The 225,880-nt window shown below is 65.9% G+C and carries 200 protein-coding genes, 7 pseudogenes and 1 riboswitch (2 of these 208 cut by a window edge); of the genes and pseudogenes, 90 read left to right on the plus strand and 117 right to left on the minus strand.

Annotated elements, in window-relative coordinates; translation table 11 throughout:
- On the plus strand, positions 1-79 hold the final stretch of the coding sequence (locus tag ACNQFN_RS09110; protein WP_418648608.1) for a T6SS effector amidase Tae4 family protein. Its footprint begins 407 nt before the window's first position; only the last 79 of its 486 coding nucleotides appear in the window; its start codon lies off the left edge, out of view; the stop codon is at positions 77-79.
- Between the two features lie 279 nt (positions 80-358).
- Here the strand turns inward: ACNQFN_RS09110 and ACNQFN_RS09115 are convergent, their stop codons facing one another.
- The 7 genes from ACNQFN_RS09115 to ACNQFN_RS09145 all read right to left on the minus strand — a co-directional run bounded on the left by ACNQFN_RS09115 (position 359) and on the right by ACNQFN_RS09145 (position 9,532).
- On the minus strand, positions 359-1,291 hold the full coding sequence (locus tag ACNQFN_RS09115; protein ID WP_418648609.1) for an electron transfer flavoprotein subunit alpha/FixB family protein: 933 nt from the start codon (positions 1,289-1,291) through the stop codon (positions 359-361).
- 1 nt (position 1,292) lies between these two features.
- Complete coding sequence (locus ACNQFN_RS09120) at positions 1,293-2,042, minus strand: electron transfer flavoprotein subunit beta/FixA family protein (protein WP_418648610.1); 750 nt, start codon at positions 2,040-2,042, stop codon at positions 1,293-1,295.
- A 138-nt stretch (positions 2,043-2,180) separates the two neighbouring features.
- The gene (locus ACNQFN_RS09125; protein ID WP_418648611.1) at positions 2,181-3,851 is read right to left on the minus strand and encodes a cation acetate symporter; all 1,671 of its coding nucleotides are present in this window, start codon (positions 3,849-3,851) and stop codon (positions 2,181-2,183) included.
- Positions 3,848-4,159, minus strand: coding sequence for a DUF485 domain-containing protein (locus ACNQFN_RS09130; protein WP_418648612.1), 312 nt, complete (start codon positions 4,157-4,159; stop codon positions 3,848-3,850). The genes ACNQFN_RS09125 and ACNQFN_RS09130 overlap by 4 nt, the downstream gene beginning before the upstream one ends.
- Before the next feature lie 82 nt (positions 4,160-4,241).
- Positions 4,242-5,873 (minus strand): electron transfer flavoprotein-ubiquinone oxidoreductase, encoded by a 1,632-nt coding sequence (locus tag ACNQFN_RS09135; protein WP_418648613.1) that lies wholly within the window; start codon positions 5,871-5,873, stop codon positions 4,242-4,244.
- 142 nt (positions 5,874-6,015) lie between these two features.
- Complete coding sequence (locus ACNQFN_RS09140; protein ID WP_418648614.1) at positions 6,016-7,803, minus strand: acyl-CoA dehydrogenase; 1,788 nt, start codon at positions 7,801-7,803, stop codon at positions 6,016-6,018.
- Between the two features lie 88 nt (positions 7,804-7,891).
- Positions 7,892-9,532 (minus strand): acyl-CoA synthetase, encoded by a 1,641-nt coding sequence (locus tag ACNQFN_RS09145; RefSeq protein ID WP_418648615.1) that lies wholly within the window; start codon positions 9,530-9,532, stop codon positions 7,892-7,894.
- 246 nt (positions 9,533-9,778) lie between these two features.
- Here ACNQFN_RS09145 and ACNQFN_RS09150 point away from each other — a divergent pair, with 246 nt between their 5' ends.
- The 4 genes and pseudogenes from ACNQFN_RS09150 to ACNQFN_RS09165 all read left to right on the plus strand — a co-directional run.
- The gene (locus ACNQFN_RS09150) at positions 9,779-11,851 is read left to right on the plus strand and encodes a PAS-domain containing protein (RefSeq protein ID WP_418648616.1); all 2,073 of its coding nucleotides are present in this window, start codon (positions 9,779-9,781) and stop codon (positions 11,849-11,851) included.
- Positions 11,851-12,567 (plus strand): response regulator transcription factor, encoded by a 717-nt coding sequence (locus ACNQFN_RS09155; RefSeq protein WP_418648617.1) that lies wholly within the window; start codon positions 11,851-11,853, stop codon positions 12,565-12,567. The genes ACNQFN_RS09150 and ACNQFN_RS09155 overlap by 1 nt, the downstream gene beginning before the upstream one ends.
- A 153-nt stretch (positions 12,568-12,720) precedes the next feature.
- Positions 12,721-12,864, plus strand: coding sequence for an ABC transporter substrate binding protein (locus ACNQFN_RS09160; RefSeq protein ID WP_418648908.1), 144 nt, complete (start codon positions 12,721-12,723; stop codon positions 12,862-12,864).
- A gap of 20 nt (positions 12,865-12,884) precedes the next feature.
- Positions 12,885-13,172: pseudogene (locus tag ACNQFN_RS09165) on the plus strand (ABC transporter ATP-binding protein); the annotation flags it as partial.
- 222 nt (positions 13,173-13,394) lie between these two features.
- Here the strand turns inward: ACNQFN_RS09165 and ACNQFN_RS09170 are convergent.
- From ACNQFN_RS09170 to ACNQFN_RS09180, 3 genes are all read right to left on the minus strand, one after another.
- A complete protein-coding gene (locus ACNQFN_RS09170; protein ID WP_418648618.1) occupies positions 13,395-15,485 on the minus strand; it encodes a TonB-dependent receptor in 2,091 nt (696 codons plus the stop codon).
- Positions 15,486-15,589: 104 nt separating this feature from the next.
- Positions 15,590-16,837 carry an MFS transporter gene (locus tag ACNQFN_RS09175; protein ID WP_418648619.1) on the minus strand — a complete coding sequence of 416 codons (1,248 nt, stop codon included), beginning with the start codon at positions 16,835-16,837 and terminating at the stop codon, positions 15,590-15,592.
- Complete coding sequence (locus tag ACNQFN_RS09180) at positions 16,834-17,913, minus strand: class I SAM-dependent methyltransferase (RefSeq protein ID WP_418648620.1); 1,080 nt, start codon at positions 17,911-17,913, stop codon at positions 16,834-16,836. Before ACNQFN_RS09180 ends, ACNQFN_RS09175 begins: the two co-directional genes overlap by 4 nt.
- 134 nt (positions 17,914-18,047) lie before the next feature.
- Between ACNQFN_RS09180 and ACNQFN_RS09185 the strand changes: the two genes are divergently transcribed.
- Positions 18,048-19,019, plus strand: coding sequence for a helix-turn-helix domain-containing protein (locus ACNQFN_RS09185; protein ID WP_418648621.1), 972 nt, complete (start codon positions 18,048-18,050; stop codon positions 19,017-19,019).
- Positions 19,020-19,155: 136 nt separating this feature from the next.
- Here ACNQFN_RS09185 and ACNQFN_RS09190 read toward each other — a convergent pair whose 3' ends face one another.
- From ACNQFN_RS09190 to moeB, 8 genes are all read right to left on the minus strand, one after another.
- Positions 19,156-20,199, minus strand: a complete 1,044-nt coding sequence (locus tag ACNQFN_RS09190) for a hypothetical protein (protein ID WP_418648622.1) — start codon at positions 20,197-20,199, stop codon at positions 19,156-19,158.
- Entirely contained in the window at positions 20,192-21,385 is a 1,194-nt protein-coding gene (locus ACNQFN_RS09195; protein ID WP_418648623.1) for a CynX/NimT family MFS transporter, read from the minus strand. The genes ACNQFN_RS09190 and ACNQFN_RS09195 overlap by 8 nt, the downstream gene beginning before the upstream one ends.
- Positions 21,382-22,605, minus strand: coding sequence for an acyl-CoA dehydrogenase family protein (locus tag ACNQFN_RS09200; RefSeq protein WP_418648624.1), 1,224 nt, complete (start codon positions 22,603-22,605; stop codon positions 21,382-21,384). Before ACNQFN_RS09200 ends, ACNQFN_RS09195 begins: the two co-directional genes overlap by 4 nt.
- Before the next feature lie 14 nt (positions 22,606-22,619).
- Complete coding sequence (locus ACNQFN_RS09205; protein WP_418648625.1) at positions 22,620-24,269, minus strand: class I adenylate-forming enzyme family protein; 1,650 nt, start codon at positions 24,267-24,269, stop codon at positions 22,620-22,622.
- A complete protein-coding gene (locus ACNQFN_RS09210) occupies positions 24,266-26,041 on the minus strand; it encodes a CoA transferase (RefSeq protein ID WP_418648626.1) in 1,776 nt (591 codons plus the stop codon). The genes ACNQFN_RS09205 and ACNQFN_RS09210 overlap by 4 nt, the downstream gene beginning before the upstream one ends.
- Positions 26,042-26,193: 152 nt before the next feature.
- Positions 26,194-26,466: a MoaD/ThiS family protein gene (locus tag ACNQFN_RS09215; protein WP_418648627.1), complete on the minus strand. Its 273-nt coding sequence runs from the start codon at positions 26,464-26,466 to the stop codon at positions 26,194-26,196.
- A gap of 54 nt (positions 26,467-26,520) precedes the next feature.
- Positions 26,521-26,931: a M67 family metallopeptidase gene (locus ACNQFN_RS09220; protein WP_418648628.1), complete on the minus strand. Its 411-nt coding sequence runs from the start codon at positions 26,929-26,931 to the stop codon at positions 26,521-26,523.
- 21 nt (positions 26,932-26,952) lie between these two features.
- Positions 26,953-28,128: a molybdopterin-synthase adenylyltransferase MoeB gene (moeB, locus tag ACNQFN_RS09225; RefSeq protein ID WP_418648629.1), complete on the minus strand. Its 1,176-nt coding sequence runs from the start codon at positions 28,126-28,128 to the stop codon at positions 26,953-26,955.
- A 575-nt stretch (positions 28,129-28,703) separates the two neighbouring features.
- Here moeB and ACNQFN_RS09230 point away from each other — a divergent pair.
- The 3 genes from ACNQFN_RS09230 to ACNQFN_RS09240 all read left to right on the plus strand — a co-directional run bounded on the left by ACNQFN_RS09230 (position 28,704) and on the right by ACNQFN_RS09240 (position 34,957).
- A complete protein-coding gene (locus ACNQFN_RS09230) occupies positions 28,704-31,112 on the plus strand; it encodes a hypothetical protein (RefSeq protein WP_418648630.1) in 2,409 nt (802 codons plus the stop codon).
- A complete protein-coding gene (locus ACNQFN_RS09235) occupies positions 31,109-33,619 on the plus strand; it encodes an aminotransferase class III-fold pyridoxal phosphate-dependent enzyme (protein WP_418648631.1) in 2,511 nt (836 codons plus the stop codon). Before ACNQFN_RS09230 ends, ACNQFN_RS09235 begins: the two co-directional genes overlap by 4 nt.
- Before the next feature lie 477 nt (positions 33,620-34,096).
- Entirely contained in the window at positions 34,097-34,957 is an 861-nt protein-coding gene (locus ACNQFN_RS09240; RefSeq protein WP_418648632.1) for a TonB-dependent receptor plug domain-containing protein, read from the plus strand.
- On the opposite strand, the gene ACNQFN_RS09245 is transcribed toward ACNQFN_RS09240, so the two are convergent.
- Positions 34,938-36,164, minus strand: coding sequence for an ISL3 family transposase (locus ACNQFN_RS09245; RefSeq protein WP_418647565.1), 1,227 nt, complete (start codon positions 36,162-36,164; stop codon positions 34,938-34,940). The genes ACNQFN_RS09240 and ACNQFN_RS09245 overlap by 20 nt on opposite strands.
- A 115-nt stretch (positions 36,165-36,279) precedes the next feature.
- Between ACNQFN_RS09245 and ACNQFN_RS09250 the strand changes: the two genes are divergently transcribed.
- The 6 genes from ACNQFN_RS09250 (at position 36,280) to gltX (ending at position 45,003) form a co-directional block, all read left to right on the plus strand.
- The gene (locus ACNQFN_RS09250; RefSeq protein ID WP_418648633.1) at positions 36,280-38,760 is read left to right on the plus strand and encodes a TonB-dependent receptor domain-containing protein; all 2,481 of its coding nucleotides are present in this window, start codon (positions 36,280-36,282) and stop codon (positions 38,758-38,760) included.
- Between the two features lie 54 nt (positions 38,761-38,814).
- Positions 38,815-39,669, plus strand: a complete 855-nt coding sequence (locus tag ACNQFN_RS09255; RefSeq protein ID WP_418648634.1) for a Slam-dependent surface lipoprotein — start codon at positions 38,815-38,817, stop codon at positions 39,667-39,669.
- 92 nt (positions 39,670-39,761) lie between these two features.
- Positions 39,762-41,261: a surface lipoprotein assembly modifier gene (locus ACNQFN_RS09260; protein WP_418648635.1), complete on the plus strand. Its 1,500-nt coding sequence runs from the start codon at positions 39,762-39,764 to the stop codon at positions 41,259-41,261.
- A gap of 30 nt (positions 41,262-41,291) precedes the next feature.
- Positions 41,292-42,209 (plus strand): hypothetical protein, encoded by a 918-nt coding sequence (locus tag ACNQFN_RS09265; protein ID WP_418648636.1) that lies wholly within the window; start codon positions 41,292-41,294, stop codon positions 42,207-42,209.
- A 36-nt stretch (positions 42,210-42,245) separates the two neighbouring features.
- Positions 42,246-43,426 (plus strand): IS3 family transposase gene (locus ACNQFN_RS09270; RefSeq protein ID WP_418648080.1). Its coding sequence is split into 2 segments (ribosomal slippage): positions 42,246-42,498 and positions 42,498-43,426, totalling 1,182 coding nucleotides; the frame shifts between segments, so codons are not numbered across the junction.
- Positions 43,427-43,590: 164 nt separating this feature from the next.
- On the plus strand, positions 43,591-45,003 hold the full coding sequence (gene gltX / locus ACNQFN_RS09275) for a glutamate--tRNA ligase (RefSeq protein ID WP_418648637.1): 1,413 nt from the start codon (positions 43,591-43,593) through the stop codon (positions 45,001-45,003).
- 87 nt (positions 45,004-45,090) lie between these two features.
- Here gltX and ACNQFN_RS09280 read toward each other — a convergent pair whose 3' ends face one another.
- From ACNQFN_RS09280 to ACNQFN_RS09350, 15 genes are all read right to left on the minus strand, one after another.
- On the minus strand, positions 45,091-45,534 hold the full coding sequence (locus tag ACNQFN_RS09280) for a phasin family protein (RefSeq protein ID WP_068638328.1): 444 nt from the start codon (positions 45,532-45,534) through the stop codon (positions 45,091-45,093).
- Positions 45,535-45,692: 158 nt separating this feature from the next.
- Complete coding sequence (locus tag ACNQFN_RS09285) at positions 45,693-46,343, minus strand: response regulator (RefSeq protein ID WP_068638326.1); 651 nt, start codon at positions 46,341-46,343, stop codon at positions 45,693-45,695.
- Positions 46,340-47,458, minus strand: a complete 1,119-nt coding sequence (locus tag ACNQFN_RS09290) for a PAS domain-containing sensor histidine kinase (protein WP_068638379.1) — start codon at positions 47,456-47,458, stop codon at positions 46,340-46,342. Before ACNQFN_RS09290 ends, ACNQFN_RS09285 begins: the two co-directional genes overlap by 4 nt.
- 146 nt (positions 47,459-47,604) lie before the next feature.
- Entirely contained in the window at positions 47,605-47,829 is a 225-nt protein-coding gene (locus ACNQFN_RS09295) for a hypothetical protein (RefSeq protein ID WP_068638324.1), read from the minus strand.
- Between the two features lie 8 nt (positions 47,830-47,837).
- Positions 47,838-49,589: a Na+/H+ antiporter gene (locus tag ACNQFN_RS09300; RefSeq protein WP_418648638.1), complete on the minus strand. Its 1,752-nt coding sequence runs from the start codon at positions 49,587-49,589 to the stop codon at positions 47,838-47,840.
- Between the two features lie 18 nt (positions 49,590-49,607).
- Entirely contained in the window at positions 49,608-51,563 is a 1,956-nt protein-coding gene (gene mnmC / locus ACNQFN_RS09305; protein WP_068638320.1) for a bifunctional tRNA (5-methylaminomethyl-2-thiouridine)(34)-methyltransferase MnmD/FAD-dependent 5-carboxymethylaminomethyl-2-thiouridine(34) oxidoreductase MnmC, read from the minus strand.
- A 6-nt stretch (positions 51,564-51,569) separates the two neighbouring features.
- Entirely contained in the window at positions 51,570-52,490 is a 921-nt protein-coding gene (locus tag ACNQFN_RS09310) for a DUF808 domain-containing protein (protein WP_068638318.1), read from the minus strand.
- A gap of 1,462 nt (positions 52,491-53,952) precedes the next feature.
- A complete protein-coding gene (locus ACNQFN_RS09315; RefSeq protein ID WP_418648639.1) occupies positions 53,953-54,141 on the minus strand; it encodes a helix-turn-helix transcriptional regulator in 189 nt (62 codons plus the stop codon).
- Positions 54,138-56,912 (minus strand): toprim domain-containing protein, encoded by a 2,775-nt coding sequence (locus ACNQFN_RS09320; protein WP_418648640.1) that lies wholly within the window; start codon positions 56,910-56,912, stop codon positions 54,138-54,140. Before ACNQFN_RS09320 ends, ACNQFN_RS09315 begins: the two co-directional genes overlap by 4 nt.
- Positions 56,912-57,337 (minus strand): hypothetical protein, encoded by a 426-nt coding sequence (locus tag ACNQFN_RS09325; RefSeq protein WP_418648641.1) that lies wholly within the window; start codon positions 57,335-57,337, stop codon positions 56,912-56,914. Before ACNQFN_RS09325 ends, ACNQFN_RS09320 begins: the two co-directional genes overlap by 1 nt.
- Before the next feature lie 14 nt (positions 57,338-57,351).
- The gene (locus tag ACNQFN_RS09330; protein ID WP_418648642.1) at positions 57,352-57,651 is read right to left on the minus strand and encodes a hypothetical protein; all 300 of its coding nucleotides are present in this window, start codon (positions 57,649-57,651) and stop codon (positions 57,352-57,354) included.
- Positions 57,648-57,995, minus strand: a complete 348-nt coding sequence (locus tag ACNQFN_RS09335; protein WP_418648643.1) for a hypothetical protein — start codon at positions 57,993-57,995, stop codon at positions 57,648-57,650. The genes ACNQFN_RS09330 and ACNQFN_RS09335 overlap by 4 nt, the downstream gene beginning before the upstream one ends.
- Positions 57,996-58,283: a hypothetical protein gene (locus ACNQFN_RS09340; protein ID WP_418648644.1), complete on the minus strand. Its 288-nt coding sequence runs from the start codon at positions 58,281-58,283 to the stop codon at positions 57,996-57,998.
- Positions 58,280-58,684: a hypothetical protein gene (locus ACNQFN_RS09345; RefSeq protein ID WP_418648645.1), complete on the minus strand. Its 405-nt coding sequence runs from the start codon at positions 58,682-58,684 to the stop codon at positions 58,280-58,282. Before ACNQFN_RS09345 ends, ACNQFN_RS09340 begins: the two co-directional genes overlap by 4 nt.
- A 94-nt stretch (positions 58,685-58,778) precedes the next feature.
- A complete protein-coding gene (locus ACNQFN_RS09350; RefSeq protein WP_418648646.1) occupies positions 58,779-59,057 on the minus strand; it encodes a hypothetical protein in 279 nt (92 codons plus the stop codon).
- Between the two features lie 288 nt (positions 59,058-59,345).
- Between ACNQFN_RS09350 and ACNQFN_RS09355 the strand changes: the two genes are divergently transcribed.
- Positions 59,346-59,660, plus strand: coding sequence for a type II toxin-antitoxin system RelE/ParE family toxin (locus ACNQFN_RS09355; protein ID WP_418648647.1), 315 nt, complete (start codon positions 59,346-59,348; stop codon positions 59,658-59,660).
- Positions 59,661-59,663: 3 nt separating this feature from the next.
- A complete protein-coding gene (locus ACNQFN_RS09360) occupies positions 59,664-59,990 on the plus strand; it encodes an addiction module antidote protein (RefSeq protein ID WP_418648648.1) in 327 nt (108 codons plus the stop codon).
- A 161-nt stretch (positions 59,991-60,151) separates the two neighbouring features.
- Here ACNQFN_RS09360 and ACNQFN_RS09365 read toward each other — a convergent pair whose 3' ends face one another.
- The 10 genes from ACNQFN_RS09365 to lysS form a co-directional block, all read right to left on the minus strand.
- Positions 60,152-60,592, minus strand: coding sequence for an ogr/Delta-like zinc finger family protein (locus ACNQFN_RS09365; RefSeq protein WP_418648649.1), 441 nt, complete (start codon positions 60,590-60,592; stop codon positions 60,152-60,154).
- A gap of 21 nt (positions 60,593-60,613) precedes the next feature.
- The gene (locus ACNQFN_RS09370) at positions 60,614-60,838 is read right to left on the minus strand and encodes a hypothetical protein (RefSeq protein WP_418648650.1); all 225 of its coding nucleotides are present in this window, start codon (positions 60,836-60,838) and stop codon (positions 60,614-60,616) included.
- On the minus strand, positions 60,835-61,548 hold the full coding sequence (locus ACNQFN_RS09375; protein WP_418648651.1) for a hypothetical protein: 714 nt from the start codon (positions 61,546-61,548) through the stop codon (positions 60,835-60,837). The genes ACNQFN_RS09370 and ACNQFN_RS09375 overlap by 4 nt, the downstream gene beginning before the upstream one ends.
- A 58-nt stretch (positions 61,549-61,606) precedes the next feature.
- Entirely contained in the window at positions 61,607-64,201 is a 2,595-nt protein-coding gene (locus ACNQFN_RS09380) for a phage tail tape measure protein (protein WP_418648652.1), read from the minus strand.
- A 54-nt stretch (positions 64,202-64,255) separates the two neighbouring features.
- Positions 64,256-64,570 carry a phage tail assembly protein gene (locus ACNQFN_RS09385; protein ID WP_418648653.1) on the minus strand — a complete coding sequence of 105 codons (315 nt, stop codon included), beginning with the start codon at positions 64,568-64,570 and terminating at the stop codon, positions 64,256-64,258.
- Positions 64,571-64,624: 54 nt separating this feature from the next.
- Positions 64,625-64,879 (minus strand): helix-turn-helix transcriptional regulator, encoded by a 255-nt coding sequence (locus ACNQFN_RS09390; RefSeq protein WP_418648654.1) that lies wholly within the window; start codon positions 64,877-64,879, stop codon positions 64,625-64,627.
- A gap of 544 nt (positions 64,880-65,423) precedes the next feature.
- Complete coding sequence (locus ACNQFN_RS09395; RefSeq protein ID WP_418648655.1) at positions 65,424-65,654, minus strand: helix-turn-helix transcriptional regulator; 231 nt, start codon at positions 65,652-65,654, stop codon at positions 65,424-65,426.
- Positions 65,655-65,813: 159 nt separating this feature from the next.
- Positions 65,814-66,170, minus strand: a complete 357-nt coding sequence (locus ACNQFN_RS09400; RefSeq protein WP_418648656.1) for a hypothetical protein — start codon at positions 66,168-66,170, stop codon at positions 65,814-65,816.
- Positions 66,160-67,443, minus strand: a complete 1,284-nt coding sequence (locus tag ACNQFN_RS09405; protein WP_418648657.1) for a tyrosine-type recombinase/integrase — start codon at positions 67,441-67,443, stop codon at positions 66,160-66,162. The genes ACNQFN_RS09400 and ACNQFN_RS09405 overlap by 11 nt, the downstream gene beginning before the upstream one ends.
- A gap of 174 nt (positions 67,444-67,617) precedes the next feature.
- Positions 67,618-69,117 (minus strand): lysine--tRNA ligase, encoded by a 1,500-nt coding sequence (gene lysS, locus ACNQFN_RS09410; RefSeq protein ID WP_068638316.1) that lies wholly within the window; start codon positions 69,115-69,117, stop codon positions 67,618-67,620.
- Positions 69,118-69,473: 356 nt separating this feature from the next.
- On the opposite strand from lysS, the gene ACNQFN_RS09415 reads away from it, so the two are divergent.
- Together ACNQFN_RS09415 and cobO are read left to right on the plus strand one after the other, a co-directional pair.
- A complete protein-coding gene (locus ACNQFN_RS09415; protein WP_068638314.1) occupies positions 69,474-71,270 on the plus strand; it encodes a methyl-accepting chemotaxis protein in 1,797 nt (598 codons plus the stop codon).
- Between the two features lie 57 nt (positions 71,271-71,327).
- A riboswitch (cobalamin riboswitch) is annotated at positions 71,328-71,551 on the plus strand.
- 154 nt (positions 71,552-71,705) lie between these two features.
- Complete coding sequence (cobO, locus tag ACNQFN_RS09420; RefSeq protein ID WP_068638377.1) at positions 71,706-72,317, plus strand: cob(I)yrinic acid a,c-diamide adenosyltransferase; 612 nt, start codon at positions 71,706-71,708, stop codon at positions 72,315-72,317.
- Positions 72,318-72,329: 12 nt separating this feature from the next.
- Here the strand turns inward: cobO and ACNQFN_RS09425 are convergent, their stop codons facing one another.
- From ACNQFN_RS09425 to ACNQFN_RS09435, 3 genes are read right to left on the minus strand one after another with little or no spacing between them, the layout of a single operon-like run.
- A complete protein-coding gene (locus tag ACNQFN_RS09425) occupies positions 72,330-74,363 on the minus strand; it encodes a chorismate-binding protein (protein WP_418648658.1) in 2,034 nt (677 codons plus the stop codon).
- Positions 74,364-74,414: 51 nt separating this feature from the next.
- On the minus strand, positions 74,415-74,822 hold the full coding sequence (locus ACNQFN_RS09430; protein ID WP_068638312.1) for a GFA family protein: 408 nt from the start codon (positions 74,820-74,822) through the stop codon (positions 74,415-74,417).
- Between the two features lie 21 nt (positions 74,823-74,843).
- Positions 74,844-75,137 carry a hypothetical protein gene (locus ACNQFN_RS09435; protein ID WP_418648659.1) on the minus strand — a complete coding sequence of 98 codons (294 nt, stop codon included), beginning with the start codon at positions 75,135-75,137 and terminating at the stop codon, positions 74,844-74,846.
- A 107-nt stretch (positions 75,138-75,244) separates the two neighbouring features.
- Between ACNQFN_RS09435 and ACNQFN_RS09440 the strand changes: the two genes are divergently transcribed.
- A protein-coding gene (locus ACNQFN_RS09440) for an IS3 family transposase (RefSeq protein ID WP_418648660.1) occupies positions 75,245-76,425 on the plus strand; the annotation gives its coding sequence in 2 pieces (ribosomal slippage) (positions 75,245-75,497 and positions 75,497-76,425; 1,182 coding nt in all).
- Here the strand turns inward: ACNQFN_RS09440 and ACNQFN_RS09445 are convergent.
- From ACNQFN_RS09445 to ACNQFN_RS09480, 8 genes are all read right to left on the minus strand, one after another.
- Positions 76,404-76,859, minus strand: a complete 456-nt coding sequence (locus tag ACNQFN_RS09445) for a hypothetical protein (protein ID WP_418648661.1) — start codon at positions 76,857-76,859, stop codon at positions 76,404-76,406. The two genes, ACNQFN_RS09440 and ACNQFN_RS09445, sit on opposite strands and share 22 nt — an antisense overlap.
- 22 nt (positions 76,860-76,881) lie before the next feature.
- Positions 76,882-77,169, minus strand: a complete 288-nt coding sequence (locus ACNQFN_RS09450) for a DUF1330 domain-containing protein (RefSeq protein ID WP_068638308.1) — start codon at positions 77,167-77,169, stop codon at positions 76,882-76,884.
- Positions 77,166-77,609, minus strand: coding sequence for a 5-carboxymethyl-2-hydroxymuconate Delta-isomerase (locus ACNQFN_RS09455; protein WP_418648662.1), 444 nt, complete (start codon positions 77,607-77,609; stop codon positions 77,166-77,168). Before ACNQFN_RS09455 ends, ACNQFN_RS09450 begins: the two co-directional genes overlap by 4 nt.
- A 123-nt stretch (positions 77,610-77,732) precedes the next feature.
- Entirely contained in the window at positions 77,733-77,912 is a 180-nt protein-coding gene (locus ACNQFN_RS09460; protein ID WP_418648663.1) for a hypothetical protein, read from the minus strand.
- Between the two features lie 10 nt (positions 77,913-77,922).
- A protein-coding gene (locus ACNQFN_RS09465) for an IS3 family transposase (protein ID WP_418648660.1) occupies positions 77,923-79,103 on the minus strand; the annotation gives its coding sequence in 2 pieces (ribosomal slippage) (positions 77,923-78,851 and positions 78,851-79,103; 1,182 coding nt in all).
- A gap of 36 nt (positions 79,104-79,139) precedes the next feature.
- The gene (locus tag ACNQFN_RS09470; RefSeq protein WP_418648909.1) at positions 79,140-79,493 is read right to left on the minus strand and encodes a GNAT family N-acetyltransferase; all 354 of its coding nucleotides are present in this window, start codon (positions 79,491-79,493) and stop codon (positions 79,140-79,142) included.
- A gap of 241 nt (positions 79,494-79,734) precedes the next feature.
- Positions 79,735-80,196 carry a hypothetical protein gene (locus ACNQFN_RS09475; protein WP_418648664.1) on the minus strand — a complete coding sequence of 154 codons (462 nt, stop codon included), beginning with the start codon at positions 80,194-80,196 and terminating at the stop codon, positions 79,735-79,737.
- 341 nt (positions 80,197-80,537) lie between these two features.
- Positions 80,538-81,158: a hypothetical protein gene (locus ACNQFN_RS09480; protein WP_083953633.1), complete on the minus strand. Its 621-nt coding sequence runs from the start codon at positions 81,156-81,158 to the stop codon at positions 80,538-80,540.
- 112 nt (positions 81,159-81,270) lie between these two features.
- Between ACNQFN_RS09480 and ACNQFN_RS09485 the strand changes: the two are divergent.
- Positions 81,271-81,429 (plus strand): annotated as a pseudogene (locus tag ACNQFN_RS09485) (IS110 family transposase); the annotation flags it as partial.
- 648 nt (positions 81,430-82,077) lie between these two features.
- Positions 82,078-82,726: pseudogene (locus ACNQFN_RS09490) on the plus strand (transposase); the annotation flags it as partial.
- A 40-nt stretch (positions 82,727-82,766) separates the two neighbouring features.
- Here the strand turns inward: ACNQFN_RS09490 and ACNQFN_RS09495 are convergent.
- From ACNQFN_RS09495 to ACNQFN_RS09520, 6 genes are all read right to left on the minus strand, one after another.
- Positions 82,767-83,168, minus strand: a complete 402-nt coding sequence (locus tag ACNQFN_RS09495) for a PIN domain nuclease (RefSeq protein ID WP_418648665.1) — start codon at positions 83,166-83,168, stop codon at positions 82,767-82,769.
- Positions 83,165-83,359 carry a type II toxin-antitoxin system VapB family antitoxin gene (locus ACNQFN_RS09500; protein WP_418648666.1) on the minus strand — a complete coding sequence of 65 codons (195 nt, stop codon included), beginning with the start codon at positions 83,357-83,359 and terminating at the stop codon, positions 83,165-83,167. Before ACNQFN_RS09500 ends, ACNQFN_RS09495 begins: the two co-directional genes overlap by 4 nt.
- 146 nt (positions 83,360-83,505) lie before the next feature.
- Positions 83,506-84,750, minus strand: coding sequence for a DUF2399 domain-containing protein (locus ACNQFN_RS09505; protein ID WP_418648667.1), 1,245 nt, complete (start codon positions 84,748-84,750; stop codon positions 83,506-83,508).
- Positions 84,751-84,755: 5 nt separating this feature from the next.
- The gene (locus ACNQFN_RS09510; RefSeq protein WP_068637572.1) at positions 84,756-85,172 is read right to left on the minus strand and encodes a putative toxin-antitoxin system toxin component, PIN family; all 417 of its coding nucleotides are present in this window, start codon (positions 85,170-85,172) and stop codon (positions 84,756-84,758) included.
- Positions 85,159-85,434, minus strand: a complete 276-nt coding sequence (locus tag ACNQFN_RS09515; protein ID WP_068637574.1) for a type II toxin-antitoxin system Phd/YefM family antitoxin — start codon at positions 85,432-85,434, stop codon at positions 85,159-85,161. Before ACNQFN_RS09515 ends, ACNQFN_RS09510 begins: the two co-directional genes overlap by 14 nt.
- A 43-nt stretch (positions 85,435-85,477) precedes the next feature.
- Entirely contained in the window at positions 85,478-88,270 is a 2,793-nt protein-coding gene (locus ACNQFN_RS09520; RefSeq protein ID WP_418648668.1) for an AAA family ATPase, read from the minus strand.
- A 219-nt stretch (positions 88,271-88,489) separates the two neighbouring features.
- On the opposite strand from ACNQFN_RS09520, the gene ACNQFN_RS09525 reads away from it, so the two are divergent.
- The 4 genes from ACNQFN_RS09525 to ACNQFN_RS09540 all read left to right on the plus strand — a co-directional run bounded on the left by ACNQFN_RS09525 (position 88,490) and on the right by ACNQFN_RS09540 (position 90,604).
- On the plus strand, positions 88,490-89,110 hold the full coding sequence (locus ACNQFN_RS09525; protein WP_068637578.1) for a hypothetical protein: 621 nt from the start codon (positions 88,490-88,492) through the stop codon (positions 89,108-89,110).
- A 20-nt stretch (positions 89,111-89,130) separates the two neighbouring features.
- Positions 89,131-89,829, plus strand: a complete 699-nt coding sequence (locus ACNQFN_RS09530) for a type 1 glutamine amidotransferase (protein WP_068637580.1) — start codon at positions 89,131-89,133, stop codon at positions 89,827-89,829.
- Positions 89,830-89,945: 116 nt separating this feature from the next.
- The gene (locus ACNQFN_RS09535; RefSeq protein ID WP_068637582.1) at positions 89,946-90,191 is read left to right on the plus strand and encodes a DUF6364 family protein; all 246 of its coding nucleotides are present in this window, start codon (positions 89,946-89,948) and stop codon (positions 90,189-90,191) included.
- Positions 90,188-90,604, plus strand: coding sequence for a PIN domain-containing protein (locus tag ACNQFN_RS09540; protein ID WP_068637583.1), 417 nt, complete (start codon positions 90,188-90,190; stop codon positions 90,602-90,604). The genes ACNQFN_RS09535 and ACNQFN_RS09540 overlap by 4 nt, the downstream gene beginning before the upstream one ends.
- A gap of 108 nt (positions 90,605-90,712) precedes the next feature.
- Here ACNQFN_RS09540 and ACNQFN_RS09545 read toward each other — a convergent pair whose 3' ends face one another.
- The 3 genes from ACNQFN_RS09545 to prfB all read right to left on the minus strand — a co-directional run bounded on the left by ACNQFN_RS09545 (position 90,713) and on the right by prfB (position 93,923).
- On the minus strand, positions 90,713-91,423 hold the full coding sequence (locus ACNQFN_RS09545; RefSeq protein WP_068637584.1) for a hypothetical protein: 711 nt from the start codon (positions 91,421-91,423) through the stop codon (positions 90,713-90,715).
- 11 nt (positions 91,424-91,434) lie between these two features.
- Positions 91,435-92,736 (minus strand): hypothetical protein, encoded by a 1,302-nt coding sequence (locus ACNQFN_RS09550; RefSeq protein ID WP_068637586.1) that lies wholly within the window; start codon positions 92,734-92,736, stop codon positions 91,435-91,437.
- A gap of 82 nt (positions 92,737-92,818) precedes the next feature.
- Positions 92,819-93,923 (minus strand): peptide chain release factor 2 gene (prfB, locus tag ACNQFN_RS09555; protein WP_157659159.1). Its coding sequence is split into 2 segments (ribosomal slippage): positions 92,819-93,841 and positions 93,843-93,923, totalling 1,104 coding nucleotides; the frame shifts between segments, so codons are not numbered across the junction.
- 332 nt (positions 93,924-94,255) lie between these two features.
- Between prfB and ACNQFN_RS09560 the strand changes: the two genes are divergently transcribed.
- The 4 genes from ACNQFN_RS09560 (at position 94,256) to ACNQFN_RS09575 (ending at position 100,878) form a co-directional block, all read left to right on the plus strand.
- Positions 94,256-96,841: an EAL domain-containing protein gene (locus tag ACNQFN_RS09560; RefSeq protein ID WP_418648669.1), complete on the plus strand. Its 2,586-nt coding sequence runs from the start codon at positions 94,256-94,258 to the stop codon at positions 96,839-96,841.
- 93 nt (positions 96,842-96,934) lie between these two features.
- Positions 96,935-98,350, plus strand: coding sequence for a PLP-dependent aminotransferase family protein (locus ACNQFN_RS09565; protein WP_418648670.1), 1,416 nt, complete (start codon positions 96,935-96,937; stop codon positions 98,348-98,350).
- A 91-nt stretch (positions 98,351-98,441) separates the two neighbouring features.
- A complete protein-coding gene (gene ccoG, locus ACNQFN_RS09570) occupies positions 98,442-99,848 on the plus strand; it encodes a cytochrome c oxidase accessory protein CcoG (protein WP_418648671.1) in 1,407 nt (468 codons plus the stop codon).
- Between the two features lie 103 nt (positions 99,849-99,951).
- Complete coding sequence (locus tag ACNQFN_RS09575; RefSeq protein WP_068637595.1) at positions 99,952-100,878, plus strand: DMT family transporter; 927 nt, start codon at positions 99,952-99,954, stop codon at positions 100,876-100,878.
- A gap of 51 nt (positions 100,879-100,929) precedes the next feature.
- Here the strand turns inward: ACNQFN_RS09575 and ACNQFN_RS09580 are convergent, their stop codons facing one another.
- From ACNQFN_RS09580 to ACNQFN_RS09590, 3 genes are all read right to left on the minus strand, one after another.
- Complete coding sequence (locus ACNQFN_RS09580) at positions 100,930-101,841, minus strand: LysR family transcriptional regulator (protein ID WP_068637661.1); 912 nt, start codon at positions 101,839-101,841, stop codon at positions 100,930-100,932.
- A gap of 55 nt (positions 101,842-101,896) precedes the next feature.
- A complete protein-coding gene (locus tag ACNQFN_RS09585; RefSeq protein ID WP_068637597.1) occupies positions 101,897-102,145 on the minus strand; it encodes a hypothetical protein in 249 nt (82 codons plus the stop codon).
- 112 nt (positions 102,146-102,257) lie between these two features.
- Positions 102,258-103,106: an SDR family oxidoreductase gene (locus ACNQFN_RS09590; RefSeq protein WP_418648672.1), complete on the minus strand. Its 849-nt coding sequence runs from the start codon at positions 103,104-103,106 to the stop codon at positions 102,258-102,260.
- A gap of 178 nt (positions 103,107-103,284) precedes the next feature.
- Between ACNQFN_RS09590 and ACNQFN_RS09595 the strand changes: the two genes are divergently transcribed.
- The 6 genes from ACNQFN_RS09595 to ACNQFN_RS09620 are packed head-to-tail and all read left to right on the plus strand — an operon-like array spanning position 103,285 to position 108,366.
- The gene (locus tag ACNQFN_RS09595) at positions 103,285-104,133 is read left to right on the plus strand and encodes a DUF3348 family protein (RefSeq protein WP_418648673.1); all 849 of its coding nucleotides are present in this window, start codon (positions 103,285-103,287) and stop codon (positions 104,131-104,133) included.
- Positions 104,130-106,376 (plus strand): DUF802 domain-containing protein, encoded by a 2,247-nt coding sequence (locus ACNQFN_RS09600; RefSeq protein ID WP_068637603.1) that lies wholly within the window; start codon positions 104,130-104,132, stop codon positions 106,374-106,376. Before ACNQFN_RS09595 ends, ACNQFN_RS09600 begins: the two co-directional genes overlap by 4 nt.
- A gap of 2 nt (positions 106,377-106,378) precedes the next feature.
- The gene (locus ACNQFN_RS09605) at positions 106,379-107,035 is read left to right on the plus strand and encodes an OmpA family protein (RefSeq protein WP_068637605.1); all 657 of its coding nucleotides are present in this window, start codon (positions 106,379-106,381) and stop codon (positions 107,033-107,035) included.
- Positions 107,028-107,816 (plus strand): DUF2894 domain-containing protein, encoded by a 789-nt coding sequence (locus ACNQFN_RS09610; protein WP_083953636.1) that lies wholly within the window; start codon positions 107,028-107,030, stop codon positions 107,814-107,816. Before ACNQFN_RS09605 ends, ACNQFN_RS09610 begins: the two co-directional genes overlap by 8 nt.
- A 13-nt stretch (positions 107,817-107,829) precedes the next feature.
- Positions 107,830-108,168 (plus strand): hypothetical protein, encoded by a 339-nt coding sequence (locus tag ACNQFN_RS09615; RefSeq protein WP_068637607.1) that lies wholly within the window; start codon positions 107,830-107,832, stop codon positions 108,166-108,168.
- A 60-nt stretch (positions 108,169-108,228) separates the two neighbouring features.
- The gene (locus tag ACNQFN_RS09620) at positions 108,229-108,366 is read left to right on the plus strand and encodes a hypothetical protein (protein WP_174524541.1); all 138 of its coding nucleotides are present in this window, start codon (positions 108,229-108,231) and stop codon (positions 108,364-108,366) included.
- A gap of 21 nt (positions 108,367-108,387) precedes the next feature.
- Here the strand turns inward: ACNQFN_RS09620 and recJ are convergent, their stop codons facing one another.
- Positions 108,388-110,088, minus strand: a complete 1,701-nt coding sequence (gene recJ / locus ACNQFN_RS09625; RefSeq protein WP_068637609.1) for a single-stranded-DNA-specific exonuclease RecJ — start codon at positions 110,086-110,088, stop codon at positions 108,388-108,390.
- Positions 110,085-111,161: a hypothetical protein gene (locus tag ACNQFN_RS09630; RefSeq protein ID WP_418648674.1), complete on the minus strand. Its 1,077-nt coding sequence runs from the start codon at positions 111,159-111,161 to the stop codon at positions 110,085-110,087. Before ACNQFN_RS09630 ends, recJ begins: the two co-directional genes overlap by 4 nt.
- A gap of 177 nt (positions 111,162-111,338) precedes the next feature.
- On the opposite strand from ACNQFN_RS09630, the gene ACNQFN_RS09635 reads away from it, so the two are divergent.
- Positions 111,339-111,821 (plus strand): antitoxin Xre/MbcA/ParS toxin-binding domain-containing protein, encoded by a 483-nt coding sequence (locus tag ACNQFN_RS09635; RefSeq protein WP_068637613.1) that lies wholly within the window; start codon positions 111,339-111,341, stop codon positions 111,819-111,821.
- Positions 111,821-112,321: an RES family NAD+ phosphorylase gene (locus ACNQFN_RS09640; protein ID WP_068637615.1), complete on the plus strand. Its 501-nt coding sequence runs from the start codon at positions 111,821-111,823 to the stop codon at positions 112,319-112,321. Before ACNQFN_RS09635 ends, ACNQFN_RS09640 begins: the two co-directional genes overlap by 1 nt.
- Before the next feature lie 32 nt (positions 112,322-112,353).
- On the opposite strand, the gene ACNQFN_RS09645 is transcribed toward ACNQFN_RS09640, so the two are convergent.
- Together ACNQFN_RS09645 and ACNQFN_RS09650 are read right to left on the minus strand one after the other, a co-directional pair.
- Positions 112,354-112,716 carry a hypothetical protein gene (locus ACNQFN_RS09645; protein ID WP_068637620.1) on the minus strand — a complete coding sequence of 121 codons (363 nt, stop codon included), beginning with the start codon at positions 112,714-112,716 and terminating at the stop codon, positions 112,354-112,356.
- Positions 112,717-112,897: 181 nt separating this feature from the next.
- Entirely contained in the window at positions 112,898-113,104 is a 207-nt protein-coding gene (locus ACNQFN_RS09650; protein ID WP_068637622.1) for a cold-shock protein, read from the minus strand.
- A gap of 448 nt (positions 113,105-113,552) precedes the next feature.
- Here ACNQFN_RS09650 and ACNQFN_RS09655 point away from each other — a divergent pair, with 448 nt between their 5' ends.
- Positions 113,553-115,673, plus strand: a complete 2,121-nt coding sequence (locus tag ACNQFN_RS09655) for a YgiQ family radical SAM protein (protein WP_068637665.1) — start codon at positions 113,553-113,555, stop codon at positions 115,671-115,673.
- A gap of 5 nt (positions 115,674-115,678) precedes the next feature.
- On the opposite strand, the gene ACNQFN_RS09660 is transcribed toward ACNQFN_RS09655, so the two are convergent.
- Positions 115,679-116,653, minus strand: a complete 975-nt coding sequence (locus tag ACNQFN_RS09660; RefSeq protein WP_088178888.1) for an SGNH/GDSL hydrolase family protein — start codon at positions 116,651-116,653, stop codon at positions 115,679-115,681.
- 264 nt (positions 116,654-116,917) lie between these two features.
- Here ACNQFN_RS09660 and ACNQFN_RS09665 point away from each other — a divergent pair, with 264 nt between their 5' ends.
- The 3 genes from ACNQFN_RS09665 to ACNQFN_RS09675 all read left to right on the plus strand — a co-directional run bounded on the left by ACNQFN_RS09665 (position 116,918) and on the right by ACNQFN_RS09675 (position 121,023).
- A complete protein-coding gene (locus ACNQFN_RS09665; protein ID WP_068637669.1) occupies positions 116,918-118,174 on the plus strand; it encodes a lipoprotein-releasing ABC transporter permease subunit in 1,257 nt (418 codons plus the stop codon).
- Positions 118,167-118,862, plus strand: coding sequence for a lipoprotein-releasing ABC transporter ATP-binding protein LolD (lolD, locus tag ACNQFN_RS09670; protein ID WP_068637624.1), 696 nt, complete (start codon positions 118,167-118,169; stop codon positions 118,860-118,862). Before ACNQFN_RS09665 ends, lolD begins: the two co-directional genes overlap by 8 nt.
- A gap of 136 nt (positions 118,863-118,998) precedes the next feature.
- On the plus strand, positions 118,999-121,023 hold the full coding sequence (locus ACNQFN_RS09675) for a methyl-accepting chemotaxis protein (protein ID WP_418648675.1): 2,025 nt from the start codon (positions 118,999-119,001) through the stop codon (positions 121,021-121,023).
- Between the two features lie 42 nt (positions 121,024-121,065).
- Here the strand turns inward: ACNQFN_RS09675 and ACNQFN_RS09680 are convergent, their stop codons facing one another.
- Complete coding sequence (locus ACNQFN_RS09680) at positions 121,066-121,611, minus strand: DUF2062 domain-containing protein (protein WP_418648676.1); 546 nt, start codon at positions 121,609-121,611, stop codon at positions 121,066-121,068.
- Between the two features lie 147 nt (positions 121,612-121,758).
- Between ACNQFN_RS09680 and ACNQFN_RS09685 the strand changes: the two genes are divergently transcribed.
- The gene (locus ACNQFN_RS09685; RefSeq protein WP_083953638.1) at positions 121,759-124,122 is read left to right on the plus strand and encodes a DNA internalization-related competence protein ComEC/Rec2; all 2,364 of its coding nucleotides are present in this window, start codon (positions 121,759-121,761) and stop codon (positions 124,120-124,122) included.
- Positions 124,123-124,175: 53 nt separating this feature from the next.
- Entirely contained in the window at positions 124,176-125,099 is a 924-nt protein-coding gene (locus ACNQFN_RS09690) for an alpha/beta fold hydrolase (RefSeq protein WP_068637628.1), read from the plus strand.
- Positions 125,100-125,141: 42 nt separating this feature from the next.
- Here the strand turns inward: ACNQFN_RS09690 and rsgA are convergent, their stop codons facing one another.
- The 3 genes from rsgA to ACNQFN_RS09705 are packed head-to-tail and all read right to left on the minus strand — an operon-like array spanning position 125,142 to position 127,738.
- Positions 125,142-126,059: a ribosome small subunit-dependent GTPase A gene (gene rsgA, locus ACNQFN_RS09695; RefSeq protein WP_068637675.1), complete on the minus strand. Its 918-nt coding sequence runs from the start codon at positions 126,057-126,059 to the stop codon at positions 125,142-125,144.
- A gap of 41 nt (positions 126,060-126,100) precedes the next feature.
- The gene (locus ACNQFN_RS09700) at positions 126,101-126,442 is read right to left on the minus strand and encodes a cytochrome c (protein ID WP_217999632.1); all 342 of its coding nucleotides are present in this window, start codon (positions 126,440-126,442) and stop codon (positions 126,101-126,103) included.
- A 27-nt stretch (positions 126,443-126,469) separates the two neighbouring features.
- On the minus strand, positions 126,470-127,738 hold the full coding sequence (locus tag ACNQFN_RS09705; protein WP_068637630.1) for a M48 family metallopeptidase: 1,269 nt from the start codon (positions 127,736-127,738) through the stop codon (positions 126,470-126,472).
- 112 nt (positions 127,739-127,850) lie between these two features.
- Between ACNQFN_RS09705 and orn the strand changes: the two genes are divergently transcribed.
- The 4 genes and pseudogenes from orn to ACNQFN_RS09725 all read left to right on the plus strand — a co-directional run.
- Positions 127,851-128,399 (plus strand): oligoribonuclease, encoded by a 549-nt coding sequence (gene orn, locus ACNQFN_RS09710; RefSeq protein ID WP_068637631.1) that lies wholly within the window; start codon positions 127,851-127,853, stop codon positions 128,397-128,399.
- Between the two features lie 10 nt (positions 128,400-128,409).
- Positions 128,410-128,571 (plus strand): hypothetical protein, encoded by a 162-nt coding sequence (locus ACNQFN_RS09715; RefSeq protein ID WP_169802976.1) that lies wholly within the window; start codon positions 128,410-128,412, stop codon positions 128,569-128,571.
- Between the two features lie 16 nt (positions 128,572-128,587).
- The gene (locus ACNQFN_RS09720; protein WP_418648677.1) at positions 128,588-128,977 is read left to right on the plus strand and encodes a hypothetical protein; all 390 of its coding nucleotides are present in this window, start codon (positions 128,588-128,590) and stop codon (positions 128,975-128,977) included.
- A 12-nt stretch (positions 128,978-128,989) separates the two neighbouring features.
- Positions 128,990-130,531 (plus strand): annotated as a pseudogene (locus ACNQFN_RS09725) (prolyl oligopeptidase family serine peptidase); the annotation flags it as partial.
- 111 nt (positions 130,532-130,642) lie between these two features.
- On the opposite strand, the pseudogene ACNQFN_RS09730 reads toward ACNQFN_RS09725, so the two are convergent.
- Positions 130,643-130,891 (minus strand): annotated as a pseudogene (locus tag ACNQFN_RS09730) (MFS transporter); the annotation flags it as partial.
- 49 nt (positions 130,892-130,940) lie between these two features.
- Here ACNQFN_RS09730 and ACNQFN_RS09735 point away from each other — a divergent pair.
- Positions 130,941-131,069, plus strand: a pseudogene (locus ACNQFN_RS09735) (transposase); the annotation flags it as partial.
- A gap of 558 nt (positions 131,070-131,627) precedes the next feature.
- On the opposite strand, the gene ACNQFN_RS09740 reads toward ACNQFN_RS09735, so the two are convergent.
- The gene (locus ACNQFN_RS09740; RefSeq protein WP_418648678.1) at positions 131,628-133,283 is read right to left on the minus strand and encodes an ArnT family glycosyltransferase; all 1,656 of its coding nucleotides are present in this window, start codon (positions 133,281-133,283) and stop codon (positions 131,628-131,630) included.
- A 174-nt stretch (positions 133,284-133,457) separates the two neighbouring features.
- Positions 133,458-133,676, minus strand: a complete 219-nt coding sequence (gene rpmE / locus ACNQFN_RS09745; protein ID WP_068637635.1) for a 50S ribosomal protein L31 — start codon at positions 133,674-133,676, stop codon at positions 133,458-133,460.
- Positions 133,677-133,832: 156 nt separating this feature from the next.
- Here rpmE and ACNQFN_RS09750 point away from each other — a divergent pair, with 156 nt between their 5' ends.
- Genes ACNQFN_RS09750 through ACNQFN_RS09765 form a run of 4 tightly spaced genes read left to right on the plus strand, consistent with a single transcriptional unit; the run spans position 133,833 to position 136,644 of the window.
- Positions 133,833-134,852, plus strand: a complete 1,020-nt coding sequence (locus ACNQFN_RS09750; RefSeq protein WP_418648679.1) for a tRNA dihydrouridine synthase — start codon at positions 133,833-133,835, stop codon at positions 134,850-134,852.
- A complete protein-coding gene (gene trmB, locus ACNQFN_RS09755) occupies positions 134,849-135,529 on the plus strand; it encodes a tRNA (guanine(46)-N(7))-methyltransferase TrmB (RefSeq protein WP_418648680.1) in 681 nt (226 codons plus the stop codon). Before ACNQFN_RS09750 ends, trmB begins: the two co-directional genes overlap by 4 nt.
- Positions 135,530-135,587: 58 nt before the next feature.
- Positions 135,588-136,319 carry a YecA family protein gene (locus ACNQFN_RS09760; protein ID WP_068637641.1) on the plus strand — a complete coding sequence of 244 codons (732 nt, stop codon included), beginning with the start codon at positions 135,588-135,590 and terminating at the stop codon, positions 136,317-136,319.
- Entirely contained in the window at positions 136,303-136,644 is a 342-nt protein-coding gene (locus ACNQFN_RS09765; RefSeq protein WP_068637643.1) for a YkgJ family cysteine cluster protein, read from the plus strand. The genes ACNQFN_RS09760 and ACNQFN_RS09765 overlap by 17 nt, the downstream gene beginning before the upstream one ends.
- 193 nt (positions 136,645-136,837) lie before the next feature.
- Here the strand turns inward: ACNQFN_RS09765 and ACNQFN_RS09770 are convergent, their stop codons facing one another.
- Genes ACNQFN_RS09770 through ACNQFN_RS09795 form a run of 6 tightly spaced genes read right to left on the minus strand, consistent with a single transcriptional unit; the run spans position 136,838 to position 143,808 of the window.
- Positions 136,838-137,602, minus strand: a complete 765-nt coding sequence (locus ACNQFN_RS09770; RefSeq protein WP_418648681.1) for a 4'-phosphopantetheinyl transferase family protein — start codon at positions 137,600-137,602, stop codon at positions 136,838-136,840.
- Positions 137,603-137,609: 7 nt separating this feature from the next.
- Entirely contained in the window at positions 137,610-139,844 is a 2,235-nt protein-coding gene (locus tag ACNQFN_RS09775; RefSeq protein WP_418648682.1) for a TonB-dependent receptor, read from the minus strand.
- A gap of 10 nt (positions 139,845-139,854) precedes the next feature.
- Complete coding sequence (locus tag ACNQFN_RS09780; protein WP_418648683.1) at positions 139,855-140,715, minus strand: ABC transporter ATP-binding protein; 861 nt, start codon at positions 140,713-140,715, stop codon at positions 139,855-139,857.
- Positions 140,712-141,791 (minus strand): FecCD family ABC transporter permease, encoded by a 1,080-nt coding sequence (locus tag ACNQFN_RS09785; RefSeq protein WP_418648684.1) that lies wholly within the window; start codon positions 141,789-141,791, stop codon positions 140,712-140,714. The genes ACNQFN_RS09780 and ACNQFN_RS09785 overlap by 4 nt, the downstream gene beginning before the upstream one ends.
- A 1-nt stretch (position 141,792) precedes the next feature.
- On the minus strand, positions 141,793-142,803 hold the full coding sequence (locus ACNQFN_RS09790; protein WP_418648685.1) for a FecCD family ABC transporter permease: 1,011 nt from the start codon (positions 142,801-142,803) through the stop codon (positions 141,793-141,795).
- Positions 142,804-142,809: 6 nt separating this feature from the next.
- On the minus strand, positions 142,810-143,808 hold the full coding sequence (locus ACNQFN_RS09795) for an ABC transporter substrate-binding protein (RefSeq protein ID WP_418648686.1): 999 nt from the start codon (positions 143,806-143,808) through the stop codon (positions 142,810-142,812).
- Positions 143,809-143,977: 169 nt separating this feature from the next.
- On the opposite strand from ACNQFN_RS09795, the gene ACNQFN_RS09800 reads away from it, so the two are divergent.
- From ACNQFN_RS09800 to ACNQFN_RS09850, 11 genes are all read left to right on the plus strand, one after another.
- The gene (locus tag ACNQFN_RS09800) at positions 143,978-145,795 is read left to right on the plus strand and encodes an ABC transporter ATP-binding protein (RefSeq protein ID WP_418648687.1); all 1,818 of its coding nucleotides are present in this window, start codon (positions 143,978-143,980) and stop codon (positions 145,793-145,795) included.
- On the plus strand, positions 145,788-147,632 hold the full coding sequence (locus ACNQFN_RS09805; RefSeq protein ID WP_418648688.1) for an ABC transporter ATP-binding protein: 1,845 nt from the start codon (positions 145,788-145,790) through the stop codon (positions 147,630-147,632). The genes ACNQFN_RS09800 and ACNQFN_RS09805 overlap by 8 nt, the downstream gene beginning before the upstream one ends.
- Before the next feature lie 281 nt (positions 147,633-147,913).
- On the plus strand, positions 147,914-151,006 hold the full coding sequence (locus ACNQFN_RS09810; protein ID WP_418648689.1) for a salicylate synthase: 3,093 nt from the start codon (positions 147,914-147,916) through the stop codon (positions 151,004-151,006).
- Complete coding sequence (locus tag ACNQFN_RS09815) at positions 150,894-154,232, plus strand: amino acid adenylation domain-containing protein (protein ID WP_418648910.1); 3,339 nt, start codon at positions 150,894-150,896, stop codon at positions 154,230-154,232. Before ACNQFN_RS09810 ends, ACNQFN_RS09815 begins: the two co-directional genes overlap by 113 nt.
- Complete coding sequence (locus ACNQFN_RS09820) at positions 154,229-158,887, plus strand: amino acid adenylation domain-containing protein (RefSeq protein WP_418648690.1); 4,659 nt, start codon at positions 154,229-154,231, stop codon at positions 158,885-158,887. The genes ACNQFN_RS09815 and ACNQFN_RS09820 overlap by 4 nt, the downstream gene beginning before the upstream one ends.
- On the plus strand, positions 158,872-159,702 hold the full coding sequence (locus ACNQFN_RS09825) for a thioesterase II family protein (RefSeq protein WP_418648691.1): 831 nt from the start codon (positions 158,872-158,874) through the stop codon (positions 159,700-159,702). Before ACNQFN_RS09820 ends, ACNQFN_RS09825 begins: the two co-directional genes overlap by 16 nt.
- Positions 159,703-159,752: 50 nt before the next feature.
- On the plus strand, positions 159,753-160,916 hold the full coding sequence (locus ACNQFN_RS09830; RefSeq protein ID WP_418648692.1) for a saccharopine dehydrogenase NADP-binding domain-containing protein: 1,164 nt from the start codon (positions 159,753-159,755) through the stop codon (positions 160,914-160,916).
- Entirely contained in the window at positions 160,913-162,787 is a 1,875-nt protein-coding gene (locus ACNQFN_RS09835) for a hypothetical protein (protein WP_418648693.1), read from the plus strand. The genes ACNQFN_RS09830 and ACNQFN_RS09835 overlap by 4 nt, the downstream gene beginning before the upstream one ends.
- Before the next feature lie 26 nt (positions 162,788-162,813).
- Positions 162,814-163,620, plus strand: a complete 807-nt coding sequence (gene cysE / locus ACNQFN_RS09840; protein WP_418648694.1) for a serine O-acetyltransferase — start codon at positions 162,814-162,816, stop codon at positions 163,618-163,620.
- 104 nt (positions 163,621-163,724) lie between these two features.
- Complete coding sequence (locus ACNQFN_RS09845) at positions 163,725-164,627, plus strand: helix-turn-helix transcriptional regulator (protein ID WP_418648695.1); 903 nt, start codon at positions 163,725-163,727, stop codon at positions 164,625-164,627.
- 258 nt (positions 164,628-164,885) lie between these two features.
- On the plus strand, positions 164,886-165,272 hold the full coding sequence (locus tag ACNQFN_RS09850) for a YkgJ family cysteine cluster protein (protein WP_418648696.1): 387 nt from the start codon (positions 164,886-164,888) through the stop codon (positions 165,270-165,272).
- Positions 165,273-165,323: 51 nt separating this feature from the next.
- Here ACNQFN_RS09850 and ACNQFN_RS09855 read toward each other — a convergent pair whose 3' ends face one another.
- From ACNQFN_RS09855 to ACNQFN_RS09865, 3 genes are all read right to left on the minus strand, one after another.
- Positions 165,324-166,973 (minus strand): PEP/pyruvate-binding domain-containing protein, encoded by a 1,650-nt coding sequence (locus tag ACNQFN_RS09855; protein ID WP_418648697.1) that lies wholly within the window; start codon positions 166,971-166,973, stop codon positions 165,324-165,326.
- Positions 166,974-166,996: 23 nt separating this feature from the next.
- Positions 166,997-168,925 carry a DUF47 family protein gene (locus ACNQFN_RS09860; protein ID WP_418648698.1) on the minus strand — a complete coding sequence of 643 codons (1,929 nt, stop codon included), beginning with the start codon at positions 168,923-168,925 and terminating at the stop codon, positions 166,997-166,999.
- A 113-nt stretch (positions 168,926-169,038) separates the two neighbouring features.
- Positions 169,039-169,947: an ATP adenylyltransferase family protein gene (locus ACNQFN_RS09865; protein WP_418648699.1), complete on the minus strand. Its 909-nt coding sequence runs from the start codon at positions 169,945-169,947 to the stop codon at positions 169,039-169,041.
- A 92-nt stretch (positions 169,948-170,039) separates the two neighbouring features.
- Between ACNQFN_RS09865 and ACNQFN_RS09870 the strand changes: the two genes are divergently transcribed.
- Entirely contained in the window at positions 170,040-170,267 is a 228-nt protein-coding gene (locus ACNQFN_RS09870) for an RNA-binding S4 domain-containing protein (RefSeq protein WP_418648700.1), read from the plus strand.
- A gap of 50 nt (positions 170,268-170,317) precedes the next feature.
- Here ACNQFN_RS09870 and ACNQFN_RS09875 read toward each other — a convergent pair whose 3' ends face one another.
- Genes ACNQFN_RS09875 through ACNQFN_RS09885 form a run of 3 tightly spaced genes read right to left on the minus strand, consistent with a single transcriptional unit; the run spans position 170,318 to position 172,866 of the window.
- Positions 170,318-172,063, minus strand: a complete 1,746-nt coding sequence (locus ACNQFN_RS09875; protein ID WP_068637651.1) for a potassium channel family protein — start codon at positions 172,061-172,063, stop codon at positions 170,318-170,320.
- A gap of 9 nt (positions 172,064-172,072) precedes the next feature.
- Positions 172,073-172,456: a DUF6394 family protein gene (locus tag ACNQFN_RS09880; RefSeq protein WP_068637653.1), complete on the minus strand. Its 384-nt coding sequence runs from the start codon at positions 172,454-172,456 to the stop codon at positions 172,073-172,075.
- The gene (locus ACNQFN_RS09885; RefSeq protein WP_068637655.1) at positions 172,453-172,866 is read right to left on the minus strand and encodes a YchJ family protein; all 414 of its coding nucleotides are present in this window, start codon (positions 172,864-172,866) and stop codon (positions 172,453-172,455) included. Before ACNQFN_RS09885 ends, ACNQFN_RS09880 begins: the two co-directional genes overlap by 4 nt.
- 209 nt (positions 172,867-173,075) lie before the next feature.
- On the opposite strand from ACNQFN_RS09885, the gene acnB reads away from it, so the two are divergent.
- Entirely contained in the window at positions 173,076-175,673 is a 2,598-nt protein-coding gene (acnB, locus tag ACNQFN_RS09890) for a bifunctional aconitate hydratase 2/2-methylisocitrate dehydratase (protein ID WP_068637657.1), read from the plus strand.
- 165 nt (positions 175,674-175,838) lie between these two features.
- On the plus strand, positions 175,839-176,870 hold the full coding sequence (locus tag ACNQFN_RS09895; protein WP_418646625.1) for an IS110 family transposase: 1,032 nt from the start codon (positions 175,839-175,841) through the stop codon (positions 176,868-176,870).
- Positions 176,871-177,296: 426 nt separating this feature from the next.
- Here ACNQFN_RS09895 and ACNQFN_RS09900 read toward each other — a convergent pair whose 3' ends face one another.
- Together ACNQFN_RS09900 and ACNQFN_RS09905 are read right to left on the minus strand one after the other, a co-directional pair.
- Entirely contained in the window at positions 177,297-178,292 is a 996-nt protein-coding gene (locus ACNQFN_RS09900; protein WP_418648701.1) for an MBL fold metallo-hydrolase, read from the minus strand.
- 64 nt (positions 178,293-178,356) lie between these two features.
- Entirely contained in the window at positions 178,357-179,364 is a 1,008-nt protein-coding gene (locus tag ACNQFN_RS09905; RefSeq protein ID WP_418648702.1) for an LLM class flavin-dependent oxidoreductase, read from the minus strand.
- Positions 179,365-179,410: 46 nt separating this feature from the next.
- On the opposite strand from ACNQFN_RS09905, the gene ACNQFN_RS09910 reads away from it, so the two are divergent.
- Positions 179,411-180,325 (plus strand): ATP-grasp domain-containing protein, encoded by a 915-nt coding sequence (locus ACNQFN_RS09910; protein WP_418648703.1) that lies wholly within the window; start codon positions 179,411-179,413, stop codon positions 180,323-180,325.
- A 106-nt stretch (positions 180,326-180,431) separates the two neighbouring features.
- Here ACNQFN_RS09910 and ACNQFN_RS09915 read toward each other — a convergent pair.
- The 3 genes and pseudogenes from ACNQFN_RS09915 to ACNQFN_RS09925 all read right to left on the minus strand — a co-directional run.
- Positions 180,432-180,653 (minus strand): annotated as a pseudogene (locus ACNQFN_RS09915) (MFS transporter); the annotation flags it as partial.
- Positions 180,654-180,742: 89 nt separating this feature from the next.
- The gene (locus ACNQFN_RS09920; RefSeq protein WP_068636602.1) at positions 180,743-181,732 is read right to left on the minus strand and encodes an HpcH/HpaI aldolase/citrate lyase family protein; all 990 of its coding nucleotides are present in this window, start codon (positions 181,730-181,732) and stop codon (positions 180,743-180,745) included.
- Between the two features lie 96 nt (positions 181,733-181,828).
- A complete protein-coding gene (locus ACNQFN_RS09925; protein WP_068636601.1) occupies positions 181,829-182,818 on the minus strand; it encodes a malate dehydrogenase in 990 nt (329 codons plus the stop codon).
- Between the two features lie 232 nt (positions 182,819-183,050).
- Here ACNQFN_RS09925 and ACNQFN_RS09930 point away from each other — a divergent pair, with 232 nt between their 5' ends.
- The 11 genes from ACNQFN_RS09930 (at position 183,051) to zapE (ending at position 195,709) form a co-directional block, all read left to right on the plus strand.
- Positions 183,051-183,779, plus strand: a complete 729-nt coding sequence (locus ACNQFN_RS09930) for a GntR family transcriptional regulator (RefSeq protein ID WP_418648704.1) — start codon at positions 183,051-183,053, stop codon at positions 183,777-183,779.
- A gap of 110 nt (positions 183,780-183,889) precedes the next feature.
- The gene (gene sdhC, locus ACNQFN_RS09935; RefSeq protein ID WP_068636599.1) at positions 183,890-184,279 is read left to right on the plus strand and encodes a succinate dehydrogenase, cytochrome b556 subunit; all 390 of its coding nucleotides are present in this window, start codon (positions 183,890-183,892) and stop codon (positions 184,277-184,279) included.
- Positions 184,273-184,620 (plus strand): succinate dehydrogenase, hydrophobic membrane anchor protein, encoded by a 348-nt coding sequence (sdhD, locus tag ACNQFN_RS09940; protein WP_418648705.1) that lies wholly within the window; start codon positions 184,273-184,275, stop codon positions 184,618-184,620. Before sdhC ends, sdhD begins: the two co-directional genes overlap by 7 nt.
- Before the next feature lie 2 nt (positions 184,621-184,622).
- Entirely contained in the window at positions 184,623-186,416 is a 1,794-nt protein-coding gene (gene sdhA / locus ACNQFN_RS09945; RefSeq protein WP_068636597.1) for a succinate dehydrogenase flavoprotein subunit, read from the plus strand.
- Positions 186,417-186,435: 19 nt separating this feature from the next.
- The gene (locus tag ACNQFN_RS09950) at positions 186,436-187,146 is read left to right on the plus strand and encodes a succinate dehydrogenase iron-sulfur subunit (RefSeq protein WP_068636596.1); all 711 of its coding nucleotides are present in this window, start codon (positions 186,436-186,438) and stop codon (positions 187,144-187,146) included.
- Positions 187,147-187,161: 15 nt separating this feature from the next.
- On the plus strand, positions 187,162-187,398 hold the full coding sequence (locus ACNQFN_RS09955; RefSeq protein WP_068636595.1) for a succinate dehydrogenase assembly factor 2: 237 nt from the start codon (positions 187,162-187,164) through the stop codon (positions 187,396-187,398).
- A gap of 60 nt (positions 187,399-187,458) precedes the next feature.
- Entirely contained in the window at positions 187,459-188,754 is a 1,296-nt protein-coding gene (gene gltA, locus ACNQFN_RS09960; protein ID WP_068636594.1) for a citrate synthase, read from the plus strand.
- Positions 188,755-188,918: 164 nt separating this feature from the next.
- Entirely contained in the window at positions 188,919-191,771 is a 2,853-nt protein-coding gene (locus tag ACNQFN_RS09965; RefSeq protein WP_068636617.1) for a 2-oxoglutarate dehydrogenase E1 component, read from the plus strand.
- Between the two features lie 38 nt (positions 191,772-191,809).
- Complete coding sequence (gene odhB, locus ACNQFN_RS09970; RefSeq protein ID WP_068636593.1) at positions 191,810-193,003, plus strand: 2-oxoglutarate dehydrogenase complex dihydrolipoyllysine-residue succinyltransferase; 1,194 nt, start codon at positions 191,810-191,812, stop codon at positions 193,001-193,003.
- Positions 193,004-193,086: 83 nt separating this feature from the next.
- Positions 193,087-194,511, plus strand: a complete 1,425-nt coding sequence (lpdA, locus tag ACNQFN_RS09975; RefSeq protein ID WP_068636592.1) for a dihydrolipoyl dehydrogenase — start codon at positions 193,087-193,089, stop codon at positions 194,509-194,511.
- An 85-nt stretch (positions 194,512-194,596) separates the two neighbouring features.
- Positions 194,597-195,709 (plus strand): cell division protein ZapE, encoded by a 1,113-nt coding sequence (gene zapE / locus ACNQFN_RS09980; protein WP_418648706.1) that lies wholly within the window; start codon positions 194,597-194,599, stop codon positions 195,707-195,709.
- A gap of 180 nt (positions 195,710-195,889) precedes the next feature.
- On the opposite strand, the gene ACNQFN_RS09985 is transcribed toward zapE, so the two are convergent.
- The 13 genes from ACNQFN_RS09985 to ACNQFN_RS10045 form a co-directional block, all read right to left on the minus strand.
- On the minus strand, positions 195,890-197,845 hold the full coding sequence (locus tag ACNQFN_RS09985) for a PhoX family protein (protein WP_068636590.1): 1,956 nt from the start codon (positions 197,843-197,845) through the stop codon (positions 195,890-195,892).
- A gap of 106 nt (positions 197,846-197,951) precedes the next feature.
- On the minus strand, positions 197,952-198,710 hold the full coding sequence (gene gspN / locus ACNQFN_RS09990) for a type II secretion system protein N (RefSeq protein WP_418648707.1): 759 nt from the start codon (positions 198,708-198,710) through the stop codon (positions 197,952-197,954).
- Complete coding sequence (gene gspM, locus ACNQFN_RS09995) at positions 198,710-199,192, minus strand: type II secretion system protein GspM (RefSeq protein ID WP_068636588.1); 483 nt, start codon at positions 199,190-199,192, stop codon at positions 198,710-198,712. The genes gspN and gspM overlap by 1 nt, the downstream gene beginning before the upstream one ends.
- A gap of 159 nt (positions 199,193-199,351) precedes the next feature.
- A complete protein-coding gene (gene gspL / locus ACNQFN_RS10000) occupies positions 199,352-200,701 on the minus strand; it encodes a type II secretion system protein GspL (protein ID WP_418648708.1) in 1,350 nt (449 codons plus the stop codon).
- A complete protein-coding gene (gene gspK, locus ACNQFN_RS10005) occupies positions 200,698-201,636 on the minus strand; it encodes a type II secretion system minor pseudopilin GspK (RefSeq protein WP_418648709.1) in 939 nt (312 codons plus the stop codon). The genes gspL and gspK overlap by 4 nt, the downstream gene beginning before the upstream one ends.
- Positions 201,623-202,186 carry a type II secretion system protein GspJ gene (locus tag ACNQFN_RS10010; protein WP_068636585.1) on the minus strand — a complete coding sequence of 188 codons (564 nt, stop codon included), beginning with the start codon at positions 202,184-202,186 and terminating at the stop codon, positions 201,623-201,625. The genes gspK and ACNQFN_RS10010 overlap by 14 nt, the downstream gene beginning before the upstream one ends.
- On the minus strand, positions 202,183-202,560 hold the full coding sequence (gspI, locus tag ACNQFN_RS10015) for a type II secretion system minor pseudopilin GspI (protein WP_418648710.1): 378 nt from the start codon (positions 202,558-202,560) through the stop codon (positions 202,183-202,185). The genes ACNQFN_RS10010 and gspI overlap by 4 nt, the downstream gene beginning before the upstream one ends.
- Positions 202,557-203,042 carry a pilus assembly FimT family protein gene (locus tag ACNQFN_RS10020; RefSeq protein ID WP_068636583.1) on the minus strand — a complete coding sequence of 162 codons (486 nt, stop codon included), beginning with the start codon at positions 203,040-203,042 and terminating at the stop codon, positions 202,557-202,559. The genes gspI and ACNQFN_RS10020 overlap by 4 nt, the downstream gene beginning before the upstream one ends.
- Positions 203,043-203,060: 18 nt before the next feature.
- Positions 203,061-203,546: a type II secretion system major pseudopilin GspG gene (gene gspG, locus ACNQFN_RS10025; RefSeq protein WP_169802964.1), complete on the minus strand. Its 486-nt coding sequence runs from the start codon at positions 203,544-203,546 to the stop codon at positions 203,061-203,063.
- Between the two features lie 2 nt (positions 203,547-203,548).
- On the minus strand, positions 203,549-204,751 hold the full coding sequence (gene gspF / locus ACNQFN_RS10030; protein WP_068636582.1) for a type II secretion system inner membrane protein GspF: 1,203 nt from the start codon (positions 204,749-204,751) through the stop codon (positions 203,549-203,551).
- Between the two features lie 13 nt (positions 204,752-204,764).
- Positions 204,765-206,228 carry a type II secretion system ATPase GspE gene (gene gspE, locus ACNQFN_RS10035; protein ID WP_068636581.1) on the minus strand — a complete coding sequence of 488 codons (1,464 nt, stop codon included), beginning with the start codon at positions 206,226-206,228 and terminating at the stop codon, positions 204,765-204,767.
- The gene (gene gspD / locus ACNQFN_RS10040) at positions 206,225-208,492 is read right to left on the minus strand and encodes a type II secretion system secretin GspD (RefSeq protein WP_418648711.1); all 2,268 of its coding nucleotides are present in this window, start codon (positions 208,490-208,492) and stop codon (positions 206,225-206,227) included. Before gspD ends, gspE begins: the two co-directional genes overlap by 4 nt.
- Positions 208,493-208,530: 38 nt before the next feature.
- Positions 208,531-209,028, minus strand: coding sequence for a type II secretion system protein N (locus tag ACNQFN_RS10045; RefSeq protein WP_418648712.1), 498 nt, complete (start codon positions 209,026-209,028; stop codon positions 208,531-208,533).
- A gap of 180 nt (positions 209,029-209,208) precedes the next feature.
- Here ACNQFN_RS10045 and ACNQFN_RS10050 point away from each other — a divergent pair, with 180 nt between their 5' ends.
- Genes ACNQFN_RS10050 through ACNQFN_RS10060 form a run of 3 tightly spaced genes read left to right on the plus strand, consistent with a single transcriptional unit; the run spans position 209,209 to position 211,843 of the window.
- Complete coding sequence (locus tag ACNQFN_RS10050; protein WP_068636579.1) at positions 209,209-209,466, plus strand: FitA-like ribbon-helix-helix domain-containing protein; 258 nt, start codon at positions 209,209-209,211, stop codon at positions 209,464-209,466.
- On the plus strand, positions 209,463-209,885 hold the full coding sequence (locus tag ACNQFN_RS10055) for a type II toxin-antitoxin system VapC family toxin (protein WP_418648713.1): 423 nt from the start codon (positions 209,463-209,465) through the stop codon (positions 209,883-209,885). The genes ACNQFN_RS10050 and ACNQFN_RS10055 overlap by 4 nt, the downstream gene beginning before the upstream one ends.
- Positions 209,882-211,843 (plus strand): ATP-dependent DNA helicase, encoded by a 1,962-nt coding sequence (locus tag ACNQFN_RS10060; RefSeq protein WP_068636577.1) that lies wholly within the window; start codon positions 209,882-209,884, stop codon positions 211,841-211,843. The genes ACNQFN_RS10055 and ACNQFN_RS10060 overlap by 4 nt, the downstream gene beginning before the upstream one ends.
- Positions 211,844-211,891: 48 nt before the next feature.
- On the opposite strand, the gene ACNQFN_RS10065 is transcribed toward ACNQFN_RS10060, so the two are convergent.
- Positions 211,892-212,239: a WD40/YVTN/BNR-like repeat-containing protein gene (locus tag ACNQFN_RS10065; protein WP_068636576.1), complete on the minus strand. Its 348-nt coding sequence runs from the start codon at positions 212,237-212,239 to the stop codon at positions 211,892-211,894.
- A gap of 153 nt (positions 212,240-212,392) precedes the next feature.
- Here ACNQFN_RS10065 and mobB point away from each other — a divergent pair, with 153 nt between their 5' ends.
- The 5 genes from mobB to ltrA all read left to right on the plus strand — a co-directional run bounded on the left by mobB (position 212,393) and on the right by ltrA (position 216,667).
- On the plus strand, positions 212,393-212,902 hold the full coding sequence (mobB, locus tag ACNQFN_RS10070) for a molybdopterin-guanine dinucleotide biosynthesis protein B (RefSeq protein ID WP_068636575.1): 510 nt from the start codon (positions 212,393-212,395) through the stop codon (positions 212,900-212,902).
- Entirely contained in the window at positions 212,899-214,104 is a 1,206-nt protein-coding gene (gene glp, locus ACNQFN_RS10075; protein ID WP_418648714.1) for a gephyrin-like molybdotransferase Glp, read from the plus strand. Before mobB ends, glp begins: the two co-directional genes overlap by 4 nt.
- 11 nt (positions 214,105-214,115) lie before the next feature.
- Complete coding sequence (gene moaD / locus ACNQFN_RS10080) at positions 214,116-214,364, plus strand: molybdopterin converting factor subunit 1 (RefSeq protein WP_068636573.1); 249 nt, start codon at positions 214,116-214,118, stop codon at positions 214,362-214,364.
- A gap of 3 nt (positions 214,365-214,367) precedes the next feature.
- Positions 214,368-214,841 (plus strand): molybdopterin synthase catalytic subunit MoaE, encoded by a 474-nt coding sequence (moaE, locus tag ACNQFN_RS10085; RefSeq protein WP_245650893.1) that lies wholly within the window; start codon positions 214,368-214,370, stop codon positions 214,839-214,841.
- Between the two features lie 455 nt (positions 214,842-215,296).
- A complete protein-coding gene (gene ltrA, locus ACNQFN_RS10090) occupies positions 215,297-216,667 on the plus strand; it encodes a group II intron reverse transcriptase/maturase (RefSeq protein ID WP_418646661.1) in 1,371 nt (456 codons plus the stop codon).
- Positions 216,668-216,783: 116 nt separating this feature from the next.
- Here the strand turns inward: ltrA and ACNQFN_RS10095 are convergent, their stop codons facing one another.
- The 4 genes from ACNQFN_RS10095 to ACNQFN_RS10110 form a co-directional block, all read right to left on the minus strand.
- Positions 216,784-217,287, minus strand: coding sequence for a phasin family protein (locus ACNQFN_RS10095; protein ID WP_068636571.1), 504 nt, complete (start codon positions 217,285-217,287; stop codon positions 216,784-216,786).
- Between the two features lie 250 nt (positions 217,288-217,537).
- A complete protein-coding gene (locus ACNQFN_RS10100) occupies positions 217,538-218,074 on the minus strand; it encodes a TPM domain-containing protein (RefSeq protein ID WP_418648715.1) in 537 nt (178 codons plus the stop codon).
- Complete coding sequence (locus tag ACNQFN_RS10105) at positions 218,075-219,004, minus strand: TPM domain-containing protein (protein ID WP_418648911.1); 930 nt, start codon at positions 219,002-219,004, stop codon at positions 218,075-218,077.
- A gap of 63 nt (positions 219,005-219,067) precedes the next feature.
- Positions 219,068-219,691, minus strand: coding sequence for a LemA family protein (locus ACNQFN_RS10110; protein ID WP_418648716.1), 624 nt, complete (start codon positions 219,689-219,691; stop codon positions 219,068-219,070).
- Between the two features lie 227 nt (positions 219,692-219,918).
- Between ACNQFN_RS10110 and ACNQFN_RS10115 the strand changes: the two genes are divergently transcribed.
- A complete protein-coding gene (locus tag ACNQFN_RS10115; protein ID WP_068636567.1) occupies positions 219,919-220,242 on the plus strand; it encodes a DUF2249 domain-containing protein in 324 nt (107 codons plus the stop codon).
- Between the two features lie 76 nt (positions 220,243-220,318).
- Here ACNQFN_RS10115 and ppk2 read toward each other — a convergent pair whose 3' ends face one another.
- The gene (gene ppk2 / locus ACNQFN_RS10120; RefSeq protein WP_369404202.1) at positions 220,319-221,551 is read right to left on the minus strand and encodes a polyphosphate kinase 2; all 1,233 of its coding nucleotides are present in this window, start codon (positions 221,549-221,551) and stop codon (positions 220,319-220,321) included.
- 155 nt (positions 221,552-221,706) lie between these two features.
- On the opposite strand from ppk2, the gene ACNQFN_RS10125 reads away from it, so the two are divergent.
- Positions 221,707-222,651 carry an alpha/beta hydrolase gene (locus tag ACNQFN_RS10125; RefSeq protein WP_418648717.1) on the plus strand — a complete coding sequence of 315 codons (945 nt, stop codon included), beginning with the start codon at positions 221,707-221,709 and terminating at the stop codon, positions 222,649-222,651.
- Positions 222,652-222,716: 65 nt separating this feature from the next.
- Here ACNQFN_RS10125 and ACNQFN_RS10130 read toward each other — a convergent pair whose 3' ends face one another.
- Positions 222,717-223,577, minus strand: a complete 861-nt coding sequence (locus ACNQFN_RS10130; RefSeq protein WP_068636566.1) for an HDOD domain-containing protein — start codon at positions 223,575-223,577, stop codon at positions 222,717-222,719.
- Positions 223,578-223,797: 220 nt separating this feature from the next.
- Between ACNQFN_RS10130 and ACNQFN_RS10135 the strand changes: the two genes are divergently transcribed.
- The gene (locus tag ACNQFN_RS10135) at positions 223,798-225,645 is read left to right on the plus strand and encodes an SLC13 family permease (protein ID WP_418648718.1); all 1,848 of its coding nucleotides are present in this window, start codon (positions 223,798-223,800) and stop codon (positions 225,643-225,645) included.
- Here ACNQFN_RS10135 and ACNQFN_RS10140 read toward each other — a convergent pair.
- A protein-coding gene (locus tag ACNQFN_RS10140) for a DODA-type extradiol aromatic ring-opening family dioxygenase (RefSeq protein ID WP_068636565.1) crosses the window boundary here: on the minus strand, positions 225,642-225,880 show its 3' end. The gene runs 565 nt beyond the window's last position; 239 of the gene's 804 nt are visible here — the last part of the coding sequence; its start codon lies beyond the right edge, outside the window; it ends in the stop codon at positions 225,642-225,644. The two genes, ACNQFN_RS10135 and ACNQFN_RS10140, sit on opposite strands and share 4 nt — an antisense overlap.

A 225,880-nucleotide genomic window follows, 5' to 3' on the forward strand; every position in this document is an offset into this window, starting at 1 on the left:
CGAACCGTCCACGACAGGCCAAGTCTGCAACTCGGGTTGTTACTTTCAAGCACAGGAAATCTGGTTCTGGCCTCTGTAGTGAGAGTTGTTTGACGAACCTTTGAAAGCTCGATCTGACGGTGCTCTGGCCGGTCTGTCGAGACGTGTTGCATGTGAGGCTTCGTCCTCCCCAGCTTGAAACCGTGTGATGCCGGTGGACCTGGGCCAGATCAGCGCTTGGACCAGGATGCGCGCCGCCGGGTGGGCATGCAGCACATCGCCGAAGGCAGGGATCGCCTGCTGTTTCTGCTGGTGCTGCTGCCCGCGCCCTTGGCCGTGGATGCAGCGCGGCTGCGCTGGGGTGTCGTGCGCCGCGGCCTCAACCGACCACTGCGGTCAGCTCCGGAACGGCTTCGAAGAGGTCCGCGACCAGTCCGTAGTCGGCCACCTGGAAAATCGGCGCTTCCGGATCCTTGTTGATCGCGACGATGATCTTGGAGTCTTTCATCCCCGCCAGATGCTGGATCGCGCCCGAAATGCCCACGGCGATATACAGTTGCGGCGCCACGATCTTGCCCGTCTGCCCCACCTGATAGTCGTTGGGCACATACCCCGCATCGACCGCTGCGCGCGAAGCGCCGAGCGCGGCGCTCAACTTGTCGGCGAGGGGCTCCAGCAGCTTGTGATAGTTTTCACCGCTGCCGAGGCCGCGGCCGCCCGAGACGATGATCCTGGCGTTGCCCAGTTCCGGCCGCTCCGACTTGGCGATCTCGCGGCCCACAACCTTCGCCAGGCCGAATCCGGGTTCCGCGGCGATGGCCTCTATCGATGCACTGCCGCCGTCACCGGCCGGCTCGAAGCCGGTGCTGCGCACGGTCACGACCTTCACCGCGTCGGCGCTCTTGACCGTCGCGAGCGCATTGCCAGCATAGATCGGGCGCACGAAGGTATCTGGCCCTTCCACCGCCACGATGTCGCTGATCTGGGCGACGTCAAGCAGAGCCGCCACGCGCGGAAGCGTGTTCTTGCCCGTGGTGGACGAACTCGCAAGGATATGGGTGTATCCGGCAGCGTTCGCCACCACCAGCGCGGCCAGGTTTTCGGCAAGCTCGTGTTCGTAATGCGGAGCGTCCGCAATCCGTACCCTGGTGACACCGGCGATCGCGGCGGCGGCCGTCGCGGCCGCGCTGCAACCGGCGCCCGCTACCAGCACATGGATTTCACCACCGATCTTCGCCGCCGCCGCAACGGTGTTGAGCGTGGCCGGCTTGATCGACTGGTTGTCGTGTTCAGCAATAACGAGAATCGCCATGTCAGATCACCTTTGCTTCGGTTTTGAGTTTTTCGACCAATTGCGCGACGTCGGCAACGCGCACGCCGGCGCTGCGCCTGGGGGGTTCGGCCACTTTCAGGGTGGCAAGGCGCGGCGCGACATCGACCCCCAGATCCTCGGGCTTGACGGTATCGAGCGGCTTCTTCTTCGCCTTCATGATGTTGGGCAGCGTGGCATAACGCGGCTCATTCAGGCGCAGGTCGGAGGTGATCAGCGCAGGCAGCGCCATCTCGATGGTCTCGAGGCCGCCATCGATCTCGCGGGTGACCATGGCCTTGCCGTCGGCCACGGTCACTTTCGACGCGAATGTCGCCTGCGGCCACCCCATCAGCGCGGCGAGCATCTGGCCGGTCTGATTGGAGTCGTCATCGATGGCCTGCTTGCCGCAGATCACGAGGTTCGACTGCTCGCGCTCGCACAGGGCCTTGAGCAGTTTCGCAACCGCAAGCGGTTGAAGCTCGACCGCCGTTTCGACCAGAATGCCGCGGTCGGCGCCGATCGCCATTGCCGCCCGCAGCGTCTCCTGGCATTGGGTGTCGCCGCAGGACACGGCAAGCACTTCGGTCGCAATGCCGGCTTCCTTGAGGCGCACGGCTTCCTCGACGGCGATTTCGTCGAAGGGGTTCATCGACATCTTTACGTTCGCGTTATCAATGCCGCTGCCGTCGCTCCTGACCCGGACCTTGACGTTGTAATCGACCACGCGCTTGACTGGCACCAGTATCTTCAAGTTCATACTCCTGATTGCTGGATTGAAGTGATTCCTGCTTATGACCGCATTGCGGAACTAGCGTAAAGCGGCTTGTATCGCGGTGACTGGAAGTCGTGCGCTCGCCATGATGTGCGGGCCCCTGGGCCCGCACTCCGCTCAGTGCGAGCTGGCCGCGGCTGCGCCGATGCCGGTCTGCGAACGGACGTACTGATCGTCGAAACCGGCCTTGTCGATCGCCGCCCGGGCGCTCTTGTCGGTGACGGAGAACAGCCAGGTGAAGAAGAACGCGAGCGGCATCGAGAACAAGGCGGGTTGCTCATACGGGAAGATCGCCTTCGGGTTGCCGAGTACGACCACCCAGACCGCGTTCGATAGCACCACGAAGGAGACTGCGGACACCAGCCCGATCAGGCCGCCGAGCAGCGCGCCGCGCGTCGTGAGGCCTTTCCAGTACATCGACAGGATCAGGACCGGGAAGTTGGTCGAAGCGGCGATGCCGAAGGTGAGGCCCACCAGGAACGCGACGTTCTGCTTCTCGAACATGATCCCGAGCAGCACCGCCACCACGCCGAGCGCAATCGTGGCGATGCGCGTGACGCGCATTTCCTCGAGGTCCGATGCGCCGCCCTTGCGAACGACTCGTGCATAGATGTCGTGTGCGATCGCCGACGCGCCCGCAAGCGCCAGGCCCGACACCACGGCGAGGATGGTCGCGAATGCCACCGCCGACATGAAGCCGAGGAACAGGTTGCCGCCCAGCGCCTTGGAAAGATGCATTACCGGCATGTTGCCGCCGCCGATCAGCTTGCCGGCAAGGTCGCCGCCCTCGTAGTACTCGGGATTGGTGCCGACGATGACGATCGCGGCCAGTCCCAGGGTGCACACCACCAGGAAGAAATAGCCGATGCAGCCGCTCGCGACGAAGACGCTCTTGCGTGCCTCCTTGGCGTTCGGCACCGTGAAGAAACGCATCATGATGTGGGGCAGCCCGGCAGTGCCGAACACCAGGCCCAGCGACAGCGACACCGCAGTAACCGGGTCGGCCAGCAACGAACCGGGGCCCATGATCGCGATACCGTCGGCGTGTGCTTCGACCGCCTTCTGCGCCATCGTTTCGAGGCTGAAGCCGAACTGGCTCATCGTCAGGATCAGCAGCACGGTGCCGCCGAAGAGCATCAGGCAGGCCTTGATGATCTGTACCCATGTCGTTGCGATCATGCCGCCGAAGGTCACGTAGATCACCATCAGCACCCCGACCAGGATCACCGCGGTCGAGTAATCGAGGCCGAACAACAGCTTGATGAGCTGGCCGGCGCCGACCATCTGGACGATCAGGTAGAAGCACACCACGGTCAGCGAGCCGAACGCGGCGAAAGTGCGGATGGTGCTCTGCTCGAGCCGGTACGAGGCGATGTCGGCGAACGTGAACTTGCCCAGGTTGCGCAGACGTTCGGCCATCAGGAACAGGATCACCGGCCAGCCGACGAAAAAGCCGATCGCGAAGATGAACCCGTCCAGGCCCTTCGCGAACGTCATCGCGGACAAGCCCAGCAGGGTCGCCGCCGACATGTAGTCACCGGCGATCGCGAGGCCGTTCTGGAAGCCGGTGATGCCGCCGCCCGCAGTATAGAAGTCGGAGGTGGACTTGGTGCGGCTCGCGGCCCAATAGGTGATGCCCATCGTGGCCACGACGAACACCAGGAACATCGCGATCGCGGTCATGTTGACCGGCTGCTTCTGCGCTACGCCGACCGCATCGGCCGCGATCACGGCACCTCCGGCCACCAGGAACAGCACGCACAGAAGCGCATGACGGAGTCTGTTCATTTTTGGGCCTCCTTGATGATCTGATTCTGGAGTTCATCGAATTCACCGTTCGAACGGCTGACGTACCAGCCGGTCAGGAGCCACGAGCCAATGATGATGAAGGCGCCGGCCGGCACGCCCACCGTCAGCACGCCGTTGCTCGAGATCGGCACGCGCAGTACGTCCGGGGCGAACGCGACGATCATCATCAACGCGTAGTAGGTCACCAGCACCATTGCGCTGAGCAGCATCGCAAAACGGCTCCGCTTGCGCTCCAGTTCGGCGAAGCGTGGATTCGCCCTGACCTTTTTGTAGATATCTGCAGACATTGTTCCAGTCCTTGAAAAGTGGTTGAAAACTGCTCGCCGTCGAGGCGTCGGATCGATCGCTGCGATCCCGGCCAGGGTGTTGCTACATGTTCGGGTAGTTCGGGCCGCCCCCTCCCTCGGGCACTGTCCAGTCGATGTTCTGGGTCGGGTCCTTGATGTCGCAGGTCTTGCAATGCAGGCAGTTCTGCGCATTGATCTGCATGCGCGGGCCGCCCGGCTCATCGACGATCTCGTAGACGCCGGCCGGGCAATAGCGGGTTTCCGGGGCGCCATAGAGCGCCAGGTTGACGCCGACCGGCACCACCGAATCCTTGAGGCGCAGATGACAGGGCTGTTCCTCGGCATGGTTGGTGGCCGAGATGAAGACCGACGACAGACGGTCGAAACTGATCTTGCCGTCCGGTTTCGGATATGCGATCGGCGCAGACTCCGAAGCCTTGCGCAACTGCACATGATCGGCATGGTGATGGAAGGTCCACGGCGCCTTGCCATGCAGCACATAGGTGTCGAGCGCGCTGTAGGCGAGCCCGCCCCACAGGCCCCACCGGAACGAGGGCCGAATGTTGCGGACCTGATGGAGTTCGCTCCAGAGCCAGCTCTGCTTGAGCCGTTCGGGGTAGTCGGCCACTTCACGGCCGGGCGCGTCGGACTGCGACAGATCGGCGAACAAGGCCTCGGCCGCGACGATGCCCGACTTCATCGCCATGTGGGTGCCCTTGATCTTGGGCACGTTCAGGAAGCCCGCGGTGTCGCCGATCAGCACGCCACCGGGAAAGCTCAGCTTCGGTACCGATTGATAGCCGCCCTCGGACAGCGCCCGCGCGCCATACGAGATCCGCCGGCCGCCCTCGAAGGTCGGCCGGATGGCCGGATGGGTCTTGAAACGCTGGAACTCCTCGTACGGCGACAAGTGCGGATTGGCGTAGTCGAGTCCGACGACGAAGCCGACCGCCACCAGATTGTCCTCGAGGTGATACAGGAAGGAACCCCCGTAGGTGTCGGACTGCAGCGGCCAGCCGATCGTGTGCAGGGTCAGGCCAGGCCGATGAGCCTCGGGGGCCACTTCCCACAACTCCTTGATGCCCAGGCCATAGGTCTGCGGATCGACCCCGGCGCGCAGATCGAAGCGCGCCATCAGCTCCTTGGTGAGGGAGCCGCGGCAGCCTTCGGAAAACACCGTCTGGCGCGCATGCAGCTCGATGCCGGGCTGGTAGTTGGGGCCATGCTCGCCATTGCGCTCCACGCCCATGTCGCCGGTGGCGATGCCGCGCACCGAGCCGTCTTCATGGTAGAGCACCTCGGAAGCGGCGAAACCCGGATAAATCTCGACCCCCAGCGCCTCGGCCTGCTCGCCCAGCCAGCGCACCACGTTGCCGAGGCTGACGATGTAGTTGCCTTCGTTATGCATCTGGGGCGGCGTCGGCAGCTTGATCGACCTGCCCGCCGTCAGATACATGAATCGGTCTTCGCGCACGGCGGTGTTGAGCGGTGCGCCGCGCTCGCGCCAGTCGGGAAAAAGCTCCTCGAGCGTGCGCGGCTCGATCACCGCGCCCGAGAGAATGTGCGCCCCGACCTCGGAGCCTTTCTCGACCACGCACACCGAAACTTCGCTACCCGCCTTTTCGGCAAGCTGCTTGAGTCTGATCGCGGCGCTGAGCCCGGAGGGGCCCGCTCCGACGATCACGACGTCATACTCCATTGCTTCACGCGTCATTCCTGTCTCCAGGCTTTTGTTCGTGCGGGCTGCCATGCCGACATCGGCCGGCGGCTGACATGCCCGGGCCGAGCGCAACACCGGGCGCCCCCGCCGCGGAGATCCGGGCGGAGACCGGCAAGCTGCTCATCCGGGTCTCTTGTCAGAACTGCGACTCGGCGAGCGCCAGCACCGCATCGGCACCGTTCATGATCGCGTCGCGATAGGCGCCGGCCTCGGGCATCGCGTGCTGCGCGAAGAAAGCCGCGGTGGCAAGCTTGGCCTTGTAGAAATCGCCGTCGCTGTCACCCGCGCGTGTCGCGGCGATGCCGGCCACGCGTGCCATCAGCCAGCCGCCGACGACCACGCCGGTGAGCTTGAGGAAGGGCACAGCTCCGGCCGCCGCGGCCTGTGGCTTGGCCTCATGGTTGTCCAGCAGCCACTGGGTGGCGTCGCCCAGCGCGGCAATGCCACGGTCGAGGCTGTCGGCCAGCGCGATGAGAGCGGGATCGCCGGTCGTGCGCAGCGTCATCGCGGTCGCGGCGATGTCCTCGCGCAGGATGCCCATGTTCTTGCCACCTTCCTTTGCGATCTTGCGTCCTATCAGGTCGTTGGCCTGGATCGCGGTGGTGCCCTCGTAGATCGTGGTGATGCGGGCGTCGCGCATGTGCTGGCAGGCACCGGTTTCCTCGATGAAACCCATGCCGCCATGCACCTGCACGCCGTTCCAGGTCACGCCCTGCGCCATCTCGGTGCACCAGCCCTTGACCACCGGGGTCAGGAGTTCGAGGCGGGCCTGGTTGGCGCCACGCACGCCGGCATCCGGGTGGCTCCTGGCCCGATCCATGCAGCCCGCCACGTAGTAGGCGAGTGCACGGCCGGCCTCGGTGCGTGACTTCATGTCCATGAGCATGCGGCGCACGTCGGGATGGTGCAGGATCGGTTTGTTCTCGCCCGATTTGTCGCCAACGATGCGGCCCTGGACGCGCTCGCGCGCATAGGCGAGTGCATGCTGATAGGCGCGCTCCGAGATCGCCACCCCTTCGAGGCCGACGTTCAGGCGCGCGTGGTTCATCATCGTGAACATGTATTCGAGCCCGCGGTTGGGTTCACCCACCAGATAGCCGATCGCGCCGTTCTTTTCGCCGAAAGCCATCACCGCGGTGGCGCTGGCATGAATGCCCATCTTGTGCTCGATCGAGGTGCACACGAGATCGTTGCGTTCGCCCAGGCTGCCGTCGGCATTGACCAGGAACTTCGGCACGATGAACAGCGAAATGCCCTTCACTCCCGGCGGGGCATCGGGCAGGCGTGCCAGCACCAGGTGGATGATGTTCTCCGCCATGTCGTGCTCGCCCCAGGTGATGAAGATCTTGGTGCCGCTGACCGCGTAGCTGCCGTCGCCGCGCGGTTCGGCCTTCGAGCGGACCGCGGCGAGGTCGGACCCCGCCTGCGGCTCGGTCAGATTCATCGTGCCGGTCCAACTGCCGGCAACCATGTTGGGCAGGTAGATCTGCTTGAGCTCGTTGCTGGCATGGTGGGCAATGGCCTCGACCGCGCCGAGCGTCAGCATCTGGCACAGGGAGAACGACATGTTGGCGGATTTCCACATTTCGAGAACCGCCGTCGAAACCGTCACCGGCAGGCCCTGGCCACCGAACTCGACCGCAGCCGGCATGCCGTTCCAGCCCGTTTCGCAAAACGATGCGTATGCCTCCTTGAAACCCCTGGCCGTGCTCACCACGCCATCGGTCCAGGTATTGCCTTCCTTGTCGCCGGACGCGTTGATCGGCGCCAGCACTTCGCTGGCGAACTTGCCGGCTTCGTCGAGAATCGTCTCGACCAGATCGGCGCTGGCCTCTTCATTGCCGGGCAGTGCCGAAATCTCGGCCAGCTCCGCCAGCTCGTTCATCGCGAACAGCATGTCCTTTACGGGCGCGACGTAGTTCATCGGTTTCCTCCTTCTCGAATGCGCATGAATCGCGACCCGGTCGGATGCCGGATCGCAGGCTGTTTTTTTAATTACGACGACGGAGATGTCACTCGGTCGCAGAGGCTGATTTCGCCATTTCGCGCAGCGCGAACTTCTGGATCTTGCCGGTGGAGGTTTTGGGCAGCACGCAGAACTCGATGTGCTTGGGCACCTTGAAGCGCGCCAGGTGTTCGCGGCAGTGGGCGACGATGTCGTCGGCAGTGACGCCGGCGCCGTCCTTGACCTCGATGTAGGCGGCGGGCACTTCACCCCACTTCTCGTCGGGCCTGGCGACCACGGCGGCGGTCAGCACCGCGGGGTGGCGGTACAGCACTTCCTCGACTTCCAGCGAGGAGATGTTCTCGCCGCCGGAAATGATCACGTCCTTCGAACGGTCCTTGATCTTCACGTAGCCGTCAGGCTGCAGCACGCCCAGGTCGCCGGTGTGGAACCAGCCGCCGGCGAAGGCTTCCTGCGTGGCTTTCTCGTTCTTCAGGTAGCCCTTCATGACGAGGTTGCCGCGGAACATCAGTTCGCCCATGGTCTCGCCGTCGGCGGGCACTTCCTGCATGGTCTGCGGGTCCATCACCGTCAGCCCTTCCTGCATGTGGTAGCGCACGCCCTGGCGGCCGTTGCGTTCGGCGCGGCGGTCGATCGGCAGCTCGTCCCATTCCGGATGCTTGGCGCACACCGAGGCGGGGCCGTAGGTTTCGGTCAGGCCATAGACGTGGGTGATGTCGAAGCCGACGCGCTCGGCGCCTTCGATGATCGCGGCCGGGGGCGCGGCACCGGCAATGAGGCCGGCGACGCTGTGCTCGATGCCGGCGCGCAGCTGTTCGGGGGCGTTGATCAGCATGCCGTAGACGATCGGCGCGCCGCATATGTGGCTGACCTTTTCACGGCGGATCAGCTCGAAGATCAGCGCCGGATCGACCTTGCGCAGGCAGACGTTGACACCGGCGTTGGCCGCCATCGTCCACGGGAAGCACCAGCCGTTGCAGTGGAACATCGGCAGCGTCCACAGATACACGGCGTGCTGCGGCATGCCCCAGCTGATGATGTTGGAGGCGGCGTTCAGGTAGGCGCCGCGGTGGTGGTAGACCACGCCCTTGGGGTTGCCGGTGGTGCCGGAAGTGTAGTTGAGCGCGATCGCATCCCATTCGTCGGCGGGCAGGCTCCACGGGTAGTCGGGGTTGCCGCCGGCGAGGAAGTCCTCGTACAACAGGGTGCCGACACGGTCGGTACCGGGGTATTCGTCGTCGAGCGCGTCGATGATCAGCGGTTTGTCGCCTTCCAGCAGATCGAGCGCGGGGCGGATGATGGCGGCGAACTCGGGGTCGGTGATCAGCACCTTGGCCTCGCCGTGCTGGAGCATGAAGGCGACAGCTTCCGGATCCAGGCGGGTGTTCAGGGTGTTGAGCACGGCGCCGGCCATCGGCACGCCGAAGTGCGCCTCGAACATCGGCGGTACGTTGGGCAGCATCAGCGCCACGGTGTCGCCGCGCTTGACGCCGTGGGCGACCAGCGCGCTGGCGAGCCGGCGGCAGCGGGCATAGGTCTCGCTCCAGGTAAACTGGCGTTGCCCGTGGATCACGCTGGTGCGCCGGGGATAGACACTGGCGGTGCGTTCGATGAAGCTGAGGGGCGAGAGTGGTACGAAGTTGGCCGCGTTTTTCCCGAGCCCTTGCTGATAGATATTGCCCGACATCCGTTCTCCTCCTTTGTGCAAGACGATTCCGGCACCGCTGGCGGCAATGCCAACGATCCGACCGGTGCGATCCGGCGGTCTGCACGGCGCAGGCTCCGCTCGCGATGTCGTCCGTATTTTTTTGCCGCAGCTTAGCGATGGAGCTTGTCGCGAGTATCGTGAAAATGTACTGAATCTTGTCGCGCCCTCCAGAGGTGCATCGCGCCTCGATAGAATCACCGGGCGTGCCCGTCCGGAAGGTGTCCCATGAGCCCTGATCCCGCGCCAATGCCAGCCCAGTCCCGGTCCAGGCCGATAAGTGACCGGCGTTACCGCGAAATGATGTCCGCCAGCCTCGATCTGCTCGATCAGGGCCTGACCGTATTCGATGAGCACTTGCGGCTCATCGCATGCAACCGCAGCTTTCTCGAGCTCCTCGATTTCCCTGCCGCGCTGAGCGAGCCTGGCACACCGTTCGAGGCCTTCATCCGCCACAACGCGCTGCGGGGCGAATATGGCGAGGGCGACCCCGAACGACAGATCGCCGAGCGCGTGAGCGCCGCGCGCATGTTCGTGACGCACGACACCCGACGCCTCAGGCCGAACGGCCGGCTGTTGTCGATACGGGGCTTTCCGCTACCGCACCGCGGCTTCATCGCGATCTACTCCGACATCACGGAAGTCGAGCAACAGCGCACCCAGATTGAACGCCACCAGTCCGAGCTCGAGTCCGCGATTATCCTGCGCACCGCCGAGCTGCACGAGACCAACCGCGAACTCACCCAGGCCATCGAGGTAAACCGCCAGATCACCGCTGCGCTGCGCCAAAGCGAAGGCCGATTGCGCAGGATCACCGACAACATTCCCGCCCACATTGCCTACGTCGACAAATCGTGGACCTACCGCTACGCCAACCGCCGCTATGCCGAGTGGTTCGGATGGACGACAGACAGCATGCCCGGTCTGGCCATTCGGCGTGCGATCGGCGACCAGGTGTTCGCGTTCGTCGAGCCCTATGTGCATCGCGCGCTCGAGGGTGAAACGGTGAGCTACGAGTACACGACCGAGCATCACGGCAACACGGTGAACGCGCTCAGCACGTTGGTGCCCGACATCGACGAGCATGGCGAGGTTCACGGCTGTTTCGTCCATTCGGTGGACACCACCGAGCAGCGCCGCACGCAGCATTTGCTCGCGCAGGCGCAAAAGATGGAGGCCATCGGGCAACTGGCCGGCGGACTCGCGCATGACTTCAACAACATGCTCACCATCGTCATGGGCAACCTCGGCGGCATTCGCGATGCAAGACCGCATGATCCGCTCAACCACGAGTTCATCGAACCGGCGCTCGAAGCGGCTAGCCGCGGCGTGGAGCTGGTGAAGCGCCTGCTCGCGTTCTCCCGCCAGCAGCCGCTCGCACCGCGCCCGGTCGAGGTCAACGGGTTGATTGCTGGCATGACACGGCTGATCCGGCGCTCATTGCCGGACAACATCACGCTGATCAACTCGTCGCGCAAAGCCGAACTGTTCGCCATGGTCGACTCGAGCCAGCTCGACAATGCGCTCCTGAACCTTGCCCTGAACGCCCGCGACGCGATGCCGAACGGCGGCGAACTGCGCATCGAGACCACGCTCGAACGCCTCGATGCCGGCAGCGCGGCCGATCTCGAACTGCCGCCGGGCGAATACGTGCAGATCGGGGTTAGCGACAACGGTACCGGTATGGACAGCGGCATCATGGCGCGCGTCTTCGAACCCTTCTTCACCACCAAGAAGTTCGGCTTGGGCAACGGCCTGGGCCTGGCGATGGTGTACGGGTTCGTCAAGCAGTCCGGCGGCGGCGTGCGCATTCGCAGCCGCCAGGCCGTCGGCACCACGATCGCACTGATCCTGCCGTGCGCGAGCGACAGCCCGGACGGAACCGGTACGGCTGCGACCGCCCCGTTGGACTTGCAGGGCCGGTTGGTGCTCCTGGTCGACGATGACGCCGAGGTGCGCAAGATCGTGCGCATGCAGTTGTCGTCGCTGGGATGCAGCGTCCTTGAGGCGGAAAGCGGTGCCGAGGCGGCCGACATGCTCGAGAACGTTCCGGCCATATCGCTGCTGCTCACCGACGTGGTCATGCCCGGCGACATGGACGGACGCGCCCTCGCGCGCTTTGCTCGGCACTTCCGGCCCGAGGTGCCGGCCATCCTGATGAGCGGTTATATCGACCGGGGCCCGGTCGAGGCACACGACCCGAGCATTCCATTGCTGGTCAAGCCTTTCGACCATGAGGCGCTGCTCGCCGCGCTCGGCCGGGCTTCGTCCGCGGCCAAGCGGACGATTGGGAGCAACTGATGCCACATCGCCCGCACACTCTGATCCATGTGGTCGAGGACGATCCCTCGATCGGGCGTCAGATCTGCGATACGCTCGAAAAATTCGCCTACCGTGCCAAGCTCTTCCGCACCGGCAGCGAGTTTCTCCAGCACCTCCGGGTCGAGGCTCCGAGCCTGTGCATTCTCGACCTCGGGCTGCCCGACCTCGATGGCATGGACGTCATGCACCGCATGCGCAAGACCCATCGCTTCGGCGTTCTGATCGTCACTGGCCGTACCGACACGTCCGACCGGGTACTGGGTCTGGAACTCGGCGCGGACGACTATGTGACCAAGCCCTTCGAAGCGCGCGAACTCATCGCCCGGGTGCGCAGCATCCTGCGCCGCTACACTCCGGAGGAATATGACCACGACCGCCCGGAGGTCCGTGTCGCGCGCTTTGCCGGCTGGCAATTCGAGGTCCGCACCTATCGCCTGATCAGCCCCGACGGCCATGAGGAAACGCTGGGGCTGGCCGAGGCGCAACTGCTCCTGACCCTGCTCCGGAGTCCCAACCAGATCCTTTCGCGCGAACACCTGCTGTCGGGCCGCAACGTGTCGGCGCTCGACCGGAGCATCGACCTGCGCGTCTCGCGCCTGCGCCGACGACTCGAAGAAAACCCCCAGCATGCCAAGCTGATCAAGACCGTGTATGGCGCCGGCTATCTTTTTTCGGCGGTGGTGAGCTGGTCGTGAGCACAGGCCCGCCGGGGGCTGGACTGACGAAGGCAGGGCAGTGGTGGTAGCGGGCGGGAGGGCGAGCAGGAGGCGGAAAGGCGCAGCAGGGCGCCGGCCGCGCGCCGCAAGGCTGGCGCAATCGCTTAGAATCCGCCCTTCGATTTTCTGCGCATCCTCAAGGGCGAGAAGCCGGGCGACATCGTTTCCGAGACGAGCAGCAAGCTGGAACTCCACGTCAACCCGGAAGCGGCGCGCAAGCAGGGCATCACGCTGTCCGACGAACTGGTGAAATCCGCCGCCAAGGTCATCCAGTAAGCCTCGCCGCGGGCAATGCCGCCGGCATGCGGCCTTCGCGCCTGCTGCTGGACGAGCACACCGCCGCCTTCGTGCTCGAACTGACGGTGCGCATCGTCGCCGAGCACAAGCTGACGACGATGATGGTGACCCACAGCATGCGCCAGGCGCTTGACGTCGGCCAACGTACCGTGATGCTGCACCAGGGGCGGGTCGTGCTCGACGTCTCGGGCAAGGAGCGCGAAGGGATGGACGTGCATCACCTGCTCGCGATGTTCGAGAAGGTGCGCGGCGAAGTGCTGGATGACGACAAGCTGCTGCTGAGCTGAGTTAGTGCCTTGATCGAGCGGCCTGTGGTACGGCGTTGCCAGCCGTATCGCGGGTCTGCCGTCAAGCTTCGATCATGGGGTGATGCTGCACACGCGAAACACCATGGATAGTGCGTTCACGCTCAGCCCGGGTGGGATCAGAAAGTCTTCACGCAGCACCGAGCCCGGCTGCACCGGGCGCATGTCGTCGATGGGTATGCTCCTGACCCCTTGATGGAAGTCCTATTGCCGCCAGATCAGGCGCACACCTGCTTCACGAGGCGGGCTATAGACGGTGACGAAGCCGTTCTGATAGCCCACCGCGTCGTAGCGCTGGTCTCCGGCATTGTGGACATAGGCCGCGATCTCCAGATTGCCGAGCTGGTATCCCGCGCTCAGATGAAGCTGGCCGTAGCCGTTGCGCTTGTATCGGTTGGCCGCATCCAGATAGACCTTGCTGCTGCCGACGACGTCGGCCTGCATGTACCAGCCCTGTGGTGCGTCGTAGCGGACGCCGACATGGCCGGTCAGGTCCGGTGCGAAGGGATTGCGCTTGCCGCGGTAGTCGGCCGCGCCATCCCGGAACCGGTCGAAGCGCATGTGGTTCCAGGCCAGGCCGCCCCTGAGTTGCCAGCCGCTATCCAGCAGATAGTCCACATCGAACTCGATGCCCTTGGAAGTGGCGGTTGCCGCGCTGGTAATGTACATCATGCCGACGGTCGGCATCTGCATGACCTGCATGTCGTCGATGTCCATCAGGTAGGCCGCCAGCGAATAGCGCATGCGCTGGCCGAGCAGCGAGCCCTTCAGGCCGGTCTCGTACGACCAGTTCTTTTCCGTATCGTAGGGCAGGTAGCCGATCGCCGGCGCAAGGATGTTGAAACCGCCGGTACGCACGCCGCGGCTGACGCTGGCGTACCACTGGTGCTGCGGCGAGAATTGATATTGCAGGGCAAGTTTGGGCGAGGCATGGGTCCAGCCCTTTTCCTGCGCTGCCGCATCCCGCGGAGTTAGCCGTACCGTGTTGCGCTCGACCCGGAGTCCGGCCGACAGCGACCAGTGCTCGGCCAGCGGCAGGTTCCAATGGGTAAACACCGCGGCTGTCCGGCTCTTCTGCTTGGCTCGCATGTCGGATAGTCCCATCATCGTCTTGCTGGTGCTGTGCAGGTCGTTGTCGCCGGCGTCGCCGTAGATGCCGAGCTGCCAGTCGGATTCGCCGAGTTTTCCTTCGAGGCGGAACTCCTGGGATACCGTGCGCAGGTGATGGTCGCGCCCGACATGGAGGACGTCCATCGGCATGAAGTCCGTATCCTGCTGGATTCGATCCTTGAAGTCGTTCCAGGCAGTGATCGAATGCAGGCGCAGGCCGGAACCGAAATCGTGCCGGGCGACCAGCGACAGCGTCTGCCCGATGGAACGGTTCCAGCTCGGCGTCCCCGAGGCGACCTTCGCGCGCGGCGCTGTCGGCGCGCCCCACAGGTTGGCGCCGTCGTCATAATCCTGGCGGGTATAGCGCAGCACGAGATCGGTCGTGCTGGCCGGCGCCCAGCGCAAGCCCAGATTCAGGTTGCGCCGCCGGCGCTCATCTTCCTTGTGGCCGGCGTGGCGGTTGTCGATGAAGCCGTCCTGCTCGGACCAGCTTCCCGACACGCTCGCATATAAGGTGTTCGGCACGATGGGGCGGCTCAAGGCAAAGCTGAGGGCACGTTTGTCCCGGCTTCCCACTTCGCCGGCGATGCGGGTGCGTGGCGTGTCGTCCATCGGCAGGCTGTGGATGGCGATGACGCCTGCTTCGGCATTGCGTCCATACAGCGTCGATTGCGGCCCCCGCATGATCTCGATGCGATCGACGTCGAGCAGGCTGCTCTCGAAACCCTGTGCGCTCAGGGTCGGGACACCATCGACCAACAGCAGCGTGGACGTGGAGAAAGTGTTGAAGTTGGCCGTCAGTCCGCGCATTACGGGTGAATTCATGCCTGCCTGCCCGAAGGGCTGGAAGGACAGGCCTGGCACGCGGCCTTCCAGTTGCTGCAGGCTGGTCGTACCGGACTGTTCGATATCCCAGCCTTTGACCACGGCCACGCTGGTGGGCACTTTCTCCAGCGCCTGCTCGGTCTTTTCGGCAGTGACCGTGATGCTCGGCAGCGTCTGCTCACTCGATTCCACACGCTGAATGGCGGCGCCCTGTGCCGATGCAGGTGGGGAAGAGGTCGCCAGCAGAGTCAGCGCGGATACCAGGGCAATGTGCAGCGGATCGACCCGGAGCATGCCGTCTCGTGCCCGGCGCTTGCGTTTCTCGGCGGAATCCAGGTCGATGATGCCTGTGTTGTTCATGGGAAACTCCAGGAGGATTTGACGAAGTAACAGGCTCTGCGGCCCGGACGTGCAGCGAAGCGGGAATCAACGGTGACGGGGCCGAGGGGAGGCCGCCACCATCTTCAATCCACCTCGCCGGCCAGCACCGCCCTTGCCGAATCCCCCACCTTGCCGCGCACCTGCCAAGCCAGGCCGAAGGCGAACAGCACGCCGAGCGTCAAACCCACCAGCATGCCGTTGTAGCCCAGGCGGTCGAGCAGCATGCCGGCGGCAATCGGGACGGCCATCCGGGCGGCGGTGAACAGCGTGGTCTGCAGGCCGTAGTCCGAGGCGTTGCGCTGGCGGCGGGTGAAGAACATCGTCAGGCCGAACATCAATGCCGATACGGCCCCCATGCTCGCGGCCACGCCGATCGCGCTGGCAATCAGCCAGCCGGGACCGAGCTTGGCCCACACCACGACGGTCAACAGCAGCAGCGAGCACAAGGCCGCCAGCAGGTACAGCACGATGGCGCGTGCCGTACCCAGCACCGGCACGAGGCGTCCGCCGATCAGGCTGAACAAGGCGCCGGTCACGCCGCCGACGATGCCGACGATGAAGGCCACCCGTTCCAGCGGCATGCCCATGTCCAGCATCAGCGGCTTGAGGTACAGCCACGCCGCGCCGATGAAGGGGAAGCTGGTCAGCAGCATCAGGCTCCATTGCCGCGCGCCCGGCTGCTTGAAGAAGCCTGCCCAGTCGGCGACCACGCCGGGCAGCGGTGCATCGCCGCCTGCTGCGGGCTCGGGCAGCGCCGCGCGCGAACGCAGCAGGACGAAGGGCAGGCAGCCGAGCAGCAGGCCGGCGCCCATGATCCAGAAAGGCATCTGCCAGCCCATGCGCGACTGCACCACGATCATGACGCCGCCGCCGATGATCGCGCCGAGGAACAGGGCGGCCGAGCGGATGCTACCCGCGCGCAGTTGCTCGCTGCGGGGCAGCCATTGCACAGCCAGTGCATTCAGCGGAATGTCCGCCCACGTCGCAGCGATGCTGATGGCAAAGGTCAGCGTGAACAACAGCACGCGGTCCTCGATCAGGTTCTGCCGCCCGATCAGCCAGTACAGCGCCAGCATCGACATGCTGAGCAGCAGCAGCCAATGCACGAAATGTCCCCGTCCCAGCCGCACGCGCTGCACCGGCACGGCAAACAGGAACTTGAAGATGGCAGGCAGCGCCGCCAACTGGAACAGCCCGATCTCGGTGCCGCTCCAGCCATGCTGGCGCATCACCAGCGGCATGCCGAACATCAGGTAGATACTGGGAATGGCCAAGACCAGGTTCATCCAGCCGAACATCAGTTGCAGGCCGAACAGGCGGGCTTTGGTCATGAAAGATCTTCTCCTTTTCGTGCAGCCAGGACGGTGACGGGCGCCACCGGGAAATCCACATCGGTGCGGGTCGTCACCTCACTGAATCCCGCTTCGTGCAGCAGCTTCGCCAGTTCGCCTTCGGCCAGGACCTGCCGGCCCTGCATCCGCATGCGCAGGTAGTACTGCAGCACGCGGCGTCCGCCGGCTTCGGCATGGGCGCACAGCAGCATGCCGCCGGGGTTCAGCGCCGCATGGAGGCGCTTCAGGATGGACATGGTGTCCGGCACGAAATGCAGCACCGAAGAGCACCAGATCAGGTCGTAGCCGTGGCCGAAATCCTCATGCGCCAGGTTGCCGCCGACGCCGCGCAAGCGTTGCTGCAGGCCGGCCGCTTCGATGTTCTGCTGCGCCACCGCGGCCACCGCGGGGTAGTCGAATACCACGCCGGACAGCGCCGGCAGGTCCTGCGCCAGCGCGATCGCCACCAGGCCGGGGCCGCCGCCCAGGTCCAGCATTGTCCGCCAGCCTTGGCGGTCGGCAAGCTGGCCCGCGATCCGGCGTGCCACCGGCACGGTCACGGCGCGCTGCTCCTGCGCGATCTGCACTTGCGCGGCCCTGGCCCAGGCTTGTTGCGCAATCTCGTCGGGCACGTCTTCCTTGTCCGGGGGCCCTTCGCGCAGCAGGGTTTCGAGCTGGTTGCGGCAGCGGCACAGCACCTTGTGGCGGAACTGCAAGGCATCGCCGAGATAGAGCGGCGAAGCCGGATGCAGGTAGGGTTGCATCTCGGGATGGGTCCGGTAGCAGTTCGACGGGAATGCCGGTGAATCCATGTGTGCAGGCCCTTGCTCCAGCATGCCCATGCTGCCCAGCATTTCCAGGAACAGACAGGTATTGGCCGGCGCCAGCCCCAGCCGCGCCGCAACTTCTTCGGGCCTGGCAAATTCATCCAGATGGGCGAATAGCTCCAGCTCCAGCGCCAGGCTCAGCACGTCGGCATCCTGACAGGCCAGTTGGGCGTCCCAACAGGACTGCATCCGCGCTGGGATCGGGGATGAGGGCAGGGCGGCAAATTGTTCGTGGCTGATGTGAGTCATGGTCGATATCCGGGTTGTGCTTCCCTGATCTTGGTCGGCTATGAGCGATGGGCTATATTAGTGGGAATGATTCCCATGCTCAGTATGCGAAGGGCACGAATATCTATGCGAAAGACGGGAGAGGCGGAACAGATATGGGTGTGCGCAACAACTGCTGCCGGCTGAGGCTGGATGAACCCCGCATCTGCAGCACCCTCGGTGGAGGCAGGACCCGGCTGCAACTGCCGGAGGAACTGGGTCACTGCCACCAGGACTTCGTCGAACTGGAACCCGGGCTCGGCCTGAGCCGGCTCAGCTACACCCCCAGCGTGCCACTGATCGAAGAGAGCAACGGGCCGCACGATGGCCGCGTGATGGTCATCACCCTGGGCATGAAAGGCCGCTCATGCTACGAGGGGCAGGACTCCACCAATCTGGAGTTCCAGCAGGGCCATACGACCATTTCGTCGTTCCGTGCCATCCCGGGCGTGCGGCGCTACGAGGCGGGAGAAACCGTGTCGCAACTGCGGGTCGTGGCGCACGAGTCGCTGATCTGCAAATACGTCGGCCAGCAGCGTGCCGCCGAAATCCTCGGCTCCAGGCAGCTCAGCCGCCTGGCCTTCCGTGCCAGCACGCCCGCTGCCATGGCACACGCCAAGGCGTTGCTTAGCCACCTGCTGCCATGCCAGAGCCAGCTATCGCGCCTGGACCTGCACATCCACACCCTCAGCCTGCTCAACGAACAGTTCAGCCTGCTGGCGCCGCAGCACAGCGGTCAGGCGTCCCCATTCTCGCCGTCCGAAATTGAACGCATCGAGCGCGCCCGGCAGACCATGAGCGAAAACATCGACAAGCCCCTGACGCTCGATTACCTCGCCACGCTCGTCGGCATCAACAAGAACAAGCTCAAGGACGGCATGCTCTACCTCTACAACGCCACGCCGGCCGAACTGCTGCTCGAACTGCGCATGGTCAAGGCCGCTGCGCTGCTGGAGTCCGGCCAGCGGGTCTCTCAGGTCGCCTGGCAAGTGGGCTACAAATACGCCAACAACTTCACCGTCGCTTTTACCCGCTACCATGGCAAATCGCCCAAGGCGATGTTCGGCAAGCGGGCGATAGAGAGCTGAAAAGCCGTCTCACCGGCGTTGCCGTATCTCACATGGCAACCGTATGCCAACAGGATGGGAGTGGTGCGCAGGCTGAACCACGTTCGGATATAGGCAGAAAGGTGCTCAAGGTTTCTCCGACTATGAAAGATCCGGGCTAAGTATTCCCGTGCATGCTGAGCAGGGCTTCCAGCAGGAAGAACGTGGCGCATGCGGATTCGACCAGTTGCTCGCCATCGGCGCCGGTGTGGTAGAGATGGCCGACGAATTGGCCGGTTTCGGCGATCTTGCTGGAGCAAAGTATCGAAGCAATCTGTGCATGCGATTGGCGGAGCAGCCAGTGCTGATCAGGTACCAGGGGGTACAGTCTGAGCATCGCGACGGCGGCAATGGCATGCGCGGACGGGTCGTTCAGTATCTTCGGTGGTGTATTTTCCGTGTCCTGATCGCGTCCCCAGCGTTGCATCCAATAGTTGCACGCCTGTAATGCTGCATTTCGGTAGGAGGGGCCATACAGGCGGACGGCTTCAGCCATACCCAGCATTCCCCAGGCCTGACCGCGCGGCCAGACTCCTGCCTCATCCCTGGAAATCGTGCCGTCTGCATTCCGAATCGCGTTGGTTCGCCAGGCGCCATGGTCCGTGGTCAAGTGACGCAGGCAGGTCTGCAGGTGTCGGTTTGCTTTCGTGGCTCCGTCGGCATCGCCATAGCCGTGCAGCAAGGCCAGTGTCGGAGCCAACGCATCGACGTTGATTCGATGGACTCCTGCGCCGCCGACTCCCATGCCTGGCCCTACGGGCCAGGCTTCCATCGACGGATCGAAATCCACTGCGATCGCTTGTGCGGCCCGGGTTGCAAGCTGCCGAATGGCGTTCCCGGTGTTGCATGCACGGTTGCTGGCAGCGCCGTACCAGAAGACGAAGCTGCGGTTTACCGATGCTTCGGACAAGGATGATTCCAGTCGCGCGGACCAGGTTCTGGCGATGTCGAGATCATTTTGCTTGCCGTAATAGGCTGCGCGAAGCCACCACAGGCCTGCCCAGAAGCCGCCGAGCCATGAGCCTCGCCTGGATAGTGTCCATTGCGTGCTTTTGTCTGCCCGGAACAAGGGAAAGCGGTCGCCGCATTGCTCAGCGATACCATCCATGCGTTTGAAAAGAGCGTGAATGGCGTCTTGATGATTGGTGTTTTTGTCATTCATGGATGTGTCCTGGAACTTCCTTGCGCAGATGCCATAACAGCAGGCACAGAAAACCTCCTGTCAGCAGAATGGCGATGAGGCCCAGCCAGGCGACGGCAAAGCCTTCGCGTGCCAGCAGCCAGCCGAATGCCGGTGGGCCGAGTGCGAAGCCGCCGAAGAAGCCTACCGACAGCATGGCGGCGGAAGCGGCGGCGGCACCGAATCGCTGATCGCGCAGCAACATGCTCATGGCGATCGCGTTGGTGGCGACCACGGTCAGCCCCATGCCGATCACGCCGACCCACACCAGCCAATGCTGTTCGGCACTGGCTTGCCGCATCGCTGCCAACGCAACACTGGCGAGAACGAACAGCGCGCCCAGCAGCGCGCTTTCGTCTCGCAGCCTGGAGCCGAGCGGTGTCAGCAAGACCCGGGACAGGATGCCCATGATGCCGAAGCACGCCACCAGTGCGCCGATGGCCCGGGCCGATATTCCCAACTGATCGGCATACACACCGAGGAAAGTCATGAATGAGGACAAGGCCAGTCCGGCGCAGAGCTGAATGGCCATCAGCGTTGCCAGCCAGCTGTTGGGCAACTGCACGGACAGGGCAGGAGGGCGATCTGCCGCTGGCGATGCCGGCACCAGGCGTGCTACCGATACGGCCATCAGCAATGCCAGGGGAACCCACACGGCCAGGGCGCCGCGCCAGCCCCAAAGCACGACCAGCGGCGGCAGTGCCACGCCGGCCAGCAGCGCTGATGCCTGCACGCCGGATTGCTTGAGGCCGACGACGCCGGCTTTCCGGGCTGCAGGCACGGTATGCGCAATGGCCTGGTTCGTGGCAGGGTTTGCCAGGGATTGGGCGACTCCGCAGAACAGCAATGCCGTGACCAGGCCGCCGAATCCGGGAAGGACGGCCATCAATGAAAACGACAGACCCACCAGCAGGAATAGCGCCGTCAATCCCGTGCGGCTACCGATCCGTTGTACCAATGCGCCGGCCCAGGGGGACAGAATCGCCGCGAGCCCGAAAGTGCTGGCGGTGAGCCAGCCCAGTTGCTCGCGCGAGATCGCAAGGTCGGCGACCAGTTCCGGTCCAAGCATGCCTATGGCGTAGAAAACCATCATCGGCATGCCCATTGCCATCACCATCAGGCTGGTGAGCCCCGCCAATGAAGATGGATGCGCGCTCGCCCCGGTCATTCGGCAGCCCTGGACAATCGCAGCGAGGGGCATGCCGGGTCGAAGCTGGCACCAGGCGCGGTGGCGTTCAGCAGTTGTCGCCCGATAGTACTGATCAACGCGTCGTCGGTACCGTCCAGGATATGGGTGGTCCGGGCATTGCGGTAGATATTCGCCAGTGGTGTCCAGTCGCTGAGTCCTTCCGCTCCCATGACCTGGATCGCGTTGTCGGCCGCTTCGCTCACGGCATCCGAGGCGGCCAGCTTTGCTAGATTGACTTCGATGCTGTTGGCGATGCCTGCATCGAACTTGCGTGCGGCGTCCAGCACCAGTGCCCTGGCGGTGGCGATGCCGCGATACACCCGATAGATTCGCGCACGCACCAATTGCTTGTCGGCCAGCCTAGCCAGATGGCCCTTGGGTGAATGTACCCGCTCGCACATCAATTCGAAGCAGCGTTGCGCCTGTCCCAGCCAGTGTGCGGACCGCAGCAGCCTGCCCAGGCCCAGGCGCTCCTGCATCAGGGCAATGCCCTGGCCGGGCTGGCCGAGAACATGGTCGTACGGCACCTGCACGTCGTTGAACGCCAGTTCGGCCTGGCCCTGGTCGCGTCCCAGCAGTGGCAAGGGACGCACCACCTCGAAGCCGGGCGAGTCGGTCGGCACCACGATCATGGACAGGGATTGTGCTACCGGGCCGTCGGTGGTGCGTGTGACGACCGTGACGAAATCTGCGACCTGGGAACGGCAGATGAACCATTTGCGGCCCGTGATGTGCCAGATGCCATCACGCAGTTCGGCCCGGCAGGTCATGGTCGCCGGAATCGAGCCGATGCTGTCGGGTTCCGACATGCCATAGCTCGAGACCGCGTACCCCTGCACGAGCGGCAGAAAGAAGCGTTCGCGAATGACGGGGCTGGCATGGCGCTTGAGCATGTAGGCATCCAGCGTTGCATCGGCGCCCAGGATGCCCGGCGCGTATTCCGAACGCCCTTCCTGCTCCGCCACTGCGATGTAGTCCGTCAGATTCGCCAGATGGTCCGAATGCTCAGGCGGATAGAAATTGCCGAATACCGATGCTTCCCTGGCCCGCCCCGACAGGCTTCCGGCCAATTTCCGGGCGCTGTCATCCTCCCCAGCGAGCAATGGCTCGCTGGGGAGGATGTGATCATCGACGAATCGCCGGACGCGTTGTGCCAACTCGTTTGCCGCGAATGCGGGATGTTGTTTTCCGATCATCATTTTCAACCGTCTGCTCAGGCCGCTGCGGCCGTATCCATGCCGAGCGCTTCGACCTCGCTGGCCAATGCCTTCTTGTCGATCTTGCCTGCAGGTGTCAGTGGCAGGCTGCGGTAGAAGCGCAGGTATTCCGGCAGCTTGTTGACCTCCAGGCCCTTGGCACGCAGGAAGTCGGTGATCTCCTTCAGCGAGAATTTCGCTGCGCCAGCACGCAGGGTGACGCACAGGCATACCCTCTGCCCCAGGTCCGCATCGGGGACAGGTACGCACGCCACGGTCACGACATCCGGGTGCGACATCACCAGTCCTTCGATCTGCACCGGGCTGATGTTGGCGCCGCCGCGGATAATGATGTCCTTCTTGCGGCCGGCCAGCACCAGACGGCCCTCGGCATCGATGAAGCCGAGGTCTCCTGTCTTGACCCAGCCTTGCGGATCGCGGTACAGGGCATCCAGTTCGGGAGCATTGACGTATTGCATCGGGCTCAGCGGCCCGCGCGCGGTGATCTCGCCGATTTCGCCCTGGGGCACTTCCTTGCCTTCATCGTCGACCAGGCGGATTTCGCACACGGAAGGGTTGGGTTTGCCGACGCTGCTCAGCACCACATCGATGGGGTCGTCCAGGGTGTTGTGGCAGTTCACTCCATCGGCGGAGCCATAGAGGCTGATGAAGCCGCAGCCGAAGGCATCGCAACATTTGCGTACGGTGGCTTCGTCGATGACCGAGCCGCCAACGACCAGACCGCGCAGGCTGGATTTGTCGATGCTCGCCAGCGCGGGGTCGGCGGCAATGCGCTGCAGCATCGTCGGTACGCCGAGAATGAAGCTGGGCCGGAATGTCTGGATCGCGTCGATGGTCTCGGCGACGTCGAACTTGGGCAGCACCACCAGTGATCCGCCCAGCCAGCACAGGACGCCGAAGGTGGCGGTCGAACCGAACGAAGAGCCCAGCGGAACGAGGTACATGCCTCGGAACTCCTCGCCAGCCGGAGCGATTCGCTGCAGGAAGCGCCCACGCCCGCCCACCAGCGCGTTGTGCGAGTAGGCCACCAGCTTGGGTTCCGATTCCGTACCGGACGAAACCAGCAGGCGCACCGGAGAGTTCGGGCACACCTCGGGCAGGATCTCGGTGTCCAGGGGTTCGACATCCATCAATGCATCCAGTGTCGACCAACCTGCGCGCGGTTTTCCCTGGACGATCAGTAGGCGCATCGACAACAGCGTGGGGCGAAGCGACTCGATGATTTCGCACAGGTCGATGCCGGCGTATTCTTCCGGCACGATAACCGCCCGCGCGTCGCAGCGACGCACCAGGGATTGAATGTCGAGCTTGCCCCGGCCAGGCGGGAAGGGAGCGACGATGGCACCGAGTGCCGCCACCGCGAGGTCGATTGCGCAGCACAGCCAGTGGTTGGTCAACTGGTAAGCCACGACGTCGCCCGCAACGATGCCGGCGTCGCGCAGGCTGCGCGCCAGCCGCAGCGAAGCGTCGAGCAACTGGCCGTAGCTCACGTTGCCCTGCGGTGACAGCACGGCTTCCTTGTCCGGGTGTTCCTTCGCCTTGGCGACGAATAGCGTGAAAACGGGCTGGTTCGGATAGGTGCCGTCTTGTGCCCAGCGTTTGCGTTCCTCGGCGGGAACCAGATCGATGATGCCAGCGTTGTTCATGGGAAGCTCCAGGGGGATTTGACGAAGGAATAAGCCCGGTGGTCCAGGCATTCGGCGAAGCGGGAATCGACAGCGACAAGGCCGAGGTCTTCGGCGACCGCGCATGCGCCGATACCGCGTGAAATCATCAGTGGCTCCCATTCGTTTGCAGGGAGCCTGCGCAAGCGTTCGGTCAGCAATGCCGGGCTGGGGCTGGAAGAGGCCGGCAGATCGAGCAGCGCGCTCAATGACTGCAATTGAGCGGGCTCCCGGCAATCGATGGCGATCAGGCCCGAGCGGGTGGGATGCACTCCGCACAGAAATTCAGCAGCTCTGTCCTCGCCGTCTCGCAGCAGCAAGTCGCCCGCGCCCAGAAGCGAGCTTTCGACCTGGACACCCGTACCTTCGACGCTGCATTTCAGCAAGGCGGCAGTCACGCCCAGGCTTGCGAGCACGCCACCCAGCACGTCCAGCACCGTGAACAGGGAGCCGCCATGCGTGCCTGAAGCGGTGGCGATGGCATCGGCCACGCCCGACCATGCCTGCACGGTGAAATCGGTGCCGGGCGCGCCGACCGGGGCATTGCCCCAGCCACCGGCGTAGGCGTACACCAGCCGTGGCTGGACACGGTGCAGATGCGCTGCGTCCAGCATCAACTCCTGTGCCTTTCCGGGCGCCCAGTTGTGCAGGAACACGTCGGATTCGCCAACCAGCTCATGAATCAGCCGCCGCCCTGCAGGAGACTTGATGTCCACTTCCTGGACATGCTTGAGATGGTTCAAGGCGTCGAAGCGGACCGAGCAGCCGTCGGCGCATGGCGGCATGGCACGCAGCGGATCGCCGCCTGGCGGTTCCAGGCGGATGACTTCGGCGCCCAGCAGTGCCAGCAGATGCCCTGCCAGCGGCCCCTGGATGCGCCGGCACGACTCGACGACCTTCACACCTGCCAGTGGCAAGCTCCCCGCTGCAGCCTTGCGCTCGCGAGCAGCCTCCTGCTGTTCGGGAGTTGCAGAAGGAAGGGAGAAATCCCATGGTGAATCCTCCATCTGCCCGTAATCCGCGTCCTGGCGGCGCTGTGCCGCCGTGCGTACCGGCACGGTGGCCACACCTGCCTGCTCGGCCAGGTGCTGAATGCGTTCGTAGGGTAGGTCTGCCAGGGCCTCGTGGCATTCGGCGGGCAGCGGCGACACCGCCCGCGCATAGCGAAGAAGAAAGGCTCGCCAGGCCACGCCGGCCAGATCCCGGCCGATGCCGATGCTTTCCCAGAAGCATCGCCACGGTCCGCTGTCCAGCGTTTCGAGTTCGAAGGAGATCCCGTCGGCAGAGCGGAAAGGCGGACGCAGACGGGCGTCAGTACCGCCCGGCAGGAGCTGCTCGCGGTCTTCGGGTGCAGTGGCGCCCGCCAGGTATTGGCCGATGCTGAGCAATCCGCAGCCCAGCGGTGATACCCGGACCTCACGGAATGTGCCGCCGCGCAATTGGCCGACGGCAGCGGCCAGCGTGGCTTGCAAGGCCATGGCACTGGTCAGTGCGGCCAGGTAATTCACCCCCAGAGGCTGTGCCTTGCCGCTGGCCCGGCCGTGCACCGACATGATGCCGCAGGTGGCCTGTACGAGCAGTTCGGAGAGGCTTGCCACCGGCAGCCAGTTGGCCGGCGAGGTGTAGCGGACCTGGATGGAGGAAAGTGCCGGGTGTGCCAGCACGAATGCAGCATCGTCGGAGTTTGTGGCTGGGCCGGCGGCAGACTGCTGGATACCCAGAGCGCGAGCCTGTCCGGCCAGGGATGTCTGCATGGCCTTCCACTTCGGCAGTGGCGACGCCAGCGCATGCGTCAGGGAGAATTGAGTCAACAGGGGCGGCATATCGGAAGCAGCAAGCAAAGCGTCGTGTGGCGCCTCTGTACGCATTGGCAAGAGGCGTTTTTTCTCGAATGGATGGAAATGGATCAGCCGCCGGCGACTGCAGGCAGCACGGTCAGGGTGTCGCCGGCCTTGACCGGTGTATCGAGACCATCGGCAAAGCGAATGTCATCTTCATTGATGTAGACATTCACGAAGCGATGCACCCGGTCGCCATGGACGAGCTTAGCCTTGATCCCGGGGAACTGGCTCTCCAGGTGATCGATGACTTCCGCCACTGAACTGCCTTGAGCGGAAACCCTCTTTTCGCCATTGGTCAGGGGGCGCAACAGAGTAGGAACAACTACCAAAATCGACATGCAGGACTCCTTCTGCCCATCACTGGGCTCGATGTTTTTGAAAAACGGGAATGGCTACTCCATCATGGAGATGCTTTCTTCAGTCACGCTTCCGTTGCACAGCCGGAAACTCCGGACGGGCACTCGGGCTGCATCCCAGGTCGAAACGATCAGGTAATGCGCTTCGGGGCTGTGGGCGTACTCGATGTCTTCGCGGCTGGGATAGGCTTCGCTGGCGGTATGCGAGTGATAGATCACCCGGCACGCCTCGTCACGCTCATCCAGCTCCCGAAACACCCGGAATTGCTCCCGGGAATCGAACAGGAAAAACGTCTCGGAAGCGGCCTGGTTGCGCATTGGCACGAGCCTGGACGCCACCGTGCTGCCTGGAACGGAAGACACGATGCCGCAGGTCTCCAGTGGATGATCTCTGCGCGCCTGGGCGAGAATCTGCTCCAGCACCTGATGCTTGATGTGCAGCGCCATGGTTCTCAGGGGCTCCGGACATCAATAGCTGGGCAGCGAAGGGTCGATATCCCTGACCCATGCCAGTACCCCTTCTTCCAGCGTACGGACATTGCGCATGCCAAGCTGCTGGAGCTCAGACACCACATCGGCAGAGCGCTTGCCGCTCTTGCAACTGATCACCAGATCGGCGTCGTGCCCGTATTCCCGCAGCAATGTTTGCGCCACGGTGGGAGACTTGGGAATCAAGGTGGCGCCCGGAATGCGGACGATGTCCCATTCGGTGGGCTCCCTGACGTCGATCAGGATCGGCATCTTCTGCTGGTCCATCAAGGTCTTCAGCTCGGCTGCCGTGATGCTCGGCAGAGAAGCATCGGCGTTGCCGGCGGGCGCCCCCAGATTGCAGAACGCCTGGTAGTCCTCGGCCAGCGCGGTGATCGGCTCCCTGCCGGGCAGGCGGCGTAACGGCAGCTCGCGATAACGCATTTCCAGTGCGTCGTAGGCCACGAGGCGCCCGAGCAAGGGTTCGCCGATCCCGGTGATGAGCTTGACGGCCTCGGTCGCCATGATGGAGCCGATGGACGCGCACAGGATGCCGAGCACGCCGCCTTCGGCGCATGACGGCGACATCTCCGGTGGCGGGGGTTCCGGGTACAGGTCGCGGTAGTTCAGTCCGCGGCCGTCGGGCGCGTTCTCCCAGAACACGGAAACCTGGCCTTCGAAGCGGAAGATCGAACCCCACACGTAGGGCTTGTCTGCCAGCACGCAGGCATCGTTGACCAGATAGCGCGTGGCGAAGTTGTCGGTGCCGTCCAGGATCAGGTCGAAGCGTGAGAACAGGTCCACCGCCATGTCCCGCTCCAGGCGGTCCGTGAAGGTCTCCACCCGTACATGGGGATTCAGCCGCGCAATGGCCTGGCTGGCGCTTTCGACCTTCAGCTTGCCGACGGTATCCACGCCGTGGATGACCTGGCGCTGGAGGTTGGAATCATCCACACGGTCGAAGTCGATGATGCCGATGGTGCCGACACCAGCTGCGGCAAGGTAGAGCAGGGTGGGGGAGCCCAATCCACCTGCGCCGATGACCAGCACTCGCGCATTCTTCAGCCGGCGCTGGCCAAGCATGCCGACATCGGGAATCAGCAGATGACGGCTGTAGCGGTTGATTTCTTCACGGCTCAGTTCCGTAGCAGGAGCCACCAGAGGGGGTAAGGGCATATCACTTTCTCCGTTACAACTGATAATGATTGTCATTAATGATAAAGTGATTGGCCGCGTCATGGATGCCTGTTTCATATGCTGTCAGCACAAAAAACTATGCGGTTGGTCGGCAGCCATCCAGTCCTTCAGTTCACCTTGCCGAGCAGCGCCTACTGCCGTCCGTGCGGGCTATGGGCAACAAGCGGGGGAAGGGCGGATGGAGGTACCTCCCGTTCTGTAGCGCCCTGCGGCGTCACCTCTCGCAGTCCGCATAGAAATCCGTGCTCATCACATAGATATATACATGAGACCAGTTCTCATTTGCGGATAGCATTCATGCCATACGGAAGTGTCGGATCGAGCCGCTGACCGGATAGAGGCCGCCACCACGAGATTGGAGTACGGATGGTGGTGACGAGTGCGCGCGGCAGGATGCGCCGCAGGACGTTGAAGGCCAGTGTGCTGTGCTGTGCGCTTTCCTGCTGGCGTGGCGGGTCCGACACAGCGTTGGTACCACCGCGGAGGCAATGCTTACAGCGGACCAATCTTCGGCACGAAACGGTGCCGACCCGGTAATGAAGGAGGTAAATCCCATGTTGGCAGTGAGGGAAGCACGAACCATTGGCGTGTGTCTTGTCAGTCAGGATGACGGGTTGGCGCAAGACCTCGGGGCCGTGCTGGACACCTTGAACAACCTGCTTCGAGGCACTGGCGCCGGCATTCTGTCGGAGGCGCCGAAGATTGACCTTAACGGCCTCTATCGGCAGGTCCTTTTTCAAGCGAGCCGTTATCTCCAATCGCAAGCGGATGGTGCAGCGCCGTTATCTCTCGAACTGCAATGCTTCTCGTCAATTCCCGCAGCCAAGCAGGCACTGGGCGTGCCTGAACGACAAGCCTGCACCGAATGCGTGCTACTGGATGCCCGCAATGACGACCCTGACGTCGCCGGCGATCCCTTCCTGCCGCTCATGACCGATTGGACCGATGCCAGGCTGTCGCCGTGCTCCGCGATGTTGTTGTGCCAGGAGGAGTGTCTAGGGAAATGGATGTGCCTGTTGGGTGGGAACCGATTGATTCGGGTACCCCATCCGCAAGAGACGCAGCGGCGCGCCGATCTGCTGCGATTACTGGTTGATCACTTGGAGCATGCCTATTTCAATCGACTCCTGGCACGCACGACCCAACAGACCGAAGAGCCGGTCGCCGTCGCGCAGGAAGTGTATCGGCTGATGCAGAATCGTTGGAAGGACCGGTGGGACTTCCACTTCTTCACCGGCTCGATGGTGGCGGGCTTCATCGACTCCATGCAAGGCTTGACTCACGGGACGCCGGTTGGTTGCTATACCGGCTGCAATGAACATTCTTTGGCTGTCAGCGCGCTGGCCGGCTGGCAGTTGTACGGTCGGGCTTACGTGATTGCAATCACGTCGGGCATGATCGACGAGGCGCGCGGCACGCTGGCAAATCTCAAGCGCGCGGGCGCGCCAGGCTTGATTGTGTGCGCCGACTCCCCAGAAACGGTGTGGTATGCCTTCCAGGGCACCATCGACGCGGACAACAATGGTCATCAGGTGATTGAGGCCCGCGGCTTGTGGCATAGCTTCATGCGCCGGCCCGAGGATATTGCAGCTTGCCTTGATGGCGCTTTTCATGCGCTGGACGAACATCCCGCTCCCACCTTTCTTTTCGCCACACAAAGCGTCCTCGAATCGAGGACACAGATCGCGACCGCTCTGCCTTCCCATCCGGTCGTGTCGGTGCCCGGTTCGTGCGCGCTATCGGATGCGCAACGGCAGCGACTGGACATCGCCGTGAACGTACTGAACAAAAGCGACGCGAGGGTGCTTTGGCAGTGTGGTCGGCTGACGCCTTCCGAGCGCGATCGCGTCACGCGGCTGGCCGGCCGAGCGGGTATCGCACTGGCGGATACCATCATCAGCCCGGGCGGTGTAGTGGCCTATCAAGACGGAAGGCCGGTGCCGAATTACCTGGGAACGCTGTCCATGTATGGCTTCACGCGTCGTATCCATGCTTTTCTGGAAGACAGAACCGCTGAGCCGGGAAACGCGGAAATTCCTTGGCTTTTTTTCCTCAAGAGCAAGGTGGACCAATCTGCAACTCCCTATTCAGAAGGTCGGCTCAAGCGCAATTTCCAAGTCGCACAGGTGAACCACAACGCCGCGCACATTGCCCCCTTTACGCGATTGCCGCTTGATGTTTCGCTCGATGTATTCCTCGACTATCTGGAGGCAAGAATCCAGGTGGAGCCCGAGGTGTTGCGTCGCCGGCAGGCCAGGCTGGAATGGTTGCGAAGCATCGAAGACATGCTGCCCAGTGATCGGATCGAAACCATGCCGATGACTCCGAACTATTTCTTCTACCGGCTCGGGCAACTTGTGAACGAGCTGATCGAGGATGGATATCGGTATACGGGCGTCTATGACGTTGGCCGTTGCGGTCTGTCCGCGGTGCGCAATGTGCCGCGCACGGACGCCGGGTTCTCTGGCTGGTATGGCCGCGCCTTGATGGGTGACGCGCTCATGTCGCTGCCCTACATCGCATTGAAGAATGAACACAATGTGCTCGCATTCGTTGGCGATGGTGCCCGCGCACTCGTACCAAACGTGGAGCAGCGGTTGGCGATGTGCGCCGCGCATGGCCTTGCCTCCCGGCAGCGAAATATTACGGTCTTCTATTTGACCAATGGCGTCCTGTCGATGATTCAGACGTACCTTGACAAGCGATATGCCCTGAATGGGGCCACGCAGGTGAACGTGCCCATGTTCGAGCACGTCGAGGCGCAGGAGACACGGTCTGGTTCCGTCCGGGTACATCGGGCTTGCATACGCCAGTTCTGCGCCGCGACCCTGCGCGAGGCCCTGACTGCGCCGGGACAGTTGAATTTCTTCGATGTCTGGTTGGGGCACAACTCGGAAGGCGATGGCCTAAGCCTGGTGTCAGAAACAAGTTGGAGCCGTGTTACGGCAGAGAGGACAGTATGAAGTTCGGTTTCATCGCACACCCCACATCGAAAGGCCTGCTGCATCAGGTCAAATTGGTGGATATTGCAGACCGAATGCGCGGGGAGCAGGCAGAGGGCTATGACCCCGGTCTGTGGAAGCGCCGTAACCTGGTTCCCTTCGCGGAATTTGGCCGGATCGTCAGCGCATGTGGAAAGCATTGCGAAGGGACGCTTCAGTTCATGCCGTTGACGGCAGAGCAGATGCTTGCGCAGCCTCGCGTCATCGCCGAACGGGTGCTCGAGGGTGTCAACGCGCTCCAAGTCCAGGGAGCGGAGTTGGTCGGCCTGGGGGGCTTTACCGCGATCGTGGGTAATCGGGGATTGCAGACACTGGGACGGGCATCAATCCCCGTGACCACAGGCAATTCCCTGACCGCCTATGCTGCCTATCGGAATCTGCTCGACAGCATGGCCGCATTGGGTGTCGCACCCGAGGATTCCGAGGTTGCCATCCTGGGATATCCAGGTTCCATTGCGCTTGCCGTCGCCAGGCTGCTAGCCACTCTGGGCTGCCGTCTGCGGCTCGTGCACAGAAACCAAACACGGCCTTCGCTGGAGGATCTGCCATCGCAGCACCATCGCCAGGTGCTGCTTCATGGGCATGTGGATGAATGCTATGGAGATGTACGGTTCTTCGTCACTGCCACGTCTAGCGGCGGGGTACTCGACCCTGCGCGCCTCATGCCCGGCACTGTCGTCATTGATACGGCGCTACCCAAGGATGTGCTGCCGGGGGCACACCTGCGCGACGATATTCTGATTGTAGATGGGGGTCTCGTGTCGGCGGTGGCTTCTGTCAGCTTCGGTGCTCTGGCGCTCGGACTGGACCCCAAACGCAACCTCAACGGATGCCTGGCAGAGACCATGATTCTGGCGTTGGAAGGTCGCGCCGAACCATTCTCGATCGGTCGCGAGCTTCCTGCCGATCGCGTGTTGGAGATCGGCCGTATCGCCGAACGTCATGGCTTTCTACCCCATCCCATCGTGTCAGGCGGAGAGGCTGTGACGGACACCCGCTTCCACGAACTGGCGCGCTTTCACCGGCCAGGTTCACCAGTGCGCAGTAGCGCCAGCGACGAGGATACGGTGGCGATGCGCGCGGAGGTGCTGCGCTGCTTTGGCACCCATATCAATCCGGTACTCCGGGAGTTTTATCAGTTCAACCATGTGGAACGGGTTTTTTGCCACGGCGAAGGCTGCTGGTTGACCGATCTGGACGGGAACCGCTACCTGGACTTCGTTGCCGGTTATGGTTGCCTGAACACTGGCCACAATCATCCCGGCATCAGCGCTGCTTTGCAGCGACACCTGCAACTGCAATACCCCGTCTTTGTGCAGTACCTGTCTGCGCCTATGCAAAGCAGCCTTCTGGCCAAACGTCTGGCAGAGCTTGCACCGGACAATCTGGAGCGCGTGTTCTTCAGCAACTCCGGCACAGAAGCCATAGAGGCAGCACTGAAGCTGGCGCTCGCCGCCAGCAGCAGACCCACGGTGCTGTACTGCGCCAATGGGTATCACGGCAAGACGCTCGGCGCCTTGTCCGTGACTGGCCGGGCAAAGCATCGCGAGCCTTTCGAACCATTGCTTCCCCGATGCGAGGAATTGCCATTCGGCGACGTGGAGGCGCTGCGCTGCCGCTTGGAGAAGGGAGACGTAGCTGCCTTCATCATGGAGCCGATTCAGGGAGAAGGAGGCGTCGTCATCCCACCCGACGGCTACCTGTCGGCTGTGCGCACGCTCTGCGACAAGCACGAATGCGTGTGGATACTCGACGAAATCCAGACCGGCCTGGGCCGGACAGGAAAGATGTTTGCGTGCGAATGGGAAAACGTCGCTCCGGACATTCTTGTGCTATCCAAGTCGCTCTCGGGCGGTGTCGTGCCCATCGGCGCGACGCTATCGAAGAAGGAGCTTTGGCAGCGCGCCTATGGAAGCATCGACACCTTCGCTTTGCATACCTCGACCTTCGGCGGAGGCAACTTCGCGGCTGCCGCAGCTTTGGCCTCGCTGGACGTCATCGAACAGGACGGCCTGGCAGACAATGCGGTCCAAGTGGGCGGATACCTCAAAGCGGGGCTGGAAGAGCTGGCCAGTCAGTATTACTTCATTCGCGCAGTGCGCGGACGCGGGCTGATGATCGCCATCGAGTTCCAGAACGACGTGACTGAAGGGCTTGATGCGCTCGTGCGCGAGATGACCAGCCGCATTCCTGCCAAGGTCGCAGCCACTTACCGCATGATGCCGGGCAAAGCCCGTTTCCACCTCGAAGCTGCCATGCGCGAACTGGAGGCGAGTCTGGAGGACATGTTCGTCCTTCGCTTCATGACCAAACTATCGAAAGAGCATGGTGTTCTGACTTTCGTGACTGCCAACAACAACCGCGTCATGCGCATCCAACCGCCGTTGGTGCTGACGATGGAGGAGGCGGACCGCTTCCTGGCCGCATTCCGCGCAGTATGTGCGGATCTGGCCACATTCGAGGCCTGACGCAGCTTGCGTTATGTATGAATAGTTTCTCTCCGCTTCGCATATGAGTACGCGGTCGGTGGGTATTGCTCAGCTCCATATGCAATATGAGAGCAAGTTTAGTTCTTATTTGATTCCTGACCTTCAGCCTGAGCGTTGATTGCTGCCGTTTTTGTATGGACGGCAAGGCGATGTCGGCGAAGGGCTGTCTCTCGTTCTGTACTGGTTTGCAGCTTCAGTTCTCGCAATCCGCATAGAAATCAGTGCGCATCGCATAGATATCTACATGAGACGCGTTCTCATTTGAGGGTAGCATTCATGCCATACGGAAGCGTCGGACCGAACCGCTGACCGGATGGAGACCGCACCGCGGGATTGCAGTAGGGATGAACGAGTCCCGCTGCGCCCAGGGAGTCGTTCCGTTTGTCCCAAATCACTGTCGACCTGTGCGCCAGCAGACGCGCAGAGCAGCCATCGCTGATAAAGGAATCACTTGTCATGCTGTCCATAACCAGAAAGTCCGCCATCTCCCCAAGACTGAGGCCATTCGTCATATGTGTGGGGCTCGCGCTGATGCAGGGGGCGCCGAGCCATGCCGATGAAGTCACCGGTGTCGTGACGACGAATGGCCATGACGAAAAAAAAGGCGGCGCACAGGAGAGGCACGAGGACGGCGAGACGGTGATGAAGAGCGTCGTCGTGACGGGGCAGCATGAGAGCCAGGATGAGAGAGGCAGAAATGAGGTGTTCGAGAAAGACGTGGTGAACGTCTATCAGGGCAAGGAAGAGATCGAGCGCTACAAGGTCAACTCGGTAGGGGATTTGCTCAATGGCCTGAATGGCGTCTATAGCGGTGACAGCCGCAATAGTGGTGCACTCGACCCGAACATTCGTGGCCTGCAGGGCGGGGGACGCATTCCGGTCACCATAGACGGAACCGAGCAAGCTACCTCGGTATGGCTGGGTCCCGCAGGCGTGGCTAACCGCAACTATCTGGACCCGAATCTGGTCGGCAGTGTCATGGCAGAAAAAGGTCCTTCGATGACGCCAGGCGTATCGAGCGGAATTGGTGGTTCGATACAGGTTCGCACCTTGGAACCTGACGACATTGTTCGGCCTGGAGAAACCTTTGGCATCGAGATCAAGGCCAGTACGGCCTCGAATTCGGTGAAGCCCAACGAGAGCAGCTTCAGCAACTTCGGCAAGGACTACAGGGATATCCCAGGGGCTTATGCAACCTATAGCGGATACCTGCTGGTCATTCCCCCTGGTCCTCACGATACGGACATTACACCGCGCAGCGGATCGAGTGGAAAGGCTCTTTTGAAAACCGAGTGGGTCAGGTTGCATGCTGATTGAGTTTTCCGAAGTCCAGCTTGCCGGCGAGCAGGAACACCATTGTGCGAATGGTAGAGAAGCTGGCGTAGCCACGCGCCTTGCGCTTGGCCGCTTGGAACAGGCCGTTGATGGCCTCAAGGAAGCCGTTGGTCTGGCGGGTGCGAGTCCAGGCGACGATGCCCTCAAGGTGTTTGCGGATCATCTTGGCCACCGCCTTCATTGGCTCGACCTTGGAGCGCATGACGTTGACAGTCCATTGCCAGAGCATGTCGCGCACGACATTGACCTGCTTGCGGTTGAGGATCTCGCGCAGTTGCTCCTTGTAGAGCCAGGCCCGCGCGGTGCGCTTGGTGGCCACTTGGGCAACCAACGCATCAAGGTCAGCTTTTGCAGCGGGCGCGAGTGCATCGCGGTCCCTCAGCAGCTTCCAGCGCAGCCCCTTGAGCGAGGGGTCGGTACGTTGCTCGATGCGGCGCATCTTGTCGACGGCGGCGCTGGCGTGGGCGATAACGTGAAACTTGTCGAAGGTGATGGTGGCGTTGGGCAGGTTGGCGGTCACGCCTTTGATGAAGGCCGGCGACATGTCGATCGAGATCGATTCGATCGCCAGCGCGTTACCGCCATGGTCCTTCAGATCCTCAGCGAACGCTGCGATCGTGGCCGCATCGCGCCCCTCGGTGACGAAGAGCACGCGTCGAGCGTCGGCATCGGCCACCAGAGTGATGTAGTCATGGCCGCGGGCGCGCGAGGTCTCATCCGCGGCCAGGCGCTTGACCTCGGAGAAGTCGGCCTGAGCCAGTGCCAGAGCCACGTAGCGCTTGCAGATCGCGGCCACGCGGTGCCAGGACAAGCCCACGACACGCGCGACCGCCGCGAAGGGCATCTCACGTGCGAGCGTCAGGATCAGCGCCTCGAACAGCAGCGTGAAGCCGGCGAGCTTGCCGGCCCAGTCGGGTTCGACCTGACGGATGCCGCCGTCTGGAAGACGCACACGCGGCACGCGTACCTCAAGATAGCACTCATGCTGGAAGAAGTTCAGGTGCCGGTAGCGCTTGGCGACCGTGTCATGCGCCGGATGCGCTCCGGCCACGCCCGACACCTCGAAGCGGCTGCCCGCAACGAAGTCCACCGAGATCGTCAGTACCTTCTTGGCGGCGTCGAAATCGACCCCGGCCACGCGCCATGGATCGGTGATGCCCAGTGCGGCCTCGAACAACTTTGCATGCATAACGTGTCAGATCTACAGAGAGTCAAAAAACCGGCGACGGTACTGCACTGCGTCCGAAGCACACCCCGCCGCACTTGTCTCCATGGCTGGATGCCCAACTGCGCTGCATCCAGCCATGGACCAGCGTACCGCCGGCCCCTTGGCGTCAAGGGTTCGCTACGCCGGGCTGCGCCCGCCCTTGACCCCAACGGCCCGGCAACCCGAATCGTGCATCACCCACTCAAAATTCAAAAGAGGCAGTGGAAAAGATCTAAATTTCAATGACAAATCCTTTCGTCTCGCGCTGGCGGCAAAGAAGGAAAATTTCGACCTGCTCGCCGCATACAGCTATCGCAGCCGCGGCAACTACTACAGTGGCAAAGGCGGTGCAAAAAAGTACGAGACAGACGCATGGTTCGCCGAACTGACGGATAGCCTGAGTAGCACGGAGGGTTCGGGTCAGATTCCGATTTCTTATGTCGCCAACTACTTTCAGGCCGGGAAAGAGGTCGCGAACACTTCCAGCGAACTCGAATCCACGCTGCTGAAAGGTGTATTGCGGCTGCCCCACGACCAGACGCTCAAATTGAACTATATGCACATGAACCATACGTTCGGTGAAAGCGTTTCCTATCTCGTCAATTACTTCGTCCGCAATGGCCGCGAAGGCCAGCAGGGGCAGTGGCCGTACAGCAATACCAAGCAGGATACGTTCAGCCTTGGATATGAGCTGAAACCCGAAGGAAACAAGTGGGTGAATCTGGATGCCAATGTATGGATGACGAAAAGCAACACTCGTCGCCATCAAAACGGCCTGGGTGTCTACGGCCTCACCGCCAACGGCGTGAACGGCAAGGTATCGGACAATGCTTGGGATGACTACGTGCGTTGCCACGTCAGGAATGCTCCACCTGAGCATTGTGTCGGGGTACCGAATCAAGTTCCCGAAAAACTTCCCAATACCGATGGTCACTACAACATCATTCCTGCCGCGCTGCAAATCAGCAAACATGATCGCTGGGGCGTCAATGTCAGCAATCGCTTCAAACTGCATCCCGCGTTCAGCTTGACTGCTGGCGGTGATTTTACCCGTGAGCGTCTGAACCAATGGGATGCCTCCGGCCAGAACCTGGTTGGCGGGCATGAATACTCCTATGGCGGCAATTATCTCGGCCCTCGCTCGGGGCGGCGGGAGCAATACAATCTGCAATTCATTTTCGATTGGGCCGCGACCAGTTGGCTGCAGATCAGCGGAGGCTACCGATACTCCGATTATTGGGCCCATGATGACCTCATATCCAGAAAGCGAGCGGCACGGGAACCCGGCTGGGAAGCGCAGCGGTCTCTAACCGCCAATGGTGTGTTTGTCGGCTATCAAGAAATTCTGTCAGATGCTGAGGCTGCGGCATTGGATCAGCGGGTCATGGCGGAATGGCATGAGATGTATGAAATGCTCCAGGATCATCCAGAGGATCTGAACGAGTTCTTGAGTTGGGCGCCTACTCCTGAAGTCTATGCCGACTATGACAAAATAAACGGTGTGCGTTATTCTCAGCCGAATGATAGGGAGTCTATAGATATCCGTTTCCCCAATGTCGGCACTCACAAGGGATTCGCCGACGCCAACCCATTCAGGAATGGAACGATCGATCCTGACGAGCAGGTCGATACCGCGCAATCCCCGACTGGCAAAGCAAATCGTTATATTAACTTGCACCCCTCTAAGTACGGCGCCCTGCCTGCCGATATGGACCCTTGGCAGCAGCCCGGGAAAATTCGAGGCCATGGCTGGGCTCCACAACTTGCTGCGTCGATTTTCTTGACTGACAGTGCACGTGTATATGCACGCTACAGCGAGTTCGTTCGTTTCCCGAATCTGCATGAAGCCACCCAGGGCGCATGGGGGTATGGCAGCCAGACCACCAGGGCTACCGGTCCTGAGCATGCCTACAATTGGGAAATCGGTTATGTGCAGAATTTACGTCCTTGGTTGCCTGAACTGGAATACGCCGACTTCCGGGTCAATTACTTCAACAACCGCATCGAGGATTACATCGATCGTGATTACTTTTTCAACATCGTCCAGTTCAAAGAGAAAAAGCTCGCGGGCATGGAGTTGCAAAGCCGCTTCGATACCGGGAAATATCACGTCAATTTCGGTGCAACCTACCGCCTGAAGCAGAAGCTTTGCGACAAGGATTACGCTTCTTTCTTGGACGCAGTCTATAACCGGGTCCCCGTTTGCGTGGATGGTGGATTCCCCCTGACTTTTGCCCGCACCGCCCTTCAACCGCAGTACTCGATCAACCTGGATGCGGGCGCACGCCTGCTCGAAAACAGGCTGCGCATCAGCGGACGCATGACCTACCACAGCGCTGCCAAGAACAAGGATGAGGAGAAGATGAACGGTGTTAGTTATCTAGCGTTTGTCCGTCCATTCTATTGGAACCCCATCTTGGTATTCGATGCCTCCGCGAGCTATGCGATCGATCGCAATCTGTCGGTGGATCTGACCGTCAACAATCTGACCAATCGCTATTACGTCGACCCCATGGCGCGCATATCCATGCCGGCACCCGGCAGAACCGTGACGCTGGGCATTACCGCTGCGTTCTAGTTTTTTGGCCGTTTTCGGGAAAAATGGCTGTTTTCAACCAACCAGGAGAATCGCATGAAATTCGCTAAACTGAGCTTGGCCGTGGCCGCTCTTGTGGTTTCGACCTCGGGGCTTGCTCAATCTGTCGCAGGAGATGCGTCTACCGCTTATGTCAAGGTTCCGACGACTGGTTCCAATGTGCCGGGTATGCCCACAGGCAAGGCCGGTGTTTCCATGCCGAGGACGGCAGCGATCGACCCCACACTTCAGTCATATGTTGTCGGCTTCGCTGCAGGTCCGATCGCGCAGACCAACGCGAAGCTAGCCGGTGGCTATGGGAACGCCTTCCTCAATTTGCCGGGAACGTCGACCTTGATTTCCGAAACATGGAGGTACGCTGGCCCCAATGGCACCGATATCTATGCCTATCGTCAGATCAGCGCACCGGCACCCAATTTTCCGTATTTTGGCGGTGAGGTGATCGCCAAAGTTTCGGGTCAGGAGGTTTACTTCGGCGAATGGGCTCCCCCCGGTGGCAATAACGGCACGACTCACGATGCCAACCTCAACATGACCGATTCGCGTCGAACCGTGTTCTATGTGGGCGAGAATCCGACGGCCAGCATGCCGACTCTGATCAATGCCAAGTATGACGTCGTGGGCATTCGCCGATACAACCCCGATACGCATACCGGCGTCCACACCGGTGTGCTGACTGCCAATTATGGCGGCGCCAGCGGCACGCTGACCGGTACCGTCTGGAGCGCGAACTTCAGCGGCACTACCATCGCGTCCAATGGTACGTTCCAGAACAGCAGCGGCACGATCAAGGGGCGCTTCTACGGCACCAACGCCAGCGCGCTGGCCGGCATCTACAATCCGTCCGGACATGCCAACGACATGGCTTTCGGCGGGGCCAAGCGTCCGTGATCAGCACTGCTGATTGAAGGCATGCGGAGGGGGAGCAATCCCCCTTCCTGCTTCATTTGCCGAATTTCAATCTTTTCTGCAAGGCAGATTTCATGTTGCATCGCGTAATCATCGCGACTTTTTCGTTGATCAGCCTGGTTGCCACCGGTGTTCATGCCGACGATGACGACACCCGCCGCCTGCTTCATCAGATCGACCGTGGTGCGATGGAGCGTGAGCGTTCCCATCTGGTCGATGAAACTCCACTGCCTGGGATGGGGCAAGGTTCGTTGATTACCATCGGCGAGACGACCTACCTTGTGCAGGACACGCTTGAAGACCTGAAGCCGGCCATCTACGTCGCAATGAACCTGCGCCAGTGGGCCAAGGTGGGTCAGTTCGTCGAGAAGTACGGTCAATTGCCCGGCCATGACGAGGGCCTGGTTCTGCTTGCGGAGGGGATGCTGGCGCGCGAGGCACGAAACTATGGCGAGGCATCCGGCAAGCTGCGTACTGCATTGGAGCGCGACCCCGACAATGTGCGTGCCAGGCTGGAACTGGCGCGCGTCTACTTCGAGGACAACCAGTCCGACGAATCCCGCATGTTGTTCGATCAGATTTCCATCAGTGGCATTCCAGACGAAGTGCGGCCGGTCATCGAAGGATTCCAGGGAGCCTTGCGCGAGCGCGACTCCTGGAACGGTTCTCTGTCGCTGGGTGTCGGATACAACAGCAACATCAACCAGGCCAATGGCATGGTCACCGTCTCGGAAGAGTGCCTGCCGCCTTTTGGCTGCTTCCCCAGCATTCGAAGAATGCCCGAGCCCATCAAGTCCTCATCGTCTGTATACGATCTGACGTTGAATCGTCGTCTGCAACTGGCTGGTCACCATAATGCTCAGTTTCGTGGCATCAGTTACGGGAAATTCTATCGCCAGCACAAGGAGGCGAGCGAGGGTAGTAGTGCGGTGCATTATGGCGAGAGTACAAGCATTGTTTATGCAGGCTACAATTATCTGAGCGCCCTCGACGACGTGCTGATTGCGCCTTTATTCGAGCATAACTACGGGAATCGCCATTCCCGATACCAGGCAGTGGGGTTGCGGGCGGAATGGAAACATAATCTGACGGCCCGCATGCAACTGGGTGCCACCGCCCAGCGCAAACATGTCAGCTTCAAGGCGCAGGAACGCCAGTATTTTGACGACTACGACGAAAACCAGCTTGGTGTTTTCGCTTCGTACGTGCTGGGCGATCGGACTGCGATCTATGGCGGCCTGAACCACACGCGCCAACAGCACCCCCAATCCACGGCGAGCAACAAGGAGTACATGGCCAACCTGGGCATTTATCACATTTTCGAAACTGGCTTCAATGTCAATGCCACGGCTCTGTATCGGCGTCTGCGCCATGACGCCGCAGATGCCTTCCTTGGCGGCCAGCGCAAGGATCACCAGCAGGTCTACATCGTCAATATCGGCATGCCGCGCTTCGCTTTCAAGGGCATCACGCCCAATCTCTACTTCAAGCGCACCGTCAACGACAGCAACATCGACTGGGCCTATGAGTACCGCCAGACCGAGGTTGCGCTGAAGTTCGAGAAGAGCTTCTGATCTACACGTTCCACACACGCACATATTGCAATGAAAACCGTCATTTCCTCTCTCGAGTCAACCGTAGAAAGCCTGTCAAAAATTGCAGGCGCTGCGTTCAAGTTCGTTGTCGCTGTAGGCGGCATCTGCGTCATCATCTACGCCATGCAGGTTGGTCATTTTCCGCAGGGGATATCTCTGGGGGATGGGCTGCTGTTTCTGTTGGCAGCAGCTTGTTTTGGCGGGGTTTACGCGCTGTTCGTCGCTTTCATATTGTCGTTGGGGATTTGCCTGTCGCCTGTTTTACGGCCTGTTCTGAAACTGATATTCAGGCTGTTCGATAAGGTCAGCGGTGCGCCGCAGAGGCCGATGTGTAAGTTGGCGGATTTTAACTGGTTTTCTGTTCCTTTTTTCTTGATTGGCCTGATTTTCATTCTGGGGCTGGGCGTGGATGATGTTTTTGTTTACGGGGTGATGCTGCTGCTGTCGATTCTGTTGTATGTCTTCTATTCCATAGCAATGGATGCCGGCGAACGATACCGCAGTAATGCGCGGCTGATGAGTGTCGCTATCGAGACCCCCGAAAAGGAAAGGCTCTTGCGCGCAGAGCAGGTGGAGAATTTCAGGAATGTTCAACTGGTTTGTATTGCCACCATAGCGATAATGCCGTTGTTCGTCAGCGGAGCATTTGGCTATATCTTGAACGACTCCATGCGCCTGGCCCAGGTACGTATCGAAAACCCGATCATCTACGCCAAGGCACCCTATAGCACGATGCTGCCGAATGAGCTGACCATCAGCGATGCGCGTTCCCCCGAAGGTTATACGGCTTACAAGGGCGTGACCGTGTTGTTCAAGGGGTTTGGCAGCACGACTGTGGTGTCATTCCCGGATAACGGCAAACCCCGACAACTCGATATCCCCAACGAACTGATTGAGCTGCCCCACGAATTTCGTCTTCCAACGTAGTCGTCGTAGGATCGACACAACGAGAGGAAGAACGACGTGAAGCGCATCCCGAAACAGGAATACACGGCTGAGTTCAAGGAGCAGGCCGTCAAGCGAGCTGACGAGGTCGGCGGCATCGGCCGTGTTGCCGAGGAACTGGGGTTGGTTGAGCAGACGCTGCGCAACTGGGTCAAGGCGGCGAAGGCGGGCAAGCTGAATCCGGCCGGCGCCAAGCAGATCACTGCCGAACAGATGGAGCTGTCCCGGTTGCGGGCTCAGGTCGCGCGGCTCGAGATGGAGCTGGAGATCACAAAAAAAGCGGCGGCATATTTCGCGAAGGATCTGCTGTGAAATATGCCTGGATCGAGACGCAGCGCAGATCCTTTCCGTTGCCTGTCCTGTGCGAGGCCTTATCGGTGAGCCAGAGCGGCTTTCGGGCTTGGCGGGGAGGCGGAACGCCGGACCGCAAGCGACTGACCGATGCGCAGGCCCTGGTGCTGATTCGTACGGTTCATCAGGAGGTCCGGCAGGCCTACGGGGCACGACGCATCCACGCCGAGTTGCGTGGGCGTGGCTACCGGCTCGGCTTGCCGCGCATCGAGCGGCTGATGCGCGAGAATGGCATCCGGGCACGGCACAGGCGGCGCTACAAGGCGACGACCGACTCCAGGCATCGCCTGCCGGTGGCCGACAATGTGCTCGAGCGCCAGTTCGCGCCTGAGGCGCCCAATCGCGTCTGGACAGGCGACATCACCTATATCGCCACCGCCGAGGGTTGGCTGTACCTGGCGGTGGTGATCGACCTGTTCAACCGCGAAGTGATCGGCTGGTCCATCAAACCACGGATGACGACCGACTTGGTGATCGATGCGTTGTCGATGGCATGGTTTCGCCGGCGGCCAGGACCGGGCGTGCTGTTCCACTCCGACCGGGGAAGTCAGTACGCCAGCCAGGCTTACCAGGCCCGCCTGGCCACGTACGCCATGCGCGGATCAATGTCGCGCAAGGGTAACTGCTGGGACAACGCACCGACTGAGAGCTTCTTCAACAGCCTCAAGAATGAGCGGGTGCATGGCGTGAGCTACGCGACCCGAAACGAGGCCATGAGCGATCTGTTCCAATACATTGCCGTGTTCTACAACCGGAGCCGCCGCCACTCCAGCTTGGGATATCTGTCGCCGACCACGTTCTTGCAGAACTGGATCGAGAGACAGGATCAGCAAGAAATGGCAGCATGAGGACGGTCAGTTGGAAGGCGGAAAACGTAGGGCACCTCAGATCATCGTGGAGCGCCAGGATGGCAGCCGGCGCAGGAGGGAGGATGTGCCTGCCGCGCCGCAAGGCTGACGCAATCGCTTAGAATCCGCGCTTCGCTTTTCTGCGCATCCAACAGCTTCCAGCCATGTCCCAGTCTTCCGCTTCCCGCCCCGCCCGCACCCGTTTCGCGCCCAGCCCCACCGGTTATCTCCACATCGGCGGCGCGCGCACGGCGCTGTTCTCGTGGGCCTTCGCCCGCCGCCATGGCGGCAAGTTCATCCTGCGTATCGAGGATACCGACGTTGCCCGTTCCACGCCCGCGGCAGTGCAGGCCATCCTGGACGGCATGCAGTGGCTGGGCCTGGAGCATGACGAGGGCCCGTTCTACCAGATGCAGCGCATGGAGCGGTACAAGGAGGTGATCCGGCAGATGCTGGCTGTCGGTACAGCCTACCATTGCTACATGTCGCCGGAAGAGCTCGACCGCATCCGGGAGGAGCAGCGCGCCCGCGGCGAGAAGCCGCGCTACGACGGCCGCTGGCGGCCGGAGGCCGGCAAGTTGTTGCCGCAGCCGCCCGAAGGCGTGCAGCCGGTGGTGCGCTTCCGCAACCCGGTGGATGGCGCCGTGGCCTGGGACGATCTGGTCAAGGGCCGCATCGAGATCGCCAACGCCGAACTGGACGACTTCATCATCGCCCGCGCCGACGGCACGCCGACCTACAACTTCTGCGTGGTGGTGGACGACTGGGACATGGGCATCACCCATGTCATCCGCGGCGACGATCATGTGAACAACACGCCGCGCCAGATCAACGTGCTGCGGGCGCTGGGTGCCGAGGTGCCGCTGTATGCCCACCTGTCGATGATCCTCGGCGACGACGGCACCAAGCTGTCAAAGCGCCACGGCGCGGTCAGCGTGATGCAGTACGACGACGACGGCTACCTGCCGGATGCGGTCATCAACTACCTGGCCCGCCTGGGCTGGAGCCACGGCGACGACGAGGTGTTCAGCCGCGCGCAGTTCGTCGAGTGGTTCGACCTCGACCACATCACGCCTTCGGCAGCGCAGTTCAACACCGAAAAGCTCAACTGGCTCAATGCCCAGTACATCAAGAAGGCGGACGACGCCTTCCTGGCCGCGCAGGTCGCCAACCGGTTGGCGCGGCGCGGCGTGAACCCCGAGACCGGCGTCTCGCTGGAAGCAGTGGTCGCACTGTACAAGGATCGCGTTTCCAACCTGAACGAGCTGGCTGATTCGGTCGAGCTGTTCGTCGCCGACGTGCATCCGGCGCCGGAAGTGATCGGCCAGCACCTGAACGATGCTGCGAAGGCCGCGTTGGCCAGCCTGCGCGGGCGTCTGGCCGGCGCGGGGTGGAACAAGGCGGCGCTGTCGCAGGCGATCAAGGACACCATGGCCGAGCACGGCCTGAAGATGCCGCAGGTGGCGATTCCGCTGCGCGTCGTCGTGCTGGGTGTGCCGCAGACGCCGTCGATCGACGCGGTGCTGGAGGTGCTGGGGCGCGAGCGGGTGCTGATGCGGCTCGACCGCTACCTCTGAGCGAAAGCCAGCCCCCCGGCGGGGGCGTAAACGGCGAAGGCCCCGAAGTTTTTTCGGGGCCTTCGCCGTTTACCGCTTCAGCTTGGGTCAGGCAGCCTTGCGGGCAGTGTTGCGTGCATTCGTCGTCGGCGTGACGAAGGTTTCCAGCGTGGCAGCCGGCGTCAGCTTGGAGACTTCGTCGAACAGCGATTGCATCGAGTTGCTGACTTCGCTGATGTGGCGGGTGCTGATTTCGGCGATTTCCGACTGCGCGCGCAGGCAGATTTCATTCACGTTGCGCAGGTATTCGGTGGCCTGCTCGAAGTGTTCGTTGTTCACATTGATGCCGTTGGCGAAACGGTTGCGAAGTTCTTCGCCATCGAGCGGCAGGGTCTGGGTCGAAGCGTAGGCGCACAGCGAGCGGGCGGCCTCGACGTTGAGCGAAAGCAGTTGTTCCGAGGCATCGAGGACGATGTCGGCCAGCGACTGGAAAGTCTGCAGGTTGGAGTTGGCAGTTGCTGCGAACTTTTGTACGGACGGGTGGGTAGTCATCTTGGCTTCCTCGCAGGTGTGGGTATTGGGTTGCTTGAAGTCCTCGATGCTAATGTCAAAGGCAGGAGGGGGATATACCCCGTTCAGGGTGTTTGGATGTACCGGTAAACAGGTAGGCCGTGTAACGTCGCGTAAATACATCCCGGACACCCCGGATATCATTCGCTCACCTGGCAGATGCCGTTGCGGATGGCATAGCGGGTGAGCTCGGCGACACTGTGCAGATCGAGCTTTCGCATGATGTTGCGCCGGTGCACTTCGATGGTCGATGGCGCAATGTGAAGCCGCTCGGCGATGCGCACCGATGTGTGGCCTTCGGCGATCAGCTGCAGCACCTGGCGCTCGCGCGCGGTCAGCTGTGGCGCGCCGGTACGCGGTTCGGTGCCGGAGCGCAGTGCGCTGGCCACCGCACCGGCCACTTCGGGGCAGAGATAGGTGCGGCCGTGCCGGACGTTGTCGATGGCGCGCAGCAGGTCGTCGCTGGCTGCGGCCTTCGTCACGTAGCCCTGGGCGCCGGCATTGAGCAGGTCGATGACGAACTGCTGGTCGGAGTAGGCCGACAGCCCGATCACCCGGATGCCGGGATACAGCGCCAGCAGGCGGCGCGTGGCCTCGATCCCGTTCATGCCCGGCATGCCGATGTCGATGCAGACGATGTCCACCGGCTGTTCCGCAAGCAGGCGGAGCAGGGCTTCGCCGTCGGCGGCTTCGCCGACCACGGCCAGGCCGGGTTCCTTTTCCAGCAGCGCACGCAGGGCATGGCGGAACATCTGGTGGTCGTCCGCGAGCACGATGTTCAGTGGTTTCATGGCCTGCCTCTCGGGAAGCGATGTGCATGGGGTGCGAGCACGACCTCGATTTCGGTGCCGGCGCCGGGTGCGGAGCGCAGCGTGAAGCGGCCGCCGGCCAGCTCGGCGCGCTCCCGCATGGTGATGAGCCCCAGGCCGGGTGTGCTACCGTGCTGGCCGAGCAGTTCCGGATCGAAGCCGCAGCCGTCGTCGGCAATGCGCAGGGTGATGTCCTTGCCGCGGCGGCGCAGCTCGATCCGGATCCGGTTTGCGGATGCGTGCTTGGCGCAGTTGGTCAGGGCTTCCTGCGCGATGCGGAACAGCATGGCCTGCAATTCGGCAGGCAGGCCGCTCATGTCCTCGTCCAGTTCGAGCAGTACTCGGATGTCGCTGTGGCGGGAGACCAGGTTGGCATACTCACGGATCGCGGCGGCAAGGCCGGCATAGTCGAGCGTGGCCGGATGCAGGGTGGCACAGGTGTCGCGGATGCCGGCATCGGTGTCGGCGAGCAGAGCGGCCGCGTCGTCGAGCAAAGGCTCCAGTTCGCTGCACATCGTGTCCGGCAACGCATTGCGGAGGTTGGTGAAGATCAGCTTCAGCGCCGCGAGGTTGGGGCTCGCCCGGTCGTGCAGGGCGGCAGCCAGCTGGCGGCGTTCGCGCTCGCCGACTTCGAGCAGGCGGCGCGACAGTTCGGCGACGCGGGCGATCTGGCGCAGGCGTTCGGCTTCCAGCGCCTTGCGCTCGGTGATGTCCTGCACCGTGCCGTAGAGCATGAACACGCGGCCGTCGCCGTCGGCGACCGGCACGATTTCGGTGACGTAGTGTGCGGTCGTGCCGGAGGGCAGTTGCGCGGTCTGCTCGAGCGTGCAGCGCTCGCCCTTGTCGATCGCGTACCAGAAGGCGGTGCGGGTGAGTTCGAGCGATTCAGGGCTGAAGTAGGCCAGGGCTTCGTTGATGTCGGGCACGCCTTGTTCGATGGGGCGCTCGAACAGGCGGAAGAGCTCCGGTGACCAGCGCATGCGTCCGGTGTCCCGTTCCAGCGTCCAGTCGCCGACGCGGGCAAGTGTCTGGGTCGCTGCCAGGCGGCGTTCGATGTCCGCCAGGGCGGAAGTGAGATGGGCGTCCTGCGCAGCCATGATCATCTCCCCGACTCGAAAGCAAGCTGCCTGCCGGCATCCGGGCCGGTAGCATGTTGCGGTTGCCGAGCCTTGCCGGGTTGCTGCATACCATTGCCTGAATCGATCCCCGGCCACGCACGTCCGGCCCACTGTGGCATGGTCGCCTATTCTTCAGTGCATCGCCCTGCGCGTGGCGGGCGCAGCAGGAAGCGTGCTGGGTCGACAGCGTCGCAGAGGTTTCGTTCTGACGGCGGTTCGCCATCGATCAGGCTGGCCAGCAGTTCGGCGGCGAGCGTGGACCATGCCAGGCCGCGTGCGCCGTAGCCGGACAGCACCCAGGCATCGACCTGGCGAGGGACGCAAGGGCTGGTCGGCAGCAGCCTGTTCAAGGGCCATGTCAATGGGGGCCAGTCTCCCGCGGCGGCATCGAGGACGCCACTGCGTTCGCCGCCACTCTGGCGGCACGACGGGCGACGTCGAGGCGCCTGCGCAGCGCGGTCTCTGTCAGATCGAGTTCGGCGACCAGGCTGCGCAGCGATTCGTCGTTGATCCGGTGGGCGTGCCGTTCGGCGTAGAGCGCGTTGCGTTCGGCGTGCAGTGCCCGCAGCCGCAGCTCCTGTTCGACGACGTAGCGCTGGCGGCGCTGGAGGATCGCGTCGGGCGCCTCGGCCTGTGCCTCGGGCGTTGCCGCTGGGGTGTCGTCGTCGAGCAGGTCGATGCGCTTGCGGTATTCCTGGGTCAGGCGGCCGGCGGATTCCTGGTATTGCGCGAGCCATTGCGGGTCGGCGGTGTCGGCCTGGGTCTTGTCCAGCACCATGCTGGCGATTGCAGCCTGGCATGCGGCCAGCCGGGCCAGGCGTTCTTCCTGCATCGATGCCGGTTCGCCGCTTGGCGGCAGGCGCCGCAATACCAGCGGCAGGCCGATGCTGCCGATCAGCAGCGTGAGCAGGATGGTGCCAGTGGCGAGAAAGACCAGTTGATTGCGGCCGGGGAAGGGGCTGCCGTCGTTCAGCAGCAGCGGTACCGACAGCGCGCCGGCCAGCGTCACCGCGCCGCGGATGCCGGCCAGCGTGGTCGCCAGGGTCAGTAGCCGCGAAGGCTTTTCGGCCAGCTTGCCTTCGGCGTGCGCGCGGTCCAGGCTGGTGTGTACGCCGGTGCTGAGCCAGAGCCAGCGCATCAGCAGCAAGGCCAGCGAGATCGCCACGACCTGTCCGACCGGCACCCACCAATGCTCGCCCGCCTGCTCCAGCGCGGTGCCGATGATGGACGGAAGCTGCAGGCCGAGCAAAAGGAAGATGGCGCCGTTGAAGGCGGATTCCACCAAGGCCCAGGTGCCTTCGGTCTGCATCCGCTCGGTGATGAATTCGCTGCGGTTTAGGTCGGCGAAATTGGTCGTGATGCCGGCGGCCACCGCGGCCAGGATGCCCGACACGCCGATGCGCTCGCCGACGATGTAGGCGGCAAAGGGCAGCAGCACGAGCAGCAGCACCATCTGGGTGGCGGCGACGTCGCCGAGCTTGCGGGTCACGGTGTCGCGTGCCACGGCGAAACCCCAGCCGATCAGCGCGCCGGCGGCGAGCCCGCCCACGGCCATCCACAGAAACTCTTTCGCCGCCTCGTTCCACGAGAACAGTCCGGTGAGCGTGGCGGCGATGGCGAACTTGAGCGCGACCAGGCCGGATGCGTCGTTCAGCAGCGATTCGCCTTCGAGCACGTGCATCGTCTTCGGCGGCATGCCCAGGTTGCGCGTGATCGCCGACACGGCTACCGCGTCGGTGGGCGACACCACGGCGGCGAGCGCAAAGGCGACGGTCAGCGGCATCTCCGGAATCAGCCAGTGGATGAGATAGCCCAGGCCGAGCACGGTGAACAACACCAGGCCGAAGGCCAGTTTCAGGATCGGCTTGTAGAGCGAGAAGAACTCACGCTTCGGAATGCGCCAGCCGTCGGCGAACAGCAGCGGCGGGATGAACAGCAGCAGGAACAGCTCGGGGTCGAAGGCGATGTGCAGGCCTTGCTGGGGCCAGGCCAGCAGCGTACCGAGGCCGATCTGGATCAGCGGCAGCGGAATGGCACTCAGATAGCGGGCGGTGATGCCGGTCAGCGCGCCAAGCATCAGCACCAACAACACGGTCTCGACGGTATGCACGGATGTCCCTCGATATATTCACGCCCGGGGCCGCAGCAGGAAGCGGGCCGGATCGATGGCGTCGCACAGATTGCGCTCGAGTGGCAGGGGGTCGCCTTCGATTTGGCTGGCCAGCAGTTCGGCGGCGAGCGCCGACCATACCAGGCCGCGCGCGCCATAGCCCGACAGCACCCAGGCGCCGGGCTGGCGGGGTATGGCCGGCAATGGCGTGCCGTGATCCACCGGGCCCGGCATCGGCAGGGCGCCGACCATCGGCAGGCGGTCGGGCGAGGCAGGGCGGAAGCCGACGCGGCCGGCCACGTCGCCGGGCGACAGGCCGGCGGCGATGCCGGGCAGCATGCCGTCGAGCTTGGCGAGGTTCTCGGCGTGGTCGTCATCGCGCAGACCGGTGTCCTCGTCGTCCACCGAGAAAGTGGCGCCGGCACAGCGCAGGCCATCGACTTCGGGGCTGACGTAGCCGCCGCGGCAGACGACCAGGTGCGGCGGGCTGTCGGCCGCGGCGGGCAGAATCGATACCTGTCCGCGCGCGCTGACCACCGGCAGCAGGCCGGGCGGCAGCAGCTCGCGCACGCCGGTGCCGGCGGCAAGCACCATCACAGGGGCTTGGGCGATCGTGCCGCCCTCGGCGTCGATGGCCTGCCAAGTTTCTCCGTCGTGCTGCAGACGGGCGACGGCATGGCCGAAGTGGCCATGGATGTGATCGGCGTGATGCGCCAGGTTGGCGGCGCACAGGCTGGGTGGCTGTACCCAGCCGCTGTCGCCGAAATGCCAGCCGCCGATCGGCAGCGGCCAGCCCGCCAGTTCCGATGCCGCGGTCGTATCGACGCAGCGCAGGTGTTCGGCAGGCAGCGCGAGCCGTTCGACGACCTTGCTCATCTTCGTCGCCTGGGCGTCGTCGCGCGCCAGATGCAGCACGCCGCAGGCCTCGGCCTTGATTGCCTGGCCGTCGCGCCGCAGCCGGGCGATGTGGCGCCAGCCGTACAGCGTGCCGGCGCGGGTCAGCCGGCTCATCGGGTTGTCGTCGAGGCTGGGCAGCGGCCGCAGCACGCCTGCCAGGTTGCCGGAAGCGCCGGTCGCGGGAGCAGCGGCGGCATCGACCAGTTCGATGGTCCAGCCGCGTGCGGCGAGCCGTTCGGCCAGCGCGCAGCCGGCCAGGCCGGCGCCGATCACCAGCGCGTGGCGTGCGGGCGGAGGGCATGCGGCCGGGGAGGGCATGCTGCTAGCCGTGCTTGCGTGCTTCTGTTCGCGCAGCCGGCCGCGCAGCATCTGCCGCTTGCCGCCGAAGCCCGGCGCCTTTTCGACGTCGAAGCCGGCGTGGCGCAGATGCTCGCGCACCGTGCCGGCGACCGACCAGGTGGCCAGCGTCGCGCCCGGCGCGGCCAGGCGGGCGAGCAGGTGGCAGATCTTCGGCGACCAGAGTTCCGGGTTCCTGGCGGGCGAAAAGCCGTCGAGATAGAAGGCGTCGGCGCGCGCGGCAATCTGCGCCAGGCCGTCGCGGGCGTCGCCGAAACAAAGCGTCAGCGCTACCCGCTCGCCGTCCAGGTGCAGCCGGTGCAGACCGGCTGCCAGCACCGGCCATTGCGACAGCAGTTCGGCGCTGAGTTCAGCGAGCGTGGGCCAATCCTCGGGCCAGCCAGTGGACTGGCCCGACTGCAATCGCGCATGCAGCGTGGCGAGATCGTCGCGGCTGAAGGGGTGCAGCTCGCAGGAAACGAAATGCAACCGTCCGCAGCGCTGCGGATCGGCCCGCCAGGCCGCCCAGGTGGCGAGGAAGTTCAGGCCTGGGCCGAAGCCGGTCTCCAGCACGACGAAGCGGTCCCGCCCCCGCCAGCGCTGCGGCAGGTCGTTGCCGGCCAGGAAGACGTGGCGGGCCTGGCCGAAGCCGCCGTCGCTGGAGTGGTAGATGTCGTCGAAGGTGTCGGAGCGGGGTGTGCCGTCGTCGGCAAAGGCGAGACGTGCCGGGATGATGGGCATCGGTGTTCAGTGTGCAGCGGATTGACCAGGCAGCATGCGTCTGGCGATGCTGACCACGACCAGGACCAGTGCGCCGACGATGATGCCGAACACGCCGTCGAGCAGGCTGGGCAGCAACGCACCGGTGATTCCGCCGATGCCGGCGGTGAGCGTTTCGATGAGGTGATGCACCGGCGGCAGGCCATGAGTGAGGATGCCGCCGCCGACCAGAAACATCGCCACCGTGCCGATCACCGACAGCGCACGCAACAGCCAGGGCGCGGCCCACAGGATGGCCTTGCCCACCGCACTCACCAGCGCATTGGCGCGCTGGCTGAGATAGAGTCCGGCGTCGTCGAGCTTGACGATGCCGGCGACCACGCCATACACGCCGATGGTCATCATGATGGCGATGCTGATCAGCACCGCGATCTGGGTGCCGAAAGGCATGCCGCCGACCACGCCGAGGGCGATGACGATGATTTCGGCCGACAGGATGAAATCGGTACGTATCGCGCCCTTGATCTTGTCCTTCTCGAAGGCGACGAGATCGACCTCCGGGTCGATCCGTGCCCTGACTGCTTCGGCGTGGCGTTCGTCTTCTTCCTTGCCATGCAGGAACTTGTGCGCCAGTTTTTCGAAGCCCTCGAAGCACAGGAAGGCGCCGCCCAGCATCAGCAGCGGCGCGATCAGCCACGGGACGAAGGCGCTGATCGCCAGCGCCGCCGGCACCAGGATGGCCTTGTTCAGTAGCGAGCCCTTGGCGACCGCCCATACCACCGGCAGTTCGCGGTCGGCGCGCACGCCGGTGACCTGCTGGGCGTTCAGCGCGAGGTCGTCGCCGAGCACGCCTGCGGTTTTCTTGGTCGCCACCTTGGTCATCGTGGCGACGTCGTCGAGCATGCTGGCGATGTCGTCCAGCAGCATGAACAGGCTGGTTCCGGCCATGGCGGTCTTGCCTCGCGGCCTTATTCCGGCCGCATCTGCGACGCCGTGATTAGGCGTGCAAGATGTTGAAAAATAACGGTATATCTCATATTCATTATAAAAAGTACCCCCATAAGTACCCCCGTGCCAGAGATTCCTGCAGCGCTCAAGTGCAGCACCGGGGCGACTTTACACAAAAACGTAAGCGCTCAGCCAGCAGAGCCTTCCCGAAGTGCTGCTTCCGCGGCCTGGGCGTGAGTGGTTCAACGCCGGTGGCCAGGTGCGCACAGCCCGTCGAAGGAGCTGCGCATGTCGCCCTGGTCGCCCGCGCGCCTCCCGAGTGAAGGCGAGAAGGGCCGTTCGGGGTGAGGACGGACGGGAGAAGAGCGCAGCCCAGGGAGCGAATACGCAAAAACGGGCCGATTTATCGGGGCTCGGGGGGCGGGGAGGTACGAAAAAACGCTCGAAACCGTGGAAAACGCAAATGACATTATGAAAGTCCAGGGTTGGCGTGGGTTGTAGCCTGATTTGTTTTCCACCCGTGGATACACGATGGATCCACGGGTTTTCGTGGGGTTTTTTAAGTTCAATTAAATCAATAGCTTAAATTTGCGCCGATCCACGGTTTCAGTTTTTTGAGGTGCTCGAAACCGTGGATACATTCAGTTACAGGAATTGTAAATCGTGGATGGCCGTGGATGGTTTTTCTATGCTTTTGTTCTCTGTATACCTCTCTATCTCTTTGTTTACAGGGAAAAGAGAGAGAGAGATAAAGAGAAAGAGCGAAAAAGGCATCCACAGCCATCCACGGAAAAAAAACGATTCCGTGGATGAAACCGTGGATGGAAAAACCGCCGTTTAGGGCCTAGGTATAGGGTTTTTGGGATGCTATTTGCGTTTTCCACGGTTTCGAGGCCTTTTTTTCTCTGTGACCCACCGGCGGAAGGGTGCTGAGCGGCGGCCGATGCTGGGGCGGCTGGCCAGCGGAGGAGGGCGCGAAGCTGCGGGCGCGGCGAAGCGGTGGTCGCCCGGTCGAACGGCTCCCCGCGCCGCCGTCGAGACGGCGTGTGGCGTAGCGCGTGCCGAAAGGCCAGGTCGCGGCGCCCACTCTTCCGCCCTGTCAGTGACGATGCGGGAGCTGTGCCAAGGCTTGGAACTTACAGCCCGGCGGAGGTCGTTTGTGATAGAATCGCGCGCGAGTTGCGCGGCAGGCGCAGGCGTGCGGCACGTCGTTGATGATCCGTGCGGCCACGATCACCGCGTGCGAAGGCGGTGCGGCTGAAGGGTGGCAGAGTTGCGCGCCGGGGGCGTTCGGCAAGCGGTACGGGCCGCGTCTGGGCGGCCTGCATCAGGGCGATGTGAGGGGCGGCGGCGCCTGGTACGGACAAGATGTCCGGACCAGCTCCTAGGGAATCAGGAATGCGCGTCGGCTATGGATCGCCGCGGCGTCGGGGAGAAGCGGGAGGTTTGGGCTGCCTGGCTGTTACGCGAGGTTGATGCCGGCCGCGCGCAGCGTACTTGCACGCCAGCCCATCGTGCGGCTGGATAGTGCCACGTCAGGCTGTGGCAGCTTGCCCGACTTGAGCCACCGCCTGATCGTTTCGGAAGACACCCCGATGGTTTCCTTCAGATCCGAGCGCCAGATGACAGGGTCGAGGGGCTGGTTTTTCATGAACGATCGAGATCCGGTGTTGCGTATAGCCCGTGCTTTTCGAGGCGTGGCAGGCTGATGGCTGTCAGGTGCGCGGTTCTGGTTCCTCTGATGGTCCGTTCGATATCGTCCCGCAGGACGACGCCACTTTCCATGAGTTGGTTTTTGAAGACGCGTCCCTTCTTCACTGGAAGGGCCTCGAACTTGCTGCGCAGGTGAAGTGCCGTCGACAGGTGGTGAATCACAAGATTCGGGCGGAGCAGCAGGGCAACATGCGGCTTTCCGTCTTCGTCATCGATGCTGTCCCAGAGGTACGGGTGTCTGAAATTCTTCGCCTCGATCTCGGCGAGAAAGATTTCCATGATCCAGACCCATGGCTGGCGGCGCCCGTCTGTTTCACGCAGGTGTGCATTCATCTCGCCCACCAGGTCGCCCACGAAGCTGCCGTGGCCGATCTTGATCCCGGCGAACTCGCAGAGCAGATCCCACGCCGTGAGGATGGCGGCGTAGTTCTCAATCGTCCGGCTGGCGGTGGGGTCCTTTGGGTCGGTCTGGCTCTGTTCCTTGCAGTCGTCGATACGCTGGGTGTGCATCTGGCGGATGCGCGCCGGCTCGATCTTCTCCAGGAACTGCAGCCACTGCCAGACGGGGAACTGCGGCAGATCGAGGGGCAGCTTCGTGCCTTGCTTCTCCACCGTCAGGGTGGTGATGCATATTTTCGACTGCAGCGAGGTGAAGTCGACTTCTTCGCCGGCCAGAAGCACAGGAGCGCACATCAGGTAGGGCGTGAGGCTGGAGCCGACACGGGTGAACTCGAAACGGTAGGTGCTCTGCAGTAGTGCGTCAGCCTCCGACAGCACGGCCTGCGGCTGTTTGCTGAGTTCGTCCCAGCCGACCGGGTGACTGGTGTAGCTCACCGAGGCCCGCCGGCGGTGATCCGTCTTCAGCATCTGGCCAGAAAGCATCTGGAAGCCGAGCGTGGTCTGCATGGCCTCCGTCAGCAGCGATTTGCCGGCGCCCTTGTTGGCCTCCATCTGGAAGTGCGGATAGAAGCCGATGACGCACTTCAGGTGCGCCCCGAGCGCCCACACCAGCGGGATCAGCGCTGCGCTCTGCTTGAAGGTCGCCTGATAGGCGTCGATCACCGCCTGCGCGTCCTGCGCCGTTCCGCGTGGGAAAACCATGTTGTGGTAGAGACACTGCTTGACCGGCTCTTGGAAGTAGCAGTCGCGCCCTTCCAGCGCGGCCAACGCGCCGCCGCGCCAGGCCAGGCCGACGAAGTTGACGGCCTCGCGGGCGCCGATGTCCGCGGTGCGCTCCAGCATGTTCAGCATGCGGTGATACTGCTGCGGCTTGTAGATGGCGCCGAACACATCGCGGTGCTCCTCCAGGCGGTATAGCGTTTTGTCGGCCAGCACGTGCCGCACGAGGGTGGGGCCGTGGCGCGGCACCTGGGCGCTGATGGCGAAGACGGTTTCCGGCTGGGTGTCGGCCGATCCGTTGATGGTGGCGATGTGCCCCTGAATCCGCAGGCGCGACAAGCTGGCCACCCGAAATGAGCAGACATCCCCGAGTGTTTCCCGGCGCTTGCCATCGTCGTCTTCCTTGAAGTCGACCACGTATTGGGTGAAGTCGTCGAGGGTGCGAAAGCGCCAGTACACCTTGAAGTCTTGCTCGGGCAGGAAAACCCGCCGCCGGCCAGCCAGCGAGCCCGGTTCGCCACCGCCGGGCATGCCGGGGATCAGCCAGTGGTCGAGCTTGCGCAGGCGGCGCCAGAGTTCTTCGGGGCCTTGTGCCTGCAGCACGTCGTTGATGTCCTCGCCCTCTTCCCAGTCCTGCATATCGACCAGCCTTGCGGCGATGTCGGCCGAGGTCAGCCGGTCGAGCAGCCGCCACGCGGCATCGAGGCCAGGGCGCCGGTTGGTACGTTCGTTCACCGGATCGGCGTGGTCGAGCGCGATGATCACCCGCTTGCCCTTGAGGAAGGCGATGTCGATCTTGTCGGCGTTGCCGGTGCCACGCAGCGCCAGCACGGCGGTGCCGGCGGGCAGAGGGCAGCACTCGATCGACAGGGCGTTGATCGGGCTCTCGACCACGTACACGGTGTGCGCCTTCGCCAGGCGCTGCAGATCGCTCGTCCAGGGATGGCCATCCTTCTGCCCTTGGCACTGCGTCTTCACGTTGCCATTGAGCGCCGGATCGGCATAGCGCATATCGACGGCCACGATGGCGCGGTCGGCCAGGGAGCGGACCACGAACACGGCGGCCGGTCCGCCGTGGCCAAATTCGCCGGGGGGTGCCTTGTCGTTGGTCCAGGTGTTCCAGCCGACGGTGCGCTGCCGGATCGCCGCGCGCACCACAGCCTCGTCAATCCTGCGGCTGGCGAGGTAGGCCACGGCCGGTTCCGGCTCGGCGAGTGCGCGATCGGCGATGAACTCCGGGATGCTGCGCTGCTGGGGCTTGGTGGCCGGTTTCTGGAGAGCTGCAATTCCGTACCACTCGGCGAGCTGCCGGGCGGCTTCTCCGGCGGGGCCCACCTCGGGCCGGACGTACATCACCAGGTCGATGCAACTGCCGGCCTCACCGGTGGAGTGGTCCTTCCAGCCCCATTGCCCATTCTTCTGAAAGATCGACAGGGAGGGGTTCTTGTCCGGATGGTGCGGGCTGCGGTAGTTGCCCTTGCCGCCCTCGCGTTCCAGTCCGAGGCGTCCGGCCAGGTCGTGCAGATCTACCGCATCCTTCACCCGCTCGAACAGGTCAGCGCTGGCGGCCTTCGGCAGTGCGGCCGTCATCACCAGTCCTCCGAGTAGGGCTCGAACCGGTAAGGCTGCTGGGCATGTTCGAGCGCGGCAGCGGCGTGGTAGCGCAAGTCGTCGAGCAGGCCCAGCCGCAGGGCCTTGGCGAACTGCTTGCCGGCCTTCGTGCCCATCAAGCGGGTCGTGTACTCGAACATGGGCAGCAGTACGTCGGCCACGCCGCGGGCGTATGACCAGCTCGGGTCCGGCCCGCGCTCCGGATTCCACGGGGCGTCATCGTTGTTCATGTCGACGACGGCTTGCAGCAGCCAGGTCGCCAGTTCGCGCCCGCCGCGGTAGGCGCTTTCGTGCCGGCCTAGTGCCGTGTCGTGGGGGAAGCGGCGAGCAGTCGCCTGCGCCAGCTTCTCCGCGGCCGACTGCGGCCGGCGGCGCTGGCGGTCGGCGGGGTGAAGTGACTTCATGGATTGGCTCCGCATTACGCCACCTCTCCAGATGTGGTTGCGCCGTCGGCATGCCGGAGGTCGGGGAGGTGCTTGCCAAGCTCGTTCCCAACCTCTTTCAGCCGCTCGATATGGGGTTCGATCAGGCATGCCACGTAGTCAGCCCGTATCTGCTGGTCTTCGAGTTCCATCAGCATCACGGACAGGGCTTCCAGGGCTGTTGTGGTCTGGACAAGGCGGCTGTGATTCTTCCGGTGCGGGTTGATGATCGAGGTGCGGTGATCGAAGTCGCGCGCGACACGGAGGCCGTTCGTTCTTGCGGTGTTCTGGCTCATTGGGCTGTCTCCGGTTCGTCATTGGTGTTGAGCGGCTGGGTCTGCAGAAAGTCAAGGAACATGCGCATGACGTTGTTTTCCGCTGCCCCGTGCTGGCTGGTGAGGGTCTGTGCGAGCAGTGAGGCAAGGGTGTTCTGAAAGTGGAACTGGTGTTCGCGCATGGCGAAGAGGGCGCTTTTGAGTTCGTCGATGCTGGCGTCCGGAACGGAGTTGGGGAACCGCTGCGCCATCTCTTTGATGAACTGCAGCAGCGCGGCCATTGTGAGCAGGTCGTGCGCGCTGCCGTGCATCGCGCACTTGAGGAACTCCACCTTGCTTTCGGGGTGCATGGCGTTGCGAGGCATTTACGTACCCTCCGGAGGGTTGGACGAGGACCAGATCGGCGTAGCGTTGAGGTGATCGATCAGCTCGGCGGTTGCCAGCGCCATGAGGGCGTATTGCTGCCGCCAGGCCACTGCGGCATCAAGCAAACGGTCGAGACTGTCTGTGCGGGCCGTGCGGCGATCGAGGAAGGCCGCGGTGCGGACGCTCTTCAGCACTGCGATCTGCTCGTCCAGGTCGACGTAAGTGTCTTCCAGTGCGGCAAGCACTACCTTCAGCAGTACGGCCGGATGGGTTTCGGTGCTCATCATTCACCCCTCGCAATGACAAGCGCTTCTTCGATCGCTTCTTCGAGCGTGGCGAAGCAGCCCCAACTGCTCGAACGGTTCCAGGCGCTGCCGTCGAGGCAGCGGACGACATAGCAGGTGCCGGAAGGCCATACGGCCATCCATTGCTTCAGGGTTTTGGCCCAGTACGCCCGGGCCGCTTCGGCGTCTTCGTCGGTGAGGCCGGCGTAGAAGGCATCGCGCTCTTGAACCGTGCAGGTGAGGACGTAGGGGCGGTGCCAGAACTTGGCATGCGAGGGCGGGCGGTCTTCGTTGGCGGTGGCGTCGAAGCCCTCGGGCAGGTGAGGGTTGATCGGCACGCCGTTGATGATCCGTTCGGCAACGATCACGCCTTGCGGCGTGGAAAGACGGGTTTCGGCGGCCATGCTCAGGCCCTCCTGCCGAAGCTCAGACGGTAGGCGAGCACCGGACGGGCAACGCGGCGCAAGGTGCGGTAGAGGATGAAGCGGATGGCGGTATTCATGCTTCACCTCTTTCGGACTCGGAATGCTCGATTACGGCGCTCAAGGAGACCAGGCCGGCAAGGTCGTCGAGGATCATGAACGCCAGGTCGGCACGGCCCCGGTACATGCCACGGCTGTAGGTGTCGCGGGCGTTGGCCGCCTTGTCGAACTCGGCTTGCGAGTCGTCGTACAGCGATTGATAGAAGGCCCCGAGGACCTTCAGACGGGATTGAATGCGGGTGAGGGTGGGCGAGAGGGGCGCGTGATCGCGCGTGCCCGATGCGGCAATGCGCATGGCTGCTACTCCTGAGTTTGCGGTATGAACCCCGCGCCCCGCTTCCAAACGGGGGGCAGGCGCGTGCGGGGTTGGAAGACCGGAACTCAGGAACCGGCGAGCCTTGCGGCTCCCCCGCACGGCCCGCCATTGATCAGGCGTAGCAATGCGTGTCGGACGAAAAAAATCCGCCAGGGCGGCGGAACGTCCGCCTGAGTTGTTCGGGCTTCCAAACCCGTTCACCTCTGTTTCGGTGACGGGTGGAGCATAGGCTGAAATGCTGCCGATTGGCAAGCGAAAATGTATTCCATGGGCTACAATGGGCGCATGGAGTATCAGATCAAACGCACGGCCCGTTACGCGGCCTGGTTCGACAAGCTCAAGGATCGTGGGGCGCGCGCTCGCATCGCCATGCGGGTCGATCGGCTGGCGCACGGCAATCCGGGGCAGCACCGCGTGCTGACGGGCGGCGTGGTCGAGCTGAAGATCGACGTGGGCCCAGGCTACCGGGTGTATTACACCCACGTCGGCAAGGTGGTGGTGCTCCTGCTGCTGGGCGGCGACAAGAGCACCCAGACCGATGACATCAAGGCGGCGCTGGAGATGGCGCAGCAACTGGAGTAAGCCATGAACAAGCAGATCAGCCCTGAAGCCCGCGATGCGCTCGGCATCGAAGCCTACGACGTGGCCGACTACCTGAAGACGCCGGAAGACTGCGCGGCCTACCTCGATGCGTGGCTGAGCGAGGCGCCCGATGACGTGGCCGGCATTGCGCGTGCCCTGGGCGACATCGCGCGCGCCAGGGGAATGAGCCAGGTGGCCCGTGACGCCGGGCTGAGCCGGGAGAGCCTTTACAAGGCGCTTTCCGGTAAAGGGAATCCGGAGTTCGGCACCGTGCTGAAGGTGGTGCGTGCGCTCGGAATGGAGTTGCACGTGGGGCCGGCGCACGTCTGATCGGTGCCGGCCGGCGCTGTTGGCAGAGGAATGACATTCCCCCGCAACTTGCCCCATGGCAGGCTGAGTTCTACGATTCGTCATGATTGGCTGGTGATGCAGCTATTCTATTTTGTCGGGCGCCTTCGGGCGCCTGTTCTTTTTCTGGGGCTGGGAGTGCGCTAGGGGGCGTCTCGGCTGTTCATGCGATACTGAATCTTTTTCACTCGTTCTTGGCGTTCCATCTCCCGTGCCTGGCGCTCCAGCCGGGCCATCCTTTCCCGTGTCTCCTGACTCGGTGGGGGCTCAGAGGCGGGTTTCCTTTCCAGAATGGCGGCTATTTCGGGAATCGGGCGCGATGATGGCGATATGGTTTGAACGGCTTCCACCATCACCTTGAATGAGTGCCCGCATACCAGGTTGTCGCACCGGTAATAGGCCTCCTTCAGCAGTGGAGAAAGCGTTTCACTGGTGCGCATGCGTGAAACGCTGCCGCAGTGCGGGCATCTGAAGATCATGCGTCCCCTATCTCCATTGGCGATGTTGTTCAAATGCCCCTGGTAATCCTCGAGAGAGAGGAACCGGGGCGCGTCCAGGTCGATGCCGTACCAGCGTTCGCACATGTTGCCCCCTATGTGATGAGATCAGCAGTCGGTCAAATACGCGTCCTGCCGACCGGCGCCGCTGGAGAAGCGCAGAAGCCCCGGCGGCAATCCGCGCGTCAGCGTGAGGACGCCGCCGAACTCGCCGCGGCAGGCGGTATTCGAGCACTTGAAGGCGGCGCTGATCGTGCCTTGGGGATCGGCATTGGTTTCCGAGAGGTGCGATGGGCTGCCACATGAGGGGCAGTGGACGGTGAGTGTGTTCATGCTTTTTCCATGGTGATGGGAGAAGAATCCAATTCGCGGATGAGCTTCATTCGTTGACCCGGTGAGAGTGGTTTGAAGCTGCCGAGGCTTGTTGCCTTCAGAACCGCGTCGAGATCGTCCGGAAGTTCAGCGGGTGGGTCGGTAAATCCGATCATGGATGAAACGGTATCGAGCAGATCGGATTTCACCATCTCTTTCTCATCACCCTGGTAAGCAAGCACACGGTGATTGAAGGGGTCGGCATTCTCAAGCTTCAGCCGGATGTCGAAAACCACCTTCAAGCGAGTAAAGATTTCTTCGATGACCTCAACAAGAAGGCATTGAGCGAACGTTTCCAAAAGGATTTTCCGGAGTTCGACCACTCTTTGTGCAGGGCCGCTCATCTGGATGAGGGTGCGTTTGATGTCAGCATCGGTCTCTGCGGCGATCAATGCATAGTCTTCGCTCAGTTCGATCGCCCCGCGTTGTTCGGCTGCCTTCTGCTGCATCTTGCGGTTGGGTTTGCCGGCCGTCTCGCGCAATAGATCCCGTAATTCGTCGCGATGCTGCCGGGCCTCTTCTTCGGCGGCAGCGGATGCGGCGCGAAGAGAGCCGCGGTTCTCTTCCAGGTTCGTCAGCAATTTGCGCTGTTGATCGAATTCGGCATATTCCGTTTGCAGTCGAGTAACGATTTCATCGATCTTGGCTTGGTGTTCTGGCGTTTTGAGCATCGGGGATTTCCAATGAACTGAATGGATGGATGGTGGGGGGGGCGAGTCGGGGCGGTTGTCAATCATCGTCCGCCAGGCGTGAGCGGGCGCGGGCCTCCAGCTCCCGTTTGTGGCGTTCGAGTTCATCGCGGAACAGCGCGCGCAGGGCTCTTTCGTCCGTTCCTGCACTTGCGTTGATGTTGATGGTGTAGTTGACGTGCATCGGCGCGGCCGTGCCGCTGGCCCTTGTGGAGACGGGTGGGCGGTTGTCGAAGCTGATGCCCATTTCTGCGGGCGAGGCGAAGGCCACGCCGGCACTGGCCAGGCCGATGGAGCCGGCCGCGGTCAGGCGGGCGGCTGTTTGCGTGATCGCGGACAGCGGACGGCCCTGCGCCTGCAGGATGCCCTGCGCGAGACCGGCCATCGTGTGAGCCCCCAGCTCGGCCCAGACGCGGCTTGGCGAGCGGATTTCCTGATCGCTGCGGAACCAGCCGGTGAGGTTGGCGCCGATGTCTTTCACGGCGGCTTGCACGGCGTTCCATTTCGACCTGATGCCCTCGGTCAGCCCGTCGATCAGCATGCCGCCAAAGCCGGTGAAGGTCGCGGGCAGCTCAGTGCCGAACCAGTTCAGCACGCCGGCGAAGGCGCGCCAGAACAGCCCGAGCGGGCTCCAGTTGATGATCAGCGCGCTGATGTCGGCGATGCCGCCGCTGAATGCCGCCTTGACGGACGCCCACTTCGAAGCGAACCATGCAGTGATCGGGGTCCAGTAGCGATAGATGAGATAGACGGCGCCGCCGATGGCGGTGACGGCGAGCCCGATGGGATTGGCGAGGAACAGCCGGCCCAGCCAGAGCAGCCCGCTTCCGATTGCCGGAAGGGCGGTTCTTGCGAGCGCCAGCAGCTTGGCGGCCAGGCCGCCGCTCATGATGTTCGCCACGGCGAAGCTGTAGCGCACCAGGGCGAAGGGGCCGGCGATTGCGGCCAGCCCGAGCAGAGCAGCACCAAGGCCGGCAGTGAGCAGGCCGATCGCACCGACCGTCTTCATGATGCCGCTGGTCAGTGCCGGGTGTTCGACGGCGAACTGTCGGGCCGCACTCGCCACGTCTCCCAGCCACGTGGTGAGCGCTTTGAGTTCGGGGGCGATGGATTCGCCGACAGCGACCATGAAATTACTGAAGGTGCCGGTTGCCGCCTCCCACAGATTTTTCAGGGTGCCGAGCTGGGCGTTGACACGGTCCTGGATGGCCGCCTGGTCGGCCATCTTCTGCAGCATTTCCTCGTAGCCGCTCTTTCCCTTCTCGATCAGCAGGGAGACGATCTGGGTCACCTCGGCGTCATCGCCGTAGATGTCCTTGATGAGCGCAAGGCGGTTTTCGGTGTTCAGGCTCTTGAGTTGTCCCAACTGCTGGAACATCTGGTCCAGCCCGCCGAATTCTCCCTTTCCGTCCGTGAAGTCGAGCTTGAGATCGATCCCCTTGGACAGTTTCAGACCGTCGGTCAGGATCTTCAGATATTCGGTGCTCATGCTGCGTTGAAGAACCTTCCGCAGCGCGTTCCCGGATGCCTCGCCCCGCATGCCGGACTGGTCGGCCATCGCGACGATCGGGGCGAGTGCCTTCGCGCCGGCAAGCCCTTTCATCCGGATGGTGTCCAGGGCCGGCGCCAGCTTGGCGAAGGCGTTGAGCATGTTGCCCTTGTCGACGCCGACGTAGAAGGATCGCTGGATGACATCCATCAGCGCCATCATGTCGCCCTCGGCCGTGCGCGTGGCGTCCTGCAACTTCGAAGCAAACTCGGCGGCCTCTTCAGAGGACATTTTGAGCTGCACGCCAAGATAGGCGGTTGCTTCGCCAAGGCCGCCAAGAATGGCCTTCGGCGCCATGCCTTGACGGATGAGCATCGTCATCATGTTCTGGAAGTCGGCCGTGGTGCCGGGCAGCTTGTCGCCCAACTGTATCGCCAGTTCATTGATGCGCATGTACTCGGCGGCGACCTGGCCACCGGTCTTCATCATCGCAACGCGCAATTGCGTCGCGGCGTCTTCGGCCTCGGAGTAGGCACGGATCGGGACCGACATCGCGCCGCCGATGGCCGCGCCGGTGGCGCCAAGGCGCAGCCCGGTGCCTGCCATCGCATCGCGGGCGGCCATGGCCTTGGCGTAGCGGCTGCTGGCGACGCCGACTGCTTCGAGGGTTTTGCGCTGCCGTTGAAGGGCATCGGTCGCGGCGGCCGTCTTGTCCTTCAGTTCGGATTCGTACGCGCCAAGCCTGGCGATGTTGACACCGGCTTCGCGCAGCTTCTGTGCATGAGGGGCGAGCGCCTTGCGCTGATCCTGCAGCCGCTGGGTCAGGTCGCGCACTGCTTCATTTGCCTTCGTGAAGTCCCGCCGGAACTTGTCGGCGTCGCCGCCTCCGGCTCGAAGCTTCGCTTTCATTTCCCGCAGGTGTTGCTGCGCGGCGTTCAGGCGTTCGGACGTGCCCTGCAAGCCGCTTTGCAGTTCTTTGAACGTCCCGATGTCGCGCTGCTGGCGCTGCAGATTCCGCAATTCATCGGAGGCGGCCTTAGCTGCCCGCGCCGCGGCGGAACTGCTGCCGACGATATTCTTCAGTGGCCCGGAGGCCCGGTCGATCGCCTTGAGGATGACTTCAAGCCGCAATTCCCTGTTGCTCACAGTGCGGATACTCCCGGTTGGCCGGCGGCGTCAGTGCGTAGCCGGCATGCGTTGTCAGGAGGTGGTTTCAGCCTGCGCGGGGGCAGGTGCGGCGGCGTCGCGAGGCTTCGGCGTAAGGAAGGCGGCTACGACCAGCCCGAGCTGCAGGAGATCGGCCGGATCCATGCGGAGCACATCGGGCCGTGTAAGCGTCGGCGTGCTGATGCGCGGGAGGAGGGTCGCTTGCGTTTCAACATCGATTTGCAGCATCGCAGCAAGTGAGATGCCGATAAGTTCGCCCGCATTGGGCTTGCGCAGGGTGATCTCGGTGAGGGTCTGATTTCCACGCTGCAGCGGGGTGTCCAGTTGGATGGTGATGTCGCGATTCATGATTGATCCTGGTGAATGTGAAATACGAGAAGGAGAAGCCGCAGGGGTTGTCGTTCAGGCCTTTCGTGCGCCGACACGCTCACACATCCAGTTCAGAACTTCAGACTCCAGCCAAGCCACCCGATTACCCCCCAGCGCCACCGGCGTGGGGAAGCGCCTCTCGGAGACGTATTTATAAATGGTGGTTTTGCCAAGCCCGATCATGGCCGACACCTCTCCGACGCGAATGAACCGCTCCCGCGGCGCCTGCTTCTGGCGGCGGGCGGTGCCGCATCCCGGAGGAATGGTTTTATCAAGGCTCTCGGGCATCGGGGGTTTCTCCTTTTCGGTTCGTACCGGCCCGCTGTATGCGAACCGGCAAGCCCATGGTAAAGAGGCGCCGAAAGGGGCGGCATTCCGGGGTGCTGTGAGGAAGCACCTCACAGCACGACGAAGACGACAGGCGAGAAAATAGGGGCCTGAAGCCATCGAGTCGTGGCGAAACGGGCCAGGTGAAGAAGGCCGCGCGCGCCTGCCTGTCGCCCCCCCGACCATCGAGCACCATCATGGTGCGCCAGCCCAGCCCCCCGTCCCGACACCCGGCGCGCGCACCCCCCGCCACGCCTGCGCGCTTTTCAAATAGCGGAAAATGACGCGCCGCAGTCCAGGATCGAGTCCATGGCCGCCAAGGGCTGAGAAAGCGGCCGTGGGCTTTGCGTGCGATGCGGAATGATTCAAGCCTCGGGGGGCTTGGCCGATCCGCTTGCTGCCTGGAAATGGTGCGGTTATGGGAGGTTTGTTGCTGTTGGGGCCGGTTCCGCGAACTGGGACGGACTACGCCGGAATGTGGATTCTTCACGATCTCCGCCCGTGCTCATGCTTGAGTGTTCAAGTCGGAGAGGTGGCGGCGGATCGCACCCACATTCCAGCGCGGAGACATCGGCCCAACCTTGACGGGAGCGATGAGGCCGCCGGCACGTACATCGCGCCAGATGGAAGAAATGGAGCGGCCGAGCAGGGTGGCCACGACCTTGACGTCGACGTGAGCGCTATCGGGAAGGGTGTCGAACTCTGCGAGAGCAGTAGGGAAGGGGTGTGATGCCATGCGGTGATCTCCGTTGATATGGAGTGCGCCGGGGTGGCGCGGCATGGCGAATCATGTTTTCCGAATAACCCGTCAGGCAAAAGGTATTGGATAACAGGTTCTTGGGGTTACCTGTCGGGCAGCGGCGCTTTACCTGATGGGAAAATATGTGCTGCTTGGTTATCTTGATCGCCTGTCTAGGCTGAAGTGCTCGGCAAGGATTGCCCCAAAGACAGAAGCTTCGCGAGCAGAGCACTCGAACTCCTGCTGAAGCCACGGACGCACATCGGCGTCGAGCTTTGGCTTACTGTTCCCGTACTTCCCCGGGAAAGCTATTAGCGCAGCCTCAAGCTTTGCGTAGGTCGGCCCGTTGAACATACGCCCTTGAGCCATAGGTGCCTGCACTAAGCGTGCGTCGCGCTCCCGCTGGATCAAATCCCGCATCTTCAGGGCGTCATTTATGATCTCCCTGGGGTCAAGCCGACCATCACGCTCTTCCTGAATGGACTGGAAAAGCTTCTCTATGTCATGCGCCATATGGGCTCCGTGAATCGTTGGTTTCCGTAATCAGTGGCAGTACGCGGGCTTCGGCTGTGAGCATGTCCAGGTAGTCTGCCCAGCACTGGAGCATCCGGCGCCGTTCTTCCAGGTAGGCGGCGCGGTTGTAGGCCGCACGCACCTGGTTGGGCTCGCGGTGCGAGAGCTGGCGCTCCACCGCATCCGGATTGAAGCCGGCCTCGTTGAGGATGGTTGAGGCCGTTGCGCGAAAGCCGTGCGTCACCACATTGCCGTGCTCGGTGTTCTTGCCGCCGTAGCCCATCCGCTCCAGCGCCTTGAGCAGCGTTGCTTCACTCATGTGCGAACGAGGTTTGTGATGGTTGGGGAAGACGTAGGAACCGGCCTGCGGGTGGGCCTGTAGCTGCAACAGGGCGTCCAGCACCTGCGCCGGCAGCGGAACGACATGAGGCGGCGTGATGTGCTTCAGGGTGGTCTTGATCTTCCGGTTCTGCGCGGGGATGGTCCAGATTCCGTTCTGCAGGTCGACGTGATCCCACTCGGCGCGAACCGTCTCGCCGATCCGTGTGAAGCAGGTGATGACAACGAGAAACAACGCTCGGGTGTGTGGTGTGAGCGAGCGGTTATCGCGGAGCGCCACCAGAAAAGCCGGTAGTTCGTCCAGGCGGAGGGCTGGGCGGGGCTTCGAGATCTTCACCTTCAGGGCGTCGGTCAACTCCGCTGCGGGGTTGTGGCGGGCCCGGCCGGTAGCGACAGCCAGCCGAAAGATTGCTTCGGCGCGTTCTCGCAGGCGCTTGGCCGTGTCGAGCTTGCCGGCACGCTCGACCTTGCGGAGCACGTCGAGCAGCGCCATCGGTTCGATCTCTGCAATCGGCCGCGTGCCGAGATCGGGGAACAGGTAGATCTCCAAGGTCCGCAGCACGCTCGCCGCATGGCGTGGCGCCCACTCGGCGGCGCGCGCCTGGTGCCATTCGAGCGCGATGGCCTTGAAGCTCGACTCGGCAGCGACACGGGCGGCCACCCGGTCTGATCGCCGCTTCTCCGAGGGGTCTATTCCTTCATCGAGCAACCGCCGGGCGGCGTCGCGCCGGGCGCGGGCGTCCTTCAGCGAGATTTCCGGGAAGACACCGAGGGCGAGCAGCTTTTCCTTGCCGGCGAAGCGGTACTTCAGCCGCCAGTACCGGGCGCCCTTGGGTGTGATCAGGAGGTAGAGCCCGCCACCGTCGGCGAGCTTGATGTTCTTGCCCTGATCGCTGGGCTTGGCTTTGGTGATGACGACGTTTGTCAGTGGCATGGGCAGTCGTGTTCCCGCGATTTATGACGCTGTAGATACCCCCAAATATACCCCCAGATTGACGCGGCCGGGGACGAACTTTGCCGAACTGTGCCGAACAACAAAAAACCCGCAAAGCCAGTGGCTGCGCGGGTTTGGTGATTTCATCCGAACCGAAGCGAACCGTCTCGAATATCACTCGGGCCGCATCTGCGGGAACAGGATGACGTCGCGGATCGACGGCGAGTCGGTCAGCAGCATCACCAGGCGGTCGATGCCGATGCCGCAGCCGCCGGTCGGCGGCAGGCCGTATTCGAGCGCGCGGATGTAGTCGGCGTCGAAGTACATGGCTTCCTCGTCGCCGGCCTCCTTGGCTTCGACCTGGGCGCGGAAGCGCGCGGCCTGGTCTTCGGGGTCGTTCAGCTCGGAGAAGCCGTTGGCGATCTCGCGGCCGACGATGAAGAGCTCGAAGCGCTCGGTGATCTCGGGGTCGCTGTCCGAGGCGCGGGCCAGCGGCGAGACTTCGACCGGGTAGTCGATGATGAAGGTCGGCTCCCACAACTGGCTTTCGGCGCAGGCTTCGAACAGCTGCAACTGCAGGCTGCCGAGGCCGCCCGGCTTGACCTTCTCGCCGAAGGCGACGATCTGCTGTCTGACCCATTCGGCGTCGGCCAACTGTGCTTCGGTGAATTCCGGGTGGTACTTGCGGATGGCCTGGACGATGGTCAGGCGGTGGAAGGGCTTGGACAGGTCCAGCTCGCGTCCCTGGTAGACGAAGCTCTCGGCGCCCAGTGCCTCGCGTGCGGCCTGGCGGATCAGGCCTTCGGTGAAGTCCATCAGCGTGCGGTAGTTCGCGTACGCCTCGTAGAACTCCATCATCGTGAATTCGGGGTTGTGGCGCGGGCTGAGGCCTTCGTTGCGGAAGTTGCGGTTGACCTCGAACACCTTCTCGAAGCCGCCCACCACCAGGCGCTTCAGGTAGAGCTCGGGCGCGATGCGCAGGAACAGTTCCATGTCGAGCGCGTTGTGGTGGGTGACGAAGGGCTTGGCCGTGGCGCCGCCGGGAATGGGGTGCATCATCGGCGTTTCGACTTCGAGGAAGCCGTGGCCGGTCATGTAGTTGCGGATCGACTGCACGATGCGGCTGCGCGCGGCGAAGGTGAAGCGCGACTGCTCGCTGACGATCAGGTCGACGTAGCGCTGGCGGTACTTCTGCTCGACGTCGGTGAGGCCGTGGAACTTGTCCGGCAGCGGGCGCAGGCTCTTGGTCAGCAGGCGGATCTCGTCGGCCTTGACCGACAGCTCGCCGGTCTTGGTCTTGAACACGGTGCCGACGCAGCCGACGATGTCGCCGATGTCCCAGGTCTTGAACTGGGCGTAGACGTCCTCGCCGACGCCGTCGCGCTGCACGTAGAGCTGGATGCGGCCCGACAGGTCCTGGATGGTGACGAAGCTCGCCTTGCCCATCACCCGCTTGAGCATGATGCGGCCGGCCACCTTGACTTCGACCGGCAGTGCTTCCAGTTCCTCGGCTTCCTTGTCGCCGTATAGCTCGGCGAGCTTGCCGGCGGTGTTCTCGCGCGAGAAGTCGTTGGGGAAGGCGCGGCCGCTGCTGCGCCAGGCGGCGAGCTTGTCGCGGCGCTCGGCGATCAGGTGGTTTTCGTCCTGCGGCGGGGTATTCGTCTGATCGGACATGTTTTCGGTTCGGGAGATGAGGATGCGTGGGCGCCGGCATGGCGCCGGCGACAAAGGCGTGATTGTCGCAGGCCGGCGCAGGCAGGGCAATTGCGAGGCTGCGGCCGGAAGGGGTGGGGAACGGCGAAAGAGCGGCCGGAATGGCGGACAGTGACGCGGCGCTCGCACGTCGTCGGCTGCTTTATTTGCCAAAAACGAGATTTATGTCCTTGTTTCGCTCCCCGATGTAGGGAATATTCCGCCAAAAACTACTGCGCTCTGCACCGAAGTCTGTTCTCAAGTGCAGGCGGCCGGAGCCGATAGAGGGGGCGGAAGCAGTTGATGAATACGGATTTCTAGCTCGGGAACCACACCAAATGAGCACGTTGAGACAGCTGTACGAGACTGTCGAGAAGACCTTCTGGAACACGCTGACCAAGAAGCTGTGCAGCTTCCTGCTGCTGTTCTTCTTCAACCTGGGCTATCTGGCCGTGCAGGCCTGGCAGACTTCGGAGATCGACCGCGCGCTGGCCGAAGGCGGCATCGCGCCGGAGTTTGCGGCGCGCATCCTGGGTGCGCTCGGCGTCGGGCAATGGGTGATGATCATCATCAGCGCCGTGTCGCTGGCCTGCATCCTCGGCCAGATCGCCTACCTGCGCCACCTGATCGTGCGCCCGATCCGCGGCATGATCGGCATCTTCGAGGAGATCGGCCGCGGCGAAGGCGACTTCTCGCGCGACCTCCCGCTCATCACCCATGACGAGTTCCGCGAGCTCGCCAGCAGCTACAACCACTTCGCCGAGAAGATGCGCCACATCATCGGCGAAGTGCGCACCACCAGCGTCGGCATCGCGCGCGAGGCGGTGCAGGTCAAGCTGCGCGTCGAGGCTGCTGCCAGGCACGCGCGGGAGCAGGGGCAGATGACCACGGCGGTGTTCGACGCCAGCAGTGCATCCACCGCCGCCATCGAGCAGGTGTCGCAGAGCGCACGGCAGATCGCCGAGTCCACCGCCGAGAATCTGCGCATCGCACGCGGTTCGCTGCACGAGATGCAGGACATCGCCGGCAAGATCAATTCCGTCAGCGACAAGGTGACCGCGTTCAACCACACCGTGGACGACCTGTCGCAGCGCTCCGAGAGCGTGAAGCAGATCGCCGTGCTGATCCGCGAGATTGCCGACCAGACCAATCTGCTGGCGCTCAATGCGGCAATCGAGGCCGCGCGGGCGGGCGAGGCCGGGCGCGGCTTCGCCGTGGTCGCCGACGAGGTGCGCAAGCTGGCCGAGCGGGTGAACAACGCGACCGCCGAGATCGTCGGCAACATCAACGGCATGCTCGAACTGGTGTCGGAGACGCGCAACGAGAACGAAGTGATCAATGCCGACGTGCTGCAGACGCGCGAAGTCGTCGACCGCTCGGCGACCCAGTTCGGTTACATGGTGGGCGAGTTCGAGACGACCGGAAGGCAGCTCGAGCAGATCGCCGCGGCGATGGGCTCGCTGGCGGACACCAACGTCAGCGTGCATGAGAAGGTCAGCGCCATCAATGCCCTGTCGCACACCGTCGCCGGGCAGATGGATGAGAGCGAGCAGGGTACGGAACAGCTTGCCAAGGCGACCGAAGGCGTGCAGGAACTGGTGTCGCGCTTCAAGACCGGGCGCGGGGCCTTCGACCGGATCGTCGAACAGACGCGCCGCTTCCGCGACGAGGTGCAGGAGCAGCTCCAGCAGATGGCCGCCAGCCGCATCGACATCTTCGACTGGCGCTACCAGCCCATCCCCGGCACCAATCCGCCCAAATTCCGTGTGGCATGGGGCGAGGAGTTCACCCGCCGCTGCCAGGCCTTGCTCGATGACAGCCTGGCCTCGACCCGGGGCGCCGTATTCGCCGTTGCGGTCAATGCAGACAGCTACCTGCCGGCGCACAACGCCAAATTCTCCCAGCCGCTGACCGGCAACTACGAGCAGGATCTGGTGGGCAACCGTACCTGCCGCAAGTTCGAAAGCCCGTCCGAACTGCGTGCCGCGCGCAATACCGAGCCCCTGCTGTTGCAGACTTACCTCCGCGATACCGGCGAGATCCTGTGCGACATCGCCATGCCGATCATGGCCGGCAGCCGCCATTGGGGGAATGTGCGCATCGGTGTCCCGGTCGAGAGCCTGCTCGGCAACTGAATCGCCGGCGCGCGCATTGCCCGCGGCACCGCTGCGGGCGTATAGTGCGGCCCGCATCGATCGGGAGCTTTCGCGGGCATTCGCGCGCGGAGCGAAACAGGAAGTCCGGTGAAGCGGGGGGGGGGGCGTGCCGCCCATTTTTCCCGCCATTCCGGCGCAGCCCCCGCTGCTGTAAGCCAGACGGCGCCGCCATTTCGACCACTGAAGCCTTGCGCTTCGGGAAGGCGGCGGCAACCGGATGAAGGCGAGCCAGAAGACCGACCCGTTCGACGAGACAGGTGAATGCCCCGGGGTGCGGGCGGACTGCCGATCGGTCGCGCGGGCCTGACAGCCCGCTTGCGCTTCGCCTACGCCGCCTTTGCGGCTTTGCCGCGCATGCACCATCGTCATTCTTCCCCATCCGGTTCCGACAGCGATGGCAAGGAGGACGGACCGATGGAAGAGGACAAGAAGCAGAGCCACAACGCGCGCATGCAGCGCAAGAAGGAAGTCGTCGATGCCGCCATCGGGCGCGCGCAGGAGGAGCGCGGCATCGTCATCCTGATCACCGGCAACGGCAAGGGCAAGACCACCTCCGCCTTCGGCACCCTGTATCGCGCGCTCGGCCACGGCCAGCGCGCCGGCGTGGTGCAGTTCATCAAGGGCACGCACGCCACCGGCGAAGTCATCTTCCTGCAGAAGCAGGGGCTGGACACTGCCGTCCAGTACCACGCCATGGCCACCGGCTTCACCTGGAACACGCAGAACTGGGACGCCGACAAGCGCGCCGCCGACGAAGCCTGGGCGCAGGCCAGCCGCATGCTGGCCGACCCGGCGCTCGACCTGGTGCTGCTCGACGAGCTGACCTACATGCTCAAGTACAACTACCTCGACACCGATCAGGTGATCGCCGCGATCCGCGCCCGCCCGCCGCGCCAGACCGTCATCGTCACCGGCCGTGCCGCCAAGCCGGAACTGGCGGAGCTGGCCGATACGGTCAGCGAGATCGCCGACCGCAAGCACGCCTTCAAGGCGGGCGTGAAGGCGCAGGCGGGCATCGACTTCTGAGCTGGCCAGCCGTCAGTTGGATGGCGCCAGCCGTGCCTCCAACCAGTCGCGCAGGCTGTTGATGAAGGCCCAGCCCTGCACGCGCGGTAGATCCTGCACGCGCACCACGGCCTCCACCACGCGGCCTTCGCGCAGGGCGACGGCGCGGCCGATGCCGGGCAGCAGGCCGCAGGCGAGGGGCGGCGTGACCCAGCGGCCATCGATCAGCATGGCGAGGTTGCCGAACGTGGATTCGGTGATTTCGCCGGCTTCGTTGTAGAGTACGGTGTCGAACACGTCCGAGCCCGTTGTGGGAGCGAAGGCTGCGTAGTGCGCGCGGCGGGTGGTCTTGTAGCGGCTGAATTCGCTGTGCGCCTGGAGAAAGGGGCGGTCGGCCAGTGCCAGCAGTACCGGCGCCGGCGTGGGAGCGAAGGCGGCTGCTTCGGCGCGGGCCAGGCCCTGCGCATTCAGCAGCAGGCGCACGCGCCAGGCGCCCTGGCCGTGCGTGCGGACGAGATCATCGAGGCAGGCCTCGATGCGTGACTCATCCCAGGGGTAGCCGAAGTGCGCAGCGGCGGCGCGCATGCGGGCGAGGTGTTCGTCGCGGTGGCGCAGCTTGCCGCCGTGCAGACCCAGGGTTTCCAGCAGGTCGAACGGTGCGCTGGCGCGCTCGACGAAGGCGCGCTTGGCGGCCCATTCGGCCCATTCGTCCTTGGCGCTTGCGCCCCAGACGATGCCGCTGCCGATGCCGCAGCGGGCATTGCTGCCTTTCAGTTCGATGCTGCGGATCGGTACGTTGAAGGTGGCGGCAATGCCGCGCTGGCCGTCGGGCGAAACGTAGGGACGAACCACGCCGACAGCGCCGCAGTAAATGCCGCGCGGCCCGCCTTCGAGGGCGCGGATCATGCGCATGGCTTCCACCTTGGGGGCGCCGGTGACCGAACCGCAGGGAAACAGCGCGGCGAACACGTCGGCGAGCCGCGTGCCGGCGCGGGTGCGCGCCACCACGTCGGAAGTCATCTGCCAGACAGTGGGCAGGGCTTCGGTGTGGAACAGCGCGGGCACGCGCACGCTGTGCGGCTCGGCGATGCGCGAGAGGTCGTTGCGCAGCAGGTCCACGATCATGACGTTCTCGGCGCGCTCCTTGGGGCTGGCGCGCAGCCGAGCGGCCAGCGCGGCATCTTCGTCGGGTGTGGTACCGCGCGGGGCCGTGCCTTTCATCGGCCGCGTCAGGATCTCGTTCCCGCGCCAGTCGAAGAACAGTTCGGGCGAGACGGACAGCACCTGTACGCGATCCTCGTTACCGTCGTTGGTGCCGCAGTCGAGATGTGTTGCATACCCGCCCGGCTGTGCCCGCTGCAACGCGGCGAACAGGCCACGGTCGTCGCCCGCCAGCCGTCCACGCAACTGTGCCGTGTGGTTGACCTGGTAGAGCACACCGTCGGCGATCGCCCGCTGGATGCGGGCATGGGCAGCATCGAAGGCGGCACGCGTGGGCAGGGTGTGCCAATCGACCACTGCTGCACCGCCCCCCGGTTCCCCGTTCCAGGGCAGCGGGGTGTCGTGGATGGCGAACCAGGCCAGCGGTCCGTCCGCTGCATGCACGGTCATCGCCGCGTCGAACGCGGGTGCGGCTTCGTAGCGCAGATAACCCAGCGCCCAGGCGCCTGCGCGGGCGGCGGCCTCGACCGCATCGAGCAGCGGACGCACCTCGTCAAGGCTGTGTGCGGCCAGCACCGTGCGAGGCTGGCCGAAGGCATGGCGCAGGCGCGGCGCGCTGCTGTCGCGGGGATCGGTGAAATCGATGAGGCTGGTCACGGCGAAGGCGCTGGGTCTCGTCAGGGAGTCAAGCCAGCATTTTGCACGCTGGGTGTGCTCCGGGTGCGCATCGCGGGCCATCTGTGCCTTGCCGCTGCCGATTCGGCGGCGATGATGCTGCTCGGCGCCTGCCTCACAGGCATCGGTGGTGCGCTGTTCTCGCCCTGCATGGAAGCGCTGGCGGCGCGCATCGATGCGCAGCCGGACGGCAACCTGCGCTATCTCGCGCGTGATGAGACGGAACGACACGGTGCATGGCCATGCGTGCCGTGCGTCGGGAAGAGCCTTGCAAAGTTTGCTTCAGCTTTCTTTGTCATCTGGCATGAACTGCTCGAATACCTGCTGGCCGGTGAGCTTGTGCGTTTCGTTGCTGAAATCGTAGAACGGTGGCTTCTCGTCGATGAAGATTTCATTGGTGAGCCGGAATTGCGCGTCCTGGAAAAGCCCAGCTGGAAGGATGTATTCGTTGCTCGGCAGCAGATGGTAGAACAAGTGCGTACCGCATGTGGGGCAAAAGCCGCGTTCGGCCCAATCGGATGAACGATAGGTGGAAGGCATGCCGCCGCTGAACTGCACCTCGGCTCCACAGTGGACGGCGAACATCGGGCCGCCCGACCAGCGCCTGCACATGGAGCAATGGCAAAGCCCGACTTCAGCATGGTCGCTCGCCGAGACTTCGATGGAGCCGCACAGGCACGAACCTTTCATGGCAATCTCCTTGACGTTCTGCTATGGGGGCGGACTTCGTTCGCCATTGTCAGCCATCTGTGTGCCGGAAAGGGCGATCACCGACACCTGGCCCAAATCATGCACGGGCGTATGCCATCGTTGGGCATCGGTGTCGAAACGCAGTTCCAGCATGCCGGGCAAGGCGGCATCGATCACGAGCAAGCGAACAGGATGGCGGAAATCCGCTTTCGCTGTACCGAGTGCCTGCAATACCTGTTCAAGGCTGCCGTCGCGCAACTCGTCGGCGATGATCAGCGTGGGCCGGCGTGGCCTGAAGTGTGCCAGCCGGGCCATTGCCGCGGGATGTTCCAGCAGATAGCCGCAGTCCCAGTGAGCTGCCCCACGAATTTCGTCTTCCAGCGTAGTCGTCGTAGGATCGACACAACGAGAGGAAGAACGACGTGAAGCGCATCCCGAAACAGGAATACACGGCTGAGTTCAAGGAGCAGGCCGTCAAGCGAACTGACGAGGTCGGCAGCATCGGCCGTGTTGCCGAGGAACTGGGGTTGGTTGAGCAGACGCTGCGCAACTGGGTCAAGGCGGCGAAGGCGGGCAAGCTGAATCCGGCCGGCGCCAAGCAGATCACTGCCGAGCAGATGGAGCTGTCGCGGTTGCGCGCTCAGGTCGCGCGGCTCGAGATGGAGCTGGAGATCACAAAAAAAGCGGCGGCATATTTCGCGAAGGATCTGCTGTGAAATATGCCTGGATCGAGACGCAGCGCAGATCCTTTCCGTTGCCTGTGCTGTGCGAGGCCTTATCGGTGAGCCAGAGCGGCTTTCGGGCTTGGCGGGGCGGCGGAACGCCGGACCGCAAGCGACTGACCGATGCGCAGGCCCTGGTGCTGATCCGCACGGTTCATCAGGAGGTCCGGCAGGCCTACGGGGCACGACGCATCCACGCCGAGTTGCGTGGGCGTGGCTACCGGATCGGCTTGCCGCGCATCGAGCGATTGATGCGCGAGAACGGCATCCGGGCACGGCACAAGCGGCGCTACAAGGCGACGACCGACTCCAGGCATCGCCTGCCGGTGGCCGACAATGTGCTCGAGCGCCAGTTCGCGCCTGAGGCGCCCAATCGCGTCTGGACAGGCGACATCACCTATATCGCCACCGCCGAGGGTTGGCTGTACCTGGCGGTGGTGATCGACCTGTTCAACCGCGAAGTGATCGGCTGGTCCATCAAACCACGGATGACGACCGACTTGGTGATCGATGCGTTGTCGATGGCATGGTTTCGCCGGCGGCCAGGACCGGGCGTGCTGTTCCACTCCGACCGGGGAAGTCAGTACGCCAGCCAGGCTTACCAGGCCCGCCTGGCCACGTACGCCATGCGCGGATCAATGTCGCGCAAGGGTAACTGCTGGGACAACGCACCGACTGAGAGCTTCTTCAACAGCCTCAAGAATGAGCGGGTGCATGGCGTGAGCTACGCGACCCGAAACGAGGCCATGAGCGATCTGTTCCAATACATCGCCGTGTTCTACAACCGGAGCCGCCGCCACTCCAGCCTGGGATATCTGTCGCCGACCACGTTCTTGCAGAACTGGATCGAGAGACAGAATCAGCAAAAAATGGCAGCATGAGGACGGTCAGTTGGAAGGCGGAAAACGTAGGGCACCTCACAGGGCTGGCGCGGGTGTCGTTTTCGCCACCACCACAGCTCGTGCCATTTCACGGCCAGTTTGAGGCACCAGCCCTTCAGCCTTGAATCGGCAGACAGCGCGGCGAGTTCATCATTGCGGTCGAGATGAAGCGCAAAGGTTTCGGCCAGATGTGATCTGCCAGCGCTGTTTCCTCCCACCATGGCTGCCAGGCTGAAGCGCTCCGGCACATCGGGCAACTGCCGAGGACGCCAGAAAGGCGACCGTCCATCCCCCACGCCGGCCCGGCGCCAGGATTCGAGGGCCGCCCACGCACGCTGCTGCGCCGCATCCAGCGGCCCAAGCCGCTTCGAGCCCGGTTCGGTTGCGGGAGGTGATCTCATCAGCTCGCCGTCGTAGCGCGCAAACAGCGTCATGACAACATTGGCAAGCAAGTTATCACGCTCCCTCATAGCTGATCAGGTCGACGTCCGCTGCCTGCGTGCGCAAAGGAATGAGTTTTTGATAAGCGGCCGAGTTGTACCATTTGGCTACGGACTCCGAATCCGGAAAGCGTATGACGACCGTATCCGAGTGGCTGTGCCGCCCACTCAGTACCGCCATCCGTGTTCCACGGAGCACCAGCTCGGCCCCCCAGGGAGCAAGCGTTTCCGGCACCTGGCTCCGGTATTCGGCCCATTTATCCGCATCTTTCACGGTGATGTGGCCAATGACATATGCTGTCATGTTTCTTCCTTTGCTGTATTGGGGGATGTCGACTTGGAGTAAGTTTCACGCTCAATCTCTTGAACTTCGACGCAAATTTGAAGATGAGTATCTGTGTACTTTGAACTGCTTGCCTGCAACGCGTGGAGCAAGCTTTCCGAAAGTGCTTGCCTGATTTGAATTGATCGACCACTCAAGATAGCGAGCTTGGCATGAATAAATGCGTGGCTATCGGTGGACGTGCCGACAAGGTAGGTGGTGAGTCGAATGGCACGGCTCTTGACATCAATTTCATCGAAATGGCCTGATGCGACAAGAGACTTGTTGAGCGCGGCTAATGTTTCGCCAGCATTGAACTGAGGAAGGCTGTCGGTGTATTCAAGGGTAAGGTGTGGCATAGTGGATTTAATAAAGTGAAGTGTTGCTATCGGCTGACACCAGTTTGTTCTGTCCCTGCCCATCGTGATGCCGGCAGCCGAGAACCGCTCACGCCTGGATGTGGTCAGCGGGAGAAGAAGATGGATGCATGATCAACGGCCGCAGTCCGCAGAAAAAACAGTTGACGGGAAGTCCCCTGGGAATTGTCAGGCAACAGCGGCGGGATACTTCAGCGTGAGACGCAACATGTCAAAGAGCTGGATGCCGCCATCGAATATCGGCTCAGGATAGTTGTTGACGAAGAAGTCACGGTCAATGGCGGTAACCCGGAAACCATGCCTCTGGTAGAAGGCAAGTTGAGGTGCCCTACGTTTTCCGCCTTCCAACTGACCGTCCTCATGCTGCCATTTTTTGCTGATTCTGTCTCTCGATCCAGTTCTGCAAGAACGTGGTCGGCGACAGATATCCCAGGCTGGAGTGGCGGCGGCTCCGGTTGTAGAACACGGCGATGTATTGGAACAGATCGCTCATGGCCTCGTTTCGGGTCGCGTAGCTCACGCCATGCACCCGCTCATTCTTGAGGCTGTTGAAGAAGCTCTCAGTCGGTGCGTTGTCCCAGCAGTTACCCTTGCGCGACATTGATCCGCGCATGGCGTACGTGGCCAGGCGGGCCTGGTAAGCCTGGCTGGCGTACTGACTTCCCCGGTCGGAGTGGAACAGCACGCCCGGTCCTGGCCGCCGGCGAAACCATGCCATCGACAACGCATCGATCACCAAGTCGGTCGTCATCCGTGGTTTGATGGACCAGCCGATCACTTCGCGGTTGAACAGGTCGATCACCACCGCCAGGTACAGCCAACCCTCGGCGGTGGCGATATAGGTGATGTCGCCTGTCCAGACGCGATTGGGCGCCTCAGGCGCGAACTGGCGCTCGAGCACATTGTCGGCCACCGGCAGGCGATGCCTGGAGTCGGTCGTCGCCTTGTAGCGCCGCTTGTGCCGTGCCCGGATGCCGTTCTCGCGCATCAATCGCTCGATGCGCGGCAAGCCGATCCGGTAGCCACGCCCACGCAACTCGGCGTGGATGCGTCGTGCCCCGTAGGCCTGCCGGACCTCCTGATGAACCGTGCGGATCAGCACCAGGGCCTGCGCATCGGTCAGTCGCTTGCGGTCCGGCGTTCCGCCGCCCCGCCAAGCCCGAAAGCCGCTCTGGCTCACCGATAAGGCCTCGCACAGCACAGGCAACGGAAAGGATCTGCGCTGCGTCTCGATCCAGGCATATTTCACAGCAGATCCTTCGCGAAATATGCCGCCGCTTTTTTTGTGATCTCCAGCTCCATCTCGAGCCGCGCGACCTGAGCGCGCAACCGCGACAGCTCCATCTGCTCGGCAGTGATCTGCTTGGCGCCGGCCGGATTCAGCTTGCCCGCCTTCGCCGCCTTGACCCAGTTGCGCAGCGTCTGCTCAACCAACCCCAGTTCCTCGGCAACACGGCCGATGCTGCCGACCTCGTCAGTTCGCTTGACGGCCTGCTCCTTGAACTCAGCCGTGTATTCCTGTTTCGGGATGCGCTTCACGTCGTTCTTCCTCTCGTTGTGTCGATCCTACGACGACTACGCTGGAAGACGAAATTCGTGGGGCAGCTCAAGTTGATAGCCAAACGAACCGGTGCCCACCTCCATTTGACTTGCGCCAGATCCACGAAAGAAGTCAATGACCCATTTTAGGAGCGCTGTGCCGTAGCCGGATTTCTGATGGGCTGGTCGTATGGCGATGCTCATCAGCTCATGTGCGCCTGCACCAAGTTCCTGGACCACACATGCGCCAACAAGCACCCCACCACTTGAAGCAATGAAGCACCTCGACCTTGGAAGGTAGGAGCGAACCTTGTCTTCCGAAGGGTCGGAAAGCAGTAGCAGTTCCATAGGCACATCTGTTGTTGAAACTTCTCGAATCAGTAGTGACATATTTGTTCTGTTGCCTAAGGATGGAGTCAGATGCCACACCTTGACCTCATAAAGATCTCGCTATGTCCGCAACGGCATCGAATTCTTGAGTTCTCTCTCCCGGATAATACGATAGCCCGCAGCCAGGTAGTTTGGAAGCGAGTGTCGGATGTACATTTTAGAAGGAAGGTTCGATGTGGCATTTGGGGGCGTCTAACGAATGAATGAAGTCGCGTCGCGAGGTCGCGCCGGCTTGAATGAATTAATTTTTAGCTCCCGCCTCGGACAAATACACGGGCGCACCGAGTGCGGCAGCGTACTGCGACTGAGACAAGAACGGCCAGTAGTCCATGTCGCCGGCAGAGCTGAGGCGGCGGAAGTAGATACGTCCAGCCAAGCCAAAAGTCAGTAAATTGCCGAGTGTGAGAAGTGCTGATTGGCCGCGAGAGAGTGGCGGCCATAAGTAGGGAAGACCTGACTTGAGGAAGAGTACGCAGCGGACTGCCGTGACTCTTTGCGCTTGCGATAGCTTGTCAGTGCCTATCAAGCGATGCTCCCGGAGATCGCAGTAGAGCAGCCACAAGAACTGATTGTAGATCTCCCGTACTGCCGGGTCGTCCGATTCTGGCACCGAATCGTCGAACTGATAGTTGGTGATGCGGGCACCAATGAGCCACCGGGTTGATTCGGCTAGTACTGCTCGGGCTTGCTGATCGACTTTCATAGGGCGTTAACGAATGAATTAAGCCGCGCCGCGAAGCGGCGTCGGCTTGAATGACTACAAAGGGACTTCCCACTTCCGCCGCTGGCCTGTTCGGTGCCAAGATTGACTTATAGAGGTAAGCCCCCGACTGTGACGAGGGACTCACCAAGGTTTGACCTTTACGGCGGTCGGCGTGAATTTCTGATCTCTGCCAAGAGAAGGAGATTCACGATGAAAGAGTACCAGAGCCTGAGTCCCACGGGATGGGACTGCAAGCACCATGTGATGTTCATACCGAAGAGGCGCAAGAAGCGGGTGTTTGCAAAAAGCGTAGCATTTTAACGGCCCGGTCGTTGGGCTTGTTATGCATTGGTAAAGTCGAAGTACAGGATGTTTGACCAGTTTCCAAGCCCGAGGGCATAGATCGGCTTCATCGGATCTTGCGCTGGCGTCTGTGATTCGGGTGCACGGCCCAGCAGCTTAGAAAAGAAACCAACTGGTTTAGGCGGCACAACGGGAGGTGGCACCAAGGATTGCAGCGCCTGTTCCGCTTCAGGTTGTAAATTTCTTATCTGCTCAAGGAGTGCCAGATTCTGCTCAAGAAGTGGTATCTCACTCATATCGAAAATCTCACCGCACTCCAACACGAAGTATTGGTTCTGGTTGTCTGGTTTGTTCAAGAAATCGATGGATTCGGCAATCAAGTCCTGAGCCGATGGAAGCGCTACTTTCGACAAGAATCCTTCGAGGTTCTTGACGCCGGAAGCGTAGTCACCTATTAGAGCAATTTCCTCCGGGTTGTCCCAAATCGAAGATGGACATGTCTTTGGGTTGCCAGAGAGGAGAAGCTTGAAAACGATTGGTATGTCGTAGTTCCATTCCGAGATGCCAATCAGTTTTCTGTCGTTGGCCTTGGCGCTTGGCCCGGGAATGACATTGGTTGAGTAAAGATACGGTTGGCCACGATGATTACTCCGATGCATAACGAATGAAAAGGACTTCCCCGTCCCGGCCTGACCGCATTGCGGCAATCGGCACCTGAGTGTCACGATGGGAAGTGCGAACTCTCATCAATCGGTCCGAAAGGGGAAGTCCATGAGCATTATGACCGTTGGAGTCGATCTCGCCAAGAACGTGTTTGCCGTGCATGGCATCGATGAAGCCGGTTGCGTCGAGTTGGTACGCCCGGCGGTGCCGCGTGAAAAGCTGCGCGAACTGATCGCAAGCTTGCCGCCGTGTGTGATCAGCATGAAAGGGAGCACGTGCCGAATAAGGCCGATTGGGGAAAGGACAGTCTGTTCTGTCCTTGTCCGGCGCGATGCCGGCAGTCCAGAATCGGTCACGTCCGGGCGTGATCAGCAGGAGAAGAAGATGGGTGCATGATCAACGGCTGCTGTCTGCAGAAAACAGTTGACGGGAAGTCCCTTGGGGATGGGTTGGGCTACTGCCTGCAACAGCCCAGGCATGAAAGTTGGCGCTGGCGAGACGGCGGCCACGGCGCACTGACGAAGGACGACGGCCAATGCAGGCGCACCGGGTAGCCATATAACCAGCGAGTTCTCCGAGCGAAATGGCAACTGCTTCAAGCAAGGGCATAGTTACGAATAGATGGCTATGAGAATTGCGATGAAGAACGCTAGCCCCACAACAGCCACAAACTCGGGATCGTGTTTAGTGCCCTTCTTGGGCGGGTAACGGCCGAGAGTAACCGCGCGAAGCACAACCCAACCTGGCCAGTAGAAGATGCCGACAAGAATGATCTGGGCGAGAGCTTCAAGCATGAGCGGCCCAACGAATGAAAGGGACTTCCCCGTCCCGACCTGACCGCATTGCGGTGATCGGTACCTGAGTGCCACGATGGGAAGTGCGAAGTCTCATCAATCCGTCCGAAAGGGGAAGTCCATGAGCATTGTGACCGTTGGGATCGATCTCGCCAAGAACGTGTTTGCCGTGCATGGCGTCAACGAAGCCGGCCGCGCCGAGCTGGTACGCCCGGCAGTGCCGCGCGAGAAGCTGCATGAGCTGATCGCAAGCCTGCCGCCGTGCGTGATCGGCATGGAAGCGTGCTCGGGTGCGCATCACTGGGCACGGCTGTTCCAGGCTTCGGGTCATACCGTTCGCCTGATCGCACCGAAGTTCGTCACGCCCTACCGCATGAGCGGGCGACGCAGCAAGAACGATGCGGCCGACGCCGCTGCGATCTGCGAGGCAGTGCAGCGGCCCCACATGCGTTTCGTGCCGATCAAGACGCTCGATCAGCAATCGCACCTGATGGTGCTACCTGCCTGGTCGCCATGATCGGCAACGGTCATGACTTCGACTGCGGTCGGCAGTTCGCCGCCTGGCTCGGCCTGGTGCCCGGCCAGTACAGCTCGGGCGGCAAGGCCCGATTGGGCCGCATCACCAAGGCGGGGGACGCGTATCTGCGCAGTCTGCTGGTCATGGGCGCCCGGGCCGTGTTGGCTGCGGCCAGGAAAAAACCGACAAACTGAGTCGCTGGGCGATGGCTTTGCAGCAACGGCGAGGCTACTGGAAGGCGGTGGCTGCAATCCTGTTCCTGTACCGGGAGGTGCTGGAGCAGTCCTTGCCGGTCAGCTTGCAGCAAGCGCGGACTGGAGGCCCAGATGCGTGACGAACGGATCGAAATCCCTGTCGCCATATAGCAAGGGCAGGCCATTTTCGATGCAGTGGGTGGCAATCACGGTATCGATCGTTTTCCTCACCGTCACGCCCAGCGTCCGCAACGAGCGGAAGTTTCTGGCGGCCTGGATGGCAATGTCCCGCCCGCACAGGTCAACGATGACCAATGAGGCCATCAGTGTTCTGGCCTGGTTGAAGTCGCGTTCGGCGGTGAAGCCTTGCAGCACTTCGGCCAGGATCAAGTCACCTATTGCAATTGGCTCCACGCCAAGCAGCGAGTCCAGTTTTTCGGCTTGTGGTGTCGCGTTTCCACGGAAGTAGTCGATCCAGACGCTGGAATCGACCAGAATCATTTGTCGGACCTCATCGCATCGAGGTCTCCCTGCCAGTTCAGCTTGCCGCGCAATCGGCGAATTTCTTCCTGTTGCCGGAGGCGAAGGAGTGTCCGAAGGCCAAGCTCGACTGCTTCACGCTTGGTCTTCAATCCCGTTGCGCGCAGTGTTTCGTTCATGAGCGTGTCGTCAATCACGATGTTGGTACGCATGATGTGTATTTCCCATTCTCAACATACACATCGTAGCTCCAGGTGAGAGGCTTGGCAATCCGGCGATTCGATCCGACAGTCAGCCATCAGCCTGTCATGCCTGCATCCTGGGCATCGGTTCCGCAGAACCGCGTTTCAAGCGTCGCTTACTGCCAGAACAGGCTTTCCTGCTCGCCCTTTTCACCCATGTCCAGCATGGCTGCAGCAAGTTCGGCGAGTGTGGATGGCAGGGCTTGCTGCTGTAGTTGTTCGAGCAGGCCGCGGTCGCGCTCGGTGAGCGGGCGGCGGTGGGAAAGCCGGTTCAGGTCGGTGGCATCCATGCGCCACGGCGCCCATTTCTGGCCGGCCTTTTCCCACAGGGCACCGGCCTGCACGGCGATGGCGATACCGTTCGGATCGGGGTCGCAGGCGATGGCGGCGGGTGCGGGGGCGAGGCGCAGCAGATGGGCGACGGCGTCGCGCCACCAGCCGGGCGGGTAGCCGGGCAGCCACAGTACGGCTTCGTCCGGGGGTCGGGCTGCGGCGGCCTTTTCGAAGGCGCTGCGGTTTTCCACCAGGCGCCAGCAGGAAGGTGGGTTGCCGATCGCGGTGATGGCCTGCACGGCCTGGGGCGGCAGGCCGACAAAGCCGGGCAGGGCGGCCAGCGCCAGCGTGCCGGTGGCGCTTTCCAGGCTGAGGTTTGCGGCGATGAGCAGCAGGGGTGCGTGGGCGGCGATGCCGAATGCGGCCAGGTCGACGTTGTCGGTCAGCCAGCGCCATTCGGCGTCGGTGATCTTTTTGGTCTCGGTACGGGCGAAGAAGGCGAAATCCCGCCGGGTAGCCTGCCCGCTGCGGTGTCCGGCATCGTGCCAGTTTTGCAGGGCAACAAGCAGCTCCAGCCGGGCCAGGGCGATGCCTGGCGGGCTTTCGTCCAGCGTGCTGCGGGCAGCGTCGAGTTCTTCCAGGCCCAGCGGAGTGTTGCGCAGTTCGGTCCAGCGGAGCTGGTCGGCGTCCGGCTCAGGCTGGCCGAGGGCTGCGCGCAGCGCAGCGGGGTCGAGAAAGCGCAGGCTGTGGGCCTGCCAGCCGCGTTGCGGATCGCGCCGCTCTTCCACTTCCGCCAGGCCGTCGGCCAGCAGGCGTTCGAAGAGCTGCAGCGCGGCGTTTGCCCGTGCGGCGCTGGCGCGGGCGAGCAGGGTGGCGCAGCGGTAGTGCTTGCCGGTTTCGGCACGGCGTACCCACAGCGCCAGGACTTCGCGCCAGCTTGCGGGCCAGGTATCCAGTGCGGCGGCGGGGCTGTTGAAGGCGCAGCGCAGGCGCTTGCCGCGCAAGGTGGAGCGGGTGGGGTCGGTGAGCCAGGCGGCGGAGATGCCGTGGGTGTCGGGCGGGAGCCAGGTGAGTTCTTTCGCTTCCACTCGATCTACCGCATGGCGACGAGAAAGGCTGCTGGCGGCATGATGGGAATTCCATGCCAAGGGTGCAGGCTGGTGAGATGGGGGTCGCTGGCGACGATCAGTTCGGCCTCTGCGGTTTCGGCAAGGGCGAGAAACTTGTTGTCCTTCGGATCGATGCAGTCATTGACCTCGTGGATGACTTCGAAGTGATGCGCATGCCGGGTGAAGCCAGTGATGAATTCATCGCGTTGGGCCGGAGGGGTGTAACGGTCGAACTTGGGGCGTGACAGCACTGTTTGCAGTTCGGCCAGTGTTTCGTCGCTGACGCAAATCTCGAATTGGAGAAAGGCCTTTTCCAATGCGAGTGCCGGGATCGAGCCCGGCCGGATGGCGGCGCTGACCAATACTCCCGTATCGACGACGATGCGCCTAGCGAAGCTCATGCACGAGGTCGTTGATGTCGTCGTCGGTCAATCCGGCAGCGGTGTCGCCGCTGCTCCGGACGAGGGCTTGCCGGTATTGCGCGTACCAGTGTGCGGCGTCGTTGCGCCGCTGTTGCAGGGCGCGTACTTCCTGCATGTCGTGCTCGGAAACGACGTAGGCAACGACGCGCCCGCGGCGAGTTACCTGCACTGGTTCGCGCTGCGAGCGGTCTATCAGTTCGCCAAAGCGGTTTTGTGCTTCGACCGAGGTAAATGTGATCATGGCTGAACTCCATGAATTGGCTATTTCAGGTGTTTGAAGCCTATCACGAGACTGCCCGTTGCAGCACCCCGATCGGTGGCGCCCAATCATCCCCCGGCTGTTTCTTGCGCGTGACCAGTGTCAGTTGCGCGGGGGCGAAGACGTTGGCGTTGTGCGTTACCGGAGTCGTGATGAGGTATTGCGCGCGGGTGGCGCGCAGGAAGGTGCCGACGCGGTCGATGTTGGCGACGTCGAGGTGGGCGAAGGGTTCGTCGATGAAGACGAAGCCGCCGGGGCGGGCTTCGTCCATCAGCAGGGCGATCAGCAGGATCAGGGATTTCATCACCTGCTGGCCGCCCGAGGCTTCGCCGTCGTTGAGGCCGACGGCGCCCTTGCGGTCGAAGTCGAAGCGCACTTCCAGCCCGGCCTGGGCCAGCGACAGGTCGTCGTTGTCGAGGTGAGGGGTGGGGCAGTCGACGCTGAGGTTGGCGAGCTCGCCCAGCGCCTTCAGGTTTTTGGCGTACTGGCGCACGGTGGCGCGCAGCTTGGCGATGTAGGCGGCGCGGGCGTTGTCGGTGTGGTGGCGCGCGGTGGCGCAGTAGCCCTGGCGGTCGAGGTAGTCGCGTTCGCGCAGGGCGACGTCGGCGGCGAGGCGGTCGCGCACGACGAGCACCGCCGGGTCGGTGATCCAGTCGCCTTCTTCGAGGCGGCGGCGCAGGCGGTCGAGCTCGGCGCGGGCGCCGCGGGCGTCGCCGTAGCGTTCGGCGAGCAGGGCGAGTTCGCCGCTGTCGAGCCAGTGCGGCGGCATGCCGCGCCGGCGGCGGCGCAGGGCGAGGATGCGCTCGGCCTGGGTGCGGCGGCGCGGGCCGTGTTCGCGGGCGATGTCGGCCAGGCGCTGGTCGATGGCCTTGAGCTCGCGCTGGCGGCGGTCGGCTTCGATCTGGATGCCGCTGAGTTTTTCGTTCAGCGCGTCCAGTGTGCCGCGCATGTCGGCGCGCTCGGCGATGGCGGCGGTCAGCGCTTTTTTCGCCTGCGGCAGCTCGGCTTCGGCGGCGGCGTAGCGTTCGGCATTGGCGGCCAGCAGTTGCGCCGATTGCAGGCCGAGCATGCGTTGGCGCAGGGCGGTGACGCGCTCGGTGGCTTCGTCCAGCTTGGGCCGCAGGGCGTGCAACTGCTTGTCGAGCGCGGTGATTTCGTCCTGCAGCGCGGCGATGCGCGACTGGCGGGCGAGTTCGCCGAAGTGGAATTCCTGCGGCCGGCCCAGGTGGCGGGCGCCGCGGCGTTCGCGGTGGTAGCCGTCGCGGGTGATCCATTCCTGCTCGCGCGGCAGCTCGCGCGCGGCGTCGGCGTTTTCGACGCGGCGGATGCGGTTGAGCAGGTCGGCCAGCCAGCGCGGCACCGGGGCGTCGAATTCCACCACTTCGGCCAGGCTCATCGGCCGCGGCGGCGGCGCGGTTTCGCGCTCGGGCACGATGAAGTGGCGGAAGCGTTCGCGCTCGCCCAGCGCCCAGGCGGCGTGGCGGTCGGCTTCGCGTTCGAGCAGGATCAGGTGGCGGTAGGGGCGCAGGATGGCTTCGAGCGCGGCCTGCCAGGCCGGATCGGTCACTTCGACCACTTCGGCCAGACTGCGGTGGGCGATGCCTTCGGCGCTGAGGCGGACGCGGAAGCGGGAGACTTCGGCGTCGCCCGGGGGGCTGTTGCGGTTGCGCTCGGCGCGCAGGGTTTCGGTCTTGTCCTCGAAGGCGGCGACGAGTTCGCGTTCCTTGGTGCGCAGGCGGGCGCGGGCGGCATCGGCTTCCTCGTGTTCCTGTTCCAGCGCGACGGCGTCGGCGCCGTGTTCGCTGGCGAGCTGGGCGCGCAGGGTGTCGCGTTCGGCGAGCAGCTTTTCCAGGTCGCGCACGCGGTCGTGGGCGGCGAGGTAGGCCTGTTCGGTGGCGGCGTCGCCATCCTGCAGGCGCGCGCGTTCGGCCTTGCCGGCGTCCTGTTCGGCGCGCACGGCGTCGAGCCGCAGGCGGGCGTCGCGCTGTTCGGCCAGCTTGTCGGTGCGTTCGCTGCCGACGCGGCGCAGCGCCTCGCGCTCGGCGGCGGTGTCGCGCGCGAGTTCGGCCACTTCCAGGCGCGGCACGAGCTCGGCCTGCAGGGCCTGAGCTTCGTCGGCGAGCTGCTTCCATTCCAGGAAGCGGTTGGCTTCGGCCTTCTTTTCCTCGGCCTGGGTCTTCAGGCGGTCGAGGTCGATGCCGAGTTCGTCGAGTTCGCGCTCGGCGGATTTCTGCTCCTCGCGCGCGGCCTGGTAGTTGTCCAGCACCTCCTTGTCGCCGAACACGTCGAAGACCAGTTCCAGCAGCGCCTTGGGCGAGTATTCGCACAGCTTGTCGGTGTCGCCCTGTTCCAGCGCCAGCACCTTGGTGATGGCCGGCGTCAGGCCGCCCCAGGCGAGGCGGTGCTGGTAGTCGCGCAGGCCGATCCAGTCGTTGCTGGCTTCCAGCGCCTCGATGTCCTGGTTGCCGTCGACGATGGTGTAGTCGCGTATCCAGTCGCCGCCGGCCTTGCGGATGCGGCAGGCGAGGGTGACTTCGTCCGACAGGCAGGGGAAGAAAGGCCGCTTGCCGCTGCTGCCCGGCAGGTTGGCGACGATGGCGCGTATCCACGCGAAGCTGCGGTCGGCGCGGCGCACATAGCGGCGGAAGTCGCGCTTGCCCGAGCAGCGCAGCGCGAACAGCGTGCGCAGGGCGTCGAGCAGCGTGGTCTTGCCCGAGCCGTTGGGGCCGACGATGGTGATGATCTGGGCGTCCAGCGGCAGCGAGAAGCGGCGCCAGAAGTCCCAATGGACGAGTTCCAGGGTCTTGATGTGAAACATCGGGTATTCGGCCGAAAGGGTTTGCGGCCCGGCAGCGGATGGCGCGGGCAGGATGCGAGGCGGGCAGTGTAGCGGCGGCCCCGGCCGGCGGCAAATGCCCCGGCCATGCCGGAAGCCGAGCCAGCGTGGTGCGGGACGGAAACTGAGCTGCATCAATGCCGTGCATGGCCGGCCCCGCGACACTGGGCGCCCGTGCATCGCTCCACAGAGGCCGACCCGATGAGCTTTCCCGAATTCTTCCACCACGTGCCGCGCATCCGCGTGCATGATCCCCTGGCCGACTTCCTCGGCGCCGCCGAGGGCGGCGTGCTCGAATACGGCTACGAGGATGCCGTGAAGCTGGCCGGGCATTCCTGCCCGACCGTGGCGTCGGCTTATGTGCTGGCCTGCCGCGCGATGGGCCTGCTCTACCCGGATGCCTTGCCCGAGCGCGGCGGCGTCCGCGTCGATTTCGCCGAACCGCTGGAGCAGGGCGTGACCGGCGTCATCGCCAGCGTGCTGACGCTGATCACCGGCGCCACGCAGCAGGGCGGTTTCAAGGGCATCGCCGGACGTTTCGTGCGCCGCGGCCTGCAGCGTTTCGAGGCTGAATTGCCGCTCGCATTGCGGCTGACGCGCATCGATACCGGCCGCTTCGTCGATGCGGCGTCGGATCTGTCGCAGGTGCCGGCGGTAGCCGAGATGTCGGCGCTGATGGGGCGCTGCCTGCATGGCGAAGCGGACGACGGAGCGCGCCGCCGCTTCGGCCAGTTGTGGCAGCAGCGGGTGGAACGCATCTTGCTGGATTGCTGGGATGACGACGCGGTGTTCCAATTCCGCGTCTCCCCGACAACTGGATAAGAGAAACGGATATCCGACCCATGCACGCGCACATCCTGCAGCACGTCGCTTTCGAGGGACCGGGCAGCATCGGCCCCTGGCTGGAAAACGCCGGCTACGACATCGGCACCACCCGCTTCCACGAGAACGCGCTGCTGCCCGAGCCGGAGTCGGTCGATCTGCTGGTCGTCATGGGTGGGCCGATGAGCGTCAACGACGAGGCCGAGTTGCCGTGGCTGGCGGCGGAAAAGCGTTTCATCGGCGAAGTCATCCGCCTCGGCAGGCCGGTGCTGGGCGTGTGCCTGGGCGCCCAACTGATTGCCTGCGCGCTGGGTGGGCGGGTGTTTGCCAACCGCGAGCGCGAGATCGGCTGGTTTCCGGTCGAGGCGGTGGCGCACGACGGTCCGGCGCTGTTCCGCTTTCCGCCGTCGGTGGAGGTCTTTCACTGGCATGGCGAAACCTTCACGCTGCCGGCCGGTGCGGTCCGTCTGGCGCGCAGCGCGGCCTGCGACAACCAGGCTTTCCAGTTCGGCAAGGCGGTGATCGGGCTGCAGTTCCACCTGGAAACCACGCCCGAGTCGGCGCGGCAGATCGTCGAGCATTGCCGCGATGAGCTGCAGCCCGCGCCCCATGTGCAGTCCGAAGCCGAAATCCTGGCTGCGGAAAATGGCAGATACGCCGCGATCAACGGCTTGATGGCCGAGGTGCTTGCCTTCCTGCATGCCGCCGGCGGCCGCTGAAGCGGGGGACGGGGCGGCAGGCGCGGACCCGGCATCACTCGCTGGATTGCCGGCCCGCAACAGCTTCGAGGTTGACGTACAATATTTCCAAAACTACACGTCAACTGGAGTGCGCCATGCAAACCAAACTCACCCTGCGGCTCGATGCGGTACTGATCGAACAGGCCAAAGCGCAGGCGCGGCGCAACGGCAAATCCTTGTCGCAGCTCGTGGCCGACTATTTCGCACAGCTTGGCGAGACGCCCGCCCAGTCGTCGCTGCCGCCCACCATCGCCGCGCTGAAGGGCGCGCTCAAGCGTGCCGGCGCAAACCTGCCCGATGAGCAGGACTACCGCGCTTATCTTGAAAACAAGCATCGATGAACATCCTTTTCGATACCAGCGTCGTGCTCGACGTCCTGCTCGACCGCGCGCCCTTTGCGCACGACAGCGCCCAGGTGCTGGCCTTGGTGGAACGTGGCGAGATACGCGGCAGCCTGTGCGCCACCACCGTCACCACGCTGTTCTACCTGTGCCAGCGCGCACTGGATGCGCACCAGGCGCGCACCCACGTCGGTACGCTGCTGGACCTGTTCGACATCGCGCCCGTCAGCCGCGTGGTCCTGAGCGACGCACTGGGAACAGCCTTTGCCGACTTTGAAGATGCCGTGCTGCACGAAGCCGCCCGCCATGCCGGCTGCCAGGCCATCGTCACCCGCAACGTGCGCGACTTCGCCGCCGCTGGCCTGCCGGTATACGCGCCCGGCGAACTGCTGCGAATCCGGTCGGGCGGGTAAGCGAGCTGCTGGAGCTGCCCCCTCCGCCCACGGTCAGGCGTGGCAAGCTCTGCGGGGAACTGTCCGTAGGGCGCGGTGCGACGGAGCCGTGCGGGTTTGCGGGTGCCGTCAGGCGGGGTCTTCCGCGTCGTCCTCGCCGATGTCGGCGAGGATTTCGGCGTTTTCGAAGGCGTTGGTTTCCGGCATGGGGTGGCCGGCGCGGGCGATCACTTCGCCCAGCGTGCCGTGGATGATGCGGTCGGCCATCACGCGGTAATCGAGCGCGACGTCGAGCAGCGGCCCTTCGCCGATGATGCCGGCGCGGCGTTCGATGAAGCCCAGGCGGGCGAGCTTGCCGAGCGCGATCGTCATGCGCGTCTTGCCGCCGAGGCGGGGGCCGAAGTCGGCCAGCAGCGAGCTTTCGGTCAGGCTGCCGGAGACGGCTTCGCCGTGGGCGACCGGCTTGTCGCCGCCGAACATGTCGGTCTGGCCGTCGTCGACGAGCTCGCGCCGCGTGACCTGGCGCTCGCGCTTTGGCAGCACGATCAGCGACCAGATCACCACCAGCAGCGCGATCTCGTCGCGCGTCAGGCCCAGGTTGCTCGCCGCATACTCGCGGCCGGCGCCGAACACCGGCTCGGCCATGTCGGCCTGCAGCGCGACGCCGACGTGGGCGGCGTAGGGGTTGTCGAGCAGTTGCAGGCCGACGTCGGCCAGGCGGCGGTCGAGTTCGATGCGAAAGCTCTCATCGACCAGCGCGCGCCGCACCATGCGGTCACTGCGCGGCAGCCAGCGCTGGGCGAGCAGGCGGGCGGTGAGCGTCTTCAGTTCGTGTTCCATGGGCGCACCGTTCAGGAGTGGGTGAGTGGGGCAGGGGCGCGCGGCGGGCGCGGGACGCGGGGAATGACCTCGCCGGTGTTGATGGCGGCGATCTCGTCTTCGCCGACTGTGACCAGTTCGTCACCGAAATGGACGTCCAGCGGCAGGCGCATGAAGGCGCCGACCGGCCCGTCGACCGGGCTGGCATCCTCGCCGTCGGCCAGCAGGGCGAGCAGCGACAGGCGGTAGCTGGCCGGCGCGAAGCCGCCGCCGGCGACGACCTGGTGCAGCGGCCGGGCGCCGGGCAGGGCGTCGAGGCGGTGGGTGAAGTGCTCCAGCATCGCCAGGTCTTCGGTCTCGGGCGCGGCGTCGACCGGTGTGGCATCGGGCGGTGGCAGCGTGGCGTCGGTCGCGTTCTGCGCAGCTTCGCCGCCGAGCGCGCTTTCGGCGCGGTCCAGCAGTTCATGCCCGCCGGCCAGCAGCGGTAGTTCGGGCACTGCGGCAGTGCAGCCCATGGCAAGGCCCGCCAGCGTGGCGCCGTCCAGCCGGCGCAGCCAGGCGGCGACGTCCGACGAGGAGATGCCGGAGCTGCCCAGGGTCACGCGCTGCGCCTCGATCTTGTTCAGCGCGCGCTGGAAGGAGGCGTCGGCGCGCGCCAGCCGCGACTGCGCCAGGCCGATGCGCTGGGCGACGCGGGCGAGCTCGAAATCGGCATCCGGCTCGGCCAGCAGCTTGTTGAGGATGTCGGTGCCGCGCTCCAGCCAGCGGCCATTGGCCGACAGCCGGCGGCGGGCGTCGAGGATGCGGAACTCGGAGCCGGAGGCGATCGCTTCCTCGAAGTGCCAGGTGAGGTCGGTGAGCTTGGACAGCAGGTGGCCGAGCGATTCGGCGGTGACGCCGCCGACAGCCTGCAGGCCGGCCAGTTGCGCGGTGAGAAAGCCCAGCTCGGCGTCTTCCTCGTCGCCGAAGCGCAGCAGCATGGCCAGTGCGGCGACGGCGTTGCGACCGATGTCCGACAGCGCGTACTGGCCGTCCTCGCCGATGGCGAGCAGGGCATTGTCGCGCAGGCGCTTGAGCACCGTTTCGAGCTTCACCGGGTCGAGATAGGCGAAGCGCGCGCGCAGCGCGTCGGGCGACCAGCGCGGCACCTCGGCCTCCTGACCGATCTCGCGCAGCACCAGCAGGCGCATCAGCACTTCGGCTTCGGTGCCGCGGAACAGCGTGATGAAGGCGTCGAGCAGCGGCCGCGCCGACGCCAGCGCCGCCAGTTCGGGCACTTCGTCGGCGTCGACGCCGGGAGCGAGGAAATCGGACAGATTGAGAGACGGATTCAAGGTGGTCGGTTGATCAAGGTTCGTTGATCGCGGCCAAGGCCGCTCCTACACGCCGTAGGAGCGGCCTTGGCCGCGACGATGATCAGACGCCCTGCTTCAGGCTCGCGGCGATGAAGTCCGCCAGGTCGCCGTCCAGCACCGCCTGGGTGTTGCCTACTTCGTAGTTGGTGCGCAGGTCCTTGATGCGCGACTGGTCGAGCACGTAGCTGCGGATCTGGTGGCCCCAGCCGATGTCGCTCTTGCTGTCTTCCAGCTTCTGCTGCTCGGACTGGCGCTTGCGCAGTTCGAGTTCGTACAGGCGCGCCTTCAGCATCGACATCGCTTCGGCCTTGTTCTTGTGCTGCGAACGGTCGTTCTGGCACTGCACGACGATGCCGGTCGGCTCGTGCGTGATGCGCACCGCGGAGTCGGTCTTGTTGATGTGCTGGCCGCCGGCGCCGGAGGCGCGGTAGGTGTCGATGCGCAGGTCGGCCGGGTTGATCTCGATCTCGATCGAATCATCGACTTCCGGATACACGAACACCGACGTGAAGCTGGTGTGGCGGCGGGCGTTGGAGTCGAACGGCGATTTGCGCACCAGGCGGTGGATGCCGGTCTCGGTGCGCAGGTAGCCGTAGGCGTATTCGCCGCTGATCTTGATCGTGCAGTTCTTGATGCCGGCGACTTCGCCTTCGGTCTCTTCCATCAGCTCGACGCTGAAACCGTTCTTCTCGGCGTAGCGCAGGTACATGCGCTCGAGCATGCCCGCCCAGTCCTGCGCCTCGGTGCCGCCGGCGCCGGCCTGGATTTCGATGAAGCAGTTGTTGGGGTCCATCGGGTTGCTGAACATGCGGCGGAATTCGAGCTTCTCGATGTCCGCCGCCAGCCCGCCGAGATCGGCCTCGACCGCCTCGAAGGTGTCGTCGTCGTCCTCGGCTTCGGCGAGTTCGTACAGATCCTTCAGGTCGCGCGACTGGGCGTCGATGTGCTGCAGCGTCAGCACCACGTCCTCGAGCACACGCTTTTCCTTGCCGAGTTCCTGCGCACGCTCGGCGTTGTTCCAGACGGCCGGGTCTTCCAGCGCGCGATTGACTTCTTCGAGCTTCGATGCTTTCACATCGTAGTCAAAGATACCTCCGTAGTTCGCGACCCCGGGCGGCGAGGTCGGCGAGTTTCTCGGCGATGGCGTTCTGGCGTTCGGCTTCCATGCAAGGCTCCGGCGGAATCTGGAAAGCCGCGCATTATACCGGCAGCCGGCGTTCGCCCGCAGGTGGATCGCGTGCCCGGTTCGGGAGCGGGTGCGGCTCGGGCCGCCAGGATGGCCCCGATCGGGAGCCGATGATGGCAGCTCATGCATTCCGGCTGAGCGCCATCCATCATTTGTTGGTGCGCTATGCCGGGCAGGGAGCGAGAATGTCCGCCGCTGGAGAAAGGCTCTTCGGGGGGCTTTTCCGTCATCGTTCAAACGCATCGAGGCTACATGTACCGGAACAAGGATTCTGTTCTTCCTGCTCTGATTACCACGATTGTGGTGTTGAACATGCTCGTCGGTGCCGTGTTGCTCTATACGCTTGGCGAATCGAAGCAGCGCAAGGAAGCCGAGGTTCGCGCGATGGTCGAGAACCTGTCCCTGCTGCTCGACCAGAGCATCACGTCTTCGGTCAGGGAGATCGATCTCTCCCTGCAATTGATCGGCGATCAACTGGAGCGCGAACTGCGTTCGGGCGCAAGGCTGGAGGTGGAGCGCACGATGGCGGCGATCTCCCAGCAACAGGGCCGGATTGCGGAAATTGCCGAACTTCGCGTTACCGACGAGCACGGCATGGCCGTGCTCGGTTTCGGCGTCACGGCACAGGCATGCACCCGTTGCGCCGGCCAGTCCTTCTTCGAAGAGCACCGGTCGGGGGCAGACCTCGGGCTGGTCGCCAGCAAGCTGATCCAGGGGGAGGGCGGGGACACATGGATGATGGTTTTCTCGCGGCGCTACAACTACCCCGATGGTCGGTTTGCAGGGGTGGTCGCAGCCGTGGTGTCGTCACGCCAGCTCGAACTGCTGCTGTCCGGGCTCAAGCTCGGCCCGCACAGCATTGCGTTGATGCGCGACCTGGACATGAGGCTCGCCGCCCGCGTTCCGCCGTCGGCGGGCATGGGGGGCCGGATCGGCAGCCAGGGCGGCTCCCGCGAACTGAGAGACATCGTTGCGGCAGGGGCGAGAGCGGAGTCCTTCTACAGCGCCAGAACGGCGGACGGCATCAGCCGCATCAACGCTTTTCGCCGTCTGTCCCTGATGCCGGCGTTCGTGGTCGTCGGCTGGGGGGAAGAAGACTACCTCGCAGCGTGGCGGGACGACATGCGCAAGGCTGGCATGCTGGCGCTGCTCTTCCTGTTCGTCACCACCTTTGCCGCCTGGCTGCTCTGGCGCCTGATCGGTGTGAACGAACGTGCCAACCAGCGCAGCCGGATCCTGCTGCAGAACGCGAGCGACGGCATCCACATCACCGACCTGCAGTGCAAGGTGATCGAAGCCAGCGATGCGTTCTGCCGCATGCTGGGTTATCCGCGCAGCGAAATCATCGGCATGAACGTGTCGACGTGGGAGGCCAGGTTGACGGCCGCGGAGGCGCTCGACGCCATCCGGAAGATTCATGCATCGGGCGAGGTCTGCACGCTGGAAACCTTGCACCGTCGGGCGGACGGGGAGGTTTTTCCCGTCGAGCTGACGTCCTATCCGCTCGAACTCGATGGCAAGCCGGTCGTGTTCCATTCGGCGCGCGACATTTCCGCGCGCAAGAAGTCGGAGGCCGTGGTCAAGAAGCTGGCGTTCTTCGACCCGCTGACCGGTCTGCCCAATCGCCGTCTTCTGATCGAGCGCCTGGAAACGGCAGTGCGCTCATGCGCGTATCACAAGGGCAGGGGTGCCTTGCTGTTCATCGATCTGGACAACTTCAAGTCCGTCAATGACACCGCCGGGCATCACCAAGGCGACCGTCTGCTTCAGCAGGTGGCCGAGATCCTGCTCCAGTGCGTGCGCAAGGACGACAGTGTCGCCCGCCTGGGTGGCGACGAGTTCGTGGCGATGCTGGAAGGGCTGAACGGCGAGACCGCCGCGGCGGTACGCGAGGCCGAACTCGTCGCCAGCAAGATCCTGCACGCCTTGCGCAAGACCTTCCGTCTCGGCAACGCCGAATATCGGGGGTCCGCGAGCATTGGCGTGACGCTGTTCGGCGACGACCCGCAGGAAGGCACGGAAGAGCCCTTGAAGCGCGCTGACCTGGCCATGTACCGGGCGAAGCTTGCCGGGCGCGATGCGATCCGCTTCTTCGATCCGCAGATGCAGGCTGAAGTCAGCCGCCGTGCCGAACTCGATGCCGGACTGTGGCAGGCGCTCGAACGGCAGCAGTTCGTCCTGCACTACCAGCCCCAGATCCTCGCCGACGGACGCGTCGTCGCGGTCGAGGCGCTGGTGCGCTGGTGCCATCCCGAACGCGGCATGATTTCGCCGGCCGAGTTCATCCCGCTGGCGGAGGAAAACGGAGTCATCGTGCCGCTGGGCCGATGGGTGCTGGAATCCGCCTGTGTACAGCTTGCGCACTGGGCGTCGGACTCGGCAAGGGCAGAGCTCGCGATTGCGGTCAATGTCAGCGCACGGCAGTTCCGTCACGAGCACTTCGTCGACGAACTGATCGAAATCCTTGGGCGTACCGGTGCCCCGCCTTCGCGCCTCGAAATCGAGCTCACGGAAAGCGCCTTGCTGGACGATGTCGAAAGCGTGGTCGCCAAGATGGACGCGATGAAGGCAATGGGCGTGCGCTTCTCGCTCGACGATTTTGGCACGGGCTATTCGTCACTGGCCTATCTCAAACGCTTGCCGCTCGACAGGTTGAAGATCGACAAGGGTTTCGTCTGCGACATTCTGGTCGACCCCAATGATGCGGTGATCGCCAGGATGATCATCGTCCTGGCCGAGAACCTGGGGCTGCAAGTGCTGGCGGAAGGGGTGGAGACGGAAGCCCAGCGCGAGTTCCTCGTGCAGCAAGGCTGCAATGCCTATCAGGGCTACCTGTTCAGCCGCCCGCTGCCGGTGGCGGAGCTGGAGGCGTACTTCGACAGGCAGCAGCAGGTGTAGGAACGGACGCCTCCGCTTCCAGTGCGGTGCCCGAGGCCGGTCTGCGCGGGCATGCCTGGCGGCACTGCGCCGCCAGGCTGTTAGCATCCGGCCATGACGCTCTACCAGGACATCGCGGACAGGACGGCGGCGCTGATCGCCGATGGCGTGCTGCGCCCGGGCGAGCGGCTGCCCTCGGTTCGGCAGGCGTGCCGGCGCCATGGCGTCAGCCCGGTCACGGTAACGCAGGCCTACCACCTGCTCGAAAGCAGGGGGCTGATCGAGGCGCGGCCGAAGTCGGGCTATTTCGTCCGCGCCCGGCTCGGGCATGGCCTGCCCGAACCGGCCATGAGCGATCCGGTCGGCGAGGCGACGGCGCTGCAGGTCAGCGACTTCATCTTCCAGATCCTGGACAGCGTGCGTGACCCCGCGATCGTGCCGCTCGGGTCCAGCTTTCCGAGCCCGGACTTGTATCCGCTGGACAAGCTGGGCCGCTTCCTCGCCGGCGCGGGGCGCAAGCTGGCGCCGCTGTCGACGGTGACCGATCTGCCGCCGGGCAACGAGGAGCTGCGGCGGCAGATCGCCCTGCGCTACCTGGCGCAGGGAGCCGCGGTGTCGCCGCAGGAAATCGTCATCACCTCCGGCGCGCTGGAAGGCATCAACCTGTGCCTGCAGGCGCTGACCCGGCCGGGCGACCTGATCGCGGTGGAGTCGCCCACCTTCTATGCAGGACTGCAGGCCAGCGAGCGGCTGGGGCTGAAGGTGGTGGAGATTCCGAGCCATCCGCGCGAGGGCGTGAGCCTGGATGCGCTGGCCGGTGCGCTGCGCCGCCATCCGGTCAAGGCCTGCCTGTTCATGCTCAACTTCTCCAACCCCACCGGCAGCCGGGTGCCGGACGAGAACAGGCGCGCGCTGGTCGAACTGCTGCGCAGGCACCAGGTGCCGCTGATCGAGGACGACGTCTACGCCGAACTGTATTTCGGCCGCGATGCACCGGCCGCCACCAAGGCGCTGGACGCGGACGGCCTGGTGCTGCACGTGTCCTCGTTCTCGAAGTGCCTTGCGCCAGGCTACCGGGTGGGCTGGGTGGCGGCCGGGCGCCATGCCAGGGAAGTCCAGCGGCAGAAGTTCTCCACCAGCCTGGCGACGGCGGTGCCGCTGCAGGTCGCGCTGGCCGGCTACATGAAGCGCGGCGGCTTCGATGCGCACCTGCGCAGCTTGCGCCGCCAACTGGCGGAGCAGGAGGCGATGCTGGTGGCGGGCATCGAGCGGCACTTTCCACCCGGTATCCGGCTGGCGCGCCCCGACGGCGGCTATTTCCTGTGGCTGGAGCTGCCGCCGCAGGCCGATGGCCTGCGCCTTCATCAGCAGGCGCTGGCGTGCGGCATCAGCATCGCACCCGGACCGATCTTTTCGGCGACGCGCGAGTTTCGCAACTACCTGCGCTTGAACTTCGGCCATCCGGCCGGCGCCCGGCAGGATGAGGCCTTGCGTACGCTCGGTGCGCTGATCGGGCAGCAGCTCGCCTGATCTGTTCCTATCGAAAATCGTGTCGTCTGAATCTGTTCCGGTTCTGTGCCGGATGATGTACTTCGCCCATCGCAAGAACCGGAGTTCCCCGATGGGCAAGGCTGTCAGCAAGGTGCGCGAAGCCAGACTTGAGCTTTACCGCAACAAGGGCACGATCCACGCCAAGGCAGTCGAAGGGCGCTTCAATAGCGCGCGCTGGGCGATGGTGTGGCTGACCCAGATCGTTTTCTATGGCGCCTGCTGGCTGCGCTGGGACACGGGCGAGGGAGCGAGGCAGGCGATCCTGTTCGACATCGTGCATGAAAAGCTCTATCTCTTCGGCCTCGTGCTGTGGCCGCAGGACGCGCTGCTGCTGGCTTTCCTGCTGATCCTGGCGGCGACCGCGCTGTTCTTCGCCACCGCGCTGGCCGGGCGGCTGTTCTGCGGCTTCGCCTGTCCGCAGACGGTGTATACCTCGATCTTCGTGTGGATCGAGACCAAGGTCGAAGGCGACCACCTGGCGCGCCTGAAGCTGGACCAGAGCCCGATGTCGGCGCGCAAGCTGGCGATCAAGACCGCCAAGCACGGCATCTGGGCGCTGGTGGCGATCTGGACCGCGATCACCTTCGTCGGCTATTTCACGCCGATCCGCGAACTGCTGCCGTCGGTCGTGGCCCTGCAGACCGGCCCGTGGGAAAGCTTCTGGCTGATCTTCTACGCCTCGTTCACCTACGTGCAGGCCGGGCTGGCGCGCGAGGCGGTGTGCCAGCACATGTGCCCGTATTCCCGCTTCCAGGGCGTGATGATCGATGCCGCGACCGCCAGTGTCAGCTACGACCGCCGCCGCGGCGAGCCGCGCGGGGCGCTGCGGCACGCGGGCAGCACCGGCGACTGCATCGACTGCGGCATCTGCGTGCAGGTCTGCCCGACCGGCATCGACATCCGCGACGGCCTGCAATACCAGTGCATCAACTGCGGCCTGTGTGTAGACGGCTGTAACCAGGTGATGGACAAGCTCGCCGCGCCGCGCGGGCTGATCCGCTTTGCGTCCGAGCACGAACTCGCCGGCATGCCGAAGAGGGGCGGCAGCGGGAAACGGCAACGGCTGCCGGGGCCGCGGGTACTGGTCTATGCCAGCCTGCTGCTGCTGTTCTCAGTGCTCAGCGCATGGACGCTGGGCCAGCGTTCGACGCTGCGCGTCGACGTGATCCGCGACCGCGGCCTGCTGTCGCGCGAAACCGCCGGAGGCCGCATCGAAAACGACTACACGCTGAAATTGATCAACATGGAGGAGGTGCCGCGCCGCTTCCGTGTCGAGGTCGCCGGGCTGCCGGGACTGCGGATCGAAGGCGGCAACGAGTTCGGCGTCGGGCCGGGCAGCATCCACACCGTGCCGCTGGTCGTGTCGTCTCCCGCCGGAGGAGCGCCGGCGGGAGCGAGGCCGATCGAATTCCATACCGTTGCGCTTGGTGATGCCGGCACCGAGCGCCGGGAAAAGAGCCGTTTCATCCTGCCTTGAGCGCCACATGCGGTGCATCGGGGCATTGCGTGGCACACTGCCGCGCACCCTCGCACGGGCGCCCCTGCGAGGGCGGCCCATTCATTCTGGAGAAGAGGTTCAGTTGAGCAGCGCTCATCACACGGGACTTTCCGATACGGCCAAGGGCTTGCTGGCCGCGCTGGTCGTCGTCATCTGCTGGTCGGGCTTCAACATCGTGTCGCGCTTCGGCAGCACCGCGACCTTCACCCCCTTCGACCTCGCGGCGCTGCGCTACGGCGTGTCCGGGGTGCTGGCGATGCCCTTCTTCATCCGCATGGTGCCGCCGCGCGAGTGGCCGCGTTACATGGTGCTGGCCGTGTTCGGCGGACTGGGCTACGGCATCCTCGTCTATTCGGGCTTTGCCTTCGCGCCGAGCGCGCATGCCGGCGTGTTCGTCAACGGCGGGATTCCGTTCTGGACCGTGGTCATCGTCGCCGCCATGGCGCGCTTCCACATCGCCCGCCAGACCGTGCTGGCGCTGGCCCTGTCGACCGCCGGCCTGGTGCTGATCGGCTTCCGGAGTCTGTTCGCGTCGCCGACGCCGGGCGAATGGATCGGCGACGTGCTGTTCCTTGCCGCCGCGCTGAGCTGGGCGGTCTTCGGGCTGCTGATGCGCCGCTGGCAGATCCGTCCCCAGTTGGGCATCCTCGGCATCGCCACCTTCTCGATGCTGTCCTACATGCCGGTCTATTTCCTGTGGCTGCCGGGCAACATCGCCCAGGCCGGCTGGGGCGAGATCGGCCTGCAGGCGGTCTACCAGGGCATCATCGCCGCGATGCTGGCGGCCGGCATGTACAGCTATGCCAACCAGAAGATCGGCGCCTGCCAGGCCTCGATGATGCTGGCGCTGGTCCCGGCCTTCTCGGCTATCGGCGGTTTCCTGATCCTGGACGAGGCACTGGGCCTGATGACCATGGTCGGGATTCTCGTGGTGTCGCTGGGTGCGCTGATGGGAGCCTTGCCGCCTGGCGCCCTGAGCAGGCTGCGTTTCTTCAGTTCAGGGAACTGATGCGGGCGGAATGCACGCCGCGGCGCGATTGCGCTGCGCGAGGCCTCGACTTCATGGGCTGTTTTTGTCCAGGTGCGGAGCCAGCAGGCTTTCCAGCCAGTCGATGAACAGGCGCAGCCGGGACGAGCGCTGGTGCCGGTGCGGATACAGCACGGTCACTTCCATCGGCGGCGCGGGCCAGTGCGGCAGCACTTCGACCAGGGCGCGCTTTTCCAGCAGATCTTCCACGTCGAAGCGCGGTACCTGTATCAGTCCCAGCCCCGCGCGGCAGCATGCGATGTAGGTCTCGACGTTGTTCACCAGCACCGGGTGGCGCATGCTGACGGTGCGCAGGCAATCGTTCGCGTCCAGGTAGTCCCATGTGGCCGCCTGTCCGGGGCTCGATGCGTAACCAATGGCCCAGTGACGGTCCAGATTGTCCGGATGCTCGGGATGGCCGTGCTGTTCCAGGTAGTCCGGGCTGGCGCAGTTGACCATGCGCACACGTCCGAGAGGTCGTGCTGCAAGGCTGCTGTCCTGCACGCTGCCGACGCGCACGACGCAGTCCACGCCGTCTTGCGCGAGGTTGATGTTGCGGTCGCTGGCGCCCAGCGTAAGAACGAATCGAGGGTGCTGCGCCAGCAGCTCTGGCAATGCGGGTGCCAATAGCCGGCGCGCAATGCGGCTGGGCACGTCGACATGCAGGCCGCCGACAACCTGCCGCCGCCCGGAACTGAACAGTTGCTCGATCTCTTCCGCGTCGGCCAGCAGCGGCGTCAGGCGCTCCAGCAGGCGCTGGCCATCGGGCGTCAGGCTGACTTGGCGAGTGGTCCGGTGCAGCAGGCATGTTTCCAGCGTGCGTTCGAGACCTTGCACGGCTGCCGACACGCTGGAGCGTGGAATGCCGAGCGCATTGGCGGCGCGGATGAAGCTGCGCGCCTCGACCACCTGAATGAAGATTCGGTACTGCTCCAGACGATCCATGATCACGCAGTCCGGCATGGCCGGTCAGTGAGGGCGTTCTGCATGGCTGCCATGCTCAGCCTTTCTTCAGCAGCACGAGAACCCAGAACGTGATGACGGGTACACCGAAAAGCACGAGATGGATTGGCAGTTCCTGTGCCAGCGTATAGCCATGCGACAGGCCGGTGCGCAGGTTCAGCAAGGTGACCGCCAGCCAGGCGACGGTGAACAGCGCAGCGGCAATCTTGCGTTGCGCCGAGGGTGTGAACCACAGCGTGATTGCGGTGGCTGCAAGGCCGAGCAGGATGATGATGGCTGTGCGCATGGCTTTTCCCTTGCTTGGGGAGCGCGCGGCGACGTGTCGCTCCCGGTGGCATGATACGCATCGACGCACCTGGCCGCCGTCGACGATGAAGACGAAACGGGAGCCGCCGGTGCTACTTGGTGGTGTAGCCGCCGTTGATCAGAATGGTCTGGCCGGTGATCCACCAGCCATCGGTCACCAGATGGCGGATGAAGGGCACGACGTCCTCGATATGGGTCAGCCCGGTCGGGCTGAAGGGTGACAGTGCCGCAGCGGTCTTGTGGTAGGCAACTGCGTCCGGGCCTTCAGCGGGGTAGAAGAAGGGGGTGTCCATGGGGCCGGGGCCGACGGCGGTGACGGAAATGCCCCGTGCGCCAAATTCCTTGGCGGCAGCGCGGGTGTAGTGCTCCACCGGCGCCTTGCCGCCCGCATAGGCGGCATAGAAAGGGGTGAATGCGCCCAGCAGTGAAGTCACCAGCGTCACCACCTTGCCATTGTCCGCCAGTTGCCTGCCCGCTTCGCGGATGAACAGGAAGGCGCTTTTGTTGTTGACGGCGTCCAGATCGTCGAACTCCTCTTCGCTGATCTCGACGATGGGCTTCTTCAACACTTTGCCCACGGTATTGACGGCCACGTCGATCTGGCCGAACTCCGCACGGACATCGGCAAACAGTTTTTCGACGTTCGCGCCTTTGGTCAGATCCCCCTGAAAGGCAGCGGCTTGCACACCCAGTGCCTTGACGGCGGCCACGGTGGCATCGGCTTCCGCCTTGCTGGCGTCGCTGTTGTAATGCACGGCCACGGCTTTTGCGCCTTGCGCGGCAAAATCGCGCGCGATCAAGCCGCCCAGGTTCTTGCCGCCACCCGCGATCAGAACGACCTTGTCTTTCAGTGAATGGTTTGCCATCGGAAAGCTCCTGTTTCGACACGGTTGCGAGGGATTGGAGTCTAGGCGGGTAGCGCTTCCGGATAAAGTGGCCATAGCTGGATGGACTGGTCAGTTTTGGCGGCCAAACGCGGGGACTGCTGCATGCACAGCTAGCACGTTTGCCGTCCGCTGCGAGGTTTTGAATGGCGCGATCGACCTGACGCGCACGCTCCATCGCCCCGCTTTGGTGTAGCCTTCGCCCTTTTCCGCCCATTGGGCATCGGGTCGGGGGATGGCGCAGGGGCTGCCGAATACGCGTTTCAACAGTGCCGCGCTGGTGCGGGCCTTGGCAGAGCTGGCTGTGGCGGATGCCGTGGAGCCCAGGCAGTCCTTTGCCGAGCGCCTGGGCGCGTGGCTGGATTTCAAGGATGCGCTGGCGCTGTATCCGGCACTGAATTCGGGCGCAGCTGCCGCCACCACAGCGCTTGTCACGGCATCTCCGGCAGCGAACGCGGCGGCCTTGCGTGCGGAGCTGGTGCGCATGCGGAGCGGCCTGGCGGAGAGCATCGCCGCCGCCGATGAGGCGGCGCGGGGCGGTGCCGATCCGGCTGCGGTCTGGCCGGAAGCGTTGGCCGAAGCTGCCGCCGACGCGCTTGCCGACCCCGCTGCGCCGAATTTCTCGCCGCTCCACCGCTATTACCTGGCCCGGCAGCGCAGCCTGGCGGGCGGCATCGCGCCCTTGCGGGCGCGGGCGCGGGCGGAAATGGCACGGCGGTCCGCCGTGCTGAAGCAGCTCGCCACGCTGGATGCGGTGATGGAACAGGCGCTGGCTGCGCGCGAAGCCGGCTTGCTGGCGCAGGTGCCGGTGTTGCTGGGCAAGCGCTTCGCCCGTCTGTCCGAGGCGCATGGCGCGCGGCCCGGCGCGGAATCGGCCGGAAGAGGTGAGGGCAAAAGCGGCGCTGAAACAAGCGGCGGAGCAGGGCAGGACGACGGCTCTGGCCGATGGATGCAGCCGGATGGCTGGCTGGCGCGCTTTTGCGCCGAGATGCAGCACGTGCTGCTGGCCGAACTGGACCTGCGGCTGATGCCGGTGGCGGGGCTGGTGGCGGCGCTGGATACGGAATCGACGGAACGGGAATGAACAGAAGCATGAGCGTGGCGGCCTTCCTGCTGGGGGGGGCCGTGGTGGTGTGGGTGGGCGCGGGCTATGTCGGACGCAGTCCGCTGGCCCTGGGAATGACGGTGCTGATCGGCCTGGTGTACCTGGCCGGTACGCTGGAACTGCTGCGCTTCGAGCGCGCCACGGCGGCGCTGCGGCAGGCGCTGGGCGCGCTTCCGGCCGCGGATGCGGGAGAAGGCGCCGGGGCGGCGGAGAGCAGCGCAGTGGCAGCCGGATTCGAACGCTGGCTGGGCGGCCTGCCGGTTTCGCTGCGCAACGCGGTGCGCCTGCGCGTCGAAGGCGAGCGCATCGGCCTGCCCGGCCCGGCGCTGACGCCCTATCTGGTGGGCATGCTGGTGCTGCTGGGCATGCTGGGCACTTTCCTGGGCATGGTGATGACGCTGGACGGCGCGGTGGCCGCGCTCGAAACCACCACCGATCTGCAGACCATCCGTGCGTCGCTGGCGGCGCCGGTGAAAGGGCTGGGCGTCGCCTTCGGCACTTCGGTCGCGGGCGTGGCAGCATCGGCGATGCTGGGGCTGATGTCGGCGCTGTGCCGCCGCGCACGCATGCAGGCTTCGCAACTGCTGGATGCCCGCATCGCCGGCGAACTGCGCGGCGCCTCGCTGGCGCATCAGCGCCAGAAGGCTTTCGCCGCCATCGAGCAACAGGCCCGCACGCTGCCGGCGCTGGTCGACAGCCTGCAGGCCATGATGGTGCAGATGGAGCGCCAGGGCAGGGAGTTGAACGAACATCTGACCGCCGGTCAGCAGCGTTTCCACGACGAAGCGCGCAGCGCCTATTCGGCGCTGGCCGCGTCGGTGGACACATCGCTGAAACACAGCCTGACCGAAAGCGCGCGCCTGGCCGGGCAGACCATCCAGCCGGTGGTGGCCGACACCATGGCCGGCATCGCGCGCGAGACGGCCGCGCTGCAGCAGCGCGTGGCCGACGGCGTGCAGGCGCAGCTCGATGGCGTGGCGCAACGTCTGGATCAAGCCACCACCCGCGTCGCCGACACCTGGACGGCGGCGCTCGCCCGCCATGAAGCCGATAGCGAGGCAATGGGCCGCAGGCTGGATGCTTCCCACGCCGCATGGGCCGAAGAATTCGCGCAGCGCGCCGCCGCCCTGCTGGCTTCGGTCGGAGACGCGCATGCCGGCCTGCTTACCGAGCTTGCGGCGGCGACCGAAGGCATCGCGCGCCACACCACCGAACTGCACATGCGCGTGGCCGATGCCCTGCAGGCGCGCTTCGACGGGCTGGCGGCACGCTTCGATGCCGGTGCCGGCAGTGCGGCCGAAGCCTGGGTGAAGGCGCTGGCCGGCCACGAGCACAGCAGCCGGACGACGAGCGCCGAACTGCGGCAGGCCTTGCAGGCTTTTGCCGATACTTTCGCGCAGCGCTCGGCCGGGCTGGTGGAGCAGGTGGGGACGCAATTGTCCGCGCTGCAGGCTGAACTGGCCGCGCAGGATGCGGCCCGGCAGGCTGCGCAGGCACAGGCACTGGATGCGATGGCGGCCGCCTTGCGCGACGAATGGCGCCAGGCGGGTGAACAGGCCGGCATGCGGCAGCAGGACGTTCTCGCCCGCCTGGAGGAAACCGCGCGCAGCCTGAGCGCGGCCACGCAGGAACAGGCCAGCCGCACCATCGAACAGGTCGGCGGCCTGCTGCAGACCGCCGCCGAAGCACCGCGCGCCGCGGCCGAAGTGATCGGCGAGCTGCGGCAGGAACTGTCGGCCAGCATCGCGCGCGACAATGCCGCGCTGGCCGAGCGCAGCCGCATCATGGAGACCCTGGGCGGCTTGCTGGATGCGATCAACCATGCGTCCACCGAGCAGCGCCAGGCGATCGACGCGCTGGTCGCCTCGTCGGCGTCGGCGCTGGAACGTGCCGGCGCCGGCTTCGCGCAACGCATCGAGGCCGAATCCCTGCGGCTCGACGAAACCGCCGGCCAGATCGCGGGCGGCGCGGTCGAGGTGGCGAGCCTGGCCGAAGCTTTCGGGCTGGCGGTGCAGCTCTTCAGCGAATCCAACGACAAGCTGATGGCGGGCTTGCAGCGCATCGAAAGCGCGCTGGAAAAATCCATGACACGCAGCGACGAGCAACTGGCCTATTACGTGGCGCAGGCGCGCGAGATCATCGACCTCAGCCTGATGTCGCAGCAGCGCATCGTCGAGGACCTGCGGCAGCGCCCGGCCGGGGCGCCCGCCGGAGAAGCCTGAGCATGGAAGAAATCCACGGCAGCATCGAGGACTCCGCGCCGGCCTGGGGCGTGTTCGGCGACCTGATGTCGGGGCTGCTGGGCGCTTTCGTGCTGATCCTGATCGGCGTGCTGGGCGTGCAGCTCGAACTGGCGACCACGCTGGAAGCCGAAGTGCAGAAGCGGCGCGAGGCGGAGCAGCGCCGTGAAGCGCTGGAAAAGGCCCTGGCGGTGCCGCTGGCCAGCGGACGGGTGACGCTGGACGACGGGCGCATCGGCATCAGCGGCAGCGTGCTGTTCGCGCACAACTCCGCCGATCTGCAACTGGAAGGCCGCCAGTTGCTGCGAAGCCTGGTCCAGCCGCTGGCGGCCTACCTCGGCACGCGCGACGAGATGCTGATGGTCAGCGGCTTCACCGACGACAGGCCGGTGCTCGACAGCAACCGCCGCTTCGCCGACAACTGGGATTTGTCCGCCCAGCGTGCGCTGACCGTCACGCGCGCGCTGATCGAGGACGGCGTGCCGTCCTCGTCGGTGTTCGCTGCCGCCTTCGGCCCCGAGCAGCCGGTGGCATCGAACGACGACGCCGAAGGCCGCTCGCGCAACCGGCGGGTGGAGATGGCGCCGGTGCCGAAAACGCCGCAGAAGCCAGCGGAACAAACCGCCGCGCGCGATGGCTGACGAGACGCAGCCGTCCGGCGCGGCGCTGCCGGCCCCCGTCCGCAGCGGGTTCGCCGCCGGGTTTTCCACGGAGACCGAAGCGCCCCTGCGGTTTCGGCCGGGGTCGCTGCCCGACGCCGCGGCGGAAGATGGTGCGGCGGCCATCATCGATGCCTTGCGCAGCCGCGGCGCGGCGCGCTTCGATGCGGTCGCTTTCTACGTCATCGAAGCAATGTGGCGGCGCGGCGAACACCTGTGCGGCGCGGCACGCACGGCGCTGCAGCACAAGCTCGCGCGCCGGCTGGCCACGTTCCGGGAGCGCTTCGAGCGCGCCGGTGGCGAAACTGGGGCAGGCGCCGGTCTCCAGGTGCCACCGCGGGGCCGCAGCCCGCTCGCCGAACTGCTCGCCCATGCCGCCCGCAGCGGCGCCAACGCCGCCGCTCCGGCTCAGGCGGCATCGCCGGTCGGCCCCGGCACGCCTGCCGTCGAGCTGAAATCCCTGCGCTACTTCGGCAGCACCTGGTCGCGCCTCAGCCTGGAGCAGCAATTGTCGCAGGCGCTGGCTCAGGCGCCGGACAATGCCGGGCCGCTCAATTCGCATTTCCTCGTGCTGCAGGCACTGATCCGCATGCGTGACATCGCGCCGCAATATCTGGAAAACTTCATGTCCTATGCGGATGCGCTGCTGTGGCTGGATCTGCTCGACCCGGGGAAAGGGGCAGGGTCGAAGTCCGGTTCGCAGAAGACGGCCGCGCGAAAGCCGGCAACGCGGAAAACGGGACAGCGGAAAACGCGTGGCTGACGGAGCGGGAAGAATGATCAGGCAAGACAGGGAGATTTCGATGCGATTCGTTCTGGGACTGGCTGTTCTGATCTCCGCGCCAAATCTCGCCGCGCAGCCCTATCAGCAGGAAGAGATCGAGTTCCGCCAGGGCAGCGAATTGCTGTCATGGTGCCGATCGGAAGCGGAGGCCTATTTCGCCGGCAAGGGTATTGCGACCTGGCAGCGGAGCGGGCGCCACCATGAAAAGGGGAATCTCCTGATCGTGGAAGGAAGCCTCCGTACCGGGGACAAGGATGTTTCCGTGAGCTGCCGGGTGGCAAAAGGCGCACGGGAGCGCCATGCGGTTATCGAGGTCCACGACGAACCGTAAGACCGGCCCCGGAAGTGCCGGATTGCTCCGCCGGGGAGCCTGAGCGGCCAGGACTGGAGGATGGGAGACGATTTCGATGAGCCCATCGACGTGCTGATTGCCCAGTCGGCCGCCGAGCCGCTGATTCTGCTCACCGCAGATGGAAGATTGGCCCGATATGGAAGCACCGTCCGGCTCATCGAGCGGCCCCGGCGTTGAGGAATCGCTTGCGTCCTGCCCTCAGGCCGCCTCGAAGTGCTCCAGCATCAACTGCACGCTCGACACCCCGTTGTATTCGTTGATGCCCAGCCGGTAGGCGGCATGGATCTGGCCGGCGGCACCGTCGGCGTGGTTGAAGCGGATGGCCTCGAAGCGGGTGCTGCCGCGCGACAGTTCGAGCTTGAGATGCTTGTCCTTGAGCACGCGCTGGCGCTCGACGCGGAAGACGTCGTCGAAGACCGGCGGCGGAAAGCCCTGGCCCCAGATTTCGTTGTCCAGCATGCGCACCGCGTCGAGGGCGAAATAGCCGGGCTCCAGGCTGCCGTCGGTGTCGATGCGGTGTTCGAGCTGGGCGGGGTCCAGTAGTTCGCCGACGACTTCCTCGAAGGCTTCGTCGAAGCGGCGCAGGTCGGCTTCGCGGATGCTCAGGCCGGCGGCCATGGCGTGGCCGCCGAAGCGTGCGATCAGGTCGGGGTGGCGCTTGGTGACGAGGTCGAGCGCGTCGCGCAGATGCAGGCCGGGGATCGAGCGGCCGGAGCCTTTCAGCTCGCCGTCGCTGCTGCGGGCGAAGGCGATGGTCGGGCGGTGCAGTCTTTCCTTGATGCGGCTGGCGACGAGGCCGATCACGCCCTGGTGCCAGTCGGGCTCGAACAGCGCGATGGTGGCGCGGCTGCCGGCGCTGATCTCGCCGTTGACGGCGAGGCGGGCGAGCGCTTCTTCCTGCATCCCGGCCTCGATGCTGCGGCGCTCGCGGTTGAGCCGATCGAGCTCCTGGGCGATGTGCATGGCGCGGCCGGCGTCGTCGGTGATCAGGCATTCGATGCCCAGGCTCATGTCCGACAGCCGGCCGGCGGCGTTCAGGCGCGGGCCGATCATGAAGCCGAGGTCGGTGGTGCTGGCGCGCGCCGGCTCGCGGCCAGCGAGCGAGAACAGCGCGCGGATGCCGGGCTGCAGGCGGCCGGCACGCATGCGGGCGAGGCCTTGGGCGACCAGGATGCGGTTGTTGCGGTCGAGTTTGACCACGTCGGCGACGGTGCCGAGGGCGACGAGGTCGAGCAGGTCGGCGAGGTTGGGTTCCTTGCCGCCGGCGAAGGCGCCGCGCTCGCGCAGTTCGGCGCGCAGCGCGAGCATGGTGTAGAACATGACGCCGACACCGGCCAGCGCCTTGCTGGGGAAGTCGCAGCCGGGCTGGTTGGGATTGACGATGACGTCGGCGTCGGGCAACTCGTCGCCGGGCAGGTGGTGGTCGGTGACGAGCGTCGCCATGCCGTGCGCTCGCGCGGCGGCGATGCCTTCGACGCTGGCGATGCCGTTGTCGACGGTGATCAGCACGTCCGGTTCGAGCCGGGCGGCGATCTCGACCATTGCCGGGGTGAGGCCGTAGCCGAGGGTGACGCGGTCCGGCACCAGGTAATGCACGTCGGCGCCGAAGGCGCGCAGCGCGCGCATGCCGACGGCACAGGCGGTGGCGCCGTCGCAGTCGTAGTCGGCGACGATGACCATGCGCGCGCCGGCCTCGATGGCATCGGCCAGCAGTTGTGCGGCTTCGCGGGTGCCGGTGAGGGCTTCGGGCGGCAGCAGGTGCTTGAGGCTGGTGTCGAGCTCGTCGGCGCGGCTGATGCCGCGGGCGGCGTAAAGGCGGGCGAGCAGGGGGTGCAGGCCGGCATCGGCGAGGCGGCCGAGGGCTTGCGGCGAAACGGGGCGGGACTGGATGCGGGTCATCGGTCGGTGTCGGGATGCGTGGGCGGCGGCGCCGTGGGCAGCTCAGTGGGCGCCGGCGCGATGGACTTCAGCAGGACGTCGAAGGCATGGGGTTTGCGCCAGAACTTCCAGCGGTCGGTGCTGCGCACTTCGACTTCCAGCGTGCCACGGTCGCTCGGCGCGCTGAGGCGCAAGGTTTTCAACTGCCCATTCTGCACGGCAGCGGCCAGCGGCGCGAACCAGTTGCGCTCGATGGCCTGCAAGCCGTCGCGCCAGGCGTCGAGGTCGAGCTGCTGGGCGGGCTTGCGAAGTGCATCGAGCACGACCAGGGTGTCCTGGCGCAGGGCACTGGCGGGGTCGGGCGCGCTTGCCGGTACGCCGGCGGCGCGGGCGAAACCGAGGCTGAGCGGATCGGTGGCCTGCACGGCCTTGGCGGGGGCAAGCGGGGCGGTTTCGACTTCGCCCGCGCCCCACAGCCACAGGCTGTTGACCGCACGCAAACCCGCGTCTTCGCGCGCGCGGCTGGCGGCATGGTTGTGCAGCACGATCTGGGCCTCGTTCATGGTGCGCTGCCACAGCCGGGCGTCCTCGCCTTCGGGCAGGAAATGCTTGACCGGCCGGCCGATGACGTCGTCCAGCGGATAGAGCGTGGCGCGGGTGGGCTTGTCGAGCCGCAGGTACCAGCGCGTCGGGGTGCAGACTTCGAAGCGGCCCAGATCTGCGAATACATCGTTGAGGGCGGTGACGAGGGTATTGGCCTCGTCCATCGCGAGCTCGCCATCGGCAAAGGCGTACAGCAGCAGGTGCTCGCGGGCGAAGGAGAGATTGACCGGATCGGCGCACAGCCAGTGGCTGCCGGGTGGCGGCGCCGCGGCATCCGTTTCGCCCAGGCGGCGCAGCATGCCGAGCGGCAGTCCGCCGCCTTCCAGGCCGAACAGGCGGGCGAGCTGGCGGTCGTAGGGTTCGAATTCACGGACAAGTCGCCGCCCGCGGCCGAGCAGCGCGGCCAGGCCGTCCAGTGCAAGCCCGGAAGCCGGGCCGAGCAGCGTGGCGGCGGGCCACAGCAGGCCGGGAATCAGGAGATGGATCTGCATCGGAAGCGCGCGGATGGAAAGCGGCGCGAGTCTAGCATGCGGCTGCCGGCATACGTCGGCCCGGGTCCTGGAGGGCAGGGTGGCATGGCTGTCCGGCAGCGGATATCGCTTGACAATCCAGGGGTGACGGTGTTCACTTGATTCACGAAAGGCAATCAAACGATTCAAGGAAGCGTCATGAGCAAATCGAAGGCAGGACACGCCGCACACGAGCCCGGCGCAGCCTATGCGTTTGCTCGCGGGCATTCGGCTGCGGGCGCCAGCATCGAGCACTATCTGCATGCCAGGTCCGCGCTCGAACGCGACCACATGGTGCGCGAAGGCTTCGAGGTCGGTTCGCTGGACAGCTTCGCCAACCGCTTCGGCCGCAGCGGGCGCAGTCTTGCGCAACTGCTCGGCGTGGCACCTGCGACCTACGACCGCCGCGTGCGCGAGGGCAAGCCGCTGTCGCAGGACGATTCCGACCGGGTTGCGCGGCTGATAGACGTCGAGCGCGCGGCTGCGCGGGTGTTCGGCGATGAAGAGGCCGCCCGGGAATGGCTTGCGGCGCCGGTGCCGGTTCTCGGTGGCGCGGTGCCGATCGAACTGCTCGCCACCACGCCCGGCCACCAGGCGGTCATCAACGCCCTGCGCCGCATCATGGCCGGGACCGCGGCCTGATGGCCATCCTGTGGCGGCTGGCACAGGACTGGATCGATTTCGACACCGGCATGGTGCTGTGCGCGGCAGAGGACTTCGGCTGCGCCGGCACTGGCGCGGCGACGGTGGGCGGACGCTGGAACAGCGTCGGCACGCCGGTGATCTATCTGGCCGACAGCCTGGCGCTGGCGCAACTCGAAAAGCGCGTCCATACGCCTCGCCAGCCGCCGCGCGGCATGATCGCGGTGGAGGCGAGGCTGCCCGCCGCCTCGCTGGCCGCGGCGCATGCCGTCGAGCCGCCGGAAGGCTGGGACGAGGCCAATGTGGACTGGTCGGTGGGCTGCGCCGAAAGCCAGGCACTGGGCGATGAATGGGTGAAGGCGGGCGCCATGCTGCTGATGCGGGTGCCGTCGGTCGTGGTGCCGGTGGGCTGGAATTACCTGTTGAACCCCGCACATCCGGATGCGAAAAAAGTGCGGACCCGGCGCATCGAACATCGGCCCGATCCGCGCCTGTGGTGAATGGGGTAGGCTCGCTGGGTTGTCGATGCGCCTTATTCGACCGGCGCAAAGCCATAGTACGACCCGTACGCAGACGGAGCCGGTGCGTAGGCGGCGACCTTGATCGCATCGGCCAGGCTGATCTTGTCGGTGAAGCCGTCGATGCCACCCGCGTCCTCGTTCCACTTCGCCTTGATCTCCCGTTCCGAGAGGCCGTTGAGGCGGAGGTTCTCGTCGAGACGCTCCGAGCGATATTCGAAAGCCGTATCGTGGGCGATGAACAGCGTGTGCGGGCAGGCAGTGATCCGGGTCTCGTCCTCGGGGTCGGCGCCCATGACGCGAACACCGCAGAACGGGCAATGGACCGGCGTGTAATAGAAGGTCTTGAGTTCGGTTCGTTGTATGAGTCCGGGCATTGGATCTTCCTTGTTCGATAGGGATTGTCGGGCGGCCTTGCACCTGCGGATGGCGCAGGAGATGGCCGCAATGGGGGCCATCTTCCAGAAGCCTGAAAACAAAAGGCCCGACTCTTTTGTCGGGCCTTTCGTCGATCTGTAGAGACGGCCTGCGCCACAAGCGCAGGGCCGCAACACAGTTTCAGTCAGCGGCGCGAATGTTCGACGCTTGCAGACCCTTGGGGCCGGTGGTCACGTCGAAGCTGACGCGCTGGCCTTCCGCGAGGGTCTTGAAACCCTGGCCCTGGATGGCGGAGAAGTGGGCGAAAAGGTCATCACCACCCGCTTCCGGCGTGATGAAGCCAAAACCCTTGGAATCGTTGAACCACTTGACGGTACCTGTTGCCATGTCCTGAATCTCCTGAAAATGAGGAAAACCCCCCTCTGACTGGGGCGAGTTTCAAGAAGGCGAGGTATGACTTGGGGGAATAAAACCGAGGAATCGGATGCTAGACCAACAAACACAGACTACACGACTTGAACATCGCTGCGGCGCAGTATGAATGAAACATTCAACCAAAGATACTCATTTCTTTGCGCGCGGCGGCGCAGCGAGCCCGCGAGGCCTTCCCCGGCGCCGCACCTCTGCATGTCCGGCAAGCAAACGCCGGCTTTGCTTCAGCCGGGCGCAGGCGTGGTGTGCGAGCGATCATGGATTGCCGCCGCGAACACCCGCCGGCGCGCGGCACCGTACAATGGCGGCCATGAAATCGAACATGTTTTCCGGAGCCGAATCAGCGGCTTCCAGCATTGCCGCGGACGCGCTCCCCGGCCATCGCGCTGCGTCTTTCCTGCCGATGTCGCGCAAGGAGATGGACGAGCTCGGCTGGGATGCGTGCGACGTCATCCTCGTCACCGGCGACGCCTACATCGACCATCCCAGCTTCGGCATGGCGCTGGTCGGCCGCCTGCTCGAAGCGCACGGCTTTCGTGTCGGCATCATCAGCCAGCCGGACTGGCAGTCGGCCGAGCCTTTCCGAGCGCTGGGCAAACCCAGGCTGTATTTCGGCATCACCGCCGGCAACATGGATTCGCTGGTCAACCGCTACACCTCCGACCGCAAGATCCGCTCCGAGGATGCCTATACGCCCGATGCCGAGGCCGGCAGGCGCCCCGACCGCGCAGTCACGGTGTATGCGCAGCGCGCCCGCGAAGCCTTTCCGGATGCCAACATCGTCATCGGCAGCATCGAGGCCAGCTTGCGCCGCATCGCGCATTACGACTACTGGTCGGACAAGGTGCGGCGCTCGGTGCTGCCCGACTCCAAGGCCGACATGCTGCTGTTCGGCAACGCTGAGCGCGCGCTGGTGGCGCTGACCAAACGGTTGGCCGTTGGCGAGCCGATCGAGGCGATCCGCGATCTGCGCGGCACCGCCTTCATGGTCAAGCCGGGCTGGCTGCCGTCGGCGGCCTGGCACGAGACCGATTCGCTGGCGCTCGACCGGCCGGGCCGCATCGACGCCCATCCCGACCCCTACGCGATGGAGCCGGCTGCCGCTGCACCCAAGCCCACCGCCGACGGCGCGCAGCCGGTGCGCATCGTGCCGGCGGCCGAACGTGTCGCCGCCCGCCGCGTCGACCGCGCCCATACCGTGATCCGCCTGCCGTCCTTCGAGCAGGTCAAGGACGACGCGGTGATGTACGCCCACGCTTCGCGGGTGTTCCATCTGGAATCGAATCCCGGCAATGCCCGCGCGATGGTGCAGCGCCACGGCGAAGGCCCGGGTGCGCGCGACGTCTGGATCAACCCGCCGCCGCAGCCGCTGAGCACGCCCGAGATGGATTTCGTCTATGGCCGGCCCTATGCCCGCGCCCCGCACCCGGCCTACGGCGGTGCGCGCATCCCGGCCTGGGACATGATCAAGTTCTCGATCAACATCATGCGCGGCTGTTTCGGCGGTTGTACCTTCTGCTCGATCACCGAGCACGAGGGCCGCATCATCCAGAGCCGCTCGCACGAGTCGATCCTGCGCGAGATCGAGGACATCCGCGACAAGTCGCCCGACTTCAAGGGCCACATCACCGATCTCGGCGGCCCCACCGCCAACATGTACCGCATGGCCTGCAAGAGCAAGGCGATCGAGGAAAACTGCCGCCGGCTGTCCTGCGTGTATCCGGGCATCTGCGAGAATCTGAACACCGATCACTCCTCGCTGGTCGAACTCTACCGCAAGGCGAGGGCGCTGCCCGGCGTCAAGCGCATCACGATCGGCTCCGGGCTGCGCTACGACCTCGCCGTGCGCTCGCCCGAATACGTCAAGGAACTGGTCACGCACCACGTCAGCGGCCTGCTCAAGATCGCCCCCGAGCACACCGAGGAGAACACGCTCTCCAAGATGATGAAGCCGGGCATCGGCGCCTACGAGGAGTTCCGCCGCATGTTCGAGAAGTTCTCGGCGCAGGCGGGCAAGAAGCAGCATCTGGTGCCATACTTCATCGCCGCCCACCCCGGCACCACCGACGAGGACATGCTGAACCTGGCGCTGTGGCTGAAGAAGCACGATTTCCGCCTCGACCAGGTACAGACCTTCCTGCCCACGCCGATGGCGCTGGCGACGACGATGTACCACTCGCGCAAGAACCCCTTGAAGAAAGTGTCGGCCGACTCGGAAGCGGTCGAGACCGCGCGCGCGGGCAAGATCCGCAAGCTGCACAAGGCCTTCCTGCGCTGGCACGACCCCGAGAACTGGCCGATCCTGCGCGAGGGCCTGATGCGGATGGGGCGCGCCGACCTGATCGGCAACGGGCCGAACTGCCTGGTACCGCGCCAGCAGCCGGTACAGCCGGTGGCGAAAGGTGGGCGGCCGCCGGCCGCATCCTCGCGGCGCCCGCCGGGCGATGGCCGGGCGCCCTGCGCACCATTCGGGCGCAAGAACGGCAAACCGGCGGCGAAGCGCGCGCCGCGGTCGGGCCGCTGATCCGGCTACGGACGGCGGCGCATCAGCAGTACGCCGGCAAGCGCAGCCAGCAGCAGCGTGCCCGTCGGCGGTTCGGGTACGGCGATGGCGGCGAGGAAACGGTCCGCGAGCAGGCGATGGCCGGCAGTGGTGGGGTGGACGCCGTCGAAGAACAAGGCGCCTTCGCAGCCGGCGGGCGAGGTCACGCAGGGCGTGACGACGTCGGTGAAGCCGAAGCGGGCGGCGTCGGAGATCACTTCGTCGAGGAAAGCGGCGGTATCGAAGAACATCAGGCGCAGTCCGCCGGGGATGCCCGGGACGAAGCCGCTGCGGGCGAGATCGAGCGCGTCGGCGAGGGCATCGTTGAAGCCGCGCGAGAGAGCATCGAGCGCAGCCTGCTGCTGCGGCTCCAGGCTGAGTCCGAACGGGGTCCGTGACAGATTGGGCATGTTCGGCACGAGGATGTCCGTCGCTCCGGCGCTGGCCAGCAGCCCGACCGAGGTGATCAGATTCGAGACGGCGGTGCCGGCCGCGGCAAGAAGGTCGGTGCCCTGGCTGAGGGCGAGGAAGAAGTCGTTGGGCGCGGCCCACAGCATGAACAGCGAGCTTGCCGGATCGAAGGCCGGTGCGCTGCCGACGAAACCTGCGACCTGGGCCAGGGCGCCGCTTTGCCCGAGTGCCGGTGGCAGCGCTGCGGGGGACGAAATCTCGTAGTTGTAGTTCTGCGTTCCGCTGGTCGCGCCGCCGACGGCGAAGTTGGTGCCGCCTGCTGTCGACGGCCGCAGGTCGATGCCGAGGCGGCCGGCGAGGTATTCGGCGGCGGTGGGGCCGTCGGAGAACTGCTCCGCATAGGGCGGAGAGACAGGCCAGATGCCGCCGCTGAGAGCGTAGGCGTTGCCGTTGTCGGACAGGCTGTCGCCGAACACGTACATCGAGGTGTAGGCGGCGTGGCTCAGAGGTGCGAACAGCAGCGTTGCGGCGAGCAGCAGGATGCGGATCATGGTCGTTTTCCTCGGCGTGGTGATCGGGATTCGATGGTCGGCGCCGCGCCTCGGCCGGATCTGCGGCAGGGGCGCGGGCAGGACAGGTTCAGCGTAGAAGCATGCGCTGCGTTACGCCATCGTGATTTTCCCGCGCCCGTGTCGGAACGGCGGCGAGGCATTTGCCCGGCCTGCTTACAGTCGGACATCGATCGGGCTGGTCACGATCGCCTCTGCGCGGGCACAATGCCGGGCTTGCTGGACAGACCTGCCGAACCTTTTCCGATGCTCTACGAATTTCTCGTCGGCCTGCGCTACACGCGCTCGCGCAAGCGGGCACAGGGGCGCAACCGCTTCATTTCCTTCATTTCGCTGGTGTCGATGTTCGGCATCGCGCTTGGCGTCGCGGCGCTGATCGTGGTGTTGTCGGTGATGAACGGCTTTCAGGAAGAATTGCGCTCGCGCATCCTCGGCGTGGCTTCGCACGTCCAGGTGCAGAGCTTCGACGGCGGCCTGCGCGACTGGCAGCGGGTGGCCGACGAGGCCATGCGCCATCCCGCGGTGAAGGCTGCCGCGCCCTACGTGCAGGAGCAGGGCATGCTGTCCTTCGACGAAGGCGTGCGCGGCACCGTCGTGCGCGGCGTCGTCCCGAGCGAGGAGGACAAGGTCGCGGATTTCGGCCAGTACATGAAGGCGGGCAGCTTCGATGCGCTGCAGCCCGGCCGCTTCGGCATCGTGCTCGGCCGCGACCTGGCCCAGGCGCTGCGCGTGCAGCTCGGCGACAAGATCACCCTGATCGCGCCGCAAGGCCTGGTGACGCCTGCAGCGGTGCTGCCGCGGGTGAAGCAGTTCGAACTGGTCGGTGTGTTCGAGGCCGGCATGTACGAATACGACTCCGGCCTGGCGCTGGTGCATGTGGCCGACGCCCAGGCGCTGTACCGGCTGGGCGATGCGGTGAGCGGCGTGCGGCTGAAGCTGGACGATCTGTTCGCCGCGCCGCGCGTTGCCCGCGAGCTGGCGATGCAGATTTCCGTGCCCGGCCTGATGATCCACGACTGGACGCGCAGCCACGCGAACTTCTTCCGCGCCGTGGCGCTGGAGAAGACGATGATGACGCTGATCCTGTTCCTGATCGTCGCGGTGGCGGCCTTCAACATCGTGTCGACGCTGGTGATGGCGGTCCAGGAAAAATATGCCGACATCGCCATCCTGCGCACGCTGGGCGCCAGCCCGGCCTCGATCATGGGCATCTTCGTGCTGCAGGGCTCGATCATCGGCCTGGTCGGCCTGCTGGCCGGCGTGGCAGGCGGGCTGGCGATCGCCGGCAACCTCGACGTCGTCATTCCGGCGCTGGAGACGCTGACCGGCGCGACGCTGTGGAACAAGGAAATCTACTACATCAAGGAACTGCCCTCGAAAGTGCTGCCGGCGGACGTGATCAGCATCGTCTCGGTATCCTTCGTGCTGACCCTGCTGGCAGCGCTGTATCCGAGCTGGCGGGCGTCGCGGGTGAATCCGGCGGAGGCGCTGCGCTATGAGTGACACGGTGATCAAGCCGGGCGAGCCGGTACTGGCCTGCGACGGCCTGGCCAAGCAATTCCGCGAGGGCGCGGATGCGGTGGCGGTGCTCGACGGCGTGAGCCTGTCGATCGGGCGCGGTGAGCGGGTGGCGATCGTCGGCGCTTCCGGTTCGGGCAAGAGCACGCTGCTGCATCTGCTGGGCGGGCTGGACGTGCCGAGTGCCGGCTCGGTGCGGCTGATGGGACGTGACTTCTCCACCCTGTCCGAGCGCGAGCGCGGCCGGCTGCGCAATGTGGCGCTGGGCTTCGTCTATCAGTTCCATCACCTGCTGCCGGAATTCTCCGCGCTGGAGAACGTCGCCATGCCGCTCTACATCCGCCGCGTCGGCAAGGCCGAGGCGGACGCACAGGCGGCGGCCATGCTGCGCGAAGTCGGCCTCGGGCACCGGCTCGACCATGCACCGGGCGAACTCTCCGGCGGAGAGCGCCAGCGTGCCGCGATCGCGCGCGCGCTGGTGTCGCAGCCCGCCTGCGTGCTGGCCGACGAGCCTACCGGAAACCTCGACCGGCGCACCGCCGAAGCGGTGTTCGAGCTGATGCTGTCGCTCAACGAGCGCCTGGCGACCAGCTTCGTCATCGTGACCCATGACGAAACCCTGGCCGCCCGTGCGCAGCGCAGCCTGCGGCTCGACGACGGCCGGCTGAACTGAGACTTGCGTCACACTGATGGGCCCATTGGCAGGGGAGAGCGCAGCGGATTGATCAGGGTCATAAAGTTGCCCAGATTGGGGACGATAGTATGGGGACTCAATCAATGGAGCCTGCGCCAGCGCGGGTCGAACAAAAATGAAAGCCCTCTTCGTCCCGGCCATCCGTCTGCTCGACCGCATGAGCTACCCCTTCAAGTTCATGCTGATCATGTTCGTCTGTTTCGTTGCCGCGCTGGCCTTGCTGGCCCAAGTCTATGTCAGCCTACGCCAGAACATGGACGTGGCCGAACGCGAGATCGCCGGCCTCACCCTGTTCGACGCCGGCTTCGACGTGGTCCTGCTGACCCAGCAGCATCGGGGGCTGAGCGCGGGCGTGCTGGGCGGCAGCGCCGAAATGGTGCCTCGGCGGGAGGCGAAGGCAGCAGAACTGCAGGCCGCGCTGGGCAAGCTCGATGCCGCGATCGGGGCCGACCCGCTGTGGCAGCCGCTGCAGGCGCCCTGGGCGCCGATCCGCAGCGAACTGGACCGCCTGGCACGGTCGGCGACCCAACTCGGCGGGCCGGAAAGTTTCCGTGCCCACACCGAGGCGATCGCCCGGCTGCTGCACTGGCTCGGCGACGTTGGTGATGCGTCCGGCCTGGCGCTCGACCCCGATGCCGCGAGTGCGAACCTGATCACGCCGCTGCTGACTTCGCTGCCCGAACTGAGCGAGCGTCTGGGCCAGCTTCGTGCCCGCGGTACCAACATCGTCGCCCGCCACGAACTGCTGCGCAGCGACGAACTTGGCGTGATCGCGCTGCTGGCGGAGATCGGCCGCGCCGAGGCCGATCTGCTCGACCGCCTGGGCCGCGCCGGCAGGGCGAATGCCACGCTTGCGAGCGGGCTCGAGCGCATGCGCGGCGAGATCTCTGCCGCAGTGAGCGGCGTGCGCACGGCGGTGATGCGCGACATCGTCGATCAACAATTCACGATTTCCGCCCCCGCCTATTTCGCTCTCGTCACCGATGCGATCGACGTCGCAGTGCGCAACTTCAACGAAGTACTGCGTCCCCAGGCCGGCAAGCTGCTGCACGAACGGCTCGACCGTCTGTCGGGGCAGCTGCAGCTGCAGATCGTGCTGTCGGTGGTGGCGATGCTGGTTGCGGGTTATCTCTTCATCGGCGTCTATCTCGCCATCCTGCGCTCGGTGCGCGAACTGTCGACCGGCGCCCAGCGCTTCGCCGCCGGCGATTACCGCGATCGCGTCGAGTTTTCGGCGCGCGACGAACTGGCCGAAGTCGCCCAGCAGTTCAACAAGATGGCGGACGAAGTCGCCGTGCTGATCCGCGAGATCCAGCAGGGCGCTTCCCAGCTCGGTTCCTCGGCCAGCGAACTCTCCGGATCGGCCCGGCGCGTCTCCGACGGCTCGGAAACCCAGAGCGAATCGGCCTCCGGCGTGGCCGTGGCGGTCGAGGAAATGACCGTCAGCGTGCAGGAGATCTCCCGCCACGCGGCGACTGCGCAGGAAATGGCCGAGACCTCGGGACGCCTGTCCGAAGAGGGCGGTGCGGTGATGCGCCGCTCGGTCGAGGAAATGGAGCGCATCGCCGATGCGGTCGACCGTTCGGGCGAAGCGATCGGCGAACTGGGCGAGAAGTCCCGTCAGATCACCACGATCGTCGATTCGATCCGCGACATCGCCGACCAGACCAACCTGCTGGCGCTCAACGCGGCGATCGAAGCGGCGCGGGCCGGCGAAACCGGGCGCGGCTTCGCCGTGGTGGCCGACGAGGTGCGCAAGCTCGCCGAACGCACGTCGCTCGCGACGCAGGAAATCGCCAGTATGGTGCAGGCCATCCAGCAGGGCACCGAGCGCGCGGTCGAGACCATGCAGCAGGGCGTGCAGCGCGTGCGCGACGGCGTGGCGCTGAGCAACCAGGCGGGCGAATCGATCGCGCAGATCCACGGCGGTGCGCAGCAGGTGCTGGAGGCGGTGCGCGAGATCACGGTGGCGCTCAACGAACAGAGCCTGGCGAGCAACGAGATCGCGCAGAACGTCGAGCGCATCGCGGCGATGGCGGGCGACAACAGCGTTGCTGCGCACCAGACCACGTCCACCGCCGAGGTGCTGGAGAACCTGGCCGCGACCCTGCGCCAGCAGGTGGGGCGCTTCCAGGTCTGAATACAGGCTGAAGGACACGGCAGGCGGCTCCCGCCGTGTCCTTCAGCGCTTGCGGCTCCTATCCTTGCGCCTGCGCCACTGGCGGATCAGCCAGATCCGCCAGCCCCAGCGGACCGCCAGATAGCCGCTGATCGACAGCGTGGCGGCGAGCAGCACCAGGCCGAGCGCCAGCGGCTTGCCGAGTCCCGCCATCCAGTCGATCAGGGCGGGAATCCAGGCCGAGAAGCGCATGCCCTCGAGTTCGGGCGGGGCAACGAAGTCCGTGCCGTTCAGGCCCATCACCAGGCTGCCGAAACCGTAGGCGAGCACGTACAGCGGCACGATCGTCAGCGGATTGGTGTAGAGCGTGGTCAGCAGCGCCAGCGGCAGATTGACCCGGAAGGCCACGCACATGATGGAGGCGCCGAGCATCTGCAGCGGGCCGGGAATCAAACCGCAGAAAAGGCCCACTGCCACGGCGCCGGCCGCGGAGTGGCGGTTGAGGTGCCACAGCCGCGGATGCAGCAGCGTGGACGAGAACGGCCTCAGCCAGCGGTTCTGGCGAATGCTTTCGTGGTCCGGCAGGAAGTTCTTGAGTCGTTTGCGCATGGTGTTCGAGGCGCGAAAGTGTAGCAGCGGAGCGCGGATGCCGCGCGGCACGCCGGGTGCGATTCGGTAAGCAGATACGAAGAGTTGGCTGTGATTGCCATCGTCATGATGGCGATGGCAATATCTGAAGCCATGAGAGTGCTTGCCATGTCCTTCGCTGGAGGTGTCGTGCTGCTGCAGGGGCAAGCGCAGTTGCCCGATATCGCGATGATCGGCCTGGCTGCGGCAGTCTTCGCGTCGTTGTGGGTAATCGGCAGGCATTTCATTGGCAGCAAGGCCGGAGAAGTGGGCCGAGCACGTGCCGTGTGGGGCTTTGTGCGTGGTTCTGCAGCGATCGGGCTCGCCTTCGTGCTGGGTTTCGGCTGGGCGGCGCTGCGTGCGGACTGGCGGCTGGCGGACGAATTGCGCGGCGATCTCGAAGGCGTCGATATCGAACTGACGGGATATGTCGCCGATCTGCCGCAAGCACTGGATGAAGGCGTACGCTTCCGCTTCGAGCCGGATGCGGCGGTCGAAGGCGTGCCCGGCAAGCTGCTGCTGTCGTGGTACAGGCCGCGCGGCAGCACCGAGGCGCCGCCGGCGGTGAAGCCGGGAGAACGCTGGCGCTTCACCGTGCGGCTCAAGCGTCCCCACGGCTTTCACAATCCCGGTGGTTTCGACTACGAAGCCTGGCTGCTGGAGCGCGAACTGCGTGCGACCGGTTACGTGCGCAGTGGTGCCCGGCGCCTGGAGGCAGTAGATATCAGGGCGATGGACGCGGTGCACCGGCTGCGCGATGCCGTGCGCGAGCGATTCACCGCCGTACTCGGCGATGCGCCCCATGGCGGCATCCTGGTGGCGCTGGTGATCGGCGACCAGCGCGGCATCCCATCCGAGCAATGGGAAAGCTTCCGCCGCACGGGCCTCAGTCATCTCGTCGCAATATCCGGAATGCACATAACGTTGGTTGCCACCGTCATGGGTGCGGCGCTTGGCGGCGTGTGGCGCAGACTACCGTGGTTGGTGCTGCGCTGCCCGGTGCGCAGGGTGCAGGCGCTGGCGGCGGTGCTGGCCGGCACCGGCTATGCCTTGCTGGCGGGAATGGGCATTCCGGTGCAGCGTGCGCTGATCATGCTGTTCGTGGTCGCCATCGCAGTGTACCGTGGCCGTTCCATCCTGCCTTCGCGGGTGCTGGTGCTGGCCTTGCTCGCGGTACTGGTCACCGACCCCTGGGCCTGCCTGTCGGCGGGTTTCTGGCTGTCCTTCGGCGCGGTGGCGGCGATCGGCTTCGTGCTGGGCGGGCGGCAGCACGGCGCGATCGGCTGGCGTGCCGCGGTACGTGTCCAGCTCGGCATCAGCCTCGCACTGCTGCCCTTGCTGGTGCTGCTGTTCCAGGCGCTGCCGCTGCTGTCGCCGGTGGCGAATGCGCTGGCGATTCCGCTGGTGAACTTCGTCATCACGCCGCTCGCGCTGCTAGCAGCGCTGTTGCCGCTGGATTTCCTGCTGCACTGGGGCCACATGGCGACGGTGCTGCTGATGGTCTGGGTCGAATGGCTGGCCGCGTTCGAGCCCGGCTACTGGCGCCAGCCCGCGCCGCCGATGTGGCTCGGGATGCTGGCGATGCTTGCGGTGGCCGGGGCGATGCTGCCGCGCGGCACGCCGGGCAGGCTGGCGGCGCTGGCCGTCCTTGCCGCCTTGCTTGTATGGCCGCCGCCACGTCCCGAGGCCGGCGGCTTCGTCGTGCGGGTGCTGGACGTGGGGCAGGGGCTGGCGGTGCATGTGCAGACCGCGAGCCATGATCTGTTGTTCGATACCGGTCCGCCTTATGGCGCGCATGCCGATGCCGGCAGCCGGGTCGTGCTGCCTTATCTGCAGGCCCTCGGCGTGAGAAGTCTCGACGGCGTGGTGCTGTCGCACGACGACAGCGACCACGTCGGCGGCGCGCGCAGCATAGCCGGGGCACTGGACGTGGAGCGCTGGTGGTCGTCCGGGGAGGCGGCGGCGATTGCCGGTGATGTGGCAATGGTCACCCCGTGTGTGTCGGGGATGCGCTGGAACTGGGACGGTGTGGAGTTCGCCTTCCTGCACCCGGACGGCGAGGCGCCGCGGCCTGCCGGCGGGCGGCACGACAACGACCGCTCCTGCGTGCTGCGCGTGGCCAATCCGGCGGGTGTGCTGCTGTTGCTGGGCGATGTCGAATCTGCGGGCGAGCAGGCGATGCTGGCGCGCCACGGCGAGGCTGCGCTGGCGGCCGACGTGGTGGTGAGCGGGCATCACGGCAGCCGCTCGTCCTCGTCCGCCGCGCTGGTGGATGCCACGCTGCCGCAGGCGGTGATCCATTCGGTGGGGCATCGCAACACTTTCGGCCATCCGCACCCCCAGGTATGGGCGCGCTGGGCGGCTGCCGGCGCGCGCAACTGGCGCACCGACAGCCAGGGGGCGGTGGAGGCGGTGTTCGCGGCCGACGCCGATGCGGGAGTGGGCCTGAGGGCACAGCGTCTGCGCGAGCCGCGCTACTGGCACGGCCGATGATCCCGCGGCACGATGCTAGACTGCCCCGGAAGCGACTATCCGAGGAGCCCATCATGTCCCTGTTCTCCGAACTCAGCCGCGCATTCGAAGCGCCGACCCCGCCGCGCCGCCCGAAACATGGCGTGCGCGAGCGCCGCGTGCAATGCATCGGCCCGCACGGGCTGCATCGCATGGCCTATACCGAATGGGGCGACGTAGACAATCCGCGCGTGCTGGTCTGCGTCCATGGGCTGACGCGCAACGGACGCGACTTCGACGACCTGGCGCAGGCGCTGGCGGACGATTTCCGCGTCGTCTGCCCCGACGTGGTCGGACGCGGGCGCAGCGACTGGCTGGGCGTGAAGGAGGACTACGGCTTCCCGCTCTACGTGTCGGACATGATCGCGCTGATCGCACGCCTGAACGTCGAGCAGGTCGATTGGGTCGGCACTTCGATGGGCGGCATCATCGGCATGCTGGTCGCCAGCCTGCCGCACTCGCCGATCCGGCGGCTGGTGCTGAACGACGTCGGCCCGCTGATCACCGCGGTGTCGCTGCAGCGCATCGGCCCTTATGTCGGCACGGCACCGCGCTTCGCCACGATGGAAGAGGCGGAAGCCTGGATCCGCGAGGTCAGCACGCCGTTCGGGCCGCTGACCGACGAGCAGTGGCGCCATCTGACCAATTACTCGGTGCGCCCGGTCGGGGGGCCGGATGGCGGCTTCGTCATGATCTACGATCCGGCGATCGGCGAGGTCTTCCGCGCCACGCCGGCGACCGAGGACATCGACATGTGGCCGGTGTACGAGCGCATCGGCTGCCCGACGCTGGCCCTGCGCGGCGCCGAATCCGACCTGCTGGAACGATCGACGCTGGAAGCGATGGCACAGCGGGGACCGTGCGCGAAGATCGTCGAGTTCGAAGGCGTGGGCCATGCGCCGATGCTGATGGATCCGGAACAGATCCGCGTCGTCGGCGACTTCCTGAAATCGAGCTGACGGCGGCTTTGGGTGCGCTCCGCCGCGCCCGGCCGCCGTGCCTTACCAGCCGGGGTTCAGGCGCTTCGCTTCGGCGATCTCGGCGCGGATCGTGCGATAGTGCTCGAAGCGGCGCGGCGCGATGCGGCCGCCGGCCAGCGCTTCGAGCAGGGCGCAGCCCGGTTCGGCTTCGTGCCGGCAGTCGCGGAAGCGGCATTGGCCCAGCAGCGGACGAAACTCGATGAAGCTCTCGGCCAGTTCATCGGCACTCACGTGAGCGAGGCCGAACACCTGCAGGCCGGGGCTGTCGATGAGCCAGCCTGCACCTTCTTCCGATTCTGCTTCGTCGATGGGCGGCGCGCTCAGGGGGTACAAGCGGGCGAAAGTGGTGGTGTGCTTGCCCGAATCCAGCGCCTCGGATATTTCGCGGGTGGCAGCCTGGGCGTCCGGGATCAGCGCGTTGGTCAGCGTCGATTTGCCCATGCCGGACTGGCCGACGAGGATGGACTGCAGGCCCGCCAGGCGCTCGCGCAGGCCGGCCGCGCCCTGCAGGGCGGAAATTTCGATCACTTCGTAGCCGAGGGCGCGGAAGGGCGCGAGCTGGGTGCGCGCCGCATCCAGCCTGTCGCCCAGGTCGGCCTTGTTGAGGACGATGATCGGCGTGATGTCCTGGCTTTCCGCGGCGACGATGCAGCGCGACACCAGCAGATCGGAAAAGCCCGGCTCGGTGGCGACGACGATCAGGATGTGGCTCAGGTTGGCCGCGATCAGCTTCTCGCGGAAGGCGTCGGAACGCCACAGCAGGTTGCGGCGCGAAACCAGCGAGTCGATGACGCCCTGGCCGTCGCCGCCCGGCGTGATGCGGACGCGGTCGCCGCAGGCGAAGCTGCTCTTCTTGCCGCGGGTGTAGCATTGCAGCCGGCCCTCGGTGGTGGCGACTTCGTAGTGCCGGCCGAAGGCGGCGACGATGAGGCCGTCGATCGTGGCGTCATTGCCCTTCTTGCGCTGCTGTTTTCCGTGGCTCACTTAAACTTGTAGTAGTGCTGGTTGAGGTAGGCGGCGAGGTGCTGCTCGTCCTCGGGGAAGAGGTCGAGATTGAGCATCGTCGTACAGGTGGTGATCTGCTGGGCCAGCGCGCTGGCGGTGGTGACGCGGCGCTCGAAGCGGGTGTAGATCTCGGCGCCGTCTTCGCCGCCGAATTGCCTGGCGTGGCATTCGACGCAGTGCTTCGCGTGCATCGCCTTGCCCTCGACGGGGTCGCCGTCGGGGAAGGGGTCTGCGTTTGCGGACAGCGCTGCGGCAGCTAGCAGGCCAGCCGTGGCGCCTTTCAACGGGGCGATGCGAAGCAGTGATCGGGTGTTCATTTTTCGTCTCCTCCGGTTGGGGCTGGGCTACAGGGATTGCAGGCGGGCGACGCGTATTGCCGCAGGCGGGTGCGAATCGAAGAAGCGCGAATACAGCGGGTCGGGCGTCAGCGTCGAGGCGTTGTCGCGGTACAGCTTCACCAGCGCGCTGACGAGGTCGGCTGCCCGCGTTTGCTGTGCGGCATAGGCGTCGGCCTCGAACTCGTGCACCCGCGACCAGTGGCTCATCAGCGGCCCCAGCGGAAAGGTGAACACCGGCAGCGCCAGGAAGAACAGCGCCAGTGCGGTGGCACTGTCGGTCGCCTCGGCGCCGAGGCCGGCGAAGAACCAGGGCTGCCCGGCCAGCCAGCCGAGCAGGGCGAGCAGGGCGAGGCTGGCGGGGGCGATGATGGCGAAGCGCTTGACGATGTGGCGGTGGCGGAAATGCCCCAGTTCGTGTGCCAGCACCGCCTCGACTTCATCGGCGTTCAGCTTGTCGAGCAGGGTGTCGAAGAACACGATCCGCTTCGAGGCGCCGAAGCCGGTGAAATAGGCATTGCCGTGGGCCGAGCGGCGCGAGCCGTCCATGACGAACAGGCCCTGCGACTTGAAGCCGCAGCGCGCCAGCAGGCCTTCGACCCGGGCCTTCAGTGCCTCGTCCGCCAGCGGCGTGAAACGGTTGAACAGCGGCGCGATGAAAGTCGGCCACACCAGCATCACGAGCAGGTTGAACACCATCCAGAAAACCCACACCCACAGCCACCACAGGCTGCCCATCGCCGATGCCAGCCACAGCAGCACGGCCAGCAGCGGCAGGCCGATGACGGCGGCCAGCACCGCCTCGCGCGCGCTGTCGGCGGCAAACAGCGCCGGCGTCATGCGGTTGAAACCGAAGCGCTTCTCGATGACGAAGGTGCGCAGCAGCACGAAGGGCAGGTCCACCAGCCAGCCCAGCACGCCCAGCGCGGCGAGCAGGGCGACGCCGTGCGCGATGCCGCCGGGCGCAAGCACGGCCGACCAGGCGTCGTGGATCGCCTGCAGGCCGCCGCCCAGCGTCAGCAGCAGCACGAAGGCCGCGCTGACGGCGATCTCGGCCATCCTCAGCCGCGTTCGTGCGGTGGTGTAGTCGGCCGCGCGCTGGTGCGAGCTCAACGGAATGGATTCGGCGAAGGCCGGCGGAACGCTGTCGCGGCAGGCCTGCACGTGGTTGATCTGGCGGCGCATCAGGCCCGTCCTGACGGCCAGGCTCAGCAGCAGCAAGGCGACGAAGAGGACGGCAAGGCCGTTGGCGAGGGAAGAAAGGGTATCGGCTTGCATGGGGCGGTCGTCGGTGTGTAAGGAGGGCGGGGCGGCGGGGTGCAGGCCCGTTCTATGACACAATCGCGCCCTCTAATGTTTCGCATGAACACGACAGGAAGGCGCACGGATTATGGCACAGGACCCGAATACGCTGATATGGCTGGACATGGAGATGACCGGCCTCGAACCGGACCGCGATCGCATCATCGAGATCGCCATCGTCCTGACCGACGAAAAGCTCGAAACCATTGCCGAAGCCCCGGTGATCACCGTGCACCAGCCCGATTCGGTACTGGACGCGATGGACGACTGGAACAAGAACACCCACGGCAAATCCGGCCTGATCGACCGCGTGCGCGCCTCGACCGTGTCCGAGGCCGAAGCCGAAGCACGCATGCTCGCGTTCCTGAAGGAATGGGTGCCGGCGCGGACTTCGCCGATGTGCGGCAACTCGGTATGCCAGGACCGCCGCTTCCTCGCGCGCTGGATGCCGCAGTTCGAGGAATGGTTCCACTACCGCAACCTGGATGTATCGACGCTGAAGGAACTGGCCAAGCGCTGGCGGCCGGAAGTGTATGCCGGAGTCAAGAAGGCGGGTGCGCATACCGCGCTGGCCGACATTCAGGAGTCGATCGCGGAACTGCGGCATTACCGCGATACTTTCCTGCGGCTGGATTGAAAGTCCGGGCGTGAAGCACCGTTTCGGCATCATCGTGGATGGGGGGCGGCGTTTCTGGCGTCGCCACCGTCGCCTGATCCTGATCCTGATCGCGGTCAGCCTGTTCTTTTCGGTGCTGGGGTACTTCGCCGCACCGGTCGCGCTGCCGGGAATGTGCATGGTTTATGGGTGAGTGGAGCGATCCGGTCATGTCTCTTGCCTCGTCATCCGGGCCCGTAGCTCCCTGGCCTGAAATTTCTCCGCCGCTGGCGCCGCGCGAGGAACATGAGATCCGGCAGCTCGGGCGCACGCGCATCGATGCCTATGCCTGGATGAAATTCATCCCGCAGTCCGGCTCGCGCACCTTGGAGCAGTTGCCCCCGCCGCTGCGCGAACACCTGGAAGCCGAGATGAGCTATGCGCGGGAGGTGCTGCGTCCGCTGGGGCCCGGCATCGAGGAGTTTCGCGCCCGCATGGCGGCCAGGGCGCCCGAGATCAGCGAACCGCTGCCCAGATCGGACAAAGGCTGGTGCTACAGCTTCAGGCTTCCCGCCGGCCGTTCGCACCGGGTTTTTTCCCGTGCGGGGCCGGACGGGTAGGAACAGTTTCTCTTCGACGAGGCCGAGCGCGCACGCGGCCACGCTTACTATCGCGCCACCGGTCACCAGCACAGCCCGGACGACCGCTACTTCGCCTGGGCGGAGGACGTGGTCGGCGACGATCGCCACCGCATCTGCCTGCTCGACCTGCACAGCGGCATCGTCCGCACCGTGGTGCGGGCCGATGCGTTCGGCTATGGCGGTTTCACCTTCTCGCCGTCGTCCCGCCATTTGTTCTGGATCTGGCGCGATGCGCACAGCCGCCCGGCGCGCCTGTATCGCTCGCCCGTAGAGGGCGGCGAGGCGGTGCTGGTGTACGAGGAACACGATCCCGCCATCTTCATGCAGGTGGCCCGCACGGCGGCCGGCGGCTTCGTCGCGCTGACGCTCGGCGGCCCCGACGTGAGCGAGGTCCGCCTGATCGCCGCCGATGCCGAAACCGCCCCGGCGCGCATCGTGCAGCCGCGCCAGCGCGGCATCCGCTACGAAGTGGATGAGTGGGGCGACGCGCTGCTGATGCTGACGGACGCCGACGGGGCCATCGACCGCAAGCTGTTGAGCCTCGACCCGACGACCTTCACCGTCCGGCGCGAACTGGTGCCGCACCGTGCCGGTGTGCCGATCGTCGCCGTTCTGCCCTTCGCCGACGTACTGGTACGGCTCGAACGCGCGGAGGGCCTGCATCGCCTGGTGCTGATGCAGGCCGGCGGCCAGGAGGTGACGGTCGCTTTCGACGAACCGGCCTACGCCATCGAACTCGCCCCCGCCCAGCGCTACGAGGCCCGGCAGGTGCGCATCGTGCACCAGGCGCCGGCCAGCCCGCCGCGCTGGATCGACGTCGGCCTTGCCGATGGGAAATGCACGGTCTTCGGGCAGGAGCGCCTGAGCGGCTTCGACCCCGCGGCGTACCGGGTGGAGCGCCTGCACGCGCGCGCAGACGATGGGGAAACCATCCCCATCACGGTGCTTTCCCGCCGGGATGCGGCGGTGGCTGAGCCGCTGCCGCTGCTGCTCACCGGGTATGGCGCCTATGGCATCTCCAGCGAGCCGCGTTTCTCCCTGCCCGCGACCGTGCTGGTCGATGCCGGGTTTCGCTATGTCATCGCGCACGTGCGCGGCGGCGCGGAAAAAGGCGGGCGCTGGTATTGGGACGGGTGCCGCATGAACAAGCGCAACTCGATGACCGATTTCATCGCCTGCGCGCGGCATCTGCGGGAGATCGGTTATGCCGCGCCGGGCGGGATCGTGGCCCAGGGCGTGTCGGCGGGTGGGCTGCTGGTGTGCGGCGCCATGAACATGGCGCCGCAACTGTGGGCCGGTGTGATCGCGCAGGTGCCTTTCGTCGACATGCTCAACACCATGAGTGATGCCGACCACCCGCTGGTGCCGCTGCTGCGTCCGGATTGGGGCGATCCGCTCGCCGATCCCCAGGCTTACGACTACATCGCCGGCATCTCGCCCTATGAGAACGTGCAACCGGCGGCCTACCCGCCGGTGCTGTGCACCGCCGGCTTGAAGGACGACCGCGTGCCCTACTGGGAGCCGGCGAAACTGGTGGCGAACATCCGCCACCACGCCACGGGTGGCAACCCGGCCGTGCTGGTGCTGAATCATCGAGTACACCAGCGGCACCATCGCGAACTCGGTGATGCCTGCTGCCAAGCGCCCGATGAAGAACAGCGGGAAATTGGGCGCGAGCGCGCTCAGCACCATCATCGCGGTCGATGCCAGGATCAGGCACAGCAGCACCCCCTTGCGCGAGAAACGATCCGCGAAACGCGCCAGCGGCACGGCCAGCGCACTGCCGACCAGCACGCCTGCCAGCCCCTGCAGCGCGCCCAGGGTGGCATCGCCGACGCCGAAGCTGCTCTGGATGGCGGAGAGAGAGATGGCCTGCAGGCCCATGTCGCTCATCTGCACGCCGGCAGTGATGCCCAGCAACGCAACCGTGAATAGCGCCTGGATCAAGCAGGCGATGGGGTTCAGGCAGTTCAGTGTGCGCGGGCTGGCACCGGTCAACGGTGAGTGGAACCTGGTGTGTCTGGCGTCGAACCTGCGCCGAATGCATCGATTGGGCTGGGTTGCGGCCTGATCAGGGCGCGTGGGGAGCCCACAGAAACGCCGCGCGAGTGCATGGGGCGGTATCGAAGTGACCGGCGAGCCACATCAAGCGCATGCCAGACCCCGGACGTGGTCATTGACCCCTCGGTTTGGCGGAAATATCGAGTCGAAATCTTCTACCGCCACGCTCCTAGAGTCGATCGAAGAAGAGGGTGGGGGAAAGGCTGGTGCGTCCAGTCCTTGGGTTTGTTGCGACGCTGTTCCGCATAGGCTGCGGATTTTATATGTAATCGAGAATTATTTACAAAATCATCGAAAAGTCTGCCATGCGGACAAGGGGCTGCATCAGCCGGCGTGGCTTGAAGCCCATGAAGTGCAACTCTGGATGCGGCACCCTGGCCGTTCTACAGAGGGAGCGGGTCAGGGGCTTGAAGCCGAAGGGGCACGCCGGTTTCAAGAAGGCTGATACCGATCAAAGCCGAAGCACGTCATTCACGCCGGCGGACAAGGCCGGCAGCAGCGACTTTGGAGGCTGGCACCCGGTGGCGCAAGCCTCGAAGCGGCGGAGGGTAGGTGCACGTTTCCCCTCTCAGGGCAGCTCCCGCCTCAACAGCACGAAATGCTCCGCCCGCCGCCCCGCGCCGCGCTGGAATTCCCACACGGCCTGCCATTCGGGGGCGAGCGGTGTCTTCAGGGGCGCATCATCCATCATCAGCAGCAGCGGGCAGGGGGTGCTGTCGTCGATGATGCGTTCGGTGCGCAGGTCGGCGAAATAGTCGAGCGAGGTTTTCACGTGCGCCGGCAGGCCGGTGGTGGCGATGCAGGCGCCGGGGCTGGTTTCCCGTTCGCCGGTGACGGCGATGTCGAGCGAGCGAACCATTTCGCGGTAGCTGCGGCCGTTGTCGAACCAGGGCATCAGCAGTACCACAGCCAGGCACCACAGCATGGTCAGGCCGATGGCCCAGTTGGCGGGGGCGCGCGAGCTGGAGCGCGGCAGCTTCCACAGCAGGGCGATCCAGATCAGGCTGATCACCGCGCCGAGCACGGCCTGGAAGACCGGATCGGGCAGCACGAAATCGGGGGCGTTGCGGGCGACGTGGCGGGCGAGGCCGGGCGGCCAGCCTGCGGATTGGGCGGACCAGGCGAGCCAGACGAGGATGCCGAACACCGCCAGGCTCATCAGCGAGAACCAGTCGAGTGCATTGGCCGCGCCGCGTCGCAGGCTGGGCACGCCGCCGGCGGCGAGCAGTGCCATGGCGGGCAGGATGGGCAGTGCTGCGGCCTGGGAAAGGTCGCCGGCAGCGGCGAAGACCGCGATCATCAGCAGCGCGCTCAGGCCCGGCAGCAGCCAGCGCAGGTCGCCCAGCGTGCGTCGGCCGCGCCATAGGCTCCACAGCGCGATGGGCCACAGCGGCCAGGTGAACCAGCCGAACAGCTCGAGCCCGCGCACGATTTCGCCGGCCGCCAGCGGCGAACTGCCGAGACGGGCCCATTCCGTGCGCAGCCACAGGTTCAGCAGCTCGGGCTGGTGGAGATGGACGGCCAGCGGCCACAGCGCCGACAGTGTGAGGGCGAGGCACAGCCCCAGCAGCAGGGCGCCGCTGGCGCGCGGGTTGCGGCAGTCGCTGCTGAACAGCATGATCAGCGGGAACAGCGGTGCGGTCAGCAGCAGCCCGCCGAGGCCGGCGGCGAGAAAGGCCAGGGCGCTGCCGAGGCCGGCGAGCAGGGCACCGCTGAGAGGGGATTGCGGCACGCGCGACAGGCCGCGCAGCGTCAGCGCGACCATTGCCACGAGGGCGAGCAGGGGTTGGGTTTCGTGAGCGTGGAGAACGAGGCCGAGCGCGCCCAGCATCAGCAGCGCGCCGGGGGTGCGCGCCGGCCGGCCGTACAGCGCTTCCGCCGTGCGGGCGGAGAAATACACGCCCAGCGCGACGAAGAGTGCGCTCGCCAGGCGGGCACCTTCGTGCAGCGCGAGAAAACCGCTGCTGGCCCAGGCCAGCAGGGCGCCGGTCCAGTAATACAGCGGCGGATAGTCGGGCAGCGCTTCGCCGGCCAGCATCGGGAACAGCCAGCCTTCGCCCTGCAGCATGCTCAGGATCGGCCCGAAATGGCGGGCGTCGTCGCCGCGCCAGGGATCGTGTCCGGCCAGGCCGACGAGCAGGTAGAGGCCGACCAGCAGCGTGATGCCGAGCGTGCCGTAGATACGGCGCTGCAACAGGGAGGACGTTTCGGATTCTCGAATCATGCGCGCATTGTGGGGCGGAGTGCTCCGGCAGGCAAAGGCGGTGGCTCGAAGCCGGGTTGGGCCTCGAGCTGAACGATGGTTTCGACGATAAAAAAGGCAGCCGCGGCTGCCTTTTTTGCGATGTGCCGCGAGTCCGACTGAGCGGAGGGCACGAATCCGGCTGTGCAGCCGCGATCAGTTGGCGCGCTGGACGGTGCCGTACTTCTGGCGGAAGCGCTCGACGCGGCCGGCGGTGTCGACGATCTTCTGCTTGCCGGTGTAGAACGGGTGGCAGGCGGAGCAGACTTCGACGTGGTACTGGGGCTTGCCGACGGTGGAGCGGGTGGTGAAGGTGTTGCCGCAGGAGCAGGTCACGTTCACGTCTTCATATTTCGGATGGATGTCCGCTTTCATGGTGTCTTCCTGATGCGCGCGGGCGGCGGTTGTGACCGCCCTGAGTGGTAAAGAGGCGGAATTATCCGCGACTGGGCAATGGCTGGCAAGTGGAAATCGGCTTGCGGCCGCGTCTGGATTAGAATTCCGCTCCCCACGCGGCTTGCCGCGCCCCTGATGAACCCGTTTCGAGGAAGTACCGGTTTGCGCCTGCTGCTCGCTCCGATGGAAGGCCTGCTCGACGACGTGCTGCGTGCCGCGCTGACCGCGTCGGGCGGCTACGATCACGTGGTGACCGAGTTCGCGCGAGTGTCCGGCACGCTGCTGCCCGAGCGCTTCTTCCGCCGCATTGCGCCGGAGCTGCGGCAGGGCAGCCGTACCGAGGGCGGAACGCCGGTGCATGTGCAGTTGCTCGGCTCCGATCCGGCGTGCATGCACGACAACGCGGCGCAGCTGGCCAGCCTGGCACCGGCAGGCGTGGATCTCAACTTCGGCTGCCCGGCGCCGACGGTGAATCGCCATCGCGGCGGTGCGGCGCTGCTGAACGAGCCCGAGCTACTGAACCGTATCGCCGTTGCCGTGCGCGCCGCCGTGCCGGCATCGATTCCGCTCAGCGCCAAGATGCGGCTGGGCATCGACGATGCGGGGAGGGCGATCGAATGCGCGCAGGCGCTGAGCGAAGGCGGTGCCGGCACGCTGGTCGTGCATGCGCGCACCAAGGCCGACGGTTATCGCCCGCCGGCGCACTGGGAGTGGGTCGCCCGCATCGACGATGCCGTGGCGGTGCCGGTGGTGGCCAATGGCGAAGTCTGGAGCGCGGCCGACTGGCGGCGCTGCCGGGCGGTGTCCGGCGTCGACGACGTGATGCTGGGCCGCGGCGCGGTGGCGGACCCTTTCCTGGCCGCGCGCATCCGTGCCGGCAGGCTGGAACAGCCCGATGCCGAGGAGCGGGCGCACGAATGGGCAGCGCTGCTGCCGCTGATCGGCGCCTTCCGCGAGCGCGTCAGGCACAAGGTCGAGGCGAAGCACGCTCCCGGGCGCATCAAGCAATGGCTTCACCTGCTGGCGCGCAATTATCCGCAGGCGCAGCAGTTGTTCGCTGCCATCCGCAGCCTGCGCACGCTGGCCGAAGTCGAAGGCGCGCTGCGGCGCCACGGCGTGCCGGCGCCGGCCATCAATCCACCGAGCACCGCATGAGCTACGCCAATTCCCGCATTCCGCAAAGCGCCCAGCATGGCATCCATGAGCGCCTCGACGCACTGGTGCGCAAGCATCTGGCCGAGCCCTTCCGCAAGCCGATCACGCCCTGGAACCGCGAAGCCTTCGACCTCAGCCTCGCCGGCTGGGATGGCAAGGCGCCGCTGATCCTGGACGCGGGCTGCGGTGTCGGCCACAGCAGCATCCAGATCGCGCGCGCCCATCCCGATCACTGGGTGATCGGCGTCGACCAGTCGCAGGACCGGCTCGAACGCAAGAAGCCTTACCCGGACGCGCTGATGCCGCGCAACCTGGTGTTCGTCCGCGCCGACCTGGTCGACTATTGGCGCCTGCTCGACGAGGCGGGGCTGCGGCTGGCGCGGCACTACATCCTGTATCCGAACCCCTGGCCCAAGATCGGCCACGTCGCCCGGCGCTGGCATGCGCATCCGGTATTCCCCTTCATTCCGCGTCTGGGCGGTGTGCTGGAATGCCGCAGCAACTGGGATGTCTATATTCAGGAGATGGCGGCGGCGCTGTCGATCGCGCTCGGGCGGGAAATACGGTGGGAAAGTTTCCCCGCCGAAGTGCCGATCAGCCCCTTCGAGCGCAAGTACCGCGATTCCGGTCAGACGCTGTACCGGCTCGAAGTCGATCTGCGCGGCGAGCCCTGCTGATTCGCTTGCCGTCCGGCGCGGCTTCGGCCACCCTTGCAGCCATTTCCGGAGAATTGACATGACCGAGCCCCACAACCCCTATCTGATGAGCGACGAGGATTTCGAGGCGCTCGAAGAAGTGCTGACCTCCGACATCGTCCCCGAGGACTGCATGGACCTCGAGATGCTCGACGGCTTCCTTGCCGGCGTGCTGATCTCGCCGCGGCCGATTCCGGTGGAGCGCTGGCTGCCGGACGTCTGGTCCGCGCATGGCGAGGAGGCGAGCTTCAGCGGCGGCCGCGGGCTGCAGCGGGCGATCCGCCTGGTGAAGGCCTATTACAACGAGATGGTAAGCACGCTCGGCCTCGACGACGATGACGAGATCTGCTGGGAGCCTTTCTGCTTCGCCATCGCCGAAGGCGACACGCTGAAAGTCGGCGAGGAATGGCTGGAAGGCTTCGCCCAGGGCCTGGATCTGTGGCCGCAGGGCTGGGAAGAAGGCCTGGACGAAGAGACCGTCACCGCCGTGCGGGACACGCTGGACGAAGTGCTGGCGCCGTGGGCGGAGGATTCCGCTGCCGAAGCCGGCGAGGAAACGCGCCTGGAATGGCTGGGGGCGATGGGCGAAGCGGTCAACGACATCTATGCGCATTGGCGGGATGCCGGCATTCCGGCGCCGGCACTGCTCGAAGCGGATGCGCCGCGCGAGCCCGCCGCCGCCGGCCCCGGCCGCAACGATCCTTGCCCCTGCGGCAGCGGCAAGAAGTTCAAGAAGTGCTGCGGCGCGCTCGACGATGGTGGGGCAGCCTGACGACCACTGCACGCGTTGCGGCGCGTGCTGTGCTGCATTCCGTGTCGATTTCCACCATTCCGAACTCGAAAGCATCACGCCGGGCGGCGTTCCGGATGGCCTGACGGTGCCGGTCACCGCCACGCTGGTGCGCATGCGCGGCACCGATGCCGCGCCACCGCGCTGTGTGGCGCTGGCCGGCGAGATCGGCACGGCGGTGCGATGTACGCTGTATGCCAGCCGGCCTTCGCCGTGCCGGGATTTCGCGCCCTATGCGGCGCTGGGCATCGGCGAGGACGCCTGCGACCGCGCCCGTGCGCGGCATGGGCTGCCGCCGCTGGGTTGATTCCATTGCTGAAAACATTTATGGCGAATGACTGATAAAAAGGCTTTCTGGATGTTTTTGGGCGCTTTTCGCAGTGCTAAGCCTATGCGGCAGAACACACTGCCGGCAACAGTCTCTTCGTCGAGGCAGCCTTATGGATCGCGCGTACCGGTAGCTCCTGGTGCGACCTTCCCAAGGAGTTCGGCCTTTGGATCTAGCCGCCGATCGCATCTGCAATTTGATCGGTAGCCCATCTTTGGCGGCAGGCACGCAGATCTACTATGGTCTGTACGCTATCCGGACCGAGTACGAAATCTACAGCAAACGGGGCGATGCAGCCGTGCCATTCGTTGCCTGCTACCGGTGCGAGCCAAAGGCGGTTGGCGCCTGGCGCAAAGCGACAGACCTCGAACTCAGTGAAATCTGGAATACGGCTTAACCAATGAGCAATCGCCTTGTAACCGGCTTCTTTGGCAGAGAAGATTAACGTAGCCAGCGCCGGGTATATTTCTGGCTGTAGCAGCACACGCTCGGCGGCGGTGCAGCACAAGGCAAGTATGCTTTCTAGTCGCTCGCCTGTTGCGATATTCTCACAATCCAGTCCGATGCCGCCAGCGCCATTGCTGCGCCCCACCATGGCCGCCGCCAACGTGGGGCTATGGCTGATAGAGCCGACAAAACCCTCTGGCCACAGTGGCACCCCATCGGCATTGCGGCCAACGTTGGCCGCCACGCAACCCAGCCTGCTCAGTGCCTGCTCGGCACACAGCCTGCCGGCCAGAAAAGACAATTGCCGCGCCCGAATCGCACGAGCCGGCATCATGGGATGCAGGTCGGCCAGTGACACACCGTGCAATAAAGCATCCAGCGCTGGTAGGGATACACTACATCTAGCCACCTCTCTTCCTGTACCGGGCAAGTCTTCCCACAAAGTCGACAAAGCAGCCATCAGCGCCGGCATAGTCAGCTTGTTCATCATGGCGTGATCAGAATATTACGCTGATGCCGACCCCCAGGCTGCGTCCCCGGCCCGGCGCGCCGATGCGGGCGTCCGAACCGCCAGGGAAATAGGGGGCGATGTAATAGCCATACAGGTCGTACTGTTCGTCGAGCAGATTGTCGGCCCACAGATAGACTTCGGTACCGCCTTGCTGCAGGCCCAGGCGCAGATCGAGCTTGTTGTAGGCTTTCAGGTCGAAGGTGTTCTGCGGATCGGCCGGCCGCTTGCCGACGTAGCGGTTGGTGAGCTTGGCGTTGAGGCGCGGGTTGGCCATGCCGAGCATCGCCGGCAGGGCGGTTTCGTAGGTGGCCGACAGGGTGGCGCCCCAGCGCGGCACTTCCGGCACGCCGTTGCCGCTGCGCACGTCGCTCGCGGCGCCGGCGCTGCCCGTGCCCTTGATCCTGGCCCGCGTGTAGGCGACCCCGCCGGACAGGGTGAGCCCGCGCGTGGCGCGCCATTGGGCGTCGACTTCGAGGCCTCGGCTCTCGGTGTCGCGGTTGTCCTTGTTGGTCGCCATGGTCATGGGGTCGAACATCAGCATGTGGTCGTTCTTGACGCGATTCAGGAACAACGCGGTGTTCCAGGCCAGGCGCTTGTCGGCGCTTTCGAACTTCAGGCCGGCCTCGTAGCTATTCACGGTGGCGGCCTTGTAGGGAGTGTCGGGCTGCAGGGCGGTGAAGTTGGTGCCTTCGTCGTCGAAGCCGCCGGCCTTGTAGCCGCGCGCATAGATGCCATAGACGTTGAGCTGCGGGCTGAGCGCGTGGCCCAGGGCGACGCGCCCGGTGGCGTAGTTGTCCGACAGCTTCTGATTGTCGCGTGCCTCGCGGATCGGGCTGCTGTTGTCGGGGCTGGCGATCCACAGGGCCTTGTAGGTCTTCTTTTCGCGCGTGTAGCGTCCGCCCAGCGTCAGTTTGGTGGCATCGCTGAGCGGCCAGGTCGCTTCGGCGAAGACCGCGTCGGCGTCGGTGGTGAAGTCGCGGAAGGTGTCGGAGGCGGTCGGGTTGTCCGGGTAGAAGGTATCGTAGGAGTCGATGCGGTCCAGCGAGCGATCAGCGCGGTAACGGTTCAGACCGACCACCCAGAACACGCGTGCCTGCGGCGCCGAAGCCAGGCGCACTTCGTGGTTCCAGGCCTTTTCGCGCACCACGCTGCTCCAGCTCGCGTCGGGGGCGAAGCCGATCAGTTGCGTGTAGGTGCGCCCTTCGTAGATCGGCGTGGTGCTGTCGTGGTGGGTGCGCGAATAGCCGCTGAGCAGGGTCAGCACCGAGTGTTCGAAGTCGTGTTTGAGTTCGGCGTTGTAGCGGTTGACCGTGCGGCGGTTCGATTCGCCGCCCGGCGGGCCGTCGACTTGCGCAGGATCGCCGTAGGGGTGGAGCAGATAAATCCAGTCGCGGTGCTTCTGCACCTCGCGCCCGGCGCTGAAGTTGAGCGTGGTGTCCGCGCCGATCTGCCACAGCAGGCTGGCGCGGCCGGTCTGTTCGCGCGGCTCGTTCAGCGGTTTGCCGTCGCGCGCGTTCTCGATGTGGTTGTCGATGCCGGAGCTACGCAGTGCCACGCGCGCGGCCACGCTGTCGCTGAGCGGGCCGCTGACCACGCCTTCGACGAGCCGGTGGTGATCCTCGCCGATTTCCGCGCGCACCTGGCCTTCGAACCAGCGCGTGGGCTTGCGCGTGACGATGTTGACCGCGCCGGCTTCCGAATTGCGCCCGAACAGCGTGCCCTGTGGTCCCTTGAGGACTTCCACGCGTTCCACGTCGAGTACGTTCAGTGTCGCGCTGGAGGCCGACATCGGCATGCCGTCGACGTTGAGGATCACCGAGGTGTCGTCGCCGCTGACCTTTTGCAGCGCGCCGACGCCGCGGATGCGCAGGGTGGTGTTGGCCACGCCCATGTTGGTGACGAAATCGACGCCGGGCGTCTGCCGCAGCACGTCCTCCAGCGAATGCAGGCGGCGTGCCTCGGCTTCCTCGCCGCTGATCGCGGTGACGCTGAAGGGAATGTCCTTGAGCTGTTCCTCGGCGCGGCGGGCACTCACCGTCACGGTGCCCAGCGTGACGGCGGTTTCGCCGTCGGGGGCGCCGCCGTCGGCATGGGCGGCCGCTCCCGTGCCCAGTGCGAACAGGCCGGTCAGCGCCAGCGCCAGCGGCGTGAAACGCGGCGCGTGGCCGGGCGCATGGCGGCGATGGGCGGGAAGGGAGTGGGCGGGGTGCGGCATGTTCATGATTGACCTCTCAGACTTCATCGAACTGCGTGGAATGGGTGGGTGACGGCCGGGCCGCTGCGGACGCGGCCGCCGGGTCCGCAGCGGCGGATACCGGCAGCGGCAGACAGAAGGGCACCCGCCGGCCGTCCACATCGCGGTACACCTGCTCGGTGCGCAGGCCGAACAGGGTTTCGGTGAGCGCTCCATCGACCACCTGTGCGGGCGGACCGTCGGCGACGATGCGTCCGTCGCGCATCGCCAGCAGGCGATCGGAGTACTGGCTGGCCTGGTTGATGTCGTGCAGCACCATGGCGATGGTCAGGCCGTGTTCGCGCTGCAGCGCGGCGAGCAGTTCCAGCAGTTCCGCCTGGTGGCCCATGTCTAGCCAGGTGGTGGGTTCGTCGAGCAACAGGATGCCGGCCTGCTGCGCCAGGGTCATCGCCAGCCAGGCGCGCTGGCGTTCGCCGCCGGACAGGGTGCTGAAGGCGCGCTGCTGCAGGTGGGCGATGCGGGTGGCCTGCATCGCCCAGTCGATGATTTCTTCGTCGCCGGCGTTGTGGCGCGCCAGCAGCCCCTGGTGTGGATAGCGGCCGTGGCCGACCAGTTGGCGCACGCTGATGCCGTCCGGCGCCGCAGGCGCCTGCGGCAGGCTGGCCAGGCGCCGTGCGAGCATTTTCGGTTTCCAGTTCGGCAGCGGGCGGCCGTCCAGGCAGACCTGGCCGGTGGCAGGCTTCAACAGCCCGCCGAGGGCGCGCAGCAGCGTCGATTTGCCGCAGCCGTTGGGGCCGATGACGCAGGTGAGGGTGCCGGGGGCGAGCCGCAGTTCGGTGACTTCGACGATGCTGCGCGGGCCGTAGGCCAGTTTGAGCGCGGTGGCATGCAGCGTCATGACTGCCTCCCCGCGTGACGCTGGAGCAGGATCAGGAAGACCGGGATGCCGATCAGCGTGGTCAGCACGCCGACCGGCAGTTCGAGCGGGCTGATCGCGGTGCGCGCGACGATGTCCGCGCCCAGCGTCAACAGCGCGCCGCACAGCGCGCTGACCGGCAGCAGGCGGCGCAGCTCGCTGCCCACCAGCAGGCGGGCGAAGTGCGGAATCACCAGGCCGACGAAGCCGATCGGCCCGGCCACGGCGATGGCGCTGGCGGCCAGCAGCACCGCGACCACCAGCGCCGCCAGCCGCCAGCGCAGCAGATGCAGGCCCAGGCCGCGGGCGACGTCGTCGTCGAAGCGCAGCAGCGACAGCGGGCGCAGCAGCAGCCAGGCGCCCGCCAGCCCGAGCACGGACCACGGCAGCAGCGCGAGGTGGTCGAAATCGCGCCCGTACAGGCTGCCAGCCAGCCAGATCACGGTGATCTCGGTACGCGCGCCGCCCCAGGCCACCACGATCCACATGACCAGCGCGTTGAGCACGGCGCCCACGGCCACGCCGTTGAGCGCCAGCCGCACCGGGCTGATCGCGGCGCGCCACGACAGCGCGAGCACCAGCAGCGCGCTGCCCAGCCCGCCGAGCAGGGCGGCGAAGGGCAGGCCGGCGAGCGTGAGCAGGCGGCCGCCGTCGTGCCCCAGACTGGCGTTGATGAAGTCGGCGAGCAGCAGAAAGGCCACGATGGCCAGGCTGGCGCCGCTGGACACGCCGATGACGCCGGGGTCGGCGAGCGGATTGCGGATCACCGCCTGCAGGATCAGGCCCGACAGTGCGAAATGCAGCCCGACCACCACGGCGAGCAAGCTGCGCGGCAGGCGCAGGTTCCACAGCAGGGCATGGGTGGTGGCATCGCCCTCGCCGCTCAGCGCCAGCCAGATCTGCCGTGCCTCCAGCGGTACCGCGCCGAGCAGCAGGGACAGCCCCAGCAGTGCGGCCAGGGCGGCGAGCAAGAGGGCGCCGACCAGCATGAAGCGCCAGCGGGCAGGGGAGGCGCTGCGGGTGGGGGCCGCGAACGCGATGAATGAACGGGTGCCCATGTCAGTTTTCCTGCTTGCGGATCAGGTGAATCAGCAGCGGGCCGCCGAGCAGCACGCACAGGATGCCGACCGGCACCATGCGCCAATTGGCGACCAGATCGGCTCCGCATACCAGGCTGGCGCCGACCAGCGCCGACAGGGGCAGCAGTTGCCGGTGGCCGAGGGCGCCGCCGCGCGGGCGCAGGCCGAAGCGCACCAGATGCGGCGCCACCAGGCCGATGAAGGCGAGCGGGCCGGTGGCCGCCACCGCCGCGGCGGTCAGCAGTACCGCCAGCGCGCCGAACAGCAGGCGCCAGGTGGCGATGCGCATGCCGAGCGCGCGCAGCACGCTGTCGTCCAGCGCCAGCAGATCGAGCAGGCGCGCGCAGGCCGCGCCCAGCGCGAGGCCGAGCAGCACCCAGGGCCACAGCAGATGCACGTGCTGCCAGGTCCGGTTGGCCAGGCTGCCGGTCAGCCAGTAGTAGATGCCGTTGGCCTCGACGCTGGAGGACACCAGCAGCAGCGTGATCGCCGCGGCGAAGAACAGGTTGACGCTCATGCCGGTCAGCGTCAGGTACAGCGGCTGCAGGCGCGTGCGGGCGGCCAGGCCGAAGGTGAGCAGCGCGGCGAACACGCCGCCGGCGATGCCGCACAGCAGCATGCGGGCGGCGGGCAGGTCGAACAGCACCATGCTGGCGACCATGCCGAACGCGGCGCCGGCGCTGACCCCCATCAGGCCGGGTTCGCCCAGCGGATTGCGGGTGATGGACTGGATGATCGCGCCGGCCATGCCCAAGCCCGCGCCGGCCAGCACACCGACCAGCAGGCGCGGCAGGCGCAGTTCGCGGACGATGAAGGCCGCGTTGTCGTCGGCGCCCGGCAGCAGGGCCTGGGCCACGGCATGCGCCGACAGGGGAAAGTCGCCCAGCAACAGCGCGCCGGCCGCGCCCAGGCACAGCAGCAGCGCGCAGGCGGCGATCAGCGGGTGTGTGGCGGTAGCTGCGGCCGCCGCCGCGTGGCGAAGCGCGGGCATCGAGTTTCAGCGCGCGAAGCGCATCGCGCTGGCACGCGCGCCGGCCGGGATGTCGTCGGGCGGGGGGAACTGCGCCGGGTACAGCAGGTGGGCCAGTTCGCGCAGCACCATGTCGCGCGCGATCGGTCCGTGGGGCATCACGTACTGGTCGCCGACGCGCCAGGCACGGCCATTCTTTACCGACTTCAGGCGCGGCCAGATCGGATGGTCGACGAACGGCCCCTCGTCGCCCTTGAACGAGATGATGACGTCTGGGTCGAGGCCGAGCAGGTTTTCCAGCGTGATCGCGGCGGAGTCCGGCGAAGCCAGTTGCGGGGTCGGGCTGGCGCCCTGCACATTGGTCGCGCCCAGCCGCGCAATGATATGGGTGGAGAGATGATGGTCGTAGAAGGCGAACGGCACATCGGCCCAATGCCACAGAAATATCACGGTGAGGCCGCCCGGCGCCCGTTCGGCGTACTCGTCCAGTGTTTCCAGGAACGCCGCGTTGAGTGCCTCGCCACGTGCGGCGTCGCCCAGCGCGGTGGCGGCGCGCGTCACTGCGTGCAGAGAATCGTCCAGCGTGATCAGATCGAAGGCGAGGAAGCGGCCGATTTCCTCGAACTTCTTTTCGAACGGTTCGGTATAGGTGCGCAGGCCGATGATCAGATCGGGTGCCAGCGTGGTCAGCACTTCCAGATTGGTCTCGTGCACCTCGCCCAGATTGACCGCACCGCGGGTCGCGTCGCCGAGAAAGGCGGACTGCTTGTTGTTCAGCGTTGACAACCCATCCACCTTGCGCCCCAGCGCGGCGAGCAGATCGGCGCCGAAGGTCGACACCGAGGCCACCGAACGGGGCAGGCGCTCGATGGTCACCGACTTGCCGCGGTCGTCGACGATCGTGACCGGATAGCCTTGTGCGACGGCGGGCGTGCCGCCGAGCGCGGTGGCGGTCAGCAGCGCGATCAAGGCGGCGCGCAGCGGCTGTATGGGAGAAAAAGCGTGGGTGGGGTGTGGCGCGTGCATGGACGGTCCGGGCTTGCAGTCGGGATGGACGGCAGTATTCTTTTCGCGCGACACGCTCACTACCCGAATCGGTAATCATTTCAATATGCATCACGCACCGATCCGGGTGGCGGTGCCATGGCGGCCTGCCTAAGCTGGCGCGACTTTCCGCAAGCCGGCCTGCTACCTTATGGAACACACTCAGGACCACGCCGACACTTGGCGTCTGTTGCGCCTGCTGACGGCGGGGCGGCGTGCGCGCCTGTTCGCGGCCTTGCCGGTGACGCTGGTGGCGGTGCTGGCCGAGCTGGCGCCGTTCTGGCTGCTGTACCGCGCCATCGAAACGCTGATCGCGGCGCCGCAGGCACTGGCGGCGATGCTGTACGAACTGGCCGCCTGGCTGGCCGCCGCGCTGCTGCTCAAGTATCTGGCCTACGGCGGCGCCTATGTGCTCAGCCATCACGCCGCCTACGACATCATGGCGGCGATCCGGTGCCGCCTGGTGGCGCATCTGGCGCGCGCGCCGCTGCACTGGCTGCACGAGCGCGGCGCGGGGGCGCTGAAGCAGTCCGTCATCCAGGATGTCGAGCGCATGGAAGCCTTCCTCGCCCATCACACGGTGGAGATCGCCGCCGCGGTGATGGCGCCGCTGTGCGTCGCCGCGCTGCTGTTCTGGGTGGATTGGCGCCTGGCCCTGGCGGTGCTGTCGGTGGGGCCGCTGGCGCTCGCCTGTAGCTGGGGCTTCATGCGCGGTGCGGGGCGCGATCACGATCAGTTCAGCCGCGCGACCGCGGAGCTGAACAACGCCACGGTCGAATACGTGCGCAACATGCCGGTGATGAAGGTGTTTTGCCGCGCGGCGGCCGATTTCCGGCTGCTGCAGCGGCGCCTGGAGGACTACTACCGCCTGGCCGAGCGCATCACCCGCCGCACGGTGCCGGGCTGGTCGCTGTTCACCAGCGTGCTGGGTGCGCATCTGCTGTTGCTGCTGCCCCTGGGCGCATGGCTGCATGGGCGCGGCGAAGTCACCGCGGCCCAGGTCGCGGTGGCGGTGGTTCTGGGCGCCGGGGTGTTCCGCCCCTTGTTGAAGGTCAGCCGCTTTTCCATGGAGATGCCGGAAATCTTCGCCGGCCTGCGCCGCATGGCGCCGATTCTGCGTCTGGCGGAAATGCCCCGCCTGCCGGCCGCCACCGCCACCGGGCCGTTGCAGGTGGCGCTGTCCGGGGTCGATTTCCGCTACCGCGGGCGGCCGATACTGGCCGATGTGAGCCTGACCCTGGCGCCGGGCAGCTTCAACGTGCTGGTCGGTCCGTCCGGTTCGGGCAAATCGACGCTGGCGCAGATCGTCGCCGGGGTGCTGGCGCCGCAGGCGGGGCAGGCCACCCTGAACGGCCGGCCGGCCGCTGCGCTGGCCGATGACGAACGGGCCCGCCTAGTGGCGTTCGCGACCCAGGACGTCTTTCTGTTCAGCGGCTCGGTGCGCGACAACCTGTGCTTGGCCCGGCCGCAGGCCGGCGAGGACGAGATCCGCCGGGCGGTGCGCGTGGCGCAGGCGGAAGCGTTCATCCTCGGCCTGCCGGCGGGCCTCGACACCCGGGTCAACGAACTGGGCGCGCGCCTGTCCGGCGGCGAACGCCAGCGCCTTGCCGTGGCGCGGGCCCTGCTGGCCGATACGCCGCTGCTGGTGCTGGACGAGGCCACCGCGTTCGCCGACAGCATGACGCAGCGCGCCTTCTTCGAAGCCTTGCGCGCCACCTATGCCGACAAGACGGTGCTGGTGGTGGCGCACCGGCTGTATGGCATCGAGCGCGCCGATCAGGTCCTGATCCTGGAGGCCGGCCGATTGACCGGCCGGGGTACGCACGACAGCCTGCTGCGCGAAAGCGCGTACTACCGCGCCATGTGGCGCTGCGAGGCATTGGGCGTGGCGTGGACGCTCGCGCGCCCGGCGGCGGACACGGGCGGCGAGGGCGAGCCGACGCCGTTCGCGGAGATGACGAATGGATGACGGCGCGGAAAATGCGGTCGATGGCGAAGTAACGGTGTGGCGCAGCGTGCGCCGCATCATGACGCGCAGCGGCGCCGCCGCCGGGCCGTTCTGGCTCGGCTTGGGCCTGCGCATCCTGGAGCGCTGCTGCGAGCTGCTGCCCTATCTGCTCGCCTATCTGTGGCTGCGCACGGTGCTGGCCGACCCCTGGCCGGGATTCGCCTGGGCAGCCGAGCCGCCGGCGCTGGCCGCGGCGCTGGCGGGTGTGTTCGGCCTGCAGTGGCTGCTGGCCTATCACGGCCAGCGCCTGTGCTTTCTGGGCAGCTACCGCATCATCCAGGCTTACCGCGCCGGGCTGACCGACCACGTGCGCAAGTTGCCGCTCGGCCTGCTGAGCAGCCGCCGCGTGGGGCATCTGGCCGACCTGCTGACCGACGACGTCAATCGCGTGGAATCGATCTTCACCCACGTCTCGGCGGATCTGGTGGCGGCGCTGGGGCTGGCGCTGACCACCATCGCGCTGCTGGCGTGGGTGGACGGGCGCCTGGCCGCGGCGCTTCTGTGCGTGGTGCCCGTGGCGGTGCTGGCGCTGACGCTCAGCCGCCGGGTGTTCGAACGCGCCGGGCTGCGCAAGCATGCACGCTACCGCGAAAGCGCCGGCCTGCTGGTGGAATTCGTCGGCGGGCTGGCCACGCTGCGCTTGTACAACCGCAGCGGCGACTGGCTGCAGCGGCTCGACCGCAGCTTCGAGGCCCTGCGGCGGCTCAGCCTGGACATCGAAAAATGGGGCGGCGGGCCGGTCACCCTGTACCGGCTGTGCGTCGAAGGCGGCCTGCTGTGCCTGCTGCTGGCCTGCGCCTGGCTGGCGCGCCCGGCGGACGCGGCGGCGGTGGACTGGCTGCTGTTCTTCCTGCTCGCCTACAAATTCATCGGCCCGCTGCTGGAGGCGGCCGAATACCTGCTCGTGCTGCGCTACGCCTGTCAGAGCGAAGTCAAGCTCGACGAGCTCTGGCGCACCCCGGCGCTGCCCGAACCCGCGCATGCTGCGTCGACGGCCGACCATACGGTGCGTTTCGATCATGTTTCGTTCGCCTACGACGGCGCGGCCGCGCTGCACGACGTCAGCTTCACCGTGCCCGAACGTACCGTCACCGCCATCGTCGGACCTTCCGGCGCGGGCAAGAGCAGCCTGCTGCATCTGTTGGCGCGCTTTTACGACCCCCAGCAGGGGCGCCTGTCCATCGGCGGGCTGGACCTGCGCGAGATCGGCAGCGAACGCCTGTACGGCCTGCTCGGCATGGTGTTCCAGCAGGTGCAGTTGTTCGACGGCAGCATTATGGACAATGTCCGCGTCGGTTGCGAACAGGCGAGCGACGAGGCGGTGCTGGCGGCCTGCGCCGCGGCCGACTGCGACGCCTTCGTCCGGCGTCTGCCCGAAGGCTATCGGACGCGTGTTGGGGAGGGGGGCATGGGCCTGTCCGGCGGTGAGCGCCAGCGTCTGTCGCTGGCCCGCGCGCTGCTCAAGCAGGCGCCGCTGCTGCTGCTCGACGAAGTCACTGCGGCGGTCGACGCCGAATCGCAGCGCGCCATCCAGCAGGCCGTCAACCGGCTGGCTGCGCACTGCACCGTGATCATGGTGGCACACCGCCTGCAGACGGTGCGGGAAGCCGACCAGATCGTGGTGCTGGACCAGGGGCGCGTGGTTGAACTCGGCACGCACGAGCGCCTGTTGCGCGCCGGCGGGCTGTATGCACGCATGTGGGCGGCGCAGGAGGCGTCCGGCGAGGTGCCGGGCGGCGCCGCGTGCTATGGGGTGGGGCACCCCGCAGGGGCGCAAACGATGGGTGATGTCGTTTGAACCTGTTCGAGGCCGTTTGACCCAGGCAACCCCGAGCGCCAGCGCCCCCAATCCTATCTCCGCCTTGCCTTGCCTTGCCCTGCACAGCTTGGCTTTCCTCTCCCCCCGCCAGACAAACACTCCCGTACATCCCCCCATCACTGCTCTGTCATCAGCCGTTACAGGAATGTATGCCGGATACGGGTTTTCCTGTCCCGTTTCGAGTAGTCGCCTGTTTAAGTGAATCTATATAATTTTCATTAGTGTTTTTATGATTATTTGCATTAATGAATGCGGGAGGCATGATGGATACGCGCCACCACGAAGCCGATGCGCTCGAACAGCATTACGCGCGCCAGGGCTACCGGCAGCCGCACACGCTCGGGCAACTGCTGCGGCACTGGGCCGGGCAGCATGGCGACGCCACCGCGCTGGTGGCCGGAGCCACGCGGCTGTCCTACGCCCAACTGGACCTGCAGGCCGACCGCCTCGCAGCCGGTTTCGCCCGCCTCGGCGTCGCCCGGGGCGACCGCGTGCTGCTGCAACTGCCCAACGACGCCGCGTTCGTGGTCTGCCTGTTCGCGTTGCTGCGCCTCGGTGCCTTGCCGATCATGGCCATGCCGGCGCATCGCGAGAAAGACCTCGCCGCGCTGTGCCAGTTGGCCGAGCCGGTCGCCTACGTGGCGCCGCGCCGCTTCCTGGGCTTCGATTATCTGCCGCTGGCCGAGTGCGTCAAACGTGGCCGGCCGTCGCTGCGGCACATCGTGCTCGACGGCGACGCCGGCCCGTGGACAGCGCTGGCGGCACTGGACGAGGCGCCGCGCGAGCTGCCCGCGCCGGCCCATACCGATACCGCGCTGCTGCTGTTGTCGGGCGGCACCACCGGCACGCCCAAGCTGATTCCCCGCAGCCACGCCGATTACGCCTACAACGCCATCGCCTCGGCACGCCTGTGCGGCCTGTCGCGCGACGCGGTGTATCTGGCCGCGCTGCCGGCGGCGCACAATTTTCCGCTGGCCTGCCCGGGCATCCTGGGTACGCTGAGTGCCGGCGGGCGGGTGGTGATGGCGAAAACGCCCAGCAGCGACGAGGCCTTTGCGCTGATTCATGCGGAAGGCGTGAGCTTCACCGCGCTGGTGCCGCCGCTGGTGGCCTTGTGGCTGGAAGCGCGCGAATGGGACCGCACCGACTTGTCCAGCCTGAAGCTGCTGCAGGTGGGCGGCGCGCGCCTGACGCCTGAACTGGCTGCGCGCATTCCGCCGGCGCTGGGCTGCCGGCTGCAGCAGGTGTTCGGCATGGCCGAGGGGTTGCTGTGCTATACGCGCCTGGACGATCCGTGGGAGACGGTGGTGCACACCCAGGGCCGTCCGCTGTGCCCGGACGACGAAGTGCGCATCGTCGGCGCCGACGGCCTGCCGGTGGCCGCCGGCGAGGTCGGCGAGTTGCAGGTGCGTGGCCCCTACACCATTCGCGGCTACTACCGTGCGCCGGAGCAGAACGCGCGCAGCTTCACGGAAGAGGGCTTTTATTGCTCCGGCGACCTGGTGCGCCTCACCGCCGAAGGCAACATCGTCGTCGAAGGGCGGGTCAAGGAGCAGATCAACCGGGCCGGCGAGAAGATCGGCGCGGCGGAAATCGAGCGGCCGCTGAGCACCCATCCGGATGTCCACAACTGCGTGGTGGTGGCGGTGCCGGACGAACGTCTGGGCGAACGCAGTTGCGCCGTGGTGATCGGCCGCGAGCGGGTGCCGACGCTGTCCGAACTGCAGCGCCATCTCGGCGCACTCGGCCTGCCGCGCTACAAGCAGCCCGACCAGGTGCTGGCGGTGCCGGCCTGGCCGCTGACCACGGTGGGCAAGATCGACAAGCAGCGGCTGGTCGCGCTGGCCCTGCGCGTGCCCGCGGCTGGACATGAGGCTGCCGGCGGCGCGCCGCGCGCGTATGCCGAATGCCGCGTCGAGGTCGAGCGCGCGCCCATCGATCTGTGCCTGGCGCTGGCGCGCGCGGGGCTGGCGGACGATTACACGATTTATGAACAGCCGGGCGAATGGTCCATCGGCCTGGGCCGCTTGGCCACACTGGGCGCCGACGCCGGGCAGGCGTGGCTGACGCGGGCCGGGCAGGTGCGCCAGACGTTCCGCCAGGCGCGCCTGGTGGATGCCGTCGCCGCCGCCACGCGGGCCATCGACGTGCTCGACTGGCGCGCCTACGGCGTGGCGCGCTTCGAACTGGCGCGGGTGTTCCACGGGCTGAACGTGCAGGCGCAGGAAGACCCGCTGCTCGAATTGTTCGTGCCCGAATACGAGGTCCGCATCCGCCACGGCGAGGCCTTGCTGCGCGCCATCGATCCGGCCGCGCTGGCACGCCTGCAGGCGGCACTGGCGCAGGCCGAGCGGCAGGCCGAGCGCGGCATGCCGGCGCCTGCCGACGAGGCGCTGGCGGACAGCTTGCGCCGCCATCAGCAGGAGGCCTACAAAATCCGCGTCAGCGGCGCGGTCGCGGACATCAACGCACGCCGTTACCAGAAAGTGATCCTGTCCCGCCGCATTCCGCTGCCGGCCGGCGTGGATCTGGCGGAAACCTATCGCTGCGGCCGTGCCCGCAATACGCCGGCCCGCTCCTATCTGGTGCAACTCGGTGACCTGCGGGTGGCCGGCTTCAGCCCCGAAACGGTGGTGGAAGTGAGCGCCGACGGCTGGGTCAGCACGCAGCCGCTCGCCGGCACCCGCGCGCTCGGCGCCAACCGCGAAGAAGAGGCGCGGCTGCGCGAGGAGCTGCTGTGCGATGCCAAGGAGGTGGCGGAGCACGCGGTGTCGGTGAAGCTGGCGCACGACGAACTGGCCACGGTGTGCGACGACCCCGGCGTCAGCGAATTCATGACGGTGTCGCGGCGCGGCAGCGTGCAGCATCTGGCCTCGCGCGTGAAAGGCCGGCTGCGCGAAGGCCGGCACGCCTGGGATGCGTTCGAGGCGCTGTTCCCCGCGGTCACCGCGTCGGGCATTCCCAAGCAGGCCGGCATCGACGCCATCCAGCGCTACGAGGGCACCCCGCGCGGCTGCTACAGCGGCTGCGTGCTGATCGTCGATAGCCACGGCGCGATGGATGCCGCACTGGTGCTGCGTTCGATCTACCAGCGCGGCGGCGAAAGCTGGCTGCAGGCCGGGGCCGGCCTGGTCGCCCAGTCCACCCCCGAGCGCGGCATGGGTGCCGGTGCCGCTGGCCGGCCGCGAGGACGACAACCTGATCGAAATGGGGCTGGATTCCCTGCACGTCATGCGCCTGGTGAATACCTGGCGCAGCCGGGGCGCCAGGGTGACGTTCGCCGAACTGATCGCGCAGCCCACCTTGCGCCACTGGCTGGCCCTGCTCGACGCCGCGCCGTCGCCGGTCGGTGATACGCTGCCGCCGGCCGAACCGGCGCCCGGCACACAGGACGCGCAGGACGGCCCCGACGCGGCCTTCGCCCTGACCGACGTGCAGTACGCCTACTGGATCGGCCGCCAGGACGACCAGGTGCTCGGCGGCGTCGGCTGCCATGCCTACGTGGAACTCGACGGCCACGGGGTGCACCCGGCACGGCTGCAAGCGGCGTGGCGGCAGGTGTTCGAGCGCCATGCGATGCTGCGTACCCGCTTCACCGACACGGGCCGGCAATACGTCGATGACGCGCTGCCGGCGCCGGTGCTGGCGGTGCACGACTTCAGCGCGCTGCCGGCCGAGGCCGCCGAGGCGCGCGCACTGGCGCTCAGGGAGGCGCTGTCGCACCGGCGCCTGCGGGTGGACGCCGGCGAGGTGGCGGGGCTGGCCTTGTCGCGGCTGCCGCAAGGGCGCACGCGCATCCATGTGGACGTGGACCTGCTGGTGGCCGATGTGCAAAGCCTGCACATCCTGCTGCGCGACCTGGCCGCCGCCTACGCCGGCGAAGCGCCGCCGGCCGATCCGGCTTGGCGTTTTTCCCGCTATCTGGCGATCGAGGCCGAGAGCCGGCGGCCGCAGCGCGAGGCGGCGCGGCGCTACTGGCAGGACGCCCTGGCCGAACTGCCGAAGGGGCCGCGGCTGCCGCTGGCGCAGACCCCGGCCGCCGTCGGGCGGCCGCGTTTCGTGCGCCGCAGCCACCGCCTGACGGCGCCGCGCTGGCAATCGCTGCGCGTTTTCGCCGCCGCCAACCGGGTCACGGCGGCGATGGTGCTGGCCAGCGCCTATGCCGAAGTGTTGGCGCGCTGGAGCGGCGACACGCAGTTCTTGTTGAACATGCCCTTGTTCGACCGCCAGACCGAGCATCCCGGCATCGAGCACGCCGTCGCCGATTTCACCAATCTGCTGCTGCTGCGCTGCGACTGCCGTGAGCCCGTGTCCTTCGCCGAGCGCGCGCAGCGCATCCAGCGGCAGTTCCACCAGGATGTCGCGCACGCCGCCTATTCGGCGGTCGCCGTGCAGCGCGATCTGGTCAAACAGGGGCGTGCCGAGGGCGTCGCGGCGCCGGTGGTGTTCGCCTGCAACCTGGGCACGCCGCTGCTCAGCGACACCTGCAAGGCAACGCTGGGCGAACTGGGCTACATGGTGTCGCAGACACCGCAGGTGTGGCTGGACCATCAGGTCTATGAAGACGAGACGGGCCTGCTGCTGGCCTGGGACGCGGTCGAGGGTCTGTTCCCCGACGGCCTGATCGACGACATGTTCAGCGCCTATTGCGGCCTACTCGAACGGCTGGCGGCAGACGAGGGCCACTGGCAACAAGTACCGTCGCTGCCGCTGCCGGCTACCCAGGCGGCGGTGCGCGAAGCGGTCAATCGCACCGACTGGGCGCACACGGTGCAACCCCTGCACGCAGGGCTGTTCGCCGTGGCGGCGGAGACGCCGTCGCGCCCCGCGCTGATCGCCGGCGAGCGCAGCGTGAGCTACAGCGAACTGGCCGAGCGGGCGCTGCGCGTGGCCGCGCTGCTGCGCGGGCGCGGGCTGTCGCCGGGCGAGCCGGTGGCAGTGAGCCTGCCGCGTGGTGTCGATCAGGTGTGCGCGGTGTTCGGCGTGCTGGCTGCCGGCGGCTGCTACGTGCCGGTGGGCGTGCATCAACCGGTGGTGCGCCAGGAGAAGATCCACGCCAGTGCCGGCATCCGCTGGGTGCTGGGCGACGCGGCGCATCTCGGTGACGCGACCCGTGAAGGCACCATGCGGCTGGACGTGGCCGAGGCATGGCATTTCGTGCCACTGCCGGGGCCGGTGACGGTGCCGACGGATGCACGCGCCTATCTGATCTTCACCTCGGGCTCGACCGGCACACCCAAGGGGGTGGCGATGACGCACGCGGGTGCGGCCAACACCATCGACGCACTCAATGCGCGCTATGGCGTGGGCGAACACAGCCGGGTACTGGCGGTGTCGTCGCTGGACTTCGACTTGTCGGTGTACGACCTGTTCGGCGTGCTGGGGGCGGGCGGCGCGGTGGTGGTGCTGGACGAAGCGCAGCGCCGTGATGCCGGGGCATGGCTGGAACTGATCCACCGCCATGGCGTGACGCTGTGGAACTCGGTGCCGGTGCTGCTGGAGATGCTGCTGGTGATGGCCGAGTCGGATGGGCGGCGGCTGCCGTTCGAACAGGTGTTCCTGTCGGGCGACTGGATCGGCCTGGATCTGCCAGGGCGGCTGCTGGCGCACAGCGATCCCGGGGTGAAGCTGGTGGCGATGGGCGGGGCGACGGAGGCGGGGATCTGGTCCAACGCTTTCGACGTGGGCCTGCCGCTGCCGTCGCACTGGCGCTCGATTCCGTACGGCCAGCCGCTGCCGAACCAGTGCTACCGGGTGGTCGATGCCCAGGGCCGGGACTGCCCGGACTGGGTGGCGGGGGAACTGTGGATCGGCGGGGCGGGGCTGGCGCTGGGCTACTGCGGCGACGCGGCGCTGAGCGCCGAACGCTTCATCGAACGTGACGGCGGTCGCTGGTATCGCACCGGCGACCGGGGCCGCTACTGGCCGGACGGCACGTTGGAGTTTCTGGGCCGCGAGGACCATCAGGTGAAGGTGCGCGGCCACCGCATCGAGCTGGGCGAGATCGAGGCGGCGCTCAACGGGTTGCCGCAGGTGTCGCGCGCGGTGGCGGCGACGGTGGGGCAGCCGGCGGTATTAGCGGCTGCGTATGTGCCGACGAGTGGTCACGAACGGGAAACAAGCGAGGCCGTTCGCACGGCGCTGGGCGCCTTGCTGCCGGACTACATGGTGCCGTCGACACTGCTGGCGGTGGAGGCCTTGCCGCTGAGCGCCAACGGCAAGGTGGACCGCAAGGCGGTCGTGGCGCTGCTGGCCGAACAGGGCGCGGATGCGCGCCTCCACGAACCGCCGCAGGGGCGCTTCGAGACGCAGGTGGCCGGGATCTGGCGGGAGGTGCTGCAGTGCGAAACCGTTTCGCGCCACGACGACTTTTTCCTCATCGGCGGCGACAGCCTGCGCGCCACCCGCATCGTGCAACTGCTCCACGGCCGGCGCGTCAGCCCGGCGCCGGTGCCGCTGTTCGTGTTGTTCTCGTCCCCGACCCTCGCCGCGCTGGCCGCCTACGTGCGTGACCAGTGGCAGGCCCTGGGCGCGGCGGCGAGCGACGAAGAAGAACTAATCGAAGAAGGCATACTATGACCGATCACGCCATCCCCTCCGCCGACACCCCCATTGCCGACCTGCTCGCCGAGTTGAACGCCGCCGGCGTTCTGCTGTGGGCCGAAGCGGGGCAGTTGCGCTTCAAGGCGCCGGCCGGCGCCCTGGGTGCGGCGCAGCGGGACATGCTCAAGGCGCGCCGCGCCGAATGCCTCGCCTATCTGTCCGGCGCCGCCGACGGCATCGAGCCCGATCCGGACAATCGCTACGCGCCTTTTCCGCTCACCGACCTGCAGCTTGCCTACATCGTCGGCCGCCGCGACAACTACGAGCTGGGCGGGGTCGGCTGCCACAACTACCTCGAACTGGCGCTGCCGCCGCTCGACCCGGCGCGCCTGGAGCGGGCCTGGCACGGCCTGATCCTGCGCCACGACATGCTGCGCGCGGTGATCGGCAACGACGGCCAGCAGCGGGTGCTGAAGCACGTCAGCCTGCCGCCGCTGCGCTGCGACGACCTGCGCGGACGCGACGAGCAGGCTTTCGAGCAGGCCGTGCTGGCCAACCGCCGCGCGATGGCCTTCCGCCGCTACGACGCCGAGCGCTGGCCGCTCTACGAGATGCGCCTGAGCCTGCACGATGCGCGCGCGATCCTGCATTATTCGACGGACCTGCTGATCGCCGATTTCGCCAGCATCCAGTTGCTGCTGGCCGAGCTGGGCGAAGGCTACCGGCACCCGGAGCGCACGCCGCCGCCGCTCGGCCTGAGCTTCCGCGACGTGGTGATGGCGCAGCAGGCGCGGCGCCAGCGCCCGGAGGCGCGGGCCCGCCTGCAGGCGCACCGCGACTACTGGCTGCAACGGCTGGCCGAGCTGCCCGGCGCGCCGGAACTGCCGCTGGCCCAAGCCCCGCTGCCCATGCAGGCCGCGCAGGCCGCCGATGCGGGGGCGCCGAGCTTTGCGCGCCACAGCTTCGACCTGCCGCGCGAGGCCTGGCAGCGCTTCTGCGCCGTCGCCACACGCCACCAGTTGACGCCGACCAGCGCGGTGATGGGGGCGTTCGCCGAGGTGCTGCGGCGCTGGTCGCGGCAGCCCGATTTCTGCATCAACCTGACGCTGTTCAACCGCCCGGCGCTGCATGCCGAGATCCAGCGCATCGTCGGCGACTTCATCGCCATCAACGTGCTCGAAGTGCGCGGCGACAGCGGGGCGAACTTCGTCGAACGCGCCGGCGCGCTGCAGCGCCGGCTGTGGCAGGACATGGCGCATGCGGACTTCAGCGGCATCGAGGTGCTGCGCGAACTGTCGCGGCTGCGCGGCGGCAAGCAGTTGATTCCGGTGGTGTTCACCAGCACGCTGGGGGTGGCCGGCGACGACCTGCCGCGCAACGACTTCATGCACGACGCGCAACTGCACTACGGCATCACCCAGACCCCGCAGGTGTGGATGGACTGCCAGGCCACCGAGCGCCGCGGCGGCCTGCACGTGGATTGGGACGTGCGCTGCGGGGTGTTCCCGCCCGGCGTCATCGAACAGGCGTTCGCCGCCTTCGGCGAGGCGGTCGCCGCACTGGCGGCGGACGAGGCGGCCTGGTCCGCCGCCGCGCTGGTGGGCTTGCCCGAGGCCACCCGGTTGCAGCGCGAACGCATCAACCACGAAAAGGATGCGCCGCTGCCGCGCGGCTACCTGCACGGCGGCTTCTGCCGCCATGCGCTGGCGCAGCCGGAACGGCCCGCGCTGCTGTGCGGCGCGCGCCAGTGGCGCTACGGCCAGTTGGCCGCGTGGGCGCTGGCGATCGCCCGCCGCCTGCGCGCGGCCGGCTGCGCCGCGGGCGAGCCGGTGGCCTTGTTCCTCGACAAGGGGCCGGCGCAGATCGCCGCGGTGCTGGGCGTGCTGCTGGCCGAGGGGGCTTACGTGCCGATCGACGCCGGCCAGCCGCGGGCGCGCCGCGACGACATCCTCGCCGATGTGGGCGCGCGCCTGCTGGTGACCGAGCACGACCACCTCGACGAGGACTGGCCCGCGACGCTGCGCGTACTGTCGGCCGAGGTGGAGGAGGAGGGGGCAGCGCTGGACGCCGAGGCGCTGCGGCAGGCGATCGTGCGCGGCGAGCAGTGCGACACGGCCGGGCGGCTGGCCTACGTGCTGTACACCTCCGGCACCACGGGCCGGCCCAAGGGGGTGATGCTGAGCCACCAGGGGGTGCTGAACACCATCGTCGGCTTCAACCGCGAATTCGGCCTCCACGCCGACGACCGCACGCTCGGGCTGGTGAACTACAGCTTCGACCTGTCGGTGCTGGACATCTTCTGCACCTTCACCGCCGGCGCGGCGCTGGTGCTGCCGCAGGGCGACTGGCGCAGCGATCCGGCGCAGTGGGTGGCGGCAATCGAGCGGCACCGCGCGACGGTGTGGAACTCGGTGCCGGCGCACATGCAGATGCTGCTGGCCAGCCTCGCCCACGGCAGCGATCTGTCGTCGCTGCGGCTGGGCTTCGTGTCCGGCGACTGGATTCCGGTGACGCTGCCCGAACAGGTGCACCTGCGCCTGCCGGGCCTGCAGCTCAACAGCCTGGGCGGGCCCACCGAGATCTCGGTGACCTGCATCTACCACCGCATCGGCAAGGTGCCGGCAGGGGCGCGCTCGATTCCCTACGGTTCGCCGTTGAGCAACCACCGCCTGTACGTGCTCGACGAGCGGTTCGAACCATGCCCGGACTGGGTGCCGGGCGAAATGCTGGTCGGCGGCCTGGGCGTGGCGCTGGGCTTCACCAACGACCCCGAACGCACCCGCGAACGCTTCATCATCCATCCGCGCAGCGGCGAACGCCTGTACCGCACCGGCGACATCTGCCGTTTCCGTGACGACGGGGTGATCGAGATTCTCGGCCGCGCCGACAACCAGGTGAAGATCCGCGGCCACCGCATCGAGCTGGGCGACGTGGAAGCCGCCCTGGCCAAGCTGCCGGGCGTGGCCCGCGCGGTGGCGCTGGTGCGCCCCGAGCCGCTGGATCTGGTCGCGGCGGTGGTCGCCGCCGAACCGCTGGAGGCTGGCGCCGATGGGGCGACGGCGGCGGACTTCGCGGCGCAGTTGCGCCGCCAGCTGGAAAGCCTGCTGCCGCGCTACATGCTGCCGGCCGCCATCGAGGTGGTGACGGAGATTCCGCTGAGCCGCAACGGCAAGGTGGACCGCAAGGCGCTGGCGCAGCGCTGCCAGGGCAGCGGAATGCCGGCGCGCGTGTTCGAGACGCCGCGGGCCGACGATGCGCTGGAGCAGAAACTCGCCGCGATCTGGCGCGAACTGCTGGGCGCGGCGCAGCTTGCCCGCGACGACGACTTCTTCATCATCGGCGGCTCCAGCCTGAGCGCCGTGGGCCTGCTCAACCGGCTGACGGAAGAAGGCTTCGGCGTGAATATCGACCTCATCTTCAAGCACCCGGTGTTCCGCGACATGGCCGCCGCGCTGCGCGACGCGGAGGACGAGGAGGAGGCTTTCCGGCGCGGCATCGACCTCGACGCGCTGGCGGCACACGCCATGCGCAATCTGCAGGCGGCGGCGCCGACGCTGACAACGACGTCGGCGGCCGACGGCGTCACGGAGGTGTTCATGACCGGCGCCACCGGCTATCTGGGCATCTACGTGCTGCGCAGCCTGCTGCGCCACACCGACTATCGCATCCACTGCCTGCTGCGCTGCCGCGACGAGGAAAACGGCTATTTCCGCCTGCGCCAGATGGCCGACGACAAGGGGCTGGCGCTGGAGTTGGAACGCGAACGCGTGCGCATCGTGCCGGGCGATCTAGCCGCCGAGCGTTTCGGTCTGGCGCGGGAAACCTACGATGCGCTGGCCATGAACATCGACAAGGTGCTGCACGTGGCGGCGATGATCAGCCTGATCGCGCCGCTGTCGGGGCTGTACCCGATCAACGTGCAGGGCTCGGCCAACGTCATCGAACTGGCGTCCACCGGGCGGCGCAAGCCGATCCACTACATGTCCACCATCGGCGTGCATTACCGCCTGCCCTATGGCGAGGACGAGCCGCCGATTCCCGAGGCGACCGGGCCGGACGCGCCGTGGCCCAAGCCCGAACTGACCTACGAGCACACCAAGTACATGGCCGAGCAGCTTTTCCACGCGGCACGTGCGCGTGGTCTGCAGGTGAACATCTTCCGCTCCGGCGCGATCACCTGGGACAGCGAACAGACGCGGCCCTTCATCAATGACGATGCCTTCGTCAAGTTCTTCCGCACCTGCCTGAGCGTGCAGGCCTACCCCGAATCGTCGATCCTGATCAGCGTGACGCCGGTGAACCTGGTCGCCGACTACATCCGCATGATCAGCAGCCGCGACATCGCTGGGCAGGGTGACAACTTCCATCTGGTGTCGCGCACCAGCTTGGCTGGCGCGCAGATCTACCGCTGGTTCAACGAACTGGGCGGGCACTTCGCCGCGCTCGATTTCGACAGTTGGAACCGGCGCCTGAGCGACAGCTTCGGGCGCGGCTTCATCAACCGCTATTTCAAGCACGGCATCGGCCAGGGCGGGCACCACCAGTACCGTATCGACAACCTGCAGGCGGTGCTGCGCGGGCACGGCCTGCAGCCGCATGAGGTAAACAAACACTACTTCGTGCCGCTGCTGAGGCATTTCGGCTGCTGCGCCCCGGCGCGCGGCGAGGAGGCGCTATGTCCGTCGGCCTGAGCCTCGCGCCATGCCCGGCCGCCGGGCAGTCGCCGCGCGCCTGGTTCCGGGTGCCCGCGCCCAGGCCCGGCGCCGCGTGGCGCATCCTGTGCCTGCCGCACGCGGGGGGATCGGCCAGTTTCTTCCAGCCGTGGGCCAAGTCGTTGCCGAGCGATGCGGAACTGGTGGTGGTGCAGTACCCGGGGCGCGAAGAGCGTGTCGAGGAAGCGTGCATCGGCGACATGGCGGCGCTGGTGGCCGCGCTGTCGCAGGCGCTGGCGCGGACGCCGGCGCTGCTCGCCAAGCCCTATGTGCTGTTCGGCCACAGCATGGGCGCGGCGGTGGCCTACGAACTGTGTCTGGCGCTGCAGCGCCAGCGCCAGCCGCTGCCTTGCGGGCTGGCCGTGTCCGCCAGCGAGGGGCCGGGGCGCGCCCGCCCGGGCGCGCTGCACCGCGCCGCCGATGCGGCCTTGCTGGCAGAGGTCGTGCGCCTGAACCGGCGTCTGGAACCGCTGCTGGCCTCGCCGGAACTGGCCGCGCTGGTGTTGCCTGCGCTGCGCAGCGACTACCGCCTGATCGAGACCTATGCCGCTGCGCCGCCCGTGTTCGTGCCGGTGGACGTGCCGGTGCTGGCGCTGATCGGGCGGGAAGACGACGAACTGAGCGAGGACGACGCCCGCGCCTGGGCGCGCATCGGCGGGCGCGGTTTTGCGCTGCAGGCCTTTCCCGGCGACCACTTCTATTTGTCCGGCTGCTACCCGGCACTGAGCGAACGGCTGGCGCGCCTGGCCGCCGCGCGGGTGCCGTGGCACCCGGCCGACCGTCCGCTGCCGTGACGGCAGGGCGGGTGCCGGGCGGCAACTTGATCAGACAGGACCGGATAGCGATGAATGAACGAAACGACGATGGAAAGATACTGATTCTGGGCGGCTTCGGCCGCGTCGGGCAGGAGGCGGCGCGTTACCTGCTCGCCGCCACCGGGGCGCGCATCGTGCTGGCCAGCCGCAGCCCGCGCACGCTGCCGGCCTGGGTGACGCCGGCGTGGGCGCAGCGCGTCACCCTGCAGACGCTCGACAGCGCGCAGCCCGAGGCCTTGCAGGCGGCCTGCGCGCAGGCGCGGCTGGTGGTCTCGTGCATCGGCCCGTCCGGCGTGGTCGGCGACCGCGTCGCGCGGGCCTGCAAGCGGGCACGCAGGCCGCTGATCGACGCCGGCGGCTACGATCCGCTGCTGCACGCGCTCGAAGCGGCCGAGCGGGAGGCGCCGAGCGAGGTGCCACTGGTGATCAACGTCGGTCTGCTGCCCGGCCTGTCCGGGCTGTTTCCGCACTGGCTGATCGAGACGCGGGCCGCCGGGCGCGCCGTGGCGCAACTGGATCTGCATTACGTCGGCCGCGACGCGTGGACCTACAACTCGGCCTGGGACATCGTCAACAGCCTCGGCGGCTTCGGCGAGGACCGGGGCTTCTGCTATCTGCAGGGGCAGCGCGTGGTGTCCGTGCCGATGCGCCGTGCGGCCAGCAAGGTGGCGTTTCCCGAGCCCATCGGCCAGGTGACGACGATGCTCATCTACGCCGAGGAAATCGTCCGCCTGGCGCTCCGGCACGACATCGACACGGCCCGCGTGTATGGGGCCAACATCGGTCCGCGCGCGGCGCTGGTGTGCCTGCTGGCCAAGCTGCTGCGCCTGTATCGCTCGCCCGGCGACGTGGACCGGGGCGCGCGCTGGCTGGCCGCCGCGTCGGCGCGCGACCTGCGCAAACAGGCGCCGGCCTATGGCATCCGCGCGGCGCTGCGCTACCGCGATGACGATGGGGGTGGTAGCGACAGCGCCGTGCTGGTGCTGAGCGACACTTATCGCGCCACCGGCACCGTGGCCGGCATCGCCGCGCAGTGCCTGCTGGATGGCGAGGGGCCGGCGGCGGGCGTCTTCATGCTGCATGAAGCCGTGCCACCGGAGCGCTTCATGCAACGACTGCAGGCGCAGGGGCTGGTGCGCATCGCCCACGAAGACCGCGGCGCCGCCGTCGCCGCGGCGCAGGTGTCGGCATGAGCAGCGCGGCCAAGAAGATCATCGTGCTGGGCGGCAGTGGCGAAACCGGCCGGCGCATCGTCGAACATCTCGCCGTGCGCTACCCCGAGCTGTGCGTGGCCAGCGCCGCGCGCGGCGCGCAGCCCCTGCCGGCCGGGCCGGGCAGGCGGCAGACGGTGCAGCTCGACATCGGCCATCGCGAGCGTGCGCTGGCGGCGCTGGCCGACTACGACCTCGCGATCCTGGCGATGGGGCCGATGCATGCCTACGGCACCGCGCCGCACCGCCTGTGCCTAGAAGCGGGCATCGACTGCATCGACATCAACGACTGCCTGACGGTGGCCGACCAGGTGCTGGCGCTGCACGAGACGGCACGGGCACAGGGGCGTGCGATCTTCACCGGCATGGGCTTCACGCCCGGCCTGTCCACTGTGCTGTTGGCCCAACTGGCAGCGGACGCGCCGGCCGCGAACGGCCACTACCACATCCGCGCCTGCATGGGCGCCGCCTACGGGGGCGGGCCGAGCAGCCCGTACGCGATCCTGTCGAGCTTCAGCAATCATATCGAGGTGCTGGAGCACGGGCAGCGCCGCACCCGGGAGACGCCGTGGCGGGACGGGCTGCAGCGGTTCCAGTTTCCGGGGCTGGCCAAGCCGGTCGACACCATTCCGTTCTCCGCGCTGGAAACGGCCAGTCTCGCCTCGGGGCGCAGCACCCTGGCCGGGGCGGTGGACAGCCTGGATGCCCGCTACCACATCCAGTACCTGTCGCAAGGTGTGGCCCGCTTTCTGGCCAATCGCACACTCTCCGCAAGCATGCGCGCGTGGTTGGCGAAACGCTTCCACAAGAGCGGGCAGTCGATGAAGCGCAAGAAGGACGCCGACCCCGACACCGTGCTGTGGGTCTATCCCGACGGCGCGCCCGAGCGCGGGCTGATGGTGCATGGAGTGCTGTCGTCCTACGACCTGACCGCGCTGATGGCCTGCGCGGTGGCCGACGCGTGGCTGGCCGGCGAGCTGCAAGACTATTGCGGCACCTATGCCGTCGATCAATTGTCCCACGACACCTGCCGGCGCCTGGCCGGCCATCTGGCCAGACGGGGCATCACCGGCAAGACGGCGGATCTGCCGGCGCTGCGCCGCCAGGGCCTGGAATTCGGCTGGGCGCAGGCCTTCAGCGGCAGCGATGTGGCCGGCCTGCGCCATTTCGGCGCCAACTGGTACACCGCGGCGCCGGCGCACCCCAAGATGGTGCCGCTGCAAAAGCGCTATCTGCTCGAATCCGACATCTGGGCTGCGCTGCGGCGCCGCTGCAAGGGGCCGGCGCTGCTCGGCTTCATCCTCTCCTTCCTGCGGCGCTGGCATCGCCACTACCAGGCGTTCGCGGATCTGCGCGCGGGCGCGCAAGGCCCGCTGGCACACAAGTGGCCGGCGGTGACGCGCGACATCAGCATGTTCACCGCCGGCTATTCGCGCGCCCGCGAGCTGCTGAGCCAGGACGAAGCATTGCGTCTGTACGGGCGCATGTTCCTGGAGACCGGGCGCATGGAAATGCGCTGGCTGTGGCCCGACCCCACGGTGTTCGACGTTTTCGCTCAGCCGTGGCGGGCGGTGTGCGACTACTGGCTGGCCTTCATGGCAGGCTGCCAGGAACTGGGCGTGATCCGCTGCACGGTGGAGGACGACGGCCGGCAGATCCGCTGCGCAATCACCCACTGCGCCTATGGGCAGATGTTCATCCGCATGGGCTGCCCCGAACTGCCGCCGCTGGTGCGCCGGATGGAACATGATGCGCTGGCCTACATGGCGGGTCGCAGCGGGTTGGCGATCGACTGGGTGACGGCGAACGACGGCACCGCGACGATCACCTTGCGTGCGTCCGCCGACGACTGATGGCGCCGGCCGGAGAGTGCGCATCGATGGCGCCCCGACTGCTGCACCAAACGGACGCGCCGGCCGGCGGCACCAGCTGCGCCGCAGAAGCGCCGGCGGCCGACATGTGGCAGCGGCTGCGCCGCGAAGCACACGCGGCTTGCGTCGCGGAGCCGGCGCTGCGCGCCTTCGTCGCCGAAGCCGTGCTGGCGTCGCCGGACTTTTTCACCGCGTTGGCGCACCTGCTGGCCCGCAAGCTGTCCGCCCCGGCGCTGCCGGCGGCGCTGTGGCAAGAGTGCTTCGACACGGCGCGGGCGCTGAACCCCGGCATCGCGGCGGCCGCACAGGAGGACCTGTCCGCGGTGCTGGCGCGCGACCCGGCGGCAGAAAACGCACTGGTGCCGTTCCTGTGCTACAAGGGCTTCCATGCCCTGCAGTGCCACCGCGCCGGCCATGCGCTGTGGGCCGCGGGGCAGCGCCTGTCGGCACGCATGCTGCAGAGCCGGGTGTCGGAAGTGTTCGCGGTGGACATCCATCCGGCGGTAGCGGTCGGCCGCCGCGTCTTCATCGACCACGGCACCGGCATCGTCGTCGGCGAGACTGCGGCGATCGGCGACGACGTCTCGATTCTGCACCAGGTCACGCTGGGCGGCACCGGCAAGGAGCGCGGCGACCGCCATCCCAAGGTCGGCGATGGCGCGCTGCTGTGCGTCGGCGCTATGGTGCTCGGCAATGTCGAGATTGGGCAGGGCGTCAAGGTGGGCGCGGGCAGCGTGGTGTTGCGGCCCGTGCCGCCGGGCGCGACGGTGGTTGGGGTGCCGGCCAGATCCATCGAAGGAAATGCTGAGGCGTGATTTGTGATCGGCATGAGTAGGTAGTAAGCAGGCAATCTTGTCTTGTTCGATCGGCTGTACTAGGATTAGCTTGGCTTTCATTGATAATGAGTTTCATTTACAAAATGAAGATTGAGCCATTCGACGATTCATCTGAAGCGAACGTTCTCGATCCCATACTTGGTGAGAGGATGGTCACGCTTCAGCCGGGGTTGATGGTGTGTCACACCACCGCGAGCGATCTGGCCGCACAGGAGAAGGCCCGGTCTTTTCCCGGGGACTGCGAGTATCTCCATTTCAATTGCCAACTCGCGGGCAGCTTCGAAAGCCGTGTCGGTCCGCATTGCTTGGCGTACTCGCAAGGGGATGTGACACTCGGATTCTCCGCGGGTGAATGTTTCAGCGTCAGGCACTGCGAGCGTTTCCAGAATCTCACGGTGATGGTCACGCTGGATACGCTGCGCGAACTGGCCGGTGAAGAAACCGTCCTGCGCCTGGGTATCGACGATCGTCCGGATTTCTTCGTGCGCCGTGCGGGGATGTGCCGCAAAACGATGCGATCGGGTGCGCAACTGACCTGCCTGATGGGCGAGCGTCCGTGGTCACGTTTGCTGCTCTATTCGGCCACGATGGATTTCCTGCACTGGCATTTGGCTGCATTCGAAGGATGCGAGCACTGCAGGGTCCCGGCGCCGCGCGAGTGCCGGCAGCTCGAGAAAGCCAGAGCGCTGCTGCTGGCAGATCTGAGCATGCCCCCGACGATTGCCGCGCTTGCACAAGCAGTAGGGATGAACCAGTGCAAATTGAAGACGGGTTTCAAGAGTCTCTTCGGTAGCAGTATCTATGCACTCTTCCAGGAAGAGAGGATGAGTCGGGCACGGCAACTGCTGGCCAACCACAATGTGACCGAAACTGCCGTCATGCTGGGCTATTCCAACATCAGCCACTTCAGTGTCGCGTTTCGCAAGCAGTTCGGTTGTTTGCCGAGTCAGAGCCGCCACTACCACTTGGGCGGCGTCGAACCTTGAGCGCTGTGTGTCTGAATCGTATAGCTCCTGCCGTAAGAGGTGATTGTTTCGAGGCTGTTTAGCCGATGCTTGACCTTCTGGAACTCGTCTCGCATCGCTGTACGAGCGTCTTCGCTCCAGTTTTGAAGGGCCTTCAGATACGCGATGATCCCCATTGGAAAATGCAGGGTGAGGCATGAGAAATGCAGGCTAGAATGCGCGCCTGCCGAAAAGCCGGCAGCCCCGTGAGTCCGCATATCCACCGCCGAAAGCCCGAACATGGAAGAGCCGAACCCCTGCATCACCTGCGGCATCTGCTGCACGCATTTCCGCATTTCGTTCTACTGGGCGGAAGCCGATGATGCACCGGGCGGCTTCGTGCCGGCGGGGATGACCGAAAGGCTCAACCACAGCATGCGCTGCATGAAAGGCAGCAACCAGGTGCCGCGGCGTTGCTCGGCCTTGTCGGGTACGGTGGGCGAGCAGGTGTCCTGTACGATCTACGAGAACCGGCCCACGCCCTGCCGCGAGTTTCCGGTGTATTTCGACGATGGCCGGCCAAACCCGAAGTGCGACGAATTGCGCGCCACGATCGGCCTGCCGCCGCTGCCGAACGCTCCGGTGCCGAATTCGCCGCCGCATACGCCGCTGCCGAATGCCGCCTGAACCCGGCGCCTGTGCCGGCGCAGCGTTCCTTGCCGGCCGCGGATGCGCGCCTCAGCCGTGCGCCAAGGGCCGGATACGGCCATGCAGCGTGTCGAGGCGGGCAAGCAGTTCATCGGCAACGGTCTCGCCGATCGCCGCCACACCGGCATAGATGGCGCCTTCGTTGCCGTCGAGCGTGACCGTGTCGCCCTCGCGCAGTTCGCGGCCCGCCACGGTCACGGTACGCGCGGCCGTGTCTATCTGCAGCGCCTCGCATCCCACCAGGCAGACCTTGCCGAACTGGCGGGCGACGACCGCGGCATGCGAGGTACGCGCCCCGCGCCGGGTCAGCAGGCCCTCGGCCAGATCCAGCGCGGCGATGTCGCGCGTTTCGGCATCGTTGCGCACGAGGATGACCGGCGCGCCGGCTGCGTGGCGGGCGCGGGCGCGTGTCTCGTCGAGTGCGATTTCGCCCCAGGCCACGCCGCTGGCCGCGCTCGGGGCATGCGCGAGCGGTTCGGCACGGGTGCCGTCCGCGGCCGCGACGTGGCGCCGGGTGAGGGCGCGGGCGTCCAGCGTGCGGGTGCGTTCGCGGGCGGTGTCGGCATCGATCACGCCTTCATCGTGCAGGTCGAGCGCGATGCGCGCCGAGGCCAGCGCGGTGCGCTTGCCATCGCGTGTCTGCAGCAGGTGGAGCTGGCCTTGCTGCACGGTGAACTCGAATTCCTGCATGTCGCCGAAGGTGCGCTCCAGGCGCGCGACCGCCGTCAGCAGCGCTTGCCATATGCCAGGCGCGACCGTCGCCAGCGCTTCGTGGCCCAGCGCGTTGCGCCGGCCGCTGACAACGTCTTCGCCCTGTGCATTGAAGAGAAAGTCCACCCATGGGCGGGGCTCGCCGCTGCTCGGGTCGCGGGTGAAGCCGACGCCCGCGCCCGACAGGCCGCCGGCGTTGCCGAACACCATGCGCTGCACGGTCACCGCCGTGCCGATGCCGTGATCCAGGCCGTGCAGCGTGCGGTAGGTATGCGCCTTGTCGCCCTGCCACGACGCGAACACGGCTGCGATCGCTTGCCGCAGTTGTTCATGCGCATCCTGCGGGAAGGCCTCGCCGGCCTCGCGCCGGTAGGTTTCGAGATGCAGGCCGGCGAGGTCGCGCAGCGCGGCGAAATCCAGCGAGCGTTCGTCGGCCGCGCCGCGCACGGCATCGAGATCGGCTTCGAAATGGGCGGCATCGATGCCCGCGACGATTTCGCCATAGCCGCAGATCAGGCGCCGATAGGCGTCCCAGGCGAGCCTGGGATGGCCGGTGACGCGGACCAGGCCGCCGAGCGTGGCATCGGTGAGCCCGATGTTCAGCAAGGTTTCCATCATCCCCGGCATCGACACCGGCGCGCCGGAGCGCACCGACAGCAGCAGCGGGTGGCGGGGGTCGCCCAGACCGAGTCCGCTGAGTTGTTCGAGCCTTGCCAGCGCGGCTTGCCAGTCCGTGGAATCGAGCGACGCCGCATTGGCGCACCAGCCGGTACCGATCACGAAGGCCGGCGGCACCGGCAGGCCGAGCGCCGCCATGCGCGCGAGGTTCCAGGCCTTGAAGCCGAGCGCCGCGGGGCCGCAATCCGCCGGCAGCGGTGCGTCGGCATGGATCAGGCGGATGATGCGGCGGTCCTCGCCGGCCGCGGGGAGGGGGTTTGCTGCCGTGTTCCGTTCCGTGAATCCGTTCACTGCGTCACTCTCCTGGCGAAAGCTCATTCGCCCACGCCGGCGCGGCTGAAGGCGAGCCGGCGCAGGCCGTAGCTGGTCGCCAGCAGCCAGTCGGTGGCGGATTCCAGCGCCTGCGCGAAATCGGTGCTCAGGTTCAGCGTCGCCGCGTCGCTGATATGTTCGGCCAGTGCGCGGCGCACGTCGCGCAGCAGCACGTCGCACTGCCGCTCGGCATTGAGCACCCGCCACAGCGCGGCGACGAATTCCTCGTGGTCTTCCGCGCTGCTGTCCTCGCCGAAGCGGCGGCCGATTTCCAGCGCGCGGACGTGATCCTGCACCGCCCCGAACACCGCGTCGGCGAGCAACTGCATGGTCTGGTGCACTTCGCCGCGCCAGCCCTGGTGGTGATTGGCCGCGATCAGCGACAGCAGGAAGGCGGCTTCCTCGAGGGCGTCGGCGACGTCGTCCGCGCTTTCCACCAGTTCGGCGAGCGCCTGCCAGCGCGGGCGGGCTTCGGCGCGGCTGCGCGCATCCATGACCAGTTGGTCGGCACGGTATTCCCAGTCCTTGGCGCGCTCGGAGAATTCGCGTGCGGCCTTGCGGTTGCGTTCGTGGCCGTGGGCGAGGCTGTCGCGCAGCCCTTCGGCCAGCGCATGGCAGTAGGCGGCATGCTCGGCGAGCAGGTCGAATTCGTCGTGCCGCTGCAGGTAGCGCACCAGCAGCAGCCGGGCGTCGTCGGCCACCAGCGCCAGCGGCTGGCGCTGGCGCATGATCGTGGCCGCCCGCCCCATCACATCGAGGACGAAGGCGCGCGCCTTGTCGCTGCCCATGGCCGTGTCGAGACGGTCGCCGATACGGAAGTACTCCGGCCCGAGCGCCTGCATGGCGCCGAACACGAGTTTCTCGCCGCCCGCGGCGAGCCAGGCCATGTGGCCGATGCGCCGTTGCGCCGCCTCGGTCAGGATCGCCACCGCGTCGGCCTTGGTGACGAACTGTTCGAGTCGCTTGCGCGCCCGGTTCCAGTCGATCAGGAACACGATGCGCGCGCCGATGCCTTCCAGCGTCGCGAGCAGGGCCGCCTCGCCGGCGCAGTCGAAGGTGGCCGTTCCGACATAATAGGTGGCACCGAAGTTGAAGCCGGCGCTGGTCAGCGCCTGCGGTTCGCTCCAACTCGCGCCCACCTCGCCCAGCATGGACTGGAAGAAGGCGAAGCGGCGTCGATGCAGGTCGGAATAGGTGAGGCTGATCCGCAGGCCTTCGACCTGGATGACGAGCACGTGCGCATCATTGGTGCCGATGTCGTTCTGCAGCAGCAGGCGCGGTCCGTCGCGCGTGGCGGCGGTGTCGAGTCCGGGGTGGTCGAGCTTGAGCGCGCGCGTCTGGTTGAGTCCGCGCATGAAGGCCGCCACGCGGTCGCGGTCGGCTTCGTCGATCTGCCATACGTGGGCGCCGTCGATGTTCTCGCTGGACAATTCGGCGGCGAGGCGGTTGATGGCCTTGTGCAGATCCATGACCAGCAGGTGCACGCTGTCTTCCTTGCCCCGCTTGCCGCTGGTCAGCGCATTCAGGTCGTCGGCCGAGAGCGTATCGGCGCTCAACTGGTCGAGCCAGGCGCACCAGTGACCGACGCGGGCGTCGAATTCGGCCACGCCTTCCAGCGGCCGTGCCATGACACGCAGATCTTCGGTGAGCAGTTCGCGCAGGCGCGGCAACTCGGGGACGTGAAGCAGCTTGCCTTCGCGGTAGGCGTTCGCCGGCAGTTCGGCGAGCCAGGCCGCCTTGACGCCGGCCGCGGCGGATTCGCGCGACAGGTCCAGTATCGGTCCGTCGCCGCGCGATGCGCGGTCGTATGCCGCCTGCAGCACGCTCATGTACAGCTTCAGGCGGTCATTCGCGGCCAGCGCCGCACGCACCCTCGTCGGTTTCAAAAGTTCCGCCTGACCCAGGACGGCGACGGCTTCGGCCTTTTCCATTGGACCCTCCGCATGAGTACGGCCGATTGTCCGCTTCGAATGTGACAGGCGCGTCACATCGCGGCAGGCCGTGGCGGTGCGGCAGATTCAGCGGCGCGGGCGTGTGGCGGCCGTCAGTCGGGAAAGCCCACGGTGGCCAGCACGGCGAGCGGCCCTTCGGTGCGCAGGCGTTCGATCTGCGAGGGCGAGCGTACGAACAGCGAGCCGGCATAGCCGAGCGAGTTGATCGATATGTCCTGCCATTCTTCCAGCCGGCGGGGTACCACCAGCAGCCAGTCGCGGCTGACGAGCAGGTTGTAGGGCGGCATCGGGTCGGCCGCCGGCGGCAGGGAAACGGCGCGGCAGGCGGTGGCGAAGGCGTCCTGCAAGGTCTGGCCGGCAGCAGCGGGATTGCACCAGTCGATGCCGGCCAGGCTGACGAAGGCGTGCTGCCAGGGCAGGGCGGCGTTGTACTGGGCGATGCCGGGCATGTCGTAGCGCAACGATCGGCTGAAAGCGGCAAAGCCGTCGTCGGCGCGCAGGGCCGAGTCCGGCACCCATTGCAGATGCTTGTGTGCCTGGCTGGCGCCGGCGATGCGGCCGCCGTTGTAGAAGCCGAGCCCGCCCTGCGGGCCGAGAATCGTCGCCAGGGCGCGGAAATCGGTTGCGCTGAGCGGCGCCGTCTGGGCCTCGAAGGCACGTGTCACGATCAGCAGATGATGATCGATGACCGGAAACTTGTTCAGCACGACGATGTGTCCGTCACCGAGGCTGGTGACGGTCAGCGCCGGCTCGGGCGGCAGGAAGGGGTTGAAGTCGGTGCGGCGCGTGCTGATGCTGGCGACGCGGGCCTGGTCCTTGAGCGCGAGCGAGGACACCCAGCGGACCGAGAAACTCAATTCGCCTTGGGTGATCAGCGTGCTTTCGGTCCTGATCGGTTGCAGCGCGCCGGTTGCGAGGGCGTTGCGGATGGTCTGTGCGGACAGGTCGAGCAAGGCGTCGCTGCGGCAGTCGAGCGGTGCGGTGGATTGAAAACTGGTCATGGGGCGGCGGTACAGGCGACAATGCCGCATTCTGACATGAGCGGACGCAGGCCCGGGCGGGCCGGCGCCGCCCGGCCTTGGTGGAGTTTTTCATGAGCATTTCCTTTGCCGTGCGCGGCGAGCACATCCAGCTCGATCAATTGCTGAAAGCCGCCGCGCTGGTGGGTTCGGGCGGCGTCGCCCATGCGGCGGTCGAGGCGGGCGAGGTCATGGTCGACGGCAAGGTGGAGAGCCGCAAGCGCGCCAAGCTGCGTCCCGGCCAGCGGGTGCAGTTCGGCGGCGAGGAAATCGTCCTGGTTGCCGGCGAGGACGTGAGCTGAACGGCGTGTGAATGGTGGATGGCGCCGGGTGGATGGCGCCGGCGCAGGCCTCAGGGGAGCTGCGGCTTCGTCCGCTTCGTGCCCTGCCGTGACAGCTTGCGCCAGATCCAGCCGCCCGGCAGGTCTTCGCCGCTCAGCAGCCAGGCGAGCGTGTGCTCGTAGGCGATGTTGAGCGCAAAGGCATCGCGGGCGCGGCGCCTGCCGGCCAGCAGCAACGCGTCTCCCGGCCTGAGTGCGGTGTCGGGCGGCGGCATCAGCAGATGGTCGTCGTCGTCGCGTTCGAGATAGAGGACTTCGCAGTCGAGCCGGGTGCCGGGGTCCGTGGCCGAGCGCAGCACCTGGTCCAGCGTGATGGTTTCGCCGCGCATCAGGCGCTGATGCAGGGCAGGGGCGCGGCTCAGGTTGACGCGCTCGCTCCAGACTTCCGGCACTTTCCAGCCGAAGCGCCCGGTCAGGCGTTCGAGCTGTTCGGCACACCAGCCGTCGCCGTGGCCCTGGATGTCGCGCAGGAAAGGCTCCAGCAGCGGCGTGGCGAGAATGGCGAGGCATTCGTGGGCGATGATCTCGCTCGGCACGACGGTGATGTCCGATTCGAAGGTGTCGAACAATACCTGGTTCACCTGGAGGTTCTGGCGCAGGATCACGAACAGTTCGGGGTTCAACTGCCGCGCGGTGACCGCGATCGACAGGTTGTCGATGTCCGAGCTGGTGGCGGCGACGATGCCGGTGGCCTGCTGCACGCCGGCTGCGAGCAGGGTTCCGGCGCCGCTGCCGTCGCCCTGTATCCAGCGATGCGCGCCATCCGGCGGTTCGCTGCGGTCGATGATCGTGACCGGCAGCGATTCGGCGTCCATCGCATCGACCATCCAGTGGCCGAAGCGGCCGTGTCCGCAGACGATCCAGGCGCCGCGCGGCGGGCTGCGGCGGCGCTCGACGGCGGTGCCGGGCAGGCCGGTCAGCCAGGCCAGCAGTTGCGAGGTGGCCGGTGCGTGCAGCGCGGTGGAGAGCGTCGCGGAAAAGCGTTCGAAGGGGTTGATGATGTGCCGCGTACCGAAGGAGGCCATGTTGGCCGAGGTCGAGCGGTGTTCCGCGCGGCACAGCGCGGGCAGCTTCGGTGCCATCAGCCGGGTCGCGATGGCGATGGCGAGGTTGGTGGCGTCGTCGTTGGTCAGCGCGATGACGCCGGCGCAATGGGGATGGGTGAGGCCGGCGTCGCGCAGCACTTCGGGATTCGAGGCGTCGGCGCAGAGCGCGGGCACGTCGGCCGAGAAGCTGCGCAGGCCGATTTCGCCCACCCGGGTTTCGTCGATCTCGACGACGACCGCGCGCAGCCGCATGCGGTCGAGCGCGCCGCAGATCAGGCGGCCGGTCTCGCCGTAGCCGCAGACGAGGTAGAAGGGTTCGCGCAGGCGGCGCACTGCGCGTACGAAACGCTGGGTGGCGATCGCCTGCTGCAGGCTGCGGTCCGACAGCACGGCGAACAGCGTGCCGAGCGTGTAGGCCCAGCCGATCACCGACATGTAGATGCAGGCCATCACCCACAGCCGCTGCTGCTCGGAAAAGCTGTGAGGGACTTCGCCGAAGCCGATGGTGGTGGCGGTGTAGCTCATGAAGTACAGCGCGTGGAAGAAGCTCAGGTAAGTGGTCCGGCCGTCTTCGCCGACGCCCGGCACCAGCGTGAGGCCGAGCACCGACACCGCCATGATGGCGATGAGCAGGATCAGCGGCGCGCGCAGGCGCCGCAGGATCAGCAGGAAGATGCCGTGGTGCCGCGCCAGCGGCTGCGCCCCCTTCATCGCACCGGATCAGCGCCGCTGCATGATCGTTTCGGCGATCAGGATCACCACCGAAACGAGGTTGGCGAGCAGCGCACCGCCCGACAGCGACACCACGTTGGCGGTTGCGGTGGCAGTGAGTCCGGCGCCGGAGACGTGGGCGGCATAGCCCCACACCATCGCCGCGGCGATCAGCTGCAGGTCGGCCACCAGGCTGGTGGCGAGATGGACGGCGCCGATCTGGGTGCGGTCGCCGAACTTGAGCACCGTCGCGATCAGGCTCACCACCAGCGCGGCGAACAGCTCATAGACGTCGTGATGCGCGGGATTGTCGATCTCGCCGACGAAGAAGCCGAAATTGAGCGTCGCGGCGAGCAGGATGAAGAAGCCGAAGATGACTTTCTCGAGGTTCATTGCCGTGCTTCTCCTTCGGCAGTGCCGCCGTCGATGTCGCCATCGACGTAGTACCAGAGGCCGTCTTCGCGGACGAAGCGGCTGTTTTCGTGCAGGCGCCGGGCGCGGCCGCCGACGCGGTAGCGGGCGAGGAACTCGACCTGCGCGTTGTTGCCGTCGGGCTGGCCGCGGGACAGGACCTTCAGGCCGATCCATTTCGGCGCCGGATCTTCGTCCAGGTCGAGCGTCGCCGGGCGGGTGCTGTCGTGCCAGGTGCGCAGCAGATAGGCGGCATCGCGCCGGGTGAAGGCGGTGTAGCGCGAGCGCATCAGGGCTTCGGCGGTGGCGGCGGTGCTTTCGCCGGCGAGCAGCGGGCCGCAGCAGCGCGCGAAAGGCAGGCCCGATTCACAGGGGCAGGGCGTCGTTTTCATCGGCTCGGGATGCTATACCTCGGTCAAGGCCGCCATTCTGCTCCAAGGTGCCGGCAGGGAGTAGAATTGCGGCGCCTTTCATGCGGATACGATGTCTTTCTGCTGCGGTGCACCGCCAGTCTTATAAAAGACATATAATCCGTTCCGATCCGCGCGGGTGATCCTCGCGCGGGGCCCCGATCACCGCCACGAAAAGTGAGGAACTCACCGTGCTTGAAGCCTACCGTGCCCATGTCGCCGAACGCGCCGCTCTCGGTATCCCCCCGCTGCCGCTGAACAAGCAGCAGGTCACCGAACTGGTCGCCCTGCTCAAGAACCCCCCCGCCGGCGAGGAAGACTTCCTCGTCGAGCTGCTGACCTATCGTGTGCCGGCCGGCGTGGATGACGCCGCCAAGGTCAAGGCCGAGTTCCTGGCCAAGGTCGCCAAGGGCGAAGAGGCCTGTGGCCTGGTGTCGCGCGCCAAGGCCACCGAACTGCTCGGCACCATGCTGGGTGGCTTCAACATCAAGCCGATGATCGACCTGCTGGGCGACGCCGAAGTCGGCGCGGTCGCCGCCGAGGGCCTGAAGAAGACCCTGCTGATGTTCGACTACTTCCACGACGTCAAGGAACTGGCGGAGCAGGGCAACGCCAACGCCAAGGCCGTGATGCAGTCCTGGGCCGACGCCGAGTGGTTCACCAGCCGCCCGGAAGTCCCCGCCTCGCAAAAGCTGACCGTGTTCAAGGTCACCGGCGAAACCAACACCGACGACCTGTCGCCGGCGCCGGACGCCTGGTCGCGCCCCGACATCCCGCTGCACGCGCTGGCGATGCTGAAGAACCCGCGCCCCGGCATCGAGCCGGAAGAAGCCGGCGTGCGCGGCCCGGTCAAGTTCCTCGAAGAACTGAAGGCCAAGGGCAATCTGGTGGCCTACGTCGGCGACGTGGTCGGCACCGGCTCCTCGCGCAAATCCGCCACCAACTCGGTGCTGTGGTTCACCGGCGAGGACATCCCCTACGTGCCGAACAAGCGCTTCGGCGGCGTGTGCCTGGGCTCCAAGATCGCCCCGATCTTCTTCAACACCATGGAAGACGCCGGCGCGCTGCCGATCGAGATCGACGCCGGCCAGATGGACATGGGCGACGAGATCGAGCTGACGGTCGACCAGGCCAGCGGCAAGGTCACCGCGCTGAAGAACGGCGCCGTGATCGCCGAATCGCAGCTCAAGACGCTGGTGATCCTCGACGAAGTGCGTGCCGGCGGCCGCATTCCGCTGATCATCGGCCGCGGCCTCACCACCAAGGCGCGCGAAGCCCTGGGCCTGCCGCCGTCGACGCTGTTCCGCCTGCCGCAGGCGCCGGCCGATTCCGGCAAAGGCTTCTCGCTGGCGCAGAAGATGGTCGGCCGCGCCTGCGGCCTGCCGGAAGGCCAGGGCATCCGCCCGGGCACCTACTGCGAGCCCAAGATGACCACCGTCGGCTCGCAGGACACTACCGGCCCGATGACCCGCGACGAACTCAAGGATCTCGCCTGCCTCGGCTTCTCGGCCGACCTGGTGATGCAGTCCTTCTGCCACACCGCCGCCTATCCGAAGCTGGTCGACGTCAAGATGCACCGCGAGCTGCCGAGCTTCATCAGCACCCGCGGCGGCGTCAGCCTGCGCCCGGGCGACGGCGTGATCCACTCCTGGCTCAACCGCCTGCTGCTGCCCGACACCGTCGGCACCGGCGGCGACTCGCACACCCGCTTCCCGATCGGCATCTCCTTCCCGGCCGGCTCCGGCCTGGTGGCCTTCGCCGCCGCCACCGGCGTGATGCCGCTCGACATGCCCGAATCGGTGCTGGTGCGCTTCAAGGGCACGCTGCAGCCGGGCGTCACGCTGCGCGACCTGGTCAACGCGATTCCGCTGTACGCGATCAAGCAGGGTCTGCTGACGGTCGAGAAGAAGGGCAAGAAGAACATCTTCTCCGGCCGCATCCTCGAGATCGAAGGCCTGCCCGACCTGAAGGTGGAACAGGCTTTCGAGCTCACCGACGCCTCGGCCGAACGTTCGGCTGCCGGCTGCACGGTGCATCTGAACAAGGCGCCGATCGTCGAGTACATGAACTCGAACATCACGCTGATGAAGTGGATGATCGCCAACGGCTACGAGGACGCCCGCACTTTGCGCCGCCGCATCAAGGCGATGGAAGACTGGATCGCCAGCGGCGAGCTGCTGAAGGGCGATGCCGATGCCGAGTACGCCGCGGTCATCGACATCGACCTGGCCGACATCAAGGAGCCGATCGTTGCCTGCCCGAACGACCCGGACGACGTCAAGTTCCTGTCCGAGGTCGCCGGCGACAAGATCGACGAAGTCTTCATCGGCTCGTGCATGACCAACATCGGCCACTTCCGCGCTGCCGGCAAGGTGCTGGACGGCAAGACCGACATCCCGACCCGCCTGTGGATCGCGCCGCCGACCAAGATGGACGCGATGATCCTCAACGAGGAAGGCTACTACGGCGTGCTCGGCAAGTCCGGCGCCCGCATGGAGATGCCGGGGTGCTCGCTGTGCATGGGCAACCAGGCGCAGATCCGCAAGGGCAGCACCGCGATGTCGACCTCGACGCGCAACTTCCCCAACCGCCTCGGCATCGACACCCGGGTGTATCTGGGTTCGGCCGAGCTGGCGGCGGTGTGCGCGCTGATGGGCAAGATCCCGACCGTGCAGGAGTACATGGCGCAGGTCGAGATCGTCAATCAGAAGGCAGCCGACATCTACCGCTACATGAACTTCGACCAGATCGAGGAATTCCGCGCGGTGGCCGATACCATCGAGGTGTAAGGCAGGGACGCAGGGCGGGCGTGAGCCCGTCCGCTGAGCGCAAGGCCCCCGTCCGGTTTCGTACTGGCGGGGGCTTCGTACTGGCGGGGGCTAATGAGATGGTCAGCCCGATCCCCGCTCAGCGGCTACGCTGAACGGGGATTGTTCTTTTCGGAGGCCATTATCATGAATGCGGTGACGTTGATCGGGATCGACCTGGGCAAGCACTGCTTCCACCTTCATGCTCAGGACGAGAAGGGGCGGATGGTATTCCGCAAGAAGGTGTCGCGCAGCCAGATGCTGACGATGCTGGGCAACTTTCCCGCCTGCCGCGTCGTGATGGAAGCGTGCGCCGGTGCGCACTGGATCGCGCGTCGGTTGGGCGGCATGGGACATGAGACGCGGCTGATCTCGCCGCAGTTCGTCAAGCCCTTCGTGCAAGGCAACAAGAATGACTTCGCCGACGCCCAGGCGATCTGCGAGGCGGCGAGTCGGCCGAGCATGCGCTTCGTGCGTCCGCGCACCGAGACCCAGCAGACCATCTCGGCGCTGCACCGGGTACGTGAAGCCCTGGTACGCGAACGCACGTCCACGACGAACCAGATTCACGCCTTCCTGCTGGAGTTCGGCATCGGTTTGCCCAAGGGCGCAGCCATCATCAAGCGCCTGCCGGCGGTGCTGGCCGAGCACGAGACACAACTGCCGCCGCGCCTGATCGCACTCATCGAGCGGCTGCGTGCCCACTTCAAGTATCTGGACGAGCAGATCAAGCAGGTCGAGCAGGAACTGACGCAACAACTGCGCGAGGACGATCGCGGCCAGCGGTTGCTGGAAATTCCCGGCATCGGGCCGATCACGGCCAGCGTGCTCGCCACCGAGCTGGGCGATGCCAGGCAGTTCGCCAACGCGCGCCAGTTCGCCGCCTCCGTCGGGCTGGTGCCGCGCCAGTACAGCACCGGCGGCAAGCCCACGCTGTTGGGCATCAGCAAACGCGGGGACAAGAACCTGCGACGGCTCCTCGTGCAGTGCGCTCGCGCGTTGATGCAACGCATTCAGAAGCGCACCGACGCCTTGGGCCAATGGACCCGCGCCATGCTCACCCGACGCCACTCGAATGTCGTCGCCTGCGCACTGGCCAATAAATTGGCGAGGATCGCCTGGGCCATCCTCGCCAACGGAACGCACTATCAGTGTCGCCAGCCTGTGGCAGCAGGCTGATGACTCGCGCCACCAATGAACCTGTAGTCACCCACCGGGTTTTGCGACGGTAGATCACGTGATGACGTAAACGGCTCAACGGCCTGGCAACGAACCTGACATAAAAAACAGCGATCACACGCTGAGGGGCTTTTGAGGATTGCCAGGCGCGGCTCTCATCAAGGAGCGGGGAGTCCCCTCCCCAACACGACTCCGAATAGATTTGCGCAAGCCCAATTTACGCCTGAACTCCTCTGCCTTGCGAAAATCGGGCTGACCATAATGTTCCAGGAGCCGCGAGTGAGGTATGGATGAAAGTCGAGCGCATGGAGTTGCTGCTGGATCTCTGCCGGCCATGATCTTGCTACCGAGTCTCGTGGTCGCGAGTACCCGGTTCAGGTGCAGGTTCGCAGTTCGTGAACTGCGAACCTGGGCATTGCCCGTGCTTCAATCCCCCGATTGGGCATTCACCGGTCCGAACTCCAGCGGCACCCACTCATAAGCCTCACCTTCGGCGCGGACATGGCCGATGCCCGGGAAAGGCAGGTGCATGCCGCCGACCAGCAGTTTTTCCTCTGCCGAGCGGGCGAAGATCTGCTTGCGTGTCGCCACTGCCGCTTCGCTGTCCACGTCGAATTCGATTGCGACCTCGGGCTGGGCGAACTGCACCGCGTGGTTATGCACGATGTCGCCCCAGATCAGCAGCTTGCGCTCGCCGCTGCCGACGAGGTAGCCGCTGTGGCCCGGCGTGTGGCCGGGCGCGGCGACGCTGGCAATGCCGGGCACGATGTCGCGGTCGGTACCGAAGGTCTGCCAGCGGCCGCTGGCACGATAGGGCGCGGCGGCGTCACGGGCCATCTTGAAGAAGGGCTGGACCTCCTGCGCGGCCTTGGCGGCGGCTTCTTCGTCCAGCCAGAAGTCGTTGTCGGCCTGGGCCGACCAGATTTCGGCGTTGGCGAACACCGCCTTGCCGTCGGCGTCGATGAGGCCGTTGATGTGGTCGCCGTGCAGGTGGGTCAGCAGCACGACATCGACCTGGGCGGGATCGTAGCCGGCGGCGCGCAGATTGCCGGCGACGTGGCCGAGCGAGGGGCCGAACAGGTGGGCGGCGCCGGCATCGACCAGCACCAGCTTGTCACCGGTGTTGATCAGGTAGGCATTGACGGCGGTCTGCACTTTCGGCGCTTGCAGGAAGTGGCGCGCGAGCAGGCGGTCGCGGTCTTCGTCGCGCAGGTTCTTCAGCAGCCCGGTGTCGATCTCGATGGCGCCGTCGTACAGCGCGGTGACTTCGATGTCGCCGAGCATCATCCGGTAGTAACCGGGCACCTGGGTCTGGACCTGGGGGGCGGCCGCCGTGGCGAAGCCGGCGCCGGTGGCGATCAGCACTGCGGCGGCGCAGTGCAGCAGCGGGCGGAGCAGGCGGGATGGCGTGTTTTTCTGCATGGGATTCCTCCATCGGGGTTCGAGCGCCGAGTATCCCATAGGCGTGCAAGCGCGCGGCGCCCGTTCAAGCGCTGGCCAGCTCCCAGGCTTCGGCGAGGATCTCGAAGGAGCGGCAGCGGGTGGCGTGATCGAAGATCTGGGCCGTGACGATCAGTTCGTCGGCGCCGGTTTCGGCGATCAGTCGTTCCAGGCCGCGGCGCACGGTGTCGACGCTGCCGACCGCCGAGCAGGCGGTGGCTTCGTCGGCGTATCGCCGTTCTGCCGGCGTCCAGCCCTGTTCCTCATCCGGCTCAGGCGGCTGCAGCAGGCCGCGATCGCCGCGGGCGATGCCGGCGAAGCGGTTGCGCAGCGAACTGAACAGGAGCCGGGCTTCGTCGTCGGTGTCGGCGGCGATGGCGTTGGCACCGACCATGACGTAGGGGCGTTCGAGCGCCGCCGAGGGCCGGAAGCGGCTGCGGTACAGGTCCACCGCGCGCAGCAGGAAGCGCGGCGCGAAGTGCGATGCGAAGGCAAAGGGCAGGCCGAGGTGGGCGGCCAGTTCGGCGCTGAAGAGGCTGGAGCCGAGCAGCCAGATCGGCACCTCCAGGCCGGCGCCGGGCACGGCCTGTACTTTCTGGCCGGGCTGGGCCGGCTTGAAGTAGCTCTGCAGTTCCAGCACGTCCTGCGGGAAAGTCTCGTCGCTGTTGCCCAGGTTGCGGCGCAGTGCGCGTGCCGTCGTCTGGTCGGTGCCGGGCGCGCGGCCGAGGCCGAGGTCGATGCGGCCGGGGAACAGGGCTTCGAGGGTGCCGAACTGTTCGGCAATCACCAGCGGGGCGTGGTTGGGCAGCATGATGCCGCCGGCACCGACCCGGATGCGCCGGGTGTGCGCGGCGACGTGGCCTATGACGACCGCGGTGGCGGCGCTGGCGATGCCCGCCATGTTGTGGTGTTCGGCCAGCCAGTAGCGGTTGTAGCCGCTGCGGTCGGCGAGCCGGGCGAGCTCGCGCGTGTTGCGCAGTGCGTCGGCGGCGGTGCTGCCGGACGTGACGGGGGCGAGATCGAGGACCGAGAGCGGGATGGGAGAGCGGGGCATGGGGCTGCTGCTAGAATCGCGGCCTTTCATTACGCCACAGCCGCCGATGACTGCCAAGCCGATCGACGTGGTGATCCTGACCGAGGATCGTTACGTGCACCCCGACCCCGACGATTGGTATCAGGCGCAGATCGCTCGCGAGGACGGCCTGGTGGCTGAAGCGCTGCAGGCACAGGGCCTCAGCGTGGCGCGGCGTTCCTGGGCCGATCCGACGATGGACTGGCGCGCATGCGGCAGCCTGCTGTTCCGCACGACCTGGGATTATTTCGACCGCTTCGCCGAGTTCTCGCGCTGGCTGGACGCGGTGTCGGCGCAGACGCGCCTGTTCAACGACGCCGGCCTGATCCGCTGGAACGTCGACAAGCATTATCTGGCCGACCTGGCGGCACGTGGCGTGGCGATCGCGCCGACGTGCTTCGTCGAGCGCGGCGAGGCGATGACGCTGGCGTCGATCATGGCGGCGCAGGGCTGGGACGAGATCGTCTTCAAGCCGGCGGTGTCGGGTGCGGCGCGGCTGACCTGCCGTGTGGATCGGGCTTCGCTGGCCGGGCACGAACCGGTCTTCGCCCGCTGCGTGGCGCAGGAGGCGATGCTGGTGCAGCGCTTCGAGCCGGCCATCCTCGCCGACGGCGAGCTGTCGCTGATCGTGATCGACGGCCGCTGCACCCATGCCATCCGCAAGACCGCGCGTGCGGGGGATTTTCGTGTGCAGGACGATCATGGCGGTACGGTGCACTCGCACGCGCCGTCAGCGGACGAGCGTGCCTTCGCCGAGGCCGCGGTCGCTGCCTGCCCGTCCTTGCCGCTGTATGCGCGGGTGGATTTCGTGCGCGACGGCGGCGGCTTCCGGCTGATGGAGCTCGAGATGATCGAGCCCGAGCTGTTCTTCCGCTTCGATCCGCCGGCGGCAGAGACGCTGGCCGCGGTGCTGGCCAAAAAGCTGCGCGGGGTTCGCGCGTGAGCTCTCCAGCCATCCTGCACCAGGGCCTGGCGGAAGAAAGCGGGCCGCCTGCGCAGCTTTTCGGCCGGCCGAAGAGCGAGCGCCTGCGCGTTCCTGTCCGGCAACCTCAAGCAGGCAGGCGGCGCAGCCGGAGCGCGACCGCGCCGGTCCCGAGCACGCAGATCCCCTGCAGCGCGGCGAGGCCGGGCCAGTGTCCGGCCGTCCACGCGGTGCCGGCGAGGCTGCCGATGACGCTGGCGCCGAGGTAGTAGCTCGACAGGTAGAGCGCCGAGGCCAGTGCGCGCCGCTCGCCCGCGCGCCGTCCCACCCAGCCGCTGGCGAGGGCGTGCCGGCCTCGAGATGCGTGGAGCCGGCAGCGCCCGGCACCTTGCTGGGAGCTTGCATGGACGTGATCGGAATGCTCGTGCTGCGGCGGACTCAGGCGGCAAAGAAACGCTGACGTGCCTCGCCCGGCAACTCCATGCCGGTATTGCGCGCACGCTGCAGCAGTTCCCAGTAATAGCGGTAGGAGGCGCGGTCGTGCAGCCGTCCGCCATGCTGGATCGGCCCCCAGTCGGCATCCTGGGCGGCGATCAGGATCTCGGCGGCTTCCTCGACTTCGGAGAAGTCCGGCTGCATCGCGGCGACGATCGGCAGGATCTGGTTGGGGTGGATGCTCCACATGCGCAGGTAGCCGAATTCGCGGCGTGCGCGCTCGGCGTCGTGGCGGATGACGGCGACGTCCTGCAGTTCGGTGGTGACGTTGTGCGAGGGCACGACGCCGTTGGCGAGCGCGGCGGCGGAGATTTCGGTCTTGGCGCGGGTGACCAGCGGGTGCTCGAACTGGCCCGGGCTCTTCATCGCGCTGCCGGGAATGGCGCCGTGGTGGCCGGAGACGAAATCCATCAGGCCGAAGTCGAGCGATTCGACGCCGTCGAGGGCGGCGATCTCCCAGGCTTCGCGCAGCGCACCGTGGGTTTCGATCAGCACGTGCACCGGCAGTGCGCGCACGCTGCCGCAGGCGGCCTCGATGCGGCGCAGCTCCTCGATCTGGGCGGCGGCATCGGCGGCCGAGCGGACCTTGGGCAGGGTGATGAAAGCCAGCCGCTGGCCGGCGCCGCGCACCAGGATGTCGAGATCCTGCATCCAGTGCGGGTGGGTGATGTCGTGGATGCGCGCGCCGACGCGGCCGAAGTGGTTCTCGGCGCCGTTCACCACGCCCACCACCATGCGTGCGTGCTCGGCTTCGGCGCCTGCGCGTGCGCCGTCCTCGCAGTCGCAGGTGATGTCGAACACCGGGCCGAGCTCCTGCTGCAGCTTGAGTGCCTTGAGCATCAGCTTCTCGGCGCCGGCGTAGTGGTCGACCGCGGGCAGGGCGGGGAAGGGCTTTTCGCCGGCGAACAGGACATCGGCAGGGTGCAGGCGCATGCGGGTTCTCCTCGAAGGCGGCACGGGAAACAAAAAGGGCCACGGATTCTACCCCGCGGCCCGGTGCAGACGCGGCCCGCAGGCCGCGTTGCGGTCTTACTTCAGCATGTCGGCAACGGCGGCACGCTCTTCTTCGAGTTCCTTCAGCGTGGCGTTGATCTTGCCTTGCGAGTACTCGTCGATCTCCAGGCCCTGGATGATCTTGAACTGGCCGTTCCTGGCTTCGCAGGGGAAGCCGAACACGACGCCTTCGGGGATGCCGTAGGAGCCGTCCGACGGCACGCCCATGGTGACCCAGTCGTCCGAGCCCAGCACCCAGTCGCGCACGTGGTCGATGGCGGCGTTGGCGGCCGAGGCAGCCGAGGACAGGCCACGGGCTTCGATGATGGCGGCGCCGCGCTTGCCGACGGTGGGCAGGAAGACGTCGTTGTTCCAGGCGTGGTCGTTGATCAGCGCCTTGACGCTGTCGCCGTTCGATTCGCAGAAGCGGTAGTCGGCGTACATCGACGGCGAGTGGTTGCCCCACACGACCATCTTCTTCAGCGACGACACCGGGCGGCCCGACTTGGCTGCCAGTTGCGACAGTGCGCGGTTGTGGTCCAGGCGCAGCATGCCGTGGTAGTTGTTCGGGTTGGTGCGGCCGACCTTGATCGCGGCCGAACGGGCGATGTAGGCGTTGGTGTTGCAGGGGTTGCCGACGACCAGCACGCGCACGTCTTCCTTGGCGTTTTCGGCGATGGCCTTGCCCTGCACGGTGAAGATCGCGCCGTTGGCGGTCAGCAGGTCGGCACGTTCCATGCCGGGGCCGCGCGGACGGGCGCCGACCAGCAGGCAGACGTCGGCGTCCTTGAAGGCGACGTTGGGGTCGTCGGTGGCGATCATGCCGGCCAGCAGCGGGAAGGCGCAGTCTTCCAGCTCCATCATCACACCCTTCACGGCCTTCTGGGCCTGGGGCAGGTCGAGCAATTGCAGGATCACGGGCTGGTCCTTGCCCAGCATTTCACCGCTGGCGATGCGGAACAGCAGGCTGTAGCCGATCTGGCCGGCGGCGCCGGTGACTGCGACGCGCATGGGGGCTTTGCTCATGTGAATACTCCCTCTATAAAGAAGACGGTCTGTGATGGCGGTATCGAGAATTCGTGCCCCGGCTGCATGGGGCGTGGATTCCGGCGCATCATGCCGGACATTCGCGTCGCACGCATCAGGGGCGCGGGAATACTAAGAAGAAATGCCGGAGCTGTCAAATCATGTCTTTTATCTTATATAAGACATAAGACGAGGTATGGACGACTTGTATTTTTTGTGCTCAAATGCGCGCATGTCACGGGAAGCTCCTACTTTCAGCCCGCTTTACCGCCAGATCAAGACCCTGATTCTTCAGGCTCTCGAGTCCGGTGAGTGGCGGCCTGGCCAGGCGATTCCGAGCGAGCAGGAGCTGGCGGCGCGCTTCAGCGTGTCGCAGGGCACCGTTCGCAAGGCGATCGATGAAATGGCTGCCGAGAACCTGCTCGTCCGCAAGCAGGGGAAGGGCACTTACGTTGCCTCGCACAATGATCCGAGGGCCCTGTTCCGTTTCCTGCGCCTGGTGCCGATGGATGGCGATCTGTCGCAGCCGCAGAGCGTACCGCTGGACTGCTGGCGGGCCAAGGCCGGCCAGGAAGCCTCGCGCATGCTGGGCATCGAGCCCGGGGTGCCGATCATCATCGTCCGCCGGTTGCTGAAGTTCTCGACCAAACCGGTGGTGATCGACGAAATCTATCTGCCCGGGGAAATCTTCCAGGGGCTGACTTCGGAAGTGCTGCAGGACTGGAACGGTTCCCTGTACAGCCTGTTCGAGACCCGTTTCGGTCTGCGCATGATCCGGGCGCAGGAACGCATCCGTGCCGTTGCCGCCGACCGCAATGCCAGCGAGGCGCTGAAGGTCGCCGAAGGCACGCCGCTGTTGTCGGTCGAGAGGGTCACCTACACCTACGGCGACAAGCCGGTCGAATGGCGGCGCGGCCTCTATTCGACGGCCGAGCACTTTTATCTGAATGAGTTGAATTGACGTAATGACGCACCGGGCGAGGGCGCTATAATTACTGATTACGTATAACGGTGTACGTATTTTCGAAGTCGACGGCGGATCTTTCGTCGTACATGTAGAGGGGAGTCTTCATGTCAGAAGTGACTGTACACAAACAGCGGCCGAAGCATCTGGCCGTGAATCAGATCCGGCTGCCGCTGCCGGGTATCGTCTCGATCCTTCACCGGATCAGCGGCGCGGGCCTGTTCCTGCTGCTGCCTTTCCTGCTGTATCTGCTCGATCGCAGCCTCGGCTCGCCCGAGACCTTCGAGACCTTCAGCGCAGTGGTGGGGCACCCGCTGGCCAAGCTGCTGCTGCTGGGTCTGCTGTGGGCCTACATGCACCACTTCTGTGCCGGCATCCGCTTCCTGCTGCTCGACCTGCACAAGGGAACGGAACTTCAGGCCGCGCGCAATTCGTCGCGCATCGTTCTGATCGTGAGCATCGCGCTCACCGTGATCATCGGGGTGAAACTATGGTGAGGCGTCAACCTGTCGGTGCGCACTACGGTCTGAAGGACTGGATCGCGCAGCGTGCCACTGCGGTCTTCATGGCCATCTACACGATCATCTTCGCGGTCTGTACGCTGACTCTGTCAGAGTTCAGCTATGAGGCCTGGAGCGGCCTGTTCTCCAGCGGCCCCTTCCGCTTCCTGAGCTTCCTGTTCTTCCTGTCGCTGTTCTACCACGCCTGGATCGGCGTGCGCGACATCTGGATGGATTACGTCAAGCCGGACGGCCTGCGCCTGTCGCTGCATCTCGTCACTCTCTTCCTGCTCGTCGGCTATGCCGGCTGGGCGGCCCAGATTCTTTGGAGGCTGTAAGCGTGAACGTCGCCAAGCGTACCTTTGATGCAGTCATCGTCGGCGCGGGTGGTGCTGGCCTGCGCGCTGCCCTGCAACTGTCCGAAGCCGGCCTGAAGACGGCCGTGCTGACCAAGGTCTTTCCGACGCGCTCGCACACGGTTGCGGCGCAGGGCGGTGTGGCCGCCTCGCTGGGAAACACCACCGAGGACAACTGGCACTGGCACATGTACGACACCGTGAAGGGGTCGGACTGGCTGGGTGACCAGGACGCCATCGAATTCATGGTCAAGAAGGCCAACGAGGTCGTCATCGAACTCGAACACTATGGCATGCCCTTCGACCGTACCGACAACGGCAAGATCTACCAGCGCCCCTTCGGCGGCCACTCGATGAACTACGGCCAGGCGCCGGTGATGCGCTCCTGTGCAGCCGCCGATCGTACCGGCCACGCCATGCTGCATGCGCTGTACCAGCGCAACGTGCGCGCCAACACCCAGTTCTTCGTCGAATGGAATGCGCTCGACCTGATCCGCAACAGCGAAGGCGACGTGCTCGGCGTCACCGCGATCGAGATGGAAACCGGCGAAGTCTCGATCTTCCACGCCAAGGCGACGATCTTCGCCACCGGCGGTGCGGGCCGCATCTTCTACAGCTCCACCAACGCCTTCATCAATACCGGTGACGGCCTGGGCATGGCGGCGCGTGCCGGCATCCCGCTGGAAGACATGGAGTTCTGGCAGTTCCACCCGACCGGCGTGGCCGGCGCGGGCGTGCTGATCACCGAAGGCGTGCGCGGCGAAGGCGGCATCCTGCGCAACGACTCCGGCGAGCGCTTCATGGAGCGCTACGCGCCCAACCTGAAGGATCTGGCCTCGCGCGACGTGGTGTCGCGCTCGATGGTGACCGAGATCAACGAAGGTCGCGGTTGCGGTCCGGACAAGGACCACGTGCTGCTCGACATCACCCACCTGTCGCCCGAGACCATCATGAAGCGCCTGCCCGGCATTCGCGAGATCTCGATCCAGTTCGCCGGTGTGGACCCGATCAAGGCGCCGATCCCGGTCGTGCCGACCTGCCACTACCAGATGGGCGGCATCCCGACCAACTACAAGGGCCAGGTCGTGGTGCCGAAGGACGGCAACCCGAACGTGCCGGTGCAGGGTTTCTACGCTGCCGGCGAGTGCGCCTGCGCCTCGGTGCACGGCGCCAACCGCCTGGGCACGAACTCGCTGCTCGACCTGCTGGTGTTCGGCAAGTCCGCCGGCGAGACCGTGGTCGAGGACTTCCAGTCCGGCAACCTGACGCTGAAGCCGTTGCCCGACGACGCCGCCGACATGTCGCTGGCGCGCATCGCCCGTCTGGAAAACCAGAAGAACGGTACCGACGTGCATGAAGTGCGTCTGGCCATGCAGCGCACGATGCAGAAGCACGCCGGCGTGTTCCGCTTCAACGAATTGCTGACCGAAGGCGTCACCCGCATCCTCGAAGTGGCCGAGCAGTCGCTGCACACCGAGATCGGCGACAAGTCCAAGGTGTGGAACACCGCCCGCACCGAGGCGCTGGAACTGGACAACCTGATCGAAGTCGCCAAGGCGACCATGATCTCGGCCGAGGCGCGCAAGGAATCGCGCGGCGCCCACGTCCGCGACGACGCACCGGACACGGCAGAGAACCCCAACGGCCGCGACGACAAGAACTGGCTCAAGCACACGCTGTGGTACCGCGACGGCAACCGCCTCGACTACAAGCCGGTGAACCTGAAGCCGCTGTCCGACGACGTGGAACCCATCGCGCTCGCCAAGCGCACCTATTGAGCGCGGGAGAACAAACGACATGAGCAAGCGTACCGTTCACTTCAAGATCTATCGCTACGATCCGGACAAGGACGAGAAGCCCTACATGCAGGACATCTCGGTCGAGCTGGAAGCTTCCGACAAGAAGCTGCTCGACGCCATGGTCCGCCTCAAGACCAAGGACGACACCTTGTCGTTCCGCCGTTCCTGCCGCGAAGGCGTGTGCGGTTCGGACGCGATGAACATCAACGGCAAGAATGGTCTGGCCTGCCTGACCGACGTCGACAGCCTGCAGCAGCCGATCACGCTGCGCCCGCTGCCCGGCCTGCCGGTCATCCGCGACCTGATCGTCGACATGACGCAGTTCTTCAAGCAGTACCACTCGATCAAGCCCTACCTGGTCAACAACGACCCGCCGCCCGAGCGCGAACGCCTGCAGTCGCCGGACGACCGCGAGGAGCTCAACGGCCTGTACGAGTGCATCCTGTGCGCCTGCTGCTCGACGTCCTGCCCGTCGTTCTGGTGGAACCCGGACAAGTTCGTCGGCCCGGCCGGCCTGCTTGCCGCCTACCGCTTCCTGGCCGACACCCGTGACCAGGACACCAATGCGCGTCTCGACAACCTCGAAGATCCGTACCGCCTGTTCCGCTGCCACTCCATCATGAACTGTGTCGACGTCTGTCCGAAGGGTCTGAATCCGACCCGCGCGATCGGCAAGATCAAGGATATGATGGTCCGCCGTGCGGTCTGAGGACGAGGTTGGCATATGAGCATCAACAGGGGGCGTGTCCGCTGGCAGTGTCGTCGGGCCTTGCTCGAGCTCGATCTCGTGTTCGAGCGCTTCCTGGAGCGGCATTTCGATCGTCTCGGCGACGATCAGATCGCGGATCTGGACGACCTGCTGCGTTGTGAGGACCACGACCTCTGGGCCATGGTCAATGGCAGCAAGGCATGTGAGACGGACCGCTGGAAGGAGATGATCGGTCTGCTGCGTCAGCCCTGACGCAGCAGACAGGATCACGATACGACAAGCAGTTAAACCGGCTAGTAGAAGGGACGATCTATGAGCACTGAACGCACTGCAACGCTGACCGTCGATGGCAAGACCGTCGAATTTCCGGTGATGACCGGCACCCATGGCCCGGATGTCATCGACATCCGCACCCTGGGCGGCAAGACCGGCCTGTTCACCTACGACTCGGGCTTCCTGTCGACTGCGAGTTGCAAGTCGAACATCACCTTCATCGATGGCGACAAGGGCGAACTGCTGTATCGCGGCTATCCGATCGAGCAACTGGCCGAGAAATGCAATTTCCTCGAAGTCGCCTACCTGCTGAAGAACGGCGAACTGCCGAATGCCGGGCAGAAAGCGGATTTCGAGACCACGATCAAGCGGCACACCATGCTGCACGACCAGATGACGAAGTTCTACTCGGGTTTCCGCCGCGATGCGCACCCGATGGCGGTCATGGTCGGCGTCGTCGGCGCGCTGTCGGCCTTCTACCACGAGGCGCTGGACTTCTCCGACGCCGAGCACCGCAGCATCTCGATCAACCGCCTGATCGCCAAGCTGCCGACGATCGTCGCGATGGCCTACAAGTACAACAAGGGCGAGCCCTTCATGTACCCGCGCAACGACCTCGACTACACCGCCAACTTCATGCACATGATGTTCGGCACGCCGTGCGAGAAGTACGAGCCGAACCCGGTGCTGGTGCGCGCGCTCGACGTCATCTTCACGCTGCATGCCGACCACGAGCAGAACGCCTCCACCTCCACGGTGCGTCTGGCCGGCTCTTCCGGTGCCAACCCCTTCGCCTGCATCTCGGCCGGCATCGCCTGCCTGTGGGGTCCGGCGCATGGCGGCGCCAACGAAGCCTGCCTGAACATGCTGGAAGAGATCGGCGACGTCTCGCGCGTCAACGAATACATCGCGCGCGCCAAGGACAAGAACGACAGCTTCAAGCTGATGGGCTTCGGCCACCGCGTCTACAAGAACTTCGATCCGCGTGCGACCTTGATGCGCAAGGTCTGCAACGAAGTGCTGGCCGAACTCGGCCTTGAAAACGATCGTCTGTTCAAGCTGGCGATGGAGCTGGAAAAGATCGCGCTGGAAGACGAGTACTTCGTCGAGAAGAAGCTCTACCCGAACGTCGACTTCTACTCGGGCATCGTGCAGAAGGCGCTGGGCATCCCGACTTCCATGTTCACCTGCATCTTCGCCCTGGCGCGGACGGTGGGATGGATCACCCAGTGGGAAGAAATGATCACCGATCCGGAATACAAGATCGGCCGCCCGCGCCAGCTCTACACCGGCGCGGCGCGGCGCGACGTTCCGGCGATCGCACAGCGTCCGTAAGAGACGATGGAGAGGGGAGGGAGACATCGCCGAACCTGACGAACAGCGGGATGAACGCGTGCGCGCGTTCATCCCGTTTTGTCATCGGGGCTCGATCGACGGTTTCTCTGATCACCGCATTACCTGCAAGCAGCGAAACAGACAAAATACAGGTGGCTTTCATCATGATGAAGCAACTCGAACAGACCTCGCATTTGTTCGGCTCGAACGCGCCGTTCATCGAAGAGCAGTACGAGAATTATCTCGCCGATCCGGGCTCCGTTTCGGACGAATGGCGCAACTATTTCGACCAGCTGCAGAGCCAGCCCGGCGTCGTGGCGCGCGACGTCGCGCACGGCCCGGTGATCGCGGCTTTCGAACAGATGGCCAAGCGCGGTCCGGTCCGCACCGTGGTCGCCGGAGAAGGCGAGGACAAGCAGCAGGTTTCGGTGCTGCAACTGATCAACGCCTACCGCTTCCTGGGCAACCGCTGGGCCAACCTCGATCCGCTCAAGCGTACCGAGCGCCCGCAGATCGCCGAGCTCGAGCCGTCCTACTACGGTTTCACCGAAGCCGACCTGTCGAAGAGCTTCAATGTCGGCTCCTTCCACGGCTTCTCGACCGAACGCGCCAGCCTGCGCGAGATCCTCGAAGCGCTGCGCCAGACCTACTGCAGCGCGATCGGTTCGGAGTACATGTACATCTCCGACATCGCGCAGAAGCGCTGGATCCAGAGCCGGCTGGAGAGTGTGCGCGGCACGCCGAAGTTCTCCGTCGAGATCAAGAAGCGCATCCTCGAACGCACCACTGCCGCGGAAACGCTCGAACGCTATCTGCATACCCGCTACGTCGGCCAGAAGCGCTTCTCGCTGGAAGGCGGTGAAAGCGCCATCGTCGCGATGGACGAGATCGTCCGCGTCGGCGGCAGCCTGGGCGTGGCCGAAACCGTGATCGGCATGGCCCACCGCGGCCGCCTCAATGTGCTGGTCAACACCCTGGGCAAGTCGCCGTCGATGCTGTTCTCGGAGTTCGAGGGCAAGGCCGCTGCCGACCTGACCGCAGGCGACGTGAAATACCACATGGGCTTCTCCAGCGACGTCATGACGCCGGGCGGCCCGATGCACCTGACGCTGGCCTTCAACCCGTCCCACCTGGAAATCATCAACCCGGTGGTGGCCGGTTCGGTCTATGCGCGCCAGATCCGCCGTGGCGACGCCGACAAGGGCCAGGTGCTGCCGGTGCTGATCCACGGTGACGCCGCCGTCGCCGGCCAGGGTGTCAACCAGGAAATGCTGAACTTCTCCCAGACCCGCGGCTACGGTACGGGCGGTACGGTGCACCTGGTCATCAACAACCAGATCGGCTTCACTACTTCCGATCCGCGCGACTACCGTTCCTCGCTGTACTGCACCGACATCTTCAAGATGGTCGAAGCGCCGATCTTCCACGTCAATGGCGACGATCCCGAAGCGGTGGCCTTCGTCACCGCGCTGGCGGTCGAATTCCGCCAGGAGTTCAAGAAGGACGTGGTCGTCGACATCGTCTGCTTCCGCAAGCTCGGCCACAACGAGCAGGACGAGCCGATGGTCACCCAGCCGCTGATGTACCGCAACATCCAGAAGCACCCGGGCACGCGCAAGCTCTACGCCGACCGCCTGGTGGCCGAAGGCAGCATCGGCGCCGACGACCCGGAGAAGATGATCGCCGAATACCGCGAGCACCTGGACCGCGGCGAGCTGCTGTACAACCCGGTGCTGTCGGGCCACAACCGCCAGTTCTCGGTGGACTGGACGCCTTTCCTGAAGCAGCCCTATACCGACGCAGCCGAGACCGCCATTCCGGTGCAGGAAATCAAGCGTCTCGGCGAACGCCTGAGCACCGTACCCGAAGGCTTCGCAGTGCATTCGCGGGTCAAGAAGATCATCGACGACCGCGCCGCGATGGCGCGCGGCGAACTGCCGCTCGACTGGGGCATGGGCGAGAACCTGGCTTACGCCAGCCTGCTCGCGCAGGGCTACGGTGTGCGCGTCTCGGGCGAAGACGTCAATCGCGGCACCTTCTTCCACCGTCATGCGGCGCTGCATGACCAGCGCCGCGAGCGCTGGGACGAAGGCACCTACAAGCCGCTGGATCACATCCAGGAAGGGCAGGCCCGCTTCCAGTGCTACGACTCGGTGCTGTCCGAGGAGGCGCTGCTGGCCTTCGAATACGGCTACTCCACCACCGAACCCAACGAGCTCGTGGTCTGGGAGGCCCAGTTCGGCGACTTCGTCAACGGCGCCCAGGTCGTCATCGACCAGTTCATCAGCTCGGGTGAAGCCAAGTGGGGCCGCCTGTCGGGCCTGGTGATGATGCTGCCGCACGGCTACGAAGGGCAGGGGCCGGAACACTCGTCGGCCCGTCCCGAGCGCTTCATCAGCCTCGCCGCCGAGAACAACTGGCAGATCGCGGTGCCGACGACGCCGGCCCAGATCTTCCACCTGCTGCGCCGCCAGATGGTGCGCCGCCTGCGCAAGCCGCTGATCATCATCACGCCGAAATCGCTGCTGCGCCACAAGGAAGCGATCTCGTCGATCGACGAATTGGCCAACGGCCACTTCCAGACGGTGATTCCGGAGGTCGAGAACCTCGACCCGAAGAAGGTCAAGCGCGTGGTGCTGTGCCAGGGCAAGATCTACTACGAACTGCTGGCGCACCGCCGCGACAACAACATCACCGATACCGCGCTGGTGCGTGTCGAACAGCTCTATCCCTTCCCGGCGGAAGCCTTCGGCAAGGCGATCGAGCAGTTCCCGAACGCCAAGGAAGTCGTCTGGTGCCAGGAAGAACCGCGCAACCAGGGTGCCTGGTACTGGCTCGCTTCGCGCCAGCATCTGGTCAACGTGCTCGGCACCAAGCGCAAGCTGCTGCTGGTCAGCCGCCCGGCCTCGGCATCGCCGGCGGTGGGCTACTACGCCAAGCACAACGAGCAGCAGAAGGCCGTCATCGAGAACGCCTTCGGCCCGATCCGCGACACCACGCCGCAGTCGCCGAACTGATGTCCCAGAACCGATAGAACGAACAGGGAGAGAACTCCATGCTGATCGAAGTGAAAGTACCGCAGCTTTCCGAATCCGTTTCCGAAGCCACCCTCGTGTCCTGGCACAAGAAGGTGGGTGACGCCGTCTCGCGCGACGAGAACCTGATCGACATCGAGACCGACAAGGTCGTGCTCGAGACGCCGGCGCCGGCCGACGGCGTACTGGTCGAGATCGTCAAGAACGATGGCGATACCGTGACCTCGGGCGAACTGATCGCCCGCATCGACACCGAAGCCAAGGCCGCCGCAGGTGCCGCGCCCGCCGCCGAACCGGTTCCTGCGGTGACTGCGCCGCCGGCTGCTGCCGCGTCGTCGGCCGCCGGTGCCGCGAGCCCGGCCGCGCGCAAGATCCTCGACGAGAAGGGCATCGCCGCCGCCGATGTCGCCGGTAGCGGCCGTGGCGGCCGCGTCACCAAGGGCGACGCCGTCGCCGCCCAGCCGAAGGCTGCCGCCGCCGCGCCCGCGCCCGCGGTGATCGCCGCCGTCGGCGACCGTCCGGAAGAGCGCGTGCCGATGACCCGCCTGCGCGCCCGCATCGCCGAACGCCTGATCCAGTCGAAGAACGAAAACGCCATCCTGACCACGTTCAACGAAGTGAACATGGCGCCGGTGATGGCGCTGCGCAAGCAGTACGGCGACAAGTTCGAGAAGGCCCACGGCGTGCGCCTGGGCTTCATGGGCTTCTTCGTCAAGGCCGCCGTGGCCGCGCTGAAGAAGTACCCGATCCTGAACGCCTCGGTCGACGGCAACGACATCGTTTACCACGGCTACATCGACATCGGCATCGCGGTCGGTTCGCCGCGCGGTCTGGTGGTGCCGATCCTGCGCAACGCCGAATCGATGTCGATCGCCGACATCGAGCTGAAGATCGCCGAGTTCGGCCAGAAGGCCAAGGACGGCAAGCTGTCGCTCGACGACCTGTCCGGCGGCACCTTCTCGATCTCCAACGGCGGCGTGTTCGGCTCGATGATGTCGACCCCGATCATCAACCCGCCGCAGTCGGCGATCCTCGGCATCCATGCCACCAAGGATCGTCCGGTGGCCGAGAACGGCCAGGTCGTGATCCGTCCGATCAACTACCTGGCGATGTCCTACGACCACCGCATCATCGATGGCCGTGAAGCCGTGCTGGGCCTGGTGACGATGAAGGAAGCGCTGGAAGATCCGGCCCGCCTGATCCTCGACGTCTAAACCACACGAACCGGGGCGCATTCCACCGCAGGGCCTGGAGCCGTGCGATGGGGTGGCGCCCCGTTTTTTCGCAGGAGAGATGAATGTCCCAAGAATTCGACGTCCTCGTCATCGGCGGCGGCCCCGGCGGCTATGTCGCGGCCATCCGTGCCGCCCAGCTCGGTTTCAAGACCGCATGCTGCGAATCCAACCCCTATGCCGACCCCAAGGGTGAACCCCGCCTGGGCGGCACCTGCCTGAACGTCGGCTGCATTCCGTCCAAGGCGCTGCTGCACACCTCGCACCTGTTCGAGGAAGCCGGCCACGGCTTCGAGAGCCAGGGCATCAGCGTCGGCACGCCGAAGATCGACGTCGCCAAGATGATCGCGCGCAAGAGCGGCATCGTCGATCAGCTCACCGGCGGCATCAAGGGCCTGTTCAAGAAGAACAAGGTCACGCTGCTGAACGGCCACGGCGCCTTCGCCGGCAAGGGCGACGCCGGCTGGCACGTCAAGGTCGGCGAAGAGCTGATCGTCGCCAAGCAGGTCATCGTCGCCACCGGCTCGGCGCCGCGCCACCTGCCGGGCATCCCGGTCGACAACAGGATCGTCTGCGACAACGTCGGCGCGCTCGACATCGACGCCGTGCCGAAGAAGCTCGCAGTGATCGGTGCCGGCGTGATCGGCCTCGAGATGGGTTCGGTGTGGCGCCGCGTGGGTGCGGACGTCACCGTGCTCGAAGCCATGCCCGACTTCCTCGCCGCCGCCGACCAGGACGTCGCCAAGGAAGCGCTCAAGGTCTTCACCAAGCAAGGCCTCAAGATCAAGCTCGGCGTCCAGATCGGCGAGGTCAAGGTCGGCAAGAAGGGCGTCACGATCAACTACAAGGACAAGGACGGCGCCGACCAGAAGCTCGAAGCCGACCGCCTGATCGTGTCGGTCGGCCGCGTGCCGAACACCGAAGGCCTGAACCCGGACGCCGTCGGCCTGAAGATCACCGAGCGCGGCATGATCGAAGTCGACGACCACTGCCGCACCAACCTGCCCGGCGTGTGGGCGGTGGGCGACGTGGTGCGCGGCCCGATGCTGGCGCACAAGGCGATGGAAGAGGCGGTGATGGTCGCCGAGCTGATGGCGGGCCAGGCCGGCCACTGCAATTTCGACACCGTGCCGTGGGTCATCTACACCAGCCCCGAGATCGCCTGGGTCGGCAAGACCGAGCAGCAGCTCAAGGCCGCGGGCGTCGCCTACAAGGTCGGCAAGATCCCCTTCCTCGCCAACGGCCGTGCGCTCGGCATGGGCGACCCGACCGGCTTCGTCAAGATGCTGGCCGACGCCAACACCGACCGCATCCTCGGCGTGCACATCATCGGCGCCAATGCCTCGGAGCTGATCTCCGAAGCCGTGGTGGCGATGGAGTTCGCCGGCTGCAGCGAAGACCTGGCACGCATCTGCCACGCCCACCCGACGCTGTCGGAAGTGGTGCATGAAGCGGCGCTGGCCTGCGACAAGCGCCCGCTGCACTTCTGATCGACCTGCAGCACCAGGAGGGGTGAGACGCGGGGACTGTCCCGCACTCACCCCTTTTTCCCGTCAAGCTCCCCCGCTTTCACCCATGCCCCATCGCACCCTCAACGTCCCCGAGCGCGGGATGATCGACGCCTACGAGGCCCAGCTCGCGGCACGCGGCTTCAAGTCCGACCCCGCCCAGCGCGGCGCGGTGCAGCGCCTGCAAGCGCTCTACACCGAACTGGTGGGCTTCAAGGCGGCTCGCCGCGGCACGCTGCGCAAGCTGTTCGCGCGGCCGAAGATGCCGCGCAGCGTGTATTTCTGGGGCGGCGTGGGGCGCGGCAAGAGCTTCCTGATGGACTGCTTCTTCGATTGCGTGCCCTACCAGCGCAAGCGCCGCGTGCATTTCCATGCCTTCATGCAGGAAGTGCAGAACGACCTGAAGCGCTTCAACAACGAGCCCGATCCGCTGCAGAAGGTCGCCGACCGCATCGCGGCGCAGACCCGGCTGCTGTGCTTCGACGAATTCCACGTCTCCGACATCGCCGACGCGATGATCCTCGGCCGCCTGCTGGAAGCGCTGTTCGCGCGCGGCGTCATCTTCGTGATGACCACCAACTACCCGCCCGACGGGCTGTATCCGAACGGCCTGATGCGGGTCAATTTCCTGCCGACCATCGAGTTCATCAAGAAGAACTTCGACGTCATCGAAGTCGATGACGGTACCGACTACCGCCTGCGCACGCTGGAGACGCTGGAGATCTTCCTGGTGCCGCACGATGCCACTGCCGAGCGCAAGCTCGAGGAGGACTTCGTCCGCCTCGCCGGCGGGCAGGGCGAAACCGGCGAGCTCGAGATCCTCGAGCGCAAGCTCAAGGTGGTGCGCAAGGCGCCGGGGGTGATCTGGTTCGACTTCGACACGCTTTGCCGCGGCGCACGTTCGCAGAACGACTATCTCGAGATCGCGCGCGAACACCACACGCTGCTGCTGTCCCGGGTGCCGAAGATGTCGCCGTCGGACGCCTCCGAGGCCAGGCGCCTGACCTGGCTGATCGACGTGCTCTACGACCACCGCGTCAAGCTCATCGTCAGCGCCGAGGCGCCCGCCTACGAGCTGTATACCGAAGGCCAGAATGCGCACGAGTTCGTGCGCACCGTCAGCCGCCTGATCGAAATGCGCACACGCGACTACCTGGCCGAGGCGCATCGGGTCGAATAGGGCCGGGTCGGGCAGGACTGGCTTGCCCTCGGAGCGCCCCGGAGGGCATGCTCGATCTCGCTGCGCACTGCCCCTGGGAGCTTTGAACAAGTTATCGATGCAGCAATGCCCGGTACCGCATGGTCCGGGCGTTTTTCCGACGAGGTGCCGATCCGGCCGCCGGGCCAGCCCTCTTCAGCCTCAACTGCCGATCACGCCACCGTCATCCTTGGTGATGACGATGGTCGCCGAGCGCGGCACCGAAGTGCCGCCGTCCGGCCAGTGGCTGTCGCCGTCCTCGCCCGGGTGCTGGATGTTGATGAACATCGTCCTGCCGTCCGGGGTGAAGCTCAATCCGGTCACCTCGCACTCTTTCGGGCCGACGAAGAAGCGGCGGATTTCCTTGCTGACCGGATCGGCGCACAGCATCTGGTTGTTGCCCTGGCCTTCGTATTCGCCGGCGTTGCTGTAGTTGCCGTCGGTCTGGATCCACAGCCGGCCGTCCGGGTCGAAGCCGAGGCCGTCGGGGCTGTTGAAGGTGTTGTCGGCGGTGACGTTGGCCGAGCCGGACTTCAAGTCGCTGCGGTCGGTGTATTTCACCGGGTTGCCGGCGAGCACGAAGATGTCCCATTCGAAGGTGGTCGCCTTCGGATCGTTGCCGGTTTCGCGCCAGCGCACGATCTGGCCGTAGCGGTTCTGTGCGCGCGGGTTGGCTTCGTCGGTGACGCTGCGGCCCGAGTTGTTCGTCAGCGTGACATAGACTTCGCCGCTGTCCGGATGCACCGCGACCCATTCGGGGCGGTCCATCTTGGTGGCGCCGACCGCATCGCCGGCGAGGCGGGCGTGGATCAGCACTTCGGCCTGGTTGGCGAAGCCGGCCAGTTCCGGCGTGGCATTGCGGTCGAGCAGCACCCATTCGCCATCGCCCATGAAGTCGCCGCTGGCCGCGCCAGACTTGAACTTCGCCACATAGAGCTCGCCCGAGTCGAGCAGGTTGGCGTTGTTGCGCTGGTCGCCGGCAACGTACTTGCCATCCGAGACGAACTTGTAGATGTAGTCGTCGGCCTGGTCGTCACCCATATAGACCACCACGGTGCCGTCTGCGGCGATGCGGTAGGCAGCGTTCTCGTGCTTGATGCGGCCCAGCGCGGTGCGCTTCTTCGGCGTCGATTCGGCATCGAAGGGGTCGATTTCGACGATCCAGCCGAAGCGGTTGGATTCGTTCGGCTCCTTCTTGTAGTCGAAGCGGTCGTGGAACAGCTCCCAGCCATAGGCGGTTGCGCCGGAGGACAGGCCGTAGCGCTTCTGCGCGGCGCTGCGGCCGTCACCGGCGATGGTGGTGCCGAAGTAGGTGTTGAAGTTTTCCTCGCAGGCGAGGTAAGTGCCCCACGGCGTCCAGCCGTTGCCGCAGTTGTTGAAAGTGCCCAGCACGAGGGTGCCGGTGGGGTCGGCACTGGTCTGCAGCAGCGCATCGCCGGCCGCCGGGCCGGTCAGGCGCATCGGCGTGGCGGCGGTGATGCGGCGGTTGTAGCGCGAGCCGAGCTTGATTTCCCACTTGCCCGCGGCATTCCTGGCGATGTGGATCACCGACACGCCGTGCGCGTTGATCGCCTTGTCGGCCTGGTCGAGCGTGGTGATCGTGGTGTCCTGGGTGCCGAACAGCCAGGTGTAGGTCGCAGCGCCGCTGGTGGTGACGTATTCGTGGTTCATCACCAGCAGGCCTTCGTCGCTGTTGCCTTCGGTCAGCGGGAAGAAGTGCATGCCGTCGTGGTTGTCGCCGACCTGGCGGGCCTGGGCGGCGGCATCGTCGCGGCCGTTCTGCCACGCCGGATCGCCGGCGAACAGCGGCGTGCCCCAGGGCGCGAACACGGTGGCGGTATAGCCGGCGGCAATGCGCACGTCGTCGCCGGTGAAGATCGGGATCGCCTGGAAGCCGAGCAGCGAAGCCGGTTCCTGCGGGGTTTCGGCGACGTCGTCATCGTCGTCGTCATCGCTGTTACAGGCCGACAGCGAGCCCGCCAGGAAAACGGCGGCCGACAGCCCCAGCCCGCTCTTCAGGAAGCCGCGGCGGCTGACGGCGCGTTCGACGACGGCCTGGAAGTGCTCGTTGTCGGAAGTGTTGCTCGGCAGGTCTTCGAGCATTTCAAGCTTGTTCATTGGCTTCATTTCTCCAGGTTGGGATCCAGCGAGCGAGGATTCTCGTCATGCCGCGTTACGACACGGTGAAGCTTTCCTTACCGCTGTGTGCTGCGGGCGCGGCAACTCACCAGGTGACGCGCAGCGCACCGTCCGCAGCCGGGCGCGCGAGGTCGGCAGTCATCGCACCGATCTGGCGCAGCAGCTCGCGCTCGCCAGCCAGGGTGATCTCGCCCTTGCTGAATCCGCCTGGCATCACTTCGGCCTCGCCGCTGGCGTTCAGCCGGTTGTGTTCGTCGCTGGCGAGGACGAGCCGCAGGCTGCCGGCGCTGGCCTGGGTGTCGAGCCGGTAGCGCCCCAGCCGCGCATCCGGCAATACGTCCAGTGACAAGGCGTCCACCGTGAGTTGCAGCCGACCATCGCAGGCGAATGCCCAACTGCAGTGTTCCAGCCTGCCGCCGGCATGCAGCCTGCCGTCCCAGCCGAGGCGGGCGGCCGGGTGGGGCAGGGTTCGTAGCAGTGGCGCCAGCGGCAGGCTGGTGCCGGGCAGCTCGAGGTCGAAACCGCGTGGCGAGACGAGCAGCCTGGCGGGAGGCTGCTCGTCGACGGCAAGCGCAAGCGCGATGCGGCCTCGCCATAGCTCGCCGAAGTCGAAGCGCCAGGTAATGTCGGCCCAGGGGCGGAAATTGCCTGCCTCGCGCTCGACCAGCAGGCCGCTGCCGCGCCACAGCGTGCCCTGGCCGGTGCTCAGCCGGATGCGGCCTTCGCTCACGCGCTCCATGCCGCGGTCCAGCAGCGAGGCCGGTGCGCAGGCGATGGCGAAGCCCGCCACCAAGCCCGTCAGACACAGTGCGCGCAAGGCTGGGGAAGAGGCCAGCGTCCGCATCAGCGCGTCATGCCGTCGCGGTCGAGCACGGCGGTGTAGCGGCTGCCCGCAGCGCCGTCGAACTGCATCTCCACGACGCGCAGGCCGTATTCGGCGTGGATTTCTCCCAGCCAGGGCAGCAGGAGGGGGAGAGCAGCGTGGCCAGCGATGTGGAAAGCCTGGTCGCCGCCGACTTCGATGTCGACTTCGAGGCCGTGCGAAGTGGCGCTGGCGCCCAGCAGCGCGGCATCGGCCGCGGCGAGCGTGCGTGGCGCCTGGCGCAACCGGGCGAGTTCGGCTGCGTTGCGCTCCATGCGCACGAGGCTTTCGGCGAGCAGCGGAAGCTGGCGATCCAGGCGTTCCCGCTCGGCAAGCAGGCTTTCGGTGCCGAGCAGCAGGACCGCCGCCAGCACGACCGCGAGGGCGGCTCGCAGGGCGCGCCGTTCGCGTGGAGACAGGCGCTGTACGATCATGCGGCAGCGTTCGGCGGGAGTGAAAGTCATCAGGGTTCTCATATGGGCTAGCGCGATATCGGGATCGGATGGAATGTTGCCGGGGCGGCGATCAAGGGCTGGACGGAAAGGAACTGCATCGATGCAGTGGGCCGGGAGCGGAGCCGAGTGGTGGAAACCGGGGAGGGGCGGGCCGGAAAAGGCATGGAATCAAGGGGCCGGAGACAGCGTCAGCCGCTGGCCGTCGCCTTCCGCTTCCACCGTGAAGCCGCGCCGGACGAGACGGGTGCCGAGTGCCGGGTTCGACGGGGTGGCGGTGCCGGGTGTGGCGGAGGACGCGGCCGGCAGGTCGACGCTCAGGCTCCGGTCGCGATAGCTGAAGGCGGTGGGCAGGGTGCCGCTTGCGTCGACGACGGCGCCGAGCATCGACAGCATGTCGTCTTCGACCAGTTCTCCCAGCATGCGGCGCGCATCGCGCAAGGCGCGCTGAAGCTGGCGTGCCGGCGCGACGGCGGGCATGCCGGGCAGGGCGCCGGCAAACACCCGTGCCTGGCGCTGCTCCAGCCGGGCGAGTTCGGTGCGGTCGGCGAGCAGGCTGGCAACCGTGATGATGCCGGCCAGCGCCAAGGCGCCAGCGGCGGTGAGGACAGGCCAGCGCAGCCGGGACCACAAGCCGGCGCCAGCGCCAGTTTTGGGTGTGAAGCCGCCGTGCAGCAGCGTATGCGCCTGTGCGCTGCGTGCCCATACCGCAGCGAAATCGATCGGCTGCATGCCGACGCCGGTGCGTCGGGCGAGGGTGTCGCAACAGGCCGGTGGCAGCGGCGGCACGAAGGCGAGTTCGATACGCTGCGGCATGCGGCTGCCCGGGTCGGCAAGGGCGAGGGCCAGCAAGTCGGCGATGGCTGCCGTCCGCCCGTCGCCGCTGCCGCCGTTATTTTCATCTTCGCCGTTTCCAGGCTCTCCATCCTTGTCGACGGCGGCAAGGCCGGGGGGCGGTAGATCAAGGGCGAGCGCGTCGCCGCCGCCGGTGCGCAGCGCCATGCTGCGGCTGTCGCCGCTTGCCAGCTGCCAGCATTCGGCGCTGGCCGCGAGGCATTCGAAGATGCTCACTGCGCGCTGCAGGGGCCGTTCGAGGGCGTCGAACTGGGCGCAGATCCGGCGCAGGCGGGCGGCATCGACCACCAGCAGCTCGAGCCGCCGTGCAGCCGGATTGCCGCTGCCGTTCGTCGTATCGCCTGTGCTTTCACTGGTCGCGCCGCCGCTGCCAGAGGATTCGGCGATGACGGTGAGGTGCTCGTGGTCGACGTCGCGCGCAAGCCGGGCTTCGAGCGCATAGGCGATCAGCGCCGGGCGGTCCTTGCGCTTGCCCGGCGGCACGGTGACGCTCAGCAGCCGGGTCTGGGCGCCGTCGAGGATGGCGACGTGTTCGTCCGCCGCCGGCCAGTGCCGGGGGGCGCTGCGGCCGTGCTGGCTGCTACCGTCGCGCATGCTCAGGCGCCACTCGCATTCGGGTATGCGTGGCCAGTGTTCGGGGATCAGCAGCGTGAGGCGGGATTTCATTCGTAGCGGTACCAGAGAAGAGTCGGCCAGTTCCGTTCGCGCTCGAGCAGCGCATGCAGGCGGGTCACGGCCTCGCCGTAGGCGGCATGGATGTCGACGCGGAAGTAGCGGCTGCGCACGTCGAGCACCTCGCGGCCGGGCGGCACCGCACCTTCGCCGAGGCGGGCGCGGAAATCGCCGGGATTGCGATACCAGATGCGTTCACGCTCGGCGGCGAGCAGGCGGGCCTGGTCGAGAGGCAGCCCTTCGACGACTGCTGCGAGCACTTCCGGCGTGGCGGTGTTGGCGTTGATCGGCGCACCGGCGGGCAGTGCGGCCAGGTGCGGCGCCAGTGCGGCGAGAATGTCGGCATCGAAGCCCGGCAGGCGCAGCAACTCGTCGACCGAAGCCAGCAGCGGGCCGTAGCGGGCAGCCGGTTTGCCATTTGCCGATGTGCCTGTTTCGGTTGACGAAGGCGGTGTGCGCAGATGGACATCGAGCGCATGCACCAGCCGTGTTGCGGTCCCCGCATCGCCGAGCACGAGGCCGAACAGCCGCTCGCAATGTGTCCGTGCAGCTCCGTGCAGGCGCCGCGAGGGGTGCAGCGCATTGAGGTCGAAGCGCCCCGACAGCTCGCTGATGTGGCCGCCGATGATGCCTGCGGCGGGGTCGCCGTCGATCGGCGTCGGCGGAATCCGGATCGCCCAGGCTTCGCCCGGGTGGTCGCTGCTGCTGTTGCGTCCGTCCTGCGCCAGCACGCTGCGCGCCCAGTCCACTGCGCCGAGGGCGAGCTGGCGCGACTGGGCCTGCTCGTGGCGGCCGGCGTGGATGTCGTAGGCGTGGCCGAAATCGGCGAGCGCAGCCGCCGCCAGCATCGCCGCCAGGCTGGCGGCCAGCAGCGCGAGGATGATGGCGGCGCCGCGCTGGCATTTGCGCAGTCGCTCAGCGCAGCGCATAGGTCCGCAGCAGCGTGCCGGCATCGGGAAGATCCAGCTCCAGCGTGACCGCTGCCGGCAGCGGCGGCGCAGTGGCCGCGTCCTGCTGCGGCCAGCTGTCGTACCAGCGGCCCTCGTGCAGGAAGCGCCAGCGCACGGCATCGACCTCGTCCAGCAGCGTCAGCCGCTCGGGTGCGGCGCTAAGGTTACTACCGTCCCACATCCACCATTCGAGCCTGCGCTCGGTCAGCAGGAAGCGGGCGCGAGCGGGCAGGCCGTCCTGTCCTGCCGGCATGGTGAAATCCAGCGTGCCGGCCATGCCTGAAGTGCCGCCGGTGTCCAGCCGCAGCGCACCGGCTGCCGGCACGATCTGCTGCAGCTCGTTGCCGATGCGGTGCGTGGCGCTGGAAATCGCGCGCCAGCGTTCGAATTCGGCGCCGACGTGCTGGCGTGCATCGGCAAGCTGGCTGCTGGCTTGCCAGGTCAGCACGCCCAGCACCGCGAACACGGCCAGGGCGACCATCACTTCGATCAGGGTCAGGCCGCGTTGTGCGGCGGTCGTGGCGTTCATCGCGGCGGCCTCACGGCGAAGCCGGTCATGCTCGCCAGCGGTCTGCCGTCGGCGGCGTGAACCTCGACTTTCACTCGGCGAAACAGCGGATTCGGCGTGCCGCTGACCGTTTCGGTCCAGCGGTAGCGCTGCCTCCCCATCATGCTGTCCCCACGGCGCTGGCCGATGGCCGGCCAGGCCTGGCCGGCGCGCAGTTCGGCGAGGCGGTTTTCCGCCACCCAGGCCGCCAGTGTGTGCTCGCGCAGGCTGGCGGCGGCGACGACGGTGCCGCCCATCGCGCGTGTCGCAGCGCTCAGCGCGAGGGCGACGATGGCGAGCGCGACCAGGGTTTCGAGCAGCGTGAAACCGGCGGCGGGATGTCTCATCGCTTTCATGCCGGCGGCCGTGCGGTGCCGTGCCGCACGCGGCCGCTCATGTCGCCGTCGAGCGTGTGCAGGGTGTTGCCGTGACGCAGTTGCAGGCGGTAGCGCGGCGGCCGGCTGCCGAAGACGATGCGGTGATGCAGCGGCGAGGCGAGGGCGCGTTTGCCGCCGATGTGCAGGCCGGCCCAGTCGAGGCCATCGGGCAGTTGCCTCGGCGCCAGCAGCGCATCGGTCTCCAGCGGGCGCCATTCGCCGTGGCGGTCGAGCTCGGCGAAACGGTAGCCGTCGGCAGCGAATTCGAGCGCCAGCCGATGGCCGCGGATCTCGGCGCGCGCGGCGGCGGTTTCCAGCGCGCGGCGCAGGTGATCGATGGCCGCCTGTGGATCGTGCGCGCGCACGCTGTCGACCATCAGGCCGACACCGCCGGCCGCGATGCCGAGCACCAGCAGAGTCACCATCAGCTCGACCAGCGTGAAGCCGTGCTGCCTGGACATGGCTTGGGGCTGGCGTGCTCAGGGTTGCCAGGAGCCGATGTCGGCATCGAAGCCTTCGCCGCCGCTGCGGCCGTCCGCGCCCAGGCTCATGACGTCGACCTCGCCGTTGATGCCGGGGTTGAGGTACTGGTAGGGATTGCCCCAGGGGTCGGCCGGCAGGCGCTCGACGTAGGGTTTCCAGTTGTCCGGCAGCGGTGCGATGGTCGGCCGCAGGACCAGCGCGTTCAGCCCTTGTTCGGTGCTCGGGTAGCGGCGGTTGTCGAGCTTGTAGAGCTTCAGCGCCTGCATCAGCGAGGCAATGTCCTGGCGGGCGGCGACCACGCGCGCCTCGTCCGGCCGGCTCATGACTCGCGGCACCACCAGCGCGGCGAGCACGCCGAGGATGACGGTCACGATCATGACTTCGATCAGCGTGAAGCCGCGCGGCAGTTGCGGACGGCGGAAACGCAGTGCCGAAGAGTGACGCGGGGCTGAATGGGCGGCAGGGCTTGGGATGGTGGACATGCTTACCTCATCAAGGTGTTGATTTCGATGATCGGCTGCATCACCGCGAGCACGATCAGCAGCACGACCGCGCCCATCAACAGCAGCAGGGCGGGTTCGATCAGGCTGGTCAGCGTCGCGGTGCGGGATTCGAGCTCCTGCTGCTGCAGGCGGGCGGCCTTGTCGAGCAGCGGTGCGATCTGGCCGGTGGCTTCGCCGTTGGCGATCATGTGCAGCAACAGCGGCGGGAAGGCGCGGGTCGCGGCCAGGGCGCGCGACAGGCCGACGCCTTCGCGCACCCTGCCGGCGGCGCTGGCGACCGCCTGGCGCAGCGGGATGCGCTGGACCACGCGGCCACCGGCTTCGAGCGCGGCCAGCAGCGGCACGCCGCTGCCGACGAGGATGGACAGGGTGCTGGCGAAGCGGGCGGCGTCGAGCGTGCGCAGGTGGCGGCCGATCAGCGGCAGGCGCAGCAGCAGGCGGTCGACGCGCAGGCGGAAGGCGGGCTTGCGCAGTGCGGCGGCGAAGGCGAGACCGAAGCCGCCCACGGCGGCGGCGAGCAGCGCGCCGTGGTGCTGGATGAAGGCGGACAACGCGATCATGATCCGCGTCAGCGGCGGCAGGCTCTGGCGGCCCTGCTCGAACACGCCGACCACCTGCGGCACGACCCAGACCATCAGCGCGATGACGATCGCCAGCGCGACGATGGCGACCAGCACCGGGTAGATCAGCGCCTGCAGCGTCTTGCGCCGCAGCGCCTCGCTTTGTTCGAGATGGTCGGCCAGTTGCATCATCACCCGCGGCAATTCGCCGGAGCGCTCGCCGGCGGCGACCGAGGCGCGGTACAGCGGCGGAAAGGCCTTGGGGAAGCGTTCGAGTGCGGCGCTGAGGCTGTGGCCGGCGACGATCTCGCTGCGCACGCCGGCTAGGATCCGCCGTGCCGATTCCTGTTCGGCCTGCTCGATCAGCGCCGCCAGTGCATGTTCGGCGGTGAGACCGGATGCCAGCAGCGTGGCCCACTGGCGCGACAGCAGCGTCAGTTCGGCGGCCGGCAGGCGGGCGCCCCTGGAACTGGTGGTCGTGCCGCTGCCGACCGGGTCGGCTTCCAGCGGCGCGAGGCCGCGTTCGCGCAGCGCGGCGCGTGCGGCGCGCGGGCTCTCGGCTTCGATGACGCCACGCTGCTCGCGGCCTGAGCCGTCGAGGGCGCGGTACTGGAATGCGGCCATGCCTGAGTTCCCCTCAGTCGCGCATCACGCGCTGCAGTTCGTCGAGCGAGGTGGTGCCGGCGCGCACGTGGCGCATGCCGTCGTCCACCAGCGAGCGCGCGCCGGCAGCGCGTGCGGCGCGGCGCAGTTCGGCTTCCTGGCGGCCGTCGTGGATCAGCGCCTCGAGTTCGCCGTCGACCCGCATCAGTTCGTAGATGCCGATGCGGCCGCGGTAGCCGCTGCTGCCGCATTGGCTGCAGCCTTGCGCGCGCCAGCGTGCCGGCGCGTCGTCGAGGCCGTTGGCGGCAGCGGCGGCCAGCGTGTCCGGTGTCCTGCACGCCGGGCACAGCTTGCGCACCAGGCGCTGGGCCAGCACGCCGCGCAGCGTGGAGGCGAGCAGGAAGGGCTCGACACCCATGTCGATCAGGCGTGTCACCGCCGACGGGGCGTCGTTGGTGTGCAGCGTCGCCAGCACCAGGTGGCCGGTCAGGCTGGCCTGCACCGCGATGCGCGCGGTCTCCAGGTCGCGGATCTCGCCGATCATGATCACGTCCGGGTCCTGGCGCAGGATGGCGCGCAGCGCGCGGGCGAAATCGAGCTCGATGCGCGGGTTGACCTGGATCTGGCCGACGCCCGGCAGATCGAATTCGACCGGATCCTCGACGGTGACGATGTTCAGGCGGCTGGCGTCGAGCGTGCGCAGCGCGGCGTACAGCGTGGTGCTCTTGCCCGAGCCGGTGGGGCCGGTCACCAGCAGGATGCCGTGCGGCTGGGCGAGCAGATCCTGGAAGGCGGCTTCGGTGTCGCCATCCATGCCGAGGGCGTCGAGGCCGAGCTGGCCGGCGGACTTGTCCAGCAGGCGCAGCACCAGACGTTCGCCGTGGGTGGTCGGCAGCGTCGATACCCGCACGTCGATCTGCCTGCCGGCCAGGCGCAGGCCGATGCGGCCATCCTGCGGCAGGCGCTTTTCGGCGATGTCGAGATTGGCCATGATCTTGATGCGCGAGGCCATCGCCGCATGCAGGCCGCGGTGCGGGCGGGCGATGTCCTGCAGCACGCCGTCGCGGCGCAGCCGCACCACCGAGGCCTGCTCGTAGGGTTCGATGTGCACGTCCGAGGCGCGGTCGCGCACCGCCTGTGCCAGCAGCGCGTTGATCATGCGGATGATCGGGGCGTCGTCCTGGCTGTCGAGCAGGTCCTCGACTGCCGGCATCTCGGTCATCAATTGCTCGAGATCGACTTCCTGGCCGACGTCGGCGACGATGTCTGCGGCGTTGCGTTCGCCGTTGCCGTAGGTCTCGGCAAGTTGGGCGTCGAACTGCGCGCGGGCGAAGGTGTGGAGTTTCAGCGGCCGCGCGAGCACGCGCCGCGCCTCTGCGAGCGCGCCGAGGCCGGCATCCTCGCGCAGCACGACTTCGGCATGGTCGGCATGCAGGGCGCGGACCAGCACGCCGTGGCTGCGGGCGAAGCCGTAGGGCAGCGGGGCGGCGCTGCTCATGGCTGTCCGTCCGCGCTGGCGCTGCCGGTCGGTGCGGAGCGAATCAGCAGTTCGGCCACGGGTGTGATCCGCGCCTCGACGATCGGCGGCAGTTCGGGGGGCGCCGGCTCGCCGCGCATCAGATCATCGGCCGAGGCGCTCGCGCGCTGCTGGCCGATCACGTAGTCGTAGCGCGACTGGCTCAGCGCGGCATGGCTGTCGCGGTCGCGCAGGATCACCGGGCGCAGGAACACCACCAGGTTGGTCTTGCTGCGCTTGCGCGTGCTGTAGCGGAACAGGCTGCCGGCGACGGGCAGGTCGCCGAGCACCGGCACTTTTTCCTCGCCGCCGGAATAGCTGTCCTCGACCAGGCCGCCAAGGGCGATGATCGAACCGTCATCGACCAGCACCATCGATTCGATCGAACGCTTGGTGGTGACCGGGCCGTTGGCGGCCTCGGCGCTGCCGAGCAACGCCGAGGCTTCCTGGTAGATCTGCAGCCGGATCGAACCGCCTTCGGAGATCTGCGGCCGCACCTGCAGCGTGAGGCCGACGTCGCGGCGCTCGATGGTCTGGAAGGGATTGGCCGGCGTCGTGCCGCCGCCGGTGTTGGTGTATTGGCCGGTGACGAAGGGCAGGTTGCGGCCGACGACGATCTTGGCTTCCTCGTTGTCCAGCGTGACGATGTTCGGCGTGGACAGGATGTTGGCGCTGACCTCGTTCTCGAGGAAGCGCGCCAGCACGCCGAGGCTGAACACTTCGCCGATGCCGGGGATATTGACCCTGCCGCCGCCGATGGCGATGTTGAGGCCGTTGCCGGGCAGGCTGGGCGTGCCGCCATTGGCGGTGCTGCCGATCAACTGCAGCAGGTTGTTGCCGCCGCTGCCGAAGGCGGTGCCGCCGATGATGCCGACGGCGTTGCTGCCGCTGCCGCTCGAGCCGGCGCCGATCCATTGCAGGCCGAATTCTGCGGCGCGTTCGGTCGAGATCTCGGCGATCAGCGCTTCGATATAGACCTGCGCACGGCGGCGGTCGAGCTGGTCGATGACCTGGCGCAGGTTGCGGTAGATCGCATCCGGCGCATTGATGATCAGCGCGTTGTTGATCGGGTCGGCCTGCACCGCGCCGGAACTTTCGCCCTGGAGCGGGGCGCTGCGCTGGCCGGCGGCCGTTGCCAGGCCTGCGCCGGTGGCGAGGCCGCCATCTGCTTCGGTGGCCATGGTGCGCGTCAGCGGCGTGGTGCCGCTTGCGCCGTCCGTGCCGGTGCGCGCCTCGCCGGCGAGCGCGGCGTTCAGCGTCGCGGCGACCTGGCGGGCGTCGGCGTTGCGCAGATAGACGACGTGGATGTTGGCGCCGGCGCCGGGGCGGTCGAGCGAGGCGATCAACTGGCGGATCGAACTGAGGCGGCTGGGGTTGTCCACCCGCAGCAGCAGCGCGTTGCTGCGCGGCTCGGCCATGATGCGCGGTGCGTCCGGTCCGCCTTGCTGGCCGCCGCCAGTCTGTTCGCCCAGCAGCCGGGTCAGGATGGGGGCGAGATCGATCGCCGCGGCGTGCTGCAGCTCGAACACCGCGACATCGCTCTGGCTGACGTCGATGGAGGAGATCACCGCGGCGATCTGCTCGATGTTCGATGCGTAGTCGGTGACCACCAGGGTATTGTTCGAGGCGAAGGCGGTGACGCTATTGTTGGGCGACACCAACGGCCGCACGACGCCGACCATCTGCGCGGCGGATTCGAACTTGAGCGGGAAGACCTGGGTCACCAGGCGGTCGCCGCGGGCTCCTTGGCTGCCACGGCGGGCGGCGGACACCGGCGCGGCGTGCTGCTTGGCATCGGCTTCGGGCACGATCTTGATCACGCCTTCGCCTTCCACCGCGGTGAAGCCCTGCAGGCGCAGCGCCGACAGCAGGATGGGATAGCTGAGTTCGCGCGCGATCGGGGTGTTGGTGACGATGTTGAGCTTGCCCTTGACGCGCGGATCGAGCAGGAAGTTGTGCCCGGTCAGGCGTCCGATCGCATGGATCACGTCGTCGATGTCGGCGTTCTGGAAATTGAGCGAGACCGGTTCGCCGGCAGCCTGCGGCCAGGCCGCGGCGGCGTGCAGCGACAGGGCACACAGACAGCATGCGCGCAGCCAGCGCCCGATTGCCGAGCGTCTGGCGGTGTGCCCTGTGGTGGCGCGCCCTGCGGCAGTGCTGATCGCCTGTGCATTGCGCGGTGCCGGTGACAGCGCATGAGCATGGCCAGGCGGACAAGGCGTCGGCGGACAGGAAGGCATCGTCATCGGGGAAGAAGGATTCAGGGCGTGTAGGTATCCGGAGTTCATGGCCTGGACGGGGCCTCGTCGGAGGAGTCCGGGCTGCGCGCTTCGGCAAGGGCGAGCTCGACAGTCCGTCCGGCGCGTTCGAGCACGACGCGGTCCGGCCGGATCGCGATCAGCGTCCAGCCCTCTGCCGTGCCGTCGCCGGCAAGCACGGCACGGCGCTGGCCATCGACCGTCTCGAACAGGGCGAAGCCACGCTCGCTGCCGAAGCCGGTCGCCAGGCCGACCAGCGTGAATGGTGGTGCGGCGGCCTGTGTTGCAGCGGCCGCGGATGCGGATGGCGCGCCGCCGGCATGGCGCATGATCTTCGCCGCCACCGAGCGTGGGTCGGCGTCGTGCTGGGGCAGGGCAATGAGCGGCGGCGTGTCCCGCCACGCCCAGAATGCGTCGGCCGCGAGCCAGGCGACCAGGCCCAGCGACAGCAGCCAGGCCAGCGCGGGCAGCCAGGCCGATTCCACCACTGCAGTCCATCCGCGGTGGTTGCCAAGCCATTGCATGCCGTCTCCCGAGTCATTGTTGCAAGTACGTTTCTGTCACATTTCCGACTCGCCGGATCGTACAGAGCGGACATGACGGAAATGTGATGGCTCGTGGCGCGCAATCTCTCAGCTCATTGAAAGATGATGTCTATTCGGATAAGTTGACAGCATTGAAAGCGATTCATAGGACAAGACGACATGGCCACGGTGACGGTAAGAAATCTGCCGGATGAAGTGCATCGCGCGCTTCGCGTACGGGCCGCCCAACATGGCCGCAGCACCGAGGCCGAAATCCGCGAAATCCTGGAAGCCGCAGCCCGACCGCCCGAGCGCGTCAGGCTCGGTTCCCTGCTGGTCTCCATCGCCCGCGAGGCGGGTGGCCTGACGGATGCCGAAGCCGAGCATTTCAATCAGCTCCGTGACAGGACGCCGGCCGAGCCGATGAGCTTCGAATGATCGTCGTCGATACGAGCGTCATTTCCGAATTGTGGAAGATCGAGCCGAATCCGAAGGTGTTGGCGTGGATCGATGCACAGGCTGTCGAAACGCTCTATCTGTCCGCCATCACGGTGGCCGAGTTGTGCTACGGCATTGCAACGATGCCCGAGGGCAAGCGCCGCACGGTCTACCAGCAGCGCCTGGAACATGAGGTGCTGCCGGTTTTCGCGGGCCGTGTGCTGCCCTTCGATCTGGATGCTTCGCGAGCCTATTCCGACCTGATGGCGCGGGCGAGGGCCGCGGGCAACGCCATCGGCGAGGCGGACGGCCGCATTGCCGCCACGGCCGCAGTGCATGGCCTGGCAGTCGCAACGTGCGACACCAGCCCTTTTCAGGCCGCCGAGCTGGACACCATCAATCCGTGGGAGGCAGTGTGACCGACATCGCCGCGGTGTTTGCCGAATCGGGACCGCTCGCGGCTGCGATCCCCGGTTTCCGCGCCCGCCCGCAGCAGATCGAGATGGCGCAGCAGATCGCCGAGGCGATCCGCGCCCATCGCGTACTGGTGGCGGAAGCCGGTACCGGCACCGGCAAGACCTTTGCCTATCTCGCGCCGGCGCTGCTGGCGGGCGGCAAGGTCATCGTCTCCACCGGCACCAAGACGCTGCAGGACCAGCTTTTCAACCGCGACCTGCCGACCGTGCGCGCGGCGCTGAAAGTGCCGGTGTCGATCGCGCTGCTGAAGGGCAGGGCGAACTACGTCTGCCACTACCATCTCGACCGCAATGCCCGCGACGGCCGCTTTCTGACCCCGCAGGACGCGGCCGACCTGCGCGCCATCGCGCGTTTCGCCCAGATCACGCAGAGCGGCGACAAGGCCGAATGCACCGACGTGCGTGAAGATTCGATGGCCTGGCTGGCGGCGACTTCGACCCGCGACAACTGCCTGGGCCAGGACTGTCCGAACAAGGAAGAGTGCTTCGTCATGCAGGCGCGGCGCAACGCGATGGAAGCGGACGTCGTCGTCGTCAACCACCACCTGTTCTTCGCCGACGTGATGCTGCGCGACGAAGGCATGGGCGAACTGCTGCCGGCCTGCAATGCGGTGATCTTCGACGAGGCCCACCAGTTGCCCGAGACGGCCAGCCTGTTCTTCGGCGAGAGCGTGTCGACCGCCCAGGTGCTGGAGCTGGCGCGCGACACCCGCTCCGAGACGGTGGCCGCGGCGCGCGATTGCGTGGCGATGATCGACCAGAGCCGCAATCTGGAAAAGGCCGCGCGCGACCTGCGCCTGGTGTTCGGCAACGACGGCGTACGCCTGTCCGCCGCGCAGGCTGCTGAGCGCGAAGGTTTCGACGCCCAGGTCGAGGCGCTGGAAAAAGCCCTGAGTGAATTCCACGCCGTGCTCGAAACCCAGGCCGAACGCTCCGAAGGCCTGGCCAACTGCCTGCGCCGCAGCGAGGAAATGATCGAACGCCTTGCGCGCTGGCGCAACCCGGAAGACAAGGAACTGATCCGCTGGGTCGAAGTCTTCAGCCAGTCGCTGGCTCTCAACGGCACGCCGCTGCATGTGTCGGACGTGTTCAAGCGCCAGCTCGAAGGCCATCCGCGCGCGTGGATATTCACCTCGGCCACGCTCGCGGTCGGCAAGGCGGATTTCGGCCACTACTGCCGCGAACTCGGCCTGGCCTGGATGGATCCGCCGCCGATGACGTCGGTGTGGGGCAGCCCCTTCGACTACGGCGAGCAGGCACTGCTGTACGCGCCGGCAGGGATGCCGGACCCGAACTCGCCCGACTATACCGAGCGCGTCGCCCGCGTCGCCCTGCCGCTGATCCGCGCGGCGCAAGGGCGCGCTTTCGTGCTGTGCACCTCGCTGCGCGCGATGCGCCGCATTCACGAACTGATCGTCGACGGCCTGCAGCAGAGCGGCGACGAACTGCCGGTGCTGCTGCAGGGCGAAGGTTCGCGCACCGAGCTGCTGGAGCGCTTCCGCCGCCTCGGCAACGCGGTGCTGGTCGCCAGCCAGAGCTTCTGGGAAGGCGTGGACGTGCCGGGCGATGCGCTGTCGCTGGTGGTCATCGACAAGCTGCCTTTCGCCTCGCCCGACGATCCGGTGCTGGCCGCGCGCGTCGAGCACATGCAGAAGCAGGGGCTCAGCCCCTTCATCCACCACCAGTTGCCGCGCACCGTCATCAACATGAAGCAGGGCGCCGGCCGCCTGATCCGCAGCGAGCGCGACTGCGGCGTGCTGTGCGTGTGCGACCCGCGCATGATCGACAAGTCCTACGGCAAGGTCGTCTGGCGCAGCCTGCCGCCGATGCGGCGCACGCGCATCGAGGACGAGGCAGTGGCCTTCCTGGAAACGCTGCCGCCGCCAAAGGCGGGGGATTGAGCATGCTGGGGTCGCTCTGCCGAACGGTTTCTTCGAATTCGATCCACTCTATCTGCTGAGAATTGTGCCGCCGAAGCCCACTGCCCAGGCGGAGCGGCCATCCTGTGCGATGCTGAGCGCGCGTAGTTCGTTCGGCGTGCCACTTCGTTGCGCCACCCAGGTCTGCCCGCCGTCGGTCGTGGCGAGAATGGTTCCGCCGAATCCCACGGCCCAGCCAGACCGGCCGTCGGGGGTGAAGCTGACCGAATGGAGTTCATTCGATGTTCCGCTGTGCTGCGGCACCCAGGTTTGCTCGCTGCGGGCACTCGATGGCAGGAGGAACATGATGGCGGGCAGCACGAATGCTGCAACGATTCGCAAGGAAAGCTTGGATTCATGGGCGTGCGGCAATTTCATCAGTTTCCTCCGCGCTCGACGATGGCATGGGGGTTTCATGGTAGCAAAACGATCGCCATGGTCTCCGTGCCGGCCCCCGGAAAGAAGAGGGAGCGCTTTGTTTGGTATCCTTTCGCTTTGTCAAACGCGGCGGGCGGGCCTTTTTTGTCCTCGATGAAAGTATTCGGTTTTGCCGGCTGGTCCGGCTCGGGAAAGACCACTCTGGTCGAACGGCTGATTCCCGAATTCACCGCGCGCGGCCTGCGCGTGTCGGTGATCAAGCATGCCCACCACGGCTTCGACCTCGACAGGCCAGGCAAGGATTCGTGGCGCCACCGCGAGGCAGGGGCGACCCAGGTGCTGATGCTGTCCAATGATCGCTGGGTGCTGATGCACGAACTGCGCGGTGCGCCCGAGCCGACGCTGGACGAGCAGCTCCGCCTGCTCGAACCCTGCGATCTGGTGCTGATCGAAGGCTACAAGGCCGCCGCGGTGCCCAAGCTGGAAATCCATCGCCCGGCGCACGGCAAGCCGCCGCTGTGGCCGGAGAACCCGCATGTGGTTGCGGTGGCCAGCGACGTGCCGGCCGCTGAGATCGGTGTCGACTGCCCGCTGCCGCTGCTCCCGCTCAACGAGCCGGCCGTCATCGCCGGCTTCATCCTGGATCATCTGGACCTGCAATGAACGGCAACATCCTCTCCTTCGACGAAGCCCATGAAAGGTTGCTCGGTTTCGTCCGTCCGGTGCGTGAGATCGAAACCGTCGACACCATGATGGCCGCCGGCCGGGTGCTGGCGGCGGCGCTGCATTCGACCATCGACCAACCGCCGATGGACAACTCCGCAATGGATGGCTACGCAGTACGTGCAGCCGACGTGCCCGTCGCAGGCACCCGCCTTCCGGTGAGCCAGCGCATTCCGGCGGGCAGCGTCGGCCATGCGCTGCAGCCGGGTACCGCTGCGCGCATCTTCACCGGCGCGCCCTTGCCCGAAGGTGCCGATGCGGTGGTGATGCAGGAGTTGTGCGAACACGAAGGCGAACACGTCGTCATCAACACCGTTCCGGCCGTCGGCGAATTCGTGCGCCGCCGGGGCCACGACGTCGCCGCCGGTGCCGAAGTGCTGCCGGCGGGCTTGCGCCTGACACCCCAGGCGCTGGCGCTGGCCGCATCGGTCGGCGCGGCGCAGCTACCGGTGTATCGGCGCCTGAAAGTCGCGCTGTTCTCCACCGGCAGCGAACTGGTGATGCCGGGTGAACCGTTGCCGCCGGGTGCCATCTACAATTCGAACCGTTTCATGCTGCGCAATCTGCTTGCCGGCCTGGGCTGTGAGGTCGAGGATTTCGGCATCATCCCGGACCGCCTCGCCGCCACCCGCGAGGCGCTGCGGCGGGCTGCCGAGGGCCACGATCTGATCCTGAGCAGCGGCGGCGTGTCGGTGGGCGAAGAGGACCACGTCAAGCCTGCAGTCGAAGCCGAAGGCAGCCTGGACCTGTGGAGGATCGCGATGAAGCCGGGCAAGCCGCTGGCCTACGGCCGGGTGCATGGCGCGGCCTTCATCGGCCTGCCGGGCAACCCGGTATCGAGCTTCGTGACCTTCCTGATGATGGTTCGCCCCTTCGTGCTGGCCAGCCAGGGCGCGGGCGAGGTGCTGCCGCAGTCGCTGATGCTCCGGGCCGATTTCGACTGGCCGAAACCCGACCGCCGGCGCGAGTTCCTGCGCGCGCGCATGAATGCGCAGGGCGGGATCGAACTGTTCCGGAACCAGGCTTCGTCGGCGCTCAACTCGACGGTGTGGGCCAACGGCCTGGTGGACATTCCGGCCGGCAAGGCCGTGGTCAGGGGGGAGATTGTCCGTTTCCTGCCCTATGCCGATCTGCTGCATTGAGGATCAAAACGATGAAAGTGCTGTATTTCGCCAGCCTGCGTGAAGCCGTGGGCCGTACGGACGAAGAGTTCGAACTGCCGGCAGGTGTGGCAACGGTGGGCGATCTGCGCGTCCACCTTGCCGCTCGCGGCGAGGGCTGGCAGGCGCTGGCCGAAGGGCGCAACGTGCGCGCGGCGCTCAACCAGCGCATGGTGGGGGCCGATGCGCTGGTGGCGGCGGGCGACGAAGTCGCGTTCTTCCCGCCGGTGACGGGAGGCTGAATCGTGCTCGCCAGCATCAGCGTGCAGGAAGCGGATTTCGATCCGGGCGCCGAACTCGCGGCCTTGAGTGCCGGCCGCCGGGATGTCGGCGCGCTGGCGAACTTCGTCGGTCTGGTGCGGGATGCCAATGATGGCAGCGGCGTCTCGGCGATGACACTGGAACACTATCCGGGCATGACCGAAAAGGCGCTGGGCGAGATCGTCGAACAGGCGCAACAGCGCTGGGCGCTGCTGGATGTGCGCGTCATCCACCGCGTCGGCCGGCTGGAGCCGGGCGATCGCATCGTCTTCGTCGGCGTCGCCAGTGCCCATCGCGGCGACGCCTTCGCCGCCTGCGAATTCATCATGGACTACCTGAAGACCCGCGCGCCGTTCTGGAAGCGCGAGGAAACGCCGGCAGGCGCCCGCTGGGTCGAGGCGCGCGACAGCGACGATTCGGCGGCGGCACGCTGGAGCGAGGCCGGGAAACAAGGGTGAGGCCTCCGCAACGGAGGCCGGGCGGTAAGCAGATCGGGTAAACGGGAAACGGCGCCGATGAGGCGCCGTTTTCGTGTGCGCCCAGCATGGGCGCCCTCCTGCGGGTGCAAGTCCCGCCGTAAGTTGATCACAGCGAACGAAGTGAAGCGCAACTGCGTGAGGGTGACCGAGCGTGGGGAGGAAGCGTGGAGCATAAGCTGCGAGCCGATGGACAAGAATCGGATAGAAGGCGCTGCGGAGCAGGGCGAGCGAGCACGTAATCGCGAAGCTCTCGTGATCAAGGCGAAGTGGCGTAGATCCGGCGGTTGTGCAGCGAAGGAGTGCGTTCTTACCTGGGGAGGTCTCGCCTTGTGCCTGAAAGGGCGACGGCGCTTAACCGGAGCGAGAAGTCAGCAGAGGCCGTAGTAGCCGCTGGTTTGGGGCGAAGGGCCGAACGAGTAGGAGGGCCGAAGGCCGTGTTGCTCGGACGTGAAGTGCATCAGAAGCTCGGGGAGCCGGGGCGCAATGCGGGAGGGCTCGGTGAAGCCGCGTCCGAAGCAGTGCGTGATGAAGCACGGACGGCGCGGCATGGAACTGGAAGCCCGGGGCGAGATGACCTGCTTGCGCAGGTGCTCGCGAGCGCGAACATGGAGGCGGCGTGGAAACGCGTCAAATCCAATCGCGGCAGTGCTGGGGTGGATGGGTTGTCGATCACCGAGACGGCGGAGCAACTGAGAGCGCACTGGCCCCGGATTCGGGAATCCTTGCTGGATGGCAGCTACCGGCCCCTGCCGGTGCGCCGTGTCCAGATCCCGAAGCCCGATGGTGGGGTGCGCGAATTGGGGATTCCGACGGTGACGGATCGGCTGATCCAGCAAGCCCTGCTGCAAGTCTTGCAGCCCAGGATTGATCCAACGTTCTCTGAACACAGCTACGGCTTCCGGCCGGGACGCCGTGCCCACGACGCGGTGCTCGATGCACAGCGCTACGTGCAGGACGGTTACCGGGTGGTGGTCGATGTGGATCTGGAGAAATTCTTCGATCGAGTCAATCACGACATCCTGATGGAACGGTTGTCGAGGCGAATCGAGGACAAGGCCGTGCTGCGGCTGATCCGTCGTTACCTCGTGGCCGGGATCATGGATGGCGGCGTGGCCATGGCGCGCTACGAGGGGACGCCGCAAGGCGGCCCACTGTCGCCGCTGCTGGCCAATGTGCTGCTTGACGAGGTGGATCGGGAACTGGAGCGACGGGGCCACCGTTTCGTTCGCTATGCCGACGACTGCAATGTATATGTACGCAGTGGTCGCGCAGGCGAACGGGTGCTGGCGGGCCTGACCAAGCTCTACGAACGACTTCACCTGAAGGTCAATGACGCCAAGACGGCCGTTGCGCCGGCCTCGGGCCGCAAGTTTCTGGGCTACGCCTTCTGGTACGGCCCGGGCGGACAGGTCAAGTGCAGGGTGGCCGACAAGGCGCTCAAGACCTTCAAGCAACGCATCCGGCAATTCACGCGTCGCTCGGGTGGGCGCAACCTGACCGAGATTGCCGAACGGCTGCGGGCCTACATGCCGGGCTGGAAGACGTACTTCCAGCTTGCGCAGACACCCAAGGTGTTCCGCAAACTCGACAAGTGGATAAGACACCGGCTGCGTGCGGTGCAGCTCAAGCACTGGCGTCGGGGTACGACGATGTACCGGGAGTTGAAAGCGATGGGCGCCTCGGAAGAGGATGCCCGCAAGGTGGCGGCGAACAGTCGGTGCTGGTGGCGTAACAGCCGCATGCGATTGAACCGCGCGATGCCTGTCGCTTACTTCGACCGACTCGGCGTCCCTCGGCTCTCATAACCTCAACGACTCGAACCGCCCGGTGCGGACCCGCATGCCGGGTGGTGTGGGAGGGGTCGGCCGGGTAAGCTGGCCGCCCCTATCCCGATTGTGCGGTCTTTGCCTGTCGAACGATGTTACTTGCGGCCCTTGGGCTGCTGGGTGAAGGCCTGGAAAGCTTCGGTCGAGGCACGCGTCATCTGCTCGAAAGCGGCGCGGGTGGTGTCCATGGCGGTCTGCATGGCGCCCAGGGCGTTCTGATCCGAGATCGGCATGCCCTTGAACATCTTCTGCATGGCTTCGAACATGTCCTGGCTGCCGCTGGTCAGTTGCTCACCGACCAGCTTGCCGAAGGCGGCCTGGGTGGTGGCGGTGATCTCGGCGATTTCGCGCGCACAAGCCAGCATCTTCTCGGTGGTGTTCTGCGCGTACTGGGTACGCAGGTCCATCAACGCCTTCGGGTCCTTGGCCGTGGATTGGGCCTTGGCGTTTTCCACGCCTTCCTCGAACAGGGTCTTGGCGGTGGTGACCTGGATTTCCATGATGCGCTGCGAGTTCTCGATGGAGAGCTGGGCAAGGCGCATCGCGGCCTCGAGGTTCTTCTTCTGCAGCTCGTTGAATTGATCTTGCTTGCTGGCCATAAGTCATCTCCACTCGCGATATGGTTGTCTGGAATTTCGCGAGGCGTCTCGTCGCCCTCCCGGAGCAATCAGAGTCCGGACCGCGCTACTGTCCAGCTTCCCCCGCCTCGATGAGGACAATAGCACAGGCGATGCCTCGGAACCTCGCAATTCTCGAGACGGAAATGCAAAACTCCTGAAAATGTTGCACTGCAGCAACAGATGCAAAATGATGTTTCGCGCGGAACGGGGCAGCGAAGCGGGGGAGGATTCAGCGCAGAACCGGGTGATCGGGGAGCGAGTTCTCCCTGGAGGCATGATCACCGCCTGCCGCCGGGAAGTGTCGCGCGAGCCGGGCGTGGACGCCCTCCAACGCGTGGGTGAGCCCTTCTTCCAGGCGTCCGGCGCGCAGACTCGTGCTGCATTCCTGGATCACGGCCTGCCAGTCCGTGTCCGGGACATGGCGCGCAAGCCCACGGTCGGCAAGGATTTCGAGGTGGTGCTCGGCGAGCGACAGGTAGATCAGCACACCGTTGTCGTGCTCGGTATCCCAGACTCGCTGCTTGCCGAAGGTGGTCAGGGCACGATCGCGCAGCACTTCGCCGATCGGTTCGCCATGCCGGACCGTTCGCCACAGGTAGCGCAGCGGCAGGCTGGCTTCGATGCACAGGCAGATCTGCCCGGTATGTGCGGATTCGCTTTCGGTGATGCGGGCCTCGAGCCGGGCGAGCGCATCGCCGCCGATGGCGCGCTGGGCGTCGTCGGCGTCCAGCCACAGGTGGCGAAGGAGTCGCGTGAGCCTGTTCATTCACCACCTCCCCGAGGCGCCGCCGCCGCCGAAGCTGCCGCCGCCGCCCGAGCCGAAGCCTCCGCCGAAACCGCCGCCCCGGCCGCGGCTGCCGCCACCCCAGATGATCGGCCCGCCGCCGCGGTGGAAGCCGCCGCCGCCCCGGCCCCCCCCGCCGATGCCGAGCACGATCACGAACACCAGCGCCGCGATGCCGCCAAGGATGCCGATCGCCAGGCTGCCGGTGAGCAGCTTGACGACGAAGCCGGTCACGCCGCCGGTCGCCACCGCGCCGAGCTTGCGGCCGAACATGCCGGTCAGGAACGAGCCTGCCAGCGGCACGGCGATGAACAGCAGGACGGCGAGATCTTCCAGCGCCGGCGCATCGTTGCCGCGTCCGGCGGGAGCGGGGAGGGGCAGGTCTTCGCCGCGAATCCGCGCCATCAGCCCGTCGACGCCGGCATCGATGCCGCTGGCGAAATCGCCCTGGCGGAAGGCGGGGGTGATCAGCCGGTCGATGATCTGATGGGCGGCGAGATCGGGTACCGCGCCTTCGAGCGCACGCGCGACTTCGATCCGCACGCGGCGATCGTTCCTGGCCACCACCAGCAGGATGCCGTCGCCGACCTCGCGGCGGCCGATCTTCCAGGTGTCGGCGACGCGCCAGGCATAGGCGGCGATGTCCTCCGGCGCCGTGGTGGGCACGAGCAGGACGACGATCTGGCTGCCGCGCTCGGCCTCGAAGCGGGCGAGCTTCTGTTCCAGCGCCTGTTGCTGCGCACTGTCGAGCGTTCCGCTGCGGTCGATGACACGGGCGGTGAGTTCCGGTACCGGCTGCAGTTGCTGCGCCTGAACGGCGCCAGGCCAGGCCAGGACCAGCAGGGCAAGAAGCAGCAGGTAGACAAGAGGCCGCCAGCCGGGCGCGGCAGGCCGGGCTGCCGGGAAGCGCATGGGCAGGCCGGGCTGCCGGGCGCCCGTTGTCATCGTTGCCTCGTCATGGTCGCCATCCGGCCGTCACTTGCTGCCTTGGCCGGAACTGCCGAAATCGACTGTCGGCGGGCTGGAGATTTCGGCTTCGTTGGCGACGCTGAAGCTGGCCTTGGGCGAATAGCTGAAGATCATCGCCGTCAGGTTGGTCGGGAAGCTGCGTGCCAGCACGTTGTACTGCTGCACGGCGTCGATGTACTTGTTGCGCGCGACGGTGACGCGGTTTTCCGTGCCTTCGAGCTGCACGCGCAAGTCCTGGAAGCCCTGGTTGGCTTTCAGGCTGGGGTAGTTCTCCGATACCGCGAGCAGCCGCGACAGGGCGCTGCCGAGCTGGCCCTGGGCCTGCTGGAAGCGTTCCATCGCCTGCGGGTCGTTCATCATCTCGGGCGTGACCTGGATGGCGGTGGCACGCGAACGCGCCTCGATGACGCGGCTGAGGGTTTCCTGCTCGAAGCTGGCTTCGCCCTTGACCGTCTCGACCAGGTTGGGAATCAGGTCGGCGCGGCGCTGGTACTGGTTCAGGACTTCGGCCCAGGCCGACTTGGTCTGTTCGTCCAGGCGCTGGAAATCGTTGTAGCCGCAGCCGCCCAGGGCGAGGCTGGCACTGAGGATCAGGATGGTGGGAGCGCGGCGGGTGAGTCGAGCGAGCATGGAAGAATCTCCTGGGGTGGCCCACTTCGGGCTTGTCTGATTTATCCGATGGAACTTTAGCAGGTCTGCTGCCAGGGAGTTACGGCTGCGGCGCATGGCGGATGCGGATCGATTTCTTGTTCTGCCTCAAGGTTTCCGGCCGGAGCTGTCCCTTAGCATTCGCGTCACTGCGTGACCGGCCGCAAGCGAAGCCAAAGTCCGGAATCCGAATCGAAGGAACCTCTGCCATGTTCGACAATGCCGTCCACCCTTTCGACGCCCGTGGCGTCGCCAAACGCTTTCGCCATGCCGCCATCTTCGGTGCCCTCGAGTCGTTGGAGGATGGTGAGACGATGCGCTTCGTGAACGACCACGACCCGCTGCCGCTGCTCAACCAGATCCAGCAGCGCTATGGCAACCAGGTGGCGATCGACTACGTCGCCCGCGAGCCGGGCAACATCGTGATCGATTTCCGCATCCAGCTCGGCGCGGCCGCCGAAGCTGCGCCGGCCGCTGTGGCGGGTGCGGGAAGCTGCGGCGGCGGCAACGGCTGCGGCTGCTCCGGCGGCTGAAACCGCGGCAGGCGCCATGCGGCGGGCGGGAGCGGGGAAACCCGTTCCCGCCCGCTTGCGTCCGGCAATCCGGCGCCTACAGCAACGGCACGCCTTCCTTCTCGCCGCGCTCGTACACCACGTTGGCGCGGCCGACCAGCAGCGGGTCGAGCGGCTTGATGAGGCTGATGTCCTTGTTGGCGTAAGGCATCTTGTGCAGCACGTAGCGCAGCGCGTTGAGGCGCGCGCGCTTCTTGCAGTCGGACTTCACCACCGTCCATGGCGCATCGGCGGTGTCGGTGTAGAAGAACATCGCTTCCTTGGCCTTGGTGTAGTCGTCCCACTTGTCGAGCGAGGCGAGGTCGATCGGCGACAGTTTCCACTGCTTCAGCGGATGGTTTTCGCGCTCCCTGAAGCGGCGGCGCTGCTCCTCGCGGCTGACCGAGAACCAGAACTTGATCAGGTGGATGCCGCTGCGCACCAGGTTGCGCTCGAACTCCGGCACCTGGCGCATGAACTCGTTGTACTCGTCGGGCGTACAGAAGCCCATCACGCGCTCGACGCCGGCGCGGTTGTACCACGAGCGGTCGAACAGCGCGATTTCACCCGCCGTGGGCAGGTGCTGGATGTAGCGCTGGAAGTACCACTGGCCACGCTCGGTTTCGGTCGGCTTTTCCAGTGCGACGACGTGCGCGCCGCGAGGGTTGAGGTGCTCCATGAAGCGCTTGATGGTGCCGCCCTTGCCGGCGGCGTCGCGGCCCTCGAACAGGATCACGACGCGCTGGCCGGTTTCCTTGACCCAGGCCTGCAGCTTCAGCAGCTCCACCTGGAGGCGGTACTTCTGCTTTTCGTAGGCCTTGCGCGACATCAGATTGCGGTAGGGATAGCCCCCGCTGCGCCAGTCCTCGGCAAGCTCGTCGTCGGGATGCAGGTCGCCATTGCCGAGCTTCGCATCGGTCTTCATCAGCGCGCGGCGCAGCATATGGACGTCGTCGGGCGAGGCGCCGGCGAGGATCGCTTCGAGTGCCTGCGCGGCTCTGGCGGGAGCGGCGCGGGTTTCGCGCTGCAGGATGTCGGTGAGCGCGACCAGCTTGGAATCCTGCGCGCCTGCCACGGCCTGGTCGACTTCGAAGTTCTCGATGCCTTCCGGGCTCAGATCCGGAGCGATGTCTCCGCTGCGGGTGCTGCGTTTCGCCCGGGATCCGGATGCCGATCGCGACTGCGGAGCGGATTTCGGCTTCGATTTCACTTTCGGTTCGGCCTGGAGTTGTGGCTGATCGCTGTCCGGGCCGGGGTCGCGGAAGGCTGCGTTGTCATGGTCTTTCGTCATGCGGCGATCTCCAGTGGATGATGAAGTATTTTACGCTTCGTTCGGCCAACACATGGCGTGCGGTAATGCGCGCATGTGCCGCTGAACGGAGCGAGCAGCTAGAATTGCGGCCCCGAATCCGCTGACGGCGCACTCGCCGCGCCATGTAGAACACCATGCCCCTGAGTCCCGAGGCCCGTTCCCTGCTCGACATGGCCTATCGTGTCGGCGCGCCGAAATTCCACGAGCTGTCGCCCGCCCAGGCCAGGCACTCCTTCCAGAAGCTGCAGTTCGCCTTCCGGCCGGAAGCGCCGGCCGTGGCGTCGACCACCGAAGTGCCGATGGCGCGTGCCGACGGCAGCGCCTTGCTGTCGCGGCTGTATCGCCCGCTGTCCAGCTCGCCGCGGGACGTGCTGCCGCTGCTGATCTATTTCCACGGCGGCGGCTGGTGCGTCGGCGACGTCGCGAGCTATGACGTGCTGTGCCGCCAATTCGCGAATGTCTCGGGCTGCGCGGTGCTGTCGGTCGAATACCGGCTGGCGCCCGAGCATCCTTTTCCGGCTGCGCTCGAAGATGCCGCGCTGGCTTTCGACTGGGCAGTGCAGCATGCCGGTCTGCTGGGTATCGATGCCGGGCGCATCGCCCTGGGAGGCGACAGCGCGGGCGGCAACCTCTCGATCGTCACCGCGCTGTCACTGCGCGACGCCGGGATCGGGCCGCGCTTCCTGCTGCTGATCTATCCATCCACCGAAATCCTCAGTAAACGGCTTTCGCGGCAGAACTATGGCGAAGGCTATTTTCTCGATTTCGGCACCTTGCAATGGTTCTTCGAGCACTATCTGCCCGATGGCAATACCGAGGACTGGCGTGCCTCGCCGATGCGCGCCGCCTCGCTTGCCGGGCTGCCGCCGGTGATGCTGATCGCGGCGGAGTTCGACCCCCTGGTCGACGACTGCGCCGCTTTCGCCGGCCGCCTGCGCGAGGAAGGCTGCGAGGTGGACTACCTGCAGGTGGATGGCATGGTCCACGGTTTCATCACGCTGGGGAAACTCTTTCCGCAAGCGAACGACGCGGTCCGGGCCGCGGCCGGCGCAGTCGCCGCCGCGCTGCGGGCCGGGTAAGAGAGCCTGCAGGGACAGGCTGGCGCGGAGGGGAGCCAGCCGGGAGCGATGGCGCTGGCGTGGCGTCAGCCGCTGACCGCTGCGAGCATGTCCTTGCGTGTCGCGTTTGCTGCTTCGATCATCGAATCGAGTTCGCGCAGGCCGTCGTTGCCCAGGCTGGCGTCGAGCAGTTCGGGTCTGCGCCGCATGCCGAGCAGGTCGGCGAAGGGATCGGGTGTCTGCGCCGCCAGCGTGGCCAGGAAAACGACATCGTCCAGCGTGCGCGGCGGCCACTCGGTCGGGCCCTCGGCATTCAGGTCCACCGCCTGGACGATGTCGCCCGGAAGCTCGAAGGCCTCGAGCACTGCGCGCTTGATCGGCTCGTCCCACAGCATGACGAATTCGGCGAAGCGTGCAGTGTCGTTCTCGAGCGCCGGGTAGTCCGCCGCCTTGGCCAGCAGGTAGAACTGGCCGATATTGACCATCAGCCCGGCCAGCAGTGCGGTGTCGGCGTTGCCCTGCGACAGGTGGCGCGAGAAGGCATAGGCCCACGAGGCGACGTCGATCGAATGCACCCACAGGCCCGAGGCGATCAGGCGCATCCGGGGCGAGCGATGGTCGCGCGCCAACTGGTCGGCGGCGACCGCGTAGGCAAGACAGCGCAGCGTGGACAGGCCGATGCGCGAGATTGCGCTGGCGACGCTGGTGATTTCCTTCTGGTAGGGGTTCAGCAGAAGGGAGTTCGCCATGCGCAGGACTTTCGCGCTGAGAAGGGGTTCGGCGCGTACCAGTTCGGCGATGTTCTCGAGCGAGGAGTTCGGATCGTCGGCGATCTTCTTGATGCGCAGGGAAAGGTCGAACACCGTGGGAAAGCTGAGGTTGCCCGCCTTCAATTCGTGGTCCATGTCGGCGGCAAAGGCCCTGATCTGTCGTTCGAATGCTTCCATCGCGTGGCTACCTGTTCTTGTCTGATGTGTGATACCGGGCTCAGGCTTCCGCCCGCCGTCCTGGCGGCTTTGCGGCGGGCATGAGCCTGCGTCGGGTTCGATTCTAGCCTGCATGGTGAGCCGGTGCGCGGCCCGTCGTGGTTCTCGCTTATGCTTCACGCCCGCGGAAAGGAGTTGCCATGCCCTGCCGTCCGCCGTTCCTGCCATTCGATCGATGACCATGAATCCTGAAATGCTGTGGGTGTTCGGGCTGCTCGCCCTGTGTGTCGGCTGCTTCGTCGCGAACCGGCCGCGCATGGACGTGGTGGCGGTGTGCGCCATGCTCGCCCTGGTGTTGAGTGGAACCCTGAGCGTGGGCGAGGCGCTGGCCGGCTTCAGCGAGCCGAGCGTGATCCTCATCGCGGCCTTCTTCGTCATCGGCGAGGGCCTGGTCCGCACCGGCGTGGCCTTCCGCGTCGGCGACTGGCTGGTCGAGTGCGCCGGCAGCAACGAGACCCGCCTGCTGGTGCTGCTGATGCTGGCGGTGGCGCTGCTCGGCTCGGTGATGAGCTCGACCGGCGTGGTGGCGATCTTCATCCCGGTCACGCTGAGCATCGCTGCGCGCATCGGCGCCGAGCCGCGGCGGCTGATGATGCCGCTGGCCTTCGCCGCACTGATGAGCGGGATGCTGACGCTGGTCGGCACGCCGCCCAACCTGGTGGTGAATGCGGAACTGAATCGTGTCGGCGAGGCCGGTTTCGGCTTCTTCGACTTCACGCCGATGGGGCTCGTGGTGCTCGGCATGGGCGTGGCCTACATGCTCCTCGTGCGCAACTGGCTGGGCGGGCCGGCATCGCCGCAGACCCAGGTGCGGAGCCGCCGCCGGCGCCTGCGCGAGCTTGCCGAGGACTATCGCCTGCTCGGCCGCACGCGCCGCATGATGGTGGCGAGCGGTTCACCGATGACCGGCCGCACGCTGGGGGAACTGCAGTTGCGGGCGCGCTACGGCGCCAACATCATCGCCATCGAGCGGATCCGCCAGTTCGGCCGGACGATGCTGACCACCGCGGCCAACCGGGAAATCCGCGCGGGCGACATCATCCTGGTCGATTTCGGCCGGGGCGAAGATGAGATCGTGCGTTTCGCCGATGAAATGAAGCTCCATGACAAGGCTTTCCGCGACGATTACTTCGCCGACCTGTCGCGCGAGCTTGGGCTCGCCGAAGTGCTGATTCCGCCCGGCTCGAATCTGATCGGCAAGTCCATTCTCGAACTGCGCATGCGCACCCGGCGGGGAATCAACGTCATGGGCCTGCGGCGCGGCGGCCAGTCGCTGGTCGACAGGCTGCTCGACGAAAAGCTGAAGATGGGCGACACCCTGCTGGTCGCCGGCACCTGGAAATCCATCCGCCTGCTGCACACCCTGGCGCACGACTTCCTCGTGCTGACGCTGCCGGCGGAGATCGACGAAGCCGCCCCCGCGGCGCGCAAGGCGCCGCACGCGCTGGCCTGCCTGGCGATCACCGTGGCCTTGATGATCAGCGGCGCAGTGCCCAACGTCATCGCGGCGCTGCTCGGCTGCGTGCTGATGGGCGCGCTGCGCTGCATCGACATGGACAGCGCCTACCGCAGCATCCACTGGCAGAGCCTGATCCTGATCGTCGGCATGCTGCCCTTCGCCACGGCGCTGCAGAAGACCGGCGGCATCGAGCTGCTCGTCGGCGGCATGCTGTCGCTGACCGGAGAAGCTTCGCCGCGGATGGTGATGGCGGCGCTGTTCGCCCTGACCGCGGTGGTCGGGCTGTTCGTGTCGAACACTGCGACCGCGGTATTGATGGCGCCGATCGGCATCGGGCTGGCCGCCCAGCTCGGCATGTCGCCTTATCCGTTCGCGATGACGGTCGCGCTGGCGGCCTCGGCGGCCTTCATGACCCCGGTGTCCTCGCCGGTCAATACGCTCGTGCTGGGGCCGGGCAACTACCGCTTCGGCGATTTCGTGCGCGTCGGCGTGCCGTTCACCGCGCTGGTGATGCTGGTCTGCATCGGCCTGCTGCCGCTGCTGTTTCCCTTCCAGCACGGCGGCGGCTAGGCATGGCCGCTGAATACGTAGCCGTCCATCGCCAGTGTTCCGTAGCGCACGTCGTCGCCGGCGATGCGCTGTGCCTGCCAGGCCTCGCCCGCGGCTCCCAGCGCGAACAGTAGCGGCAGCAGGTGCTCGTCGGTCGGATGAGCGTGTTCGGCATGGGGCGCGCGGGCGCGGTAGTCCAGCATCGCGGTGGCGTCGCCGCTGGCCAGCGTGGCGGCGATCCATTCGGCGAAGTCAC

The sequence above is a fragment of the Thauera butanivorans genome, from assembly GCF_048398245.1.
GTDB classification, from domain to species: Bacteria; Pseudomonadota; Gammaproteobacteria; order Burkholderiales; family Rhodocyclaceae; genus Thauera; species Thauera butanivorans.

What these genes read in the sequence shown, in the direction of transcription:
- ACNQFN_RS09115 (WP_418648609.1), bottom strand. Translation starts at nt 1,291, where the DNA reads ATGGCGATTCTCGTTATTGCTGAACACGACAACCAGTCGATCAAGCCG.
- ACNQFN_RS09125 (WP_418648611.1), bottom strand. Translation starts at nt 3,851, where the DNA reads ATGAACAGACTCCGTCATGCGCTTCTGTGCGTGCTGTTCCTGGTGGCC.
- ACNQFN_RS09130 (WP_418648612.1), bottom strand. Translation starts at nt 4,159, where the DNA reads ATGTCTGCAGATATCTACAAAAAGGTCAGGGCGAATCCACGCTTCGCC.
- ACNQFN_RS09135 (WP_418648613.1), bottom strand. Translation starts at nt 5,873, where the DNA reads ATGACGCGTGAAGCAATGGAGTATGACGTCGTGATCGTCGGAGCGGGC.
- ACNQFN_RS09140 (WP_418648614.1), bottom strand. Translation starts at nt 7,803, where the DNA reads ATGAACTACGTCGCGCCCGTAAAGGACATGCTGTTCGCGATGAACGAG.
- ACNQFN_RS09145 (WP_418648615.1), bottom strand. Translation starts at nt 9,532, where the DNA reads ATGTCGGGCAATATCTATCAGCAAGGGCTCGGGAAAAACGCGGCCAAC.
- ACNQFN_RS09150 (WP_418648616.1), top strand. Translation starts at nt 9,779, where the DNA reads ATGAGCCCTGATCCCGCGCCAATGCCAGCCCAGTCCCGGTCCAGGCCG.
- ACNQFN_RS09155 (WP_418648617.1), top strand. Translation starts at nt 11,851, where the DNA reads ATGCCACATCGCCCGCACACTCTGATCCATGTGGTCGAGGACGATCCC.
- ACNQFN_RS09170 (WP_418648618.1), bottom strand. Translation starts at nt 15,485, where the DNA reads ATGAACAACACAGGCATCATCGACCTGGATTCCGCCGAGAAACGCAAG.
- ACNQFN_RS09175 (WP_418648619.1), bottom strand. Translation starts at nt 16,837, where the DNA reads ATGACCAAAGCCCGCCTGTTCGGCCTGCAACTGATGTTCGGCTGGATG.
- ACNQFN_RS09180 (WP_418648620.1), bottom strand. Translation starts at nt 17,913, where the DNA reads ATGACTCACATCAGCCACGAACAATTTGCCGCCCTGCCCTCATCCCCG.
- ACNQFN_RS09185 (WP_418648621.1), top strand. Translation starts at nt 18,048, where the DNA reads ATGGGTGTGCGCAACAACTGCTGCCGGCTGAGGCTGGATGAACCCCGC.
- ACNQFN_RS09190 (WP_418648622.1), bottom strand. Translation starts at nt 20,199, where the DNA reads ATGAATGACAAAAACACCAATCATCAAGACGCCATTCACGCTCTTTTC.
- ACNQFN_RS09195 (WP_418648623.1), bottom strand. Translation starts at nt 21,385, where the DNA reads ATGACCGGGGCGAGCGCGCATCCATCTTCATTGGCGGGGCTCACCAGC.
- ACNQFN_RS09200 (WP_418648624.1), bottom strand. Translation starts at nt 22,605, where the DNA reads ATGATGATCGGAAAACAACATCCCGCATTCGCGGCAAACGAGTTGGCA.
- ACNQFN_RS09205 (WP_418648625.1), bottom strand. Translation starts at nt 24,269, where the DNA reads ATGAACAACGCTGGCATCATCGATCTGGTTCCCGCCGAGGAACGCAAA.
- ACNQFN_RS09210 (WP_418648626.1), bottom strand. Translation starts at nt 26,041, where the DNA reads ATGCAGACATCCCTGGCCGGACAGGCTCGCGCTCTGGGTATCCAGCAG.
- ACNQFN_RS09215 (WP_418648627.1), bottom strand. Translation starts at nt 26,466, where the DNA reads ATGTCGATTTTGGTAGTTGTTCCTACTCTGTTGCGCCCCCTGACCAAT.
- ACNQFN_RS09220 (WP_418648628.1), bottom strand. Translation starts at nt 26,931, where the DNA reads ATGGCGCTGCACATCAAGCATCAGGTGCTGGAGCAGATTCTCGCCCAG.
- moeB (WP_418648629.1), bottom strand. Translation starts at nt 28,128, where the DNA reads ATGCCCTTACCCCCTCTGGTGGCTCCTGCTACGGAACTGAGCCGTGAA.
- ACNQFN_RS09230 (WP_418648630.1), top strand. Translation starts at nt 28,704, where the DNA reads ATGTTGGCAGTGAGGGAAGCACGAACCATTGGCGTGTGTCTTGTCAGT.
- ACNQFN_RS09235 (WP_418648631.1), top strand. Translation starts at nt 31,109, where the DNA reads ATGAAGTTCGGTTTCATCGCACACCCCACATCGAAAGGCCTGCTGCAT.
- ACNQFN_RS09240 (WP_418648632.1), top strand. Translation starts at nt 34,097, where the DNA reads ATGCTGTCCATAACCAGAAAGTCCGCCATCTCCCCAAGACTGAGGCCA.
- ACNQFN_RS09245 (WP_418647565.1), bottom strand. Translation starts at nt 36,164, where the DNA reads ATGCATGCAAAGTTGTTCGAGGCCGCACTGGGCATCACCGATCCATGG.
- ACNQFN_RS09250 (WP_418648633.1), top strand. Translation starts at nt 36,280, where the DNA reads ATGGACCAGCGTACCGCCGGCCCCTTGGCGTCAAGGGTTCGCTACGCC.
- ACNQFN_RS09255 (WP_418648634.1), top strand. Translation starts at nt 38,815, where the DNA reads ATGAAATTCGCTAAACTGAGCTTGGCCGTGGCCGCTCTTGTGGTTTCG.
- ACNQFN_RS09260 (WP_418648635.1), top strand. Translation starts at nt 39,762, where the DNA reads ATGTTGCATCGCGTAATCATCGCGACTTTTTCGTTGATCAGCCTGGTT.
- ACNQFN_RS09265 (WP_418648636.1), top strand. Translation starts at nt 41,292, where the DNA reads ATGAAAACCGTCATTTCCTCTCTCGAGTCAACCGTAGAAAGCCTGTCA.
- gltX (WP_418648637.1), top strand. Translation starts at nt 43,591, where the DNA reads ATGTCCCAGTCTTCCGCTTCCCGCCCCGCCCGCACCCGTTTCGCGCCC.
- ACNQFN_RS09280 (WP_068638328.1), bottom strand. Translation starts at nt 45,534, where the DNA reads ATGACTACCCACCCGTCCGTACAAAAGTTCGCAGCAACTGCCAACTCC.
- ACNQFN_RS09285 (WP_068638326.1), bottom strand. Translation starts at nt 46,343, where the DNA reads ATGAAACCACTGAACATCGTGCTCGCGGACGACCACCAGATGTTCCGC.
- ACNQFN_RS09290 (WP_068638379.1), bottom strand. Translation starts at nt 47,458, where the DNA reads ATGGCTGCGCAGGACGCCCATCTCACTTCCGCCCTGGCGGACATCGAA.
- mnmC (WP_068638320.1), bottom strand. Translation starts at nt 51,563, where the DNA reads ATGCCCATCATCCCGGCACGTCTCGCCTTTGCCGACGACGGCACACCC.
- ACNQFN_RS09310 (WP_068638318.1), bottom strand. Translation starts at nt 52,490, where the DNA reads ATGGCCGGAACCAGCCTGTTCATGCTGCTGGACGACATCGCCAGCATG.
- ACNQFN_RS09315 (WP_418648639.1), bottom strand. Translation starts at nt 54,141, where the DNA reads ATGAAAAACCAGCCCCTCGACCCTGTCATCTGGCGCTCGGATCTGAAG.
- ACNQFN_RS09320 (WP_418648640.1), bottom strand. Translation starts at nt 56,912, where the DNA reads ATGACGGCCGCACTGCCGAAGGCCGCCAGCGCTGACCTGTTCGAGCGG.
- ACNQFN_RS09325 (WP_418648641.1), bottom strand. Translation starts at nt 57,337, where the DNA reads ATGAAGTCACTTCACCCCGCCGACCGCCAGCGCCGCCGGCCGCAGTCG.
- ACNQFN_RS09330 (WP_418648642.1), bottom strand. Translation starts at nt 57,651, where the DNA reads ATGAGCCAGAACACCGCAAGAACGAACGGCCTCCGTGTCGCGCGCGAC.
- ACNQFN_RS09335 (WP_418648643.1), bottom strand. Translation starts at nt 57,995, where the DNA reads ATGCCTCGCAACGCCATGCACCCCGAAAGCAAGGTGGAGTTCCTCAAG.
- ACNQFN_RS09340 (WP_418648644.1), bottom strand. Translation starts at nt 58,283, where the DNA reads ATGATGAGCACCGAAACCCATCCGGCCGTACTGCTGAAGGTAGTGCTT.
- ACNQFN_RS09345 (WP_418648645.1), bottom strand. Translation starts at nt 58,684, where the DNA reads ATGGCCGCCGAAACCCGTCTTTCCACGCCGCAAGGCGTGATCGTTGCC.
- ACNQFN_RS09350 (WP_418648646.1), bottom strand. Translation starts at nt 59,057, where the DNA reads ATGCGCATTGCCGCATCGGGCACGCGCGATCACGCGCCCCTCTCGCCC.
- ACNQFN_RS09355 (WP_418648647.1), top strand. Translation starts at nt 59,346, where the DNA reads ATGGGCTACAATGGGCGCATGGAGTATCAGATCAAACGCACGGCCCGT.
- ACNQFN_RS09360 (WP_418648648.1), top strand. Translation starts at nt 59,664, where the DNA reads ATGAACAAGCAGATCAGCCCTGAAGCCCGCGATGCGCTCGGCATCGAA.
- ACNQFN_RS09365 (WP_418648649.1), bottom strand. Translation starts at nt 60,592, where the DNA reads ATGTGCGAACGCTGGTACGGCATCGACCTGGACGCGCCCCGGTTCCTC.
- ACNQFN_RS09370 (WP_418648650.1), bottom strand. Translation starts at nt 60,838, where the DNA reads ATGAACACACTCACCGTCCACTGCCCCTCATGTGGCAGCCCATCGCAC.
- ACNQFN_RS09375 (WP_418648651.1), bottom strand. Translation starts at nt 61,548, where the DNA reads ATGCTCAAAACGCCAGAACACCAAGCCAAGATCGATGAAATCGTTACT.
- ACNQFN_RS09385 (WP_418648653.1), bottom strand. Translation starts at nt 64,570, where the DNA reads ATGAATCGCGACATCACCATCCAACTGGACACCCCGCTGCAGCGTGGA.
- ACNQFN_RS09390 (WP_418648654.1), bottom strand. Translation starts at nt 64,879, where the DNA reads ATGCCCGAGAGCCTTGATAAAACCATTCCTCCGGGATGCGGCACCGCC.
- ACNQFN_RS09395 (WP_418648655.1), bottom strand. Translation starts at nt 65,654, where the DNA reads ATGGCATCACACCCCTTCCCTACTGCTCTCGCAGAGTTCGACACCCTT.
- ACNQFN_RS09400 (WP_418648656.1), bottom strand. Translation starts at nt 66,170, where the DNA reads ATGGCGCATGACATAGAGAAGCTTTTCCAGTCCATTCAGGAAGAGCGT.
- ACNQFN_RS09405 (WP_418648657.1), bottom strand. Translation starts at nt 67,443, where the DNA reads ATGCCACTGACAAACGTCGTCATCACCAAAGCCAAGCCCAGCGATCAG.
- lysS (WP_068638316.1), bottom strand. Translation starts at nt 69,117, where the DNA reads ATGTCCGATCAGACGAATACCCCGCCGCAGGACGAAAACCACCTGATC.
- ACNQFN_RS09415 (WP_068638314.1), top strand. Translation starts at nt 69,474, where the DNA reads ATGAGCACGTTGAGACAGCTGTACGAGACTGTCGAGAAGACCTTCTGG.
- cobO (WP_068638377.1), top strand. Translation starts at nt 71,706, where the DNA reads ATGGAAGAGGACAAGAAGCAGAGCCACAACGCGCGCATGCAGCGCAAG.
- ACNQFN_RS09430 (WP_068638312.1), bottom strand. Translation starts at nt 74,822, where the DNA reads ATGAAAGGTTCGTGCCTGTGCGGCTCCATCGAAGTCTCGGCGAGCGAC.
- ACNQFN_RS09435 (WP_418648659.1), bottom strand. Translation starts at nt 75,137, where the DNA reads ATGGCCCGGCTGGCACACTTCAGGCCACGCCGGCCCACGCTGATCATC.
- ACNQFN_RS09445 (WP_418648661.1), bottom strand. Translation starts at nt 76,859, where the DNA reads ATGACGCTGTTTGCGCGCTACGACGGCGAGCTGATGAGATCACCTCCC.
- ACNQFN_RS09450 (WP_068638308.1), bottom strand. Translation starts at nt 77,169, where the DNA reads ATGACAGCATATGTCATTGGCCACATCACCGTGAAAGATGCGGATAAA.
- ACNQFN_RS09455 (WP_418648662.1), bottom strand. Translation starts at nt 77,609, where the DNA reads ATGGGCAGGGACAGAACAAACTGGTGTCAGCCGATAGCAACACTTCAC.
- ACNQFN_RS09470 (WP_418648909.1), bottom strand. Translation starts at nt 79,493, where the DNA reads ATGTCACTACTGATTCGAGAAGTTTCAACAACAGATGTGCCTATGGAA.
- ACNQFN_RS09475 (WP_418648664.1), bottom strand. Translation starts at nt 80,196, where the DNA reads ATGAAAGTCGATCAGCAAGCCCGAGCAGTACTAGCCGAATCAACCCGG.
- ACNQFN_RS09480 (WP_083953633.1), bottom strand. Translation starts at nt 81,158, where the DNA reads ATGCATCGGAGTAATCATCGTGGCCAACCGTATCTTTACTCAACCAAT.
- ACNQFN_RS09495 (WP_418648665.1), bottom strand. Translation starts at nt 83,168, where the DNA reads ATGATTCTGGTCGATTCCAGCGTCTGGATCGACTACTTCCGTGGAAAC.
- ACNQFN_RS09500 (WP_418648666.1), bottom strand. Translation starts at nt 83,359, where the DNA reads ATGCGTACCAACATCGTGATTGACGACACGCTCATGAACGAAACACTG.
- ACNQFN_RS09510 (WP_068637572.1), bottom strand. Translation starts at nt 85,172, where the DNA reads ATGAGCTTCGCTAGGCGCATCGTCGTCGATACGGGAGTATTGGTCAGC.
- ACNQFN_RS09515 (WP_068637574.1), bottom strand. Translation starts at nt 85,434, where the DNA reads ATGATCACATTTACCTCGGTCGAAGCACAAAACCGCTTTGGCGAACTG.
- ACNQFN_RS09520 (WP_418648668.1), bottom strand. Translation starts at nt 88,270, where the DNA reads ATGTTTCACATCAAGACCCTGGAACTCGTCCATTGGGACTTCTGGCGC.
- ACNQFN_RS09525 (WP_068637578.1), top strand. Translation starts at nt 88,490, where the DNA reads ATGAGCTTTCCCGAATTCTTCCACCACGTGCCGCGCATCCGCGTGCAT.
- ACNQFN_RS09530 (WP_068637580.1), top strand. Translation starts at nt 89,131, where the DNA reads ATGCACGCGCACATCCTGCAGCACGTCGCTTTCGAGGGACCGGGCAGC.
- ACNQFN_RS09535 (WP_068637582.1), top strand. Translation starts at nt 89,946, where the DNA reads ATGCAAACCAAACTCACCCTGCGGCTCGATGCGGTACTGATCGAACAG.
- ACNQFN_RS09540 (WP_068637583.1), top strand. Translation starts at nt 90,188, where the DNA reads ATGAACATCCTTTTCGATACCAGCGTCGTGCTCGACGTCCTGCTCGAC.
- ACNQFN_RS09545 (WP_068637584.1), bottom strand. Translation starts at nt 91,423, where the DNA reads ATGGAACACGAACTGAAGACGCTCACCGCCCGCCTGCTCGCCCAGCGC.
- ACNQFN_RS09560 (WP_418648669.1), top strand. Translation starts at nt 94,256, where the DNA reads ATGCTCGTCGGTGCCGTGTTGCTCTATACGCTTGGCGAATCGAAGCAG.
- ACNQFN_RS09565 (WP_418648670.1), top strand. Translation starts at nt 96,935, where the DNA reads ATGACGCTCTACCAGGACATCGCGGACAGGACGGCGGCGCTGATCGCC.
- ccoG (WP_418648671.1), top strand. Translation starts at nt 98,442, where the DNA reads ATGGGCAAGGCTGTCAGCAAGGTGCGCGAAGCCAGACTTGAGCTTTAC.
- ACNQFN_RS09580 (WP_068637661.1), bottom strand. Translation starts at nt 101,841, where the DNA reads ATGGATCGTCTGGAGCAGTACCGAATCTTCATTCAGGTGGTCGAGGCG.
- ACNQFN_RS09585 (WP_068637597.1), bottom strand. Translation starts at nt 102,145, where the DNA reads ATGCGCACAGCCATCATCATCCTGCTCGGCCTTGCAGCCACCGCAATC.
- ACNQFN_RS09590 (WP_418648672.1), bottom strand. Translation starts at nt 103,106, where the DNA reads ATGGCCACTTTATCCGGAAGCGCTACCCGCCTAGACTCCAATCCCTCG.
- ACNQFN_RS09595 (WP_418648673.1), top strand. Translation starts at nt 103,285, where the DNA reads ATGGCGCAGGGGCTGCCGAATACGCGTTTCAACAGTGCCGCGCTGGTG.
- ACNQFN_RS09600 (WP_068637603.1), top strand. Translation starts at nt 104,130, where the DNA reads ATGAACAGAAGCATGAGCGTGGCGGCCTTCCTGCTGGGGGGGGCCGTG.
- ACNQFN_RS09605 (WP_068637605.1), top strand. Translation starts at nt 106,379, where the DNA reads ATGGAAGAAATCCACGGCAGCATCGAGGACTCCGCGCCGGCCTGGGGC.
- ACNQFN_RS09610 (WP_083953636.1), top strand. Translation starts at nt 107,028, where the DNA reads ATGGCTGACGAGACGCAGCCGTCCGGCGCGGCGCTGCCGGCCCCCGTC.
- ACNQFN_RS09615 (WP_068637607.1), top strand. Translation starts at nt 107,830, where the DNA reads ATGATCAGGCAAGACAGGGAGATTTCGATGCGATTCGTTCTGGGACTG.
- ACNQFN_RS09620 (WP_174524541.1), top strand. Translation starts at nt 108,229, where the DNA reads ATGGGAGACGATTTCGATGAGCCCATCGACGTGCTGATTGCCCAGTCG.
- recJ (WP_068637609.1), bottom strand. Translation starts at nt 110,088, where the DNA reads ATGACCCGCATCCAGTCCCGCCCCGTTTCGCCGCAAGCCCTCGGCCGC.
- ACNQFN_RS09630 (WP_418648674.1), bottom strand. Translation starts at nt 111,161, where the DNA reads ATGCAGATCCATCTCCTGATTCCCGGCCTGCTGTGGCCCGCCGCCACG.
- ACNQFN_RS09635 (WP_068637613.1), top strand. Translation starts at nt 111,339, where the DNA reads ATGAGCAAATCGAAGGCAGGACACGCCGCACACGAGCCCGGCGCAGCC.
- ACNQFN_RS09640 (WP_068637615.1), top strand. Translation starts at nt 111,821, where the DNA reads ATGGCCATCCTGTGGCGGCTGGCACAGGACTGGATCGATTTCGACACC.
- ACNQFN_RS09645 (WP_068637620.1), bottom strand. Translation starts at nt 112,716, where the DNA reads ATGCCCGGACTCATACAACGAACCGAACTCAAGACCTTCTATTACACG.
- ACNQFN_RS09650 (WP_068637622.1), bottom strand. Translation starts at nt 113,104, where the DNA reads ATGGCAACAGGTACCGTCAAGTGGTTCAACGATTCCAAGGGTTTTGGC.
- ACNQFN_RS09655 (WP_068637665.1), top strand. Translation starts at nt 113,553, where the DNA reads ATGTCGCGCAAGGAGATGGACGAGCTCGGCTGGGATGCGTGCGACGTC.
- ACNQFN_RS09660 (WP_088178888.1), bottom strand. Translation starts at nt 116,653, where the DNA reads ATGATCCGCATCCTGCTGCTCGCCGCAACGCTGCTGTTCGCACCTCTG.
- ACNQFN_RS09665 (WP_068637669.1), top strand. Translation starts at nt 116,918, where the DNA reads ATGCTCTACGAATTTCTCGTCGGCCTGCGCTACACGCGCTCGCGCAAG.
- lolD (WP_068637624.1), top strand. Translation starts at nt 118,167, where the DNA reads ATGAGTGACACGGTGATCAAGCCGGGCGAGCCGGTACTGGCCTGCGAC.
- ACNQFN_RS09675 (WP_418648675.1), top strand. Translation starts at nt 118,999, where the DNA reads ATGAAAGCCCTCTTCGTCCCGGCCATCCGTCTGCTCGACCGCATGAGC.
- ACNQFN_RS09680 (WP_418648676.1), bottom strand. Translation starts at nt 121,611, where the DNA reads ATGCGCAAACGACTCAAGAACTTCCTGCCGGACCACGAAAGCATTCGC.
- ACNQFN_RS09685 (WP_083953638.1), top strand. Translation starts at nt 121,759, where the DNA reads ATGTCCTTCGCTGGAGGTGTCGTGCTGCTGCAGGGGCAAGCGCAGTTG.
- ACNQFN_RS09690 (WP_068637628.1), top strand. Translation starts at nt 124,176, where the DNA reads ATGTCCCTGTTCTCCGAACTCAGCCGCGCATTCGAAGCGCCGACCCCG.
- ACNQFN_RS09700 (WP_217999632.1), bottom strand. Translation starts at nt 126,442, where the DNA reads ATGAACACCCGATCACTGCTTCGCATCGCCCCGTTGAAAGGCGCCACG.
- ACNQFN_RS09705 (WP_068637630.1), bottom strand. Translation starts at nt 127,738, where the DNA reads ATGCAAGCCGATACCCTTTCTTCCCTCGCCAACGGCCTTGCCGTCCTC.
- orn (WP_068637631.1), top strand. Translation starts at nt 127,851, where the DNA reads ATGGCACAGGACCCGAATACGCTGATATGGCTGGACATGGAGATGACC.
- ACNQFN_RS09720 (WP_418648677.1), top strand. Translation starts at nt 128,588, where the DNA reads ATGTCTCTTGCCTCGTCATCCGGGCCCGTAGCTCCCTGGCCTGAAATT.
- ACNQFN_RS09740 (WP_418648678.1), bottom strand. Translation starts at nt 133,283, where the DNA reads ATGATTCGAGAATCCGAAACGTCCTCCCTGTTGCAGCGCCGTATCTAC.
- rpmE (WP_068637635.1), bottom strand. Translation starts at nt 133,676, where the DNA reads ATGAAAGCGGACATCCATCCGAAATATGAAGACGTGAACGTGACCTGC.
- ACNQFN_RS09750 (WP_418648679.1), top strand. Translation starts at nt 133,833, where the DNA reads ATGAACCCGTTTCGAGGAAGTACCGGTTTGCGCCTGCTGCTCGCTCCG.
- trmB (WP_418648680.1), top strand. Translation starts at nt 134,849, where the DNA reads ATGAGCTACGCCAATTCCCGCATTCCGCAAAGCGCCCAGCATGGCATC.
- ACNQFN_RS09760 (WP_068637641.1), top strand. Translation starts at nt 135,588, where the DNA reads ATGACCGAGCCCCACAACCCCTATCTGATGAGCGACGAGGATTTCGAG.
- ACNQFN_RS09765 (WP_068637643.1), top strand. Translation starts at nt 136,303, where the DNA reads ATGGTGGGGCAGCCTGACGACCACTGCACGCGTTGCGGCGCGTGCTGT.
- ACNQFN_RS09770 (WP_418648681.1), bottom strand. Translation starts at nt 137,602, where the DNA reads ATGATGAACAAGCTGACTATGCCGGCGCTGATGGCTGCTTTGTCGACT.
- ACNQFN_RS09775 (WP_418648682.1), bottom strand. Translation starts at nt 139,844, where the DNA reads ATGAACATGCCGCACCCCGCCCACTCCCTTCCCGCCCATCGCCGCCAT.
- ACNQFN_RS09780 (WP_418648683.1), bottom strand. Translation starts at nt 140,715, where the DNA reads ATGACGCTGCATGCCACCGCGCTCAAACTGGCCTACGGCCCGCGCAGC.
- ACNQFN_RS09785 (WP_418648684.1), bottom strand. Translation starts at nt 141,791, where the DNA reads ATGGGCACCCGTTCATTCATCGCGTTCGCGGCCCCCACCCGCAGCGCC.
- ACNQFN_RS09790 (WP_418648685.1), bottom strand. Translation starts at nt 142,803, where the DNA reads ATGCCCGCGCTTCGCCACGCGGCGGCGGCCGCAGCTACCGCCACACAC.
- ACNQFN_RS09795 (WP_418648686.1), bottom strand. Translation starts at nt 143,808, where the DNA reads ATGCACGCGCCACACCCCACCCACGCTTTTTCTCCCATACAGCCGCTG.
- ACNQFN_RS09800 (WP_418648687.1), top strand. Translation starts at nt 143,978, where the DNA reads ATGGAACACACTCAGGACCACGCCGACACTTGGCGTCTGTTGCGCCTG.
- ACNQFN_RS09805 (WP_418648688.1), top strand. Translation starts at nt 145,788, where the DNA reads ATGGATGACGGCGCGGAAAATGCGGTCGATGGCGAAGTAACGGTGTGG.
- ACNQFN_RS09810 (WP_418648689.1), top strand. Translation starts at nt 147,914, where the DNA reads ATGATGGATACGCGCCACCACGAAGCCGATGCGCTCGAACAGCATTAC.
- ACNQFN_RS09820 (WP_418648690.1), top strand. Translation starts at nt 154,229, where the DNA reads ATGACCGATCACGCCATCCCCTCCGCCGACACCCCCATTGCCGACCTG.
- ACNQFN_RS09825 (WP_418648691.1), top strand. Translation starts at nt 158,872, where the DNA reads ATGTCCGTCGGCCTGAGCCTCGCGCCATGCCCGGCCGCCGGGCAGTCG.
- ACNQFN_RS09830 (WP_418648692.1), top strand. Translation starts at nt 159,753, where the DNA reads ATGAATGAACGAAACGACGATGGAAAGATACTGATTCTGGGCGGCTTC.
- ACNQFN_RS09835 (WP_418648693.1), top strand. Translation starts at nt 160,913, where the DNA reads ATGAGCAGCGCGGCCAAGAAGATCATCGTGCTGGGCGGCAGTGGCGAA.
- cysE (WP_418648694.1), top strand. Translation starts at nt 162,814, where the DNA reads ATGGCGCCCCGACTGCTGCACCAAACGGACGCGCCGGCCGGCGGCACC.
- ACNQFN_RS09845 (WP_418648695.1), top strand. Translation starts at nt 163,725, where the DNA reads ATGAAGATTGAGCCATTCGACGATTCATCTGAAGCGAACGTTCTCGAT.
- ACNQFN_RS09850 (WP_418648696.1), top strand. Translation starts at nt 164,886, where the DNA reads ATGGAAGAGCCGAACCCCTGCATCACCTGCGGCATCTGCTGCACGCAT.
- ACNQFN_RS09860 (WP_418648698.1), bottom strand. Translation starts at nt 168,925, where the DNA reads ATGGAAAAGGCCGAAGCCGTCGCCGTCCTGGGTCAGGCGGAACTTTTG.
- ACNQFN_RS09865 (WP_418648699.1), bottom strand. Translation starts at nt 169,947, where the DNA reads ATGACCAGTTTTCAATCCACCGCACCGCTCGACTGCCGCAGCGACGCC.
- ACNQFN_RS09870 (WP_418648700.1), top strand. Translation starts at nt 170,040, where the DNA reads ATGAGCATTTCCTTTGCCGTGCGCGGCGAGCACATCCAGCTCGATCAA.
- ACNQFN_RS09875 (WP_068637651.1), bottom strand. Translation starts at nt 172,063, where the DNA reads ATGAAGGGGGCGCAGCCGCTGGCGCGGCACCACGGCATCTTCCTGCTG.
- ACNQFN_RS09880 (WP_068637653.1), bottom strand. Translation starts at nt 172,456, where the DNA reads ATGAACCTCGAGAAAGTCATCTTCGGCTTCTTCATCCTGCTCGCCGCG.
- ACNQFN_RS09885 (WP_068637655.1), bottom strand. Translation starts at nt 172,866, where the DNA reads ATGAAAACGACGCCCTGCCCCTGTGAATCGGGCCTGCCTTTCGCGCGC.
- ACNQFN_RS09895 (WP_418646625.1), top strand. Translation starts at nt 175,839, where the DNA reads ATGAATGCGGTGACGTTGATCGGGATCGACCTGGGCAAGCACTGCTTC.
- ACNQFN_RS09900 (WP_418648701.1), bottom strand. Translation starts at nt 178,292, where the DNA reads ATGCAGAAAAACACGCCATCCCGCCTGCTCCGCCCGCTGCTGCACTGC.
- ACNQFN_RS09905 (WP_418648702.1), bottom strand. Translation starts at nt 179,364, where the DNA reads ATGCCCCGCTCTCCCATCCCGCTCTCGGTCCTCGATCTCGCCCCCGTC.
- ACNQFN_RS09910 (WP_418648703.1), top strand. Translation starts at nt 179,411, where the DNA reads ATGACTGCCAAGCCGATCGACGTGGTGATCCTGACCGAGGATCGTTAC.
- ACNQFN_RS09920 (WP_068636602.1), bottom strand. Translation starts at nt 181,732, where the DNA reads ATGCGCCTGCACCCTGCCGATGTCCTGTTCGCCGGCGAAAAGCCCTTC.
- ACNQFN_RS09925 (WP_068636601.1), bottom strand. Translation starts at nt 182,818, where the DNA reads ATGAGCAAAGCCCCCATGCGCGTCGCAGTCACCGGCGCCGCCGGCCAG.
- ACNQFN_RS09930 (WP_418648704.1), top strand. Translation starts at nt 183,051, where the DNA reads ATGTCACGGGAAGCTCCTACTTTCAGCCCGCTTTACCGCCAGATCAAG.
- sdhC (WP_068636599.1), top strand. Translation starts at nt 183,890, where the DNA reads ATGTCAGAAGTGACTGTACACAAACAGCGGCCGAAGCATCTGGCCGTG.
- sdhD (WP_418648705.1), top strand. Translation starts at nt 184,273, where the DNA reads ATGGTGAGGCGTCAACCTGTCGGTGCGCACTACGGTCTGAAGGACTGG.
- ACNQFN_RS09950 (WP_068636596.1), top strand. Translation starts at nt 186,436, where the DNA reads ATGAGCAAGCGTACCGTTCACTTCAAGATCTATCGCTACGATCCGGAC.
- ACNQFN_RS09955 (WP_068636595.1), top strand. Translation starts at nt 187,162, where the DNA reads ATGAGCATCAACAGGGGGCGTGTCCGCTGGCAGTGTCGTCGGGCCTTG.
- gltA (WP_068636594.1), top strand. Translation starts at nt 187,459, where the DNA reads ATGAGCACTGAACGCACTGCAACGCTGACCGTCGATGGCAAGACCGTC.
- ACNQFN_RS09965 (WP_068636617.1), top strand. Translation starts at nt 188,919, where the DNA reads ATGATGAAGCAACTCGAACAGACCTCGCATTTGTTCGGCTCGAACGCG.
- odhB (WP_068636593.1), top strand. Translation starts at nt 191,810, where the DNA reads ATGCTGATCGAAGTGAAAGTACCGCAGCTTTCCGAATCCGTTTCCGAA.
- lpdA (WP_068636592.1), top strand. Translation starts at nt 193,087, where the DNA reads ATGTCCCAAGAATTCGACGTCCTCGTCATCGGCGGCGGCCCCGGCGGC.
- zapE (WP_418648706.1), top strand. Translation starts at nt 194,597, where the DNA reads ATGCCCCATCGCACCCTCAACGTCCCCGAGCGCGGGATGATCGACGCC.
- ACNQFN_RS09985 (WP_068636590.1), bottom strand. Translation starts at nt 197,845, where the DNA reads ATGAACAAGCTTGAAATGCTCGAAGACCTGCCGAGCAACACTTCCGAC.
- gspN (WP_418648707.1), bottom strand. Translation starts at nt 198,710, where the DNA reads ATGCGGACGCTGGCCTCTTCCCCAGCCTTGCGCGCACTGTGTCTGACG.
- gspM (WP_068636588.1), bottom strand. Translation starts at nt 199,192, where the DNA reads ATGACTTTCACTCCCGCCGAACGCTGCCGCATGATCGTACAGCGCCTG.
- gspL (WP_418648708.1), bottom strand. Translation starts at nt 200,701, where the DNA reads ATGAAATCCCGCCTCACGCTGCTGATCCCCGAACACTGGCCACGCATA.
- gspK (WP_418648709.1), bottom strand. Translation starts at nt 201,636, where the DNA reads ATGCGCTGCGCTGAGCGACTGCGCAAATGCCAGCGCGGCGCCGCCATC.
- ACNQFN_RS10010 (WP_068636585.1), bottom strand. Translation starts at nt 202,186, where the DNA reads ATGAACGCCACGACCGCCGCACAACGCGGCCTGACCCTGATCGAAGTG.
- gspI (WP_418648710.1), bottom strand. Translation starts at nt 202,560, where the DNA reads ATGAAAGCGATGAGACATCCCGCCGCCGGTTTCACGCTGCTCGAAACC.
- ACNQFN_RS10020 (WP_068636583.1), bottom strand. Translation starts at nt 203,042, where the DNA reads ATGTCCAGGCAGCACGGCTTCACGCTGGTCGAGCTGATGGTGACTCTG.
- gspG (WP_169802964.1), bottom strand. Translation starts at nt 203,546, where the DNA reads ATGTCCACCATCCCAAGCCCTGCCGCCCATTCAGCCCCGCGTCACTCT.
- gspF (WP_068636582.1), bottom strand. Translation starts at nt 204,751, where the DNA reads ATGGCCGCATTCCAGTACCGCGCCCTCGACGGCTCAGGCCGCGAGCAG.
- gspE (WP_068636581.1), bottom strand. Translation starts at nt 206,228, where the DNA reads ATGAGCAGCGCCGCCCCGCTGCCCTACGGCTTCGCCCGCAGCCACGGC.
- gspD (WP_418648711.1), bottom strand. Translation starts at nt 208,492, where the DNA reads ATGACGATGCCTTCCTGTCCGCCGACGCCTTGTCCGCCTGGCCATGCT.
- ACNQFN_RS10045 (WP_418648712.1), bottom strand. Translation starts at nt 209,028, where the DNA reads ATGCAATGGCTTGGCAACCACCGCGGATGGACTGCAGTGGTGGAATCG.
- ACNQFN_RS10050 (WP_068636579.1), top strand. Translation starts at nt 209,209, where the DNA reads ATGGCCACGGTGACGGTAAGAAATCTGCCGGATGAAGTGCATCGCGCG.
- ACNQFN_RS10055 (WP_418648713.1), top strand. Translation starts at nt 209,463, where the DNA reads ATGATCGTCGTCGATACGAGCGTCATTTCCGAATTGTGGAAGATCGAG.
- ACNQFN_RS10065 (WP_068636576.1), bottom strand. Translation starts at nt 212,239, where the DNA reads ATGAAATTGCCGCACGCCCATGAATCCAAGCTTTCCTTGCGAATCGTT.
- mobB (WP_068636575.1), top strand. Translation starts at nt 212,393, where the DNA reads ATGAAAGTATTCGGTTTTGCCGGCTGGTCCGGCTCGGGAAAGACCACT.
- glp (WP_418648714.1), top strand. Translation starts at nt 212,899, where the DNA reads ATGAACGGCAACATCCTCTCCTTCGACGAAGCCCATGAAAGGTTGCTC.
- moaD (WP_068636573.1), top strand. Translation starts at nt 214,116, where the DNA reads ATGAAAGTGCTGTATTTCGCCAGCCTGCGTGAAGCCGTGGGCCGTACG.
- ACNQFN_RS10095 (WP_068636571.1), bottom strand. Translation starts at nt 217,287, where the DNA reads ATGGCCAGCAAGCAAGATCAATTCAACGAGCTGCAGAAGAAGAACCTC.
- ACNQFN_RS10100 (WP_418648715.1), bottom strand. Translation starts at nt 218,074, where the DNA reads ATGAACAGGCTCACGCGACTCCTTCGCCACCTGTGGCTGGACGCCGAC.
- ACNQFN_RS10105 (WP_418648911.1), bottom strand. Translation starts at nt 219,004, where the DNA reads ATGCGCTTCCCGGCAGCCCGGCCTGCCGCGCCCGGCTGGCGGCCTCTT.
- ACNQFN_RS10110 (WP_418648716.1), bottom strand. Translation starts at nt 219,691, where the DNA reads ATGCTCGCTCGACTCACCCGCCGCGCTCCCACCATCCTGATCCTCAGT.
- ACNQFN_RS10115 (WP_068636567.1), top strand. Translation starts at nt 219,919, where the DNA reads ATGTTCGACAATGCCGTCCACCCTTTCGACGCCCGTGGCGTCGCCAAA.
- ppk2 (WP_369404202.1), bottom strand. Translation starts at nt 221,551, where the DNA reads ATGACGAAAGACCATGACAACGCAGCCTTCCGCGACCCCGGCCCGGAC.
- ACNQFN_RS10125 (WP_418648717.1), top strand. Translation starts at nt 221,707, where the DNA reads ATGCCCCTGAGTCCCGAGGCCCGTTCCCTGCTCGACATGGCCTATCGT.
- ACNQFN_RS10130 (WP_068636566.1), bottom strand. Translation starts at nt 223,577, where the DNA reads ATGGAAGCATTCGAACGACAGATCAGGGCCTTTGCCGCCGACATGGAC.
- ACNQFN_RS10135 (WP_418648718.1), top strand. Translation starts at nt 223,798, where the DNA reads ATGAATCCTGAAATGCTGTGGGTGTTCGGGCTGCTCGCCCTGTGTGTC.